Origin of the sequence: Nostoc sp., assembly GCF_036917615.1 — a bacterium.
Lineage (GTDB): Bacteria > Cyanobacteriota > Cyanobacteriia > Cyanobacteriales > Nostocaceae > Nostoc.
On sequence record NZ_JBALCZ010000012.1, the window covers coordinates 1 to 166,212 of the forward strand.

Here is a 166,212-nt window from a genome sequence, read left to right on the forward strand (position 1 = left end):
AGATTTGAGATTTGAGATTTGAGATTTGAGATTTGAGATTTGAGATTTGAGATTTGAGATTTGAGATTTGAGATTTGAGATTTGAGATTTGAGATTTGAGATACACCCCGTCTACTATCCTATTTATTTTTAGTAACGGTTTAGCGAGATCAGACAGAGGGAACAGGGAAAAAATAATTTTTACTGCCCAATGCCCTATTTGGCCCATGCCCAATGACTAATGACCAATGACTAATGACCAATGACTAACAAAAAGTCATAAACTGAAAAATGCATCTAAATAACGCGTTAGAATCTTGACTAAATTACCTGTGCGGAAAATCGTTATTGCCGGCAACTGGAAAATGTTCAAAACCCAGGCAGAGACCCAGGAGTTTTTACAAGGATTTCTGCCCCACTTAGAGGAAACCCCCCAAGGGCGAGAAGTGATATTGTGCCCTCCGTTTACTAATTTAAGTGTTTTGTCCAAGAGTTTGCACGGTAGCCTCATCCATCTGGGGGCACAAAATGTCCACTGGGAAGAATTTGGAGCCTACACTGGTGAGATTTCTGCCCCAATGCTGACAGAAAATGGTGTGCGCTTTGTGATTGTCGGTCATAGCGAACGACGGCAATACTTTTGTGAAACGGACGCGACTGTTAATCTGCGCCTCCGAACTGCCCAAAGGTTTGGTTTGACCCCAATTTTATGTGTTGGCGAAACTAAAGAACAACGAGATGCGGGAGAAGCTGAATCAGTGATTACTCTCCAACTCGACAAAGGCTTGCTAGATATTGATCAGCAAAATTTGGTGATTGCCTACGAACCTATTTGGGCGATCGGTACTGGTGATACCTGTGAAGTAACGGAGGCGAATCGGATAATTGGCTTAATTCGGAGCAAGTTGAGTAATCCGAATGTATCAATTCAATATGGCGGCTCAGTCAAGCCAAATAATATTGATGAAATCATGGCTCAACCAGAAATTGATGGTGTTTTAGTGGGAGGAGCAAGTCTAGAACCTGAGAGTTTCGCTCGGATTGTGAATTTTCAGTCAGTGTGATGTGCCTTCTTCTCGTTCCCATGCAGAGCATGGGAATGCCTAATGTAGATTTATGCCAAGCAACTTGATAATTCGAGGACGCTGTTTCGAGTGGGGACAGCGGACTTATTTGATGGGCATTTTGAATGTGACGCCTGATAGCTTTAGTGATGGGGGTGAGTTTAACACTACCTCTGGCGCTTTAGTACAGGCGCAAGCACTGGTAGCTGCTGGTGCTGACATGATCGATGTGGGCGGTCAATCAACTCGACCAGGGGCAAAGCAAATAACTCTGGCGGAGGAACTTGACCGAGTACTATCAGTGTTACAGGTGCTAAGACCAGAAATTTCAGTACCGATTTCTGTAGATACAACCCGTGCTGCTGTAGCCAGGGCATCTGTAGAAGTTGGAGCGGATATTATTAATGATATTTCTGGCGGCACTTTTGACTTAGAAATGTTGCCAACAGTAGCAGAGTTAGATGTGCCGATAATTTTAATGCACATGCGTGGAACACCACAGACAATGCAACAACAAACTGATTATCAAGATTTGCTCAAAGAGATTTATAGTTTTTTGGCTCGGCAAATTGGGGTAGCAACTACTGCGGGCATTGATCTGGATAAAATTATTATTGATCCTGGTATTGGTTTTGCTAAGAACTATGAGCAAAATTTAGAAATTTTTCGCCGCTTGCGAGCGCTCATACCACTCAACTGTCCTATCTTAGTAGGAGCATCTCGTAAAAGTTTCATTGGTCGCATTTTAAATCAACCAGATCCAAAAGCAAGAGTTTGGGGAACGGCAGCAGCTTGTTGTGCTGCTATTTTTAATGGTGCTGATATTCTGCGAGTTCACGATGTTCAAGAAATGCGCGATGTGTCATTGGTAGCTGATACACTACTGAGAAAAGTCGTACAGCCTGAGTGTTAGGTATTACCATTTTCGGATTTTTTGCTGTGACCTTCTGTCATTATCGACTCGTTGATCAACTCATGAAACATTTCAGTTGAGTTGGCTGGGTCTACAAAGACAATTTTGGCATTACTGCTCTCACCAAGTTTTTGGCTAGCATCTACGTAATCTTGAGCTACAAGATACCGCAGAATGTCCCTACTATCTGGATTGGAACGCAGAGCTTGAGAAATGATTTGCACTGAAGCCATAGTTCCTTCTGCTTTTTTAATGGCAGCTTCCTTTTCCCCTTCTGCTTCGGTAATCAGCGCCCGTTTTTTGATTACAGCGGCTTGCTCCTCTTCCCTCGACCTTCGTACACTCTCAGGTAGGGTAATTCTCTGAAGGTCTAACCGGAGAATATCAACTCCCCAATCTGTGGTTATACTATTTAACTCGAATAACAGAGCTGAGTGCATCTCCATTCTAGAGACATTGGTCTGCTCCAGGGTGTTCTGGGCAATGATTTCCCGGAGCGTGGTTGTAGTTACCTGTGTCAGCGCCCCTTGCAGATCCTCAATAGCATAAAAGCTTTTCTCAATATCTTTGATGCGCCAGTACATAACAGCGTCAACTTCCACAGAAATATTATCTTGGGTGATCACATCCTGAGGTTTGATGTCTAAAATTTGCTCTCGTGTAGTATCTTCCATCACAACCTGATCTACCAAGGGAACAATAAAGTTCAGCCCTGGCTTAAGTTTCCGATGATACCGCCCCAGGCGTTCGACTAGGGCTTCATTACCTTGATTAATCAGTTTTGCAGAACCTAAGGCATAACCTATAAGGGCTAAAACTATAGCAATAATTGGCTCCATGTATGCTCCTATTCAGCTTTTGGGAGAATTTAGTGTCAAGGATATGCTACTAGCTTGTCATATCTTTGAGTTTAATGTTTTGAGTCTGTAATTTTATGAACGCCAGCAGCGATGTCTAATGTCTAGTCGCTGCGCGTCTTGTACATATTCTGTAAATAGGACTGTTTTGTAGAATGCGTAGAAGCTCTGCTTCTTGTCGTCAGACATCGCTATTAAAGCACCTTGATAAAACGCTGGCAAGGACTACTTTATGTAATCAACATTACTTGTACTGACATCTTCAGACAGCCTGAAATTTAATCCAGTATATTCACTTAATTTTTTTCTGATAGTGTAAAATTTAGTGGAATTTTAAAAACTCCACTATAATCGGATTTAAATTGGCTTCAGCCATTAAAAATGTAAAAATATTATGGGCAGAATGTTAATCAGACTTATAGGTTTAATTCTACTTTTTACAGGCTTATACTTTTTTGGTCAAAACATTATATTTGTTAGCGGCTACTATTCATATTTTTATAGTAGATTACCTGCTACAGCTTCCGTTTTCGCAATTATGATAGGTGTATTTGCATTAGTTTTTTTTCGTAGAGAAACTGGTAACTTGGGATGGATTTTTCTAGGCATTGGCATAGTACTAGTTTTTTTAAGCGGTGGAGTTATTTTAAAGCCAACTAGTTTATGGGATTTCATAATTGCTTTTGCAGCATTAGCATCTGGATATAAATTACTAAGTGAGGGCAGAATCAACTTTTAAAATCTGTAAATATAATCATATTTTTTCATCTATTTTAGTAGCTAATATTACATGATTTTCCAGTGAATAATACAGCCATAAAAATTTAGCATGATAATTTTCCCATCTTATCTATGGACTCTGAGAGTGCATTAGGGCACTTAGATTAACTTTTAGTTAAGTACCGATTTCACAAGGCAGAAGCACACATAACCCGCTTCAACCTGACGACTAGCCTCTTTATCATGACTTTAGTTCAGGGGGGTTTTATTAAGGTTGAGGCTACTATTACAATGGAAACTATTGATGATGAGGAACGCGTCTCGTAGAGAAACGTTAGCGAGTCTTCTCCCAAGGGGAGACGCCAAAGGCGATAGCGCAGCGTTAGCGAGTCATCGAGCGTCACGAGCGTCATAGCCCGTCGTAGACATCGCCATTATTCTTACAAAAATTAAACAAAGTATGCCGCACCCCCAATTAGGGTGTAGATGAGTCACTTTCTCTATGCACAGAGTACCTTAAGGGCTTTATCTTGATTGGATAGAGCAAGCTCAAATCGCTGCCCATCAATCAAAATAAGCGCCTTTAAACATCGGTTAGCTCCTTTCTTCTAGCTGATAGGGGAGTATTCATCCAACCCTAAGACTCAGAATTATTAATGGTGCGGCTATTACAAAGATTCATCGCCTTTTCTACTCCCTGCTTGAGGCTTAGTTCAATACACTCAACTACGAACTGAAGTACAAGAGACATTTGCTGATTTTCGGCAGCGGAAAATCGCCCCAGCACATGGGAGACAGCATCGGAATCATCGTTATTAGCTGCACCTTTGGGTTTACCAATACCGATTCGCAAACGGGGAAAGTTTTGGGTACTAAGATGTGCGATCGCACTTTTCATGCCGTTATGTCCCCCAGCCGAACCAGATAAGCGCAAACGAGTTTTTCCCAAGGGCAAATCCATATCGTCATAAATCACCAGCACTGATTCAGGCGGCAATTTATACCAACTTGTCACCGCTTGTATTGCTTGTCCTGAGCGATTCATATAAGTTAACGGCTTTAGCAAGCGAATCTTACCTCCACCTGGGGCCATACCCTCGCCATACTCACCCTGAAACTTGCGGTTTTCGGCTAAGGGAATACGCCAAGAACGGGAGAGATTTTCTACAGCAGCAAAGCCGATATTATGGCGTGTTTGGTCGTATTTAGCTTCTGGATTCCCCAACCCGACAATTAGCTGGGGAATCATCAAAGCTGGTTGTGTAACAGCTTCTGTCATTTTGCCTACAGTCAATTGATATGCAGCACTCTCCTAGTACAGAGCGGCGGAAATAAACCTACCATTTCATTACAGCCAAAAAGCCCAGAATTAAAGCCTTTTGACTTTTGACTTTTGACTTTTGGCTTCCGCCTTGCGGTACTAGCTAGATTGGGAAGAACTAGCGGTATCTTGCTCAGATTTAGCAGGGTGGATTTGCTTAGGTTCCAATTCAGCAGTAGTCTTTACAGCTTCTTCTAACTGTTCTGCTTCTTTTTGAAACTCGTTTTGAAAATCCTTGGAAGCTTCTTGAAAACTACGAATTGTTTTGCCCACACTCCGACCAATCTCTGGCAGCTTCTTTGGACCAAAGATTAACAATGCTACTACCATAATTACAGCCATTTCCGGCAGACCGATACCAAATATATTCATTTTTTGTCTCCTGTAAACTCTAAAACCACTACATAGACTCACATATTATTATGTAGTCTACTCAATAATCGCCTATCATAGAAAGCGATGCCTGCGGCGAGCTACGCTAACGCCCCACGAACGAGTGATGCCTTATGTCTCTGACAATTAAAGACTTAGAACAATTACAGTCACAAAATCCTGATTTTCGGATGGAGCTAGTAGAGGGAAACATCATCGTTATGGGGCCATCCGATTATGAGTCAGACGAAATTGGTTCTCGTCTGCTGACATTTTTGAATATATGGGTCATGCCTCGCAAACTGGGACGTGTTACTGGTTCTAGTGCTGGTTTTATCTTGCCCAGTATTGAAACAGATGAAACTGGAGGCGACCCAGAAAAAAGAAACCTACGCGCTCCAGATGTTTCTTTTGTTCGAGCAGAACGACTCAAGAAGACTCAGCGTGACTTTGTGCAGTTACTACCAGACCTGATAGTTGAGGTGAAATCTAAGAGCGATCGCCTCAAACCACTCCAAGAAAAGATTAAACTATTCCTACAACTTGGAGCTACAGTAGGTATTCTCATTGACCCTGACAAACTTTTAGTCACAGTTTATCGCTCTAACCTTGAACCAGTAGTTTTAAAAGATAACGACAAACTGACAATACCAGAATTACTTCCAGGTTGGGAATTAACAATAAAAGAACTGTGGCCACCTGAGTTTGAGTAAATTAAGTACTTAATGACATCAAATTGAAGTCGAGCAGCATTCGTGTTTGATAGCGCAAAATGTCTAGTTGAGTATTCAGATATTTTAATTGAATAAGTTTATCTTTAGCATATTTAGCTTGAGTTAATCCCTCTAATAAATCGTACAGTTGATTGCTTATCCTGTCGCCTAAAGTAAACTTATGAATTTTCGGCAATTTCTCAACAATTAAAACCTACCACTTAATACAATCATAAGTCTTTTGGATGACCGATAATTCTTTCATTGAAATTAAAAAATCTTAATATTTGTGCCAAAAAATTTGAGTCGCCTGATGGCGACAAAAAAGGAAAAAAGAACAAGAGCAGAGGGCAAAAGAGGAAAAGTATAAAGGACTACTGAAGAATCCTCCCAACCCCGCAGACAACACGAAAACCAAAATCGTAGCGGTGGCTGCCGCGCTCCGCCCAACCGTTGTTGTAGCGGGACGCGGAACGGCAGTACTCAGGAAAGTTGACCCAGGAACCGCCCCGCAGCACGGCATTTTCTTGTTTTTGATAAAGGTTATTATTATTGTCAAACCAAGCACTGCCATCTGTTGACGCACCTTCATAGTTATTGTGCCAATCGTCAAGACACCATTCCCATACGTTTCCGTGCATATCGTATAGTCCAAAAGTGTTAGCTACTTCAAAACTGCCCACTTCTGTTGTTTGCTCTCGATATGTTCCTATCACACCAGCATCGTAAGTATAGTTAGCATTGAAGTTGGCTAACTCTGATGTGATTGTTTCGCCAAAATGGAATGGTGTTGTTCCAGCTCTACAGGCATATTCCCATTCTGCTTCACTAGGAAGACGGTAGCTTTTGCCTGTGTGGTGGGAGAGGCGATCGCAAAATTCCACCGCTTCAAACCAAGATACTCTCTCAACTGGTCGATTTTCTCCTTTAAAATAGGATGGGTCAGGCCTTAGTTTGCAGTTTACTTGGGGGAGAGATGTGACTGCTTGCCATTGTGCTTGGGTGACTGGGTACTTGCCCATAAAAAAGGGTTGAACCTTTACTTCATGTTGAGGTTTTTCAAAGTCATATCCTTTCCCTTCGGGTGAACCCATCATGAATGTACCACCAGGGATGGCAACCATATCGAGCGTGATACCCAGTATGCCACTGGGAGAGGGGCTTTGTAGAGTTTCGGTGAAGTATTGGGCAAGTTTTGTTTCTCGTTCGATGATTTCACCGCTATGGTTGACGGTGACGGTTTTAAACTCAAGAGGCTTTAGCTCATCACTTTCTCGTCCCAAAGATTGAACATCTTTAAATACTTCTCTAGAAGAAAAAGCAGCGATCGCATTTCTCACTAAATCTTCTCCCACTCGATCCTGATTTCTTTGGGCTGCCTCTATTGCCAAATCCAATCTAACTAAAGGGTCTTGATTCGCTTCAATCCAACGCCAATAAGGACTTAATGAAGCTGTTATCCTAGCACTGCGACAGATTTTATCTGAACTCATTTCATGCTCATAACCCCATTCGATAAACAAAATTAAGTTTGAGTTTTCTTGCAGAAGCAACTCCTGTCCTTTCTTCTCATCTCTATTGCCAAAAAGCTTGAGAACTGTGTCGCAGAAATTGCCATTATAAAAATCCAAAACTTGAGGAGCAACATAGTCAATTCCTCTTCTTTGCTCCAATTTACTTTGTGCATAAGTACGGGCAGGTTCGGGTAAAGTTACTCTCCAATCAGATGAACTAGAAGACTTTTCTGCCATTGAAAACTTGAGCAATTCCATTAAAGCCTTATTTCCACTTCTGCCCCGAATAGCCATAGCTAAATCCCGACTCAACCCACTAGGAAAGAAAGCTAACAAAGGAAATATATCTTGTCCTTCTACCGATAACATTTCAAAGGAGCGCTCTAAAGTTATCCGCAGACTTCTTTCTTTTCTTTGTTCAGGAGAATAATCATCAAGAATTTCTAATGGTTCAATGTCCAACTCTTCACACAGCATCTTGAGAGTACATTGAGTTTCTGCCATATAAGATGCTGCTAGTTTAATGGGTAAAGGATAGCCATCAAGAAACTTTACTAAAAGATTAAAATCTGACGCCAAATCATCATTATCTCCCCATTCTGCTTCTAATGGAGCATACTTTTTAAATATCTGTCTCGTTTCTGAAGCTCCCATGCTGTAAACTTCTTGTTGACGGCAATCAATATCCCTGACTAAAGAATCACGACAAGTTAACAATAGTCTTAAATTAGGGCACTGTTCTAAAAGCGAGTTCAAAAGTTTAATTAGTTCATTGGATTCTTTCTCAATCAATTTATCCAAGTCATCGAGAATCAAAAACAATCGACTATTTCTTAACTCTTTCTCTAAGGCAAAGCTCCTTAATTCAAGACTCTGTTGAACTTTGATAATTAGCGTTCCTACAGAATCAGTATCGCGCAAACTAATAAACCAAACTCCATCCTTATAGCGATCGCGCTCATGTAACCATTGAGCAATGGCATAAGCTAAGGCAGTTTTACCTATTCCTCCCATACCATGAAGGGCAATACAACGTTTATCCGATACCAGTTCTTTAATTACCTGATGTATTTCTTGCCTGCGTCCTACAAAGTTTGGATCTTTACGGGGAATATTAGTATTTAACCACTGGGGATAGATAATCTGGTGAGAATCGGCTGGTTCGATAATCAGCGATTGATTATGGTCAGTTTGGGGTAGCAATCGAAATTTGAAGGCTTCATCGAAATTAACTCCTTGCTGAAAAGTCTGAGAGTTAAACAGTTTTATTAATTTATCATCAAGTTTAACTGCATTACGACTCAATAAAAAACTATTCGCAACTGAAACCTGATTGAATAATGCCTGATAAAGTCGTCGAGAAAAACATCGGGCTGCAACATCTAGAATTTTATCTTCAGCGTTAACCGCAATTACATGAGACACTCCTGCTTTTATAAAAGCTTGAGCTAACTTTTCGGAATGACAGGCATTCAATAATGCTAATTGACAAGGTGGCTGATTTTGATTTGATAAGGCGATCGCCAGTTCTTCTTCACTAAAAGAACGAGTAATTCCCACTTCATCTTCTAACACCAAAGCTGTACTATCCCGATCTCTCATTCCATGACCAATAAAATGAATAATCAGTGGTTTGACACGATGAGACAACACATCTTGTAGAGTCTGTGAGGTGGCTACTTTAACCACTATTTCCACTGCTATAGGGTGAGATATATCCTCTAACACTAAAGCAATGGCATCAATTTCTTCCTGAAGCGATAAATTCTCTACTGGCAATAATTCTTCAGTCAGCAGAGGGGCTGAAAACAAGATCAGAATTTGATTACTGAACGAATTATCTTGTTTAGTAACTTTTTCTACCCCTGGACTTAGGGGAACTTTTTCAGCTACTTTTGAGACAGCCATTCTTCTATTTCTTGATCAGTGGCGGTGCTTAAGTCAAGAGAGGGACGTACTGGGTGTTCTAACGTGCCTTTTGGTTCTATCCCTTTTTCTCGCAATTTTCGCCGCCAATTATTGATCGCTTTAGCTACTTTGATACTGTACTCTATCAAATTGGCTGTTGCTGCTATCCCTCCAACTACTGTAGCCACAAAAACTATGTCATCTGCACCTACTATCCGGCTTGGTGACTTTTGCACCTTGATTGAACTCATCCCCAGCAATGTTTCTAAAGACTCTATTTCATCTGGGGGCAGTTGGGATGAAATCACTATGCTACAAAGAGGAATTTCGCTCATTTACACCTCTAAAAGTTTTATTTTTTGATCAATATTTGCAGTTCGTATTTAAAAGCTACATTAACTTTTAATCCTGTTTGACTAAGTAATACTTGGTGATATTGTAGTACGACATTTTTTCTTTTAGCAGATGTTTCGCTTCTACCCCGCTTGTGTCACTCTGGGGAGAATAAAAATAAACGTAGTTGGGTTGAACGAACGCGAACAGTGTCTGGTAGGGAAGTTAAACCCAACGAACTCTTGAGAATGTTGGGTTTCGTTCCTCAACCCAACCTACACCCGCTGAGTTATTGTCCAGTAGCAAATCACAACTCACAAAAAAACCCGGAAGAACCGGGTGTAACTTAACTTGTTATCCAAACTTGATAGCTGTGTATCCGTTAGCGTGCTAAAGTGCGCCAATCGACAAATACATCCTGAACCAACAGTGATTTATTGTAAAGTTGCAGAATAATCAGCAGAAACACGAAAAATAGCAAAATAAAAACAGCCATCACAGGGGTAGTACCCCAACCTGGAGCCACTTTCCCATACTCAGAGTTAAGTGGTTTCAGGATATCTCCCAACCTAGTCCTTTGTGCCATAGTTCACCTAAGATTACTTGCCAAAGCTTTTTTTAATCTTCTGTAATATTCTATAAGAATAGCACTCATAATCTATCCCTCAATTATGGAACCCGCAATAGTTCTTAGCATTTCTATGGCTGCCGTGGTGATTGTCATCACCGGACTGTCGATTTATACCTCCTTTGGCCCTCCTAGCAAGCAATTAAACGATCCTTTTGATGACCATGAAGATTAAAAGAGTCATTAGTCATTAGTTATTAGTCACTTGTACTGAGCGTTCGCGTAGCGTCTCGTAGAGAAGCCGTTGGCACACTTGTGCTGAGCGTAGCCGAAGTAGCCTCTCGTAGAGAAGTATTAATCATTGGTCTGTGGAAAACCACAACTGATCACTGACACAGCAATAGTGACTCATCCAAGTCTGGGATTAATCGCTGGTATATACCTTGAAACTGGCGATTTTCCAAGGCTGTATCGTCAATATTTGTTGCAAAAATGAGAATTCAGTAGTAGAAGAACGCTCTAACAAATCTACTGTATCTCCTAGATTCAACCCTAAATCACTTTGCAAAGATAACTCGGCTGCTTCTCCGTGACATTCATAACACCGCAAAATTAACTGTTGTGGGTCATCTTCAGATGGCTTCAAGGCCATCAAGATTAAATTTTCAGCTGATAAATCTAGGAAGCTGACTCCAAGCCCCTCCTGACCTTTCACGGGATCTGGAAAACCTCTCTCCAAACCTCTCTCCTGCAAGGAGAGAGGCTTTGAATTCCCCCCCTTCCGTGCTAAGGAAGGGGGCTGGGGGGTTAGGTTTCGCTTCTTCTTTTCCACATCACCTGAATTGTCAGCCAAACCCTCTTTGCTAGAGGGGGGAGAATTTTCCGGTTGGTTTTGATTAACGGGATTGAATATCACTTGCAATGGGATATTCAATTCATAGCCACGCCGTACTGTATGGGCTGATTCCCAGCTACCGGCATGAGGATACAAGGCATAGGTGAACTCGTGAAAACCTCGGTCAGCCTCTGAGTCTGGCCAATTAGGACTGCGTAGCAGTGTCAGGCGGAGTTGATTTGGTTTGCTGTCATAACCGTATTTACAATCATTCAGCAAACTGACACCATAACGATTTTGGATTGCGGTATTTCTCTGTGTATCTTCTACTGTCAAATCAGCCCAACGCAAAGCGGGAACTTCCCATTTTGCTTGTTCTGCGGGAGTTTGTGGTTTAGTTGAACGGCGAATCGCACCACAGGGAATTTCATAGGTAGCAAAGTCTGCTTCGATATTCACAGGAAAAGCAGCTTTCACTAATACATGATTTTCTTGCCAATTAACGGTAGTAGCTATGTTTAGCAGAGGTGAACCAGCTTGCAAAATATAGTCTTGGCAAAATTCCGATTCACCCAACTGACGTACCACGCGCACACGACTTTGCACTGGCCCTTGTTCTAACCACTGAAGAGATTGAAGATTTGTTGCGGGTAAGGGATGTTGAGCATAATTGGGGTCAATATTCCAAGCATCCCAATATTGACCACTGTCTTTAAAAGCTTGTAGTTGATTCCCCGCCCCACTCAAAACTTCTCGTTGATAAGTTTTGTCAAAAACACTTGATAAATCTCCGGTGTCAGGATCTATAACAACTCGTAGGAATTCATTTTCTAAAATCCAGTCTGGGAGGAGTGGGGGAAATGTAGCTTTAGCTTCCCGCAGGTTAGGGGATGAAGGAGATGAGGGGGAAAGCCAAAATATGCGGTAGCCTACGGATGGAATTTCGGTGGCGAGAAATAGTAGTGTTGATGGTTCAGATAATTGGCAGATAAGCTGCTTTCCAGAAGCATCGTAAATCTGCCATTCTTGGGTAGCTGTTGCTGTCGTGGGTAAGGCTACAGAGACTACCTCAGAACGCTGCCAATTGAGAGAATTGAAAACGAAAATAGGCAAACTATCGGGTTTTGGTGGTTCTGATCGGGTAATGTGAGATGCGATCACTAAAAGTGATTCCTGTAATATCTTCGTTCCTACTTGTTCGACTTGCTGCCATTGAGGCAACGCATCCAGATAAACTTGGGTAATTGAAGAACCAGGTAAAATATCGTGAAACTGTTGAAATAATACCTGCTTCCAAGCTGCTTCGATTTCTGCTTTGGGATATATTACACCACAGCTTACGGTTGCCAAGGTAGCAAATAATTCAGCTTCATACAATAAATTTTCACAACGACGATTCCAACGTTTTTGATCTGCGTGGGTAGTATAGCAACCGCGATGGAATTCGAGGTATAGTTCGTCATTCCAGATGGGGCTTTGGATTTTGGATTTTGGACTTCGGCTTACTTCGACTTCGCTCAGTACAAGTCGCTCAGTCGAACGATTTTGGACTTCGGCTTCGCTCACTCGAACGATTTTGGATTGTGAAGTTAACTGACTACTAATCTCCTGTAAATACTTTTCAGCCGTCGTAAATTCTAAGTCGGGGAAAAAAGGCGACTTTTGCCAGCGTTGGGCGGTTTCTAACATATCACGGGTGGGGCCGCCGCCGTGGTCGCCGACACCGGGAAGCCACAGAGATTCTGCTAAACCAGTTTGGGTTTGCCATTCAAGAGCGTAGGATGCCATTTTAACTGGGTCAATGCTTTCACCAACAAGTGCAGACATCAAACTAAAGACTTCGCACCCGTCAGGCGATCGCCACCAAAAAGCCCCATAATCAAATTTAGTAGTATCATTCCAGCGTAACTTCTGCGTGACAAAATACTCAATTCCGGCATTAGCGAAAAACTGCGGTAAAGTTGCACAGAAACCAAAAGAATCTGGAACCCACACCACAGTTGAAAGCTTGCCAAATTTTGACTGGATGTAGCGCTGACCATACAATAGCTGACGGACGATTGATTCACCAGCAATTAGGTTGAGTTCCGGTTCCACCCACATCCCGCCAACAACTTCCCAACGTCCAGCGGCTACCTGTGCTTGAATCGCCTCAAACAAATCCGGGCGATGTTCCTCAACCCAAGCATAAAGTACGGGAGTAGAATGACAGAAAATTAACTCAGGAAAATCTTCTAGCAACTTCAGAACCGACTCAAAAGTGTTTTGCGCCGCATTCCAAGTTTCATTCACAGGCCATAGCCATGCTAAATCTAAGTGAGCATGACCTAACAGGAAAATTTTAGATTTTTGATCCCCCCAACCCTCCTTGAAAAGTGGGGCTAAGATATCGGATTGAATTAAGTTTTGGCGTAGGGACAAAAACGATCTTACCAACCCTCCCTTCTCTTCCTCCGTGTCCTGGGCGCCTCTGCGGTTAGTTACCTCCCTTACCATCTCTACCAAAACATCCAACTTCTGTGGCGCAAACTTTTCCAAATAAAGTTGCACCACAGCTAACTCATCAGCCACAAAACCCGGATCGGGATTATTATCAACAGTAGACTCATAAACTAGGAGCGATCGCACTAAAGCACCATCACAATGTCCCGGACTGACTAACCGCAAAGCCACAATAAACTCTTCTTTTGGCGTCACCCCTTGACTGAGAAGCACTCTCGGCGAACAATCAAATAAATCACCCTCCAGTACTAACTCCCCATTCACATAAATCTCAGCAGAATCTGCCCACCAAACCAGCGCCAGCCGCAAAGATAACCCAGCTAAGGGATAACCTTGTAAATCTTGGGGAACCACCAATCTTTGCACTAGCCATAGCACTTTTTTCTTGCCTGTCCAAGCAATATGTTCTTTAGTATTCAACTCGACAGGTTGCCAATCAGACAAATCAGCAGTTACAACATCTGTAATAATCAGGTCAGATTCCTGGTATAGCCAGGTAGACTGAAGATTAATTTGACAAAAAGAGCGCAGTTGCTTAATTACTTGTGAGATGAATTTGGTCTGGGATTGAGAGACAGTCGGGGTCATATTTTCGCTAAGATGAGGTCACTTACGATAATTAACAGTTAGTCGTTTTTATTGTGTGGCGGGAGTCTCACAACTCAACAAGACTTGAACTAAATAATTACTACTATGTCTTCTGGTTCCTCTGGTCGTTATCAAAGCAGACTATTTAACTTTGTCCACCAGCAATCTCGGCGGGTGACACAACAGTGGGAACACACCTTCCGGCATTTGCAAGTTGCCACTAAGTGGGGTGTGGAGGTACTACTTTACCCAGTGTATCTACTGTTTCAGTCATCTGAATCATCTGGTAAAATGCTACACACCAAAGAACCACAAACTAGACTAAAGTTACAACCAAATGATACCGATTTCCAGACCGAAACTCTGCCAAATGTTGATAGCCCCATTCAATATGTACTAGAAGCAGTCAATTATCTGTCATCAGATGAACCCGCTTCTACTCCTGCAAAAACATCTGAACCTTTCAATCCCTTGGCTTTCTTGGGAGTTTTTTGGCTGAAATTTCTTGATAATAACTCGACAAATAAGGCTAATCTTACTCAATCATCAAATATTATAGAGAATCAAGCCGGAAGTCTCAACCCTTCACAGTTAGAGAATGCTCTCAAGCAGTATCTTCCACGAGTGCGGGGAATTGCCACAAATTTGATGAATCGTAATTTAGTACTTGTTAGTGCCGATAATGAAATTCTAGATATTTTAACACCTCAACAGCAGGCCAAATTAGAATACAGAATTATTAACGAAGTTGCTAATTACTGGCAGTTTTCTCTACGATCCGCTGCGCGTACCCCTACGGGGAAGCAAGCTACGCGTAGCGTTCCGTTGGCGCAGCCTCTCGCAGAGAAGGAAAGGCGGTTGATCGAAGCTAAAAAGGAAACGGAGTTACTACCACAAATTGATAGTTTATTAGCAAAACTCACTGGCGAAAATACAGCCAATATTCCAGTTTTAGCTGAAGGAATACCAAAAAATTTACCTAATACAGATAGATTCTTAGCATTTTTAGATATAGCCGTTGCTAAGTTAGAGTCAAATGCTTTAGTACCTGTGCAAGAACGTAGCCAGGAAATTGTCCAAGTTGCCCAAACTCAGTTAAATATATTTCTTTATGGCAAAGAGCAATTAGCTGCTAGGGGAGAAATTGCAGCCACTGCTGATGGTTTGGAAACTCATACATTGAATCTTCAGGCTTTGATTGAGGCGGCGCTTAATTACTTTTTTGGTATTGGTAATATAAAAACACTTAAGCCAACAACCAGTGATCAGCGATTGCCAGGTAAACTATTATCATCACCTCCTAGAAAAGCCTTGTCCAAAAGCCGTCAGTTGGAGAACCAGGATTTTACAGATGATCCTTGGCTAACGTGGAGTGATTTATTTGGTGACACCGAAATAGTTGCTGACAAGCCAGTTCCACTTTCTCAAAGGAAAAATCCTGCTTTAGCCTCAAGTTTATCAGTAAGAGATTTTCCAAAAAAGAATTTAACTGTACAACAACCTAAAGTCGGTTCTGGCTTGGTGCAAAGGAAACAACCAACTAGTAATCTCGCCTCAAGTCAAAAAACATCTGGAAAAGTCGCCTCTGCAAAACAAACCCAAGCCCGCATTTCCCAAACTAAAAGCGAGAGTCGTAAAGGGGAAATTTTGCAACAGCAGTTTCATCAAAGCAGTCAAGTTGAGGCACAGCCGGACTGGATAGAAACTAAAGCAACTTCAACAGGCTATGATAAGCACCCCTTAGAGCAACTTCTGGAATGGCTTGATTATGTTATGGTCTGGCTAGAAGAAAGATTTGTAAATATTTTTCAGTCGTTGCGGCAACTATGGCAGAGGAAATAATAGTAATTCGTAATACTCGCCTCTGGGGAGAAGCAAGCTACGTAATTCGTAATTAAGATTCGTCAGATTTAATCTGGGTTTCCAGGTTTACATCTGTAGGCTGATTTTGTTTTGATAACACCCTCTTTGAATTCATGAACTAATCATAATTATTGAGGTAATATTATCAACCAACCTACGGTTAGAAGCCTGGTAATTATCTGATCGATACTTTAAATACGTGAAGATCACTCAATTCCCTGTAATTACTCCATAGCTAAAAGCTATTTTTACTACAATATATATTGACATGATTAGTAGCTTGCTGAGAAAATGCTGAGGATAGAGTATCCGGGAGCCTATCATGAAATTCAGAGTGACCTCAATTACCGCGAGGTACTGGCTGATTTGGAGGATTGAGATATTGCGACGCGATCGCAATATCTCAATCTTAAGCAAGAATGGCTATCGGTTCCCAAAATGACTTGCATTGAGCAAAAGAGATGCGAAGTGCTATTCTTTGCAGATCACAACCTATACCGCAAGCGTGATAGTAGAGCGCTAATTCCGATTAAACAACCACTCATGCTACCTTATCGAATTCAATATAGAGGTGCTTCAGTCCCCGCATCAGTATATTCGGTAAGTACTGGTAACCGGATTGCGCCAAGCGGATGTTCTTAAGCCGTAGCAACAATCGCCCATAGGCAATCTGCATTTCCTTACGAGCAAGCATAGCGCCTAAACAAAAATGAATCCCATGACCAAAAGATAGGTGATTGCTGGCATTATGGCGGCGCACATCGAAATGCTCACCCTCAAGAAATTTTATGGGGTCGCGGTTAGCAGCATCGAAGCGAAGCATGACCAAAGACCCAGCTTCAAGAGCAACGTCTCCTAGTTTTGTATCTTGCATCACAACTCGCCACATTCCCGCTGTCGGACTTTCCATTCGTAGAACTTCTTCAACCAAGTTCTCTATCTGGGAAATATCTGTTTGTACCAACTTTATCTGCTCTTTATTGTTTGTCAGCAACAACATCCCACCCGCGAGCGCACTGGTAACAGTCTCATTGCCTGCCACTAATATTTGCTGAATTATACTCAGCAGTTCAGCAGTATCGAGCGATCGCTCTTTTGCCACTTTTGCCTGTACCAAATCAGTGATCAAATCATCTTGAGGCTGTTTTTGGCGGGAGTTTATGACATCATTAAAATAATGCTGGAAAGCAACAACATCTTTAGCACACTCGATCTCCTGCTCTCTAGAAAGTGTGTGGCCTAGACGTGCAATAAAAGCATCAGACCATTGCTTCAACTTCGGCATATCTGCTTGCGGCACACCTAACTGTTGAGCAATAACTTTGATCGGTAAGGGTACGGCAAACTCACTGACGAATTCACACTTGCTGCGATCAATGAAACTGTCAATGAGTTCATCAACAATCTGCTCAATCAAGTCAGACATTTTGTTGACACGCTCTAAGGTGAATGCCTTATTCACCAGCGATCGAAATCGCTCGTGTTCTGGCGGATCTGCCGTGAGCAGGGTGTTCATCTGAGGCCAGCCTTGACCCGAAATTTTCTGCAACTCATCATCATGTTCTTCTTGGCCAGCCAGTAAAGTAGAGAAATTGCTAGAGAATACTCTTGTATCCTTAAGAATTTCTCTCACTAAGTCATAGCGGGTAACGAGAAAGAGTTTTGTTCCCGTTCTGGGACTCGGTAGCTCCATAATTGGTGCTTGCTCCTGTGCCAGCTTGTAGAATTCATAAGGACACACAAGCACTTCCGGGTCAAAGAAGTTGTAGTCCGATAGATGCTTCATGCTTCTAATGGTGGTCAGTGATGGTTTGCTTTGAGTCATTGTGCAGTCAACATCATCTTAACAAGTTACTCACCGTTCGCTCATTTTTAAGGGATGAGAGGTAACTATGTCTTGCACAAAAAGACTGGGCGTTGGATACCAGTTGTCAGATTAAGGCTCAACGTAATTAGTCTATCAATAATCTTCGGGCATAGAAAGCGATCGCACCTTCAAATGTAGAGTCAATTATTTGTATTATCCAAAAAATATGTTGCTGATGATAGAGAGTTTTTTCCAGCAAAAATAGGCTCTCCCTTTACTCCTCCACGGGTAAGAGTACAAATCTTATAAAGGTTTTCACACTCAAAGATTGCCAGAACTAGCTCTTTCCCAGTTTGGTAAGAGGATGGTAAAGGTTTCCCTACCTCGCATTCCATATCAATTTCGTTGTCACGCCACTGTAACTTCCAAATACGCTTTTCGGTTATTGGTGCTTTGACAGACTGAGCGATGGCACTATACACCTGCTCTGCTTTAACATCATCCTTAGCTGCTGGCACAAAAAACTTCATAGGCTTTGATGATTACAAGTAACGTGAGTTTAACTAGCACAAGCGTAACGCAGTTACCAAGGCAATCTGTTCCCATTCCATGAGAAAAACTGTCCACTATCGCCTTCTTGAAGCTGTTCGATCACAGCCAATAATTGGGTAACAGTGCGTTCCACTGAAAATAATTGTTCCGCAGCTACATTTGTCTGGAAAGGACGGGAAAGGCGCGTATCAGTTGTACCAGGATGCAATGTCACTATTAATGCTTTCGGACAACTTCTTTTATACTCAATTGCCGCAGTTCGCATCAACATATTGAGTGCTGCTTTAGAAGCGCGATAGCCATACCATCCACCAAGTTGGTTATCGCCAATACTACCCAATTTAGCAGAAATAGTGGCAAACACGCTGCGTTCTCCATGACGAAACAGAGGCAATAAATGTTTAGCTAACAAGACAGCACCAATACTATTTATCTGAAAGTAGCGCAGCAAATTTTCTGAATTGATCTGTCTTAAGCTTTTTTCAGGTTGTAAAGTATCTTCATGCAACAGTCCTACACAGTTGACTACCAAATGTAGTTTATCAACTTGAGCAGATATTTTTTGAACAGCTTCAACAATCTGCAACTCGTCAGTAATATCCATCGCCAGACAAATTAATCGCTGAGAATGTTCGCTTGCAAGAGCTATTAAATCGGAGGCTGATTCCGGTTGACGATAAGTTGCATAAACTTTGGCTATTCTGTCATCTTGTAGCAATTTTTTCAGAAAACCTAAACCAATACCTTGGCTAGCTCCCACAATCAATGCGTTAATAGGATTGATATCATCGATAAAAGACATATGAATTTAGGATTGAATAATAGTAAAAGTTAATAAAAATTAGGACAAATGTTGGGTTGCTCTTTGCTTAACCCAACCTACACAAATTAGCCAAATTAGAGTATTGATGGTTTATTTACCAATACAAAACTTGCTAAAAATCCTATCTAAAACTGATTCTGTAACTTCTTCTCCAGTAATTTCTCCTAGTGCTTGAATCGCACCGCGTAAGTCAATAGTCCAAAAATCCAAAGGTAACTGCTGGACAATTGTTGCTTGTACTTGTTCCAAAGAAATTTTAGCTTGAGTTAAGGCTGCTGCTTGCCTTTTATTAATGGCAAAATCCATCTCAGCAGCTTGGACTTTTCCAGATTGAATTATCTCTAAAATTGCTGTTTCTAAAGCATCAATACCTTGATTTTTGGCTGCTGCTGTGACAATTTTAGATTTTGGGTCGCACCTTTGGTGCGCTTCCAGCGCAACTGGGATTTGGGATTGAAGAATTTTTATTTCGCTTTCTTCTACTAAGTCGATTTTGTTAATCACTAAAATCAACGGACGGTGTTGTATCTGTTCGTAAATTTCTCGATCGCCTTCTGTCCAACCTGCTGAAGCATCGATGGTAAGCAAAACTAAATCAGCTGCATTAGCGGCACGACGCGATCGCTCGACGCCAATTTTTTCTACTTGGTCTGTTGTTTCCCTAATTCCCGCTGTATCTAGCACTTGTACGGGAATTCCGCCGACAACTAACTGGGATTCCACCACATCGCGGGTTGTACCGGGTAAGTCAGTCACAATCGCGCGATCGCTCCGGCTCCAAGCATTCAATAAGCTGGACTTCCCCACATTCGGACGTCCAACAATTGCCACTTTTAAACCAGTGCGTAGCAACTCACCTTTGTCTTTGGTTTCTATTAACCTAGTGATTTCTGCGGCAATTTTCTCGATTTCTGATATGATTACTTTATCATCCAACTGAGTCAGGTCTTCCTCAAAATCAATTCGAGCCTCAATTTCTGCCAAAATATCCAAACAGTTGGCGCGTAACTGCCGGATCGGATGAGCTAATTTTCCCTGCAAACCAGCTAAAGCAGTTTGGGCAGCTTGGGGCGATCGCGCTCCCACTAAATCAGCAATACCTTCAGCTTGAGTCAGATCCAATCGTCCATTTAAAAAGGCGCGGAGAGTAAATTCTCCCGGTTGCGCTAACCTGGCACCATTTTCCAAACACAGTTGTAACACCTGCTGCACTGCCATAATTCCCCCGTGGCAATGGAATTCCACTACATCTTCACGGGTGTAAGAACGGGGTGCTTTCATGATCAACAACAGCGCTTCATCCACCAGTTGTTGCGTCTGGGGATGGCGAATGTAACCGTAGAGAATTCGGTGACTTTCCCAAACTTGCCGCCCTGGTGCGTCAAAGAGAGTTTGGGCTAGAGCCATTGCTTGGGAACCCGACACCCGCACAATCCCAACGCTACCCTGTTGGGGGACAACAGCAGTGGCGATCGCAGCGATGGTTCCAGTAGTGGCAAAAACTTCTGACATGAGCGCCCTTGATAAAAGTGAGGAGTGAGAAGTTAGGAATGAGGAGTTAGGAGTAAAAATCGTAACTCATAACTCATAACTTTTTAAATGGTAGGTATTTAGAACTAATGAGATGGCAACTGGCAAGGTAAAATTTATTTTGGAGGGTAATGCCTGATAGTAAAAAGTTAAGAGTCAAGAGTTAGAGGTTAAAATAATAACTCACAACTTATAACTTATAACTTATAACTCATAACTTTTAGAGAGAGGAATTTACTGTGGAGCAAAAAATTAACTGCGCCCAAGCCTGCGTTAACGGTTGTGTTTTAGGGGATAAATGCCCCAATATCGAGTTTAGAGAGACCGCTGCAAAATTTATTGAAGAGACTCCCTTAGACAAAATGTTGGAATTGGCACAAGAACGTCTGCGGAAAAAAATGACGGAACCGCCAAAATGGGTTTTTCCTAAAGATTTATAGCATTCGTGTTAACAGGCACGAGGAAGACAGCGCAAAGGTTAAATAGTGTTTGGATCTATATTTAATTCTCGCAGTTTTGCCGCCAAGCGATCGCTGCTTTGATGAGAACCTCACAACCAAGTTTCAATTACCAACATATGCTTTGGTTTTTGTGGAACGGTTACTATACTCTGTTAAATTAAAATTATTGTTAGTGATGTTGTTTAAATATCTAACCCAACCACCGTTAAGTCAGGCGGATGTTCAACATTGAACTGGTAATATATCTCTCTTCGTTCCTGTGCTAAAAAAGTTAACTGCCATTCTAAAATCCCCATTTCACCCAGTTGAATTTGCGGGTTGCTGCGGCTGAGGCGCACTTTAATTTGCTCGTCGCGACTAACTGGCAATTGTTCAGTTACTTTCAGATTTACTTCTTTGTCGAGTAAGTTAGTTATTATCAACCGATAACTATAAGTAATCCGGCGCTGGTTGCTAATTAATCTTTTGTCTACCAGACGTTCAACTAAGTCGCGCTCAATTTTTAAACCTTCATCAATTCCTAAGTTCAGTTTGAATTCTTGCCCTGGTGCAATATTCTCTAACTGAGTTGTCCCAATAAAAACGTTGTCGCGGAAAATATTCGCTTTGCCTGGTAACAAAGTCGCACCGTTAGGACTATTTTTCACATTAGCTTGTAGATAAGCAAAGCTTACCAAGCGCGGCATTGCTACATAATCAAAGCGACAAGGATAATCATCATTAAAAATTGTAGTTTTATGGGGTGCGCCATCACTGGGAATGTTACCACCACTATTCAGTTTAAAAGTAACTACACTCCCTTCTTTGGATACTTCTGCTACAACGGTTTCTGCTGGGATAAGACCATCCTCTGTAACTTCGTCTTGGCTTTGCCAATCCATTCTGGCAGCAGCAGCAGGCGGTTCTGCTATGCTAGGCAGCAGTGGTGGCTGTGCAGCAAATCGTTGTCGCACTCTTTGGGGACGTAGGGTATCAATATACCAAGGTTCAAGTTTGGGTGGGAGTGTACCTAATCCCGGTTTAGCGGTGGAAAGGGTGAGATTTGCAGCAATCCAATCTTCGCCACTGCTTTGAGTGATTTCTGCAAGGTAGCTTAAATGCACAATATCGCTAGTAGTGCTAAAGCGCAAGTCATAAAGCGGAGTCCAACTAGCGCGATTCACTAAATATGATAGCTCTAATTCAAATTCGCCTTCACCTGTAACTTCAACTGCCACAACTAAGCTAAAACTCTCTTTCGGATGGGGCGTTTGGATTTTTTGCAATGAGGTGCGGAGTGCTTGCAGTTGTTTGTCTAATTCCTGCTGTTGGGTTTTGCACTCTCCAGATGCGATCGCATACTCACTATACTGGCTTCCGATAAAGTTGAGGAAATCCAAAGTTTCGCTGAGGCTGAGATTTTTCCGAGACAAACTTTGTGAAAAGGGTTCTTCTGTTTTTTCACGTAAGCCGGCGATAAAACTAGACTGCAATGCTAAAGCATCAACTTGGGCTTGCAGATGGCGTTTTTCTGCTTCTAGTTGCTGAATTTGCCTTGTCAAATGTGCTACTCGCTCCGCTACAGGTTCAGTAGTGTAGATGCGATCGCTACTCACTCCCACCAAGCGCACCCCTACTGTTCCTGTACCGCTAACCCTGACAGACTCAGTTTCTAGAGTTACTGGCATTGGAGTAATTACTAATTCCTGTTCAATTCCTGTTAAAGAAATTACACCTCGCCGTGTAACTAATGCTCTGTCAGAATACACAGTAACAGCTACAATCTCGCTTTGTACTGTTTTGCACCAAGACGGCATTTCCGGGTTAACCACTGCCAGTTTTCCCCCATTTTAAATGACTCTGCTGGTTAATTGTCAATGCTTCCCGGTCTAACCGTCAACCCCTTTAGGTAATTCGTAATTCGTAATACTCGCCATTGGCGTAGCGTCTCGTAGAGAAGGCGAAAAGCAAGCTACGTAATTCATAATTACGAATTATTTTACCCGTGATATTGGTTCAAGCGTACCAGAATGAGTATTAGCATTTTGCTTGACAATATTTTTTGCCGCAGCCAAGAGATACTCATAATAGGCACGAGCAACGATAGATAGCTGTTTGCCAGATGGGTAAACCATGTACCAATTTCGCTGAATCGGGAAGTGTTGTACATCTAAAATGCTAAACTCTGAGGCATCTAATAGTAAAGTATGACGGGATAAAACAGAAATTCCTAAACCACCTGCGATCGCTTGTTTAATTGCTTCGTTACTTCCCAATTCTAGCTTGACTTTTACCATCACCCCTTGTTCTTCAAATAGCTTTTGGACGGCGCGACGAGTTCCTGAACCTGGTTCCCGCATAATAAAAGGTTCGTTAGACAGGCGTTCTATAGGAATGTTTTTTTCTTTGGACAACGGATGATTATTTGGTGCAAAGACTATCAAAGGATTTTCTAAAAATGGTTCACAAGTCACATCTATATTGTCTGGAATTTGACTCATAATATATAAGTCGTCCAGATTCTGACTCATCCGTTCCAAAATTTGTTCGTGATTCGTTACTTGCAGCGAGATATCAATCCCTGGATAAAGTTCGCAAAACGGCCCTAACAAACGTGGAATAAAGTATTTTGCTGTTGTAATCACTGCCAAGCGTAATTGTCCCTGTTTTAGCCCTTTTAAATCTGCCACCTTCATTTCATACTGGGCTATATTGTCAAAAATCTGCCGACAAGTGGCAAATAATTCCCGTCCTGCTTCCGTCAGATACAACCGCTTCCCCACTTGCTCAAATAATGGTAACCCTACCGATTTTGTGAGTTGCTTGATCTGCATAGAAACGGTAGGTTGGGTGAGAAACAATTCCTCGGCAGCACGAGTAAAGCTACTGTGCCGTGCTGCCGCCTCGAACACCTTTAACTGATGCAGCGTCGCTTGGTTCAAGGGTGATTCTCCTGTATATAGCGATTAATAGATATAAAACCAGTATTGCTGAACACTGGCAAATGATATAGCGATACTCACAGAAAGTTACGAGTTTTATTTATTATAGATAAAACTCTATTCCTTCTATGAAAATAAAGGTATTTTATTTATGGATTAAAGAAGCTATTATCAGAACAGCAAAAGCGTAAGATGCCTTCTATCTAAACGATGAATGTTGAATGCTGAATGAGGATTTTCCACAATTCATCATTCTTCATTCATCATTCATCATTCCATAATTCTTCTGTAACTTTTGTAGGTAGCTTGGTTAAGTCTGGTAATCTTAGTACCTCGATTTCGGCAACTTGTTCTTTAATATTCACTGGCAGGTTTAACGGTTGGCGTTCTTCTATCCAACAACTTGCTAATGGCAAGGTTAACTCCATTTCGTCCAGCGGTCGAGGAATCACCATCACTGCATTCAATTCCCCAATGCGTTCTGCCTCAAACATTCCCGCTTCCACTGCTACCGCCACATTTGCTACGGAACCACGAATAATGGCTGTACACAAACCCGCACCAATTTTTTCATAGGCTGCCAAATGAACATCAGCAGCTTTGAGCATGGCATCACACGCTCCTACCATTGCTGGAAATCCTCGCGTTTCTACCAAACCAATTGCTTGATTACTCAGACGGCTGTAATTGCCCTCTTCCATCAATTTAGTGAAACGGGTTGTGATCGGAAGTACTATATCTAGGTTGGGATAAGGTCGGGGAATCACCAAACTAGAAACCAACTGACCAAACTGTTCAGCCGTTTGTACACCAGATTCTACTGCTAGACGTACGTCAGCAATTCCACCCCGGACGATCGCAGTACAATGACCACTACCAGTTTTTTCATACCCAACTAGGTGAACTCCCGCTGATTTCAGCATCATATCTGCTGTACCAACTATCGCTGGAAAGCTGCGGGTAGAAACTAAACCCAAAGCAGTATCCTGGAAGGTGTCTTGAATACTCGCTCCCTGAGTGGAACTCATAGACCGTTGATTATATGTTTCCATGTTAATTCTCCAAGGATACGGAAAAAGTCGACAACTTACAATTAACACTTACTCGGACTAATCGTCAGAGTTTGGGTCGCTCAAGGATTGTCTATGGGGAAACAATGTGGTCAACAGTCTGTTTATGCTCCCTTGCCCATAAATTTGAGTCCCGAAACCGTTAGGGGATTCTGTGGCTGGCTGATTGGGGTCTGAATGATGTTCTGTAGACGCTTGGGCGGCTGACTCCAAGGTGGGGTCAGGATCATTGGCAGGTTCCTCCACGGGAGGAGACTGACTTTCGGGAGTGGGGGGAGATTTAAAGTAAGAAATCGACTTGTTTTGTTTGAAATCTACAACAGCTGAAGCTGAGAAGTTAGTTGAAGAAATTACCTTTTCCTTAATTCCACCTGAGCCATTTTCCTCTTCCTTCTGCGGTGGCGTACTTGTAGAAGCTGGGTTATTTGTGGATGATTCCAGTTGCTTTGTTTGGGCAATTTGCCGACTAGTGTCTCCTAAAATCGATCCAGGTGGTACTACTTGTCCAGGTTCAACTGAATAGTTAAAAACTGTTGTTGCTGAACCAATGCAAGCATTTGCCCCAATTTTGCCTTTGCCAACCATCAAAAAACCGGCTCCCAGGTTTGCGCCTGCTTCTACTTCTAGGATGCCTTCATGGACTTGGAGAATTGCTCCCATACCAATACAGACCCCTGGACCAATGATGATCTTGCTGTTTACAGCCGCTTGGAGGATCACCCCAGGTGCAAGTACTGCGCTTGGATGAATAGTCACCTCACCATGAATGTAAGAATCAAAGTTATTGCTGAGGCGCAGTGACAGCACAGACATGGAAATTTTAACCTCAGAAGCCGGAAGAAAATAGAGAGTGAGGAGTTAGAAGTGAGGAGTTAGTTAAAAGTAAGGAGTTATAAATTTTAAGTTTAGAGTTATGAATTAACAATTTTTTTCCATTCCTAACTCTGTCAATTTTAGATTTTGAATTTTGGATTTTGGATTGAAGAAAAAATCTAAAATCTAAAATCCAAAATTGAATGACTTCTAACTCCTAACTCCTAACTCCTTATGGACGTTGGATAATCGTTTCCAATACCCGGCGCTTGGCTTTGGGGTCAATCCCAATTAAGCGGACATATTCTCCTTGGTATTCGCCGAGGTGCCTTTCTACAGATGCGATCGCTTCTCTTTCTGAGGAGGCTTGAATTTGACCTGTACTAGTCCAGGAACCAGTCCGGAAGCGGCGCTGGTCTACGTGTTCAATGCTAATTTTAGAGCCGCCAGCCAATAATTGCCGGAGTTGGTCTATTACTTCACTACTCAAGCGGGTACTGGTAGCTGTTGCTGTAGCAGTAGCAGAGGGTGCATTGCTAGTAAATGATTTCTGACTGCCAGAGGAGGCTACTTGACCATTTGGACGTTGGATAATGGTCTCTAATACCCGCCGTTTGGCTTTGGGGTCAACCCCAATTAAGCGGACATATTCCCCTTGGTATTCGCCGAGGTGTCCTTCTACGGCTGCGATCGCTTCTCTTTCTGAGGAGGCTTGAATTTGACCTGTACTAGTCCACGAACCAGTCCGGAAGCGGCGCTCATCTACATGCTCAATGCTAATTTTATACCCACTACTCAATAATTGCCGGAGTTGGTCTACTACTTCAGTACTTAAGTGACTACTGGTAGCTGTTGCCGATTGTGCATTACTAGTAAATGATTTCTGGCTGCCAGAGGAGCCTACTTGACCATTTGGACGTTGGATAATGCTTTCTAATACCCGCCGTTTGGCTTTGGTATCGATGCCGATTAAACGCACATATTCGCCTTGATGGCTTGCTATACATTCTTCCAAGGCGGAGATTACTTGATTTGTGGAAGTTGCTTCAATTGGCTTGCAACTACTCCAGGAACCAGTTCGGAAGCGGCGCTCATCTACGTGTTCCATGCCAATTTTGTAACCACCTGCCAAAAGTTCGCGGATTTGCTCTAGAGTTTCGCCATTGACTTTGCCACTGCTAGAGCCGTTACCATTACCATTACTGCTGCTGTAACTGCTATTGCCACGACTAGCAGGAGGCTTAAAACTGGTAGCTGGTTTAGCATCACCATCCGGACGTTGGATGATGGTTTCTAGCACCCGCCGTCTACCTTTGTCAATGCCAAACAGCCGGACATACTCGCCGCTATGGTTTGTTACACAGCTTTCTAATGCTGCGATCGCTTCACCGATGGATCTCGGTTCAATTGGTTGGCAACTAGTCCAAGAACCCGTGCGGAACCGCCTTTGGTCTACATGTTCCGTACCAATCTTATACCCTTGCTCCAATAGATAGCGCAACTGCTCTATTGTTTCTGCACCCAAGCTATTGCTCGACACTTCACTACTCCTTTCCAACTCTAGGACAGTAATACCATTACCTGTATAAGATTTAGCGTTTTCATCCCGAATGGGTGCTATACATTTGCTATCCGCAGCACAAAGATAACCAGCTCGTAATGCCTGATTAATCCCAACCACATGATGAGCAAATTCCTTATCCTGATCTTGCACATCTGGCAAGCGGTCAGCTTGCTGCTGGCTAGTAATTATTGCTCCCGAAGGTACATATTTACCTGAGGGAACTTCTACATCTTGAATTAAAGCGTGCATCATCACGATGCAACCTGCACCCACCCTGGCATTAAACACCGTAGAGCGAAAGCCAATGAAGGAATTATCCCCGACATAAGCTGGTCCGTGAATTAGAGCCATATGGGTAATGCAAGCATTTTTACCTACCCATACCGAGTATTTATTTTGGTCATCGCCAATTACTCGACCTTGCTCCAACCCATGAATCACAACACCATCTTGAATATTAGTGTTTTCACCAATATAAAAAGGTGTGCCTTCATCAGCTCTTATCGTAGTCCCCGGAGCAACGATTACATTTGCACCTATTCGTACATCCCCAATCACATTGGAGAATGAATGTACAAAGGCAGTTTCATGGATTTTGGGTTCAGCTAAATTCCTCGACCACGGGGTTGGGGGTGCCGCCGTGTTGCGGACTGCCATCGCGAGATTCCTCCTGAATTAAGTTAGGAATTAGGAGTTATGAATTCTAACTCATAACTCCTGACTTCTTCTAACTGTTGACTATCGATATTGATCTTTTTTGCTGTAAATCAGACGGTCTTCAACGTGAATGGTGTCTATGATCGCCACCACCACTGCATCTAATGGACGTTGCTCATTGCCTGTAACTTTACGAGCAGCACTGCCATTACTGACAAGTACCCACTCATCTACTCCTGCTCCCACACTATCTGCTGCTACCTCATATTGTGGGAGGATGTTTCCATCTTCATCCACTAATTGTAACAACAGTAGTTTGACACCTCTGAGACTTGGGTCTTTTTGTGTGCTAACTACTGTGCCGCGAACTTTGGCGACTTGCATTACAAATTACGGTCTTCTACCGAAAGGACGAATTGCATTCACATTTTCGCGGAACTGCTCTACGTCTTCGGTATAACGAATTGGCAGGACGTATTCCAAGTTTTCGTGAGGACGAGCAATGATGTGAGTAGATAGCACTTGTCCGCCGTTAACTCGCTTTACAGATTCAACACCTGCGGCCACGGAAGCTTGCACTTCCGACACGTCACCCCGGACAATCACTGTAACCCGACCACTACCGATTTTTTCATAGCCTACTAAAGTGACGCGGGCAGCTTTCACCATTGCATCAGCAGCTTCCACAACTGCTGGAAAGCCTAACGTTTCAACCATTCCTACTGCAATTGACATTAGTTTTAATCCCTATTTAAAGTTTTTAGCCTTGGACAAAAGTGATGCTCAATTAGGCAAAGAGCGTTAATTACTTTGTTTAAACAGCTTTTAAGTGCGGAACTGTTCCACAGCTTCTGTGTAACGTATCGGCAAGACGTATTCTAGGTTTTCGTGGGGACGAGCAATGATGTGAGTGGATAACACTTCACCACCATTGACTCTTCTAGCAGCTTCAACCCCTGCTGCTACGGAAGCTTGGACTTCCGATACATCTCCCCTAACTATCACGGTGACGCGAGCGCTACCAATTTTCTCATATCCTACTAAAGTGACACGCGCGGCTTTCACCATCGCATCAGCAGCTTCTACAACTGCTGGAAAGCCTTTAGTTTCAATCATTCCAACTGCAATTGGCACCGCAGAACTCCTACAAAATTAATCCAATCTGTACTGTCGTTTGAAATTTTTGACGGGGAGAGCTTTATCTTAAGCTAAGAAAAACACTTCCAAATTAAGCATAGGAAAGCTTGGCGTTCCTGGCAATATAAATTACTATAATAGTTTATGATAAGAAAGTTTTAAGAAACTTAACAAATATTTATCAGTGCTTCTGAGCAATTAAAGTTTACTGATTCCAAGAGCAGCCACTTATGCTTTATAATTTCTTTATCACATTTACAAAACCACATTCATAACCAAGGCTAATTCCATCTGCCGAGGGGCGATCAGCGGCTGTATCTTATGCTATCTCTATCTTTCGGAAAATCGAGTTGTATGCACAATGACTAGGTGAAAAATATATAATTTTTTCAAATATATCGTATAAAGTAGTTTGCTCAAAGTAGAAATAGAAATGTAAAAAGGTCGGTGAGGTTAAGGCAAGTAAACGCTTTTGCGTATGAAAAGTTACATTTTATCGAAGTTTAATCGGGTAAACTAAAGTGAAAATACTTCTGAGAATTTAGCTGAAACAAAAAATAAAAAACCATTGATGTTTGACTAAATTAATTTTTTAAAATAAACAATTGTCTGAAAGATTTTTTAAAATCAAGGCTGAATCGTCAAGGTAAATTTAAATGAATCAATTTTTATTTTCAACAAGTTGGTTTGTGCCTTTGTATAGTTTATTGGGTGCAATTTTGACGTTGCCGTGGGGAATAGGAATAATTCGGCGAACAGGACCAAGACCTGCGGCATACATCAACTTGTTAACGACCGTTTTGGCTTTTGCCCATAGCCTGTTTGTATTTAAAAATATTTGGGATAGAGAACCAGAAAACTTATTGGTCACTTGGTTCAAAGCTGCGGATTTAGACTTATCTTTTAACTTGGAACTATCGCCAATCAGCATTGGAACAACAGTTTTAATTACAGGGTTAAGCTTACTAGCACAAGTTTACGCTCTGGGTTACATGGAAAAAGACTGGTCGTTGGCGCGTTTTTTTGCGCTGCTAGGATTTTTTGAAGCAGCACTGAGTGGGCTAGCAATCAGTGATTCTTTGTTTCTTAGCTATGCGCTTTTGGAACTCTTAACGCTTTCGACTTACTTGCTGGTGGGGTTCTGGTATGCTCAACCACTAGTAGTGACAGCAGCCCGAGATGCGTTTTGGACTAAACGGGTGGGAGACTTGTTGCTGCTGATGGCTGTGGTGACGCTTTCCACCTTAGCGGGCAGTTTGAACTTTTCGGATTTATATGAGTGGGCGCAAACAGCTAATTTAAGCCCAATGACATCAACATTGCTGGGGTTGGCGTTAATTGCTGGGCCTGCTGGTAAATGTGCCCAATTTCCACTGCACCTGTGGCTAGATGAGGCTATGGAAGGACCCAATCCCGCTTCGGTAATGCGAAACTCACTAGTAGTAGCTGGTGGTGCTTATCTGTTGTATAAACTGCAACCATTGTTAGCACTGTCGCCAGTTGCCTTGAATACCTTGGTAGTCATGGGCACGGTGACAGCTATTGGGGCAACATTAGTATCTATAGCTCAAATTGACATTAAGCGATCGCTATCTCATTCCACCAGTGCATACATGGGCTTAGTGTTTTTGGCGGTAGGATTGCAGCAAGGGGGTGTGGCCTTGATGTTGCTGTTAACTCATGCGATCGCTAAAGCATTATTATTCATGAGTTCTGGTTCAGTAATCTTGACTACCCAAAGCCAAGACTTAACAGAAATGGGCGGTCTGTGGTCACGGATGCCAGCCACCACCACTGCCTTTGTTGTCGGTTCAGCGGGAATGGTAACACTGCTACCATTGGGAAGCTTCTGGGCAATGCTAGCATGGGCTGACGGTTTCGTGAATATTAGCCCTTGGGTGATTGGGGTTTTATTATTGGTCAATGGCTTGACAGCATTGAACTTGACCAGAGTATTCAGATTAGTCTTCTGGGGGAAACCGCAACCAAAGACCCGTCGCACGCCAGAAGTTGGTTGGCAGATGGCCTTGCCAATGGTGATTCTCACAGTCTTGACTCTGCTTCTACCTCTAATGCTACAGCAATGGTACTTGCTACCCGATTGGGAAAGTATTAATTGGTATATGGCATTAGCGTTGTTTGCTTCTACCGTGGTGGGAGTAGGTATAGGCTGTACAGTTTATCTGCACAAAGCTTGGTCAAGATCCAGAATCTTGGCGTGGAGATTTTTCCAAGACTTGTTAGGTTATGATTTTTATATTGACCGAGTTTATCGTGTAACTGTAGTAGGTGCAGTAGCACTGCTATCTAAAATTTCTGCTTGGAGCGATCGCTACTTGGTTGACGGTTTAGTAAACTTGGTTGGGTTTGCGACAATTCTCGGCGGACAAACTTTAAAGTACAGCATTTCTGGGCAATCTCAGGGCTATATGTTGACCATCCTAGCAGTTGTCAGCGTCCTGGGTTTTTTCATCAGCTGGTCATCGGGTTTACTAGATAAATTGCCTTTTTAATGGAGTTAGGAATTACTCCTATATATCTGTGAGAATACCTAATTTTTTTCCCGAACCGCCAACTCTTGGAGACACTATGTGTAGCTTGCTTCCCCGTAGGGGTACGCGCAGCATCTCGTTATAGAAGGACGCCAAGGAACAAACAGAGAAATAAGTAGGTAATTTTAGAGCGGGAAGGGAGTAGCAGTTAAGAGTTAAGAGTTATTATTCTCCCTCATCCCCCTCATCCCTTTCATCTCCCTCATCTTCCCCATCTCCCCTTACCTGAAGTCTATGCTTAGTGTTTTAATTCTAGTGCCGTTAATCGGCGCAGCTTTAATTGGTTTCTGGCCCTCTGCCATTGATGGCAAATTCGCCCGTGGGGTGGCTTTGGTCTTTGCCAGTATCGCTTTATTGTGGACAATCGTACTAGCAATTCAGTTCCATCCAGGAGAAATTACTCAACAGTTTGCCGAGTCTTTCCTTTGGGTAGATGTTTTAGGCTTGAACTATAACCTTGGGATAGATGGTTTATCTTTGCCGTTGCTGGTTTTGAATGGGCTATTGACTTGCATTGCCATCTACAGCAGTGATGAATCCCTACAGCGTCCGAAATTTTATTATTCCTTGATACTATTATTAAGCGCTGGGGTGACTGGAGCCTTTCTGGCACAGGATTTACTGCTATTTTTCCTGTTTTACGAATTGGAACTAATTCCGCTGTATCTATTGATAGCTATTTGGGGTGGCGCCAAGCGGGGTTATGCTGCAACCAAATTTCTCATTTATACCGCCGTTTCCGGAATCTTGATTTTGGCAAGTTTCCTCGGCATGGTTTGGTTGAGTGGTTCCTCTAACTTTGCACTAGCAACTTTGAATGCTACGACTTTACCTCTAGCAACACAGCTTTTACTGCTAGCGGGAATTTTGATAGGTTTTGGGATTAAAATTCCCTTGGTTCCCTTCCATACTTGGTTGCCAGATGCTCACGTTGAAGCTTCCACACCGATTTCAGTGCTGTTGGCTGGGGTGTTATTAAAGTTGGGAACTTATGGCTTACTGCGATTTGGCATGAACTTATTACCAGAAGCTTGGGCTTATGTGGCTCCTTGGTTAGCTATTTGGGCAGTAGTAAGTGTACTGTATGGTTCATCCTGTGCGATCGCCCAAACCGATATGAAAAAAATGGTGGCATACAGTTCTATTGGACACATGGGCTATGTGCTTTTAGCGGCGGCGGCGGCTACACCTTTAAGCGTGTTGGGTGCTGTCATGCAAATGATTAGCCACGGCTTGATTTCGGCAATGCTGTTTTTGCTGGTAGGGGTTGTGTATAAAAAAGCCGGAAGCCGTGATTTAGAAGTCCTCCAAGGACTGCTGAACCCAGAACGGGGTATGCCCGTAATTGGTAGCTTGATTGTTGTGGGAGCCATGGCCAGCGCAGGTATACCAGGAATGGTAGGGTTTATTTCCGAATTTGTAGTTTATCGAGGGAGTTTTCCAGTTTTTCCAGTGCAAACCTTGTTATGCATGATTGGTACAGGCTTAACTGCGGTTTACTTTCTAATACTTCTCAACCGCGCCTTTTTTGGACGCCTGTCTGCACAAGTTACCAACTTGCCACGTGTATATTGGAGCGATCGCGGACCAGCTGCAATTTTAGCTGTGCTGATTGTAATTTTTGGCATTCAACCTGGTTGGTTAGTGCGCTGGAGTGAACCAACAATTACAGCAATGGTAAAGACGCAAAACGTAGTAGCAGTGTCTTTGGATAAAGCAATCAGGACTGAGGATTAGGGACTAGGGAAAAAGCAGGGGAGCAGGGAGCAAGGGAGAAGAGTTTTCCCAATGCCCAATGCCCAATGACTAATGACTAATGACTAATAACTAATCCCTATACTTTTTGGAGAGATGGCAATGGTAACTATTAAAAAGAAAGCTACTCACAATCCCTTAGCTGAGTATATTGAACGTCTGCAAAAAGGAGAGGCATTAGTCCCAGATAGTCCAGAAAATGTGCTGGAAGTTGTTGGTATTCTTAAAAGCTATGGCGTAGTTTTAGATGCCTACTCAAAAAATCTTAACTATATTGCCGAGCATCAGTTTTTAGTATTCTTCCCATTTTTTAAATACTTTAATGGAAAGATTTCTTTTCAAAAATTACTCCATCACTGGTGGCATGATCGAATTAATTTTGAATATGCCGAGTATTGCATGAAAGGCATGATGTGGCACGGTGGCGGTGGACTGGATACATATTTAGATACAAATGAATTTAAAGAAAGAGCGCAAGCCGTTATCACCGCAAAATTTAAAAATAATCCCTTAATTTTGGGTATTAACCAACTGTTTCCAGATTTTTTAACAGAACAATTGCGCGTCTCTGCTTACTACACTGGTTTAGGTCAATTCTGGCGAGTCATGGCTGATATGTTCCTCAACTTATCAGACCGCTATGACCGAGGCGAAATTAAATCGATTCCCCAAGTTGTAGACCACATTAAAGCAGGGTTAGTTGCAAATGCATCAAACCCAATTACCTACGCCGTCAAAATTCGGGATAAAGTTTATGAAATCATTCCCAAAAGCGTTGGTTTGACCTTCTTAGCAGATACAGCAATACCTTATGTAGAGGCAGTATTCTTCCGGGGAACTCCTTTCCACGGTACAGTTTCATACAACGCCCAAGGAGCTCAAATTCCCCCAGATCAAACTCGATTTCAATATGGCGCACTGTATGCCGATCCTTTGCCAATTGGCGGCGCGGGTATTCCTCCCACCTTGCTGATGCAGGATATGCGTCATTATCTTCCAGAGTATTTGCATGAAATTTATCGTCGCAGTCTCCGGGGTGAAGATGATTTGCGGGTACAAATTTGCATAAGTTTCCAAAAATCGATGTTTTGCGTGACGACAGCAACGATTTTGGGACTGATGCCTTATCCTTTGGATACTAAAGATCCAAATGAGGAAAAAGGTAATCAAGTTTATTTAGAGAAGTGGATGAGTCGGTTACAAACTTCCCGGTTGCTGGATGTGAATAAATAGTTAATTTTTGGTCAAGATTATGCTTCTGGTTCAACGCCGAGCGATCGCAATTGAGCAGTTAAGCGATCGGCTCTTTCCTCACCAGTCAACAACAAATTACCTTGCGAATCCCACCAGCGTAGCCAAGGTAATTTCATATTCTGATATTGTCCCTGCCATAGACCTAACTCAACCCCTAAAGGATATATAGGATAATGTCCACGTTCATTTGCTGTTAATAACTGATATTGTCCACCAATTAATTCATAAACTTCCACACTGGCTTTATTCACTTCATAAATGCCGTAGAAGGGAGGACGAATCACCTGTTTATAAATCCAAAATTTCCCCTTCCAAGGAGTTTTATCTCGCTCCTCACTACCATCCCCAGAAACAAATTCCAATGCAATCAATGGGGCAATAAACTCTCGCCATAGTACATAAGACCTGCGCGTTTGCCCATTCAAAGTAGGTGGTACATTCCCTACGTAGAACCAGTCTGGTGCTTCTGGGCCTTTTTCCGGGGGGTCAAATACAGTATTGCCCATCAGGATGACGTTTTTGCAATATCGGTTTAATCGAGTCGGTTAGTAGAATGCTTTGGGGATGTTCCTGAAAGTTTTTCACGAAAGTACCATCAGACTCTGGTAGCTGCGTATGGTCTGGAAACGGCGTGAGGGCGGTGGATGGATCGGTTGCAGAGATCATAAGACTACCTTTGCAGGAGTAAGGGTTGTTTTTTAGTTTAGCAAGCGTAGATGTAAAGAGAAGCCTGAGCGGTCGGACTGTTTCTGCAAAGCTAGGTTTCGGCTGCAAAGATTTTCTTAACCAAGAATGACAGATTACGTCCGATATTTTACTGTAGGAAGATGGCGACCAATATAGCCTTCAGTGTAGGCGGCACATTCGGGACATAGAACCAATCGGGAGCTTCAGCACCTCGTTCTGGTGGGTCAGTAATCCGCCAGTAAATACCACTATCTTGACCTATGCAATATTGCCCGTCAGGATGACGTTTTTGCAATATTGGTTTAATGGACTCCGTTAGTAGAATGCTTTGGGGATGTTCCTGGAAGTTTTTCACGAAAGTGCCATCAGACTCTGGAAGTTGAGTGTGGTCTGGAAGTGTGATACTAGTAGCTGGATTAGTTGCAGTCATAGGTTTACCCTGAGCCTGTCGAAGGGGCTACCCTCGCGTTTTTCGTGAGGTTTGTTATTTAGTCTAGTTTCCGTAGGCGCAAAGAGAAATCTGAAAAAAACTAAGTATTTTAGTCTGCGGGAACACCTGACGCCGATCGCTCGCTAAACGATAATCTCAAAGTACACGCAGTAAACTGGGAATGCTTTCGATCGCTGACAAATTCCGAATTTCTGCCAAAGCTTGCCGAAAGTTACCTTCTGGCACATCATGGGTGACAACCACAATCTCTGCTAGTTCCCCTTGAAAGCCAGTTTGAACAATTGACTCTAAGCTAACGCCATAGTTACCAAAGCAAGTCCCCAATTTACCGATAACTCCAGGTTGGTCATTCGTGAGGAAACGGGCGTAAAACCGAGTTATCAGTTCTGCCATCGGCGCAATTTGGCAGTATTCCTGATGCCCACAAGCTAATAATGGATTTGGTACTGCTGTATTGGTTTTGAGGACAGCAACTAAATTCAAGATATCTGATGTGACAGCACTGGCGGTTGCACCAGCACCAGCACCGGGACCGAAAAACATTACTTGTCCAATGGGTTCTCCTTCGACAAGAATGGCATTGTAAACGCCGTTGATGCTAGCCAAAGGGTGAGCTTGGGGCACTAAGGTAGGATGGACTCTGACGGAGAGGGGGGATAAGGGAGTATTACGTTTAGCGATCGCTAACAATTTAATTACAAATCCCAATTTTTTGGCGTAGGCAATATCTGTCTTGCTCACTTGCTGAATGCCCTCAGTGTAGACATCTTGTAGGTTGATGCGTCCACTAAAGCCTAATGATGCCAGGATAGCAATTTTATCTGCTGCGTCTAAGCCATCGACATCGGCTGTAGGGTCAGCCTCAGCATAACCCAGACGTTGGGCATCAGCTAAGACATCGCTGAAGTTGCTGCCTTCTGTTTGCATCCGCGTCAGGATATAGTTAGTCGTACCGTTCACGATGCCAGTTATAGTGTGAATGCGGTTAACACTTAAAGACTGCTTCAGAGGTTGAATCACCGGAATCCCACCACCCACAGCGGCTTCTAGCATCACGTAGACGCCGGCTTGATTGGCAGTTGTGAAAATTTCCGCCCCAAAGCGGGCGATCACTGCTTTATTGGCGGTGACTACATGCTTACCATTACTTAAAGCTTTGAGGATGAGCGATCGCGCCGGTTCTAGTCCACCGATCACCTCGACAACTATATCCACCGCCGGATCATTGACAATTGCTTCTAAATCTGTAGTTAAAACTTCCTTAGACAATTCTACTGCACGGGGTTTATCAAGCGATCGCACTCCCACTCGGTATATTTCTATCTCTTGCAACAATGGGTGACGCCCAGTTTTATCTTGCAACAACTGCACCGTACCCGTCCCTACAGTGCCTAATCCCAGTATTCCTAGTTTCACACCCACAAATTTTGCACCCAATTTTACCAACAACAATAGTAGGTAGAGCGTTTGCCCTACCTACTGATTATCCTGCTTCATTAGTCATTTGTCCTACCCTTCGGGAAGCCGCCCGGAGGGCGTCTACGTCCTTTGTCTAAAACTAATGACTAATGACCAATGACTAATGACTAATGACTAATTTAGTAAGTTTCTACGTGCCAGCGATGAGCTTTCTTGAGTTGCTTCTGGTAATCACTCCAGGTTACACCTTCCTTAGCAGCAGCAGTAGTTAAGGCTGCATCAATACCTTCTTCCATACCTCGCAAACCGCAGATGTAGGTGTGGGTTTTTTCATTTTTAATTAACTGCCACAATTCATCAGCATGTTCCGCTACGCGGTCTTGGATGTACATTCTACCGCCTTGAGGATTTTTTTGTTCCCGGCTGATGGCAGGAGTGAGGCGGAAGTTTTCAGGATATTTTTGTTGAATTTCTTCCAGTTCTTCCTTATATAAAAGGTTTGGAGTTGTCGGCACACCAAATATTAGCCAAGAGAATCCTTTAAATTCGTATTCTGGGTTAGCTGCTTTTTCTGCATCTTTAAACTGGCGCCACAGATAAGCTCGCATCGGGGCAATACCTGTTCCAGTTGCCATCATGATCACATTAGCATCAGGGTCATCAGGTAACAACATTTCCTTACCCACAGGCCCTGTAATTTTTACATCTGTCCCTGGTTCTAGGAAACACAGGTGTGTTGAGCAAACACCGTAGACTGTTTCGCTAGTTTCTGGGTGCTTGTACTCCAACTGGCGGACGCACAATGATATTGTCTTATCATCCACATTATCGCCATGACGAGTTGAGGCGATGGAATAGAGTCTAAGTTTTTCCGGCTTGCCGTTCTTGTCTAATCCTGGCGGAATAATCCCAATACTTTGACCTTCTATATACTTCAAATCCCCGGCGGAAATGTCAAATTTGAGGTGTTGAACAATACCAATCCCACCTTCTTTGACTAGCGGTTCATTAGATATTACCTTGCCAATAAACGGAGCATTGGGACGGTAAGTGTTGACAGGAACGTCACCGTGGTCTTTTTTGGCTTTCGCTTGAGTCATGGTGTTGCCTTTCTTGTCCTTGTTCTTAAGCTGTTCTTCAGCTGGTGGTTTAGCGAAGCCTTCGACTTCACTATTAGGATTCACAGGTGTGGCTTTACCATTTCCTTCACTGTTAGCAGTTTCCCCAGATGTCGCTAACTCACTGACTTCGCTGTTAGCATTCCCAAATGAGGCTTTACCATTAACTTGCTCTAGAGCAGTTACAGGCTGGATGCTAACAATTGTGCCGCCTAGACGAGTGATACGTCGCATTTCTTGATTCATGCGGTTGTAAGGCACTCTGATGAACACACTGCCACTTTTACGAATTGGGTAGTTAGTTTGATCAGTTTCTTCGCTCTGACGCAAACCCACTACTTCATAGACGAAGATGCGGCTACCTAATTCTATATTGGCAGCACCCTCAACAGCACCTTGATTGTACATTCGTTCTACCACTCCGATATTTACTTAACCGTTTTTCAAAAAACTATTCCCATCCCATGCCAGCTTTAGTTTACCGGATTTTCGTTTCACAAAACTGGCCTGAAGGAAAAACGGCATCATTAAATAATGCCTTGCTAAGTACACTCACCAAAGACATGCAGGCATAGCAAAAAACCACCTGTTCACCTTCTAAGGTAAAGGATAAGTCTTGTGGAGAATGTTAATAATGAGTCAATTTAATCTTTTTTTCGTTAACTACCACCCCTATCAGGGAGATAGCTTTTCACTTTACTACCCAACGAGCAATTCACAATGACAGATATAGTCCGAGACCTGCTTTGATTGGTGAAAGCTACCGCTCAGTTTACCTCCAGAAGTTGCCGTTGTGCTTGCCTACTGTAAGTGTTTAAACCGGAGAATGCCAAGGAGAGGAAGGTTTTCTTCCGATTGGTTTTACTTCTCCAACTCTACTACTCTCCCGGAATCTTGTTAGCTATATTCATGACCTGTCTATGGATAATTACATGACTAGGACAAACTCTAGCTACAAACATAACGACAGAGAGAACCGTGATTTAAGCAACTGTAATCAGTTTTACTTGATGTGAAAAATCTGTCAACCTCTATCAGTACTTTGCCATAACGCCGACACTTCTATTTGACCATATCCATAAATTTACAGTCAATAATTTGACTAATGCAAGTTGTTGACTCATTCGTTGGATAGATTTTTGCTTTGAATGTCTTAAACATTGTCAAGCAGGAATTACAATTTAGGAACGTCAAAAAATTCGCTGCAATCATAAATTATACCTTATAGACTTGATTATATAGAGTCACAAGTAGTAGACTGACAGCGCTGCAACACTTATGGGCGGGACTGATCCCCATTTTGAAATTAACAACTAAATCAACAAAATGATTGATGAACCACGCTAATTCTTCTTGACAGCAAATCTTGTATGGGATACCCCCTTCTGTTAAAATCAAATATACCACTAGGATTAAATACTTACCGGCACCAAAATTCAGGCTAGTCCGGCGAGTGGCAACTTATCACTTTGTTGTCTACGCGTTTGGTGTCTTATAGCTGTGCTAGGTAGCAAGAACGCAGGATAAACCAAAGGGGTAAACTCCTGGCTTCAGAATCTGCTGTGTGAAAGAATTATTGACACAATTTTAGTATTTTAGAGGAGATTTATGACAAGTAAGCCGGAACGCGTGGTACTGATTGGAGTAGCCGGAGACTCTGGGTGCGGTAAATCTACGTTTTTGCGTCGTTTGATAGATTTGTTTGGTGAAGATTTGATGACAGTCATCTGCTTGGATGACTATCACTCCCTGGATCGCAAACAGCGTAAAGAAACCGGGATAACGGCACTAGACCCCAGGGCGAACAATTTTGACCTGATGTATGAGCAAATTAAAGCGCTCAAAAGTGGTAAAGGGATTGATAAGCCGATTTACAACCATGAAACCGGCTTGCTTGATCCGCCAGAGCGGATCGAGCCGAATCGCATTATAGTTGTTGAAGGGCTGCATCCTTTATATGATGAACGGGTGCGATCGCTAATTGACTTCAGTGTTTATTTTGACATTAGCGATGAAGTCAAAATTGCCTGGAAAATCCAGCGAGATATGGCTGAACGCGGTCATCGCTACGAAGATGTTTTAGCGCAAATCAATTCTCGCAAACCTGACTTTGATAAATTTATCGAACCACAAAGAGAATTTGCCGATGTGGTTCTCCAGGTATTACCTACAAACTTGATCAAAAACGACACAGAGCGCAGAGTCTTAAGGGTACGTATGCTCCAACGGGAAGGTAAAGAAGGCTTTGATCCAACCTACCTGTTTGATGAAGGGTCAACAATTAATTGGACTCCCTGTGGACGTAAGCTGACCTGTTCATACCCTGGTATGCAACTATACTATGGTTCAGATGTTTACTACGGTCGCTATGTCTCAGTACTAGAGGTGGATGGTCAATTTGACAACTTGGAAGAAGTAATTTATATCGAAACCCATCTCAGCAATACATCTACAAAATATCAGGGTGAATTGACTCACTTGTTACTTCAGCACCGCGAGTATCCAGGTTCCAATAATGGTACTGGTTTCTTCCAAGTGCTTACAGGTTTGAAAATGCGTGCTGCCTATGAGCGGTTAACAGCTACAGAAGCAAAGTTAGCAGTTCAGGTTTAAAAGCAGCAGTGTTTGTGTCAAAGTTTGTGGGGGCGCTTCTGGGTGTCCCCCTTTTTTTGGTGTTATTAAATACATTTTATCCACAAAATAATTAGCATAAATTTGTCTTCTTTACAGATACTTACCTAAGAGCTAGTAATTTTTATCAATATTAAGAAGATACTAACTACTGAAGTATAAATATTGTTATGATTTCATAAATATAGGTAGTTGAACTAAATACCCACATTTAGTCAGCAAAAAACTCAATAAAGGAGGAATTTCCTTTGTCTCGTCGATATCTATTTACCTCCGAGTCTGTCACCGAAGGTCATCCAGATAAAATCTGCGATCAGATTTCTGATACCATTCTGGATGCTCTACTGACACAAGACCCTAGTAGCCGTGTCGCCGCTGAAGTAGTAGTTAATACTGGTTTGGTGCTAATCACAGGTGAAATAACCACCAAAGCCAATGTGAATTTCGTCAATCTCGCCCGCAAAAAAATTGCCGAAATTGGCTATACCAATGCCGATAATGGCTTTTCTGCTAACAGCACCAGCGTTCTCGTAGCTTTAGACGAACAATCACCTGATATTGCCCAAGGCGTTAACACTGCCCAAGAAACCCGCCAGGAAGATAGTGATGAACTATTCGACAAAATTGGCGCGGGCGATCAAGGAATAATGTTCGGTTTTGCCAGCAACGAAACACCAGAACTGATGCCCTTACCTATCAGTCTCGCCCACCGCATTGCTCGCCGATTGGCAGCAGTCCGCAAAACGGGTGAACTACCATACCTGCGTCCTGACGGCAAAACCCAAGTAACTGTGGCTTACGAAGATGGACGCCCCGTAGGCATTGATACTATCTTGATTTCCACGCAGCATACAGCCACTATTGGGGAAATCACAGATGAGGCGGCGGTACAAGCCAAGATTAAACAAGACCTTTGGTCAGCAGTAGTCGAACCTGTTTTTGGTGACATTGACATTAAGCCTAATCAGGAAATACGTTTTTTAGTCAACCCCACTGGCAAATTTGTCGTTGGTGGTCCTCAGGGAGACTCTGGTCTGACAGGACGGAAAATAATTGTTGATACCTACGGTGGTTATTCACGGCATGGTGGCGGCGCTTTTTCCGGCAAAGACCCCACGAAAGTAGACCGCTCTGCCGCCTATGCGGCTCGCTATGTAGCAAAAAATATTGTCGCCGCCGGGTTGGCAGACAAAGTTGAAATCCAGCTATCCTATGCTATTGGCGTAGCGCGACCAACAAGCATTCTGGTGGATACCTTTGGCACGGGTAAAGTGGATGAAGAAACTTTACTGGAATTAATCAACCAGCACTTTGAACTCCGTCCGGCGGGGATTATCCATACCTTCAATTTACGCAACTTACCAAGTGAACGAGGCGGACGTTTTTATCAGGACGTCGCGGCTTACGGTCATTTTGGGCGGGCTGATTTAGACTTGCCCTGGGAACAGACCGATAAAGCCGAATTGTTGAAGCAAGCAGCAAACGAGTCACTTTCGGCAGCAGTTGCTCAGGCACTAACTTAGACTAAAACGTATTGGGGTATAGGTAAATTAATAATTTACCTATGCCCTCATTTTTTTGGTAGCCAGCGGGCAAATCCTTATATGCTATTGACCTCAACAGCCGTGGTGTGCAGCAATAATTTTTGCGATATGCGATATATATTTACACATTTCTGGAAGTAATCCTTTCGTAGCCAAATGATCCATACTTAATTCCGGACGACCAGTATAAATGCCCTTTGGGAAAAAGTGAACCGCCAAGTTGCAAAAATGCGTTTATGTACTGTGTGATGCTGATTGTATTAGCGCAGCTTACCGTACCCCTACGGGGAAGCAAGCTACGCGTAGCGTCTCGTAGAGAAGGTATCGCGGTTCTAGGTCTTGGGACATGTTTGCTGGATGCTCTCATTTTTATTTTTGGACGGTGAATTGGAAAGCTAGACAGCCAAGACAATGTGAGGGGTACGACTGGACACCGCTGTTGCTCTGTCGCTGCTATTGGGAAATTAGGGAGTCATGGTCACCCCGAATTGAATTCGGACTCAATTCCAGAAAAATGGTTGCACTTTTGTCCGTTTGCGATCGCCTACGGCGGGCAGAACGTCATCGCAACCCCATATAGTCTTAATATAAGGACATTTATAACTCGAAGAATTTAACGCTTTTACAAATGGCAAGGATGACCATTGACCAGTTACAGATTTTCCTGGCGGTGGCGCAGCATATGCACTTTACTCGCGCTGCTGAAGCGCTTTACATAACGCAACCTTCTGTGAGTGCTGCCATCCAAAGCCTAGAAGAACAGTATGGAGTAAAAGTGTTTAATCGGGTTGGTCGTCGCATTGAACTAACGCTTGCTGGCAAGATGCTACAAGTAGAAGCACAAAAAATTTTGACTCAGGTGGAGTTGACTGAGCGAGGATTGCGAGAATTAAATGACCTGAAACGGGGTGAACTCAAGTTAGGTGCAAGCCAAACCATCGGTAATTACTGGCTTCCCCAATTCATTAGCTTGTTTAAGCAACAGTATCCTAACATCTTTGTGGATTGTACATTAGGTAACACTACTGAAATTAGCGAAGGAACGGTTACAGGATTGTTTGACCTCAGCCTAGTGGAAGGGGAAGTTGAACCATCAGTTTTGGCTTCTCTGGAACAACGAATTGTAGGCGGACATTGTCTGCAAATTGTTGTCGGTCAATCTCATCCTTGGTTTGAACAAATGGCAGTTGAGGTAACAGAATTAACAAATACTGCCTGGGTAATGCGCGAGAAAGGCTCAGGAACCCGTCAGCAGTTTGAGCAAGTGCTAAGACAGTGGGGTATTGAACCAACACAGTTAAATGTAATTTTGTCTATGAAAAGCGGTGATATGGTCAAAGCAGCCGTTGAGAGCGGGGTAGGAGCTGCGGCGATTTCTAACCTAATTATTGTTAAAGAACTACGTCTTCATCTGCTTCATTGTATTAAAGTTACAGGTGTTGCCAAAGACACTACTGATATAGATCCACTCTCACGACCCTTCTTTTTATTAAAGCATCGAGAACGCTTTCAAACCCGCATTTCCCAAGTATTCGAGCAATTGCTAGTATCGGCTCAATCTGCAAAATAGCTGTAGCTGTCAATGAACCTCTTTTTATTTTGACACTGACTATAGCTAAATCTGCACAGGCATTTCCGGAACATCATCCTTCAATGTTTATTGGTTTGAGGATTGTATACAGAAATGGGGCGTTGATGAATTAAGGGAGGAAATTTATGTATTTAAATTTAAAATTCCTTATCCTCTCTGCGTTTCTGCGGCTCTGCGTCAGACAAATCATCCCGCAAATATGCAACGCCTACAGAAATGATATTAGAGGTTTGGTCAACTGTTTAGCCTCCAGCTTCATCTGAAACTGTTGCATACTCGAACGTTGAGAAGAATTCTAGATACAATTTCAGGTAACAGAGGAATTATGCATATCTTCGACAACTGTAGTTTAGTTCTCAATACGCTTGGGTTAAGGATATTTGTAGGTTGGGTTGAACGTTCGCAAACAGCGTCCCGTAGGGAAGTGAAACCCAACAAACCACGAAAAATGTTGGGTTTCGTTCCTCAACCCAACCTACTCAGGTTAAGGTTTTTTGGGTTTTTTGGGTTTTTTGGCTTTAACCCAAGCGTATTGGTTTAGTTCTCTTCACCTTCTTGCTTTGAGTAGCTTTCATATTAAACATCAATAGATTAAAACTATCGTTTAGATAGTTATTAAGGTTTGCTTCTATTAGTTAGACCGCCTAGAGTTAGACCAACCCCCTTAATACGAGGTTGATGTGAAACAAGATATTAGGACAAACAAGAGAGTGCAGATACCGCAACTAAGTTCAGAGCAAAAGCTGCTGTATCAAAAAATCGTGTTTCTCTTGACGGCTGGATTTTGTCTAACCCCTTGGGCTTCACCACCAATAGCACTGATGTTGGGGATTTTTTTGGCGCTGACTCACGAGAACCCATTTCATCGAATTAGCCGCCCTGCCGCTAAATATTTACTAGAAGCATCCGTAATTGTACTCGGCTTTGGGATGAACTTAGCGGTTGTTCTAAAGGCAGGCGCAAGCGGTGCTTTGTTTGCTATTGGCAGCATCACGGCAACCTTCATTCTTGGCTATTTTCTAGGAAAGTCGTTGAAGATTCCAATAAAAGCTTCTGCTTTAATTTCAGCCGGAACAGCTATTTGTGGTGGAAGTGCGATCGCGGCTGTTAGCTCAGTAATTAACGCAGCCGAAAGTAAAGTTTCTGTAGTAATGGGTACAATCTTTGTACTCAACGCCGTTGCTTTATTCGTATTTCCACCTCTGGGACACGCACTGCACTTGACCCAAGCACAATTCGGAACGTGGTCAGGTGTAGCAATCCATGACATTTCCAGTGTGGTTGGTGCAGCATCACACTATGGTCAGAGTGCGCTATACACAGCCACAGCGGTGAAACTTTCCCGCGCACTGTGGATTGTACCTATCTCAGCAGCCGCCAGCTATATATTTCAGCGTCAGCAGGCAAAATCGGGTGAGAGTGTGATCCATAAACCCCAAGTACCCTGGTTTATTGGCTTGTTTATCCTTGCTTCTGTAGTGCGGACTTTTATCCCAGAAGTTGCTTCTTGGTCGTCAGTAGTAACACACGTCTCGGAAGCGGGTTTGACGCTAACGCTGTTTCTAATTGGTGCAGGGCTATCTCAACGGATGTTGAAAGCGGTTGGTTGGAAACCGATGCTTCAAGGGGTAATACTGTGGATATTTATTAGCGCTACTTCGCTTGGTGTCATTGTATTAGTGGTGCGTTAGTAACAAATATGTCTGAGAAAGCTAAGTCTTTCGTCTATAGCATAGTACAGAGCTTGTGTACTTCATCAACTTGAAATCTGCTGTTTCGTTACCTATGCTCCTGCTTTGTTTGACTCATTAGATGAAGTAGATTCTGTCTTCTCTGATTGCGTCTCACTCGTTTGTTGCAACTGGTTTAGATGAATATTGTTCACTTGAACAATAAAGTGTTCTAATGCTTGACTTGCCTTTTGTTGCTGTTGGGTTTCATCAGACACATCATAGCAACGATAAGGCGGAGTCACTCCCAATATAAATTTCTCCTGTTCAGCTTCTAACAATTCAACGGCTGTGTTAGCAGCAAGCGAATTCTTCTGAAAAGGAAAAGACGTAACTATACTGGCAACTATAGAAGCAATAGCTGGGCAGAGTACAGGCAGCCACTTGAGCCAAGCTTGTCCTGCTTCTAATTTGTCTACCAGAACTAAAATTGGTGTGACCCCTGATAATATCACTGTCGCAATTTGCAAACTATAGTAAAGGTTCCTTGATACACCCCTAATTCTTTTATAATCGTCAATCAAGTCTTGGCTGTATTGTAAAGCCTTCCCTCTTGTTAAAGTCAGCGTATCTTTATCCCAGGAATTAGGATTAGTCAATAGATAACTATAGAGTTCAGCTTTTTTGGTGAGTTCAGACTGATAAGCGGCCTTGTTATAGTTCTGAAATACTTGTCTATTTATGAGCAACAAAAAAAACAAAAAAGTTAGAGATACCGCTCCAGAAATTACAAACTTTTTATCATCTGAAAGCAAAATAATCAAGAGTCCACAAGAAACAAAAGCTGCAAGTAATAAATACTCAATTACCTTCAAGTTAAACAACTTTTTCTGATCTGATGGGGAGGAGAAATTTTCAATCCTATCAGAAATCTTACTTTGGTTTTTTTGCTCAAGATTAATTAATTCAGAAGTAGTCATTGTCTGTTACTCAATTCGTTATCGGGTGAAATATAGCAATAAAATGAATAGCAACAAGTAGAATTATTTTGAAGGTGTAGAAGTCAGGATAAGTTTGCCAGAGAGCAGCTTCACTATAAATAGCTAGCCTTGTAACTTGTGCTTAGACATCCCTTCTATTAACGCTCTTAGGTCGTTTCTCCCTTCCCAAAACCTTCTAGTATCTGCTATTAGCTCCCATTTTACAATTGACTAGTTAGCTTAGAATGCTTTACAAAAGCCAAAAATGTTTCTTTCTATTGACGTAAAATCATTTAAGTCCAGTAAGTCTAGTCAAGCCTAACCATACATACATTTGATTGATAATACAAGGCTTTGTCATTAGTAATTTTACGGATATAATAAGTATCTTTGACATACGTAACGTGCTTGCCCCAAAAAATATCTGATTTAGACTTTGGAATACTTGAATTGTTTTTTTTGGAATTTCAACCCTATCCGGAGTGTTAAGCTGTCGCGTAGAGATTGGCGACAACTATTTCGAGAGGAAATTATGCAAGAGTCTGTGATTTATCAAGATATCCTTCAAAAAGGAAGACAGCAGGAAGCGCTAGCACTGATAAGATGCGAACAATTGCAGAAATTAACGAGAAAATTAGCCGCCAACGTGCGGTAGTGTTGACAACTGAAGAATTAAAAGCACGAGTTGTAGAAATCGGTGTTACTAAAGCTGCTAAAGAAGTTGATGTAATTACCACTGGCACCTTTGAGCCGATGGAATCAAGTGGTGCAATTATCAATCTGGGACACACTGACCCCCCGATAAAAATTCGCCGCTGCTGGTTAGATGGCGTGCCAGCATACTCTGGTTTTGGGGCAGTGGATTTATATTTGGGTGCGAGTTGTGCTGTGGAGACGATGGACGGGGAAGAAGTCCGAGAACGTGGCGGCGGTCATGTGATCGAAGATTTGATCGCTGGTAAACCTATACACGTAAAAGCGCAAGGACAAGTAACAGATTGTTACCCCAGAGCAACTTTTGAAACTACAGTTACCAGTGAAACGATTAATCAGTTTTATTTATTCAATCCGCGCAATCTTTATCAAAATTTTATTGTTGGTGTAAATGGTGGCGATCGCCCCCTCTTTACCTATCTTGGCCCTTTACAACCGCGTCTGGGGAATGCCGTTTACTCTAACCCCGGTGCTATTTCCCCCTTACTCAACGACCCCGATTTGCAACTTGTTGGTATAGGTACTCGAATTTTTTTAGGCGGCGGTGTTGGCTATGTCGCCTGGGAAGGCACTCAGCACTTCCCCTTACAAAAACGTTTAGCTAATCGTACACCGATTGGCCCTTGCGCCACTTTAGCTTTAATTGGTGATGCCAAGCAAATGGATGCTCATTGGGTGCGGGGGTGTTACTTCAAAAGTTATGGCCCCTCATTGATGTTAGGCGTTGGTGTACCACTGCCTGTATTAAATGAGCAAGTAGTTGAACACTGTGCCGTGCAAGATCAAGACTTAGTAGCCCCAATAGTAGATTTTTCCATTCCCCGGCGCGTCCGTCCCACTTTTGGTTTGGTGAGTTACGCCCAACTCAAATCTGGGCGAATCACCATCGAGGGCAAAGCAATACGCTCTGCCCCCTTAGCGAGTTTGTTTTTTTCTAGGCAAGTCGCCCTAGAGTTGAAAAAGTGGATCGAAGCAGGTACGTTTACCCTCACAGAAGCAGTTTCCCCAATTCCGATGGAGCGATCTTTTTTACCCCAAGACCGTCGGACGGATTTTTGATCCTGGGGACTGGGGAGTAAGAATTTTAGATTTTAGATTTTGGATTAAAGAATTGAAATTTAATTCAAAAGACGCTCTCTACGAGACGCTGCGCGTAGCTTGCTTCCCCGCAGGGGTACGCGGACTGGCTTTAAGCGTAGCTTGCTTCCCCGAAGGGGTACGCGAACAGCGTCTCTAAGAGTTGCCATGCCGTTGGCAAACGCGAACAGCGTGTCGCAGTCTCTCCTAGAGAAGGCTGCGACACGCTGCGCTATCGTCAATCCAAAATCCAAAATTGAATTGCCCAATGCCCTATTCTTGAGTTGGTTTCGGTCGCTTGATGGGCTTAGGAGTGGGCGTTTTTGGTATAGGTTTTGACACCACAGAGGGATCGCCGCCTGCGCCTGTTTTCTTGATAGGACGCGGGGTTTCGCCACTGCGTCTGGGGGGGAATGGTTTTCTACCACTAGCACTACTAGGACCACCAGCACGAGGGCCACCTTTGAATGGTGGTCTGCGTTTTTTGGGCAAGTCAGCGATCGCCTCAGCTTTTTCTACTACCAAAACGTCAGCTTCCCGCTTGGCTTGGAAGTCCCAGAATTTTCCTACTGCTTTGGTAGTTAGCACACCCCTCAATTTCAACTTAAAATACTTGGGTTTGTCAGTTGATTTGCGTGGAGCCTGCCTAATTTTGACTACCAAGCTTTTAGCATCAAAAGACTGGTATACTACTTCACCACGAACAGAAAAACCACCATCGGCAACTTCTGATGAGGGTATCACCGCAGTTGTACTTAGTTCAGAGTTCTCGGATAAGCCATCATCGGTCGTCTGTAACTCTTGCAACTCCAAATCTGACTCGTCCTCATCTGTTGAGTTTTTAGCCAGATTTTCTGGCTCCCAAACTCCAACGATTTGGATGTGCAAGGTATCATTTTCCTGTCTTGTACGTGGATATACTACCCATAAGTGTTCTTTTTCTAAGTCTAGGTGATTCTTAACTAAGCTCATAATCCGGCCTAGGAGGACGGCATTGAGTTCTACACCATCTGTGGTCAGCAGCGCACCTTGAGTAAATTGTTCGCTGCTAGCATGATAGCGACCTCGGACCAAACCGATCGCTCGGTACTGCATCGGTTCGCTGGGAGGCGGAATCGGTTGCTGTCGATTGACGAAGTTCCCATTTGAGTCAGTCTCACTGGGATTGACAGGCGAATTTTCAACTTCTTTAGAGGACTGGGCTGCTATATGAATATTAGCGGCTGCCCCTATGTTAGTTGGGCCCTGGTTAGAGGCAGAAGAATTGGAGGATTCAGGCAACGGCATCAGGTCGGAATTCATAAAAACTCCTTGCGGCGGAGACACATCCCATTGTGGGATTTTACAAAGGCAGCTGGAAAGAGCATTTGTGCGACTGATGAAACTATATTAGCTTTTCACAAAGTCACACTAGGGTACTCTACACAATACTAAAGGCGCTAAATTTAATGTATAAACACTAAATGTGTAATTTAGCGCCTTTACACTAGTTTCGGAAGCATATCATAGCTACAATTTTGACGGCTCCTCCTAAAGTCATCACTTACTTTAGCAGTGTAGATAGTTAATTGTTATAAAATTCACAGGCAATTGGCGGTATTCCGCAAAGTTTTGGAAATTTTTAACTTTACGATTTGTGTAAATGATAATGTCATTAGAGTTCAGGAGAAAGACAAAACTGTGTCTCAACCGCGCAATCGGTGGATAGTTCAAGTCGTCTTGGCGCTGGCAATTCTTGCTTTTGTGGGTGTTTCGGTGATCCCCATAATTGGAGCATTTAATAATACGCCACCCTCAAACCAGAATACCGCTAGCAGCAGAGGCAGTTTGCCCTCCGCTGACCAAAAATCAAAACTGGAAGACGAAGTACGGGGTTATGAACTGGTTTTGCAAAGGGAACCAGAAAATCAGACTGCGCTTAAGGGCTTATTGCAGGCGCGACTACAACTATTGAGTCAAAAAGAAAAAAGTGAGGTTAAACCAGCTGATATCCAAGTCGTGATTGAACCCTTAGAAAAGCTAGCGAAGCTGAATCCCGAACAGTCAGAATATTCAGTGCTACTGGCTCAAGCCAAACAGCAAATTGGCGATCGCGAAGGAGCTGCTCAAGCTTATCGTTCTATTTTGTCCACAAAACCAGGCGATTTGAAGGCTTTGCAAGGAATGGTGGCTCTGTTGATCAGTCAGCAACGTCCCGAAGCAGCCATTGGTTTGTTGCAAGAAACCCTCTCTAACGCAGCTCAAGCAAATACAATTCAGCCTGGAAGTGTAGATACAGTAGCCGTGCAGGTGCTGTTAGGTTCTGTTCACGCTTCCCAGAAACGCTACGCTCAAGCTAGCTCTGCATATGACCAGGCAATTAAGAAAGATCCCAAGGATTTTCGCCCCGTTGTGGCAAAAGCGATGCTCCTGAAACAACAGGGCAAAGACGCAGATGCAAAATCTTTGTTTGATAGTGCCGCAGCTTTAGCACCTGCTCAATACAAAGACGAAATTAACAAGGCAGCAACGGTTTCCCCCATTCCTAATCCTGCTGCATCTAAAGCGCCTTCATTGGAAAGTACGCCCAAGTAATGGGGAGTGGGTAATTCAATTTTGGATTTTGGATTTTAGATTTTGGATTGAATTTCAATTCTTTAATCCAAAATCTAAAATTTAAAATTCTTACTCCCCTCAAGCTCCCTCAATGGCAGCAACGACACCAAAGACCAAAAACAGGCATCCGCCAATAAAGGTGAGTTGACGCTCAGAAATGCGTCCGGCAATCATTTTGCCGCCGATAACAGCGATCGCAGCACAAATGGCATGTCCTAAAATTGCACCTATTGTAACTCCAATTGGATTATTACCTGCTGCTAGGGCAATGGTGGCAATTTGCGTGCGATCGCCCCACTCTGCCATAAATGTCAACACAAAGGCTTCTATTATAATTCCCAAGGAAGTCTTTTGCTTTGGTAGCTGCAAATCTGCTTTTTTCACCGCAGCTTCGGCCTCTTGTACAACTTCTGTATCACAAGCAGCAGCGGACATCTTACTAGCGTCGTACAACAGCTTGATACCAAAGGCAATAAATAAAGCTATTTCGGCGTAATGAATATAATTTTTTGGCAACAAAGATACCGCTTGTCCAAATAGCACCGAAAGGATTGTCATCGCGGCTAAAGCAGATGTCACACCTATAAATACCAGTCGCCGCGAGTGGTGCATTGCCAAAATCACAGCAATAAAAAATGTTTTATCGCCTAGTTCTGAAACTGTTATTAGTAATAAACTTGCGGTAAAAGCTGTTAACACTCTCTCAAGCTCCTGAAGAATCGTTTACCGATGTGAAGCTTGATGAGAACCAAAAGACCTCACCAAGTTTACACTTTTCGGTGTGAACTTAGTGAAGGTCTCGCTTTCAAATATTGATTACTTGCCATCTGAACCAGGCTCATCGCCAGTATGTTGATTCAGATGTACTGGCTTTTATTTTTTTGCCAGCAGCTACTCCCCTTCTACGCGAATATCATTATACCTCTTTCTCCAGCTAAAAGTCAAGAGTCGGGAATGGAGAGAGTGAAGCGGCACTTTTCAAAACAGACATCGCACTCACCTTACAACTGCGTAATCTATTGGCTATTTAGGGTAAAGCTACCAATAAAGCCAGAGGTGACATAATAATCACCTCAACCATTACTTACCTGCACATAATGCCAATTCATTCAAAAAAGTAGATCGATAAATTGATAAATCATGCACAATGGTAACGCAAAATTCTGTTTCATCATGCAAGTTTAACCAACTTTGCGCTTAATTCCCACATGCGATCGCCTTTTTCATCATCACGCGCTTGCGGAGAAACCTTTTGAACAAAGGACTTACCATCTTCCTTCTGGCGATTTCCCCAACTCCAATAAGCACCAGATTGATTGTACTCAGGATCGGCAACCACCGCAGCAACCCGTTCTCCCGCCAACTCCTGAGACACGTATCCCCCAGTGATGTACTTCTGGAATAATGGGAAGATTTTCTGAAACAGGGGATAGTGGTTTCTAAATAGCGGCGTTTCTGCAACACATCCCGGATAGAGAGAATTGAAGACGATACCGGTTGACTCGTGATAGCGCTGGTGCAGTTCCCGCATAGTCAGCACGTTGCAAACCTTGCTATCCTTGTAAGCTTTGACTGGTTCAAATTTCTTGCCGTCAATCATCGAAATTGGCTCTTTAAATCCTTCTGCGAAGCCCTGCAAATCGCCCAAGTCTGGACGTGGTGGAATCTTCCCACCCAGTTCATCTGGATTATGGGTGACAGTTCCCAAAATGACGAGCCTTGGCTCTGAAGATGACTTCTTCAGATCCTCTAGCATCAGGTTGCACAATAGGAAATGTCCAAGGTGATTTGTAGCAACGCTTAACTCATATCCTTCTGGACTGCGTAACGGCTCCTTTATTAAGGGCATATAAATTGCGGCGTTGCACACCAAAGCGTCTAGGGACTTTCCACTAGCTCGGAAGTTATTTACAAATTGTCGAACGCTTTTCAAGGAGCCAAGGTCAATATGTATGCTGGTATAACTGTTGTAGGGGATTTCCACAGCTTGGGCAGCTTTTTGTGCCTTCGCTAAATCCCGACAGGCCAGTATTACATACCATCCCCTTTCAGCAAGAGCTTTTGCAGCATACAAACCCACCCCCGAAGAAGCACCCGTAATTACAACTGTTGACTTCTGATGTTGTTCCATTATGTTCAGCGTCCATTGACTGTCTCTAGGATCTCACACCAGTGAGCCATCATTGCCACCAGCTTTTTCAAGGCTGTAGGCTCAATAAGCCTACTCCAAGTAATAAGGACTCTTGACTATCTACTCTCGTTTTGAGAGAATTTCATAATAATTGATTTTTTATTGAAGATATATGAAAAAACAGCTAGAGACAAATACATCGTATCTTAGGGATTAAGAAAAGCATTTTTCAACCCCCAAGACCCAATAACTAATACTTCCGCTCTTTTGGCTCAAACATAGTAATTGCCACGGGTCGATATTGAATGTCAATTCCCGCTGGTGAATAGTAAGCCATTGTGTGTTTCAGAAAGTTGGTATCATCTCGCTGGGAATAATCTTCGCGGAAATGAGCGCCACGACTTTCCTGGCGATTCAGAGCTGATGCCAAAATAGTCTGTCCCACTACCATCAAACTTCGCAATTCTAAGGCTTCTACGAGTTCGGTATTCCAGCAACTACCTTTGTCATCTAAATAAATTTGAGGATATTGCTGTTGTATTTCTTCTAATTTCTGCAAACCTTCACGCATTAATGCCTCAGTGCGAAAAACACCACAGTAATCAGTCATACAATCCTGGAAGGCTTGACGGACTTGGTTAATCCGGTACTGCCCTGGTTGTTCTAACAAAGCTTGGATTTGTTGCTGGGCTTCCGTTACATAGCATTGCTCATCTACAGAGGGCAACTTTCGTTTTTGCACAAATTGCGCGATCGCAGCCCCAGTCCGCTTCCCATAAACCACGCATTCCAGTAGTGAATTACTCCCCAAGCGATTAGCACCATGCACGGAAACACAAGATGTTTCGCCAGCGGCAAAGAAAGCATCAACTAAACCATCGCCACTACTGCGGACTTGCCCATCAGTATTAACTGGGATACCACCCATACAATAGTGAATTGTCGGGCGGACTGGCATTGGTTGAGTTACCGCATCAACGCCTACTAGGCGATGGGCTTCTTCCCAACAGAAGGGAACGCGACTCATAATTTTTTCTTTACCCATATGGCGTAGATCCAGATAGACAAAGGAACCACCAGCACTACCACTGAGATGAATACCACGACCAGCGCGAATTTCGTAAGCGATCGCCCGTGAGGTAATATCACGAGGAGCCAGTTCCATGCGACTGGGTGCGTAGTTCGCCATAAAGCGATCGCCTTCGGAGTTGATCAGATACGCCCCTTCTCCCCGTACCGCTTCCGAAATCAGCACTCCTACCGGATATAAACCAGTGGGGTGAAATTGGACAAATTCCATATCTTCGAGGGGCAAACCTGCGATCGCAGTCATTGCCAAACCATCACCCGAAGAAGCGTAATCATTAGAGGTGGTATTATAAACGCGACCATAGCCCCCTGTGGCAAACATCACCGCCTTGGCTCGCACCACCTCAATATGTCCATCCAAAAGATTGAACATTACCACACCTTTCGCCTCATTTTCTGACAAAATCAGACGCATCACATACCATTCTTCATAAACTTGCACGCCATAACGCCGCAAATTGTTAACCAATTCGTGCAAAATCGCGTGACCGGTCTTATCAGCGGCGTAGCAAGTGCGGTTGTGAGTATGTCCGCCAAAAGCGCGTTGAGCAATGCGTCCATCGGGTAAGCGAGAGAACAAAACGCCCATGTGTTCCAAGTCAATTACCACATCTGGCGCTTCTTGGGCGAGAATTGCCACAGCATCTTGGTCTGCCAAGTAATCAGAACCCTTGACAGTATCAAAAGCATGTGCTTGCCAACTATCTTCGGAATCAACATTTTTCAGCGATGCAGCCATACCACCCTGAGCCGCGACTGAGTGGGAACGAATTGGGTGGGTTTTGGCAACCACAGCAATATTTAAACTGGGGTCAATACGGGCAATTTCTACAGCAGCACGACATCCTGCTAATCCACCCCCGACAATAATCACATCGTGTTCCAGCATAATTAGCCCCCTGATTGCAAACCACTGCTGTTCTATTGTAGAGAGGTGATTAATCAGGCAGTTAGAGGAATTGCGATCGCCTCTCTACAAAAAAATTCCCTGCCTATAGACAGGGATGTTATTACAAATTTTGAAATTAGGAGTGAAAAGTTAAAAATGAAGAGATGGAGTCACTCATAACTCTTAACTCCTAACTCCTAACTCTTTAGCTAGTTGCTTGTACAGGTTGTTGCTGAGACACATTGCCTGGTATGGGTTCCATTTTGGTTCCCGGTCCTACAGGACTGACTTCAATATGATTTAACAAGGTAGTGACAAAGGCAAACAACAAGAAAGGTAGCGATAGCAGAACGACAAGGCCAGCTGTTGCTAAAGCGTACACAGGCCGCTTGGCACCCATAAGCGCCAAGGCTGATGCCAAACTTAAGGTAATTGTAATCAACCAAACAATTATTTGACCGTAGATATCACCGAAAGTCAGGGTACAGACAAACCGATATTTTTCAGTATTATTTCCGCTCATCACATTTGCCTCAAGTCTCTCCTAATAGGTTCTACGTTAGAACTATGTTTGCCTTCTAGACAATTTCTAAATATTTTTGCAAGCTTCGTAATATAACTTCACAATCAACTTTTTTTGTTACAAAGCGCAATTTCTAGTACAGCATGACGGAAATACACCAACCATACGCTACGGGAAGCCCTTGTTTTATAGTCGCTACTTGGAATTTTCCTTTTCTCTTGTACTACGGAGTTAGCACAAAAACTAAGAAAGCTAGGTGTTGATATAAGCTAAGTTTTTTGTTAACAGTTTTCGCAATCCTAATGACGTTTTTAACAAATAGACTCTTTGCCTAAAGCAAAAATAATTTTTGTCATCTGCCAAATTCCAGATATTTAAGATATGGTATTTAATTTTTTTTAATAGTAGATATTAACTAGATAAATCCAGTAAAGTCAGAATGGAAAAACCAATTTTTTGATGTTAAATTTTGAGTATTGCCCGAATTTGTTGACTTCAATCAACAAAACCCTTTATTTTTCGTGGCAATATTGTTTTAGGAGTGAATGTGAATACTATTTTTCTTCGTAAAAATGTTTTTTGGTTGCCAAGTATAGCTGCTCTTGCAGTCTTGAGTAGCGGCTTATCTGTAAGTGCCCAGACAGTAGACAAGGTAAGCAGTCAGCCATTAACCGACCCTTCCGCAACCGTTGCGTCTCCCAACGAGTTTAGTACAGAACTAGACACTGAAAGCCAAAATCTCTCTACACAAACAACTGAAAAATTTACAGCAAAAAATTTAACTAAGGTACAGCAGTTACCCAACCCTGCGATACTGGAAAACGCCAGTGTAACACCTCAACCTATTCCAGGCACAGTGGCAACCTCATCTGCGACCCTCACTTCTGAGTTTGTACAACCGACTTCTCAAACTACTTCTCAACCATCTGCTCCCAGAGTAGCTCAATCGGATATTGATTTAGGTAGAACTACCCGTGGTGGCAGCAGCTATATTGGCGTCGCTGCTAACATTGGTTTAAGTGGTGGTGGAGACTCGTCTTTGGGCGACGGTAACTTCGCGGTAGTCAGCAAAATCGGACTGACAAATTCTATATCGGTGCGACCCTCAGCCGTATTTGGGGACAATACTACTATTCTACTTCCGATCACCTACGATTTTTCCTTCAAGTCAGCAGATGCTTTTAGCGAACCGTTAGCTATTGCACCTTATGTCGGAGTGGGTGGAGCTTACAAAACTGGTGATGATTCGCAATTTGCCTTTTTGGTATCTGGTGGCATTGATGTGCCTTTAACTGCTCAATTCACAGCAACGGCTGCTGTGAATGCCGGATTTTTCGATAAAACTGATGTGGGCTTGTTGTTAGGAGTTGGTTACAACTTCACTGGCTTTTAAGAGTTAGGAGTTAGGAGTTAGAAGTTAAGAGTTAGTAATATTTCACTGATAACTATTAACTCATAACTCCTAACTTTCTACTTGGGGGTAACTTTGTCAATTACCTTGATTTTACCATCATCTCCTACTGTCCAAACATCGTATACCCCGACAACATCGCCGTTAGCATCAACATCGACGTTACCACTGGCTCCTTGATAGTTAATCTTCTTACCATCTTTAAGTAACTTCAGTCCCTCGCAGACATCAGTAACTTCTGTGCCAGGCCCATCAGCGACTTCACGGATTTTGCTGGCTATACCAACACCTGTATTTTCCTTAGCAGCTTGCGCTGCCAACGTCAATAAGGCAGCCGCATCCCAAGCTTGAGGAGCGTATTCCCCTGGTGCACCACCCTTTTTATCCTTCCACAGCTTGTTGAAAGTTAAGAGTGCTTTACCATCGGAACCAGGTACTGTACCGATCGCTCCAGTTAATATATACTTGCCGTTACTGTCTTTGCCAACTTGTTCTGGGAAAGTCGGTGATTTCACACCATCTGTAAGCAAAATCTGCACACCCTTCGCCACACCTTGTTGATAGGCGGCCTTCAGAAACAGACTGCCAGTTTCAGCGTATAGTACAGCCAAGACTGCATCTGGCTTACCAGCAAAAGCAGCCGCCGCTTCTGTATCAAATGTCTGGGCTTTCGGATCGTAGCGGACAGGCTTGTCTTTATTAACTATGGTTCCACCCAATTTTTCAAAAGTTTGCACAAATGCTTTTTCAAACCCGACACCATAGTCGTTATTAATCACGACTGTAGAAATTCGCTTGAAACCTTTTTTATTGGCAAGTTGGGCTAAAGCTAGTGCTTGGTAGGTATCGGGGGGAGCTGTACGCGCCCAAAAGCCTTTAAAGTCGCCTTTTTGGGCCTTTTCGGTAAAAACGGGACTGGTACTACCAGGGGAAACCAGCATGACTTTATTGGGTGTGGCAATGGAGACTGCTGCACTAGAAACGCTACTGGCAAAGGAACCAACGACACCTGCCACCTTATCTAAAGTTGCGAGTTTGGTCATACCGGCAGCACCAGCTTTCGGGTCGGTTTGGTCGTCTACTTGCACCAAGTTTACTGGTTCACCATTCACCCCACCGCAAGCATTGACCGTATCGACTAGTAAAGGGACAGAACCTAGCATCTGCTGTCCGACAGAAGCCAAGTCGCCTGTTGTCGGTAGTAGGGAACCAATTTTTAGCCCTTTAGCACTGCTTGTAGTTGTTGAGTTTGCCGCTGGGGTAGCGGTACTTCCATTGCTAGCTGTGCCGCTGGGGGTACTGCTATCACCACAAGCGCCTACTAAAAACCCAGTTGCTATGGTAGCTATACTGAAGGTTAAGGCGGCGTTAATTTTTCTCATTAGTCACTTTCACTCCTCAGATATTTAGGAGCCTAAAAGTAAGATTCAAACTAGATTTGTAACTTAGCAGGATCTTATCAAGACTCCAAAGGATAAATCATATCATCCATCTTTGGGAGTACAAGTATTTACCCCTACATCAGTATTTATTTTTGTAAACAGAATATACTCTGTGTCTCAAAGGCTGAAAAACGGAGAGGGAGGGATTCGAACCCTCGGTACGGAGTTGCCTGCCGTACAACAGATTAGCAATCTGCCGCTTTCGACCACTCAGCCACCTCTCCTGACTCACGAATATTAATCTTAGCAGATTTGTTGGGGATAGTCAATAGTCATCTGTCATTGGTCATTAGTCATTAGTTATTTATAAAACAATTAAGGACTAAGGACTAGGGACAAATGACTACTTGCTCAAAGGACTTGCGATCGCATCCAAGCCACGGGTAAAGTGCGTAACTTTTTCCACTGGGGAACGTAAGCCCGCCGACTAAACACATCGTAATCGTTGCGTTCAATCACCTCTAAAATTTGACCGTACAGCATTGATGCTGCCCACACGGGCCAACGGGCATCCGGTGCTAAATAAGTAATTCCCCGGTCTGATGTGGTATAGAATTGGCGGGCCCGCTCAATTTGAAACCGCATCAGTGCCCGCCAACGCTCATCTACCACACCTTTGAAGAAGTCTTGCTCGGTGTAGTTGAATTTTGCCAAATCCTCAAGGGGAATGTAGATCCGCCCCCGTTTGGCATCTTCTCCCACATCCCGCAGGATGTTGGTGAGTTGATTGGCAATTCCCAGAGCGATCGCTTCTTCTGTGGGAATATATGGTTGTTTGTTCTGGCGCCACGGAGCTGTGTATATGGTGCTATCCACACCCATAACTGCTGTTGACATTAAGCCAACAGTGCCAGCAACGCGGTAACAGTAGAGGTATAACTCCTCAAAGGTTTCATAACGACTGCGATATAAGTCCATGCGCTGACCGGCAATCATATCCCGAAAGGGCTGAATGTCCATCGGAAAGCGCTGGAGGGTATCAACTAAAGCTACATCGTAATTTTCTAATGGGCGGCCCGCAAAAATCGATTCCAGCTGCTGTTCCCATAGGTCTAGGGTTTCTGGCGTGGTAATAGCAGATGCGGGCCCATCCACCAACTCATCTGTACGGCGACACCAAGCGTAAATTGACCAAATAGATTGACGTTTTACCGGACTCATGAGCAAAGTACCCAGATAAAAAGTCTTGGCATACTTTGCTGTGAGATGCCGGCAAAGTTTGTATGACTCGTCTACAGAGACCAGCGTTTTCATGCGCGGGGGGGAATCAGGCAGTTGCAGCATTCGTTGCGGGCGGTCGGGTGAGCGTTTGCAGGTTTGAGGAATTTGCTACCGGAAGAGCCTCAGAAATTGCCTGCGCTGTCAGCTTACCAGAAAGTACGGCACCTTCCATACTGCCTAAGTAGCGTTGCATGGTATAACTTCCGGCGAGATAGAAGTTGGCAATGGGCGTAACTTGTGCGGGACGGTACTGTTGACGACCAGGAGTCGCTTTGTAAACTGAACGCGGCGTTTTCACCACATGAGATTTCAACAACGTTGCTGGATTGTCTCCTCCAAAGTGGTCGGGGAAGAGTTTTTCTAACTCGGCAATCGTTGCAGCCACAATCTCCTCATCGGATTTGGCAATCCAATCTTTTGCCGGAGCTAGAACTAATTCCAGCATCGAGCGATTGGGGTTGGCGTATTCACGGCAGGTATTGCTCATATCAGCATAAACGCTTAGGAGGGGCGATCGCGAAAATAGCAAGTGATCAATTTCTGTAAGTTTCCGGTCAAACCACAGATGCAGGTTAATCACTGGTACCCCTTCCAAGCCTTCTAGCTTCTTGAAAAACTCCATTTGCTTCCAAGGCTTAGGCAAGATGACTTTCATTGGGTCAACCGAGATAGCAGATACATACACATCAGCCGTGAAAACTTTATCTTTTGCCCCATTTAACCCCCGAATCAAGTATGCTTTCACTGTGCCATCGGCATTGAGCAAAATCTCTTTCAAGGGGACATTCAACCGCACTTCCCCACCACGTTGTGTGATGTAATCTACGATCGGGCTGCATAGACGTTCTGTGGGAGAACCATCCAAAAATGCAATCTTGGAGCCATATCGTTCTTGCAGAAAGCGATTCAGTGCAGTTAATAGGATCGTTGCAGAAACTTCATCAGGATTGATAAAGGTGAGCGCTTTACATGCGGCGATAAAAACGTCACTAGTTACCCGCTCGTCAACACCTTGCCTTTTCAACCACTCTAAGAAGCTGTACTTATCCATGTCTTCAACATACTTCTGACCCCGCACCACTGCTGGAAGTAGACCAATTGCAAATCGAATCTTCTGCTCCCAAGTCAACATGTCTTTGTTGCGAAGAATCGACGCAATTACGTTGAAAGGAGATGGAATATCTGGAACATCAAAACGTGATAATGTCCCAGGCATCTCCGGTTGATTGAAAATCAGCGTATGCTCTTTCCACTGGAGTCTGTCTTCAATGCCCAACTCCTTGAGCAATTGAAGCATATTGGGGTATGCCCCAAAGAAGGCGTGTAACCCGGTTTCGTACCAGTCGCCGTCAGAATCTTTCCACGCCGCAACTAGACCACCCAGTACGTCCCGGCTTTCCAAGACAATGGGAGTGTGACCTGCGTCCGTGAGATATTTCGCGCAGGAAAGTCCTGCTAGACCAGCACCCGCGATCGCTACTCGCATTTAACCTTAATGCCCTTAAATATTTCTTAATGGTTTTGTCGTTCTCATTATACGTTGCAATCCGTTACATTTGGCAGTTATTGTGTGATCGCTTCCCCAAAAAACTTCTGTAAAAGGGAATTTTACCTGACATGCACCTATCAGAATAAATTGCCAATATCATTGTTGGCAATGGGTTTGCGACGTGCATTTCATCTAGATTTACACCACCGGATATCAATAAACAAAAGTCATTCCTTTGACTGAGAATAAGTAGTTACAAACTCTTGTCTTAAAGTAGTTGATTTCTTTGGTAATCCGTGTATTTGCTCTGAGGAAATGTCTAGGGCATTGGTAAAGACTGCTAGTTGATTTTCAGGTTACTTCCGGTCGGAAAACACTTAATTTATGTAAATATAAAGACTACATGTATTTTAAATTAAGTATTTTTGCTGTTATGGAAACCGAAGAGAAAACTCATTCTCACACAAGTTACTAAATACATTTCAGTAGAGAAGCTGCTCGGAAGTTGTGCTGCATCCCATAGTCAGTTCGGGCAAATTCTATTTGTAATATTAAACGGTCTTTATGAATAGGAGTAATTCCTTTGTGAAAACAAAGCGGATTTTCCACAAATCCAAAACCAGTTTTGCCACAAATCTTTACTAAAGATTCAGAACCATAATAATCGGTGATATCTTGATCTGTCTCTCGTTTACGTAGCCAAAGATGTGATAACTTTTTCTTATTGTGACTACCACGAACAGAGACATGAGGGCCGCTTTGGTCATCTACATCAGTCAAATAAAAGAAAAATTTCGGAAAAGGATAATCGTCTATATCGTAGTGAAACAATTGAGCAGATTGACTTTTTTGACGATATGTTGTTTCCCCTGAAAAACTCTACCACATCAGATTTCCTTGATGTACTGCTTGAGCATCTAAATATTTAGTAACTATTGCCAATAACTTTGGTTCATTTTGAAGTTTTTTGATCGCAGGGCAAAGCAAAGACGTATTAAAATAGCTACCGATGATAAAATGTTTTCTAGACTTGATTTGTGCTTGTTGCTTTTGATGATAAAAGAAACCCATATTTGTTTTTCGCTTGCCCTAACAAACTGTTGAATGGGAAAATTCGACTATTTCTTTAACAATATCTTGTGGGAAATTAATTCCTAAATATAACCCTTCGGTTTTCAGGGTGTTAACAATGTCATCTATATTCACATCTGGAAAACAACAATTGCTCTAATTGAGAACTGATGAATATAATTTAGTTGAGCGTCTTAAGAAAAATATCATCATAGCTCGCCCAGTTCTAAATCGAGCAATTTACGCATTAAAAGCCATCTAGGATTTTTAGTCAATCCTTTGTAATTTTCATAACAAATCTCATAAATTTTTGAAAAAATTCTATCTACATAGTTATTGAATAAACTTATATAGATAAGTCTCCTGAGATTCAAATAGCAGGATGCTTTCACGGACTGACTCCAAAGGAGTATCGCCAAAATGCTTTTGCAAAAAAACTAATCCCTAGTTGCGTAAGTAATACCATGTAATATATATCTTAATTGTTAAAAATAAATAACAATATTTACTGTGAATATATTTACTGTTTTTTTAGAAGTGAGTATTTTTTAAAGAGTTACTGAGAGGTTAAAGGGTATTAAGCATAGAACATTGTTCAAGAAGTGGGACAAACAGAAAATTCTTTCCCTCTAGACTTTTGCCCCCTGCCTCTTAAAAGTCCCCACTCCCCATAAGGGTGTAAAATCAGGGTTTATGTCTTCTAGATTGAACATCCCAGTTGTTTGCTACACAACTATCAGGTAAAGGATTATGCCAGTATCGCAGGGGCTAAAGCGCTTTGGACATCATCTGATTCTAGGTATTTCCAGCACTACATTAAGTGATGATGATAAACGTGCACTCAATGAATTGAGACCGATTGGGGTGATATTTTTTGCTAAGAACTTTTTGGATGGCACCCCCTATGAGGTTTGGTTGGAAAGCTTCAAGGATTTGAATAGCCAGATACGAGAATATACTGAACGTGAATCCATGTTCATCACCCTCGATCATGAAGGAGGTCGTGTAATTCGTACACCACTGCCAATTACCCGCTTTCCTCATGCCTTGTTGGCGCGATCGCACGCACTTGAGGTAGCTAAAGCCACAGCAGTAGAACTCAAATCACTGGGAATAAATTTATCCTGGGCACCTGTAGCAGATATTTTTTCCCATCCCCATAACCCTGTCATTGGGCCTCGTGCCTTTGGTAACACTAGCGAAACTGCTGCTCAAGGTGCCCGTGACTACTACCTTGGACTTCGAGATTCAGGAATTTTGGGATGCGCCAAGCACTTCCCCGGACATGGAGACACCAGCAAGGACTCTCACATCGAGCTACCAATACTTAATTTAACTTTAGAAGACCTGCGATTTCGAGAACTTATACCCTTCAAAACACTAATCGAAGTACAGATTCCTTTGATTATGACTGCCCATATCTTATTTCCCAAGATAGATTCTGATGTGCCAGCAACGCTTTCCCAGGCTATCCTCAAAACCATACTTAGAGAGGAACTTGGCTTTGATGGAGTAGTTGTATCTGACGACTTAGATATGAAAGCTATCTCAGATATGTTTACTAAAGCTGGTACTGTGGCGCGGTCATTTCATGCAGGCTGCGACCTGTTTATTGTCTCGCGCAATATCAATTCATCATCTATTGAAAGAACCTATCAGATTGCTGAAGATTTCGTCGATTCTCTCACCAAGGGTAGCTTAGACGAATCAGTAGTGGAAGCAGCCAAAGAAAGAATCGATAAACTACTGGCAGTAACACCGCAATATCCTATACATGCTCTGGATAAAAGTATACTGCTGGAACATGCTCAACTAGCGATCGCTAGTTCCTATTCATAATGGGTGGTATGATTCCAGCACGTATGCCACGTTCGGTGACAGCGGCATATCGGGATGGCAGGACTCGAACCTGCGACTCCATACTCCCAAAGCATGGCTTCTCGCCGCTGAATTACATCCCGTTGGTACTCCTGGGGGGAGTCGAACCCACAACAAACAGATTTTAAGTCTGCCACCTCTTCCAATTGGGCTACAGGAGCAAGTTTTGGTACTCTTGGTGGGAATCGAATTCACAACATACCGTTTTTGAAACGGCAGCCTCTTCCAGTTGGGCTACAAGAGCAAAGTTTGGCAGCCCCACCAGGACTCGAACCTGGAATCTTCGCCTTCAAAGGGCGTTATGTTGCCAATTACACCACAGGGCTTTATTGCCAGGGCAGGGTTTGAACCTGCAATCTCATCGTTCAGAGCGATGCGACTTACCAATTCGTCCACCCGGCAATGAATAGCTGCCTCAGTAGGACTCGAACCTACAACCGCACGGTTAACAGCCGCTTGCTCTACCATTGAGCTATGAGGCAATGAAGCCCCCCAGGTCGGAATCGAACCGACGACCTCCTGTTTTTCATACAGGCGCTAACTACCAACTGAGCTACCGGGGGATAGGAGAAATGTAACGAGAACGGAGGGAATCGAACCCTCAAATCTTCAGTTTCGTAGACTGAGATGTTATCCAGTTACACCACACTCTCAAAACGGAGAGGACAGGATTTGAACCTGTGACGGGTTAACTACCCGCTTCCTTTTAGCAGGAGGACGCTTTCAGCCACTCAGCCACCTCTCCATAGTGGGTCGAGCAGGATTTGAACCTAGCGTGCAAAAAAGAACAGTTTTACAGACTGTCGCCTTCAGCCAGACTCGGCCACCGACCCATAATCATTCCCTCGACGAGAATTGAACTCGCATCTGTGCTTTGAAAGAACACTGACTTAACCATTCGTCCACGAGGGCATAATTGACCGAATTTTCTTAAATTTTAGATTTTGGATTAAATTTTTTAATCTAAAAGACGCTCTTTAGGAGACACGCAAGGGACGCAAACTCGCTCTAAGCGTAGCTTGCTTCCCCGGAGGGGTACGCGAACAGCGTCTAGTAGAGAAGCCATGCCGTTCGCGTAGCGTCTCTGTTAGGAGAGGGCTTTACGCTACGCTATCAGCAATCCAAAATCCAAAATTGTGTGACCCAGGGACTAGGATTTGAACCCAGAACATCGGATTTGGAGTCACGAGGTGTTACCGTTACACCATCCCTGCATTTGGTGGCAGCGGCGGGATTCCCGCATATACCAGGGTATGAACCTGGGGCTTTGCTGGTTAAGCTACGCTGCGATCGCACCAAAGGTCAGAGCGGGAATTGAACCCGCGCTAATCGGTTTTGCAGACCAACGCCTTACCAACTTGGCTACCTGACCATTTGGGAGTCCCGACGAGATTTGCACTCGCAATTTTCAGCTTGAGATGCTGACGGCTTAAACTATTCGCCTACGGGACTACAATCAGGGTGACGGGATTTGAACCCGCAACATTTCCGCAGACAACGGAACGCTCTAGCCAGTTGAGCTACACCCCGATTTTTTGGAATCTATGCTTAAAATTTTAGGTTTTTAGGCACAGATTTTTGGTGAACTTGCCCATTTCTTATTCAGTTTTCAAGGTTCAGAAAATTTACTTTTTACTGTTAAGAAAACAACCAACACTCTAGGTAGCAAGCCTCTTGTGTATTACGGATGTATTCTGTGGTTTTGCTGAGTGCAAACTTAAAACTTTTTTGGTTGATTGCCTCTACTTCGGATGATTTGCAAGTAGGAGTGGCTTTCTTGACTGGGAACTCTGGCTTATTCCAGCACCTCTGTTTCAGTTGTATGTAGAACATGACTTTGATCCTTGAGAAGCTTTGTCTTTCGCTTTACTACATTTATACTACATAATACTACAAGAGGTGTCAAGGGATTTCAGAAAAATTTTTTGAAATTGTTTAAAAAAGCTTCTGCACTTAGATTTGAACTTGCTAAACCCTCTGAAAAGTCAAACTACAGTTTATGATTGGGTGAGTCTTTAAAAGCCTGACGTGACAGAGAACTACCTCAAGCGACAAAAGATAATTAGTCTTGTCGCGATCGCCTCTACGATTACAGCTTGTAGTATTGCCCCAGGCATCTCCCCACAATTGGGGTTGAACAAGCCTTTAAGCAAAATCCATACTGCACAAGTTCAAGATCATCCAGCAAAGGGCCAAATTAATGCCCAACTATCGCCATCAGCCAAAGTAGAAAACCCTACCTTTACAGTCCCAGCTAAATTTCAGGGAAAAACAGTTTATCAGGTGCATCCCAGGAACAAGGAGAAGGTTATTGCTCTAAGCATTGATGATGGGCCCTGGCCAAAGACAACCCTAGAAATGCTGGATATTCTGAAGCAAAATGATGTTAAGGCGACATTCTTTTGGGTAGGACAAGCCTTGCAAGCAAATCCCGACCTAGCCAAGCGCGAGGTAGCCGAAGGATACGCCATTGGTAACCATACTTGGCATCATTGGTATCGGCGAATGGATGAAGCCACAGCCAAGAGTGAAATTGATCGCACAACTGACCTGATATACAAAACTACAGGAGTGAAAACGGCTCTGTTTCGTCCTCCTGGAGGCTTTTTAAATAACGGACTAGCCGCTTACGCCAAAAGCCAGAAAGACGCTGTAATTATGTGGTCGCTAACTTCAGCTGATACTGACCCTCACGCCAAACCGCAAGCATTTGTAAATAACGTCTTGAAAGGCGCGAAACCAGGTTCTATTGTTTTAATGCATGATGGTGGTGGCGATCGCCAAAGAACTGTACAAGCATTGCCACAAATCATCAGCGGACTCAAAGAGCAAGGCTACCGATTTGTGACAATTCCTGAACTTCTAGAGATGGGACAATAAAGGGTGAGAAATTCTACTCACCCTACTGTTTCGTTTATTCGCTCATCACAGAAGCACTGTTCTCTTGCGCTTCCTGCCAAAGTTTGTGCAAAAAGAACTCAGCGCGATCGCTCATAGTGGTGACAAACACACCTACAGCATCCTTAGAACTATCTGATAGCCAAGAACCTCGCAGGGTGACTTCCATATATTCGGCATCGCAGGTACAGAGGGCAATGATTCCTCTGTCATCTCTTTTTACCTCAGCCCTGAGTACTTCTTCTCCTGGCAAATCAACAGGAAGCAAAAAGGAAGCGGTACTGGGTTCAATGCATAAACCTTGCCCAACTCGCAGGGCTAAAATCACTCGCTGCGCTACCCATTCTTCTAGCGACAGAGTGAGACATTCCAAATCAAAACTGCTTTCAGTGTAAGTTAATTTCAGCATTCCTTATGCTCTCCTGTTATTCCAGGTTTGCTTGCATATCTATCCAAAACTGTTCAGCAAAAGAAATCGCGGGGTGCATTGGTGCTTTTGGTTTGGTACGCAGTTGCATACCAGCCTCAAACAGAGTGCGATCGCCTTTACGGGAGTTACATCTTTCACAAGCTGTGACTACGTTATCCCAAGTGTGAGAACCGCCTTTAGAACGCGGCATCACATGATCTAGCGTTAGATGTTTGCCGCTGCCGCAATATTGGCAACTGTGATGGTCTCGTCGCAACACTTCCCGCCGATTCACTGGCGGAACTTTCCACATCCGCTCATTGGAAGTGATTGTCAAGCGAATGTGTTTTGGCACATCAATTACCAAAGTGGGTGAGTGAACTCGCCATCCGCCTTCTGTGGTAAAACCAGCGGTTGAGCTTTGTTGGTTACTAACAGCACAATCGCCCGCTTGATATTCACCCGACACAGTGGCAAGTAATTTTGAGAAAACACCACCACAGATTGCTCTAACACTTGCATTGCGTTCGCGCCGCGCATGGAAGATATCGTCACAGCTTAACTCCTTATAAAAAAACCCCCGCTTCAAGTTTTCGGTGAAGCGGGGGTTAGAATTGACCGGAAAATTTTCTGGTTTCATATCGGTACAGTATTTATTTGCCTGTACACCCCGCTTTGTTGATCTAGTTCTGGTTTTGCAATCAGCGCACTAATGCTGAGATGTCTAAAATCATAATTACCCTCTGTGATTTGCCCATAATTCCGGCTACCATCGCCCATAAATAAATACTCCACTCCCATAGCAGCTGATTCCCAACCGGCTCGGAAATTGGTAGCGTACAAAGAAGTGGAGATGGGGTAAATGGATTTCACAGAAAATTTCACCTATTGAACATTCCTTTAAACATACTACACTTGTATTACTATCCTGTCTATACCTCTAAGGAGAAAAAGTGATGCATACGATCGCTCGCACCCCAACTACCGATATGGAAGTTACCAGCATCCGCCTAGAGCGGGAACTCAAAGATAAGCTCAAAGAAATAGCTGGAAATCAGGGATATCAAGCTCTGATTCGAGATATCCTTTGGAATTATGTCCAGCAAAAATCAGGTGAGTGGAAGCCCCGATTTTCGCGAACCGACATTCGAGCTAGCATAGCTGCCACAGCTCAGCAAGAAGAACGCTGTGTGCTGACAGGTCAACTAATTCAACCCCAACAACCAATGTTGTTAGGATTGACGAGGAATGGCGATATGGTTCCTCTGAGTGTTGAGAGTTTGGCTGGATAGTTTTATATTCAGCCGAATACAGCCCAGTTATTTTTACTTAAGTAATTGGGCTGCATTCAAAATTTAAGTTTCCGTAGGTTAGAATCTCAGTCTACAGCGATGATCACAGATGTCAGGGAAGCACTTTGCGTCTAAATTCCACTTGGCTCTATAGAACATGGGAGTTTTCGGATAGGTTCTAAGTCAGATTTTTTTGAAGTTCTGGCTTAGTTAGATTTTATTGAGAGTCACACAGATAAAAGAGTAGCTTGTAAAGCAGAGGAAATTTTAAATAAATATTACTAAATTTTACCTATCAAAGCAGTGTTTTTACTGGTAAAGTTAATGGATTTTGCTTAGATACCAGAGAAATTACGGTTTATGTATACTTACAGACAGGATATTCTAGGTCAAAGTTAGTCAATCATCTCAATATAAAGAATATAAAAGAGCCAAAAATCATCTGGCTGGGGCATTTTAATATATTTAAGTATCTCATTACCTATGTAGCAATTTGCTTAATCTAGCGGCAACTTGGCCATCTGCCATAGAAAAGGGCTATAACAGGTGAGAGAAAGTATTCACACAAGATTTGTCAACTATCAAGGTGTAGCAACACAACTAACGGTGAAGAATATGCCAAGAGGTTGGGTGCAAAAACAATGGTGTTATTATCCGAGGGCATGCCAGGAATGAAAAAGCCTTTATGGTCGCCGCCACAGTATCTAGATGACGTAGATCGACTACAACCTTACCAAGTCAAGCTGATGCAGCATCAGGAAGAACCTGCCCGCCAGTTGATACAAAAGATTAACCAAATTATTGCCAATAGCTCAGCGTCGGCATTGATGCTCCAAGATATTGCCCAATTGCTAGGAGTTGCTTTTCAAGTAGATTGCTGCTGCTTGGTTTCAGTAACGGGTGAGACATCCGACGAAGCGACTGCTACTAATTGGTGTGCTGATGAGTATCTAGGATTACCACACCCAGAAGAGATGTTTTCAATGGAACAGTTGCTTATGCACTCGCCAGTGCTGCAATGTGCTGCTGAACCATTGACTATTGAAGACATTTCCCTGATTCACAACAGTCTGGTAATTGGTTGTCAATATTTGCCACTACCGATAAAAGCAGTTTTGGCAATTCCCACCCGATTTGGTGGCAATAATAATGGAGTGATTAGTCTGATTAAATTCCAACCTGATGATTGGAGTGAATCAGAAAAACAATTGCTCAAAGAAGTGGAATCGGCTTGCGCGATCGCTTTTTCTCGCGTAGCACAAGCCCAGTTAATTGCTAATCAACAACAGTATCTGCAAAAGAACAACCAGTATCACAGTTTGATCAAGCAATTAACTATACTGAGTCGGAGCAACTTGGAGCTTAATCAAATGCTCCAGTTAGTTATCGCCTCGACTGCCGAATCTCTACAGGCAGATCGGGGTTTGCTTATACTACTAAAATATACAGATCCATTATTTAGGACTCAAGCTAAAAAACAAATTCCTAAAGCTAAAGCTACCGTGATCGGTGAATGGGCTAGGGAAATACAAAGTCCCCGGACTATTACACCAAATACCTTACAGCCGTCTTTCTTGGTTTCAGAGTGTGGTTTATGCCAGCGTGCCTTCATGAATTCTGGAAAAGCAGTAATCTTTGATGACTACACAGACCAAAATGATACCTCGGCAGCTGCTCCATTATTTGCAGTAGAGGAATTGCCTGCGGTATTATTAATGCCATTAGAGAGTCAAGGTAAAATCTTAGGATTCTTGGTGCTACAGCAAGCCGTTACTCGCAGTTGGCAACCAGCAGAATTAAATCTTGTGGAAATGGTTTGTGCTCAAGTGAGTAACGCCATAATTCAGTCACAGACATTGCGCCAAGTCCAAACTTTGGTAGATGAGCGGACGGCGAAACTCCAGAGCAGTCTGGAACTCCAGGCAAAGTTGCATGAAAGAACCCGGCAATATGTCGAGCAGCTGCGAAAACTTAACGAACTCAAAGATGAATTTTTGAGTAACATGAGCGATCGCCTACGCTACCCCCTGACAAATATGCTGATGTCCATTCGGAACTTACGTTTGCCAGGAATAGCGCCAGAGCGTCAAGCTAGATACATGGATATCCTAGAGCAGGAATGCACAAAGGAAATCAACTTGATTAATGACTTGTTGACACTCCAGAAACTAGAGTCGCCTCATGAGGCTCCACAATTAAGAACTATAGATTTAAATACTAGAATCCAGGATATAGCAGTATCTTTTGGGAAAAAGCTCGCAGAGAAGGGATTAAAGATTTCTGTAGATTTACCAGAGGAATCGCTAAAACTGCAAACGGAACTAGAGAGTTTTGACCGCATTTTTCAAGAGTTGTTAACCAATGCCTGTAAATACTCAGAGCATGATACTATCGTCCACTTGGAAGCTGCTCACCGAGTTTATCAACAAATTGATCAAGTTATCATAAAGGTGACGAATACAGGACGTGCCATCTCCGAAGAAGAAGCCACCTACATTTTTGACAAGTTCCGTCGCGGAAAAGGGCGCTGGACTCCAGGAACTGGCTTGGGACTTGCTTTAGTCAAGTCTTTAGTGCAGCATCTGAATGGGGCGATCGCTGTTGAAAGTCTCCAAATCTCGGATTCTGAACAGAGCGAAATTTGCTTCACCCTGACTCTGCCGCAATTTTCTGACGAAAGCAAATCATAATTCTGAAAGTGACTAAAAAACAGAACACAACAGAGAACCCTGATTTCCAGTCTCCTAGTGATCACACCAACCTAGAAGGGGATTTACCTACTGATGCAGTTGCTTTGTCGGTTAAGGTAGAAGTTCAAATTGAAAAAATAGCAGAGCGACAGCGGCAAATTAGTGCTACAGTCCAAATTCCTCAACCAGGGGAACAAATCTGGAAGGTTCTGACAGATTATGAAGCTTTGCCTGACTTTATCCCTAACCTCGCCAAGAGTCGTCTAATCGAGCATCCCAATGGTGGTATTCGACTGGAGCAAGTAGGCTCCCAGCGCTTACTGAATTTCAACTTTTGTGCCCGGGTAGTTCTGGATCTTGAAGAATACTTCCCAAAAGAAATTAACTTCCGGATGGTAGAGGGAGATTTTAAAGGCTTTTCTGGTCGCTGGTGCTTAGAGCCTTATTCCCTCGGTGAGGATGTCGGAACAAATCTGTGCTATACAATTCAAGTTTGGCCTAAACTCACTATGCCAGTGGGAATCATTGAAAACCGCTTGAGTAAAGATTTGCGGTTAAATCTCCTGGCAATTCACCAACGTGTAGAAAAGTTAGCTAGCAAAGAACCTTATGTCTAGTTAAACTATCATTCAGGAAAAATCCTGGATGATAGTTTTGCTTAGTAGATTTCCAGCAAAAAAAAATTTTGTTTTTGATTGTTTTTAAATACCCCCAGGGGAATTCGAATCCCCGTTACCTCCGTGAAAGGGAGGTGTCCTAGGCCTCTAGACGATGGGGGCATCAGACTCAGACCTTTTATAAGGTAACGAATTTCCTTGCCGTTGTCAACAGCTTTTGCCAAAAAAACTTTGTGACAGCTAAACTGGGTGGAGGCAAAAACTTCAAGAAGATACCAAGATATGGAGACACAAAAAGAATTCTGTAGACGCTTCTCTGGTCAGCCGCAGGATGCATCAGCCTCCAAGGTTCGGAATTTCGGAGGATACACAGATCGAAAAAACGCTAAATTCAGGAAAGGACAAAGGGTATGATGTTGTACCCTGTAGAGTTAATGTCTACGATTTTTTACAAAAGATTTTGAAATAAATCGCTCAAAATCTACAACATGGAAGCATCTTTTGAAATTACCCTACAGATGGCGATCGCTGTCTTTGCAGGCATCAGTGCTCAGGTGCTAGCTGCATACTTTCGGATACCCAGTATCGTCCTGTTATTGCTGTTGGGCATCCTCTTTGGCTCTGATGGCATAGGGCTGTTGCATCCCTATTTGCTAGGCACTGGACTGGAAGTTATTGTCGCCCTAGCAACGGCAATAATTTTGTTTGAAGGCGGACTTAACTTGGATCTGCGAGAGTTAGGTAGAGTTTCAGTCAGCCTACAATTGCTTGTCACTCTCGGAACGCTGATCACACTGCTTGGTGGGAGTATGGCTGCTCACTGGCTGGGTGAATTTCCCTGGAACATAGCTTTTCTCTATGCTTCCATAGTTGTGGTTACAGGCCCAACCGTCGTTGGCCCTTTGCTCAAACAAATTAATGTAGATCGGCAAGTGGCAACACTTTTGGAAGGAGAAGGGGTTTTAATTGACCCTGTAGGGGCTATCCTCGCCTTCGTTGTCCTTGATACCATTTTGAACGTCGATGCTGGCCCCATTAATGCGATCATCGGTTTACTCATCCGCCTGGGTGTTGGTGGGGCAATTGGTGGTGCTGGCGGTTATCTGATGAGCTTGATTTTTAAACGCGCCAGTTTTCTGTCATTCGAGTTAAAAAACTTAGTGGTGTTGGCGATACTTTGGGGCCTGTTTACCTTATCGCAAATCATCCGCAGTGAATCGGGAGTAATGACAACAGTAGTTGCCGGAGCAGTATTTGCTAACTCCTCAGTCCCAGAAGAACGTTTGTTACGGAGCTTCAAGGGTCAGCTGACAATTCTCAGCGTCTCGGTGCTATTTATCTTATTAGCCGCTGACCTATCCATTGCTAGTGTGTTTGCTTTGGGTTGGGGTAGTTTATTCACTGTTTTGGTATTAATGTTTGTTGTTCGCCCGATTAATATCCTCTTGTGTACCTGGAACAGTGACCTAAACTGGCGACAGAAACTGTTTTTAAGCTGGGTTGCTCCTAGAGGAATTGTTGCCGCCTCCGTAGCTTCTTTTTTTGCGATTTCGCTGACCCAGCGCGGCATTAACGGCGGTGATTCTATCAAAGCTCTAGTCTTCCTGACAATTATCATGACTGTTGTCTGTCAAGGTCTAACAGCTGGCTGGGTTGCTAAATGGCTGCAAATCACTTCTAAAGACATCACTGGAGCAGTGATTGTGGGTTGTAATCCTTTGAGTCTTTTGATTGCCCGGTTCTTTCAAGAACGGGAAGAAAACGTGGTCATGATTGATACTGACCCCGAATATCTTGTTCAAGCTGAGGCGCAAAATCTGCGGGTTATTGCCAGCAGTGCGCTGGATGCTGCTGTTTTGGAAGAAGCAGGACTTGCCTCTATGGGTACTTTTTTGGCTATGACAAGTAATGGCGAGGTGAATTTTGTTTTGGCTCAACGAGCAGCTGAGGAGTTTAAGCCGCCGCGTGTCTTAGCTGTTTTTCCCCGTGATCCACAAGCGAGTACCTCGGTTAATAATAAAGTTAATCAAGCTTTTATCCCAGACTTAGCGATTAAAACTTGGAATGAATATCTGAATGATGGGCGAGTCAAGCTGGGAACAACCACGCTGAATAAGTCGGAATTTTCTACTCAATGCGATCGCATCCAAGAAAAAATTCTGACTGGGGTATTGATACCACTATTGGTAGAACGAGAAGAACGCTTACAGGTAATGCCAGCTAACCAAGAATGGCAAGTTGGCGATCGGATTATTTACCTATTGCATGACCCCAGACCTAGCCTTTTAAAACGCTTATCTGGTGCTACCCAATCCACTCCCCTCGCTCTAGAAAAGTTACCGGAGGTTGAAGACCTATCCCTCGCTCAACTATCTCAAGTTTCCGCTAGTGAGGCTCCTGGGGGATGAGGGGGATGGAGGGCAGAGGGGGCATGGGAGGCAGGGGAAGAATTTTTAACTCTTGACTTTTTATTAGCTTTGGGAAGGAACAAATTCGCCTTCTGGTGGTTGTTGCAAATTAGCAATTTCTGGTCTTGGCGCTTCTTGATACATTTGCCATTCTTGCCACAGTAAAGCAGATAAATGAACGATGGCAAGAATTAGCGTCGCCATTGAAATTAGATAACTGTGTATTGTGTAAAGGTGTTCGACAGTAACTGTGTTAATCGCTCCACCCCCAGTCAGAATGTCGCGCAGTTGTCCACCAACCAAAGGAATAGCTTCGATGGTTCCTAGTTCAATGTTAAAACGCCAATATCCTTCTTGAGTCCAATCTAGGATCATTGCTGTCCAATCCAGTCCGATCGCACTTAAGGTAAACAAAATCCCACTAATCCAAGCAGCCAGCCAACTCTTGCGAAATTGCCGACCTAAAAACATTACCACAATTTGAATTAGAGCGATCGCAATTACCACGTTACCAGCAATATCATGCGCTCTCCAAAACAACCAGCCGTATGGCAGTTGTGTATTAATTATCTTCAACGAGTTATAAGCTCCGCCTGCTGTCGGTTCATAGTAAAAAGACAGCAAAACTCCGGTAGATACATAAATTAAGCACAGAGTCACAATCACGACTGATAATATCGTCGCTATTCGTCGCAAAATCTTATCGAACTGGGTGCTTTGCATGGCTCACCCCTCCTGTTCTTAACTAAGTATTTATTCTTATTACAATTTTAGCTAATAAATATTAATAAATGTTGCATTTTTAAATTACAAATAAATTTTTTTAAATCTGATATATTCCACCATTCTCGATGAGCCAACTAGCCCGCCTCAGACTTAAGTCTGAGGCTAATAGCCCAAGTCCACTTAAGTGGACTAAAACCGTTTATTAGTCGTTTTTAGACGACTTTAGCTATTAGCCTAGTAATGAATTACTAGGCTATTGTTGGATTAGTACAGCGGGCGCGTAAATCCAGCTACCATCTAAATTAACCAGACAATTGCTTGAGCAACTTGTTAAAGGTAGGCAAACTGACGTCATAGTGTACTAGTGCAAGATATCAGTTAAATCAAATATTGCACCCAAGCTTTTAAGGGTTCTGCTGAACCATACCAAATCCCAGGACTTCTTGGAGAATGCCTCACACCTTCAATCACCAGATTTTCTGCCCCTTCTAGGTGAGCAGCTTCGATAGGCGTGATTCCATCTCCCCAAGTATTACCCTTGCCACAGGTTAATTGGTAACTACTGTAAGCTAACCAGCTACCGCGCCGCCTTTCTCCAAAGATAGTTTTGCCAGCCACACAGACGTAACGAACATTTTTGTAAAAAGCTCCTGGGTAATTATTGGTGACAAAATCTAAATTGGAGCGTGTCCAGCGTTCTTGGCTAATATGGGGTGTACCCAAGGTGATGAAAGTAGCAACCAGGGGATGCGCTTCCCACAGAGATGGTTTAACATCACCGCGTGCTAAATAGGGCTTTTCTCCCATGTAAATGCGGGATATCCAACCTCCGGCTGAGTGACCAATCAAGTTAATTTGAGTAGCATTATGTTGCTGCAATGTATGCTTGATCGTCAGATCGAGTTTTTGCAGAATCGGTGTTACTGGTCTTCCTCCAATAGTAGGTAGCCAGTCACGGCGTCGCAGTGGTACTGTAACCGTAGGAAAATCTAACTGTTGTAAGGATTGTTCTAGTTGGCGGTAAGCGATCGCGCTTTCTAGATATCCAGGCAAAATAACTGTCGGTAGCGGCATTTGAAATTTTGGATGCAATGATTAAGAGTTTGAACTTTTTTGACGAAGAAGTAGTCATGATTCAGAGCCAGAATTGCGATCGCATGACAAACTCCTTTTAGAAAAACCCAAATAGCTTTGGTGGGGTTAGAGGACTAAAATGTCAATAAAATTGTACAATTTGCAACAGTTTCAGGGACTGCTGATGTGGTAGTATTTTCACATAGGGTCTAGTCTCGGACAAAGCTGGTGTGCCGTCTGTTACAAAAGCGTAGTTGACTGGAAAACAGTATAAAAATAAGGCAACTTCAGCAGATGTTGTAATGTACTTAGACTTGTGCGTTCACTTAAACTTTATAAATATCCCAGATATTAATTTTAATTGTGTGTGTCATAACAAGAAAGAATCAAAAACAGTAATTTTTCAACTATCTCTTTAGCAAGCTCAACTTGGAAGAAGATATGATAGGGCGTCATTGATCAATTAAAAACTTGAATAAATGGCAATTTTGGCGTTTTGATTGCCAGCATAAGAAGTTATTATTTCCTTAGAGGGATGCATCTTTTGCAATATAGTTCAGAAAAAAATCGCTAGTCAACTACAACTGAGCCGAGTGAACGATAACAGCTATGTCTTACGTCTCCCTGCTGAAAAATATACCAGAAATCTTAAGCCAGCCAATTGGGATAGCAGCTATAGCCTCTCTTGGCATCCACGGTGCGATCGCCATGATTGTGCCATTGATGCCTATGGAGTCTAACAAGCCCAAAGAAACAGCATCATCCAAAACAGTCGGCCTTTTGGAATTGAGCCAAGCCGACCAAAACCGTTTGCCGCAAAGCACACCCCAAGTTGGTTTACAACAATTTCCGCCAGTAGCGCCACTTTCTCCTCCGAACTTTAGCGCCCAAAGTCTATTGCCCCCATTGGCGCCACCACCATCTAGTCAGTTAGTATTGCCTCCGCTACCCTCATCATCGAATAACTATCGGGTTTCTTCGTTGCCTACAAGGCAGTCTTTGCGGATGATTCCTAGTGATAATTTGCGATTTGACGCCTCTAAATTTGACAGTTCTAAATTCAATACCAGCGCGAAATTCTCTCCATCGGTTCCTCGTGTGAATGCCAGTGTCACCAAATACGAACCACCTAAGCCACTAGCTCTAAATAGGTTGCCAGAATTGCAGTCGCAGAAAATACCTGATGAGATTCTGCAAAATGCCCAATATCCGAACCTCTCTGACACTACCCCCATTACAACAGCACAGGGAAATAGGACTCCACAAATGACGCAACCGATTAATGATGCGTCTAGAATTGCTCAAAACCCGCTGATAAATTCTCTGAGACAAGCTCCAAGGAGTGGGAATACTTTAATCGGAACTAGGGGAAGTACGCCCCAGACAACCGATTTATCGGCCAAGGGAACTCAACTGGCGATGGCACAGCTAGACTCCTACGCCAACCTGAGAAAAGAAGTCCAGCAAGAATACCCCAACGCTCAACAAAAACCAGTCATCCGCCAAACATTACCCACGGATAAGCCGAATCTTGAAGGTGCTGTTTTGGGTGTATTAGTGGTAGATCCTGATGGTAAGGTCTTAGATATCAAGTTTCAAGACAAGTTAGTTTCCCCGGAATTGCTTATTAAAGCAAGGCAATACTTTAATAAGCAATCCCCCAAGGGAGATAAACAGATCAGTTCCTATCCATTTAGCCTACGTTTCCAAAACAACACTAGCAACACCACTGGAACTACTCAATTATCTGCACCGGGAATCAATAACAATCAGCTTTCCCCCTCACCGGTAGCTACTTTTAAACCATTACCTGATCTGCGAATCAGAAATAACCAGCCTGCGTCCTTACCGATAGGTACTTTTAAACCATTATTTTCGCCGGGAATCAATAGCAATCAACTTACGCCCTCACCAGCAGTTATTTCTAAACCATTATCTGAACTGCCAATCATAAATAACCAGTCCACGCCTTCATCGGCAGCTACTACTTCCGAACCGTTATTGCTACCGAAAGTCAATAGTAATCAGCCTACACCGTCTGCTGAATCGGATGGAAAATTAGTAGAACGGTTGCGCCAAGTGAAGGAAAACAGACAAAAGTCTAATCCAGAAAAATAATCACCAGCAGGTGATTTTGGATTAAGAACAAGCTAAAAGCCATGAATGATAAAAATTGTAAATTTATCATTCATCTTTAAAATATCGTTTTTAGCAGTTGACGAACTGGCGATCGCTAGTTCGTCATATATATAACTAACTTTCAAGTTCGTTAGAAGGTTATATCTATAAATACACTGAAGTATTTCCAACAAATAAATTCTCCAATGTTGTGGGGTGGGCGTCTCGCCTTTAATTACTGGCGGACGAGACGCCCACCCCACAAGAACTAGACGGTATAGCTACTTTACCAGCCTTGTTCTGCATTCTGAAAAACGTAAGCAGCTACCTCCAGAATCTCCTCAGGACTTAACTTGCTTTTAAAGGCAGGCATAGCATTTTTTCCATTTTGCACTTGATGGATAATCGCCTCGATTGAGTCGCGCTCATAATTTTCTAGGTACTTTGACAATGCTTCCTTTTTCAAGGTTTTCTGGCTGATAAGGATGTTACCGCCGCCTATATGGCAAGAAGCGCAGTTAGCCTCGAAAATTTTAGCACCGTTGGATGTTTCGGCAGCTAGTGCTGGACTAATGAATGTCAATTTGAATTGGGCGATCGCTAACAGTAAGATTAATAAAAGTATTCTCAAGAAAATTTCCTCGCAACAAGCCTCCAGCAAGAGTATAAACGCGATTAATCCCTGATTAAGTCAAATTTGATCATTTGATCAAATTTGGCGGTAACGAATTCCCCCCTCCATCGCTACAGGTTGTTTAGCGTCTTAGGGGAGGATAGGAATCGTTACCGCCATTTATGCATTTTGTGCGTCACTCTAGGAGTGTGGCGTGTTGCTATGAGCTAATTTCACTGATAAATCATTGTGTCAACGGCGATGTTTCTAGCCTTCGACAGTGATTGTACCAACCATGCCAGCACCACGGTGAGGTTCACAGTAGAAGGTGTAGTCACCAGCAGCTGCATCTGCGGGGAAGGTAGTTGTTTCCTTTTGACCAGGACTCATGAGCAACTTCTTATGAGACAGAGATGCTGCTAAATCCTTGCTCTTAGCGGGGTTTTTGGCAGGATCAAATACAACATTATGAGGAGGAACTTTATTGTTCACCCATTCAACTGTGTCGCCTGCTTTAATGGTCAACTTTTTCGGTTCAAATGCCAGCATTCCTTTATCGCTACCCAATTTCACCTGGTAGGTTTCAGCCGAAGCGCTGGGAGTAAAAACAGCGAAGCTGCTAACAACTAAAAGGATTGTCAACACAGCTAAACCAAGACGTCGCCAGCTTGCTGAAATCAATTTCATGGCTCTCTCCTAACAAATAATTTTTTTCCTTTTCTCATTTTAAATAAAATCAACACCAAATATGACAGATTGTCATAGATACAATTTTTTTTTTAATAATGGAGAGGAATTTATTGCAAAAAGCTGTCCAATCAGTAATAAATACTAGACTGCCATAGCCCAAAAAGCCTGTGAATAAAGGTAAACAGTAAAATAAGAGATTTTTATTTTTTCTTTAGGAATATCCTGGTTTTTTCAAAGATTTTTTGTGTCCCAATAGGAACATTTTGTGCTGCTGTGAAAACGAAAGCAGCTAAACTTTGGTGACAACAGGGATTGGGGACTAGGGACTAGGGACTGAATTCTTTCCAATCCCCAATTCCCAGTACCTAATACCCAATGACTCAGTACTAATTACGGGATTTAGTAATAGATTTTTCCGCCTCCCCACTTAGTGCCAACGATTTTGGGTTGTAAGAGAATATGACCGGCGATCGCCTCCAAGTTATCATCCGTCAGATTTCGCATTGCTGTGAAAATATCTGCACTTTTGATACTAGGGTGTATTTCGGAAATCTCTTCTTCCCCGTCGTAAGTAGTGGGATTTTTCAGATAATCCACCAAGCCTTCAACGTTGTTACGGTTGGGTGTTGCTAGTGCCAGATCCTCTGGAGTGAGTCCCACGTTCTGGTTTGTCTTGGTAACTCCCCCAGCATGACATTGGGCACAAGCGTAATTAAATAAGCGTTTGCCTTCTTTGACTTGTTTAAGGCTAAGTACGGTAGTTTCACCTTCAGTATTTAATGGCACTGTTCGGGTAGCTTTGTCCAGTTCCACTGCTGTCGCGTTACCGACAATCAACCCAAACCAGAGTAAAACAGTAGCCACAACAACGCCAATTAGTCTTTTAAACATGTTTCCCCTTAAAAATTTTGACGCTCAACACAGCTAAGAACGCGATTCTCAATCTCCAAGCTGCTAATTGCTAATGACTCATTGTTTTTTGTCATTAGCTATCAGTGATTAGCCAAAGCCCGAGATAACCCTTTAGGTGACCTCGTGATCACCCACCGAGTCGCTAGTACCTTTTGGGCGTATTTCAGACGATATTTGGGAAATAATTGCCTTTGCATCTTCTAACGCCAAACGGGTCTTTTGGTGTTTGTAGGCGATTCCCAGTTGGTTGCACAGAGAAAACACTTTTTCTACAGGAATGCTGTAGTCGGCTGCTATCTCTGCGATCGATAGGTCTGCAAAACCCATAATGCTTGTTAACTGATAGATAGAGATTGAGTCGCTGTAATACCAATATCACGTTAGGAGTGCAATTTGTTGCCCAAAATACGGTTTGGGGATCGGGAGGGGGAAAGAGGGCAGGGGGGAGAATAAAAAGTTATCTCTTTCTCCTCTGCTCCCTGCTCCCTGCCCCTCTGCCTCTTCCCAATGCCCAATGCCCCATGCCTATTAACCTTTTCCTCCGGTAAATGTGACGCTTTGAATAAAGTAACGATTAAAAAAGGCGTAAATGCCTAAAGCTGGCAGAGTAAAGACCATAGAAGCCGCCATAATATAGTTCCAATAGCTGATGTATTGACCTTTGAAGCTGTTCAGCCCTAAGGGGAGGGTAAACATTTCTGGGTCAAATAGGATAACTATAGGCAGTAAAAAATTATTCCAACTCCCCATGAACACAAAAACTGCCTGTGCTGCTAGTGCTGGTTTTGCCAAAGGTAAGATAATATGTCGGAAAATTCCAAAGGTATTTAAGCCATCCAGTTGCGCTGCTTCTTCTAATTCTTTAGGAAAATTAACGAAAAATTGCCGCATCATGAAGATGAAAGTGGCATTGACCATGCTAGGCACAATCATGCCTTGGTAAGAATTCAGCCAGGCGATCGCTTTCAAAATCAAAAATGTCGGAATTAGGGTGATTTGCGCTGGTACTGCCAGTACTGCCAGGATTAGGAAAAGCCAAAAGCGTTTGCCCACAAAACGCAGTCTCGCTAAGGCGTAACCAGCCATTGAATTTAAGAACAAGTTTAAAAGAGTGACGCTGACGGCAATCACCACACTGTTGAACAACCAGCGCCAAAACAGCGGTTCTTGCAGAAAGATTTGCCTGTAGTTATCGAGAGTAAAATTCTTGGGGAGAAAGTTGGGTTCACCACCGACAATCTCTGTTAGCGGCTTAAATGATGCTGAAAGTGCCCAGAGAAAGGGAATTAAAGTGACGATCGCATAGAGTGTCAGCAAGACGTATAACAAGACTTTCAGCCAGGATAAGCCAGAGATGTTAGTCAAATCCGTTCGCCTCCAAAAAGTCGCCGCTGAATCAAAGTGATGGCAATGATTACTGCTGCTAATAAAAATGCGATCGCAGCTGCATATCCCATTTGTAAATTCCGAAATACAGCTTGGTAAATTAGCAGCACTACAGTTAAAGTAGCGTTGTTTGGCCCGCCAGTACCCCCAGAAAAGATGTAAGACTGATCAAAAAGTTGAAAAGTCCCAATCACCCCCACTGCTACCACAAAGAAGGTTACAGGCTTCAGTAAGGGAAGAGCAATGTGGATAAATTGCTGCCACCCATTTGCGCCATCAAGTTCCGCCGCCTCATAAAGTGTTTGGGGTATATCTTGCAACGCCGCCAGATAAATCACCATGAAAAACGGTGCGGTTGACCAAATGTTCATGATCATAATGCCTTTGAGCGCAACTGCTGGGTCACCCAACCAGTTATAAGTAGGTAGCCCCACAAAAGCCAGAAAATCGTTTAGTAGCCCATCGGTGTTATAAATCCACATGAAGATGAGCGTCAGCACTGCTGAAGAAGTGACTGTGGGCAAAAAGTAGAGGATGCGCCACCAGTTTTTACCGCGAATCCCAGAATTCAGAGTTACCGCCAGAATTAAAGCCAGGATAGTTTGAGTTGGCACAACAATAGCTACATATTCTGCTGTGTTTCTCAAAGCAATCCAAACCCGTTCATCTTCAGCTAATCGCGTGAAGTTCCGAAAACCGATGAACTCGTACTCAATACCACCGAGAAGTTGCACTTTTTGCAAGGAAAGAAAAACGGCGTAGAGAATGGGTAACACCACAAAAGTTCCCAAAACTAGAATGGTGGGCATCATGAACAGATACCCAGCCAAGTCTTCTGTGATGTTCCACCTGGGGTTACTCCGCCGCCTGCTGATTTCAAACACTATTGAATGAACCTCCATATAATCCCGCACTAACCCGGCTGTAGCGATGGGTCATGCATGATTATTTATCGTACTCCTGACTCCTGAATTCTGTTTGATAAAAAATTGCCAATTTTATCAAAGGATTATTCATTGTAACTGCTCGTTATATATTGTAAGGTTTGTGTGAAAATCGATTTTTTTGGAAAATGGAGATTTTAAATGATATTTAATTCACTCAAAATGTGGATTGTCCCACTAGTTATGACCTCAGTTAGTTTTTGCTCAAATTTAGACAGAGCAACAGCACAGACTATTTATCCATTTATTGGCAACTATCGGACAACAGTGAATATTACGCCTATTTCAGGCAACGTTTCCCAGGTATTTGAGGTTGGTTTGAGTGATGATGCCCCCGATGATTTAGGATTATACAAAGGTTTGACATACTCCGTGATTGATGACAAGGGAAATCTCACTTTTAACAATAATCCAGAAGTATTTGGTGTCCAAGGTTTTCCATTAGGCTACATCGTGTTTGGCGGCGGTGCTAACAAGTTATTTGGAACTAGTGATGCTACTGCTTCAGTGAATTTTAAAACCCTCACAGCCAAAGGCTCTGGCATCGTGAATATCACTGACGGTGAGGGCATATTCAAAAACGCTACAAGCACACTATTGTTCTCCGAAGAGGACATAGTTAATTTGGGATCAACTATTACCTTGAATGGTCTGGCTTTAGTCAGTGGTTCTATCAAAGTTCCTCAAGAAGTTCCAGAACCAACAACCATCATGGGGACAGTAGTCTTTGGTGGATTAGCTGTTGGTTCGTTTGCAAACCGAAAGAGAACTGCTAGAAAACAACATTAGTGGTAAACATTAAAGTATTCATAAACGCTTTAATTCTTATTATGGATGCTTTAATGTTTACAATATCGGAACTTCGTGCTCAGAACTCGGAACTTCGATAATTCGAGAATAAATGAAGACTTAGGTTCAAGGAATATGAGACTCAACTTACAATCTCACCTTTACAGGGCTATTTCGACACGATTCAAAAATTCGCTCAAGACTTGCAAAAATCGTTCCGTCTCTTCCAGATGAGGCATATGTGAACTGTTTTCAAACAGTACGCACTCAGAGCCAGAAATACCTTGGTGAACTGTTTCAACACAAGTGGGTGTAACTTCATCGTAGCGACCGGATAGTAGCAGTGTAGGCACGAGAATTTCACCTAGACGATCTTCAATATTCCAGTCGATAATTTTGCCAGCACCTCGAAACTCTGTACCAACTTTGCTGTAGGCTCTAGTTAAGCTACTCGGCCAAGGATCTACTCGGCAAAGAAAAGAATGATTGAAAGCTTCCATTGCCTGTTTATATTCGGGGTCTTGAGTTGTACCATCAGCTTCATGCTTACGAATGACCTGTTGTACTTCAATTGGCAGCTCATTCATTAGGCTATAAGCTTCACTAACAAATTGTTGAATACTGCAAGGTGTACTAGCTAAAACGAGACTGACTAACCCAGTCGGTTGGCAAAGAGCATGTTCTAAGGCTAAACAACCACCCCATGATTGCCCAAAAAGATGAATTTGGTCTAAATCCAAAGCACTGCGGACGGCGAAGAGTTCTTCTTTGAACAAATCTATAGAATATAAGCTGGGATCTGTGGGGCGATCGCTATTACCACACCCTAATTGATCGTAAAAAATAACTCGCCTTCCGGTTGCGGCGATGCCTGCGGCGGGCAAAGCCAACGCTTCTAATGGTTCTAGGTAGTCATGGGGTACTCCTGGGCCTCCGTGAAGACACAACAGGGGTAGCTTTTTAGAATCTTCTTGGTCTGGTTTGACAATGCGATACCATACCTGATGACCATGAAACGAGATAAAGTCTTCAATGGCAGAAGTTACAGTCATGGAGTTAGTGTTTTACTGCTCAAACAAATATACTCAATTACGCGATCGCTTGAACCTCATTGAGTAAGTCTCTGGTTTAGGAAAGCGATCGCTTTTTGTTGTGCATGAGTAATTGAATAAGCTGAAGTGCCAGTACTTAAGGGTTGTGCAAGAAAAGCTACAGCATTATATAAAGCTTATATGAACTTGATTGTTGCTTAACCAGACTTAATATCAAATTAACTTATGTCTCTTTAAGCCCAATCAAATATCACAAAATTATTTTTGATAGAAAAAGAAATTGTGTTTTTGTGAAAAACAAAACAAAATTTCACAAGATATGGAATTTTCAAGAAGTGAACAAAATATATCTGTCCAAAGGATAAATTTTTGCTTATATCTCAGGTGATATGTATTAGATTTTCCAGAAAGCTACATATCGAAAACTAGATAAAGAAATTTACTTTACCTGAGAATAGTGATAAATAAATAACTGTGTTGACTAACGCTCTTTAATCACTGTCTCCAGAGAAAAAAGCAATTATTTTGAATAAACAAGAGTTTCATGCAAAAGAGATGATTTTAGCCATAATGTTAGAAAATAAAGCTCCAAACCCAGTTTCTGTCTCTCGTTTAAAAGTTGGCTCTTATTTTGCTTAGACCAGAGTGATGGAAGAGCGCTAAGTAGGTAAACACAAAAAAACCTAACTAAACCCTATGCATTTTGAAACCTGGAGTTTTTAAAAAGAGTATATTATTCGATCGTGGTTTGATTTACTAGCTTTAACCTAATTCAAAAAAACTACGGTTTTCAAGGTAGATGTGGTTTATTTAACAAAATGTAAAAGTTTTGAACCTGTGAGTCAATATTATGAAAACCAAAAGTCTAATTTCCTTTATTAGCGCCTTCTGCTTTAGCCTTGTTGTGGTGTTAGGTGTGCTTTTTATCCCTGGTAAAGCAACTTCTACTGTAAATATCAATGCGCAACTAAACAAACCTGTTCTCATTGAAAATCTAGTAACAAAGCGGTATGTGTTTTCCGATGGAGATCCAATCAAAGGAAACCGAGGAGATGAGGGAGGCTGGTTAGCATCAAGCGGCTTTGAAAGTCCTAAAATTGTTGGAACTGATGCCAATTACTATGATCGTGCCCTCTGGACGATTATACCAATTGCTGATAATTTTCTTATTGAAAATCAAGTGACAAAGCGCTATTTGTTTTCCGATGGAGATCCAATCAAAGGAAACCAGGAGATGAGGGAGGCTGGTTAGCATCAAGCGGCTTTGAAAGTCCTAAAATTGTTGGAACTGATGCCAATTACTATAATCGTGCCCTATGGAAGATTATACCAAGTGGTAATAGTTTTATCATTGAAAATCTAGTGACAAAGCGGTATCTGTTTTCCGATGGAAATCCAATCAAAGGAAACCGAGGAGATGAGGGAGGCTGGTTAGCATCAAGCCGCTTTGAAAGTCCTAAAGTTGTTGGAACTGATGCCAATTACTACAATCGTGCATTATGGACGATTACAACGCCATAGTGCAAAATCAAGTCTTGTCCCTTTCACTGTCCATTCGCTTATTTTTAGAGTTCTCGTTTGGATGCAATACACTTTGATCTCTCTTCTAATAAGGAGAAAGGCTTTGAATTTTACTACCCTTCCCTTGTAGGGAAGAGGCTGTTCTTGTTAGGTCTGTATTGCACTCAACACAGAAGCGCTATATTCATTGTTGTAGCTTTTGGAAGTCCTTGCTTTTAATCTAACCCAGACTTTTTGAACAAACCAAAAAAGCGTGAAACTACATGGAAAGGGATAAAAATGGTCTTGTCCCGTCCATAGCCATATGGGAAATTGCTATAAAAAACTAGATTTAGGAGTCAATCTTAACGAGTACGTAGTAACGCTGAAAAAGTCTAGTGCCGTTGAGATTGTACCGATTGATGAAAATATTTGGATGGAAAGTGTCAATTTAAAATGGGTCATCAAGATCCAGTAGATCGAGTTGTCGTCGCATTAGCCAGAAGTAATCAAGCTGCAATAATTACAGCAGATAAAGAGATAGCAAATTCCTACTCAGAAGTGATTTGGTGAAGGTAAGAAAGATTGCTTACTCCATCCCCCTAATTTGCTGATTAGCTTCATTCTATGCCTTCAGCATCGCTTGATTTAATGGTTGTTGCCCCAATAAGGCGCTGACAAACTGATTATCAAAGTTATTGACGATCGCCCCTGGATACTGACCTACCTGCCAAGGTGTAGCGTAATCAACTCCCGCCACTAATGGCGATCGCAATGGGTCTTGGTCATAGCCCAAATTCTTTGCCACTGATTTACGTGTTGGCAAAGCAAACCCTTTTGCTGTCCACTTTTGCATCCCTTCTTTACCCGTAAGATAGGAAATCAACTCCCAGGCTTCGGCTTTGTGCTGTGCTTGCTTGTTCATCACATAGGCAACTGTAAACACCATCGTGCCTTTTGTGTCATTAATAGTAGGCACTGGTGCGGTAGCAAACTCTACTTGGGGAAAGGTTTCAATTAGGTAGGGAATTGCCCAGTTACCTTCAATCACCATTGCCACTTTACTCTGACCAAACATTTCACTACCTGAGTTTGTCCCCACATCAGATTTTTGGGCAGAGGAGCGGTCTTTTTGATACTGATCTACCACCAACTCTAAACCTTGTAAACTTGCTGCACTGGCAAAGGTAGCATAACCATTTTGAGCAACGAGTTGTCCACCAAAGGCTTTAATTTTATAAGCCTGACGCGCCAATTCCGCAATTTCTCCAAAGCCGTATTTGTTAAGTTTGCCTGTCAATTGTTTCGCGTAGTTACGTAATTCATTCCAAGTAGCCGGTGGATTACTCAAGCCTGCGGCGGCGAATGCTTTTTTGTTATAAAACAGAGCAAGGGTAGAATAGTCTTTAGGAAAACCGTAAATTTGGTTCTGATATTTAAAACTGTCGAGTAGGGTATCCTCGAAGTCTGCTAGGTCAAATTTGGGGGTGATGTAAGTATCTAACGGTTCCAGGACATTTTGACTCATTAAGAAAGGAGCTTCCAGCGCATCCAGATAAAAGACATCGGGCGCAGCTTCCCCAACTAAACGAGTTTTGATTACATCCATGTATTGGTCGGAGATTACTTCATATTTGACCTTAATAGTTGGATGTTGTGCTTCAAAGTCTTGCAGTACTTGTCTCAAGAGTTTTTGCTCGACAGGAGAGCCACCCCAACCACTGAGTTTAATGGTGACTGCGGTAGATGCTAACGGTTTGCTTGGAAATTGTAGGCTGTGACAAGCAATAATCGCGATCGCGATCGCCATCACCAGTCCCAAAAAATTAAACAATCTTTTCTTGATCACAGACAGATAACAGTCTTTCTCCTCACTTATACCTTGTGTTATGAAGGAATGAGATTTTACTTATTTGAAATTTTTGTTGAAAATTGCAAGCTAAAATAATGAAAACTTATCTTATCAGGAATGCTACTTAAAGCATACTGAGTTTCTCTGCAACCGGATTTCTCCCAGGATACTTCACCCATAAACATAGATGATGGATTCTGTTCAGGTTGAAATAACTGCGCCACTGACTCTGGAATTTTCCCAGATTGCCTCACCACCAACAACACTTTCTCTAAACTCTCGAATTCCCAAGGATACTATTCGCACTAGTTTAAAAGCTTCCACTGCGGATTCTGTCTTAGCAGCGGTTTACTCCCTTGGAACAGGCGGGATTTTACTTGGCAATTTCTTGGTGGAATTGGATGCTAGTCCAGTGGTATTTGGGATGCTGTCCTCTATCCCGATGTTGGTCAATCTAGTTCAGCCATTGGGTGCTTACTTGTCTGAACGTAGCACCAGTCGCTTTCAATATTCTCTTCGGACACACGGAATTGGTCGGCTGCTATGGCTGATTTTAGTAATTGGTATTGCAAGCCTCAGATGGGGAGTGTTTAATACTCACCAGTTAGTGATATTGACACTCTTGATTGTTCTATTCAGCAATCTTTTGGGAGGACTAGGAAGTGCATCATGGCTAAGTTGGGTGGCAATGATAGTTCCGCGGCGATTGCGAGGCAGGTATTTTGGGATACGCAATAGTGCTGCTAGCCTCACCAATTTGGTTTGCGTACCAATGGCTGGTCTAGTTGTATCACATTGGTATGGGGGAACTCTACAAGGCTATGGGGTGGTTCTGCTGGTAGCCATAGTGTTTGGGATTATCGGATTGGGGTGTCAGTATTTCCAGGTGGATATGAATCCGCGATGCCTACGACCACAAGCTACACAAAACACTTATGATGGCAAGTTACCTCAAACTAGTGAGATTCAGCCATATCCTGCAAAAGATGAATCTTTTGAAGTCGCTCAATCAATTTATCCACCACAAAACCAATTAGCTAACAGCATCTGGAAAAACTCTAACTTTTTGATATTTCTGCTGTATTTCAGCTTCTGGACGCTTGCTGTTAACCTCAGCACTCCTTTTTTTAATCTCTACATGCTGGACACGCTGGATTTGGACGTGAGCTACGTGACTATCTACAACAGCCTTCAGGCGGGGGCGACTTTGCTGATGCTCATCGTGTGGGGCAAATTAGCAGACAAGATAGGGAATCGTCCCATCCTTATCTTTATTGGGATTTTGGTTGCAGCCACACCACTGCTATGGCTGGGGATTGGTGTTAATCGCCTTGACATCTGGTTGTGGTTACCCCTTTTACACATTTTGGGTGGAGGGACTTGGGCGGCGATTGACTTGTGCAGCAACAATATACAATTGGGTATTGCACCAACTAAAAATCAGTCTATCTATTTTGCGATTGCAGCTGCCGTTGCTGGAGCGAGTGGTGCTATAGGCACAACTATAGGCAGCTTCATCGTCCAATTTGCTCAGACTGGAGGCTTACTGGGGTTATTTGCCCTCTCTAGTCTATTCCGACTAGCAGCACTTGTTCCACTCATGTTTCTCCAAGAGCCAGGGAGAGGATGAGGGGGATGAAGTAGTATCTCCCTTGTCTTCCCCCCTGCTCTCCCCGCTCTCCCTGCTCTATTCTGCGGCAGTAGAAGTTAAAGACATTGTTTCCCACAACACCATATGAGGTGTTGTTAGTAGAGGCTGGTGTAGGGCAATCAGTTGGGCTAGGGTGTTCTTCAATTGGGTACGGGGTACGATATCATCAACAAAACCGTGCTGGAGCAAATCTTCAGCAGTCTGAAAATCATCGGGCAGTTTTTCCCGTAGGGTTTGCTCAATCACTCGCCGACCGGCAAAACCAATAGTTGCCTTGGGTTCTGCCAAAATGAGATCGCCCAACATCGCAAAACTTGCGGTAACCCCGCCTGTTGTGGGATTGGTCAAAACGGGAATATACAATAGTCGGGCGTCTTTATGGCGCTGTAGGGCTGCGGAGATTTTCGCCATCTGCATCAGGGAGAGCATTCCTTCTTGCATCCTGGCACCACCCGAGGTGCAGACGATAACTACAGGATACCGCCGTTGAGTGGCTTGCTCAATCATGCGGGTGAGTCTTTCTCCCACCACCGAACCCATGCTACCACCCATAAAACGGAAATCCATAACCCCAAGGGCAATGGGCAAGCCGTTGATTTGACCTAAACCCGTTTTCACCGCGTCTATTAAGCCTATTTTCTCCTGTAATTCCCGCAAGCGATCGCTGTAGAGTTTGCGATCGCGAAATTCCAGCGGATCGGTTGGACGCAAATGCTCGTCCAGCGGTTTCCAGGTATTGTGATCTATCAATTGACGAATGCGCTCATCGCTGTCTACCCGATTGTGATGACCACATTCGACACAAACCATCTGATTGGCTTTCAGGTCTTTTGTATATGCCAACACGCCACATTTAGAACATTTATGCCACAGACCATCAGCAATTTCACGCTCTTGGCGTTCAAGGCTGGTAGGTCCTGATTTCCGTCGATTTGCAAACCAATCAAATAGAGACTTTAAACCGCGTGATTCTTCGTTGTTAGCCATTTTTTATTTTATTTTAAGTGGGTATGAGGTCGAAAACATGTCAAGCTGTATCGGATTATCCTTAACCTTTTGTCATTTGTCTTTACTAATGACTGATGATTACATCGTCAAACTACGCTTTTAAGCAATTCAGACCTTAATTTTCATCTTTGGTTGCCAGCTTAACGAAAAAACTTGTGCCAATACAACTCTCTTGCTCTTTTTTCAGCAGACTTAATTCTATGGACGTACTGACAAAGCTATGAGATATACCAACCTCCAAATAAGATGCTCTCCCCCTCCCACCCAAATCAATTATTCGTATTGCTAGGTCATGAGCAATCAGCATTTGTTGCACTAGTTGTGCTTGCCAACGGTTAATCGTCGTTAAGAGGGTAATACAAGTCACAAGCTGAATATTATCAAAATCTGAAGAGCAGATGGGGTAATGCTGGTTACAGTCCCGAATTATAACTATTTCTTCTGTAAGGACATTTGGGTTAAGAAAGAGGTTACAGGGAATAATCTGTCCCCTGTAACCTGTACACTATTCCCTTCTTCTGCCCTCAGTTCAAGACGCTGAAAAAAATAACCGCAGGTAGCTAGACAAAATGGCTTCGCCGCTAAACAGGGTAATCACAGATCCTAAAGCCAGAAAAGGGCCAAAAGGTATCTTTTGTCCTAATCTTTGTCGGGATGTCTCTTGACTGGCTGCTTTGCGTCTACGTATAATAATACCGCTACCAATTAATGCTCCCAGCGCACAGGCAATAAAACTCGCCAAGAGCAAGTATTTCCACCCTAACCAGGCTCCCATCATGGCTGCTAACTTGGCGTCACCCGCACCCATTGCAGCTTTACCAAAGGCAATTGAACCCAATAAGGCGATCGCATCAAACAGCCATAAACCCAATACTGCACCAACTATCGCCATCATCAGGTGATTTACCAATGCTATAAAGCTAGCTTCTGGTAAAAAACCAACCACCATTTGAAACAAAATCCCCACCACCAAACCTGACTGAGTAAGTCGATTGGGTAGAGTCATTGTATCTAGGTCGATAAGCGATAGCGCCAATAACCAACTACAAAAAGCCCAATAGCCTATTGTTAAAGTCGAAACTTTAAATACCAAAAAAACCAGTAAAAAAATTATGCCCGTTACCCCTTCTACCACAGGATAACGGACAGAAATTTTGCTTTTGCAATATCGACACCGCCCTCTTAAGGAAATCCAGCCGAATACTGGTACATTGTCGTAAGCTTTTAGCTGGTTTAAGCATTTAGGACAACGAGAAGGCGGCCAAAGAATTGACAACCCCGCAGGTAGCCGATAAACAATAACATTGATAAAACTGCCAATAGATGCACCCAAAGCGAAGACCATTACACTCGCCGGAACGGCGAACAAAATGTCCATATAGTCCTTTGTCATTTGTCTCCGAAGTTCTGATCGGAGGAAGCCTCCGCTCAGACTTCTCTCTGTGTCATTTGTCGTTTATCTTTTGTCCTTTGTCGAGATGTCCTTTGTCCTTTGTCGAGAACTAATGACCAATGACTAATGACTAATGACTAATGACTAATGACTAATGACTAATACATGTGCGATTCAATTTGACTCAAGGGCACAAAACATTCTTGAGGTAAGAGAACTGGTTGGTTAGTAAAAATAACCTTACCTCGATGAGTCACACGATTAATTGCTACACCGGAAGGTTGCCCAGCTATTTCGGGATGTACTTCACAGTGAATATAGTATATCTGCCCAGCGGCTCTGATTACAGCGGGATCAATCAAAGGCGATTGGTTCTTTGGGGCGGTAAAATTAACTTGACCTTGTCGTAATGCGTACACTATCGACTGTTATTTGATTGCTAGATTTCCCTCTAGTCTACTCGAAACTTATAGCAAAGGTTGCCAAATTGCCCAGGTTGCATTATTAAATTACTTTCCTTGAATCGCTCTAATCAGTGCATCGCCCATAGCGCGGCAACCTAAAAGATTTTTTCCTGGAGAAATTATATCTCCCGTGCGATCGCCTTGTTCTAAAACTTGCAATACGGCTTGTTCGATGTGATCTGCCGCTTTTGGTTGATCTAAACCGTAGCGTAACATCATTGCCACACTCAAAACCTGCGCTAGAGGATTAGCCTTATCAAGTCCGGCAATATCTGGGGCGGAACCGTGGACTGGTTCAAAAACGCCAGGGCCAGAAGCACCCAAACTAGCTGAGGGTAACATCCCAATACTACCCGTGAGCATGGCAGCAGCATCAGAGAGAATATCACCAAACAAATTGCCTGTCACAATGGTATCGAACTGCTTGGGAGCGCGTACCAGTTGCATAGCAGCATTATCTACATATAGATGAGAGAGTTCGATATCTGGATATTCCTGAGAAAGTTGGGTGATGCGATCGCGCCACAACTGAGATACTTCTAATACATTCGCCTTATCCACCGAACAAAGTTTTCCACCGCGTTTTTTTGCCGCTTCAAAAGCTACCCGCCCAATGCGTTCAATTTCCGATTCCGTGTAAACCATCGTATTTACACCGCGTTTCTCACCAGTCTCTGTGGCAAAAATCCCTTTAGGTTTACCGAAGTAAATCCCGCCAGTGAGTTCGCGCACCACCATAATATCGACGCCTTCCACAACTTCGCGTTTCAAAGTTGAGGCGTCGATTAGCTGGGGCAAAATTTTCGCTGGGCGCAAATTGGCAAATAATCCCAAACCTGCACGTAGTCCTAACAAACCTGCTTCTGGGCGTAAATTAGATGGTAGAGAATCCCACTTATAACCACCAATGGCGGCGAGTAATACAGCATCACTGTTACGGCAAGTATCTAGAGTAGCAGATGGTAGGGGTTCGCCTGTAGCGTCAATTGCTGCACCACCGATGAGAGCTTCTTGAAATTCAAACTTCAGATCAAATTGCTTCCCTACGACTTTCAGCACATCTACCGCCACTGCCATAATTTCAGGGCCAATGCCATCGCCGGGGAGTAAAGTAATGCGGTAGTTCTGGGTCATAGCTAATTTTCCTGGGTAAATGCTTGCAGATTAAATATCATACCTAGCAAAATGTACCGATGGAGTTTTTAATTTATTTGGGTGCGGCTCTTTTGATCCAAAGAAAAACGTGCTGCCCTATGCTTTCGGAGGTATTCGCCCCCAATGGCCAAAACGAGGAAAGGAGAACCAGGAAAAACAGAGTCAGACTTATCAACATATCTGTTCCTAGATTCACTTTCAAAATGCGTTCTAGAGTTGAGCAAAGCGTCTTCAAAGGTGTAGCGATCGGTTGTTTGACAGGTAGTAGATTACTTCGATACCTATGGCTACTCCTAGCATGAACACTAAAACCCAGACGGTTTGTGGATCTGTTTGCAAAGCAAACCAAATTAATATTCCTAGTGCTACCAAACATATTCCAGCACCTAGAAGTGAAATCCACTGCTTGCTTTTCGTATAACGATGCATACGAGCATTAGCTAAATTCACCGCAGCAAATATCAGGAGAAACCCGGCACTACCCATCGTTGAGATCCGACTTATATCAAATAAATTGGCGATTATTAGAGTAATACCACTAGTAATAAATAATCCAATTGAAGATTGGTCACGGCCATTTATTTCGTTGCCATCAAACCCCCTAGATTTAGCAATAACAGAGCTAAAACGAGCTGAGCCGTAGAGTGTTGCGTTACTAGCCGAGAGAGTTGATAAAAGAGCCGCAATAGTCATCAAAACAGATCCGAATTGCCCCATAATTGGTTTGGCAACCTCAGCCAAAGTATAGTCTTTTGCTGCCAAAATCTGTTCTATTGGTTCTGCTCCCAATGTGACGAGTGCTATTAAAACGTAAAGCAAAATGACGAACCCGATTACAGAGTAATAAACTCGTGGCAAAGTATACTTGGGATTGACAAGATCCTCTGCTGTATTGGCGATTAGCTCAAAGCCTTCATAAGACAAGAAAATCACCATTGCTCCTGCGAAAATTGACTGTAGCGACGACACTGAAGCTGGTTGTAGATGGGAAAAGTTGATATGACTGCTCCCCAGAGTAATGAACAGTATCAAAATCCCCAGTTTGAAGCTGACAATCCAGATTTGAGATTTACCAATATAATTGGCAGTTAATAGATTTAGTCCGGTTGTCCCTAAAATTGCCAAGCTAATCAGTAAGTGCTTCCAAATAGGTTGAGTAGACTCTGTGAATAGGCTAATTCCGTAACTACCAAAAGCCTGCAAGTAAAAGGAAAGCATGATTACATAGCTAAACCATAGTAGAAGATTCAGCGTCCCACTAAACAGCCCTAGACCAAAAGCCTGGTTTAAGAAGGTTACTGTCCCGCCTCGACATGGATGAGCTACCGAAAGTTTTGCATAAGCATAAGTAGTTATCAAAGCTATTGTCCCTGCGATCACAAATGCTAGTGGTGCGCCTGTATCAGCTATTTGAATTACAACTCCTAACGCTGGAAAAAGTCCACCGACAATGCCTCCTACACCCAATGCCCACACTGACCAAAAACCTATTTTCTTGCTTGACACCTGTAACCTCTTTAGGAATAGATAGTCTTATAGTCGTTGACCAGCACGCAGATAATCAAGCTGAACAATGTTATTACACTATTCTCTGTCCATACACGCTACTACTGTGTACAGCTAGCTACTTAAGTCATTGTCGCGCAAGAAGGGTATACAGCACGCGTCTTGTAGAGAAGGTGGTTCGATAATTTTCATGACTCAAATAGGATTGCTATAGTGCGCTCAACTCCATCATGATCTGAAACATAACGAAGCGATGCCTGCGGCGGGCTACACCTACGCACTTTTAAAAAGGAAAATTAGTCAAATTCCTAATGTTCTCAAAAATCCAGCAATTCAAGGTTTTATCTGCAAGTATTTCCTAAATAGCAGAATAAGAATTAATAAGTAGGTAAGGCATACGCCCTACCTACTTTTGCTAAGTTATGACCTGTTCCAAGCCTTGATGAAGGCAATCACTGAATATCCACAAGCATTCATCATTACTCCATTTACTGTACCACCGACCATAGAGCCTATAAAAGGCATTATTGTTGCTACGTTCACGAAAGTTTTTTCGCCTGCTTTGGAGATTAACTTAATTCCTAAAGCTTTATTTATCTCAGCAAAAGTTTTACCAGGGATAGACATCAAAGCTTTTTGAATAGCTTGTGATGCTGCCTTAGTTCCTAATTGATTAGCCAGTTCAGATACACTAACTCCAGCAGCAGCAGCTAAGACTAAGGGTTGTGCAGATTGGCTGCTAGTGTCAATTCCATATATGGTGAAAAGAGTAGATGCGAGTTTGACTTGGGAATATAAAGTACTAGCAATATCAAAGGGTATTCCAGCAATTCCCACAAACCCACTCCCAATACCCTCGCCTACTGACCAGAGTGTTGACTGACTATATAACGTTACTTGCCATCTTATCTTTATCACCCCACCACCGCGAATCGTTGAGATATGTTTGCCCCCACTCTCTACCTCCTTCGACCGCACTAGCAATAGTTTGCCCGATAACAGGCATCTTCATAATCGATTCAAAATCCATACAGCCTTTACCTGATTAACTGAGAAGACCTAGAGATTTCTAGCTTTAGTATTCTCAGTAGTAACTAAATAATTATTAGTATTATTTAGAACTTTAATGAAGATAGTGGTAAATAATGCCCATGACTCAAAGCAGCTTTACATAAAGCCAGTTTCAATTTCCGAAACCAGCCTGACAGAAGTTGTAGAAAGAGGTTAGGTTAAGTGTTAATCACAAGCCGCACCCCAGCAGCGATGGTAAAAGAATTAGCAATTTGCACCCGTGGGCTAACTAAGCAATTTGACCGACACGTTGCTGTCAATGACGTTCATTTAGAGATTCAGGCGGGGGAAGTATATGGATTGATTGGGCCGAATGGCGCAGGTAAAACAACTCTCATCCGCATGTTGGCAACTGCTGAGGAACCAACTACGGGTGAGATTTATATTAATGGCGATCGCCTACTCCGTGACAAGAGTAATCCCAAACTTAAGCGTCGTCTAGGCTACTTACCCGATGACTACCCGCTGTATGAGGATCTGACAGTCTGGGATTACCTAGATTATTTTGCGCGTCTGTATCGTTTGCGAGAACCACGCCGCACTCAACGCCTGCATGAAGTTTTAGAACTCATCCAACTTGGTAATAAACGCCACAGTCAGATTTCTACTCTGTCGCGGGGGATGAAACAGCGCTTAAGTTTAGCGCGAACCATTATCCACGAACCGATTTTACTACTACTGGATGAGCCTGTTTCTGGGCTTGATCCTATTGCGAGGATGCAGTTTCGTGAAATCATTAAGGCTTTGCGAGAAGCTGGGATGACTGTAATCATTTCTTCGCACGTTCTCAGTGATTTAGCGGAACTGTGTACTTCTGTGGGAATTATGGAACTTGGCTTTTTGGTAGAAAGTACTTCTTTACAGCAACTTTATCAACGTCTTTCCCACCAGCAAATTGTGTTATCAACTTTGGGGAACATAGAGACACTTTTAAGGGAATTGAAACATCATCATTTAGTGGAAGAGTGGGAGGTGATTCTAGGAAAAAACAGCGTGCGGGTAAATTTTTCAGGCAAAGAGGAAGATAGTGCTGAGTTATTGCGATCGCTCATCAAAGCAGGCATTCCCCTGACTGATTTTCACTGCACGCAAGAAGACTTAGAAAGTATTTTCCTAAAATTAGGTCACAAACAAGCATCTTAATACGTCAATAAATATCACTCCCCATTTTTGGAGATTTTTTTGCTATGATGCCCAATTTGATAGATAAAATCGGCGATTGGAATCCGCAACTATTGCGGGAACTCAAAGGACGCCTGAAATTTTTTAATGTAGCGATCGCAGTTGCTGCATCTCTACTCCTACAACTGGTAGTTTTTTTATATCAGTTACGAGAATATCCTGATGATAAATACTCGCTAACTGGCACATACTGTAATCTGCGTCAAGTATACCAGCAGCAAGAAAAAGAGATTTACCAGGAATCAAATCAATCTCAACTTTCTGATTTCAATGATTTCCTTTTAAATAACTTTTGCCCCCAAAATGAAATTGATTGGCAGTTGTGGTGGCGAAATCACTGTGAATATATATTCCTAACATTTAGTGTAATTTTTGTATTTACACTATTAGTTGCAGGAACTTATTTGCTAATCAACGATTTAGCCAAAGAAGAAACTCGCGGTACACTGAATTTCATCCGTCTCAGTCCTCAATCAGAAACAAGTATATTGACTGGCAAGTTGCTAGGAATTCCGAGTTTAATTTATCTGATCATCTTAGTAGCAGTTCCTTTACATCTGTGGGCTGGGCGTTCTGCCAAAATTGCCTTTAGTTACATTTTGAGTTATTACGCAATTCTTGCTGCTAGCTGTATTTTCTTCTACAGTGCTGCACTATTATTTAGCTTAGTTAGTCGGTGGTTTAGTGGTTTTCAGCCTTGGTTAGGTAGTGGTGCAGTTTTCCTTTTTTTGTTGACAACGTTTCAGATAGCTTCATTTGATAATTTAGACACTTGGCATAATTCAACGGCTTGGTTGAGGCTGTTCGCTCCTTGGGATGTAACAAATTATCTATTTCATAACTTGTCCCATTTATACAAGGGTTCTCCCCTGAAAAACTTGCAGTTTTTCTATTTACCATTAGGGACAAGTGTTGTTAGCGTTGTTGGCTTCTATTTATTAAATTTGGGATTGTGCAGTTACGGTATTTTGCAAGCTCTTAAACGTTGCTTTTGTAATCCTCAAGCCTCAATAATCAGCAAGAAGCAAAGTTATTTACTAGTAGCTTTTTATCAATTGATGATCTGGGGATTTGCCCTACAAAATGGTAAAAATAATCACACATGGGATGAACAGGTTGGTGAAAATTTCGTTTTGCTAGCACTGTACAACTTGGTGTTAATTTTAAGTTTAATTGCGGTTCTTTCTCCTCACCGTCAAGATGTACAAGATTGGGCAAGATATCGACATCAGGGAGTTTCTAGCCACAAGAGTGTTTGGCAAGATTTAATTTGGGCCGAAAAAAGCCCTGCACTTGTGGCGATCGCAATTAATTTAACAATTGTTACTATCCCCTGGTTAGTTTGGCTTCCACTTACATCTATTGTTGACGCAAATGATGGCCGAACTTGGATGGTTAACGAGATTGACAGGTTTAAAGTACTTTTAACTATAGCTTTGTCTATCAACTTAATGATGATTTACGCTACCATCGCCCAATTGATACTTTTGCTGAAAACTCCTAAGCGTTCTTTTTGGGCAATTGGGACTTTAGGTGCAGCCGTGTTCCTACCACCGATGATTCTAGAATTGATCGGTATCTCGTCGTGGAAACATTCTACTGTATGGATGTTTACAACTTTTCCTTGGGCAGCTGTAGAATACGCTGGGGTGACAACAGTTTTTATGGCACTCTTAGCTGATTTGAGTGTTCTAGCGTTGTTAAACTTCCAGTTGGCAAGGCAAGTGAAATTAGCAGGCGAATCTGCTACGAAAGCATTATTGGCAGGACGTTAGGTAAGTAGTTGAGACATGTTAGATCCCCGACTTCTTAAAGAAGTCGGGGATCTTGTTTTTCATGAATGATTTCAGGCTGCTATATTATCTATTATTTGCCAAAATTGTCGGTTAAATTTTTAATCAGCACAAATATCACAGCGATCTAAAAATTATGCTAAATTTTCCGACTCAAGACCTACGCTACACAGCTATTCAGTTTTTAGAACAAAGTCCTCCACAGCGTCTACAAATTCTCAAGCAACTGGGCATAGCTCGTTATGAGTTTTTAACCAAAATACGACTAAATGAAGCAAATATAATTTGTATGATCCGGTTTTTTAAATATCCAAGTCAGCTAAAGTTTCCTAATCTTATAGGAGCAGATTTATCTGGTTTAATTTTAGATGGGGTAAACTTCATTCGAGGAAATTTATCAGAAGCAAATCTTCAAGGTAGTAGTTTAGTCAATGCAGACCTCTTATTTGCAAATTTTACGAAAGCCGACTTGAGAAATGCAGATTTACGAGGTACAACTCTTAACGAGACTATTTGGTTAGAGACTTTAGTCGATAAGTGTCAGCTTGGCGTAGGTACTGGTTTAAATTATCTGCAACGTCAAGATTTACAAATACGCGGAGCTATATTTAATTCTTGAAAAATTGGTAATTAAAACGCAAAAAATTATAAGATTATTGAATTGAAATTGTCCTGGATAAGTTAATGAGTATTAAGTTGCCCCAAAAATTGATGTTGCTGGGTTCAGGAGAGCTAGGTAAGGAATTTGCGATCGCTGCTCAACGTCTTGGTAATTATGTTATTGCCGTTGATCGCTATCCTAATGCTCCGGCAATGCAAGTTGCTGATGCTTATGAAGTTATTTCTATGCTCAGTGCTGATGATTTAGAAGCTGTAGTCACAAAACATCAGCCAGATATTATCATACCAGAAATTGAAGCAATAAGAACAGAAAAACTTCTGGAATTTGAACAGCGAGGGATTACAGTTATACCAACTGCGGCTGCTACTAACTATACAATGAACCGCGATAGAATTCGGGAATTGGCACATCAAGAATTAGGCATCAGAACAGCTAAATATGGTTATGCAACAACTCTAGAAGAATTGATTGCAGTTTCTGATGAAATTGGGTTTGCTAATGTTGTTAAACCTGTGATGTCATCCTCTGGTAAAGGTCAGTCTGTAGTGCAGGATAAGAGTGAAGTTGAGAAAGCTTTGAATTATGCGATCGCTAATTCTAGAGGAGACAGTCAAAAGGTAATCGTCGAAGAATTTATTAACTTTGAAATTGAGATAACTTTACTGACAATTAAACAGTGGAATGCACCCACTATTTTCTGTTCTCCTATTGGCCATCGCCAAGAACAAGGCGATTATCAAGAATCGTGGCAACCCGCAGGAATTTCTGAAGACAAGATATTAAAAGCCCAAGAAATAGCCATAAAAGTCACCAATGCTTTAGGAGGAGCCGGAATTTTTGGCGTTGAATTTTTTATTACCAAAGATGAAGTTATTTTTTCTGAACTTTCTCCCCGACCTCACGATACGGGAATGGTGACATTAATCTCACAAAATCTCAATGAATTTGAACTACATTTAAGAGCAATTTTAGGCTTGCCAATTCCTCATATAGAACAGCTAGGAGCATCAGCTAGTGCGGTAATTTTAGCCTCTGAAAAATCTGATTCTATTGCTTTTAGTGGTGTAGCCGACGCTTTCTCAGAAAAAGATGTAGATATCAGATTATTTGGTAAACCTAATGCTCATCCATATCGGCGAATGGGCGTAGCTTTAGCGAAGGGTGTTAATGTCCAAGAGGCTAGGGAAAAAGCTACTAGAGCAGCAACTAAAATCACAATTATCTAATTACCGCAGGAGCGCACAGCTAGCTATCTGCTCCTACCAATATCTATTTTGAACCCAATTGAGAGCAGTTTCACCTGTGCTAGGTCGAAGGTATAACCGGGTGCTAAAGTAACTACCATGCGGGTAGTCTCTGCGTTCAACTGCCCGATGCTAATGTCTTTAATTACTAACCCCACTCTTTGACTAGTCTGTGGATATCCTAATGTAACTCCAGGTAAATCAATTACCAGACGAGTAGGGTTGGTAAGTAGTTGTACTTTCGGTTGAACATTCTCATCTGTGGTGAGGTTCGGATGATTGCGATTGCTATCAAAATGCCAATTAGCTATCGCAGTAGCTTTGACAGTAGAGCCAAACAGAAACAAGCTTAAGAAGCTGGGTAGAAGCCAGCTAAATTTTAAAATGTTTTTTTGTGTGTGAGGAGCATTGGTGAGCGCTTTGTGTGTGAGGAAGATTCTTGAAAAACAAAAACCGCTCACCATTAAAGTACAATTATGAAAAGTTTTGTAAATTATGCGTTTACACAAAAAATAATCTGTTATAATTGTTTAGCTTAATCAGTATATGAGTATTCCGTAATACTCTACGGTTAGTGAGTAGTATCTCTAAAAATTCCAGCTTATTGGGAAAAAAAATTTAATTCAGACGCAGTTAGCTTTTTAATCATTTCCATTAGAACGCTTATGGGAACATATCAAGTATCAACTGTCGTGGGAACATTTCACAAATTTAGATCAATTAAGACGGAAGTTAAAACAAATTCTCGATTCCATCTCACCGGAAGCGATGCCTACGGCGGTAAACTACGCTTCTATTTGTGAGTGGGATTATATCGTTTCCGCTTTATTAAGTGCAACTTCATAGAGAATTGGTATCAGTGTAGTTATAGTTCAATTTATCGATTTTTCTACACCAGATTCCACACGGGATGGAATTTAATTAAGATTAGATGGTTTTTAGTATCTATAGATGTGATTTAAAACTAAAAGCAATATTTTTAACACAGTATTAAAAGTAGCAAATCACCCAGTTTTTGTTTAACTGGGTGATATATTTTAGTATTCGCCAAGGGTAGAAATCTTAGAAAGACAAAATTATTCAATCGTTGGATGTGAAGGAGCGCGTCGTTGGCGTGAAAGTCGCTGCTCTTCCGATGGTGGATTACGTTTAAATACATCCTGTCCGACTAGTGTTGATTCCCAATCATTTTCTGCTTCCATTTCCTTGGTTAGTAGCAAAGTAGTAATAATTTCTTCTTCTTGAGTTTTTTGATTAATTTGATACTGTCCAGACCAAGTAGTAATAGAATTAAAATTGTTACCTACTCCATAATTCCATACAACTACCCAAGCGATAGCTTGGCTATATGCAAGAGGATTAGTATCTACAAAGCCAACAAGATCAAGAAAATTGTTTGGTGATCCACCAACTCCTGAAGCATAACTTCCTTTTATTAACTTATCAGAAGCTGGCATCAATTTCATTTCGGAATTGAGTTCGTTAAACCATGTTCCTTCAAAACTCATAGCTTATTGTCCTTTTATGCAGTTAATAACATTTCACTAGCTCTTATCAGATGTTAGTATACTTTTTATGCAAATTCTGAACTTATTTTTTTTACATTAAAGTAGGACATTGTTGCGATATCTATAACGATGAAAGTTATACCAATTCTCTATGAAGTTGCACTTAATAAAGCTTTTATGATATAATCCCATCCACAAATCGATGCGATCGCCTGTGTCTTGATCCAATAGAGCATCTGTAGCCGCTCCTTAGTTTCAGCGGTTACCTCACATCTTGCACCAATAAAAATTGATGGTATTTAGTCACTCAGTATAAAAACCTAAATCCTTTCTTGAGCGAGAAAAACTAAGAAAAATTATGTAGCTTTATCGCACATCTTTTTAACTTGTACGGTTTTGTACGCATAGGTGCAAGATATGAGTTACCGCATGACGTAATCGATGTTGCAGTTCCTCCCGGCTCTGACATACTTCGACTCGAAAGCTGTTTCCCATACTCTGCACCCTATTCCTGCTTCTCTTAATTTAGTGCATCTTCATGGAGAATTGGTATTAGTCGATTTGCAATTTTCATTGTGGTATTTTTGACTGCTGTCCATCCCCACCCCACTAAGAGTTAAATGTGGGGACTTCTGCGATAGACATTAAAATCCTAAATCTACGGCAATGCGGTGGGCGCAAGCAAACCCAGAAAAAGCTACCGCATTCAACCCCTGACACGGAAAGGTACTATCCCCTACACAATAAAGTCCTGGAATAGCTGTGCGATTAAAGGGCATCTTCAATAAGCCCCACAACTTGCGTCGGGGAATTGGCCCATATGTGCCATCCTCACGACCCAAAAAGCGGCGATGGGTGCGGGGTGTGCCTACCTCCAAATAATCCAATCCAGCATCTAAACCTGGAAAAATCTTCTCTAGACGGTCAATAATTCGCCAAGCCGCTTCTTCTTTCTTCGCTTCGTACTCACTTACAGAAAGTTCTTGCCAATCATCAATACAGTGAGGCGTGAAGGCATGAATGATATGATATCCACTTGGTGCTAAATCTGGGTCAAGTAATGTGGGAAGCGAAACAAAAATTGTGCCTTCTGCTGCTGTCATCTTTTCCCAATCTTCCAGCAAAATATGGTGGCACTCTGTCCCCGCAGGCAAAACTGACTCTTTTACCCCGATGTGCAAACTCAAGAAGCTTGGAGATTTTTGATAATTTTGTTGCCACTTTTTCTCATTATCTGGCATTGTCTCTGCTGGTAGTAATTGTTCAAATGTATCCCAGCGTGTAGCATTAGAAACTATGCGTTTACCCCGATATAGTTTACCATTAGCCAGTTGCACACCTACCGCTTTTCCCTGTTCTGTGAGAATTTTCGTAACTCTAGCTTGGTACTGAATCTTACCTCCAGCCTTCTCTAGACCTTCCACCAGTTTTTGGGCAATTTGTCCCACTCCGCCTTTAGGATAGTTTACTCCGCCATAATGCCTGTCAGAAAAGACCATCCCAGCATTAATCATTGGTGTCATATCCGATGGAACCACCGACCAGCAATAACATTCCATATCGATAAATTTCAATAATTGGGGATCTTTGATGTAGCGTCTGGCAAAATCCCCGGCATTTTGAGGCAGATACTTAACTAAACCGAGACACGCCAAAGGATGCTGGAAAAATACCCGGAGTAGATACCGAGGTTCTTCCAGGGACAGCAAATCCATGCTGTTGAGACACTTGAATACTTTTTGGCATTCGTCATAAAAGCGACGAATCCCCTGTTCTTCATGGCGAAAATGAGCAATAAGATTTTGCAAAAATTTTTCATAAACCCGGTCAACCTTCAGGTTTAAACCTTGGGGTAGATGATAGTGAATCTGCACCGGATCTGCGATCGCTTCTTGGCTGACATTTACAGATGATAATGCACGGGTGAGTAAGTTAGTAGTACCATTTTGTCCCAGTCCAAAAATCATTGATGCCCCAACATCAAATCGATAGCCTTGGCGTTCAAAATAACCAGCGCTACCACCTGGAATCAAATAACGTTCTAGTACCAGCACTTTCGCTCCCTTCGCCGCTAACTGGGTTGCTGTTACTAATCCGCCAATCCCAGACCCAATCACAATCGCATCAAAATCTTGCATTTTTCTCTTTTGTCATTAGTCCTTTGTTTATTTTCTAATGCCCAATCACAAAAAAGAGGGACGAGCCTGCTACTGCTGGCTAATCCCGCTGCCGATCCTTAAAAGAGAGGAGAACACTGTAGAACAATATAGCCTTGATTGAGAATTAATGTCAACTAGTAGTTAAAATTTTTATCAATAAAATTGACAGTGTAAATTTTAGCTGTCAGCCGGATGCAGGAAAGAGTATTATGGTGTTTCAGTTCTTATACAATAAAAAGGCGCCTATTTCTGGCTATGACGCTACAATTGCGCGTTTATGTTCCACCCCATCCCCTGATCAAACACTGGCTGGCAGTTGCCCGTGATGCAGGCACACCTTCAGTATTATTTCGCAGTGCGATGACTGAGTTGGGAAGATGGCTGACTTATGAAGCTGCGCGAGACTGGTTGCCCACACAAGAAACGGCGGTACAAAGTCCCTTAGATACCTGTCCAGCAACCGTGATTGATCCACAAGTGCCTATGGCAGTAGTGCCGATTCTGCGGGCTGGACTAGGATTACTTGAGGGAGCGCAGACTTTATTACCTTTAGCATCAATTTACCACCTTGGCTTGGCGCGAGACGAACAGACACTGCAACCTCATTGTTATCTGAACAAGTTACCAGAAAAATTTGACCCTCAAACACGAGTGTTAATTACCGATCCAATGTTGGCAACAGGAGGGTCGATCATGACAGCAATGGCAGAATTGACACAACGGGGTGCTGATCCAGCCCTGACCCGGATTGTTTGTGTGGTGGCGGCTCCACCAGCTTTGCAAAAACTGAATGCAGCTTATCCAGGTTTAATAGTTTACACCGCTACTATTGACGAAAAACTTGACAGCAAGGGGTATATTGTACCGGGATTGGGAGATGCAGGCGATCGCATCTTTGGGACTTAAGCTAGTATGCAGCTAGGGCAAGAAAATAGCATAACTACTGTAAAAGTCCGAAAGTTTGTTGAAGGCAATAAAGATATGAGTCAGCGAGATGGTTTTGGCAGTGGTTTTGTAGCAGGGGCGTTTGTCGGTGGCGTATTTGGTGGTGTTATCGGGGCACTGATTGCTTCTCGACGCGACCCTCAATTGCTAGCAGAGGAGGAGACAGAACTGACGGATAGCCAAGCCGAAGCTAAAAAAATAGCAGCAAAGCGGCGTCAGATGAAAGCCTCGGAAAGTGAGAGTATCGGTATAGAAACGGCTCGGCGATCGCTAGAAGATAAAATTGCCCAGCTAAATGCCACAATTGATGAAGTGCGAAAGCAACTGGGTAATGTGAATGGCGGTTCACCCCAAGCAACCAATGACCGCTCCCTCACTAAAGACTCCTGAGGTTTGTTCAGGCGTGCTGAAAATGTCAATTGCGGTAAGTTCTAAATCCGCAGACACGATGACATGGACTAAATTAAAATCAAAGATAAGACCGTTTTTAACACTTACCAGGTAACCAACAAATCCATGTACCTTCTGATTAACACTCTGGCTAGTTTCATTCAGATTTATATTATTTTGCTAATTATTCGGGTTTTATTGACCTGGTTCCCGACAATTAACTGGTATAACCAGCCATTTGCTGCTTTGAGCCAGATAACTGACCCTTATCTCGATCTGTTCCGCCGAATTATTCCCCCATTGGGTGGTATGGATTTTTCTGCAATGTTAGCGATTCTACTGCTTCAACTTGTAAGTGGTTTGATCGGTGGTCTGCAAGCCTACGCATAAAGCATAATTTGCAGTTTACTCAACGTTCAACTAAAAGATTTTCAGTCTGGACTGGTTAGCCCAGACTGAATTAACTTATCTCTTAACGCCGGACTTGACCGCTAAATCCAGCGGCTTTAAACTGCTTCAGCTTTAACGGAGTAGGTTGATTCGCAGGTACAGAAATTCTCAGTTCAAAATTGCTACTACCTGGTGGCACCTCAGCAATAGAACCTAAGCGAGTGCGGTTTTGCATTACCGAGTCATTGTTGGCATCATAGATGCGTCCAAAAATATCTGCGTCGTAGACTGTTTTATTAGTGCCATTTTCTGCTTTACCAATGACCATAAAACAATTGGCAGCCGCGCTACCACTACTGATAACAGCCCCTTGTGCGAGTTCTGGTGGACAATCTTTATAGGAGACATCAAATAATCTAATCTGTGTCAACGCTACAGCAGGAGGAGTGATCACCCACGATAGAAAGGTGATGAGACAGGAAATAAGAACGACCGTGAGTGAGCGCAACCGCATAAAAGACCCCGTGACTTAATCCAACGATATGTAACTTATAACCTCAGCTTACCTGAATTTAACTACAAGAGAATTGGAGAGTTTTATTTAACCTTTGTAATAATTAGGGAAATAAACCCTCAGTTGCTATTAACTTATGACTCCAGATGAGATTGAAGCAGCTATGCTTGCAGCCTTTAATGATTGTGATGTAGCAAGCTGTCCTCTCACTGACACGCAGAAACAGATATTACTGCAAGTCGTCGAGCAAATTCAGGGAAATTCTATCTCTGGGGCGTCAGGTATTGCTAATCCCTTAGACGAACTAAATCCAGAGGAGTTAGAAGCATTTTTAGAGTTTGTTAAGGATGAAGAACAACGCAACCGCACTTGGAAAGTGCAATTACTCAACGACTGGCTGCTGGAAAATGACTCTGGAACAGTACAATTTATTCGGCAACGCTATGGTTTACAGTGGCTGAATCGTGTTGAGTCATATCATTTTGATAAGTATTCTTATTTTGAGGATGCACTAAAGCTGAGAGTAGGCGATCGCATTGAAGTTTCCAATGCACTATGGGAATGGGTGCAAGAAGATGGGCCTTGTAAGCGTGAATGGTTTCCTTGTATGGTGATTCAGGTTGAGGAAATTAGCGATATCTACGACGGGCTACGCCTACGCGATCATTCCTCTACTAATTGCGTCGTCCGCTTCTTCAACGGCGCTGAGTATGAAATTCAAGGTATCTACGAATGGAATCGCTACAATTGGCGCTGGCCTCAAAAGTAGTGAGGAGTGAGGAGTGAGGAGTGAGGAGTGAGGAGTGAGGAGTGAGGACAATACGGTTCGGTTAAGATCCCCCCGCCTGCGGCGACCCCCGATAAATTGGGAGTAAAAGAAATTCATGAGCAAGCCTTTTTTAAGGGGGGTTGGGGGGATCTTCAAAATATTAAAACGTTAACTGAACTGTATTGGGAGTAAGGAGTGCTGAGTAAATACAGCAGATTGCAACTTCTCTACGAGAGGCTACGCCAAGGTGAGGTACACAGGTAGGGGCACAACATGTTGTGCCCCTACCTATGTACTTCATTTACCTGAAATACGCTGTATCATTGAGTCTTTGAACTCCATGAATGAGTCTTTATACTCTGACTGCTGCTGTACGTTAATAAAATCATTGCTTGAACAACGCCCAAGCCAAAAACCTCTCGGTATAATACAACGCTAATTGATTGCTCACACCATTGAAAACGGCATCAAAAGCGTGTTCTGCCCAAGGAATTTCTAGAAAAACCGCAGTATTACCAGAGTCATGTAAACGTTCATACATCTGTCTACCAAATCGCGCTTCTACCAAATGGTCGCGACTGCCGTAAATTAATAAAGTTGGCGGTAAAAGGTGCGTCAGGTAATTTATCGGTGAAGCAATTTGATACTGATTAGGCAATTCTTCTAAAGAACCACCGAGAAATGCTTTTAAAACAGCGCGGGTGTTGATGGGATCGGGATTCGGTGGTGTTTTGTATCCTTCAGTTAAGTTAACAGGCCCGTAATAGTTCACCACAGCCCGAATAGGTGGTGCATCTGTTTGATAAGCCGCTAGCATTGCTAGATGCGCTCCCGCAGAACGTCCTAAAAGTACCATACGTTCTGGATCGGCTTCATATTCAGCTGCATGTTTGCGAATAAAATTTAAGGCTGTACGCACGTCATCTAACTGAGCTGGAAACCAATATTTAGGTGCGTGTCGATAGTCTATCGCAAATACCGTATATCCATGATTAGCAATATATTGATTAAACTCAAAATTGGCATGAGGATTGCCATATTGCCAAGCTCCACCATAAATTACTACCACTGCTGGATATTTCCCTACCTCTGGGGGTTGGTAAACTTCCATTTTTAAAGGCACTCCCGCAGGAGAAGCAAAGAGAATATCTTTTTGATGACGGGTTTTACCTAATGCAATACCCCCAAACAAATTAACTAAGTTAAAGGGATGGGTTTGCATCTTAGCCATTACTTGGACTGGAATTTGCTCTAGATAATTTGCTCCCAACCCTTGTTTCATCGCTTTAGCCATCTGCATTTGAGTTAATGGGATATTCACTAGCACCCATCCACAAATTAGCAATCCTATCAAACTGAAAATACAAGCTAGGCGTCGTAATTGACGGCGACGGATGTAGAAAAAAGAAAGCAACAAAGAGAGTAAATTTAATACCAACAACCAAGGGCTGACTTCTGGCGCTCCTACTGCTAGGGTGAGTAAAAACATATTTGGAGCCGGAAGAATAATCCAAGAACTAAGAAACAGACTGGCAAAACTTAGTAATAATACAAGCCATAATAAAAGTATTTTGGGTTTAGGAAACATAAATTAAAGTACGGTAATAACGACTCCAAAGAAGTACAATCTATCTGCCAATGCTACGGTTGGCAATAGTTAAATCATGTCGAGTCATATTACTTTAATAAGTATTATTATTTTGAGGATACACTAAATCTGAGATTAGGCGATCGCATTTAAGTTTTCGATGCACTATGGAAATGAGTGTAAGAAGATGAACCCTGTGTGCAGGAATGCTTTGCCTGAGTGGTTCTTCAGGTTGCTGAAACTAGCGATCGCAATATTTCCTCTATCAATTGCCTCATCTGCTTATACAACGGCGCTGAGTATAAAATTTAAGGCATCAACGAATAAAATCGCTACGATTCGCGCTAGCCGCAGAAGTTGTGAAGGGATGAACTGAACGAATAATTACTAAAAAGTACATCCTTTGCCATTTGCAGTTTTTTCTGAGTGCAGCTAATTTCTAATGATTTCAATTCTAAGGTTGGGTAATCCTTCTACTGGGCTAAGGTCGGTAACGTCTGTATCTCCTAGAAACAATTCCGTAAGATTAGGAAGGTTAGCAAGCGGACTTAGGTCACTAACAGGTGTTTTTAAAGGGAATAAACTATCTTCAAAAAGGTTCGCTTTACCTAAATATAGTTTACGTAAGCTCTGACATTTAACAAGGGGACTAATATCGGTGATACCTGCTTCAGCTATACTTAGATTAACAAGATTGGGAAGGTTTGCTAAGGGACTTAGGTCATCGATTTTATTATTATAAAGTATTAAATTTGTGATATTCTTAAGAGAAGCAAGTGGACTAATATCTTTTACTTCTGTTTGGAAAATGCTTAAAGTTTTTAAGCTATAAAGTTTTTCTAGAGAATTAATAACGCTAATTTGCTCAGATGATCCTAGTACACCTCCATTCTCTACAACTACTGTTCCTATACTCAGTGAGGTTAGTTTAGAAAGATTGGCAAATGGGCTAAAATCACTAATCTCATTTTCATAAATATCTAAGCTTTCTAGCTTCGTAAGGTTAGCTAGTAAACTTAGCTCGCTGATACCTGTTGTCGCTAGACCAAGAGTAGTAAGCTGGCTCATAGTCTTTAGAAACTGACAATCTATATCTTCATCTGTACTAAAAAGTACCAATTTAACCAAATTTCGCATTTTCCATAAAGGACTAAAATCCCTTATTTTGGGTTGATCTAAAATAAAGCTAGACAGATTATAAAGATTGCATAATGGGCTAATTTCACTAGTTTTGACACCACTTAAGCTTAGATAATTTAGATTTTCAAGAAACGCTAGTGTGTTGATATCACAATTTAAAATTTCTTCTTGGAAATAACTACCTAATGATAACTGAGTCAGCTTGTTAAGTTCTCCTAATGGACTTAAATCACATATTTCATCTATTTCAAATATTTTTAATTTAGTAAGATTGGTCAGCTTTTGCAGTGGAGTTAATTCTTTTAAAGAGAGCTTTTCTATAGTTAACTCCTTAATATGCTCAAGATGTTCAAATCCTTCCGATGTAAGCAGAGTACGAACATATACTTTGTTGCTATGAGATAGTACTTTATGAGCATAAGCATCACGGTCAAAAGCATCCCAAGCTTTACCTAATTCTCTACTTAAGTCATAACGAGTATCTTTTGCATAATCAGCTAAAATTTCCATAGCAGTAGAACTACCAATCTTGGCTAGCACCTGTATACACCGAGCAGTTTCCCTCTTAGAATAGTTTGGCTTAGGAGCAAGCAAAGGTGCGATCCCATCCCCAGCCCTCGCAACCATTATCACCTCGTCATCATCTTTGGGAGGTAACAAAGCTTCAGCTTGTTTAAGCACTTCAGCACGTATCTGAGGATCAACTTCTACGGTTGTTTCCAAACATGCCACCGCTAACAAATGCAAATAATGGCGTTTATCTGGCATTTCGTTACCCATCTGGAGCAGCTTTTCGAGCAATTCTTTACGCTCTCTTGGGCGACCTAGACCGGCAGCAACAATAATTGCCTCACGCCATTGGTCATTGTGGGCATGTTGCAGTAGTACATTAACACTATCTTCATTAAGTGCTGCCTGTGCGGCGAGAAACTCTTGAAAGGTGCGGTGTGCAAAATCAATTTTCCCAACAGATGGTTCTCGCAAAAGGGCTACTCTTTCCACAAATAGAGCGCGTATCTCTTTCCCAGTCACTTCCTTAGGAAGGTTCATCCCTGGCAGGCGACGTGTGAAGTGTGCATCAACTCTGTCTATTTCAACGTCAGAATAATTATTTTCCATCATCCAATAAGCAAAGGATTGGATTAAAGCCATTTTCTGACTGTCGGACAGACCACCTGGGTAAGACTCGTCAAGGTCGAGTTTGATTTTGCGTCCGCGATCGCGGCTGTTCAACAGCATATCAATGCACTCTTGGTAAAGCTTGATACGTTCCGTAGGCAGATTTTCACCACGTTCTCGATATAGCGCACAAATCATCGCACACAACAATGGTGTGGTTGCCAGTCGCCGCAACTCAGGACGTTGATGCAATAGACGTTTTAGGTCGGTTGCCCTACTCTGCAAATTAATCTGTTCATCTTCTGGACGACGAGCAACTTCTAGAGCCTTATGCCACTGAGTAATAAACTGCTCGATATCAGTAGGACTCATAGACTGTAGTGAAAGATTGAGAAATTGTGCTTGCTCTGTCCAAGTTTCCCAGTCCTGCCACTTTTCCCCTTGACTATCCTTTAGCCCAGCAGGACGTGATGTGACAACGTAACGCGCATAGGGAAAGTCTGCCACCAAGTCAGCAAGGGCATCGAAAAAATCTTGACGCTGGTTTCGTGGCAGTTCATCCACCCCATCAATCAATACCAATGCATATCCTGCCTCAAGGCATTGATGTACCCACCCTTTGGGCATCGTATCAGCAATATTACGAGCAATGAGTTTTGGAAATTCTTCCGGTGTGGGGAAACCTTTATCTACCAGAGACCTTAGCCGAATAAAAAATGGTATCAGTCGATTCCAAGGGGCTAAGGCAGGTGGAAAGTCTTGCTTGGCAGCACGCACAGCTAGCCACTGGAGAAGTGTACTTTTACCAGCACCAGCCTCACCCCGAATCACTATCCGTCGGCAGGTAGCAAGCGTTTCGTCTACTGGAGATGTGTGTAAACTGGTGATTTTCTCCTGCTGAACGTGAACTGCTATTTCCTCCGTTAGCCTTCTACTGATAATTTCTGCCTGTTGATTTTGCTCCTCTCGCCCGTGCTGTATTGCTGATAAGGTAACGTAGGCTTTGCTGAGGCTTTGTTGAGGAGTTAGGGTATCCATTCGCGGCAAACCAAACATCTCCATCCGATCTAATTCCCGGATGACGACTTGTCGATATTTCCTCTCAAACTCATTTTTGTCTCGTTGAGACTGTTTTTGCGATGTCTGGAGATGCTCAATAATTTCTTCTAGTCGCTGCAAACTCTCTGTAGTCGCAGCAAGTGTAAAACCTTCCAATTGTGGTGCTACTTCGATGATCCCTCTGCTTACTTCTTCTAACATCCGCTCATAGAGAGCAATTTCATTGCGGTTAAAGTGTTTGCAAGCTTCTGGATAAGCATTACGAAGATTTACCGTTAACGACTTTACATCCAAACTAAAACTCATCAGCAACTCACTCGTTACCTCAGCCCGACCCAATGTTTTCGCAATTTCAAATTGAATCGCTGTGCGGCTGTTTTGGCTGATGCTTGCGGCTTCCAGGTCGAAAATGGGCTGCATCTTTTCTACTATCTGCTTGGCAATCTTTTCAAGACTTCTTTGTGTCTTCTCTTGGTCACTAGGATTAGAAATAAAATTTTTAAGCTTGTCTACTATATCTTCTCCAACCGCCTTCTCTGATGAGGCATTTTTCAGGCAAGTAGAAATTATTATCTTTGCTATAGCAGGGCAGAGAATGGAAAGAAGCGATCGCACAACAGCCATGAGTATGATTACAAGATATTACTTAATTTTCAATGTAATTTATACAAAGCTGAATTAACCTTCATTCGCCATAACTTAAGGATAAATTAAGCAATAAGATGTGTTACTTATTGCTGGGCAACAATATAGCACCAAAATGCATACCTTATTTTCCTAAACCCAGGTGATTTAGTAAAGCTTGGCGCATCACTTCTACAGGTATAGTTTCCTGCTGTAACCAAATTTTTAAGGCTCCTACTCCTTGTTGAACTAACATTTCTAATCCATCGATCGCAATTGCACCTTGTTTTTCTGCTTGCTTTAGAAATTGCGTCGGTTTAGGGATATATATTAAGTCGTAAGCGATCGCACCCGTTGGTAAATTCGCTATTTCCTCTCCACTCAAAGGCGACTCATCAACCTTGGGATACATACCTATGGGGGTTGTGTTTACCAGCAGATTAGCTTGGGGAATTAGCTTTGAAAGTTCCTCCCATTGATCAACTTGTAAATTCTCACTTATGGGTGAATTGCTCCAACTCTTGGCAAATCCTTGTAATCTCTGCATATTCCGCCCAACAACATGAATTTTGGCAAAACCTAGTTGGTGACAACCTGCTACAACTGCCCTGGCTGCGCCACCATTGCCTAAAATTACCGCTACCTTTTGACTCCAATCCTGTTTATACGTTGTCTGCAAAGGAGCGATAAATCCCTCTATATCCGTATTTGTGCCCACCCATTTGTTATTTTGGCGGCTAACAGTATTCACTGCGCCGATAGTTTGAGCAAGAGGGGTAATTTCTGATAGGAGGGGCATGATTGCCTGTTTATGAGGGATTGTCACATTAAAACCGACAACCCCAATAGCGGCGAAACCTGCGATCGCTACTTCTAAATTCTCTGGTGCGATCGGAAAGGGGAGATAAACGTAATCTAACCCTAAATGAGCGATGTCTTCTCTACGAGAGGCTTCGCCAACGACGAGCTGCGCTAACGCTGCATTATGCATCACTGGCGATAGCGAATGTTCTACCGGATGTCCAATTACACCCAGCAGTTGAGTTTTACCTGTAATTAATCTTTCTTTAGTCATTAGTTATTTCTACCTCATCTCCCCCGACTCTCTTCTTGCACTAGCCTACAATTATTAGAAGCTACTTAACATTTATTATGATTATGCAGGCAACTACAGCCCCCTCTACAACCCCAATTCCTGGTAAATATTGGCAGTGGCGCGGGCACAACGTTTACTATGTGCGTGCGGGAGAAAAACAATCGCAACGTCCGCCCTTGCTTTTGGTACATGGATTTGGTGCTTCCACAGACCACTGGCGCAAGAATATCACCGGATTGTGTCAAAATTTTGAAGTATTTGCGATCGACCTTTTGGGATTTGGGCGATCGGCAAAACCAAATTTGCAGTACAGCAGCGACTTGTGGCGCGACCAACTCCATGATTTTATTAGTGAAGTAATTGGTCAAAAAGCGGTATTAGCGGGTAATTCCCTTGGTGGCTACGCTTGCTTGTGTGTTGCAGCACAGCGTCCCGACAGTGCCGCTGGTTTAGTGTTACTCAATAGTGCTGGCCCTTTTAGCGAAAGCCAACCTACATCTGAGCCTGAAGCTTTACAATCAGAAATTCAGCCTCCCAAACAACCCGCTACTTTGCAGAAATTTCTTGGTGACGGTACTAAGTGGATTTTTCAACAACCTTTAGCTCAATCTCTGTTATTTCAATACGTGCGACAACCTTGGGTGATCCGCCAAACTCTAGAAAAAGTTTATCTTGACAAGAGTGCAATTACAGACCAATTGGTAGAAGAAATTTCTCGTCCTGCTTCCGATCCTGGTGCAATGGAAGTATTTGTATCAGTCTTTAGCACTCCTCAAGGGGAAAAAGTTGACGTGCTACTAAAGCAATTAACTTGTCCTTTGTTGATGTTGTGGGGAGAAGCTGATCCTTGGATGAATGCTAGAGAACGTTCCCCAAAGTTTCGTCAATATTATCCTAAACTCACAGAACATTTCTTAACAGCGGGTCATTGTCCCCATGATGAAGTACCCGATAGAGTAAACCAACTTTTAGGCGATTGGGTTTTGTCTATTACCAAGTGATATAGGCTTTTTATTTGATTCGCTTTCGACTCACCTGCAATGCTGACATTGACAAGTTTGTCTTTGATATTCGACTATTTCAATGGTGGGTTCTACTATAGAAATCGTAAATTGTTTTTGAAAAAATCTTAGTAGTCTTGTAGGGTGTGTTAAATGAAAGTACGGCATCACAAGCTTGAAATGATGCCTTACGCGCTCGCTAACCTACCTACATGTATTTCAAAAATAAAATATTAGTCTTATAGTTGTGCTACAAGTTGTGTTTCCACTCCCACTGGGGAATAAGCAAATTCTGTCCGTCCACTGTAATGTTCTCAGTTTCAGTCCTTCCCTGCGGGACGCTAGGTGAACGACAGGCTCAGGAACCATCGGGGTTTAAATAAGAGTCGGAAAATCTCTTTTCTACAAGACACTACACATAGCTTGCTTCTTTGTAGGAGTAAAATTTTGTGGAAAGTCTAAGAGGATGTTTTAAAAGTCCTATTGTCGGTATCAAAACGTTCTAAATCCTCCTAAATCCCCTGATAAATTGGGGGACTTTGATTCCGGTTCCCCCCTTTTTAAGGGGAGCCAGCGCGGGAACAGGGGTCTCCCTAAGTGGAGCTACTGGCATGGGTTAGGGGGGATCAATAAGTGCCTAAAATCACAGCCAAACACTTTTAAAACATCCTCTAAGCGGAGGTTTGCTCCGATCCAGAACTTTCCAAGACGAATGCATGAATTTTGAATTGTTATAACAATCCCTCCAATTCGGCGAATTTACGCAAACGTGGTAAACACTGACGCTGATAAAAACTGCTTAATGTCGGAATTGACAGCCCAAATTCCTCAGATAATTCTCTCCAGCTAACTTCCGGCGGTAGGCGTCTGAGAATTAAAACCTGACAATTCACATCTGGATGCCCTTTAATGTAAATACGGCGCAGTTCTCCTTCAGAGTCTGTATTAGCCCATGTCTCCAAGTCTTCCAGAATCGGAGGTGTTTGGGGGGTAGATGGGAGGTTATCTACAGGATCAATGGTTTCACTTGTACTACCCGATGTAGACTGACGAACCCGAAGAGAGACTGTTGTGGCTTGTTCGCGGTTCTGGTTAATATAAAAGTCTTGTAGTCTCCGTCTTAGGTAAGCATTCAGCCAGGTAATGACACTGCCACAGCTGGGGTCATAGATTTGACCTGTCAAACCTTCACAAACATTGCGGCAGAAATACAACCAAGTTTGTTGTAGTGCATCTTGATAGTAGGGAGTACTTTCCCTCCAGAGTCTACTTGCTGTCAAGCGAATAATTTGCGTGAGCAGCTTCTGACGCTGAGGGCTTCCAGGTGAGTGTCCACAGGCTTCGCTAACTAAGCAGCGTAGCTGTTCATTGAATTGAACCATGACAATCTTGGCGAAGAAAGCAAGAATATCTTAGTATTGCTTATAACAACCCCCTAAAAAATACCTTTCCTCAAGATTTAGTCATTGGGCATTGGGGAGCCAGTGCGTTGCGGAGGTTCCCAACGCTCGTTGCGCGGTATCGTTTCCCCTTCTCCCAAAGGGAGAGGCTAACGTCAAGGGAGATGACTCGTTGGCATAGCCTCTCGTAGAGAAGAGGCTGCGCTATCCGTTGAAGCAACTGGCGTCATGGAGCATGGGACTCTTAGCTCTTGGGTAGAGGAGTGGAGTTCTAATCTGCATTTACGAGTATCAAAGACTCGTTCACGAGTATCAAAGACTCGTTCACGAGTAAAAAAGACTTGTCGGCGAGTATCAAAGACTCATTCACGAGTAAAAAAGACTCGTTGGCGAGTATCAAAGACTCGTTGGCGAGTAAAAAAGACTCATTTACGAATCTTAATTTATACTAAATTACAGTTACAAATCATTCTCCCTCTACCCGCCCTGCCCCACTCCCTAATCCCCTCAATTTAATCCAAACCAAGACGATAAATTTTCCCACCAGGAATATGTGAGATTTCCGACACTCAGCTTCATTTTGTTGCGAATATCTTGGATATTCCCGTTGGTTAACCTAGCTAGAGTCTGCGCCTCTTGTTCAAAACGCTTGGGCAAAGACCGTTTGTATTCTTTACCTGCCTCACACTTAAGTTCCCCTTCAAATGGATATTGCAAAATATAACGCCCTTGGAATAATTCACGGTTGGCAGTTTGTTGGAAAATCAAGTCTTCAGGGAATGTGTCGCGGGTGTAGCGGACATGCAGACGCGAGATGAAGACGTTACTGTTAAAAAAGGTAGGAACAAACTTGCGGATTTGTGGGACCTTGCTTGCCTTACTTAGAGAATTATCATTTAGCCAAAATACGCCTGCTTCCTTAAGTTCCTCTTGGGTAAGGGGATCGGCAGAACAGGGATCGCAATTACCCATATCCCAAGCGTATTCCAAAAAACTGACTGATCTGCCTTCTCTGGTGTAAGCAGTTTGGAACAGGGATTTGTAAAATTCACCAAATTCATTTTTGACAAACACGGGAATATTGACGTTGGAGGGGATTTTCACCGTCCGATAGTTAGTGATTTCTGCGCCTCCTTGGGGCGAGAGGATATAGACAATTAAATCCTGCTCTGTCGTAGCATTGATCATGCCTAAACGAATTGGCAGCATGAACTTGGGTGATTGATAGGAAATTTGTAGCGGACGGAGTAACTGGTAGCCAGATTCCTGGAATTTATCCAAGTTGACTTTGGCAACAAAGAATTTCATTGAGGAACGGATATAGGGCTGAAGTAACTGTTTCGCCCCTTGAGGGATTTTGTAGCCATTGAGTGTCAGCCAAGTTTCCAGTCCGCCAGATTCTTTAGCGCTGAGGATCACGATGTCGTATTCGCCCACGTTGAAACGCGCTTCCACCGTCACACCCAAACTGCGATCGCCTATCTGAATTCCCGCAGCATCTCCTCCTGATACTGCTGAATTGGACAATGTTAATTTGTTAAATCGTAGTAGTGGGGCACAAGGATCTGGGTCAAAATATTCCACCAATCGCGGTGCACTAAAAGCATCTAGGCGCTCGATAATCTTGGGTTCAGTCACACGAACTTGGTCTTTTTCCAGCACTGTTGGCACAGGTACTACGATTGCAAAATCTTTGACTTCGCCTTGGAAGTCGTTTGCCATTGTCAGGACAGTGCGATCGCTATTTCGTGCAATCACCACCTGAGAAGCTTTGTTGTACAGCTTCGTATCAGCTTTGGCTACATAAAATCCACAAAATGCCCAAGCTGCGGGTGCAAAGCAAAATACAGCTACAATTACCAACAATAATGGTGTCAACAGTCGCAAAAATTTCATTTTATACCTCTACTTTTTAGTGGTGAGTTAGGAGTGAGGAGTGTTGAGTAAGAAGTTCTCCCCCTGCTCAAGAACAGCTTCCCCTGCTCCTTCATCTTTCTGTTGCCAAGAAAACCGGGGGGCTAACCAGAGAACATCTAATAGAATGGTCAATGGCGCAAGGGCAAACAGTGCCCAGAAGACTGCGGTGGAAACAAAGAAATAATTTCGCAGGATGAAAGTTAATCCGGCGATACAAAATGCCCAAACTACCCGCCCAATTCGGGAATTGGGAATTGATCGCGGATCTGTAATCATAAATAGGGCGAACAGCAGTAAAGACCCGCTCATCAGTCGGTGCCAGTAAACATCCCAAGTCCAACCTAGCCAGAGATTGCGAATCGCTTCCAGCAAAGAGTAGGCACCCAAAAAAGCTGCTGTGGTGTCCCAGCGACCGATTCGTTGCAAAGTCATGCCCCCAGTTCCGGCGAATAAGAGCGCATACCACCACTCTTCACCCCATTGTCCCGGCGAAACCCAGGCATCGGAGGTCAGAACCAAGGCGGAAATGATGCCAAAATTACCAGGGTTGAAGAAATGCTTATTACCGAATTTGAACAGAAATTTGCTGGTGATCGCACTTGCTGCGGCTATTACCATTGTTGTCCAGTGATCAGCCCGCAACAGCAGGCCCAGTCCCAGCGAGGTAATTAAAGCACTGCGAATATTGGGTATTTGTTCTTTGCCTGTTACCCATGAGAATATCCATTGGGTTAGTAAACAAGTGGCGATTAATATCCCAATCAACTCTGGTCGCAACGTCCAGTCTCGTGTACCGATTCCCACAACTAGGAATAAGCCCAGAAATGAAATTTGGTAATCTCGTATATCTTTGAACAACATTAACATTTCATCCAGTGTTTATTCGGAGATTTATCCTCAATTTAGAGAAGTAGTAGGTCAAAAAGTATTGCTCTTATAGATTTTTGACAAAATAGAGCATTGACATTCTCCAGCCGAGCTTTCCCAACTAACTTTGGGATGGTGATAAACATATCAAAGCGATCGCTTTGATGTTTTAACCTAAAAGGGGCGCTTATATCTAGAACTCTCTATTTGCAGAGTGCGTAAGTTCCAGATATAAGCGAGTTAAGCTCTGGTTCCCACGCTTAACAGTCTTATATTAAGTAATCAGTGTAGTTATGCAAGATTACGCAAAAAAAGAAAAAATTTATGCAGCTAGCTCCCCTGTTCCCGATTTTCTACCGCATTCTCCAGCCGAGTTTTCCCAACTGCCTTTGGACTGGAAATCCTAATTCTAAAGCGATCGCACTTACATTCGATGATGGCCCTCATCCTCAATACACACGCGAAGTCTTGGCAGTATTAGACCGTTACAAGATTACTGCCAGTTTTTTTTGGTTGGGTGTTTGCGTCAACCGTTCACCAGCCATTGCTAAAGCCGTTAGCGATCGTGGACACTGGATCGGATTGCATGGCTACGATCATCGTTCTTTTCCGATGCTTTCCCCAAATGACCTGAAAGACAGTTTAGAAAAAACCCAAACTGCCATCTACAATGCCTGCAACCTGCAACCTGAACAAGTGCGAGATGTTCGCCCCCCCAATGGTTTATTTACACCTGCCACTTTAAAATTGCTCTTTCAGTGGAATTACCGCCCAGTTATGTGGAGCGTTGTACCAGAAGACTGGGTGCGGCCAGGTGTTAACACTGTGGTAGAGCGAGTTATGCAGCAAGTCAAAAATGGTTCGCTGATTGTTTTGCATGATGGTGCTTGCGGTGGAGAAGATGTTGCTGCCACAATTCAAATCCTGATTCTGCAACTGTTACAACAAGGCTATGAGTTTGTGACTGTTGATACTTTGTGGCAACGAGCTAAGGCTAACCATTGATTGTTACACATTTAAGGATAGGTGAAGTTAATAATTTGCTCTAAATCAGGCTTTTCCAAAAATTATGCCAGAGCAGTTTTCGATCATTGAGGTTCCCTTAGATGCCTCGGAGGCCGATGAATATTTGGGAACAAAACCAAAGTTCTGGTTTCGTCATCAGGATCTAGGTCGTTGCCTATTCAAGAAAGCTAGACCAAACACAGGAGAAGATTGGGCAGAAAAGATTGCAGCCCACTTATCCGAGTTGCTAGGCTTACCCCATGCTGATTATGAACTGGCAATGTTCAATGGCGAGAATGGCATTGTTTCACCCTCATTTTTGCCGCCTCAAGAAGGTGCAATTCTCACCCTTGGTAATGAAATTCTGGCTCGGATAGTATCCAATTATCCACAAGATTCTAAAGACCTATCCCAACACACAATAGACAATGTATTCAATGCTATCGGAGATGCTTCGCTAAATTTGCCCATCAACTGGACACCACCAGAGGAAATTAATCATCCGACGGAAACTTTTGTTGGGTATTTACTTTTGGATACTTGGATTGGGAATAGTGATCGACACCATGAAAATTGGGCATTTATCAGTTTACAAGAGAAGATTTATCTAGCACCAACTTATGACCATGCCTCTTGTCTAGGTAGAAACGAGTCTGATTCTAAAAGGAAAAGCAGGCTAACCACAAAAGACGCTGGCTTCTCTGTCCAAGCGTATGTAGAAAGATGCAATTCTGCGTTGTATGATAGAGTTGATGATAAAAGAACCCTCAAGACTTTTAATGCATTTTGTAAAGCGCAACAACAATATCCAGATGCAGCCAGGGTGTGGTTAAATAATTTAGCAAGGGTATCAAGCAATGATACGTTAGAGCTTTTTGAGCGTATTCCATCTAATCGCATATCGCAAACAGCAATTGAATTTGCACAAAAAATATTGGAGTTAAATCAAAGTAAGCTGCTGGACACCCTACTATGAAAACACTTTTTTTAGCTTGGCAAGATTCTAAAAGTCGCGCTTGGCTTCCCATTGGTCGCTTAACATTTGACGAGAAAAAATATAAATTTGTATATACGCAAGGTGCTGTTAAAGCTCAAGCTGAACATAATTTTCAGCTATTGTATTCCTTTCCAGACTTGAACAAAGAATACGCATCAGTTGAACTATTCCCCTTGTTTTCTAATCGATTAATGCGGCGTTCTCGCCCTGATTACAAAGGTTATATTGAATCACTAAATATTCCGGAAGGTAAAGATGATCCAGTTAGCATTCTTTCTCGGAGTGGTGGACGCAAGGTAACAGATTATTTTGAAGTTTTCCCCTGTCCAGAACCAGATGAAAATGGTTTATACCACATCCATTTTTTTGTACATGCACTGCGACACCTTCCTGCTTGTGCAACTGAGCGAATTAATCAATTACAAACGGGTGAACTGTTATATTTAGCTAACGAATTTCAAAATCCCTATGACCCGCGTGCATTGCTCTTATGCACTGAGGATCATTACATCGTAGGTTATTGTCCTCGGTATATTGTGGATGATGTTTTTAAACTCAAGAACAAAAATTCAGAACTTCTAAAAGTAAAAGTTGAGCGCGTTAATCCAGTACCGACAGCTCTCCAACTGCGTTTATTGTGCAATATGACCGCAGAATGGCATGAGGACTTTCGTCCATTTTCTAGCCCGGAGTATCAGCCTTTGGTAGCTGATATCCCGGTGACTTATGCTAGTTCTGAGAGTTGATGTGCGGCTAGAAAAGCTTCAACTTCATCTGCTGTAGGTTGAGAAGCGATCGCACCTGCTTTAATGGTAGTCAGCGCTCCAACAGCACTGGCATAAGTGACGATGCGTTTTGCTGTTTCTGCATCTCGCAAGCTGTGGATGCCGTGCTGACTCAATTGGTGGATGAATCCTGCTAAAAAGCTATCTCCTGCACCAGTTGTATCAACTACGGGGATCGAAAAGGAAGGTAATTTGCCTTCATTCTCACCCAGACAGTAGGTGCAACCGTTTTCCCCATCTGTTACTAGTACTCCCTCAATTGAAGCCAGACGGTAAGTGATGGCTCCGGGATCTGTGGTTTCAAATAGCCATTCAGCTTCTTCTTTGGAGAGTTTAAGGAAATCGACTCGCTTAAATAATTCTGGAATTTTTTGATGAGCGATGTTTGGCTCGTCCCAAAATACAGGACGCCAGTTGACATCCAGCACAATCTTCAGGTCGTAATGTTCTGCTAACTCTAAGGCGCGGTAAATTGCCTCTTCACTTTCAGGATAGGCTAATTCCAAAGTACCCAAAACCAGAAAATCTGCCTCTTGAAACAGCGAATTTGGCAATTGTTTAGCTTGCAGGCGAGTATCGGCAAATTCTGCGGTATCATACTGACCAAATCCGGCAAAGGTGCGATCGCCAGCCAGATCCCGTGTAACATAAACTTGCCGTGTTGGTGCTGTGGGATGGCGTTGTACCCCCGTCGTCTCTACACCTACATCTTGTAATAGCTTGACCAGTGTATTCCCTGCTTCATCTTCGCCAACCGCTCCGATAAAACCGGCTGATGTCCCTAGCTTGACTAAAGCACAGGCTACATTAGCTGGTGCCCCTCCTGGATAGGGAGTCCAAGATTTTACTTCTTCCAGCTTTAGCCCCAATTGATCGGCTAAACAATCAAACAGAATTTCACCAAGGCACAAAACACGGGGATTGCTCATCTCATTTTCAATTTTAGATTTCGATTTAAGATTAAGAATTTACAGTATAAAATCTACAATAATTTTTGCTAATCTGTCGCCAGTCCTTCATAGAATTAAATAGCAATTTTAACTACTCCTATAACATGTATATGCTTCTAATACTCTCAAACATTATCTCAGTGAATAAACTAGATTTTTATATTTGAAAAAGGCTTATTTTATACTATAAAAAACTTATAGGTTATATTTCTGCCAACTTTAAATCCAAAGAAAATATTGACAATAGTATTACTGCTAACACTTGAAACCCGTACTAACAAAAGAATCCTCTAGAATTAGAAAGAGCGATTAAGTACATATACCAAGCGAGGATAGAAATAGTCATGGCTGGTGGCAAGTCTGAGACCCCCGTTAGTCTGTCAGACAGAGAACTGCAAATTATCGACTTAGTGGCCACTGGCTTAACTAACCAAGAGATTGCAGGAAAACTGGAGATTAGCAAGCGTACAGTTGATAACCATATCAGTAATATTCTCACCAAGACTGAGACAGAAAATCGAGTAGCTCTTGTCCGCTGGGCTTTACAGTGGGGCAAAGTCTGTTTGAATGATGTCAATTGCTGTCTTCTGCCTAACCAGATCGAATAAACAATTTACTAGTAGCAACGTAATTGCTCTGGTCTGGTATAGTCACAAGCCAATTTTGAGGTTTACTGATTCTTCCTCTCCTCATGCCTAAGTTTTCAGTGTAAACACTCTACCAAAAGTTCCGAGTCCTTCACTCAGCCGGAGTTTATGTTAGTGGACCCAGCTGACCCTCGGACTCGGAAACTATAACTCATATCAGAATTCCTTTCCAAATTCAGCAGAACAAATGTAGGACTTAGGCATCAGCAACAAAAAATTGAGGGTTTGGACAGGGCATTGAGGACTAGAGACTTTTAAGAAGCACGGGGCACAGGGGCAGAGGAGAATAATTAATAACCAATCCCCAAACTCAACAATCATCCACAAAAATTAGTAACAATTCAGTAGTGCAAGCGTTACATTTGAAAGAAATCTATGTTGCTCCATCGGCTTGGAGAGCAGTGTTCCAATGAATACTTCTGCTTCTTTTCAGGGTGGCTCGTCTCCCTTTGAATTTTTTAAGTTTGATTTTACCAGACTTGTATCTGAGAAAGTTCCGACCCCAGAATACCGAGCCTTAGACTTTCCGCAACCCACACAAGATGCCGACTTACTCAGGCAGCTATCGTTTATTCCAGGGTTGAAAGAAATTTTGATGCTGCGGCAGGTTCACGCCTTAGAACACGCTACTATTTGGGTTCTTAGCGAATCAAAAAGTGCCTATCCTGCCAAAGGAAAACCCACTAATGTTCAACTAGATAACGAACTATTAGGCGGTTTGTCTACTGAGCAGGGATTCTACCTCTATGGTGAGGTGAATATTAGTGATTTGCGGCGTGCGGTCACACTTGCTCGACATCGCCTCACCAGTGGAGAATGGGATTTGGCTATACATCCCCGTTGCGGCACAAATTTATCAGTAGCGATGCTTTTAACAGCTGGACTAGCTATGGGTGTGCATCTGTTGTTGCCATTTCGGCCAATTGAGCAACTTATAGGTTTGGGGTTAGCAGCGACGACAGCCGCTGAACTCTCACCTGATTTAGGTTCTATGGCACAGCGTTACCTAATAACTGCCATTCCTTTTAACCTAGCAATTGAAAATATTACCCGTACACACGACGTTTGGGGAAAGCAGGGGCATTTTGTTAAAGTGGGCTGGCAAGAATGAAAAGAGCAAGAGGGGGAAACAATTCAAAATTCAAAATTACTCCCCCACTCCCCACCCCCCTAAAAAAATTATGAGAAAACTTTACTTCTTACTTCCCGGTACAGATGGCAAATTTGCCTGTGGTGGTCTTTGGGCTGAGTTAAAAGCACTGAATCTGGCTCAGAATTTCTGTAGTGCTGATGTTGTAACTTACCGTCAACGCGAAAAAGGTAAGCTTTTTATTGATGATTTGCTAAAAGAGAAAAATTTAAGTGATGTAATTTTTATTATCAGTTGGGGATTTGATATAGCTCAACTCGTGGCTAAACTTAAGCAATACAATGTCGTTTACCATGCCCATAGTGCAGGCTATCCATTTAGGTTAACAGCAAATATTCCGATCATCACTGTTAGCCGCTATACAATGGGATATTGGGGAGAAAAATCACCCAATTCTCTGATTTATTATTTACCCAATCAAATTTCTGATGAGTTTCAAAATTTAGGTTTTGAACGGGATATTGATGTTTTAGTTCAGGCTCGGAAATCTTCTGAGTATTTAATTAAAGAATTAATTCCAGCCTTGCAAAAACGTTGTAAAGTATTGGTTGTTGATTCTTATGTAGAGGATTTACCCGGACTATTCAACCGAGCTAAGGTTTACCTCTATGATTCGGCTGAGTACTGGGCACAACAGGGTGTTAGTGAAGGATTTGGTCTGCAACCAATGGAAGCTCTTGCCTGTGGTTGTCAAGTATTTTCTAGTGTCAACGGTGGACTGGCAGATTATTTAGACCCTGGATTTAATTGCTATAAAATTGCTGGATATTCACAAGAATATGATGTGCAAAGGATTCTGAAGGTGATTGATTCTTTAGTAGCAGTTAGCTTGTCTGAAGAGTTTTTAGTTGAACATCGGACTGAAAATATTGTTAAGCGTTTCCAAGTTATTCTGAATGAGTTAAATGAGTTTTTTGACCACAAAATCCAGCAGCCGTCTAATATTAAGAGTTTGACGAAAATACGTGTAGTAAAGCTATTTGCACAAAGGATATACGATAAACTGAAGAAGAAATATCTTAAGGTTTAAATAAATAGGTGGGCGTGAATAATTAAAGGTTTGTAGTAAACGGATCAAGCCTTTACTAGGAGCCGGCTTAATTAATTTTACATTGCGTAATATAATTTGATTTATTATTGCTTACTTAACGAACCGCTCCAGGCGCTGAGAATACAGAGAGAAGAGAGGAAATTGGATGAATCGGCAGTTATTAGTTACTGGGGGTGCAGGGTTTATTGGGGCGAATTTTGTCAATCACTGGTGTCGAGTTTATCCAGATGATCGGGTGGTGGTGTTAGATGCTCTTACCTATGCAGGGAATCGTCTGAATTTGGCGCCCTTTGAGGGAAAAGAGAATTTTCGGTTTGTGCAGGGGGATATTTGCGATCGCACTATTGTAGATCAGTTATTATCAACGGAAAATATTGATACCATCGCCCATTTTGCCGCGGAATCTCATGTTGATCGTTCGATTCTTGGGCCTGGGGCTTTTGTGCAAACTAATGTGGTAGGAACTTTCACTCTCTTAGAAGCTTTTCGGCAACATTGGGAGGCAAAAGCACAGCCATCTGATTATCGTTTTCTACACGTTTCTACTGATGAAGTCTACGGTAGTCTGGGCGCAGATGATGCAGCTTTTTGTGAAACTACACCTTACGCTCCTAATAGTCCCTATTCAGCCTCTAAAGCGGGTAGTGACCATTTAGTCCGTGCTTATTATCATACTTATAAACTCCCAACAATTATCACAAATTGCTCTAATAATTACGGCCCTTATCAGTTTCCTGAAAAGCTAATTCCCCTGATGTGTATCAACACTTTAATAGGGAAACCATTACCTGTTTATGGCGATGGTAAAAATGTGCGGGATTGGCTTTATGTTGGCGATCATTGTCGTGCTTTGGATGTGGTAATTAATCATGGTCAACCAGAGGAAACATACAATATTGGTGGCAACAATGAGGTGGAAAATCTCAACCTCGTGCAACTTTTGTGTCAGATTATGGATGAATTAGCACCTGATTTACCAGTACATCCGGCAAAGCAGTTGATTACTTTTGTCAAGGATAGACAGGGACATGATAGGAGATATGCAATTAATGCGAACAAGATTAAAACTCAGCTTGGTTGGACACCTTCAGTAACGATTGCTGAGGGTTTACATTTAACTGTTAAATGGTATCTCAATCATCGTGATTGGTGGGAACCTCTGCTGTCTGCCGAATATCAAGACTACTATCGCAAAAATTATCTATAGAATAATCTAAAATTGGGCTAACTCTAACGAGTAATGCTCTCAAATTTTTATGAGGAACTAATTTGTCATAATGTAAGCGACCAAAAATTATGCTTGGATGTCTATTTTGATTTTGAGCAAATTCTTCAATCCTTTTGCGAGAAAAGACTTTTTTAGTACTGATTGATTAACGGGCATTATAAATGGAGTTTGTGCGATCGCAGAATTTTTTGGTCTACTAAAAATGTTGAATTAAAATTTTTATGCCAAAATTTTAATTCAACATTTGAGACAGTGCTGCTTGCTTTTTTTCAAAGCCAGTGCCTTACACAGTCGTATTCGATATTGGGCATGATAACCTATTAGCTAGGAGGGATAACGTAACCTGCAATACCTTCAAACACATACCCGTTCTTACCACCACCCAGCTCACTAAAATTAGTAGTGTAGAAGTGGTCTGTAGTTGCGGAGTTGTAATATCGATATACAGGAAGAGTATTTGTAATAGGTCTAGGATAAACATAACCTGCAATACCTTCAAACACATACCCATTCTTACCACCACCTAGCTCACTAATATTAGTAGTGTAGAAGTGGTCTGTAGCTGCGGAACTGTAATATCGATATAGAGGAACAGTTCCAGCGTCTGGTAGTTTAGAAATATAAGCGGCAATTCCTTCTGAGATATATCCGCCATTACCATTTCCTAGTTCAGCAAAATTAACCGTATAAAAATGGTCAACAATTGATGAATTATAGTAACGGTAAAGTGGGTATGCCGTAACTACTGCACCATTGATTCTTCGAGTAATAGAAGGAACCTGAGCAACTAGTAGATTTTCTGAGCTACTTTTGCCTTTGCTAATAGTTAACTGATTGCTGTTCTGGAGTTGAGAAGAATTTGATGTCGCTAAAGCTAGATGGTTACTAGTTAAGTAGTTAACTGTACTAATACTTGCAATGCCAACAGCCAAACCACCAAAAGTTTTTAATACTTTACCCCAAGACCCATTACTGAACATTAGGTATCTCCCTAGCTTGATATTAAACAAATGTACTTTATCATACTAGTCCTAGTAAAACAATAGAGTAAGAGCAAAGGACTGTAATGCCTATCAAATTAAGTTTTTTGGGAAACCACTAGATAAACTTGATACTTTGCTTCAAGGTTTGTCCAAAACTCTGGAGAAGTACCCAAGGCTTGGGAGAGTTCGATAGCTGTTTCAGATGTAATTTGCCCACTGCTCCGAATAATTTTATTAATGGTTTGAACTGGACGCCCTATAATTTCTGCTAAATCTTTCTGTGTCCAGCCAGGGGCTTCTATTTCTCGACTTAAAATTTTTCCTGGTGTTGGTATTCTTGCTGATACTAGCTTCTGGCTCATATTGCTGTCTCCTCTGCTGACGCTTTTTGCAATCTCCTTCGTATCATACCTGTTTGCTATGCTACCTATATAATTGACTGTACACGGACAACAACGCGCAATGATGCCAACAATGCCCCAGAATCGTTGTTTTCTGAATATTCCTGAAAAATCTCGGTCAAATAATCGTCGATTTCTTCCGGGTGCTTAAGGAAGTACTTTTGTTCAAATTCATCGAGTGTTCTAAATTTTCTTACGCCTTAGGTACTCCTTTTTCAATAAATTATCTGGCTCACACAGTTTTCTTAGATAATGACTATCCTTAAATAATAAGGAAATCAGATCAGCGTAAATTGCCAGCAGGTGTCAGATGCTGCAACCAGAACAAATATTACAAGATCGTTATCAAATCCAACGCCAACTCGGCAACAATGGAATTCGTCAAACTTGGCTAGCAAAGGATTTACAAGGCTCTGATGGCGAAAATTCGACCGTTGTGGTCAAACTTTTGGCTTTTGGCGGTACTGTACAGTGGGATGACCTGAAACTTTTTGAGAGGGAAGCACAAATTCTTAAACAGCTAAATCATCCCCGCATCCCTCGATATATAGATTATTTTTGTATCGACGATCGCACACTCTGGTTTGGCTTAATCCAAGAATATATTCCTGGTGAGTCGCTCAAGGAAAAACTTGCTGTTGGCAAAAGGTTTACTGAAAAGCGAGCTAGAAAAATTGCTGTTGAGGTTTTAAATATTCTCACCTATCTACATGAATTGAATCCAGGGGTGTTACATAGAGATATTAAACCGAGTAATTTAATCTGGGGCGAAGATAATCGGATTTATTTAGTTGATTTTGGTGCAGTTCAGGATAAAGCGGCAAGAGAAGGCGTTACTTTTACCGTTGTAGGTACTTATGGTTATGCCCCAATGGAACAATTTGGTGGTCGAGCGGTTGCGGCTTCAGACCTCTATGCACTGGGAGCGACTTTAATTCATTTGCTCACTGGAACTTCCCCTTCTGATTTACCTCAGCAGGATTTGCGACTGCAATTTACAGACCAAGTTAATCTTAGTCCCAGTTTTGTCAGTTGGCTACAAAAGTTGATAGAACCCGCTCCCGAACAAAGATTTACTAATGCCCGCGAAGCGCTAAGTACTCTCAAATCTGGTCTGGCTGTCAAATCTGTAAACAGGAATCAACTTTTACCGCTAAAAGAAATAATCAATAATTCTGGATGCGGGATAAATAATCACAATGAAACAGTCCCAGAGGAAATTCTCGGTTGGAATTGGGGCGCGTTTCTGATGCCTTGGTTGTGGATGTGGCCGAATCAAGTGTGGTATGGTCTATTCTGTTTTATACCCCACGGTTGGTGGTTAATGGCGATCGCTCTTGGTGCTAAAGGCAATGAATGGGCTTGGAAAAGTAGACCGTGGCGCAGTATTGAACAATTCAAAGCCCATCAAAGAGGCTGGGCGATCACTGGTATTCTAATTGGAGCGCCTATTAGTATTATGTTGTGGGTTCGAGCGATCGATTTGCTCAAATCTATACTGTAGTCAACTTAGTGAAATCAGCGGTTATAAACCGCGTTGTCTGGTTGTCTCGTTCCCAGTCAGAGACTGGGAATGCCTATTGTAAGGCTCCGCCTCGCTTACTCGCGCCAGAGCCGCAATTGAAGAGCATTTCCAGCCTCTGGCTGGAAATGAGGTTTTAAAAGGGTTTTGATTTTAGATTGACACAAATACACATCTGTGATTTGCTAGTGCATTTCTATCCACTCACTTGCGATTCAACTACACCTACGGGACAAGATACGTTTGTCCCTCCTAAACCACAATACCCGTTGGGATTTTTAGCCAGGTATTGCTGATGGTAAGCTTCTGCATAGTAAAATTCCGGCGCATCCAAGATTTCTGTAGTAATCTTGCCATAACCTGCACCGTTGAGAGCTTGCTGATAAGCTTCCCGCGATGCTTCTGCTAGCTGCTTTTGACTTTCGGAATATACATAAATTCCGGAACGGTACTGAGTGCCAGCATCATTACCTTGGCGCATTCCTTGGGTAGGATTGTGGCTTTCCCAGAAGACTTTTAGCAGTTCGGAATAACTAATCACTTTGGGATCAAACACAACCAACACCACTTCATTGTGACCAGTTCGCCCACTACATACCTCTTCATAGGTGGGGTTGGGTGTTAACCCAGCGGCGTAACCCACTGCGGTGGTGTAAACTCCTTTCAGTTGCCAGAATTTGCGTTCTGCACCCCAAAAACAGCCCAAGCCAAACATTGCTTTCTCTAATCCATCGGGATAAGGAGCTTTTAAAGGATTCTTGTTGACATGATGAGCAGCAGGTACTGACATAGACTGTGCCCTTCCTGACAAAGCTTCCTCAGCCGTGGGCATATTTTGCTTTTTGCCAAATCCGAATAGTGCCATTGATTTTGACTCTGATATATATCTTTACCTTATTTACTATTGTAAAGATTCTAGCGATCGCTTGGGGTTTTCTCAAAGTCCTCACTGGATTGTGTTGACCCTTACGAGATGCGTCTGGGTGTTTGTTTCACTAGTTAATGCTATATCAAGGGGAACTTGGCGTCACAAGATGGATAAAATACCGAAAATTGACCGTCAAAGGGAGCATCAAGCGAACGAACGAACTTTTCTTGCTTGGCTACGCACTTCTATTGCATTGATTGGCTTTGGTTTTGCGATTGCGCGATTTGGCATATTTTTGCGCCAGCTTAATATTGCTCTTACTCAACAAGAACCTCCAGTAAATCCATTATCCAACTCAGAAAATTTGGGTCTGGCTTTGGTAATTTTTGGAATTTTGATTATTGCGTTAGCCGCGTGGCGATATAATCAAGTTTTCTGGCAAATTGAGCGAGGGGATTATAGACCAAATAGGTTAATGGTTTGGATAATGACTGGAGTAGTAATTATTTTGGGTTTTTTAAGTATTCCTTTGCTTTTAAGGCGTGATCAAGTCCCTTCTCATTCTCCTGTTCCAATTCAACCACAGTCCCGAAAGTTGCAAAGATCAACCCTAAACCTAAATGTTAAAAAGGGGACAATTACTACTATATACAAACAAATATTTTTGTTTTTTAAATAGGTCATTATACTCGCTATTAGCAAATTATAGTAAATCTAGTGAAGATAAATTTGGATTTTCCAAGCTTGCTAATTGTTCTCTAAGCATCAAACCAAGTTTAGGATTGCCTAAGCTGCTGCTCTAACTTCTGGATTCCAATCATTAATTAACTTCTAAGCATCAAATCAAGTTTAGGATTCGTCTAAGCTGCTGCTTTAACTTCTGGGTTGCGATCAGTAATTAACTTATCTAAAGATTGGACTTTGGACAAATAAAAAAGGTTCACTAATTTTTTTCCGCGAACTAAAAATTCACATCACAAATTGCCTCAGTTTTTTTTAACTTAAGTCAAAATATTTACCGCTACTGAGCAATCCACGACAGATAAGCTAATCGGTATTTAAGCTGCATAATATAAATGTATTCCAGTTTCAATTTCCCTGTACTAGGCGCACTTTGGGGATCATGGGTTTGCTTACCCAGACGGCAGCCTAGGTTTCTAAAGATTCTGGCATTAGCTTCAAAATCTGGCACGTCAAACACTGTTCCATCCACTGCCAAAACCATAGGAGCGTTCCTTGGAGGATTAGCGTAAGTCCTAGTATTGATGAAAATAATAAAACTATTAGGTAAGATGATATATAGCAGTCTTAAATCATATGTGAAAACTTCTTTTTCTTTTTTTGGCGCTCTTCTCTTCTCTACCAGAGGCTGCGCCAACGAGACGCTTCTCTACGAGAGGCTCCGCCAACGCGAAGGCGACTTCTCTGCGAGACGCTACGCGAAGGCGGTTCTTTCATTTTCAAAAATCATTTAGGATTGCTATATTCAAAAAATTGATTTATCTAATAATGCAGTTTTCATGAAAATAGCATATATAATTTTGGCGCATAAATATCCGGAACAATTATTACGTCTTATTTACAAACTAAACACAGATGATGTTTCATTTTTTATACATATAGATAAAAAAGCGGATGATGAAATTTATCATCATGTACTGACTCAACTCATGGATTTTCCAAATGTCTCTCTCATAAAGAGATACCATTTAGCATGGGGAAGTTTTGATATTGTCAGAGCTAGTCTTGAAGGAATAAAATTAATAGTTGAAACAGGTACTTACTTCGATTATGTTATACACTTATCGGGTCAAGACTATTTGATTAAGTCAAATGAACAGATTAAAAAGTTTTTTCAAGAGAATAAAGGTAAAGAATTTATAGAGTATTTTCCACTACCTCATGCTCTATGGCATGGGGGTTTAACAAGATTAGAATGTTGGTATATCCGTTGGAACAATAAGATTTATCGTATCCCTGAAAAGCGTGAGTTTAAATCTCGTATTAACTCTTTCTTATATTCATTGTTGCTTTTGCTTGTACCGAAAAGACGTAAATTGCCTGAAGGTTTTGCTCTTTATGGAGGTTCAGCATTTTGGTGCTTAACAGGAGAATGCATAAAATGGATAAATGATTTTGTGAACCAAAACTCTAAGTTTGTTAACCGTTTTAATTACACTTTTTGTCCAGATGAATTGTTTTACCAGATTCTAATTGTAAATTCACCTTTTCAGGAAAAAATTATTAACACTTCCTTAACATATTTAGAGTGGACTATTGATTATTCTGGTCACCCCAAAATTTTAGAAAAAAATGATTTTGATAAAATTAGAGAATCAGAAAAATTATTTGCCAGGAAGTTTGATATGATTATAGACCCGGATATATTAGATATGATTGATAAAATGATATTGAGTCAATCTTAACTTGCAAATAAATTTTGAATTTTGGTCGTAGAGAAGAAATAATAAATGTTCTCGACTATTGAACTTTGGACAAAAAAGAGTGGTTCGCGTAAAATATCCGCGAACCAAACGTTATTTAAAGAATACTCAGATGATTGCTCAACGTTGACGCAGCCGCCATTCTTCGGCGAACGGACAGTCCACCAGCATCCGTGAGAGGTGAAGATAAAGTAGCTTTTGTCAATCATTTGAAATACTCAAAAAATTGATAATAAAAATGATAATCGTTACTTTGGAGCAGGATAGAGGGCGAGAGTCGCTCGCCCTCTATCCTCATTTTTTATTATCATTATTATTCAAGAATTGGACAACCTCAAATAATAGTGATATTACTTATAATAATTGAGACGAAACTGCTAAAATAGCGGATGAATTATTATGCAAATTTAGAGAACTTTGGATAAGCTTTATATAACGGAATGCGTCACACAAGCATTCACTAAAGGTAACAGCGGCCCTAATTGCTCTTGTCCATTCACTGCTAAATCGCTGTGACACAAATAAACTCTCTCAGATACACGAGACAGTAAATCTGCCAAAATCCTTCGCAGTCGTTGTTCTTCTGCCAATTTCTCATCTTCTGCTGTCCAAGGTTCGCCTAACCTGTCTCGCAGGAAAAACGGCGCACCAAACAAAGTCGCCGCGCCACCTTTTGCCCACAGGGGTGAACCAGCATCTAGCCAAAAATGCCAGCGGTGCGATCGCCTACTAGATCGATATTGAAATATGGTTGCTAAGGTGACAGCCTTTCTGGCTCCACCAATGGGGCGCACAGGGTAAGAGTTGGCGGTAATAGTACCACGTCGCAGTAGTTGAATGAATTCGATAATAGTTGTGTGAGGTGTTGTCTCAACTGGGGCAATTTGCCGTAACCTGGTGTCAATTTCCCAGTAGTGTTGGGCGGTTTCTAATAATTCCCGCAGTGCTGCTAGTTGTTCGTAGGGGAGATTGCTACCATTCCACAAAAAGCGCTGAATTGCTCTATCTAAGAGGGAAATGGGACTAGGAATTAAACGCAGTTCTTGTTGCGAACGCTGCTCTTCTAACCACTGTAATATCTCACTATAGGCTGTGGTCGCTGCATAGCCGATTCTATCCCAGCGCTCGAAGGTTGACACTGGCAGCAAGTTGGGCCGATCAGGATGCGGTACAAAGCAATAATCTGCAAGCAAACCAGCACGTACCGGGTCAATATCAGTGCTGAATGAGGAGTGCTGAATGAGGAGTGTGGAGTTAGGAGTGAGGAGTGAGGAGTTTTCTGGTGCTTGTTGCTTTCTACTTAAGACAACTAGCATTTCTGCTACAGCATCCCGATCTACGAGGCGTCCCAAGCCGGGATAAACTAGTGCCAGCATGGTGAGTAATGCGCGAATGACGGGTGAACTAACTAAGGGACGTTGGTCATTCAGCGATTCTACTTGGATGTTTTGCTTGACGAGGATTTCTACTAGAGTATAACGAGCGATCGCATCTAAACCTGGTGCAATAATTGCCACTTGTTCTGGTTCTACTTGCCGTGATTGAATGGCATTAGCAATTACCTCGGCTGTTTGCCGCAATAGTTGGGCGCGGGAGGTGGTTTGAATTGAATGCACAATCTCAGGTAAACTCAATAGTACCATCGGTTCTGTGACTAATTCCACCATCTGTTTAGCTTGCTCACCAAGGGACTCAGGAGGCGGCCCGGTCAAGATTTCTACCCGACAACGTTCTGCTAGCCCTTCTAGGTAGGTGGGGTCTGCTCCCAATCCCAATCGCACTGCACCGTCGGGATTGTAGCTAAACGCCCCGACTGCGCCTTGATCCAACAGCAACTCAAACAAAAGACGCGCTACGCTAGGATAATCATCAATATCATCCGCCAGTACCACCTGATAGCGTTTATTTAGATGCTGCTGGTAATTGCGATCGCTTAACAAATCTTGACTATAAAGTTCAGTAATAATCCCATAAGTCAGTAACCCCCTCTCTAAACACCAGTTACGCCAATCTAGGAGCAAAGAAGCTAGAAATTCCGGCTCTAAATTTGTGGTATTGTCCCGCAGACCCCTTGTCAAAATCTGGGCAATATCTTCGCAATGTGTACCACTGTAAGCTGCTAATTGCAATAAGTCTAGGATGCGACGCACCAAGCGAGATTCATTCACTCCCGCAATTCGTAAAATTTCTTCGTCTAATTGGGGACGCCAGAGTTTGGTTGCTAACTCTTGCTCCGTTTCTGGTCGCAACCGTACCGGAAACTGTGCCTTTAGGTTCAACAAGTTAATTAGCAACGGCCAAAATAAAATAACTTCATCCTGAAAAAAACCTAGTGGCGTCTTGGCACGAACCGGATATTTTCCCAAGGTCGATGTAACAATTATATCTCCTAACTCTCGACGATTATCATCATTGGCAGCTAAGACTAAAACTCCTGGCTCTGTTTGTTTAAGATCTAAAAATTCGGGTATTTGAACGCCTTTTCTACGTCCTGCTTTTTTAGTATAAAATGATTCAGTATACTGCTTTTCAGGTTGTACCCAACTACAAAATTGCTCTACCAAGCGAGCCGTCTTACCACTGCGGCTAGTCCCAACAATCCAAACCGAATGAGAAACCACAAACTTTCTCCTTGTAGATTTGCTAGTATACCTCGTGCGTTAACTTAAGGTTAATAATCACCAAATAATGCTGGATGATTGTCTGCAATGAAAAACTCAGTTTTTAGCCAAAAAATCTATTCCTTCTTACTTGCTGCTTATCGACGGTACTTACAGACTCCTGAACGTTCTTTACATGAGGCTTACGATGCAGCATTAAAGATTCAGGAAATAGAAAATAAGCATTTCAATGGTAATAAAATAGACACTGACTCAGCCATGTACAGTAGCAGCGTAATGGATTATTTTGAGTCAGACCTAAAAAAGCTATTAAAAATTGCCAGGATGCGGCTGACGGAGTTTAGAGCAAGCCGTTGGTTTCTAAATGAAGATAATCAAAAAGCTGCTCAAAAAGCAGGTATAGAGCATCCCAGTCCTTCTTTGGTTTTGGAAAAGCTAAACTTCATCGATCAAGTTATATCCAAATACACAACAATTTCTGATCAAATAACTTCCAAAGCTTTAGTAGTCAAACCTCCAGATATACCAGTTAACTCTGTGATATCTGACGACAAGTCGCTGCTTGTAAATACTCCAACATTACCACCCAAAATACAAACTCAAGACTGGCAGAAAAAACCAAAACCAAAGGGTAAGGTGGATACAACAGGCGTTTTACCACGCTCTATTTTAAGTACTATCACTCGTCTGCAAGTTGAATTAGACCCTAATTCTGAACAAGAGGTAGTTCAAAATTTTCGTCAGTCTCAAAGAAGAACAATAATATCTATCAGATTTCTTTTACTATTAATTATTGTACCACTTTTAACACATCAGATAGCAAAAGCTTTCGTAGTAGGGCCAATTATTGAGCGGTCTAGAGGCACTGAGCAAATGCAGATATTCCTCAATTCAGAAATGGAAGAGGAAGCCCTTGAAGAATTACAAAGATTTGAAGAAAAGGTCAAGTTTGAAAATCTCATTAGAAATGCCCCTCCACTATTGCCTGAGCAGATGGAAATAGAACTGAAAAAGAGGGCTATTGAGCTTTCTGAAGAATCTCGTAACGAAAGCTCTAATGCAATCAAAAATGTTTTTGCAGATATTTTATCAGTCGCTGCTTTTATCTGGCTTTTAGTCGTCAGCAAGTCTTCTATTGCTGTGATCAAAGATTTCTTTGATCATATTGTCTATGGACTTAGTGATAGTGCCAAGGCATTTATCATCATTTTGTTTACCGATATATTTGTAGGTTTCCACTCTCCTCATGGCTGGGAAGTACTCCTAGAAGGTGTATCGCGTCATTGGGGATTACCAGCACATCGAGATTTTATCTTCTTATTTATTGCCACATTTCCAGTGATTTTAGATACCATTTTCAAATACTGGATATTCCGATATTTGAACCGGATATCGCCTTCCGCAGTTGCTACTTACCGTAATATGAATGAATAAAGCATTGGGCATGGGGCATTGGGTATTGGGGAAAATTTTGGTGTTGTAAAACAATTAAAAATTATTTTTGATGTTTGATTTTTGAATTTGAGCGAAGTGGGATAATCTCAAAAATTTGGAATTTTGATGAAAAAAACACTTGCTGGATTAAGAAAGTTTAACAAAGTTATCTCCATCAGCTTACCTGTGGTGATGTCGATTTTGCTGGTGCGTATGCCATCTTTAGCGCATCAGGAACTCAGCCCGCCAGAATGTCGCGTGAAAAAGTGGGATATACCAATGTCCTTGACTGCTAAAAATCAAGATGCATTTACACAAAAGCAAAAAGCACCATTGATTAAGAGGTTACCAATTACTTGTTGTCAAGGTGATAGCTCTTGTTTGGATGAAGTACTCTATAAACAAATACCAGTTAAACAATTCAAAATTCAAAATGACGCTCGCAGACTCGCTAACGCTACGCTAACAAAATTCAAAATTGAAGATCCAGACAAAAAGGCACTGATGAGTGCGATCGCTCACAGTCTCCAATACCTGCAAACAACTAATGCTGTGACTGCTTATCAAAACTATCAGGTGGCTGACATTAAACGCGATCGCGTCTTCAAAAGCTTGAAAAGATTCCGCGAACTTCTATTAAAAACTAATTCTGCAACAGAATTACATCAAGCCATCGAGCGGGAATTTGTTCTTTACCAGTCAGTGGGTAAAGACACCAAAGGTTCCGTTTTGTTCACCGCCTATTATGAGCCACTTTACGCAGCCAGTCGTGTCCCCACAGCAGAATATCGTTATCCTGTTTATCGATTACCTCCTGATTTAAACTCCTGGTCTAAGCCTCATCCTACACGTAAGGAATTAGAAGGAGCAGATGGTTTACAAGGCGCAAAAGGGAAATTGCGAGGATTAGAGTTGTTTTGGTTTCGCGATCGCCTCGAACCATATCTAGCTCAAATTGAAGGTTCAGCGAGGCTTCAGCTGACTGATGGGACTCAAACAACAATCGGCTATGCTGGTAATAACGCTTATAACTACAAAAGCATTGGGCGAGAATTAGCGAATGATGGCAAATTACCGCTACAAGGTATGAGTATGCCAATTATTCTTAACTATTTCCAAAAGCATCCTCAAGAATTAAATACTTATATTCCGCCCGATCGCAGTTTTGTTTTTTTTCAAGAAAATCACGGTGAGCCAGCCCAAGGTTCTATCAACGTACCACTAACAGCAGAGCGTTCTATTGCTACAGATAAATCCCTCATGCCTCCTGGTGCTTTAGCGTTGATTCGCACTTCTATTCCCTTTGTTAATCCTACCGGAAAAATGGAGGAGCGTATCGTTAGTCGCTATGTTCTTGACCAAGATACCGGAGGTGCAATTAAAGGTGCAGGTAGGGTAGATTATTTTTTAGGTACTGGGAAATTAGCAGGCGATCGCGCTGGTGTTACAGTCAGCAATGGACAATTATTTTATCTATTACTCAAGTAGGGTAGCACAGCTAGCTGTGCTACCCTACGAATTGTCGGTACTTTACGCAATTGAAAACTGCTAAAAGTATGCCAACGGACTCAATACAACTGTTTTAAAATGGAGCTAATTTGCTAGGCTTCTAAATCCATTTCAGCATCGTCATCGTCATGATCATAAGGAATATCGTCAAGGTCGATCATTTCTGAAATTTCTTCTACTTCATTTAGATACTCAGATTCTTGATGTTCACGCTCTATTAGACGACCAGTTGACTTTAACCATTCCAAGAGAATAAACTCATTACTTGTACGAATTACAGGCGCTCGCTGGTTACGAGGTTCTTCACGTAAAGGACTTATAGGCATAAAAAAAACTCACTTTGAATTACGGGTCACTGGCAAAAACAGGAAAGTTTTGCACTAAGCTTAAAAGTCTTGTATAACAAGTCTTTTGTCAACAGATGAAATATTAACCATTGAGTTTTTTATTCTCTTGTCCCTCTAGTTACTTACCATTGAAATGTCTTGGCGTCAGTCCTAATAATAAATCTTCAAGCGGACACGATCTCACAAGGCACTTGGCAGCTTGGCGAGAGTTTCATACATATCAGAGGGTAATGCAGACAATCTATTCGCTACAGCGACTGCATCAGCTAAGTTGCTAAATTGACACCGGACTATATCTTGTCCATTTCCTGAAGGAAATCGCTTTCTAGCTTTGTTAGATACAGCACAAATAATCGCTAAAGCTTTGGCGAACCCATCTTTTGTCAAAATTGTTTCTTGAGCGAACCCTTCAACAGGGATAAGGCAAACCTCAAACCGATAGCCCGGTCTGGGAGAAACAGCTAGGTCGATATATGGTTTATCTTCTTTTCTAATTCGGCGTAAATATTGGGCTGTCGAATTAGTATCATGCAAATCAGTCCCAAGGGCATAAGTAAAGAAACAATCTTCTGTGAGAGATTCAGGACGGGTAATTATATCCGTTGGCATAAGTTCAAGTAATATCCGTATGTTGTCTGAGTTTGTGGCACAGTTTACTTTCCCTTCTTCTTAGCACATGTTTTGACAGTGAGATGTATCAATTTCACGCGAGGTATTGGAATACAGTTCGGCTCACTAAAAATTTCAAGTTTTGGAATGCTAAAGACTTTCATCTCTAAAGGTCTTAGCTCTATTAACTTTGAGACTATCACCCATCCCTTGGATATCTCTCAACACCCGAATAGCGGTTACTTCTTCGACGTTTGTTTACATTTATACAACGGTAAATCCCCTATTTTCACCACTTTTCAAGTTGATAGACATCAAAACTCTTTTAAGATAATCCCTATTCTGAGAAGACCTGTTCTAGGTGATCATCTTCAACTTCATTGGGCCTCATTAGGTAGATTAGCAATATAAACTGACATCAAACACCTCCAGAATCAAAGGATGTAGAGATTTAGATTCGGAGAGGCAGTCTATATAGTCAGTTACATGACCGAAAATATTTCTCAATCACCTAATTATAACATAGTTGACAGTTAAACTTTTTTTAGCCACACATAAGTTAATATTTTTACACAGGAAACAGGGAAAACACTTAAATTGTCAACCCCTGCGATCGCTTAACTTCGTACCCTAGATTAACGTCTAACGGCGAGCGCAATCACAAACTCTCTGATATTTATTTATACCCATCTACTTATAAGCTTTCAGGATACTCAATTTACTATCTCTAGTTGAATGAGATAAACTGTTAAAAAAACTTGGCTATGCACTGCTGAAATACCCTAAATTTGCTAAATCTTAAGGGCATTTTTAGGAGTTATTGATATAAATCATCACCTAAATAAATCCCCAGGATCGTAAATATAATCCTGGGGCATAACCTTCATATCCTTGCCAAGATATTTATAAACCTAAGAGAGGCAAGGGCGGTTAAGACCAAAAATGGTATTCACGCAATTATGGAGCTACGTAAGTATTGACAAGAGTTGTAGCCTGCTTTTTAATGGCATCGGGAAGAGGAGCATATCCCCGAGCTATAGCTATGTTGTTCGGGTTGGTTGTGGCATTTGGTGGTGCTGGAACAGGTGGTACTCCTAAAGCCCAGTTGATGAATCCTTTAATACCAGATGTTACCTTAGCATCTGCGTATTTTCCATAAAATAGCATGTAAGTTGCGGTAACAATGGGATAAGCATTTGCAGCTGTTGGATCAGTGACTACGAGTTTAATCCGCCGAGGACTTGCATCTTGGTCAGTCGCACCGACAAAAGCATTTCCAATTGAAGTTGGTGAGATGGGGTTGTAAGTACCTGCCTTGTTCTGTAAGACAGCAGCTTGCAGACCATTAGCTAACCGCGTAGAATTATCCACATAACCAATTGCACCAGCAGTAGTTTTGATCTTGGTGGCTACACCTTTACTTCCTGAAGCAAATTGAAAATTGGCTGGCCAAACAACTGTATTGGCTGGTAGTGGATTGGGTATACCACCAGCAGGTTGAGCAATACTTATTTGACCAACTCCTCTGTTCCATGTAGCACCAAATACCGCCTTGAGATGACTGCTTAAAGTAAAAGTGTTACCACTATTGTCACTACGACGTACTACAACGATGGGCTTATTTACTGTAATTATTCTGCCGCCGTTATCTGCTTTAATTTTGGCATTATTCCAATTTGTGATGGTGCCGTTAAGAATACCAAGGTAAGTAGCTCGTGAAAGTTTAATTCCACCTACTGGTACATTTAGACCACTGGAGTTGTAAGCTAACGCAATTCCGAAGGTGATCACAGGCACTTGGATGGGGATACCAGTATTGGGACCTGCACTAAGTTTTTCTGTTCCTGTTATGGGGTCATCAGTATTTGCAAAAGAGACTGGACGTAAGATGGTAGCAGTATTAGTAGCTGTTAGTGGTGGTGGGGTTTGAGTGAAAAAAGCTGTTACCCCTACACTACTATTAATCGCATCATATCTGAATGTTACGAGCGGATTAACTGCTCCTGGAGGATTGAGGGTTGTAGGATTTCCAACACCGTAAGTGTTAAACCATGAGGCTTGTGGGGCATAAGGAGAGGTAGTTCCTGTACCCACTAACAAAGTATTTATACTGCCTCCACCTGCACCATTTATGGAGGTTACTCCAGATGGGGCAGGAGTGGTGGAGGTCTGAGCTAGAGATTTCTGAGTAGCAGATTGACCTACTACTAAACCAATTGTGATGGCAAATACAGAAATTGAACTTGCCAAATGGGTCAATTGACGATCGCGATCAAAAGCCATATCAAACTCCTTCAAATTAATTTCCGGTTCAATACCCTATCAAATCAAAATCAAGTGTCAAACTAGCGATTAAAAATAACCTTTTATAAGCACAGTAAACTTGCATAAAAAGCTATTTATTAAACAAAAGTCTGCACAAAACTCTTCAGAATGTAGAGTAAATTAAAGGCAAAGCATTAAATATGTAGAGGGTATTAAACTATTGCTAATATACCCTCTAACATAATTACTTGCTAGTTAAAAACTCTACAATCAATGTAAGTTTGTATAATTAAATCTTCAATGGCTTTAGTAGAAGGAAATGGTTCATAGTACCTATTAACCATGCCTAAATTACCACTTTAAATCTCTCATTCCTTTTCAAAAAGCCATGTTTAATTTTACCTACTTACTTATTTGGCATGGCAAGTTCATCTGAATTATAAAAATTACTTTCTTTAATGTAAATATGCAGCAGTTTGCCACATACTACCGCTAAATGTGAAGTAAAGAAAGTCAGAATCTTACAATCTTTTAGGACTGCTATGGTTAATAGCTAATTAAATTTTCCCAATTAAATTAATATATAATGATAAGGTTAAGTTTAAATTAAGCTTAAATTATAATTAGATTATAGAATAATTGTAAAAGGTTAAATATATTTTGGTAATTTCGAGGTGTTTAAAAGGTGGTTTTTCTGGCAAATTTTATTATTTTTGCAGATAAAAATGAATGTTCTTCACTCAATATAGGACTTACGCATTGACAAATTGTTGGGTAGAATAAAGTCCTTTCATAGGAGCATAACGTCTTGCACCCCTACCGCATGTTGCATGCAAACGATAATCGCTATGAATAAAACCCCAGGATTGTAATATAATCCTGAGAGGATGTTTGAAAAGTCCTCAAGCGTGTGTTTCACTACCCTTGCTACCGAGAAACTGCTAGGAGAGAATCGGAGTTTTGGGATTTGAGATCGCACCCCTGAGTCACACTTGAGGCTCAAGCCAACTTTCTTCAAACAAACTCTGGGGCAGAACTTTCATATTTCTGTCAGTCAACATCTTTGTAGAAAACTGTAAAATAGGGCGTTGCTGATTAAGAGGATGAATTTTGTTTCGCTCACAGGAGCAAAAACAAAGGTTCCAAGCGTTTAACTTTGAAATTTCATACTTGAATTCAGCAACGCCCTTGGTAGCTGTTAAATTCTCTCAACAGAATTAACAGCTATTCTCTGGTAGTCTGCTAGGTTAATTTATAAACCTACGGAACAGAACCATATCCAAGAGATGGAGCTTTAGCTTTTGCAGCTGCAATGAACCCTTTAAAGTCTAAGTCTGAGTAATACAAGAAATAAGTTGCTCCGGAAATGGGATAAGCACCTGCACTCTTGGGATCTGTCAAGTCATCAATTCTAGTCAGCTTAGTACCGTATGTTACAACCTTCCCATCTTTAATAGCCGCTGTAATTGAATCTGGTGAGACAGCAATATACTTACCTGCCTTGTTAAGTAAGAGTGCAGCAGGTAGCTTATTAGTTAAACGGGTAGCATTATCCACATAACCAATTGCACCTTTATTACTTGTGATCGCAGTGGCTACACCTCCGCCACCCATAGCACTAATGAAAGTGCTTGGCCAACTAACAGTTGTACCCACTCCTCTATTCCATACATTAGCTGCTGGAATACCTGGAGTCGCAGCTGGCTTACATGCAGTATTGAGATGACTGCTTAAAATAAAAGTGCTACCACTTGCGTCAGTACGACGTACAACTTTGATGGGTACATTGAGTGCTACTTGGCCACCACCATTATCTAAACTAATGCTCTTATCGTTCCAATTTGTGATGCTACCGTTCAAAATACCACAGTAACTAGCTCGTGAAAGCTTAAGTCCACTTGCTGGTACAGTAAGACCACTAGTGTTAAAAGCTAACGTGATTCCGACACCTACCAGAGGCACTTGGACGTAACCACGACCACCAGTAACTTTTTCTGTTCCTGCTACGGGGTCGTCACTATCTGCAAAAGTGATTGGCTTAGGAGTACCAGCTGGTGGGGTTTGAGCGAAAAAAGCTTTTAACCCTGCGCCACTACCAGTTGCAGTATATGTGAATGTGAAGCTCGATTTTAGAGCTGCAAATAAAGTACTTACAGTACTTGCACCTGCACCATTACCTATAGAGGTCGCAGCTAGAGATATCAGAGTAGCAGATTGACCTGCTACTAAACCAATTGTGATAGCAAATACAGAAACTGAACTTGCCAAATGGGTCAATTGACGATTGCGATAAAAAGCCATGTCAAGCTCCTTCAAATTAATTTCCGGTTCAACACCATATCAAATCCAAATCAAGTGTCAAACTGGCGATTATAAATAACCTTCTATCTATATGCACAAATAATTGGCATTAATTAAAAAGGCTATTAATAAATCCAAAGTTTTCACAAAGCTCTGAAAAATGTAGAGAAATCAAAGGCAAATTTTTCAAGATTTAGAGGGCATTAAGCCATTGCTCATCCACCCTATGACATGATTATTTGCTAGTTAAAAACTCTACATTTGCAAAGTAAGTTTGTATAAATATTCAGTGGCTTTAGGATAAGAGAGCAGTTACTAGGTACTATAAATCATGCCTCAATTACCATTCTCAGTCTCTTATACCCTTTTAAAAAGCCATGTTTAGTTTTACCCACTTACTTATTTTGGATGGCAATTTTATCTGAATTATGAAAATTACTTTCTTGAATGTAAACGCACAGCAGTATACCACAAGCTACTGCTAAGGTGCGAAGTAAAGAAAGTCAGAATTTCACGAATCTTTTAGGACTGCTATAGATATATAGCTGTTAAAATTTGCCAACGAAATCAACAGTAGAATGTTAAGGTTAAGCTCAAGTCATGATCGCATTATGGAATGATTAAAAAAATTAGATATTTTCTGGCTATAATTAAGAGTTGTTTTAAAAGTGGTTTTTGTAACGATTTTTATTATTTATCCAGAGTAAAATCTGAAACTCTCGCTTATATATAGTTTTGTTTATCAAGCTTTTTTTAGACGTTTTAATAAGTATTTAATATAGCTTACTCAGTTGACAAATTAATCAGCGTGTGCATTCACAAAAATACTTGTTTGAGCATCTGATCAATCATCCTTTTATTAGTTGGGTAGGCGTAGCCCAACCCAGGCGTCGCAAAAAAATAGCTGAAAAATCTAGCTATAATACCAGAAATCTATACTGCGCCTTTGGTGTTTGATGTCACCAATTAAGTTAAAGTATCTTTTTTGACAATGAATAAATTTGTAAACATTCGGAATATTTAGGAAAAAGAATAAAGCGTGTTCTATTTCGTGCTACGGACGATAGACTGACAATTAACGCGCTAATCTCCAAAAGTGTTCCCAAAGACCTTTGCAGCTGGGATATTGTAGCCACTGCGTTGCGAACTTGCTCAAAGTCGTAGCAATTTATGTAGTAATTTGTAGTACACTAGGTAAGGATAACACTTCACAAAACGGTAGCTTGGAGGAATAAAATGTTTTCTATAGAACTTATAACTCTGCTCCCAAATATTTCTCGCATTTTTAGCAGATTCCTCAACCACTAATTGAGGCAAAATCGCTGGCATAGAAAAAGTTTAGGAGGACTGTAAGAGTTTTGGTTTAAAGCTAGAAACCTAATTTTTCAAATCACGCATACTTACTTTTAAACCAAAATTAATATTCTCTTAACTTAATTCAATAATAATTGTGTATAATATAAAACTTTACTGGTAATTTTATAATTAACATTAAAAATGAATATTAAATCATGTTAAATTGTAAATAACTGTAAAATTTTAGACACCTAACACTCATAGTAGATTATAGGAAAATTAGCAAATGTCTAGACAAAGTTCTCACGAGAGAAACTTTTTCAAAGCTTTAACTGTTAGTGCGGTCAAAATATCTCATAACTTCAGACTGGGACTGGAATCCGGCCTGATTATTCTGGTTGAGTCTGTACCTTTTTTGATTGCTTGTGCTGTACTTGTAAGCGTTATCACCCTAAAAAGTCCTATCCTGCTCTTTTGTTTACTAGTTGGTAGTTTAATTGTAGTCATCACCCAGCAAATTGGGGAGCAGGTGCATTTACCAAGGCGATCGCTAATATTATTACAAATTTTAGCAGCAGCAATCATTCTGAGTTTATATTGGTTAGACTGTTTTGCAGCCCCTGCACAAGCACAGTTTTTTGGGGAAGCTGAAAAGTTTTTCAAAAAAAACTTAGGTGGTGCAACAACAAATGGTGGTGGTAGCGAGACAGCAATAAGTTTGATATTTAATGTGTTGCGGGCGATTTACTTACTCTATATTGCAATTTCCCTGGTTGGTGTGATTAACGCAGTGCGTAAAGATGAAGATTGGCAAAGCATTGCCAGAACTCCCCTATTAGTCGTTGTTGCTGTTACCATTGCTGATGTACTCACACGCTTTGTAATTGGCTCACAGCCGTAAATAATTCAGATATTTCAAATGTCTCAAGAGCGGGAACAAGAATTTCGTCCAGTCAATCAGGTTCTGGGAAGTCAACCTTCATTAGGGCCAATCCCTGCCGATCAAATTCTTCCTTGGACAGTAATTGCCCTAGCCTCCTACTTTATTATCAATGGAATTTTTGGGGGGATTTTCCAAGAAGAGTTTCAAAAATGGTTGTGGACAATACTAATGACTGGTTGGGGAATAGGAACTTGGTGGATTTTAACTGGTGGTAGGAGTTGGAGTTTTTTAAGTAAATTTATTGGCGTTCCCGCTTGGACAAGAGGCTTTGCTCGTTATCAAAGCTTATTGGAAGTTAACAATGAAGCAAAAAATCGGAAAACAAAGCGTCAGCGTCGCCGGAAATGAAAGTAGATTAACACCATTTGAAGATGCCTTACACTTGGCGACAATGCTACGTGTCGCAATGAATGGACGTGATATTGGCGCTTATCTTTTGACAAAAGGCACCCAAAGAGATCGGTTTTGCTTTGTTTTTGGTTTTGACTGTAAGGGAATTCATCCCACATTAAGACCAGAACAAATTGATACACTTTTTAATAATATTGAAGCCGGATTGAAAGACATCCCTAGCGGTGAAAGAATGACACTGCATTTGGGATCTTTTAGTTCAGACAAGGAGCGCCAAAAAGAATTAGCATCACTAATAAGAAATGCGCCATCACGAGATATCAAATATTTGTTGATGGCGGAAAGAGCTAGAGTCAAAGAACTGACTATTTCTGGTATTCGTAAGCCAAAGTTTTTGCGGATTTATGTCACTTACACCATTGAATCTAACTCGCAACATGCAGATGATTGGATAGAGAAGCTTTTAGTCAAAGCTGAATCTTGGTGGTTGAAATTCAAAGGGGATCTCTCAGAAGTAGAAAACCAACGCATTGAAACCCTGATTACAAATGCTTATAAACAGGGTTTTCTTCGCTGGGAACAAATTTTATCTAACCAAATGGGATTGGATGTCAAGCCTTTAAAAGCTGATGAACTTTGGGAGGAGATATGGAAAAGGTTTAATGACACGCAGCCAATACAGGTTCCCCAGTTGATGACTTTGGATGAACAAGGACTGCACGAGCAAGTGAATTCCGATTTAGCTAGTACTAAATTGCTCGTAGATAATATCCACGGCACAACTTTGCTGATGGAGTCTAGCATACCTTGTGCCGATCGCCGCTGGGTTAATGTTAACAATCGTTATATTGGCGTACTATCATTTCTGGAAAAACCCGGAGGTTGGCCAAATAAATCTTCCCAACTGCGCTATTTATGGGATCTATTGGCCAGAGAAAGAATAGTAGATACAGAGATTTTTTGTGAGTTGACGGCGGCAAATCCAGCAGTGGTGAAAACTACTTTGCAACGAGTGCTGAAACAGTCAAACATGACGACAATCATGGCTCAAGAAAAAAGTAAAACTATTGATGTCAACGCTCAATTAAAGTTGAAGAAATCGGTAGCAGCACAAGAACAATTATTTGAAGGTGCAGTCCCGATTTATACGAGCATCGCTATTTTGGTGCATCGTCCAACTGTCGATAAATTAGATGAGGCAACAAGATATATAGAAAACTGTTTTCAACGTCCAGCAAGACTAATTAGGGAAACTGAGTACGCCTGGAAAATTTGGCTGCAAACTCTACCGATAGTTTGGGAGGGTTTGTTAGCAACACCCTTCAATCGTCGCCAGCTATATTTAACAAGTGAAGTTCCCGGATTAATGCCTTTAGTTTTAACTAAACGGGGTGATAGACAAGGCTTTGAGTTGATTGCTGAAGAAGGCGGAACACCCGTACATTTAGATTTGTTTAATCAACACAAAAATTTAGCTTTGTTTGCCACAACTCGTGCTGGTAAATCGGTGTTGGTATCAGGGATTTTAACTCAGGCTTTGGCGCATGGCATTCCTGTAGTGGCGTTAGATTTCCCCAAACCTGATGGCACATCTACTTTCACTGACTACACAGAGTTTATGGAGGGGAATGGAGCCTATTTTGATATCTCCAAACAATCGAATAACTTATTTGAACAGCCAGACTTACGATCGCTAGAACCAGAACAACAGCGCGATCGCTTTAACGATTATACCGCCTTCCTAGAATCAGCTTTAATGACAATGGTTTTAGGATCATCCACTGAAAGTCAAATTTTATCCCAAACCGTGCGATCGCTGCTCAACTTAGCTTTAGAAGCCTTCTTTGCTGATGAGGGTATAAAACAGCGATATATACAGGCGATGGCGGGGGGATTTGGCACTCAGGCTTGGCTGAAAACCCCTACCTTAAAAGATTTTCTGTATTTCTGTTCAGCAGAACACTTGCAGCTAAGTACTTTAACTGGCAGAGTAGAAGACGCCCTCAGTCAAATTCAGCTACGCTTGCGGTTTTGGCTTTCTAGCCGAGTGGGGCAAGCCATTTCTGCACCATCTAGCTTTCCCACCGATGCTCAACTTTTAGTTTTTGCTCTCAGAAACCTATCAGATAGTGAAGATGCAGCCGTACTATCCTTGAGTGCCTATTCAGCAGCATTACGACGCGCATTAAGTAGTCCAGCTTCCATATTTTTTATCGATGAAGCGCCAATTTTATTTGAATTCGAGCAAATTTCTGACTTAGTTGGCAGAATTTGTGCTAACGGCGCTAAAGCCGGCATTAGAGTCATTTTATCAGGACAAGATCCTGATACTATTGCCAAATCTAAAGCTGCATCTAAGATTTTGCAAAACCTGACAACACGATTGATTGGACGCATTCAGCCAGTTGCAGTTGATAGTTTTGCAGATATCTTAAAATATCCCCGGAACATTATTGCTCGTAATGCCTCAGAAAGCTTTTTTCCCCGGAAAGAAGCAGTTTATAGCCAATGGTTGTTAGATGATAACGGTATTTATACATTCTGTCGTTATTATCCAGGTTACGAACAATTGGCAGCAGTTGCTAATAACCCTTCTGAACAAACTGCACGCAGTAAAATGATGCAACTTCACAGTGATAAATATGAAGCAATTTCTGCATTTGCACGTCAGTTAGTGGCTACTTTACGTAGTAGTTAATTAGGTTATGTAAGTAGTTAACAGTGATTAAAAAAGTTATAAATCATAGTTAAAAAGCTAAATTTTTAACTTATTGCTTAATTTCGTCTACCTTTTTCAGGCACAGATGTATGCGAAAAACTACCATTTTTACTCTGACGTTGCTATCCCTGGCAATCCTACCAGCAATGGCACAAGTTCAACTTGGATCGGGATTAGGCGAGGTTTGGACTAATTTTAAATTATATTCCACAGATATGGGAAAATACTTTCAAAATAATCTGAGCGAAAACTTAAACCCTGTAGAAACACAAAGCCGAAATGCTCTTGATAGTGCCAAGGGAAATACAGAATTGAAGATACCTAACCCCGTCGATGCGGGACAAAAGGTTCGTGATAACATTATCAACGAATCTTATCGTTCACAATCTAATGCAAGCCGCTTTGAAAATAATCCAGCAGTACGGGCAAATTTAGTTAGTAATGAACTCAATCGTTTTATTACTCGTGGAGTAGCGGAAGCTATTCTTGGTAAAGATGGACAAAATCGGACACAGGTAAAGTTAGAAAATACTGAAAACACACTAAAAGAAATTGCCGATCTTAGCGACCAGGCGGATGTAGGGAGCAGAGGATTTATTGAAAATGTTCGCAAGTCCATTCCTTTACTTAATACTAAACCAGTAGCTGCTACTGCTGGAGATATTGCAACTACTGGTGCTATTTCGGCTTTATCAGAATTAATAGGTGCTACTCAATTGCAAAGTATTAAGATTCAACAGGCACAATCACAAATTCTAGGTGAAACATTTGCTCAGACAATACAAACAAATCAGTTTTTACAATATTCTAATTTAAATTTAGCAAATATTTCTCAGCAGGCAGAAGAGGCAAATCGCGCTCGGAGAGTAGATACATCTACAGAAGCGGCGCGGCTTTTACGAGCTACTTCTCAACTAGATTTGTTTGGCCGAAAAGTTGGGAAGTAGGATTTTATGATAAAAAACTCTAATTTTCCATATATTTGTTAAAATCCTTAAGAGCTAGTTTGAAAAGTGCTTGGCTGTGATTTGAGGCATTTATTGCTCCCCTATAACCCCCTTTTTAAGGGGGGAAAGTAACTCTAAGAGCAAGCATTTTAAGGCTTGTCGTTACCCACATCTTTTCAATCACTTGCTTCGTTGCTATCCCGCTTAGGAATAAATTCCAAAGCTAATAGCTAAAGTCCTCTCAAGAGGACTAAATACAATATTTTAAGCGATGTAGATGGCTAGACCTTGTGAAAGCGAAAATTTCAGTCCACTTAAGTGGACTTGAGCTATTAGCCCAAAACTTAAGTTCTGGGCGGGATGTGAGAAAGTGCTACACTTTGACTGTTACAAAAAAAGGTTAGTAATGACAAGCCTTTTTAAAGGGGGAACTGAAATCAAAGTCCCCCAATTTATCGGGGTACTTAGGTGGTTCTAGAATGTTTTGCTACCAATTAAGAGGACTTTTAAAACATCCTCTAAACTTCTTACAAACTAACAAGAGGTCTAAAAAACAGTTTGCTAGGGTGCGTCAGCGACAGCGTAACGCACCGAAAGCATCCTGAATGGTGCGTTAGGAACGTAACGCACCCTACGAAATCTAAAAAAAACAGCCCATCAACTCAAAATGCAACTTGCTATTCAACTAATTTTTGCCCAAGTAGGTGCCCAAGTAGGCATTGATGAGGTTCTCAATAATGGTGCCGCAACTTCTCTAAGTATTGCTGATGGTTGGAATAAACAATGGCTGGATTTATTACAAAATAATACCACTAATAACTTGTATGGAGCGCTGACAAATCTGGGTATTTTTTTTGCGGTAGGAACCCTGTTATTTTTTATGATACAATTCCTCAAAGACTTAATATCCTACGAATATAGTCGTCCAATATCAGCTTTAATCTGGCCTTTTGTGGTGGTGATCCTCTTAAGTAATTCAGGGAAGGGAAGTATCCTTTCTAATCTGACACTGGGAGTCAGGGATTTTTTAAACACTGTGAATCAGCAAGTAGTAGTATCAGCAGATGCGGGTAAAATGTACCAACAAGCACTGAATATGAGTGTTGCTGAAGAAGTAACTGGCTCTTTTTTGCGTCCTTGCCAATCGCTAACTGGCGCTCAACAAAGTCAATGCTTTGTCAGCGCTGCCGAGAAAGTCAACATTCTCTTGCAGAAATATAGAAATACATACGGAAGGAAAATTTGGATAAATAGGCTACAAACTAAGTTAGATAATATTAGATATAACAAAGGCTTTATATCAGAAATCTCATTTAATTCTTTATTAGGCTCTACAGTGCAAACAAGCATCAAAAACTTTTTAATTTCCTTACAATATGCCTTCCAAAATTTGATAGAAGCTACTATGTTACTGATAGCGGTTTTAGGACCAATAGCCGTAGGTGGGTCTTTACTGCCTGTAGCTGGTAAACCAATTTTTGCATGGGTGACCGGATTTTTATCTATTGGAATCGCCAAAATTTCATTCAATATTATTGCTGTGCTGACTGCCGCAGTTATTGTAAATGGGCCAGGCCAAAATGCTAATGCTGATCCAGACTTAATGTGGTTCATAATTTTTCTGGGAATTTTAGCACCAATTTTATCGTTGCTTGTGGCTGCTGCTGGCGGTTTTGCAGTCTTCAGTGCGATCAGCAATACGGCTTCTTTAGTAAAGGAAAGGATATAGGAAATTCAAAATTAAAAATAAAATTTTGGCAAGTGTCGTAATTGCAGAATTATATGCAAATGAGAATTTATATAAAATAGCTGAAATTTTTTTGCATAAGAGGTGAGTAAATGGTGCGTTTACTGGAAAAAAGACAATCAATAGCAAGTGTTTTGACAATTTTTGCGATCGCAACCTTCAGTTTACATATAATAGTTTTACTTTTATTCTTATTTCAAGGGCTAAATATTCGCCAACTCGGTCTGAGAAAACCTCCCAACTTTGTGCAATTAATAGACGGTCAACCAGCAGCTAATATTGATGATTTAGCAAGAGAACCAGAAGCAATTCGCCAATTCATCAGCAAAACGATGATATCAATGTTTACCTGGTCTGGAACCTTACCACCACAAAATATCGAAGAAGTTGCAAACCCCAAACCTGATTTAGGAATTCTTATTCCGACACCTCAAGGTGGTAGCCAAAAAGTTAGTACCAGCAGTTGGATAGCAAGTTTCGCCTTATCCGAAGACTTTCGCAAAGGTTTCTTAAGCACAGTTGCAGAAATGACACCGCCAGAAGTTTTCTCTGAAAATCCCAGCCTTGTTATGACATCGCAATTAGTTATTAAGCGGGTTTATCCGCCAAAACAAATTGCACCAGGAAAGTGGCAAGTGGGTATGGTAGCCGACTTAATTCAAAAAAACCGAGTTGGTGGTGCAAAACTCATCACTCCTTTTAACAAAGATTTCCTTGTACGTGCAGCAGATTATTTCGGTAATCCCCAACCGGACAATAGCACAGACCTGCAAAAAGCAATTTATAGTGTCCGCGCTGATAGATTAGAAATTTATGAAATTCGTAACTTATGTTTGCTAGATGGCAACAACAACCTTAATCAAAATAGATTAACACAATGCGGGGCAGGACAAACATCTGATAGCTTTATCAGACAATAGATTTCTCATTCACTGGCTCATAATTCAATTTATATAATCAATTATTAATGCAAATACTCAAACCAGAAAATAGGAAAAATAACCCATTGCCACTGTTGGCAGTAGGAACATTTGGTTTACATGTATTTACCCTGCTTCTATTAATATTTAACGGGTCAATGTTACAACAGTTAGGTCGGCAACTTACACCTCAAACCTTAGTGCAACTTGTTGATGGTCGCACTATAACTGTAGACCCCCAACCAAATTTAGAGCGAGAGCCAGAGGCTATTCGGCGCTTTGTGGGTGAAACTATGAGCTTAATGCTTACCTGGTCAGATCAACAGCCGCCAACACAAGTCTGGGAAATTACCTCCCAACTGGTAGCTGATAATTTTAAACAAAAACTTAAGTCGGAAATTACCAATTTAAACCCAGATAGCCAATTTGAAAATGTTAATAGAGGAGCAGAGAATGTATTAGTAATCCAAAAAATTTCTCAACCTACAGAAATAGGTAATGGAAAGTGGAAAGTAGAGATGCTTGCTAATCAATTAGTGTTTAGCGGTTATGATAGGTTGGGAAAATCAACTTCCTTTAATAAACAAGTTTTAGTTAGAGCAATAGATGAACCCGCAACTTCCCTACCAAATGCACCACTACCGTCGCATCTTGCAGCTTACCGCCTTGGTGAAGCCAGACTAGAAATTTATAATGTATGTGATATCCAAGATAAAAATTGTTCTGTAAATCCCAACCAAGCTTTACCATGACTAAATACTCAATTCCTGCGGAAACACCTCCTCAAAATGGATTTACTCTAACCACCGATGCTTACCAACAAGATGTAGAATCTTTTGATTGGGAATCTCGGATGTCAAGGTTGGTCGGCTTTGAAGAAGAATCTTCTACCGATACCCAAGGTTCAGAAGACTTTGCAACGCCGCAAGAGTCACTTTCTCAACCACAAGAAGTTCAGACTAAGCAAGCTCTGTCATCTAATCCCTTTGCAAAGTTAGGCTTGGTAGGGGCTGCTACCTTAGCGATGGTTTTGGTGGGTGGTGTGTTTTTGTCCCAGTTGATGGGTGGCAGCAATCAAAAACCAAAAAATATTGTTTCCCCACAAGTGCCTGAGCAGCCAACTAATCAATCTAGCTCACAACAGTTAGCAGGCGAAGTAGATACTCTGAAAACTAAATTAGCTCTGACTGAACAAGCAGAGATGGTGAAAGCCGCCCAACAACAGCTCAGAACTGCCAAATCAACGCCGACAGTAGTCTTAAAAGAACCGTCAGTTTCTTCCAGAGGTACAGAAAGAGTGATCCCAATACCCCCACCACCAACAGCTTACGTACCCCGAACAGTGACAGTTGAGCGCATCGTTAAAGTACCTGCTTCTCAACCTGTGCCATCGCCCCAACTACCAGTTGTGAAGCAAAACACTCAACCTCAGACTGTGGTAAATATAAATCCAGCATCTCCACCAAGCCCATTACAAGAGTGGAGAAGGTTAGCAAAGTTAGGTAGCTATGGTCAAGTAGATGCTACGAATCAATCTAATAACATAGCAGCAGCTCCTGAACCTGCAAACAATCCGCAGCCACAGCAACAAAAGACACCACAACCGGAAACTCCTGCTCCTGAGGTGAGTCAAGCGCAACCTGTGGGACAGAAATCTTTAGCAGTAGGGACTAGTGCTAAAGCTGTGTTAGCAACAGCGATATTTGGGGAAACTACTACTAAGTCAGGCGGTGGTGATGAAGCAGACCAAGGGAAAAACGTATTTGTGATCAAATCGCAAGAAGCACTAAAATCTAAGGATGGTACTACCGTTATACCTGCAAATACCGAGTTCCTAGCTGAAATTAGTTCCATTAACGAACAAGGTCTTATGCAGATGAACGTGACTAAGCTTATCTCGCCAAATAATGGCAACCCTACCGAACAAAGCTTACCCAACAATGCAATTACTCTTCGCGGTGCCCAAGGGAAACCTTTAGTCGCAAATAAATTTCCCAGTCAAAGTTCGTCCATAGCATCGATGGATGCAGGACTATTCGTTTTGGGAGGTCTTGCTAAAGCAGCAGAGTTAGTAAATCTCCCTGATACTCATCTCCAAGCAGTTTCTCCAGTTACCGATGCCAACGGTACCACCAACACCACGACCACTAACAGCGGCTACATTACTACTATCACTGAGCCCAGACGCAACCTTGCCGCTGGAGTTGTGGAAGGTGGTTTGAACTCTGTAGTACCCCAAATTGCCCAACGTAATCAACAAGCGATCGCCCAAATGTCACAACAAACTAATGTTTGGTTTATGAAAGCCGGCACAACTGTTGAATTATACGTTAATCAACCAATTTAGTTTTAGGAGATAAGATTTATACCAATTTTATATTTTGGATTGGGTAATGGTAATTGGTAATTAGTTTTCCTTCCATCTTTCCCATCTCCCCTTATTCTATCTACCAATCTACCCCATTTGCAACCATGAAAAATAATACTAACTTGTCAGGAAATACCTCAAAGAATTATTATTTCCTACCTATAGCTTCCTTAATTTTCTCGGTTGCTATGTTCTTGTTGGTAGGCCGCGCTGGTGCTAATAACGCTGTTCTGCGTTCCATATTTTCCTGTCAAGCACAGGGTTTAGGGGGAGCAATACCTACGATCGACGTTTGGTATCAAGAAGGAACAAACTTAAGCTTTATTCCGGCTGGAGAAGTAATTAAAAAAGTTTGGTTAAACGATCCATCACAGGTAACTATAGACTTTGATGGCCCAGTATGTATGCAGTTTGGTCAAGACTCTAATAGTGGTGGAGGAGATTGTAAAAACTCCTCAGCGAATGTAATTCAACTCAGACGAATTCAAAAACTGAATATTCCTGGGCTTCCTCCCACTAGCAATACACTTTTAACAGTTGTTACCGAAGGACAAGGTAGAAATAGGTTATATACTTTTCGAGTGATATATAAAACAGATAACCCGGAATATCACACTTTAGCAGTTTTTGCCGATCCTTCTGGTCAAGAAGGAGCTTGTGCGAGAGTTTCACAATAAACTTCTAGCAAAAGTACCCGACAGCGAAGACGACTGAAGTTTCCCTCCATAAAAAGCGCTGATGCTTACGTATATCTGCATTGTAGCTTTTCAAGAGCCTTGCTCTAATTCTCTCCTGAGAAAGGAGGGTTAGGGAGCATCTAAGTCTTTCAGCAGTTTTTTCTTTATAGAGTACGGTTAGGATAGGGAGTAGAGAGTGCTGTAGTTCAATCAATTGATAAAACCCCATAACTTAACCATATTGGCTTACTCAGGCATTTTCAGCCGACATCTTTATAAATCTTTAGATCAAAACTAACTACAAATTCCAAATTCGTGTAAATATAAAGAAAAGCTTAAGAGGTTACAGACTCATGGTGAGTGCTAAAATGATGCAACAGCTCTGGGCTGTAATCGAATCTACCCAGGTCAGCACCCTGCTCCAGTTTGACGATGCTGCTTTAGTACAATTGCTCCTCCAACAGTTAAAAGTTAACCAAGGGCTTGATGCTCAGGCAGATAGCACCCTGAATACTTATATAAAATCTAAACTGCCCCTGATTCGCGATACGGCTGAAGGTCGATTATCCTTCGGGCAAGGCGGCAATCATTAGTACGAAAAATCAAATGATTGCTCACTGCCAAGCATACGCTCAGAGTTCAAACAGTGGAATATTATGAATCACTGGCTAGTAATTGCCCTGGTAGCTTATCTAATTGGAGCAGCGATTGAAGGGGTGAGTACAGCCAGTCAGCTATCTCATTCAGTGCCAGAACTAGCTAAAAGTACACAAGCTCATCCTTCAGATTCTGCCACTGGGCGTAGTTCAAGTTGGCGAGTTGTGGTTGCCATCGCCTCAGTAAGTATCTGTGGAGCTTTTTTGTGGCCTTGCCGCCTTTTCCACCGCTTAATTAAAGGCAACGTTAATTCGTAAGTCAGCCCCGGCTGAAGCACGGGGGCAAAAAATATATCTATTTGCGGTTGGACAATTATGCAGTTATGCAGTTTGTTCTGGTGTCGCTACATTTTGCCCAATTTTTGGCTCCGTTCCCGCAAGCAGTCGTTCAATATTAGTGCGATGGCGCAAAATCACATATAATCCACCGGCAATCCCAAACAGAATATAGGGTAACGGTTGATGCAAAAGTATCATGAAAATGGAAACAGCGATCGCACCTGCAATTGAACTCAAAGAGACAATCCGCGATATCGCTACAACCACGGCAAACACACCTGCTGTTGCTAAACCTACCTGCCAACTCATTGCCAACAAAATTCCCAAGCTGATAGCAACAGATTTACCACCAGTAAAGCCTAAAAAAATTGATTTACTATGTCCCAGGATGGCAGCTAACCCAACTAAAGTTACTAACCAGGATTGCCACACTTGTGCATCTACCGTTGGGGGGATAATATTTTGACTGGGTGCAAAATGGAACAACCAGTAAACTAGAGCGATCGCTAATACTCCTTTTAAGGAATCAAGTACTAAAACCAATGCTCCTGGCCCTTTCCCCAAGGTTCTTAGTACATTAGTTGCGCCAGTGGAACCTGAACCAACTTCCCGAATATCAATACCTTTTAACTGCTTCACAGCAATGTAGCCAGTGGGAAAAGAACCCAGCAGGTAAGCTATGACGACAATTGCCCCACATCCAGTTAACCAAATAGCCATAATAAACAATTTAAAATCCAAAATTTAAAAAAGTCAAGAGGTATTACTCTTGACCAATGACTAATGATTAATGACTAATGACTTATGACTTATTTAAAAGTCATCATCATAGTTTCTCACTGTTTTGGGGTCAGGAGCAAAGGCTAACCACAGGGGAAATTGCAGCAGTGACAAACTGATTTGCTCTTCGGAATCATCAATGATAATTAAGGGTAGTTGATTGGCTTTCGTCAATCGGTCTGCTTTTTGAGCCAGAGCATCAGATGCTTCAAATAATACCACACCTCGGTCTGGTCCGAAATCTGGGCGACCGATTCCCAGACAGTCTTGCAAGCCGCGCCGCCATTCACCTAATCGCTCCGGTGTATTAGCTAAGACTAAAGTACGAACGCGATCGCCATACAGCTTGTGTAATATCGAAATTGCGGCTGAGGCAATTAAGATATTCTGCAAACGGCTACCCATTGTCCGCAAACCACCCCGTCCCCCTTGGGTAAAAAACCAGTTGGAGACTCGTTCTGCGTGGATTGGTTCAAAGGTACGGCGTAGTTGCCACGCTGGCCCGTAGTAATCTGGTTTATTGCGGTATTGGTCAATTAGGCGGCGAATTTGCTTTGTAGTATCTTGAAACTGCTGTTGGGCAAATTGGGGTATTCCAGGTTGGGGTTCAACTGGTTTTGCCTCTTTTACAGATGGTTTTTCGCGTTCCACCACACTTGGTGTCAGTTGCAACTGTTCAGCGGCAGCGGCCAAATCCTGTAAACTACCTGTAAGATAGTCTTTAAAACCCTGCACCCGAATTGCCAAGTCTTGGGATGCTCCAGCAAAAGTGGTTCGCATCTCGTTGCGAATACGTTCTTGACGGCGTTCTAGCTGTTCTACAGAAATTTGCAGTGCTTGTTTGCGTTGTTCTAACTGCACCAGCGACTCTTGCACAAGTCGTCCCAGTGAGGTTTGAGTTTCAGTCACTTGTGACTGAAGGTTTTTGTAAGAAGCTTGCAGCTTGGCTATTTCTTCCTTGAGGGCAGCTTCAGCGCTCTGCAACTCTGCTACTCGCTGCTCTGCTTGTGCATATAATGAATGATTTCCTGCTCCTATTTCTGACCCCAGTGCGACATTTTCCGCTTCTAACTGCCCTACAAATTCGCCATTTGAATTTTCTGTTAACTCTACTGTAGAATCTACCACTTCTGCATTGGAGATGAGTGGCTCAAAAGTTGCGTAGTCTTCTGATGAGCTAATGGCTTCTGTTTCTACCACTGACTCAACAGATGAATTTACTGGACGTTCAACTGCATTATTCTGTTCTTGTTTTTCTGCCAACCGCTCATCAATTGGTTCTGGGGTTTGAGATGCCTCTGGGTTCATAAACAATAGTGTAATTCCTATGACGCGAATAAATAGCTTTCAGAAATATTACAATTGACCTGCCTTAAAAGTCCTGAGTCATAAGTTCTCGTTCGCCCTTGGCGTCTCCTCTTAGGAGAAGTTCAGATTGACCACCGAACTTCTGATGACTACGGCGGGCTGCGCCAACGGAGCAAGCCGCCGTTCTTACTTCTCGTGCTCGTTATGAGTCTAGATCAAAACGACTCAGCACAGATGGCACTCAGCACTAAATACGCGGACAGCGTTGTTCTAAGCAAGTTTTCAAGGTGTTGGGGTCAAATAAAATCGGCAAAAAGTGAATACTTTTAATTTCTTTAAAGTAAAACAGGATGGGGACTCCATTCCAAAATATCCGCCAGTTTTGCCATTCCTGATAGGGAAAGCGCCGAATCAATTTTTCGCCTCTGTAAATATCTAAATCGGTGGCAGTAAATTGTAAACGCAGCGTTAACGCCTGAAACATGAGAAACAAACCAAACAGTGTGAAAACAAAGCCTACCCACGGTTGTACCAACAGTAGTGGAATAGCGGTAATTACTAACACTATAGGTATATTGTAACTAGGCTTGAGTTCCACAGTTGATGTGGAGTTAGAAGCAAATGAACTGGTCACAGTCTTAAATCCTGCTTTATTTAGTAGGCATCTTTCCTATTTTATGAGTTAGGAGTTATGAGTTAAAACTCCTAACTCTTAACTCCTAACTCATCAGTTTTATAGGCCTAGGAATGCACTGCCAGTCCCCTGAAACATTAACCAAGAAAGAAAGAAATTGCTAACAAATATAATCAGCAAGGCAGTCACAACAGCAGTTGTGGTTGACTGTCCTACACCTTTGGCTCCTCCTGTTGTCGTCAACCCCCAACTGCAACCAATTACGGCGATTAAAATGCCAAAGCAACACGCCTTAATCATGGCGCTAAAAATATCCCAGATCCCAAGAAAGTTACGGGCTGAGTCTAGAAATACCGTATCAGACAGGTTGTAGATATTTGTCGCAATTATTAATCCCCCTAACATCCCTGTTACCAAAGACAGGAGGGTTAAAATTGGTAGCATTAAACAGCAAGCAAGGACGCGGGGGATAACTAGGTAATCGATTGGATCTGTTCTTAACATCAACATGGCATCGATTTGTTCTGTCACCCGCATGGTACCGATTTCTGCTGCAAAGGCAGAACCGACTCGCCCCGCCAAAACCACTCCTGTCAACACAGGAGCTAGTTCTCGTGTCAACGCTATGGAAAGCACTCCGCCAATAACGTTTCCTGCGCCAAAGTTGATAAATTCCCGCGCCACCTGAATGGTAAACACTGCGCCAACGGAAATAGCCGTCAATAGGGCAATAAATAGGGAATCTGGCCCAACTGCTGCCATTTGTTCCAAGGTGTTGCGCCGATTGATTTTGCCCTTCAATAGGTGAACTAGTACTTGCCCACCTAGAAAAATCGCTGCTAGCAGCCGCTGACTCCATTCTCCTAAACTGGATTTGGATGTAATCTGGTTCAATGTTCTGTAGCTAACTCGGTAACTGCCTTAAGAATAGCGGAAGTCATTGGAAATAGGGAATGGGGAATAGGGAATGGGGACAATGAAAAATTACCTTTTTCCCTTCTGCTCCCCTGCTTCTTCTTTCCCACTCCCTACTCCCCTAAGAAACTGAACATTAACTTAGATTAAAGATGCTCTCAGAAAATGAAGCTGTTATTAAACGTACTACAAAGCAATAAATAGGTACTAACCTTGGCTATAATCTTGAATTTGCAAGGGTTTTGTAGATTTAAGTCATTTTTGATATCATCAGCATGTGCTGTAACTGGTAGCCGTTTCTTTTAATGAAAACTTAAGATTTTTGACAGATTGTCTGCTCACAAGCGATCGCACGTATTGTAGAAAATGACAAACCGCTATCCAGCTATTGTCATCTCTACTCACGGAGTTTGTCCTAAATGACTATTTTCACTAACTTTCTCCGCTCCCTACTACTGACGATTATTTTTAGTTTTGTCGCTCCCATGTTCCTAGTTGGCGGCGGATTGCTCCTTCTATTCCTCATCGGTCACTTCCCTGGCTTACAAGAGTTAACTGAGGCGATCGCTACTCAGATTATGCATTTTCTTGCCACCTTTGGCACTGGAACTCCCCTACGCGGATTATTTGTAATTAGCTTGACCTGTACTTTCGTCGGGGCACTGTTTGACATGTACGTCTATTATCGGTGTCAAATTTTACGAATAGATTCATAAGTAGTGGAAATAGCTTCGTCAGGTTCTCATGGGCTGTACAAGAGAGGAAAAGTAATATTTCCAAAAGTGAAAGTACTACTAGTCTTAACCTAAATAGGGATTAGTATTGCTGAATGAATTTTTATTAATTAAATTGCGTCTCAAAATTATTAATTAAATACTTATTATTCATTATTTATTAGTTATTAATTACTAATGACTAGTACAGCACTGCGTAAATAAGCAGACCATTGAAAAGCCCTAAAGAGCTTATTCCATGATCCTTTTGACTTTTACTTCTCTACGAGAGGCTGCGCCCTAAGCGTAGCTATGCCGCAGGCTTTACGGCTACGCTCAGTACAAGTGACTTTTGACTTCCGCCTTGCGGTACTAATGCTATGCGCGACTGTAGCAAACCCCTTCTCAAAAGGTCATAAAGGTAAAATAGCAAGGGTTTTGGAATTTTGAATTTCGCAAAACAGCTAAAATCGTCTGTACAAAATCATCACGTTGGACGCTAAACTAGAGATTGGCATTTTGTGTTAGCTGCAATCTTTAAGGAATTGATTAGCATTCATTGAGAATATCAAATAAAACTCTCTGCAAAATATAAAAATTTCCTTAAAATCCTGATAAGCACAATGCCTGCTCATGTTTCTTAACAGAGCAAAGCAGGTCGTCTGACCGCTGGGCATCTTATATTGAGGTTATTACGAGGTATGTTGACAGCTCATGATTTGGCCGTTTAAGCCCAAGTTTAGAAAACAAATTGCGCGAATTGAAATTACTGGTGCGATCGCCGGTGCTACTCGCAAACGCGTCCTAGAAGCCCTGAAAACTGTAGAGGAAAAAAAGTTTCCGGCATTATTGCTACGTATCGATAGTCCTGGCGGTACAGTCGGAGATTCTCAAGAAATCTACAGCGCCCTAAAGCGTTTGCGCGAAAAAATTAAAATCGTCGCTAGCTTTGGCAATATTTCGGCTTCTGGAGGAGTCTACATCGGCATGGGAGCCGAACACATCGTAGCAAACCCAGGTACGATTACGGGTAGTATTGGTGTGATTTTGCGTGGGAATAACTTGGAACGCTTGCTAGAAAAAATCGGTGTTTCCTTCATGGTAATTAAGTCTGGCCCTTACAAAGACATTTTGGCTTTTGACCGGGAACTGACTCAACCAGAAGCAAACATCTTGCAAGATTTGATTGACACAAGTTATCAGCAGTTTGTCCAAACGGTAGCTGATGGTCGTTCTTTAGCAGTAGAAACTGTGAAAAGTTTTGCCGATGGTCGGATTTTTACTGGACAGCAAGCCCTAGAGTTGGGTGTTGTAGACCGCTTGGGCACAGAAGAAGATGCCCGCCGCTGGACAGCAGAACTGGTCGGACTTGATCCAGAAAAAACTCTCTGCTATACCCTAGAAGAACGTAAACCCTTATTGAGTCGCCTTCTACCAGGGAGTCGTCAGTTTTCATCAGGAATTGGGGCTGGTATTGATTGGCTGGAATTTGAAATCTCTACCAGTGGTTTACCGTTATGGTTGTATCGACCCTAGTTATGAGTTAGGAGTTATGAGTGAGGAGTTATGAGTTAAAAATCTTAACTTCTCGTTCTTAACTCCTAACTCCTCACTTTTCTGTTTTAAGGAGGATTTTGACGTGGAGTGGCAAATGCGGGCTATTCGCGGAGCAACAACCGTTTCAGAAAATACCGTTGAGGCAATGCGACAGGTGGTGACAGAACTACTAGATGAACTGGAAAACCGGAATCAATTCCAGCCGAGGGACATGATTAGTGTGACTTTCTCAGTCACACGCGATTTAGATGCTATTTTTCCAGCTGCGATCGCCAGAGCGCGTCCTGGTTGGGATAATGTGGCCATGTTGGATGTGCAGCAAATGCACGTCGAAGGCAGCTTACAGCGCTGCATTCGGCTCCTAATCCACGCCTACCTGCCAGCCTCTGCCTCAATTCATCATATTTATTTACGCAACGCTGCTAACTTGCGTCCCGACTGGAGTTTGCCCCAGTCATTACAAACATCACAGCCAGCAGTTAAGTCAAAAGTGTAAAATACTCAGATTAACAAAAGCCTGATGTAATTTGACGCTTTGAGGCTATCTGTAGGCGATCGCGTCTATTATAAAGTGGTATCCACATCTTTTGAATCGTCCTGCTGTTCCTCAATTTCCAAATCCAGAGCAAACATCAAAGCTTGTTTGATTTTGAGTAATGTTTCATCTGGCAGTTCGCCCAGTTTACGCTCCAGTCTTGCAGCAGGAATTGAACCTATACTTTGAACATTAGCCAACAGAGCCTTGTCGTAAAAACCGTAATGCAGGCAGTTCAACTTCGTATGCACTACCCCGATTTTGCGTAGTTACTGGTACATAGACAACTAAAGCGCGGGGCGGTGTAGGGTCATAGCGAGACACAACGACAACAGGGCGCGTCTTGGCTGTAAGTCCTAAATCGGCTAGCCACACTTCACCAGATTTCAGGTTCATCAATCAAATCCAATACTTCTTGTTCAACTACTCTCGAACGAAGAATATCTAGAGCATCCTGATCTGCCAGTTCAATAATCTCTGCAAGGCATTGCCGCACTTGTTGAGCAATGTCAGGTTGCCATTGGCGTAGTTTTGTGTCGAGTTCTTGGACTAAAGCATCCATTTCAAGTTTCTATAACAAGATATTGTATTTGCTTCTATGTTTAAGCTAACTTTGAATAGTGTTTCAATATTAAGCTTCCTCTTGGATACCAGTGTCGCTAGTTAGCTTCTAAAGTGGTCTTTTTCACTCTTGAGTCTCTAAAACCACTATCAAGTTATTCGTTGTATTCGCTTGAAGTTCTTTGGGATGTTCTGTTTGGATAAATTCGTCAAACAGTTTGAAAAACGGCTCTAAGGCAGTGTGTTCATCTTGGGAGAAAAATAGAATAATCTGATCCCAAGTCTGATTGGTAGCCAAATTGAATTTCTGCTAAATCCAAGTTTGAAATTTGGAAAATTGCTGTTCTTGTGATGTTTGAGGGATTCCTATCTGGCGACGGGCAAAGCAGTAACCTGCCAGAAAAGTGCGAAGATTGGATATGGAAGTTCGTCCCAAATACATGGCAGGACGTTTCCGTATATTGTGGATTAGGTCATATAAATCAACCATCTATCTCTCTAGCTGAAAAGTCGGTTTTGGTAATTTGGAAATTGCCGCCTAAATCTTGGGCAGGGCAGTATAGGTTATTGATCCAGTCTACTCTGGAAATGCCTTCAGGGTGGATGTTGTCAAAGATGAGTTTTTGTCCATCAATTTCAACGGCGATCGCTTCATGTCGTCCATTAATGGAAATGTTTTGTCGGAGGCGTTCACGGTAGATTTTCCAAACAGCAAAAGCTACGATCAAAAAGTAGTCTGTGGCTGACAAGCTAACTATATGACATCCACATCACGTGTTGTTCATAGCGATCCCTATATATTGGGGGGAACGCCTGTTTTTGTTGCTACTCGTGTGCCGATAAAAACCTTGCTCGATTATTTAGAAGCAGGTGACTCACTGGATGAATTTCTAGATCACTTTCCCAGTGTCAGCCGTGAGCAAGCAATCGCCGCTCTCGAATTAGCGAAGGAAATGCTAACCGCCTATGCGAATTCTGCTTGATGACTGGAGTTTAGACTAAAAGCGATATGAGAGAACGCAAATCAAAAGGAATTAGAGGTTAAAAATATTATCTTGTCAGCCTTAAAGCATCCTG

At 42.1% G+C, this 166,212-nt stretch carries 148 protein-coding genes, 18 tRNA genes and 5 pseudogenes; 65 read left to right on the forward strand and 106 right to left on the reverse strand.

The genetic code is table 11. The features are described 5' to 3' along the window. Window positions 1–311: 311 nt before the first annotated feature. Both tpiA and folP read left to right on the forward strand, forming a co-directional pair. The gene (gene tpiA, locus V7K85_RS02495) at window positions 312–1,043 is read left to right on the forward strand and encodes a triose-phosphate isomerase (RefSeq protein WP_334811232.1); all 732 of its coding nucleotides are present in this window, start codon (window positions 312–314) and stop codon (window positions 1,041–1,043) included. 52 nt (window positions 1,044–1,095) lie between these two features. Continuing rightward, window positions 1,096–1,956, forward strand: coding sequence for a dihydropteroate synthase (gene folP / locus V7K85_RS02500; RefSeq protein ID WP_334811093.1), 861 nt, complete (start codon window positions 1,096–1,098; stop codon window positions 1,954–1,956). Here folP and V7K85_RS02505 read toward each other — a convergent pair. Beyond that, window positions 1,953–2,795: an SPFH domain-containing protein gene (locus tag V7K85_RS02505; protein WP_334811094.1), complete on the reverse strand. Its 843-nt coding sequence runs from the start codon at window positions 2,793–2,795 to the stop codon at window positions 1,953–1,955. The two genes, folP and V7K85_RS02505, sit on opposite strands and share 4 nt — an antisense overlap. Window positions 2,796–3,207: 412 nt before the next feature. Between V7K85_RS02505 and V7K85_RS02510 the strand changes: the two genes are divergently transcribed. Next, window positions 3,208–3,552 (forward strand): hypothetical protein, encoded by a 345-nt coding sequence (locus tag V7K85_RS02510; protein WP_334811095.1) that lies wholly within the window; start codon window positions 3,208–3,210, stop codon window positions 3,550–3,552. Between the two features lie 618 nt (window positions 3,553–4,170). On the opposite strand, the gene pth is transcribed toward V7K85_RS02510, so the two are convergent. Both pth and V7K85_RS02520 read right to left on the reverse strand, forming a co-directional pair. After that, the gene (pth, locus tag V7K85_RS02515) at window positions 4,171–4,812 is read right to left on the reverse strand and encodes an aminoacyl-tRNA hydrolase (RefSeq protein ID WP_334811096.1); all 642 of its coding nucleotides are present in this window, start codon (window positions 4,810–4,812) and stop codon (window positions 4,171–4,173) included. 141 nt (window positions 4,813–4,953) lie between these two features. Next, window positions 4,954–5,226, reverse strand: a complete 273-nt coding sequence (locus V7K85_RS02520; protein ID WP_334811097.1) for a TatA/E family twin arginine-targeting protein translocase — start codon at window positions 5,224–5,226, stop codon at window positions 4,954–4,956. Window positions 5,227–5,360: 134 nt separating this feature from the next. Here V7K85_RS02520 and V7K85_RS02525 point away from each other — a divergent pair, with 134 nt between their 5' ends. Then, a complete protein-coding gene (locus V7K85_RS02525; RefSeq protein WP_334811098.1) occupies window positions 5,361–5,939 on the forward strand; it encodes a Uma2 family endonuclease in 579 nt (192 codons plus the stop codon). 10 nt (window positions 5,940–5,949) lie between these two features. On the opposite strand, the pseudogene V7K85_RS02530 reads toward V7K85_RS02525, so the two are convergent. The 4 genes and pseudogenes from V7K85_RS02530 to psbH all read right to left on the reverse strand — a co-directional run. Further along, window positions 5,950–6,147: pseudogene (locus V7K85_RS02530) on the reverse strand (diversity-generating retroelement protein Avd); the annotation flags it as partial. 166 nt (window positions 6,148–6,313) lie between these two features. After that, window positions 6,314–9,361: an SUMF1/EgtB/PvdO family nonheme iron enzyme gene (locus V7K85_RS02535; protein WP_334811099.1), complete on the reverse strand. Its 3,048-nt coding sequence runs from the start codon at window positions 9,359–9,361 to the stop codon at window positions 6,314–6,316. Further along, window positions 9,343–9,696 carry a hypothetical protein gene (locus V7K85_RS02540; RefSeq protein ID WP_334811100.1) on the reverse strand — a complete coding sequence of 118 codons (354 nt, stop codon included), beginning with the start codon at window positions 9,694–9,696 and terminating at the stop codon, window positions 9,343–9,345. Before V7K85_RS02540 ends, V7K85_RS02535 begins: the two co-directional genes overlap by 19 nt. Window positions 9,697–10,076: 380 nt before the next feature. Next, complete coding sequence (psbH, locus tag V7K85_RS02545; protein WP_334811101.1) at window positions 10,077–10,280, reverse strand: photosystem II reaction center phosphoprotein PsbH; 204 nt, start codon at window positions 10,278–10,280, stop codon at window positions 10,077–10,079. Between the two features lie 85 nt (window positions 10,281–10,365). Here psbH and psbN point away from each other — a divergent pair, with 85 nt between their 5' ends. Then, window positions 10,366–10,497, forward strand: a complete 132-nt coding sequence (gene psbN, locus V7K85_RS02550) for a photosystem II reaction center protein PsbN (protein ID WP_334811102.1) — start codon at window positions 10,366–10,368, stop codon at window positions 10,495–10,497. 189 nt (window positions 10,498–10,686) lie between these two features. Here the strand turns inward: psbN and V7K85_RS02555 are convergent, their stop codons facing one another. Continuing rightward, on the reverse strand, window positions 10,687–14,187 hold the full coding sequence (locus tag V7K85_RS02555) for an alpha-mannosidase (RefSeq protein WP_334811103.1): 3,501 nt from the start codon (window positions 14,185–14,187) through the stop codon (window positions 10,687–10,689). 105 nt (window positions 14,188–14,292) lie between these two features. On the opposite strand from V7K85_RS02555, the gene V7K85_RS02560 reads away from it, so the two are divergent. After that, window positions 14,293–16,029, forward strand: coding sequence for a hypothetical protein (locus V7K85_RS02560; RefSeq protein WP_334811104.1), 1,737 nt, complete (start codon window positions 14,293–14,295; stop codon window positions 16,027–16,029). A gap of 562 nt (window positions 16,030–16,591) precedes the next feature. Here V7K85_RS02560 and V7K85_RS02565 read toward each other — a convergent pair. From V7K85_RS02565 to mnmE, 4 genes are all read right to left on the reverse strand, one after another. Further along, on the reverse strand, window positions 16,592–17,875 hold the full coding sequence (locus tag V7K85_RS02565; protein WP_334811106.1) for a cytochrome P450: 1,284 nt from the start codon (window positions 17,873–17,875) through the stop codon (window positions 16,592–16,594). A 182-nt stretch (window positions 17,876–18,057) separates the two neighbouring features. Beyond that, a complete protein-coding gene (locus V7K85_RS02570) occupies window positions 18,058–18,387 on the reverse strand; it encodes a hypothetical protein (protein ID WP_334811107.1) in 330 nt (109 codons plus the stop codon). Between the two features lie 53 nt (window positions 18,388–18,440). Then, entirely contained in the window at window positions 18,441–19,211 is a 771-nt protein-coding gene (locus V7K85_RS02575; RefSeq protein WP_334811108.1) for an SDR family NAD(P)-dependent oxidoreductase, read from the reverse strand. 111 nt (window positions 19,212–19,322) lie between these two features. Next, a complete protein-coding gene (gene mnmE / locus V7K85_RS02580; protein WP_334811109.1) occupies window positions 19,323–20,744 on the reverse strand; it encodes a tRNA uridine-5-carboxymethylaminomethyl(34) synthesis GTPase MnmE in 1,422 nt (473 codons plus the stop codon). Window positions 20,745–21,001: 257 nt separating this feature from the next. On the opposite strand from mnmE, the gene V7K85_RS02585 reads away from it, so the two are divergent. After that, on the forward strand, window positions 21,002–21,202 hold the full coding sequence (locus tag V7K85_RS02585) for a hypothetical protein (protein ID WP_334811110.1): 201 nt from the start codon (window positions 21,002–21,004) through the stop codon (window positions 21,200–21,202). Between the two features lie 203 nt (window positions 21,203–21,405). Here the strand turns inward: V7K85_RS02585 and V7K85_RS02590 are convergent, their stop codons facing one another. From V7K85_RS02590 to V7K85_RS02625, 8 genes are all read right to left on the reverse strand, one after another. Continuing rightward, entirely contained in the window at window positions 21,406–23,034 is a 1,629-nt protein-coding gene (locus V7K85_RS02590) for a mucoidy inhibitor MuiA family protein (RefSeq protein WP_334811111.1), read from the reverse strand. Between the two features lie 162 nt (window positions 23,035–23,196). Beyond that, a complete protein-coding gene (locus V7K85_RS02595) occupies window positions 23,197–24,144 on the reverse strand; it encodes a LysR family transcriptional regulator (protein ID WP_334811112.1) in 948 nt (315 codons plus the stop codon). A gap of 263 nt (window positions 24,145–24,407) precedes the next feature. Beyond that, complete coding sequence (locus V7K85_RS02600) at window positions 24,408–25,196, reverse strand: BMC domain-containing protein (protein ID WP_334811113.1); 789 nt, start codon at window positions 25,194–25,196, stop codon at window positions 24,408–24,410. A 57-nt stretch (window positions 25,197–25,253) separates the two neighbouring features. Next, window positions 25,254–26,027 (reverse strand): transferase, encoded by a 774-nt coding sequence (locus V7K85_RS02605; RefSeq protein WP_334811114.1) that lies wholly within the window; start codon window positions 26,025–26,027, stop codon window positions 25,254–25,256. 232 nt (window positions 26,028–26,259) lie between these two features. Then, entirely contained in the window at window positions 26,260–28,248 is a 1,989-nt protein-coding gene (locus tag V7K85_RS02610) for a ribulose bisphosphate carboxylase small subunit (protein ID WP_334811115.1), read from the reverse strand. Between the two features lie 81 nt (window positions 28,249–28,329). After that, window positions 28,330–28,632 (reverse strand): EutN/CcmL family microcompartment protein, encoded by a 303-nt coding sequence (locus tag V7K85_RS02615; protein ID WP_334811117.1) that lies wholly within the window; start codon window positions 28,630–28,632, stop codon window positions 28,330–28,332. Between the two features lie 6 nt (window positions 28,633–28,638). After that, the gene (locus tag V7K85_RS02620; RefSeq protein WP_010995041.1) at window positions 28,639–28,983 is read right to left on the reverse strand and encodes a carbon dioxide-concentrating mechanism protein CcmK; all 345 of its coding nucleotides are present in this window, start codon (window positions 28,981–28,983) and stop codon (window positions 28,639–28,641) included. 90 nt (window positions 28,984–29,073) lie between these two features. Then, a complete protein-coding gene (locus V7K85_RS02625) occupies window positions 29,074–29,382 on the reverse strand; it encodes a carbon dioxide-concentrating mechanism protein CcmK (protein WP_015209255.1) in 309 nt (102 codons plus the stop codon). Window positions 29,383–30,041: 659 nt separating this feature from the next. Between V7K85_RS02625 and V7K85_RS02630 the strand changes: the two genes are divergently transcribed. The 3 genes from V7K85_RS02630 (at window position 30,042) to V7K85_RS02640 (ending at window position 34,925) form a co-directional block, all read left to right on the forward strand. Continuing rightward, window positions 30,042–31,898: an NAD(P)H-quinone oxidoreductase subunit F gene (locus V7K85_RS02630; RefSeq protein WP_334811119.1), complete on the forward strand. Its 1,857-nt coding sequence runs from the start codon at window positions 30,042–30,044 to the stop codon at window positions 31,896–31,898. A 273-nt stretch (window positions 31,899–32,171) separates the two neighbouring features. After that, window positions 32,172–33,674: an NADH-quinone oxidoreductase subunit M gene (locus V7K85_RS02635; protein WP_334811120.1), complete on the forward strand. Its 1,503-nt coding sequence runs from the start codon at window positions 32,172–32,174 to the stop codon at window positions 33,672–33,674. A 120-nt stretch (window positions 33,675–33,794) separates the two neighbouring features. Further along, window positions 33,795–34,925, forward strand: a complete 1,131-nt coding sequence (locus V7K85_RS02640; protein ID WP_334811121.1) for a CO2 hydration protein — start codon at window positions 33,795–33,797, stop codon at window positions 34,923–34,925. A 17-nt stretch (window positions 34,926–34,942) separates the two neighbouring features. On the opposite strand, the pseudogene V7K85_RS02645 reads toward V7K85_RS02640, so the two are convergent. From V7K85_RS02645 to petH, 4 genes and pseudogenes are all read right to left on the reverse strand, one after another. Continuing rightward, window positions 34,943–35,612, reverse strand: a pseudogene (locus V7K85_RS02645) (Uma2 family endonuclease). 181 nt (window positions 35,613–35,793) lie between these two features. After that, a pseudogene (locus V7K85_RS02650) lies at window positions 35,794–36,063 on the reverse strand (Uma2 family endonuclease); the annotation flags it as partial. 156 nt (window positions 36,064–36,219) lie between these two features. Further along, the gene (locus V7K85_RS02655; RefSeq protein ID WP_334811233.1) at window positions 36,220–37,506 is read right to left on the reverse strand and encodes a homoserine dehydrogenase; all 1,287 of its coding nucleotides are present in this window, start codon (window positions 37,504–37,506) and stop codon (window positions 36,220–36,222) included. Between the two features lie 176 nt (window positions 37,507–37,682). Then, entirely contained in the window at window positions 37,683–39,029 is a 1,347-nt protein-coding gene (petH, locus tag V7K85_RS02660) for a ferredoxin--NADP reductase (protein ID WP_334811122.1), read from the reverse strand. Window positions 39,030–40,229: 1,200 nt separating this feature from the next. Between petH and V7K85_RS02665 the strand changes: the two genes are divergently transcribed. The 4 genes from V7K85_RS02665 (at window position 40,230) to V7K85_RS02680 (ending at window position 46,078) form a co-directional block, all read left to right on the forward strand. Beyond that, window positions 40,230–41,234, forward strand: coding sequence for a phosphoribulokinase (locus V7K85_RS02665; protein WP_334811123.1), 1,005 nt, complete (start codon window positions 40,230–40,232; stop codon window positions 41,232–41,234). Window positions 41,235–41,500: 266 nt separating this feature from the next. Continuing rightward, window positions 41,501–42,775, forward strand: a complete 1,275-nt coding sequence (gene metK, locus V7K85_RS02670; protein WP_334811124.1) for a methionine adenosyltransferase — start codon at window positions 41,501–41,503, stop codon at window positions 42,773–42,775. Between the two features lie 658 nt (window positions 42,776–43,433). Then, entirely contained in the window at window positions 43,434–44,366 is a 933-nt protein-coding gene (locus V7K85_RS02675; protein ID WP_334811125.1) for a LysR substrate-binding domain-containing protein, read from the forward strand. Window positions 44,367–45,067: 701 nt separating this feature from the next. Next, window positions 45,068–46,078: a YeiH family protein gene (locus V7K85_RS02680; RefSeq protein WP_334811126.1), complete on the forward strand. Its 1,011-nt coding sequence runs from the start codon at window positions 45,068–45,070 to the stop codon at window positions 46,076–46,078. Window positions 46,079–46,170: 92 nt separating this feature from the next. Here V7K85_RS02680 and V7K85_RS02685 read toward each other — a convergent pair whose 3' ends face one another. Continuing rightward, complete coding sequence (locus tag V7K85_RS02685) at window positions 46,171–47,037, reverse strand: DUF4231 domain-containing protein (RefSeq protein ID WP_334811127.1); 867 nt, start codon at window positions 47,035–47,037, stop codon at window positions 46,171–46,173. Window positions 47,038–47,640: 603 nt separating this feature from the next. Between V7K85_RS02685 and V7K85_RS02690 the strand changes: the two genes are divergently transcribed. Next, a complete protein-coding gene (locus V7K85_RS02690) occupies window positions 47,641–48,810 on the forward strand; it encodes a homocysteine biosynthesis protein (protein WP_334811128.1) in 1,170 nt (389 codons plus the stop codon). Between the two features lie 59 nt (window positions 48,811–48,869). Here V7K85_RS02690 and V7K85_RS02695 read toward each other — a convergent pair whose 3' ends face one another. Both V7K85_RS02695 and V7K85_RS02700 read right to left on the reverse strand, forming a co-directional pair. Then, the gene (locus V7K85_RS02695) at window positions 48,870–49,097 is read right to left on the reverse strand and encodes a hypothetical protein (RefSeq protein WP_334811129.1); all 228 of its coding nucleotides are present in this window, start codon (window positions 49,095–49,097) and stop codon (window positions 48,870–48,872) included. Between the two features lie 4 nt (window positions 49,098–49,101). After that, window positions 49,102–50,130 (reverse strand): hypothetical protein, encoded by a 1,029-nt coding sequence (locus tag V7K85_RS02700; RefSeq protein ID WP_334811130.1) that lies wholly within the window; start codon window positions 50,128–50,130, stop codon window positions 49,102–49,104. 378 nt (window positions 50,131–50,508) lie between these two features. On the opposite strand from V7K85_RS02700, the gene V7K85_RS02705 reads away from it, so the two are divergent. Next, a complete protein-coding gene (locus V7K85_RS02705; RefSeq protein ID WP_334811131.1) occupies window positions 50,509–51,402 on the forward strand; it encodes a tetratricopeptide repeat protein in 894 nt (297 codons plus the stop codon). Window positions 51,403–51,501: 99 nt separating this feature from the next. Here V7K85_RS02705 and V7K85_RS02710 read toward each other — a convergent pair whose 3' ends face one another. The 4 genes from V7K85_RS02710 to V7K85_RS02725 all read right to left on the reverse strand — a co-directional run bounded on the left by V7K85_RS02710 (window position 51,502) and on the right by V7K85_RS02725 (window position 56,055). Further along, entirely contained in the window at window positions 51,502–52,122 is a 621-nt protein-coding gene (locus tag V7K85_RS02710; RefSeq protein ID WP_334811132.1) for a TMEM165/GDT1 family protein, read from the reverse strand. A gap of 472 nt (window positions 52,123–52,594) precedes the next feature. Beyond that, the gene (locus V7K85_RS02715; RefSeq protein ID WP_334811133.1) at window positions 52,595–53,554 is read right to left on the reverse strand and encodes a protochlorophyllide reductase; all 960 of its coding nucleotides are present in this window, start codon (window positions 53,552–53,554) and stop codon (window positions 52,595–52,597) included. A gap of 250 nt (window positions 53,555–53,804) precedes the next feature. Further along, complete coding sequence (locus V7K85_RS02720) at window positions 53,805–55,532, reverse strand: succinate dehydrogenase/fumarate reductase flavoprotein subunit (protein ID WP_334811134.1); 1,728 nt, start codon at window positions 55,530–55,532, stop codon at window positions 53,805–53,807. Between the two features lie 205 nt (window positions 55,533–55,737). After that, window positions 55,738–56,055 carry a hypothetical protein gene (locus V7K85_RS02725; protein ID WP_334811135.1) on the reverse strand — a complete coding sequence of 106 codons (318 nt, stop codon included), beginning with the start codon at window positions 56,053–56,055 and terminating at the stop codon, window positions 55,738–55,740. 547 nt (window positions 56,056–56,602) lie between these two features. On the opposite strand from V7K85_RS02725, the gene V7K85_RS02730 reads away from it, so the two are divergent. Beyond that, window positions 56,603–57,448, forward strand: coding sequence for a hypothetical protein (locus V7K85_RS02730; RefSeq protein ID WP_334811136.1), 846 nt, complete (start codon window positions 56,603–56,605; stop codon window positions 57,446–57,448). 77 nt (window positions 57,449–57,525) lie between these two features. Here the strand turns inward: V7K85_RS02730 and V7K85_RS02735 are convergent, their stop codons facing one another. From V7K85_RS02735 to V7K85_RS02760, 6 genes are all read right to left on the reverse strand, one after another. Further along, window positions 57,526–58,848, reverse strand: coding sequence for an ABC transporter substrate-binding protein (locus V7K85_RS02735; RefSeq protein WP_334811137.1), 1,323 nt, complete (start codon window positions 58,846–58,848; stop codon window positions 57,526–57,528). A gap of 192 nt (window positions 58,849–59,040) precedes the next feature. Next, window positions 59,041–59,132, reverse strand: a tRNA-Ser gene (locus V7K85_RS02740). 127 nt (window positions 59,133–59,259) lie between these two features. Beyond that, window positions 59,260–60,192, reverse strand: a complete 933-nt coding sequence (gene crtB, locus V7K85_RS02745) for a 15-cis-phytoene synthase CrtB (RefSeq protein ID WP_334811138.1) — start codon at window positions 60,190–60,192, stop codon at window positions 59,260–59,262. Further along, window positions 60,176–61,615 carry a 15-cis-phytoene desaturase gene (gene pds, locus V7K85_RS02750; protein ID WP_334811139.1) on the reverse strand — a complete coding sequence of 480 codons (1,440 nt, stop codon included), beginning with the start codon at window positions 61,613–61,615 and terminating at the stop codon, window positions 60,176–60,178. Before pds ends, crtB begins: the two co-directional genes overlap by 17 nt. 474 nt (window positions 61,616–62,089) lie before the next feature. Continuing rightward, window positions 62,090–62,398: a hypothetical protein gene (locus V7K85_RS02755; RefSeq protein ID WP_334811140.1), complete on the reverse strand. Its 309-nt coding sequence runs from the start codon at window positions 62,396–62,398 to the stop codon at window positions 62,090–62,092. 99 nt (window positions 62,399–62,497) lie between these two features. Beyond that, entirely contained in the window at window positions 62,498–62,689 is a 192-nt protein-coding gene (locus tag V7K85_RS02760; protein ID WP_334811141.1) for a hypothetical protein, read from the reverse strand. A gap of 750 nt (window positions 62,690–63,439) precedes the next feature. Here V7K85_RS02760 and nagZ point away from each other — a divergent pair. Next, window positions 63,440–64,528, forward strand: a complete 1,089-nt coding sequence (nagZ, locus tag V7K85_RS02765) for a beta-N-acetylhexosaminidase (RefSeq protein WP_334811142.1) — start codon at window positions 63,440–63,442, stop codon at window positions 64,526–64,528. Between the two features lie 49 nt (window positions 64,529–64,577). On the opposite strand, the gene V7K85_RS02770 is transcribed toward nagZ, so the two are convergent. The 17 genes from V7K85_RS02770 to V7K85_RS02850 form a co-directional block, all read right to left on the reverse strand. Then, window positions 64,578–64,650 (reverse strand) — tRNA-Pro (locus V7K85_RS02770). A gap of 1 nt (window position 64,651) precedes the next feature. Beyond that, window positions 64,652–64,728: transfer RNA gene (locus V7K85_RS02775), tRNA-Leu, on the reverse strand. A 6-nt stretch (window positions 64,729–64,734) separates the two neighbouring features. After that, window positions 64,735–64,811 (reverse strand) — tRNA-Leu (locus V7K85_RS02780). A gap of 6 nt (window positions 64,812–64,817) precedes the next feature. Next, a tRNA-Gln gene (locus tag V7K85_RS02785) sits at window positions 64,818–64,893 on the reverse strand. A 3-nt stretch (window positions 64,894–64,896) separates the two neighbouring features. Beyond that, window positions 64,897–64,969: transfer RNA gene (locus V7K85_RS02790), tRNA-Gln, on the reverse strand. 8 nt (window positions 64,970–64,977) lie between these two features. Further along, a tRNA-Asn gene (locus tag V7K85_RS02795) sits at window positions 64,978–65,049 on the reverse strand. A gap of 6 nt (window positions 65,050–65,055) precedes the next feature. Beyond that, a tRNA-Phe gene (locus tag V7K85_RS02800) sits at window positions 65,056–65,130 on the reverse strand. A gap of 15 nt (window positions 65,131–65,145) precedes the next feature. After that, a tRNA-Arg gene (locus V7K85_RS02805) sits at window positions 65,146–65,220 on the reverse strand. A gap of 4 nt (window positions 65,221–65,224) precedes the next feature. Continuing rightward, window positions 65,225–65,312, reverse strand: a tRNA-Ser gene (locus tag V7K85_RS02810). 4 nt (window positions 65,313–65,316) lie between these two features. Continuing rightward, window positions 65,317–65,400 (reverse strand) — tRNA-Tyr (locus V7K85_RS02815). A 7-nt stretch (window positions 65,401–65,407) separates the two neighbouring features. Next, window positions 65,408–65,478 (reverse strand) — tRNA-Glu (locus V7K85_RS02820). A 231-nt stretch (window positions 65,479–65,709) separates the two neighbouring features. Then, window positions 65,710–65,781 (reverse strand) — tRNA-Trp (locus V7K85_RS02825). A gap of 3 nt (window positions 65,782–65,784) precedes the next feature. Beyond that, window positions 65,785–65,856, reverse strand: a tRNA-Ile gene (locus V7K85_RS02830). 10 nt (window positions 65,857–65,866) lie between these two features. Further along, window positions 65,867–65,939, reverse strand: a tRNA-Cys gene (locus V7K85_RS02835). 3 nt (window positions 65,940–65,942) lie between these two features. After that, window positions 65,943–66,019 (reverse strand) — tRNA-Glu (locus V7K85_RS02840). 4 nt (window positions 66,020–66,023) lie between these two features. After that, window positions 66,024–66,097: transfer RNA gene (locus V7K85_RS02845), tRNA-Asp, on the reverse strand. Window positions 66,098–66,205: 108 nt separating this feature from the next. After that, window positions 66,206–66,400 carry a hypothetical protein gene (locus V7K85_RS02850; protein WP_334811143.1) on the reverse strand — a complete coding sequence of 65 codons (195 nt, stop codon included), beginning with the start codon at window positions 66,398–66,400 and terminating at the stop codon, window positions 66,206–66,208. A gap of 195 nt (window positions 66,401–66,595) precedes the next feature. Between V7K85_RS02850 and V7K85_RS02855 the strand changes: the two genes are divergently transcribed. Continuing rightward, the gene (locus tag V7K85_RS02855; protein WP_334811144.1) at window positions 66,596–67,447 is read left to right on the forward strand and encodes a polysaccharide deacetylase family protein; all 852 of its coding nucleotides are present in this window, start codon (window positions 66,596–66,598) and stop codon (window positions 67,445–67,447) included. A 34-nt stretch (window positions 67,448–67,481) separates the two neighbouring features. Here V7K85_RS02855 and V7K85_RS02860 read toward each other — a convergent pair whose 3' ends face one another. From V7K85_RS02860 to V7K85_RS02870, 3 genes and pseudogenes are all read right to left on the reverse strand, one after another. Next, window positions 67,482–67,874, reverse strand: coding sequence for an alr0857 family protein (locus tag V7K85_RS02860; RefSeq protein ID WP_334811145.1), 393 nt, complete (start codon window positions 67,872–67,874; stop codon window positions 67,482–67,484). Window positions 67,875–67,890: 16 nt separating this feature from the next. Next, window positions 67,891–68,396, reverse strand: a pseudogene (locus tag V7K85_RS02865) (HNH endonuclease). Between the two features lie 114 nt (window positions 68,397–68,510). Next, window positions 68,511–68,759 (reverse strand): hypothetical protein, encoded by a 249-nt coding sequence (locus V7K85_RS02870; protein ID WP_334811146.1) that lies wholly within the window; start codon window positions 68,757–68,759, stop codon window positions 68,511–68,513. A gap of 71 nt (window positions 68,760–68,830) precedes the next feature. Between V7K85_RS02870 and V7K85_RS02875 the strand changes: the two genes are divergently transcribed. The 3 genes from V7K85_RS02875 (at window position 68,831) to V7K85_RS02885 (ending at window position 72,473) form a co-directional block, all read left to right on the forward strand. Beyond that, entirely contained in the window at window positions 68,831–69,166 is a 336-nt protein-coding gene (locus V7K85_RS02875; RefSeq protein ID WP_273765967.1) for a hypothetical protein, read from the forward strand. A gap of 671 nt (window positions 69,167–69,837) precedes the next feature. Continuing rightward, on the forward strand, window positions 69,838–71,856 hold the full coding sequence (locus V7K85_RS02880) for a GAF domain-containing sensor histidine kinase (RefSeq protein WP_334811147.1): 2,019 nt from the start codon (window positions 69,838–69,840) through the stop codon (window positions 71,854–71,856). Between the two features lie 8 nt (window positions 71,857–71,864). Beyond that, window positions 71,865–72,473, forward strand: a complete 609-nt coding sequence (locus V7K85_RS02885) for an SRPBCC family protein (RefSeq protein ID WP_334811148.1) — start codon at window positions 71,865–71,867, stop codon at window positions 72,471–72,473. 89 nt (window positions 72,474–72,562) lie between these two features. Here V7K85_RS02885 and V7K85_RS02890 read toward each other — a convergent pair. Next, a tRNA-Glu gene (locus tag V7K85_RS02890) sits at window positions 72,563–72,635 on the reverse strand. Between the two features lie 326 nt (window positions 72,636–72,961). Here V7K85_RS02890 and V7K85_RS02895 point away from each other — a divergent pair. After that, window positions 72,962–74,881: a cation:proton antiporter gene (locus tag V7K85_RS02895; RefSeq protein WP_334811149.1), complete on the forward strand. Its 1,920-nt coding sequence runs from the start codon at window positions 72,962–72,964 to the stop codon at window positions 74,879–74,881. Window positions 74,882–74,944: 63 nt separating this feature from the next. Here V7K85_RS02895 and V7K85_RS02900 read toward each other — a convergent pair whose 3' ends face one another. Both V7K85_RS02900 and V7K85_RS02905 read right to left on the reverse strand, forming a co-directional pair. Beyond that, complete coding sequence (locus V7K85_RS02900) at window positions 74,945–75,604, reverse strand: cytochrome b N-terminal domain-containing protein (protein WP_334811150.1); 660 nt, start codon at window positions 75,602–75,604, stop codon at window positions 74,945–74,947. 381 nt (window positions 75,605–75,985) lie between these two features. Continuing rightward, on the reverse strand, window positions 75,986–76,681 hold the full coding sequence (locus V7K85_RS02905) for an esterase/lipase family protein (protein WP_334811151.1): 696 nt from the start codon (window positions 76,679–76,681) through the stop codon (window positions 75,986–75,988). Between the two features lie 609 nt (window positions 76,682–77,290). Here V7K85_RS02905 and V7K85_RS02910 point away from each other — a divergent pair. Continuing rightward, window positions 77,291–78,799 (forward strand): hypothetical protein, encoded by a 1,509-nt coding sequence (locus V7K85_RS02910; protein ID WP_334811152.1) that lies wholly within the window; start codon window positions 77,291–77,293, stop codon window positions 78,797–78,799. Between the two features lie 286 nt (window positions 78,800–79,085). Here V7K85_RS02910 and petJ read toward each other — a convergent pair whose 3' ends face one another. The 6 genes from petJ to V7K85_RS02940 all read right to left on the reverse strand — a co-directional run bounded on the left by petJ (window position 79,086) and on the right by V7K85_RS02940 (window position 83,302). Further along, window positions 79,086–79,430, reverse strand: coding sequence for a cytochrome c6 PetJ (gene petJ, locus V7K85_RS02915; RefSeq protein WP_334811153.1), 345 nt, complete (start codon window positions 79,428–79,430; stop codon window positions 79,086–79,088). 249 nt (window positions 79,431–79,679) lie between these two features. Beyond that, window positions 79,680–80,099: a plastocyanin gene (gene petE, locus V7K85_RS02920; protein WP_334811154.1), complete on the reverse strand. Its 420-nt coding sequence runs from the start codon at window positions 80,097–80,099 to the stop codon at window positions 79,680–79,682. Window positions 80,100–80,501: 402 nt separating this feature from the next. Then, a complete protein-coding gene (psbV, locus tag V7K85_RS02925; RefSeq protein ID WP_334811155.1) occupies window positions 80,502–80,993 on the reverse strand; it encodes a photosystem II cytochrome c-550 in 492 nt (163 codons plus the stop codon). A gap of 132 nt (window positions 80,994–81,125) precedes the next feature. Next, complete coding sequence (locus V7K85_RS02930) at window positions 81,126–81,341, reverse strand: hypothetical protein (RefSeq protein ID WP_229483105.1); 216 nt, start codon at window positions 81,339–81,341, stop codon at window positions 81,126–81,128. A gap of 201 nt (window positions 81,342–81,542) precedes the next feature. Further along, entirely contained in the window at window positions 81,543–82,379 is an 837-nt protein-coding gene (locus V7K85_RS02935) for a carbohydrate ABC transporter permease (protein ID WP_334811156.1), read from the reverse strand. Beyond that, window positions 82,376–83,302 carry a carbohydrate ABC transporter permease gene (locus V7K85_RS02940; protein WP_442940535.1) on the reverse strand — a complete coding sequence of 309 codons (927 nt, stop codon included), beginning with the start codon at window positions 83,300–83,302 and terminating at the stop codon, window positions 82,376–82,378. Before V7K85_RS02940 ends, V7K85_RS02935 begins: the two co-directional genes overlap by 4 nt. A gap of 183 nt (window positions 83,303–83,485) precedes the next feature. On the opposite strand from V7K85_RS02940, the gene V7K85_RS02945 reads away from it, so the two are divergent. Next, window positions 83,486–84,133 carry a hypothetical protein gene (locus tag V7K85_RS02945; RefSeq protein WP_334811157.1) on the forward strand — a complete coding sequence of 216 codons (648 nt, stop codon included), beginning with the start codon at window positions 83,486–83,488 and terminating at the stop codon, window positions 84,131–84,133. A gap of 161 nt (window positions 84,134–84,294) precedes the next feature. Here V7K85_RS02945 and V7K85_RS02950 read toward each other — a convergent pair whose 3' ends face one another. Continuing rightward, window positions 84,295–85,185: a proline iminopeptidase-family hydrolase gene (locus tag V7K85_RS02950; protein WP_334811158.1), complete on the reverse strand. Its 891-nt coding sequence runs from the start codon at window positions 85,183–85,185 to the stop codon at window positions 84,295–84,297. An 850-nt stretch (window positions 85,186–86,035) separates the two neighbouring features. Between V7K85_RS02950 and V7K85_RS02955 the strand changes: the two genes are divergently transcribed. Together V7K85_RS02955 and V7K85_RS02960 are read left to right on the forward strand one after the other, a co-directional pair. After that, complete coding sequence (locus V7K85_RS02955) at window positions 86,036–86,437, forward strand: hypothetical protein (protein WP_334811159.1); 402 nt, start codon at window positions 86,036–86,038, stop codon at window positions 86,435–86,437. 110 nt (window positions 86,438–86,547) lie between these two features. Further along, a complete protein-coding gene (locus V7K85_RS02960; RefSeq protein ID WP_334811160.1) occupies window positions 86,548–86,706 on the forward strand; it encodes a hypothetical protein in 159 nt (52 codons plus the stop codon). A 604-nt stretch (window positions 86,707–87,310) separates the two neighbouring features. Here V7K85_RS02960 and V7K85_RS02965 read toward each other — a convergent pair. Then, window positions 87,311–88,495, reverse strand: coding sequence for an ABC transporter substrate-binding protein (locus V7K85_RS02965; protein ID WP_334811235.1), 1,185 nt, complete (start codon window positions 88,493–88,495; stop codon window positions 87,311–87,313). Between the two features lie 232 nt (window positions 88,496–88,727). Between V7K85_RS02965 and V7K85_RS02970 the strand changes: the two genes are divergently transcribed. Continuing rightward, complete coding sequence (locus V7K85_RS02970) at window positions 88,728–90,167, forward strand: MFS transporter (RefSeq protein ID WP_334811236.1); 1,440 nt, start codon at window positions 88,728–88,730, stop codon at window positions 90,165–90,167. A gap of 57 nt (window positions 90,168–90,224) precedes the next feature. Here V7K85_RS02970 and accD read toward each other — a convergent pair whose 3' ends face one another. The 7 genes from accD to V7K85_RS03005 form a co-directional block, all read right to left on the reverse strand. Further along, on the reverse strand, window positions 90,225–91,175 hold the full coding sequence (accD, locus tag V7K85_RS02975; protein ID WP_334811161.1) for an acetyl-CoA carboxylase, carboxyltransferase subunit beta: 951 nt from the start codon (window positions 91,173–91,175) through the stop codon (window positions 90,225–90,227). A gap of 136 nt (window positions 91,176–91,311) precedes the next feature. Then, the gene (locus V7K85_RS02980) at window positions 91,312–91,563 is read right to left on the reverse strand and encodes a hypothetical protein (RefSeq protein WP_334811162.1); all 252 of its coding nucleotides are present in this window, start codon (window positions 91,561–91,563) and stop codon (window positions 91,312–91,314) included. A gap of 162 nt (window positions 91,564–91,725) precedes the next feature. Further along, window positions 91,726–92,574 carry a prepilin peptidase gene (locus V7K85_RS02985; protein ID WP_334811237.1) on the reverse strand — a complete coding sequence of 283 codons (849 nt, stop codon included), beginning with the start codon at window positions 92,572–92,574 and terminating at the stop codon, window positions 91,726–91,728. 173 nt (window positions 92,575–92,747) lie between these two features. Beyond that, the gene (locus V7K85_RS02990) at window positions 92,748–93,008 is read right to left on the reverse strand and encodes a hypothetical protein (protein WP_100899964.1); all 261 of its coding nucleotides are present in this window, start codon (window positions 93,006–93,008) and stop codon (window positions 92,748–92,750) included. A 90-nt stretch (window positions 93,009–93,098) separates the two neighbouring features. Then, entirely contained in the window at window positions 93,099–94,187 is a 1,089-nt protein-coding gene (gene leuB, locus V7K85_RS02995; RefSeq protein ID WP_334811163.1) for a 3-isopropylmalate dehydrogenase, read from the reverse strand. Window positions 94,188–94,439: 252 nt separating this feature from the next. Beyond that, window positions 94,440–95,714 (reverse strand): APC family permease, encoded by a 1,275-nt coding sequence (locus tag V7K85_RS03000; protein ID WP_334811164.1) that lies wholly within the window; start codon window positions 95,712–95,714, stop codon window positions 94,440–94,442. Window positions 95,715–96,134: 420 nt separating this feature from the next. After that, complete coding sequence (locus V7K85_RS03005) at window positions 96,135–96,692, reverse strand: hypothetical protein (protein ID WP_334811165.1); 558 nt, start codon at window positions 96,690–96,692, stop codon at window positions 96,135–96,137. 285 nt (window positions 96,693–96,977) lie between these two features. On the opposite strand from V7K85_RS03005, the gene V7K85_RS03010 reads away from it, so the two are divergent. The 4 genes from V7K85_RS03010 to purT all read left to right on the forward strand — a co-directional run bounded on the left by V7K85_RS03010 (window position 96,978) and on the right by purT (window position 101,608). Continuing rightward, complete coding sequence (locus V7K85_RS03010; protein WP_334811238.1) at window positions 96,978–97,928, forward strand: ABC transporter ATP-binding protein; 951 nt, start codon at window positions 96,978–96,980, stop codon at window positions 97,926–97,928. Between the two features lie 44 nt (window positions 97,929–97,972). Beyond that, complete coding sequence (locus V7K85_RS03015; RefSeq protein WP_334811166.1) at window positions 97,973–99,742, forward strand: ABC transporter permease subunit; 1,770 nt, start codon at window positions 97,973–97,975, stop codon at window positions 99,740–99,742. Between the two features lie 154 nt (window positions 99,743–99,896). Then, window positions 99,897–100,379, forward strand: coding sequence for a pentapeptide repeat-containing protein (locus tag V7K85_RS03020; RefSeq protein ID WP_334811167.1), 483 nt, complete (start codon window positions 99,897–99,899; stop codon window positions 100,377–100,379). A gap of 65 nt (window positions 100,380–100,444) precedes the next feature. Beyond that, window positions 100,445–101,608, forward strand: a complete 1,164-nt coding sequence (gene purT, locus V7K85_RS03025; protein WP_334811168.1) for a formate-dependent phosphoribosylglycinamide formyltransferase — start codon at window positions 100,445–100,447, stop codon at window positions 101,606–101,608. 23 nt (window positions 101,609–101,631) lie between these two features. Here the strand turns inward: purT and V7K85_RS03030 are convergent, their stop codons facing one another. The 3 genes from V7K85_RS03030 to crtH all read right to left on the reverse strand — a co-directional run bounded on the left by V7K85_RS03030 (window position 101,632) and on the right by crtH (window position 105,272). Next, complete coding sequence (locus V7K85_RS03030) at window positions 101,632–101,973, reverse strand: AMIN domain-containing protein (protein WP_334811169.1); 342 nt, start codon at window positions 101,971–101,973, stop codon at window positions 101,632–101,634. A 729-nt stretch (window positions 101,974–102,702) separates the two neighbouring features. Then, window positions 102,703–103,134 carry an avidin/streptavidin family protein gene (locus V7K85_RS03035; protein WP_334811170.1) on the reverse strand — a complete coding sequence of 144 codons (432 nt, stop codon included), beginning with the start codon at window positions 103,132–103,134 and terminating at the stop codon, window positions 102,703–102,705. Between the two features lie 644 nt (window positions 103,135–103,778). Next, complete coding sequence (gene crtH, locus V7K85_RS03040; protein ID WP_334811171.1) at window positions 103,779–105,272, reverse strand: carotenoid isomerase; 1,494 nt, start codon at window positions 105,270–105,272, stop codon at window positions 103,779–103,781. Window positions 105,273–105,548: 276 nt separating this feature from the next. On the opposite strand from crtH, the gene upp reads away from it, so the two are divergent. From upp to V7K85_RS03055, 3 genes are all read left to right on the forward strand, one after another. Beyond that, window positions 105,549–106,199 (forward strand): uracil phosphoribosyltransferase, encoded by a 651-nt coding sequence (gene upp, locus V7K85_RS03045; protein WP_334811172.1) that lies wholly within the window; start codon window positions 105,549–105,551, stop codon window positions 106,197–106,199. A gap of 75 nt (window positions 106,200–106,274) precedes the next feature. Next, entirely contained in the window at window positions 106,275–106,628 is a 354-nt protein-coding gene (locus V7K85_RS03050) for a hypothetical protein (RefSeq protein ID WP_334811239.1), read from the forward strand. A 126-nt stretch (window positions 106,629–106,754) separates the two neighbouring features. Beyond that, window positions 106,755–107,018 carry a YggT family protein gene (locus tag V7K85_RS03055; protein WP_334811173.1) on the forward strand — a complete coding sequence of 88 codons (264 nt, stop codon included), beginning with the start codon at window positions 106,755–106,757 and terminating at the stop codon, window positions 107,016–107,018. A gap of 82 nt (window positions 107,019–107,100) precedes the next feature. On the opposite strand, the gene V7K85_RS03060 is transcribed toward V7K85_RS03055, so the two are convergent. After that, a complete protein-coding gene (locus tag V7K85_RS03060) occupies window positions 107,101–107,532 on the reverse strand; it encodes a biotin carboxylase (RefSeq protein WP_334811174.1) in 432 nt (143 codons plus the stop codon). Window positions 107,533–107,668: 136 nt separating this feature from the next. On the opposite strand from V7K85_RS03060, the gene V7K85_RS03065 reads away from it, so the two are divergent. After that, entirely contained in the window at window positions 107,669–108,301 is a 633-nt protein-coding gene (locus V7K85_RS03065; RefSeq protein ID WP_334811175.1) for a hypothetical protein, read from the forward strand. A 385-nt stretch (window positions 108,302–108,686) separates the two neighbouring features. Here V7K85_RS03065 and V7K85_RS03070 read toward each other — a convergent pair whose 3' ends face one another. Beyond that, entirely contained in the window at window positions 108,687–109,889 is a 1,203-nt protein-coding gene (locus V7K85_RS03070) for an alpha/beta hydrolase (protein ID WP_334811176.1), read from the reverse strand. Window positions 109,890–110,076: 187 nt separating this feature from the next. Here V7K85_RS03070 and V7K85_RS03075 point away from each other — a divergent pair, with 187 nt between their 5' ends. Further along, window positions 110,077–110,265, forward strand: a complete 189-nt coding sequence (locus V7K85_RS03075) for a hypothetical protein (RefSeq protein WP_334811177.1) — start codon at window positions 110,077–110,079, stop codon at window positions 110,263–110,265. Between the two features lie 56 nt (window positions 110,266–110,321). Here V7K85_RS03075 and V7K85_RS03080 read toward each other — a convergent pair whose 3' ends face one another. Then, entirely contained in the window at window positions 110,322–113,831 is a 3,510-nt protein-coding gene (locus tag V7K85_RS03080; RefSeq protein ID WP_334811178.1) for an NACHT N-terminal Helical domain 1-containing protein, read from the reverse strand. 145 nt (window positions 113,832–113,976) lie between these two features. Next, complete coding sequence (locus V7K85_RS03085) at window positions 113,977–114,906, reverse strand: shikimate dehydrogenase (protein WP_334811179.1); 930 nt, start codon at window positions 114,904–114,906, stop codon at window positions 113,977–113,979. Window positions 114,907–114,989: 83 nt separating this feature from the next. Between V7K85_RS03085 and V7K85_RS03090 the strand changes: the two genes are divergently transcribed. Then, window positions 114,990–115,928, forward strand: coding sequence for an alpha/beta fold hydrolase (locus V7K85_RS03090; RefSeq protein WP_334811180.1), 939 nt, complete (start codon window positions 114,990–114,992; stop codon window positions 115,926–115,928). A 731-nt stretch (window positions 115,929–116,659) separates the two neighbouring features. Here V7K85_RS03090 and V7K85_RS03095 read toward each other — a convergent pair. The 3 genes from V7K85_RS03095 to V7K85_RS03105 all read right to left on the reverse strand — a co-directional run bounded on the left by V7K85_RS03095 (window position 116,660) and on the right by V7K85_RS03105 (window position 120,106). Then, window positions 116,660–117,310, reverse strand: a complete 651-nt coding sequence (locus tag V7K85_RS03095) for a sigma-70 family RNA polymerase sigma factor (protein ID WP_334811181.1) — start codon at window positions 117,308–117,310, stop codon at window positions 116,660–116,662. 525 nt (window positions 117,311–117,835) lie between these two features. Continuing rightward, the gene (locus V7K85_RS03100) at window positions 117,836–119,224 is read right to left on the reverse strand and encodes a DUF2330 domain-containing protein (protein WP_334811182.1); all 1,389 of its coding nucleotides are present in this window, start codon (window positions 119,222–119,224) and stop codon (window positions 117,836–117,838) included. Between the two features lie 27 nt (window positions 119,225–119,251). Next, window positions 119,252–120,106 (reverse strand): RnfABCDGE type electron transport complex subunit D, encoded by an 855-nt coding sequence (locus tag V7K85_RS03105; protein WP_334811184.1) that lies wholly within the window; start codon window positions 120,104–120,106, stop codon window positions 119,252–119,254. Window positions 120,107–120,436: 330 nt separating this feature from the next. Here V7K85_RS03105 and V7K85_RS03110 point away from each other — a divergent pair, with 330 nt between their 5' ends. From V7K85_RS03110 to V7K85_RS03120, 3 genes are all read left to right on the forward strand, one after another. After that, complete coding sequence (locus V7K85_RS03110) at window positions 120,437–121,117, forward strand: polysaccharide deacetylase family protein (RefSeq protein WP_334811185.1); 681 nt, start codon at window positions 120,437–120,439, stop codon at window positions 121,115–121,117. Between the two features lie 64 nt (window positions 121,118–121,181). Continuing rightward, entirely contained in the window at window positions 121,182–122,093 is a 912-nt protein-coding gene (locus tag V7K85_RS03115; RefSeq protein ID WP_334811186.1) for a HipA-like protein, read from the forward strand. Continuing rightward, window positions 122,090–122,860, forward strand: a complete 771-nt coding sequence (locus V7K85_RS03120; protein WP_334811187.1) for an HIRAN domain-containing protein — start codon at window positions 122,090–122,092, stop codon at window positions 122,858–122,860. The genes V7K85_RS03115 and V7K85_RS03120 overlap by 4 nt, the downstream gene beginning before the upstream one ends. On the opposite strand, the gene V7K85_RS03125 is transcribed toward V7K85_RS03120, so the two are convergent. Beyond that, entirely contained in the window at window positions 122,839–123,828 is a 990-nt protein-coding gene (locus V7K85_RS03125; protein ID WP_334811188.1) for a carbohydrate kinase family protein, read from the reverse strand. The two genes, V7K85_RS03120 and V7K85_RS03125, sit on opposite strands and share 22 nt — an antisense overlap. A 365-nt stretch (window positions 123,829–124,193) precedes the next feature. Between V7K85_RS03125 and V7K85_RS03130 the strand changes: the two genes are divergently transcribed. From V7K85_RS03130 to rfbB, 4 genes are all read left to right on the forward strand, one after another. Further along, a complete protein-coding gene (locus V7K85_RS03130) occupies window positions 124,194–124,457 on the forward strand; it encodes a helix-turn-helix domain-containing protein (protein ID WP_292764399.1) in 264 nt (87 codons plus the stop codon). A 448-nt stretch (window positions 124,458–124,905) separates the two neighbouring features. Continuing rightward, entirely contained in the window at window positions 124,906–125,607 is a 702-nt protein-coding gene (locus V7K85_RS03135) for a DUF6391 domain-containing protein (protein ID WP_334811189.1), read from the forward strand. A 70-nt stretch (window positions 125,608–125,677) separates the two neighbouring features. Beyond that, window positions 125,678–126,676 carry a glycosyltransferase gene (locus V7K85_RS03140; protein ID WP_334811190.1) on the forward strand — a complete coding sequence of 333 codons (999 nt, stop codon included), beginning with the start codon at window positions 125,678–125,680 and terminating at the stop codon, window positions 126,674–126,676. 166 nt (window positions 126,677–126,842) lie between these two features. Continuing rightward, complete coding sequence (rfbB, locus tag V7K85_RS03145) at window positions 126,843–127,904, forward strand: dTDP-glucose 4,6-dehydratase (RefSeq protein WP_334811191.1); 1,062 nt, start codon at window positions 126,843–126,845, stop codon at window positions 127,902–127,904. A 341-nt stretch (window positions 127,905–128,245) separates the two neighbouring features. On the opposite strand, the gene V7K85_RS03150 is transcribed toward rfbB, so the two are convergent. Both V7K85_RS03150 and V7K85_RS03155 read right to left on the reverse strand, forming a co-directional pair. Then, window positions 128,246–128,905 carry a hypothetical protein gene (locus V7K85_RS03150; protein ID WP_334811192.1) on the reverse strand — a complete coding sequence of 220 codons (660 nt, stop codon included), beginning with the start codon at window positions 128,903–128,905 and terminating at the stop codon, window positions 128,246–128,248. 98 nt (window positions 128,906–129,003) lie between these two features. Beyond that, window positions 129,004–129,270, reverse strand: a complete 267-nt coding sequence (locus tag V7K85_RS03155) for a HigA family addiction module antitoxin (protein WP_334811193.1) — start codon at window positions 129,268–129,270, stop codon at window positions 129,004–129,006. Between the two features lie 349 nt (window positions 129,271–129,619). Here V7K85_RS03155 and V7K85_RS03160 point away from each other — a divergent pair, with 349 nt between their 5' ends. Further along, the gene (locus V7K85_RS03160) at window positions 129,620–130,813 is read left to right on the forward strand and encodes a serine/threonine protein kinase (protein WP_334811194.1); all 1,194 of its coding nucleotides are present in this window, start codon (window positions 129,620–129,622) and stop codon (window positions 130,811–130,813) included. Window positions 130,814–131,027: 214 nt separating this feature from the next. Here the strand turns inward: V7K85_RS03160 and msrA are convergent, their stop codons facing one another. Beyond that, entirely contained in the window at window positions 131,028–131,696 is a 669-nt protein-coding gene (gene msrA / locus V7K85_RS03165) for a peptide-methionine (S)-S-oxide reductase MsrA (RefSeq protein WP_334811195.1), read from the reverse strand. Between the two features lie 169 nt (window positions 131,697–131,865). On the opposite strand from msrA, the pseudogene V7K85_RS03170 reads away from it, so the two are divergent. Continuing rightward, a pseudogene (locus V7K85_RS03170) lies at window positions 131,866–132,300 on the forward strand (YidH family protein); the annotation flags it as partial. 420 nt (window positions 132,301–132,720) lie between these two features. Here the strand turns inward: V7K85_RS03170 and V7K85_RS03175 are convergent. Continuing rightward, window positions 132,721–132,924, reverse strand: coding sequence for a hypothetical protein (locus V7K85_RS03175; RefSeq protein WP_334811196.1), 204 nt, complete (start codon window positions 132,922–132,924; stop codon window positions 132,721–132,723). Between the two features lie 295 nt (window positions 132,925–133,219). Here V7K85_RS03175 and V7K85_RS03180 point away from each other — a divergent pair, with 295 nt between their 5' ends. Beyond that, window positions 133,220–134,125 carry a beta-1,6-N-acetylglucosaminyltransferase gene (locus V7K85_RS03180; RefSeq protein WP_334811197.1) on the forward strand — a complete coding sequence of 302 codons (906 nt, stop codon included), beginning with the start codon at window positions 133,220–133,222 and terminating at the stop codon, window positions 134,123–134,125. On the opposite strand, the gene V7K85_RS03185 is transcribed toward V7K85_RS03180, so the two are convergent. Then, complete coding sequence (locus V7K85_RS03185) at window positions 134,122–134,352, reverse strand: hypothetical protein (protein WP_334811198.1); 231 nt, start codon at window positions 134,350–134,352, stop codon at window positions 134,122–134,124. The two genes, V7K85_RS03180 and V7K85_RS03185, sit on opposite strands and share 4 nt — an antisense overlap. 219 nt (window positions 134,353–134,571) lie before the next feature. Continuing rightward, window positions 134,572–136,764 carry a recombinase family protein gene (locus V7K85_RS03190; protein WP_334811199.1) on the reverse strand — a complete coding sequence of 731 codons (2,193 nt, stop codon included), beginning with the start codon at window positions 136,762–136,764 and terminating at the stop codon, window positions 134,572–134,574. A 78-nt stretch (window positions 136,765–136,842) separates the two neighbouring features. On the opposite strand from V7K85_RS03190, the gene V7K85_RS03195 reads away from it, so the two are divergent. Together V7K85_RS03195 and mltA are read left to right on the forward strand one after the other, a co-directional pair. Next, a complete protein-coding gene (locus V7K85_RS03195; RefSeq protein WP_334811200.1) occupies window positions 136,843–138,198 on the forward strand; it encodes a proton extrusion protein PcxA in 1,356 nt (451 codons plus the stop codon). A gap of 126 nt (window positions 138,199–138,324) precedes the next feature. Next, window positions 138,325–139,686, forward strand: coding sequence for a murein transglycosylase A (gene mltA / locus V7K85_RS03200; protein WP_334811201.1), 1,362 nt, complete (start codon window positions 138,325–138,327; stop codon window positions 139,684–139,686). Between the two features lie 113 nt (window positions 139,687–139,799). Here the strand turns inward: mltA and V7K85_RS03205 are convergent, their stop codons facing one another. From V7K85_RS03205 to V7K85_RS03220, 4 genes are all read right to left on the reverse strand, one after another. Next, window positions 139,800–140,033, reverse strand: coding sequence for a DUF3134 domain-containing protein (locus V7K85_RS03205; protein ID WP_196514950.1), 234 nt, complete (start codon window positions 140,031–140,033; stop codon window positions 139,800–139,802). A 201-nt stretch (window positions 140,034–140,234) separates the two neighbouring features. Next, entirely contained in the window at window positions 140,235–140,663 is a 429-nt protein-coding gene (locus V7K85_RS03210; RefSeq protein WP_334811202.1) for a hypothetical protein, read from the reverse strand. 957 nt (window positions 140,664–141,620) lie between these two features. Next, entirely contained in the window at window positions 141,621–142,946 is a 1,326-nt protein-coding gene (locus tag V7K85_RS03215) for a substrate-binding domain-containing protein (protein ID WP_334811203.1), read from the reverse strand. 1,242 nt (window positions 142,947–144,188) lie between these two features. Beyond that, a complete protein-coding gene (locus tag V7K85_RS03220; protein ID WP_334811204.1) occupies window positions 144,189–145,229 on the reverse strand; it encodes a substrate-binding domain-containing protein in 1,041 nt (346 codons plus the stop codon). Window positions 145,230–146,811: 1,582 nt separating this feature from the next. Between V7K85_RS03220 and V7K85_RS03225 the strand changes: the two genes are divergently transcribed. The 11 genes from V7K85_RS03225 (at window position 146,812) to V7K85_RS03275 (ending at window position 158,111) form a co-directional block, all read left to right on the forward strand. Beyond that, window positions 146,812–147,426: a hypothetical protein gene (locus tag V7K85_RS03225; RefSeq protein WP_334811205.1), complete on the forward strand. Its 615-nt coding sequence runs from the start codon at window positions 146,812–146,814 to the stop codon at window positions 147,424–147,426. Window positions 147,427–147,444: 18 nt separating this feature from the next. After that, window positions 147,445–147,816 carry a hypothetical protein gene (locus V7K85_RS03230; protein ID WP_334811206.1) on the forward strand — a complete coding sequence of 124 codons (372 nt, stop codon included), beginning with the start codon at window positions 147,445–147,447 and terminating at the stop codon, window positions 147,814–147,816. Continuing rightward, entirely contained in the window at window positions 147,770–150,517 is a 2,748-nt protein-coding gene (locus V7K85_RS03235; RefSeq protein WP_334811207.1) for a hypothetical protein, read from the forward strand. Before V7K85_RS03230 ends, V7K85_RS03235 begins: the two co-directional genes overlap by 47 nt. A 110-nt stretch (window positions 150,518–150,627) precedes the next feature. Further along, a complete protein-coding gene (locus V7K85_RS03240; protein ID WP_334811208.1) occupies window positions 150,628–151,485 on the forward strand; it encodes a hypothetical protein in 858 nt (285 codons plus the stop codon). A 667-nt stretch (window positions 151,486–152,152) separates the two neighbouring features. Then, on the forward strand, window positions 152,153–153,214 hold the full coding sequence (locus V7K85_RS03245) for a hypothetical protein (RefSeq protein ID WP_334811209.1): 1,062 nt from the start codon (window positions 152,153–152,155) through the stop codon (window positions 153,212–153,214). Window positions 153,215–153,324: 110 nt separating this feature from the next. Further along, the gene (locus tag V7K85_RS03250; RefSeq protein WP_334811210.1) at window positions 153,325–154,152 is read left to right on the forward strand and encodes a hypothetical protein; all 828 of its coding nucleotides are present in this window, start codon (window positions 153,325–153,327) and stop codon (window positions 154,150–154,152) included. 47 nt (window positions 154,153–154,199) lie between these two features. After that, window positions 154,200–154,904: a hypothetical protein gene (locus tag V7K85_RS03255; RefSeq protein WP_334811211.1), complete on the forward strand. Its 705-nt coding sequence runs from the start codon at window positions 154,200–154,202 to the stop codon at window positions 154,902–154,904. Continuing rightward, window positions 154,901–156,499: a hypothetical protein gene (locus V7K85_RS03260; protein WP_334811212.1), complete on the forward strand. Its 1,599-nt coding sequence runs from the start codon at window positions 154,901–154,903 to the stop codon at window positions 156,497–156,499. Before V7K85_RS03255 ends, V7K85_RS03260 begins: the two co-directional genes overlap by 4 nt. 125 nt (window positions 156,500–156,624) lie before the next feature. Then, window positions 156,625–157,197: a hypothetical protein gene (locus V7K85_RS03265; RefSeq protein WP_334811213.1), complete on the forward strand. Its 573-nt coding sequence runs from the start codon at window positions 156,625–156,627 to the stop codon at window positions 157,195–157,197. Window positions 157,198–157,550: 353 nt separating this feature from the next. Continuing rightward, a complete protein-coding gene (locus V7K85_RS03270) occupies window positions 157,551–157,790 on the forward strand; it encodes a hypothetical protein (protein WP_334811214.1) in 240 nt (79 codons plus the stop codon). Window positions 157,791–157,853: 63 nt separating this feature from the next. Then, entirely contained in the window at window positions 157,854–158,111 is a 258-nt protein-coding gene (locus V7K85_RS03275; protein WP_334811215.1) for a hypothetical protein, read from the forward strand. Window positions 158,112–158,174: 63 nt separating this feature from the next. Here V7K85_RS03275 and plsY read toward each other — a convergent pair whose 3' ends face one another. From plsY to V7K85_RS03295, 4 genes are all read right to left on the reverse strand, one after another. Next, window positions 158,175–158,852 (reverse strand): glycerol-3-phosphate 1-O-acyltransferase PlsY, encoded by a 678-nt coding sequence (gene plsY / locus V7K85_RS03280; protein ID WP_334811216.1) that lies wholly within the window; start codon window positions 158,850–158,852, stop codon window positions 158,175–158,177. A 93-nt stretch (window positions 158,853–158,945) separates the two neighbouring features. Then, complete coding sequence (locus tag V7K85_RS03285) at window positions 158,946–160,220, reverse strand: DUF3086 domain-containing protein (protein ID WP_334811217.1); 1,275 nt, start codon at window positions 160,218–160,220, stop codon at window positions 158,946–158,948. Between the two features lie 247 nt (window positions 160,221–160,467). Continuing rightward, window positions 160,468–160,854, reverse strand: coding sequence for a DUF3119 family protein (locus V7K85_RS03290; RefSeq protein ID WP_334811218.1), 387 nt, complete (start codon window positions 160,852–160,854; stop codon window positions 160,468–160,470). A gap of 99 nt (window positions 160,855–160,953) precedes the next feature. After that, the gene (locus tag V7K85_RS03295) at window positions 160,954–161,748 is read right to left on the reverse strand and encodes an MlaE family lipid ABC transporter permease subunit (protein WP_334811219.1); all 795 of its coding nucleotides are present in this window, start codon (window positions 161,746–161,748) and stop codon (window positions 160,954–160,956) included. Between the two features lie 440 nt (window positions 161,749–162,188). Between V7K85_RS03295 and V7K85_RS03300 the strand changes: the two genes are divergently transcribed. From V7K85_RS03300 to aroH, 3 genes are all read left to right on the forward strand, one after another. Further along, window positions 162,189–162,485 carry a hypothetical protein gene (locus V7K85_RS03300; protein WP_334811220.1) on the forward strand — a complete coding sequence of 99 codons (297 nt, stop codon included), beginning with the start codon at window positions 162,189–162,191 and terminating at the stop codon, window positions 162,483–162,485. A 711-nt stretch (window positions 162,486–163,196) separates the two neighbouring features. Next, window positions 163,197–164,018: a signal peptide peptidase SppA gene (gene sppA / locus V7K85_RS03305; protein WP_334811222.1), complete on the forward strand. Its 822-nt coding sequence runs from the start codon at window positions 163,197–163,199 to the stop codon at window positions 164,016–164,018. Window positions 164,019–164,121: 103 nt separating this feature from the next. After that, window positions 164,122–164,535: a chorismate mutase gene (gene aroH / locus V7K85_RS03310; RefSeq protein WP_334811223.1), complete on the forward strand. Its 414-nt coding sequence runs from the start codon at window positions 164,122–164,124 to the stop codon at window positions 164,533–164,535. A 68-nt stretch (window positions 164,536–164,603) separates the two neighbouring features. Here aroH and V7K85_RS03315 read toward each other — a convergent pair whose 3' ends face one another. From V7K85_RS03315 to V7K85_RS03340, 6 genes are all read right to left on the reverse strand, one after another. After that, the gene (locus tag V7K85_RS03315; protein ID WP_334811224.1) at window positions 164,604–164,774 is read right to left on the reverse strand and encodes a type II toxin-antitoxin system PemK/MazF family toxin; all 171 of its coding nucleotides are present in this window, start codon (window positions 164,772–164,774) and stop codon (window positions 164,604–164,606) included. Further along, window positions 164,767–164,970, reverse strand: coding sequence for a type II toxin-antitoxin system PemK/MazF family toxin (locus V7K85_RS03320; protein ID WP_334811225.1), 204 nt, complete (start codon window positions 164,968–164,970; stop codon window positions 164,767–164,769). The genes V7K85_RS03315 and V7K85_RS03320 overlap by 8 nt, the downstream gene beginning before the upstream one ends. Next, window positions 164,951–165,136, reverse strand: a complete 186-nt coding sequence (locus tag V7K85_RS03325; protein ID WP_334811226.1) for a hypothetical protein — start codon at window positions 165,134–165,136, stop codon at window positions 164,951–164,953. Before V7K85_RS03325 ends, V7K85_RS03320 begins: the two co-directional genes overlap by 20 nt. A gap of 123 nt (window positions 165,137–165,259) precedes the next feature. Then, a complete protein-coding gene (locus V7K85_RS03330) occupies window positions 165,260–165,433 on the reverse strand; it encodes a hypothetical protein (protein ID WP_334811227.1) in 174 nt (57 codons plus the stop codon). 12 nt (window positions 165,434–165,445) lie between these two features. Beyond that, entirely contained in the window at window positions 165,446–165,625 is a 180-nt protein-coding gene (locus V7K85_RS03335; RefSeq protein WP_334811228.1) for a hypothetical protein, read from the reverse strand. Further along, a complete protein-coding gene (locus tag V7K85_RS03340) occupies window positions 165,618–165,884 on the reverse strand; it encodes a papain fold toxin domain-containing protein (protein WP_334811229.1) in 267 nt (88 codons plus the stop codon). Before V7K85_RS03340 ends, V7K85_RS03335 begins: the two co-directional genes overlap by 8 nt. Window positions 165,885–165,893: 9 nt before the next feature. Here V7K85_RS03340 and V7K85_RS03345 point away from each other — a divergent pair, with 9 nt between their 5' ends. Continuing rightward, entirely contained in the window at window positions 165,894–166,118 is a 225-nt protein-coding gene (locus tag V7K85_RS03345) for a DUF433 domain-containing protein (RefSeq protein WP_334811231.1), read from the forward strand. Window positions 166,119–166,212 lie beyond the last annotated feature (94 nt).

Bases quoted from the DNA above. Each gene is read 5' to 3' on its own strand.
- folP (WP_334811093.1), top strand. From the start codon at position 1,096: ATGCCAAGCAACTTGATAATTCGAGGACGCTGTTTCGAGTGGGGACAG.
- V7K85_RS02505 (WP_334811094.1), bottom strand. From the start codon at position 2,795: ATGGAGCCAATTATTGCTATAGTTTTAGCCCTTATAGGTTATGCCTTA.
- V7K85_RS02510 (WP_334811095.1), top strand. From the start codon at position 3,208: ATGGGCAGAATGTTAATCAGACTTATAGGTTTAATTCTACTTTTTACA.
- pth (WP_334811096.1), bottom strand. From the start codon at position 4,812: ATGACAGAAGCTGTTACACAACCAGCTTTGATGATTCCCCAGCTAATT.
- V7K85_RS02520 (WP_334811097.1), bottom strand. From the start codon at position 5,226: ATGAATATATTTGGTATCGGTCTGCCGGAAATGGCTGTAATTATGGTA.
- V7K85_RS02525 (WP_334811098.1), top strand. From the start codon at position 5,361: ATGTCTCTGACAATTAAAGACTTAGAACAATTACAGTCACAAAATCCT.
- V7K85_RS02535 (WP_334811099.1), bottom strand. From the start codon at position 9,361: ATGGCTGTCTCAAAAGTAGCTGAAAAAGTTCCCCTAAGTCCAGGGGTA.
- V7K85_RS02540 (WP_334811100.1), bottom strand. From the start codon at position 9,696: ATGAGCGAAATTCCTCTTTGTAGCATAGTGATTTCATCCCAACTGCCC.
- psbH (WP_334811101.1), bottom strand. From the start codon at position 10,280: ATGGCACAAAGGACTAGGTTGGGAGATATCCTGAAACCACTTAACTCT.
- psbN (WP_334811102.1), top strand. From the start codon at position 10,366: ATGGAACCCGCAATAGTTCTTAGCATTTCTATGGCTGCCGTGGTGATT.
- V7K85_RS02555 (WP_334811103.1), bottom strand. From the start codon at position 14,187: ATGACCCCGACTGTCTCTCAATCCCAGACCAAATTCATCTCACAAGTA.
- V7K85_RS02560 (WP_334811104.1), top strand. From the start codon at position 14,293: ATGTCTTCTGGTTCCTCTGGTCGTTATCAAAGCAGACTATTTAACTTT.
- V7K85_RS02565 (WP_334811106.1), bottom strand. From the start codon at position 17,875: ATGACTCAAAGCAAACCATCACTGACCACCATTAGAAGCATGAAGCAT.
- V7K85_RS02570 (WP_334811107.1), bottom strand. From the start codon at position 18,387: ATGAAGTTTTTTGTGCCAGCAGCTAAGGATGATGTTAAAGCAGAGCAG.
- V7K85_RS02575 (WP_334811108.1), bottom strand. From the start codon at position 19,211: ATGTCTTTTATCGATGATATCAATCCTATTAACGCATTGATTGTGGGA.
- mnmE (WP_334811109.1), bottom strand. From the start codon at position 20,744: ATGTCAGAAGTTTTTGCCACTACTGGAACCATCGCTGCGATCGCCACT.
- V7K85_RS02600 (WP_334811113.1), bottom strand. From the start codon at position 25,196: ATGGAAACATATAATCAACGGTCTATGAGTTCCACTCAGGGAGCGAGT.
- V7K85_RS02605 (WP_334811114.1), bottom strand. From the start codon at position 26,027: ATGTCTGTGCTGTCACTGCGCCTCAGCAATAACTTTGATTCTTACATT.
- V7K85_RS02610 (WP_334811115.1), bottom strand. From the start codon at position 28,248: ATGGCAGTCCGCAACACGGCGGCACCCCCAACCCCGTGGTCGAGGAAT.
- V7K85_RS02615 (WP_334811117.1), bottom strand. From the start codon at position 28,632: ATGCAAGTCGCCAAAGTTCGCGGCACAGTAGTTAGCACACAAAAAGAC.
- V7K85_RS02620 (WP_010995041.1), bottom strand. From the start codon at position 28,983: ATGTCAATTGCAGTAGGAATGGTTGAAACGTTAGGCTTTCCAGCAGTT.
- V7K85_RS02630 (WP_334811119.1), top strand. From the start codon at position 30,042: ATGAATCAATTTTTATTTTCAACAAGTTGGTTTGTGCCTTTGTATAGT.
- V7K85_RS02635 (WP_334811120.1), top strand. From the start codon at position 32,172: ATGCTTAGTGTTTTAATTCTAGTGCCGTTAATCGGCGCAGCTTTAATT.
- V7K85_RS02640 (WP_334811121.1), top strand. From the start codon at position 33,795: ATGGTAACTATTAAAAAGAAAGCTACTCACAATCCCTTAGCTGAGTAT.
- petH (WP_334811122.1), bottom strand. From the start codon at position 39,029: ATGTACAATCAAGGTGCTGTTGAGGGTGCTGCCAATATAGAATTAGGT.
- V7K85_RS02665 (WP_334811123.1), top strand. From the start codon at position 40,230: ATGACAAGTAAGCCGGAACGCGTGGTACTGATTGGAGTAGCCGGAGAC.
- V7K85_RS02675 (WP_334811125.1), top strand. From the start codon at position 43,434: ATGACCATTGACCAGTTACAGATTTTCCTGGCGGTGGCGCAGCATATG.
- V7K85_RS02685 (WP_334811127.1), bottom strand. From the start codon at position 47,037: ATGACTACTTCTGAATTAATTAATCTTGAGCAAAAAAACCAAAGTAAG.
- V7K85_RS02690 (WP_334811128.1), top strand. From the start codon at position 47,641: ATGCGAACAATTGCAGAAATTAACGAGAAAATTAGCCGCCAACGTGCG.
- V7K85_RS02700 (WP_334811130.1), bottom strand. From the start codon at position 50,130: ATGAATTCCGACCTGATGCCGTTGCCTGAATCCTCCAATTCTTCTGCC.
- V7K85_RS02715 (WP_334811133.1), bottom strand. From the start codon at position 53,554: ATGGAACAACATCAGAAGTCAACAGTTGTAATTACGGGTGCTTCTTCG.
- V7K85_RS02720 (WP_334811134.1), bottom strand. From the start codon at position 55,532: ATGCTGGAACACGATGTGATTATTGTCGGGGGTGGATTAGCAGGATGT.
- V7K85_RS02725 (WP_334811135.1), bottom strand. From the start codon at position 56,055: ATGAGCGGAAATAATACTGAAAAATATCGGTTTGTCTGTACCCTGACT.
- V7K85_RS02735 (WP_334811137.1), bottom strand. From the start codon at position 58,848: ATGAGAAAAATTAACGCCGCCTTAACCTTCAGTATAGCTACCATAGCA.
- crtB (WP_334811138.1), bottom strand. From the start codon at position 60,192: ATGCTGCAACTGCCTGATTCCCCCCCGCGCATGAAAACGCTGGTCTCT.
- pds (WP_334811139.1), bottom strand. From the start codon at position 61,615: ATGCGAGTAGCGATCGCGGGTGCTGGTCTAGCAGGACTTTCCTGCGCG.
- V7K85_RS02760 (WP_334811141.1), bottom strand. From the start codon at position 62,689: ATGGGTTTCTTTTATCATCAAAAGCAACAAGCACAAATCAAGTCTAGA.
- nagZ (WP_334811142.1), top strand. From the start codon at position 63,440: ATGCCAGTATCGCAGGGGCTAAAGCGCTTTGGACATCATCTGATTCTA.
- V7K85_RS02850 (WP_334811143.1), bottom strand. From the start codon at position 66,400: ATGTTCTACATACAACTGAAACAGAGGTGCTGGAATAAGCCAGAGTTC.
- V7K85_RS02860 (WP_334811145.1), bottom strand. From the start codon at position 67,874: ATGCTGAAATTAACTTACACTGAAAGCAGTTTTGATTTGGAATGTCTC.
- V7K85_RS02875 (WP_273765967.1), top strand. From the start codon at position 68,831: ATGCATACGATCGCTCGCACCCCAACTACCGATATGGAAGTTACCAGC.
- V7K85_RS02880 (WP_334811147.1), top strand. From the start codon at position 69,838: ATGAAAAAGCCTTTATGGTCGCCGCCACAGTATCTAGATGACGTAGAT.
- V7K85_RS02895 (WP_334811149.1), top strand. From the start codon at position 72,962: ATGGAAGCATCTTTTGAAATTACCCTACAGATGGCGATCGCTGTCTTT.
- V7K85_RS02900 (WP_334811150.1), bottom strand. From the start codon at position 75,604: ATGCAAAGCACCCAGTTCGATAAGATTTTGCGACGAATAGCGACGATA.
- V7K85_RS02905 (WP_334811151.1), bottom strand. From the start codon at position 76,681: ATGCCGCTACCGACAGTTATTTTGCCTGGATATCTAGAAAGCGCGATC.
- V7K85_RS02910 (WP_334811152.1), top strand. From the start codon at position 77,291: ATGTCTTACGTCTCCCTGCTGAAAAATATACCAGAAATCTTAAGCCAG.
- petE (WP_334811154.1), bottom strand. From the start codon at position 80,099: ATGAAATTGATTTCAGCAAGCTGGCGACGTCTTGGTTTAGCTGTGTTG.
- psbV (WP_334811155.1), bottom strand. From the start codon at position 80,993: ATGTTTAAAAGACTAATTGGCGTTGTTGTGGCTACTGTTTTACTCTGG.
- V7K85_RS02930 (WP_229483105.1), bottom strand. From the start codon at position 81,341: ATGGGTTTTGCAGACCTATCGATCGCAGAGATAGCAGCCGACTACAGC.
- V7K85_RS02940 (WP_442940535.1), bottom strand. From the start codon at position 83,302: ATGGAGGTTCATTCAATAGTGTTTGAAATCAGCAGGCGGCGGAGTAAC.
- V7K85_RS02945 (WP_334811157.1), top strand. From the start codon at position 83,486: ATGATATTTAATTCACTCAAAATGTGGATTGTCCCACTAGTTATGACC.
- V7K85_RS02950 (WP_334811158.1), bottom strand. From the start codon at position 85,185: ATGACTGTAACTTCTGCCATTGAAGACTTTATCTCGTTTCATGGTCAT.
- V7K85_RS02955 (WP_334811159.1), top strand. From the start codon at position 86,036: ATGAAAACCAAAAGTCTAATTTCCTTTATTAGCGCCTTCTGCTTTAGC.
- V7K85_RS02965 (WP_334811235.1), bottom strand. From the start codon at position 88,495: ATGGCGATCGCGATCGCGATTATTGCTTGTCACAGCCTACAATTTCCA.
- V7K85_RS02970 (WP_334811236.1), top strand. From the start codon at position 88,728: ATGGATTCTGTTCAGGTTGAAATAACTGCGCCACTGACTCTGGAATTT.
- accD (WP_334811161.1), bottom strand. From the start codon at position 91,175: ATGGCTAACAACGAAGAATCACGCGGTTTAAAGTCTCTATTTGATTGG.
- V7K85_RS02985 (WP_334811237.1), bottom strand. From the start codon at position 92,574: ATGGACATTTTGTTCGCCGTTCCGGCGAGTGTAATGGTCTTCGCTTTG.
- leuB (WP_334811163.1), bottom strand. From the start codon at position 94,187: ATGACCCAGAACTACCGCATTACTTTACTCCCCGGCGATGGCATTGGC.
- V7K85_RS03010 (WP_334811238.1), top strand. From the start codon at position 96,978: ATGGTAAAAGAATTAGCAATTTGCACCCGTGGGCTAACTAAGCAATTT.
- V7K85_RS03015 (WP_334811166.1), top strand. From the start codon at position 97,973: ATGATGCCCAATTTGATAGATAAAATCGGCGATTGGAATCCGCAACTA.
- V7K85_RS03020 (WP_334811167.1), top strand. From the start codon at position 99,897: ATGCTAAATTTTCCGACTCAAGACCTACGCTACACAGCTATTCAGTTT.
- purT (WP_334811168.1), top strand. From the start codon at position 100,445: ATGAGTATTAAGTTGCCCCAAAAATTGATGTTGCTGGGTTCAGGAGAG.
- V7K85_RS03035 (WP_334811170.1), bottom strand. From the start codon at position 103,134: ATGAGTTTTGAAGGAACATGGTTTAACGAACTCAATTCCGAAATGAAA.
- crtH (WP_334811171.1), bottom strand. From the start codon at position 105,272: ATGCAAGATTTTGATGCGATTGTGATTGGGTCTGGGATTGGCGGATTA.
- upp (WP_334811172.1), top strand. From the start codon at position 105,549: ATGACGCTACAATTGCGCGTTTATGTTCCACCCCATCCCCTGATCAAA.
- V7K85_RS03050 (WP_334811239.1), top strand. From the start codon at position 106,275: ATGAGTCAGCGAGATGGTTTTGGCAGTGGTTTTGTAGCAGGGGCGTTT.
- V7K85_RS03055 (WP_334811173.1), top strand. From the start codon at position 106,755: ATGTACCTTCTGATTAACACTCTGGCTAGTTTCATTCAGATTTATATT.
- V7K85_RS03060 (WP_334811174.1), bottom strand. From the start codon at position 107,532: ATGCGGTTGCGCTCACTCACGGTCGTTCTTATTTCCTGTCTCATCACC.
- V7K85_RS03065 (WP_334811175.1), top strand. From the start codon at position 107,669: ATGACTCCAGATGAGATTGAAGCAGCTATGCTTGCAGCCTTTAATGAT.
- V7K85_RS03070 (WP_334811176.1), bottom strand. From the start codon at position 109,889: ATGTTTCCTAAACCCAAAATACTTTTATTATGGCTTGTATTATTACTA.
- V7K85_RS03075 (WP_334811177.1), top strand. From the start codon at position 110,077: ATGAACCCTGTGTGCAGGAATGCTTTGCCTGAGTGGTTCTTCAGGTTG.
- V7K85_RS03080 (WP_334811178.1), bottom strand. From the start codon at position 113,831: ATGGCTGTTGTGCGATCGCTTCTTTCCATTCTCTGCCCTGCTATAGCA.
- V7K85_RS03085 (WP_334811179.1), bottom strand. From the start codon at position 114,906: ATGACTAAAGAAAGATTAATTACAGGTAAAACTCAACTGCTGGGTGTA.
- V7K85_RS03090 (WP_334811180.1), top strand. From the start codon at position 114,990: ATGCAGGCAACTACAGCCCCCTCTACAACCCCAATTCCTGGTAAATAT.
- V7K85_RS03095 (WP_334811181.1), bottom strand. From the start codon at position 117,310: ATGGTTCAATTCAATGAACAGCTACGCTGCTTAGTTAGCGAAGCCTGT.
- V7K85_RS03100 (WP_334811182.1), bottom strand. From the start codon at position 119,224: ATGAAATTTTTGCGACTGTTGACACCATTATTGTTGGTAATTGTAGCT.
- V7K85_RS03105 (WP_334811184.1), bottom strand. From the start codon at position 120,106: ATGTTGTTCAAAGATATACGAGATTACCAAATTTCATTTCTGGGCTTA.
- V7K85_RS03110 (WP_334811185.1), top strand. From the start codon at position 120,437: ATGCAGCTAGCTCCCCTGTTCCCGATTTTCTACCGCATTCTCCAGCCG.
- V7K85_RS03115 (WP_334811186.1), top strand. From the start codon at position 121,182: ATGCCAGAGCAGTTTTCGATCATTGAGGTTCCCTTAGATGCCTCGGAG.
- V7K85_RS03120 (WP_334811187.1), top strand. From the start codon at position 122,090: ATGAAAACACTTTTTTTAGCTTGGCAAGATTCTAAAAGTCGCGCTTGG.
- V7K85_RS03125 (WP_334811188.1), bottom strand. From the start codon at position 123,828: ATGAGCAATCCCCGTGTTTTGTGCCTTGGTGAAATTCTGTTTGATTGT.
- V7K85_RS03130 (WP_292764399.1), top strand. From the start codon at position 124,194: ATGGCTGGTGGCAAGTCTGAGACCCCCGTTAGTCTGTCAGACAGAGAA.
- V7K85_RS03135 (WP_334811189.1), top strand. From the start codon at position 124,906: ATGAATACTTCTGCTTCTTTTCAGGGTGGCTCGTCTCCCTTTGAATTT.
- V7K85_RS03140 (WP_334811190.1), top strand. From the start codon at position 125,678: ATGAGAAAACTTTACTTCTTACTTCCCGGTACAGATGGCAAATTTGCC.
- rfbB (WP_334811191.1), top strand. From the start codon at position 126,843: ATGAATCGGCAGTTATTAGTTACTGGGGGTGCAGGGTTTATTGGGGCG.
- V7K85_RS03150 (WP_334811192.1), bottom strand. From the start codon at position 128,905: ATGTTCAGTAATGGGTCTTGGGGTAAAGTATTAAAAACTTTTGGTGGT.
- V7K85_RS03155 (WP_334811193.1), bottom strand. From the start codon at position 129,270: ATGAGCCAGAAGCTAGTATCAGCAAGAATACCAACACCAGGAAAAATT.
- V7K85_RS03160 (WP_334811194.1), top strand. From the start codon at position 129,620: ATGCTGCAACCAGAACAAATATTACAAGATCGTTATCAAATCCAACGC.
- msrA (WP_334811195.1), bottom strand. From the start codon at position 131,696: ATGGCACTATTCGGATTTGGCAAAAAGCAAAATATGCCCACGGCTGAG.
- V7K85_RS03175 (WP_334811196.1), bottom strand. From the start codon at position 132,924: ATGGTTTTGGCAGTGGATGGAACAGTGTTTGACGTGCCAGATTTTGAA.
- V7K85_RS03180 (WP_334811197.1), top strand. From the start codon at position 133,220: ATGAAAATAGCATATATAATTTTGGCGCATAAATATCCGGAACAATTA.
- V7K85_RS03185 (WP_334811198.1), bottom strand. From the start codon at position 134,352: ATGATTGACAAAAGCTACTTTATCTTCACCTCTCACGGATGCTGGTGG.
- mltA (WP_334811201.1), top strand. From the start codon at position 138,325: ATGAAAAAAACACTTGCTGGATTAAGAAAGTTTAACAAAGTTATCTCC.
- V7K85_RS03205 (WP_196514950.1), bottom strand. From the start codon at position 140,033: ATGCCTATAAGTCCTTTACGTGAAGAACCTCGTAACCAGCGAGCGCCT.
- V7K85_RS03210 (WP_334811202.1), bottom strand. From the start codon at position 140,663: ATGCCAACGGATATAATTACCCGTCCTGAATCTCTCACAGAAGATTGT.
- V7K85_RS03215 (WP_334811203.1), bottom strand. From the start codon at position 142,946: ATGGCTTTTGATCGCGATCGTCAATTGACCCATTTGGCAAGTTCAATT.
- V7K85_RS03220 (WP_334811204.1), bottom strand. From the start codon at position 145,229: ATGGCTTTTTATCGCAATCGTCAATTGACCCATTTGGCAAGTTCAGTT.
- V7K85_RS03225 (WP_334811205.1), top strand. From the start codon at position 146,812: ATGTCTAGACAAAGTTCTCACGAGAGAAACTTTTTCAAAGCTTTAACT.
- V7K85_RS03230 (WP_334811206.1), top strand. From the start codon at position 147,445: ATGTCTCAAGAGCGGGAACAAGAATTTCGTCCAGTCAATCAGGTTCTG.
- V7K85_RS03235 (WP_334811207.1), top strand. From the start codon at position 147,770: ATGAAGCAAAAAATCGGAAAACAAAGCGTCAGCGTCGCCGGAAATGAA.
- V7K85_RS03240 (WP_334811208.1), top strand. From the start codon at position 150,628: ATGCGAAAAACTACCATTTTTACTCTGACGTTGCTATCCCTGGCAATC.
- V7K85_RS03245 (WP_334811209.1), top strand. From the start codon at position 152,153: ATGCAACTTGCTATTCAACTAATTTTTGCCCAAGTAGGTGCCCAAGTA.
- V7K85_RS03250 (WP_334811210.1), top strand. From the start codon at position 153,325: ATGGTGCGTTTACTGGAAAAAAGACAATCAATAGCAAGTGTTTTGACA.
- V7K85_RS03255 (WP_334811211.1), top strand. From the start codon at position 154,200: ATGCAAATACTCAAACCAGAAAATAGGAAAAATAACCCATTGCCACTG.
- V7K85_RS03260 (WP_334811212.1), top strand. From the start codon at position 154,901: ATGACTAAATACTCAATTCCTGCGGAAACACCTCCTCAAAATGGATTT.
- V7K85_RS03265 (WP_334811213.1), top strand. From the start codon at position 156,625: ATGAAAAATAATACTAACTTGTCAGGAAATACCTCAAAGAATTATTAT.
- V7K85_RS03270 (WP_334811214.1), top strand. From the start codon at position 157,551: ATGGTGAGTGCTAAAATGATGCAACAGCTCTGGGCTGTAATCGAATCT.
- V7K85_RS03275 (WP_334811215.1), top strand. From the start codon at position 157,854: ATGAATCACTGGCTAGTAATTGCCCTGGTAGCTTATCTAATTGGAGCA.
- plsY (WP_334811216.1), bottom strand. From the start codon at position 158,852: ATGGCTATTTGGTTAACTGGATGTGGGGCAATTGTCGTCATAGCTTAC.
- V7K85_RS03285 (WP_334811217.1), bottom strand. From the start codon at position 160,220: ATGAACCCAGAGGCATCTCAAACCCCAGAACCAATTGATGAGCGGTTG.
- V7K85_RS03300 (WP_334811220.1), top strand. From the start codon at position 162,189: ATGACTATTTTCACTAACTTTCTCCGCTCCCTACTACTGACGATTATT.
- sppA (WP_334811222.1), top strand. From the start codon at position 163,197: ATGATTTGGCCGTTTAAGCCCAAGTTTAGAAAACAAATTGCGCGAATT.
- V7K85_RS03320 (WP_334811225.1), bottom strand. From the start codon at position 164,970: ATGAACCTGAAATCTGGTGAAGTGTGGCTAGCCGATTTAGGACTTACA.
- V7K85_RS03325 (WP_334811226.1), bottom strand. From the start codon at position 165,136: ATGGATGCTTTAGTCCAAGAACTCGACACAAAACTACGCCAATGGCAA.
- V7K85_RS03335 (WP_334811228.1), bottom strand. From the start codon at position 165,625: ATGGTTGATTTATATGACCTAATCCACAATATACGGAAACGTCCTGCC.
- V7K85_RS03345 (WP_334811231.1), top strand. From the start codon at position 165,894: ATGACATCCACATCACGTGTTGTTCATAGCGATCCCTATATATTGGGG.